Origin of the sequence: Patiriisocius sp. (genome assembly GCF_051252435.1) — a bacterium.
Classification (GTDB): domain Bacteria; phylum Bacteroidota; class Bacteroidia; order Flavobacteriales; family Flavobacteriaceae; genus Patiriisocius.
In genome coordinates, this window is the sequence record NZ_JBPOFW010000002.1 from 115,344 (window position 1) to 346,029 (window position 230,686).

Sequence of the window (230,686 nt, forward strand, 5' to 3'; positions counted from 1 at the left end):
TGACTTAAAAATTATTTTTGCAACATTTAAGAAAGTAATAATAAGAGAGGGTATTTATAAAACAGAGAATTATAATAACCCAACAAACTCTACCCCAAAGTAATGAAAGATATAACACTTTATGTTGCGGGTGGAGATGCAAGAACGAAAACACCATTTACGAAAAAAAATGAGAGATATAACAATAATAGGAGCTGGTGGATTTGGACGAGAAGTAAAATGTCTTATTGATGATATTAATAAGGTTGAAAAGACATTTAATATTCTTGGTTTTATTGATGACGGAATTTCTCCAGGAACCAATATACACGAATATAAAGTATTAGGGGGAGTAGATTATTTAAATAGTCTTGAGAAAAAGCCTTGTGTAGTTATTGCTATAGGTACTCCCAGTATAAAACAAAGAATATTTAATAGACTTAAAAAGTTTGAATTTCCATCAATAGTGCATCCTAGTGTTTCATTAAATGGTACAAATATCACTATTGAGGAAGGGTGCATTTTATCAAAGGGATGTATCCTTACATGTGATATTAAATTAGGTAAATTTACAATTCTTAATTTATCTTGTACCATAGGGCATGACACTTTAATACACCCATTTAGTTCTTTTATGCCTTCTGTAAATATATCTGGTGAGGTTACAATAAATGAAGCAGTTTATGTAGGCACAGGAGCCAAAATTATTAACGATTTAAATATTGGGAAAAATACAATAATAGGTGCCGGTGCTGTGGTTTCAAAATCATTGCCAGAGAATTGCACAGCAGTAGGCATTCCAGCTAAACCTATAAAATTTAATTAATAGATTTAATGAAAGATAAGATATGGCTATCATCTCCTCATATGGGAGGAAATGAGCGCAACTTTGTAAATGAAGCATTTGATACTAATTGGGTTGCTCCATTGGGCCCCAACGTTAATGGTTTTGAAAAAGATTTAGAAAATTATTTGAAAGATGATGTTCACGTAGCGGCATTGAGCAGTGGTACTGCTGCAATTCATCTTGCGCTCATATTGTTGGGTGTTTCCGCTGGAGACGAGGTATTGTGTCAAAGTATGACATTTTCTGCTTCGGCAAATCCCATTATGTATCAAGGCGCCATTCCTATTTTTATAGATAGTGAAAAAGATACTTGGAATCTATGCCCTATTCATTTGGAAGAGGCAATTAAAGACCGTATTGCAAAAGGAAAGAAGCCAAAGGCTATTGTCGCAGTTCATTTGTATGGTATGCCCTATAAAGCTGACGAGGTTAGTGCTATTTCAAAAAAGTATGGCATACCTATCGTGGAAGATAGTGCAGAGGCGCTTGGAAGTTGTTACAAAAATAGAAAATGCGGCACTTTAGGTGACATAAGTATTTTGTCATTTAATGGAAATAAGATTATTACTACCTCAGGCGGTGGAGCCATGGTGGCACATTCAAAAGAATTACGAGATAAGGCAGTCTTCTTAGCTACGCAAGCGAGAGACAATGCACCTCATTACCAGCATAGCCATGTAGGTTACAATTATAGAATGAGTAATATTTCAGCAGGAATAGGAAGGGGACAGATGCAAGTGCTTGATGATCACATTGAGTTACGTCGTGGTATGCACTCGTTTTATAAACAGTTATTTATGGATATGCAAGGTGTAGAAGTGTTTGCTGAAAGTTCAGAGAGTGTTTTTTCAAACCATTGGTTATCTTGTATTTCAATTAACTCAAAAATATCAGGATTTACTACTGATACTTTGCGGATTGCATTAGAAGAAGAAAATATTGAATCTCGCCCTTTATGGAAACCAATGCATTTGCAACCTATTTTTAAAAAATATCCATTTTATGGAAATAGTGTTAGCGAAGATTTATTTAACACCGGGTTGTGCTTGCCCTCTGGCTCAAATTTGACTGAAAAAGATAGAGATAGATTAACATCCGCTGTGAGAAAATTCTCGTAGATATCTGTATCTTTGTTTTTATACTTATACCTAAGAAATTTTGAAGTCAATAGAGAAAAGCTTTTCTGCACTTTACACAGGAGATAATAGATTAAAATTACTGGACCAGAGGTACTTACCTAGGTGGATTGTTGTAGTTTTAGACTTACTTTTGTGTGCATGTTCTTTGGCAATAGTATATTTTATTTTGCTAGGTACACCTATTTTCTTTAGTGATTATGTCTCGTTGCCCACTCAAGGTTTATTTTTGCTAGGAGTTAATTTGTTGTTTTTCTTCATTTTCAAGACTTACTCTGGGATTATTAGACATTCTACATTTACAGATATTATAAAACTTGCCTTCTCGTCAATTGGCACTGCATTCACATTGCTGGTCTTTAATACGATTTATGGAGCATTTACAGATAAATATGTCTATACACTAACACTTATTGTTATGTATATGTTTTTATCCTTTTCTTTATTATTATTATTTAGAGTTGCAGTAAAAGAAACTTATCAAATTTTAAAACGAGGCGCAAAAGGAATTCTTAAAAAACGTGTTGCAATAATTGGTGCAGATGATCAAACAATTTCTTTAGCAAAGGCGCTGACTACCGAGTCTAATTTACCGTTTAAATTAGTAGGTTTTTTGACTGAAAAGTTTGATTCAAAAAGATATAAATTATTAGGTAAGCCAGTGATCCCAATTAAAGGGAATTTTCCTGAAACGGTTCAAAATTACAACATCCAAGGGGTTATAGTTATAAGTGATTCTTTAGCTGTAAAGGAAAAAAATGAAATAGTAGCACTCTGCTTAGAAAATAATGTGGAAGTTCTTAATGTACCCTCAGTTGAAAGATGGAATACAAAAGATGATATTCATAATCAAATCAAGCCTATCCAAATTGAGGATTTGTTGGAGCGAGATCCTATAAACATTGAAAATGAAGCAATTGCTAATGACTTAGTGGGGAAAACTATTTTAGTAACAGGCGGTGCTGGATCTATTGGTAGTGAGATTGTTCGCCAAATAGCGTTGTTCAATCCTAAATTGGTAGTGATACTCGATCAAGCCGAATCTGCCCTTCACGAATTAGAATTATATTTAGTAGAAAAATTTCCTGATTTAAATTTTATTACTGAGCTTGCAAATATCAGTAACATGTATCGTTTAGAACAGTTATTTACAAAGTATGATTTTAATATGGTATATCACGCGGCGGCCTATAAACATGTTCCCCTTATAGAAAGAAATCCGCACGAAGCTGTTTATGTAAACATTTTAGGTACTGTAAACTTAGCAGTTTTATCAGTAAGCAATAAGATTGATAAATTTGTAATGATTTCAACTGACAAAGCTGTAAATCCTACAAATGTCATGGGTGCATCAAAAAGAGTTGCTGAAATGTATGTCCAATCACTTCAGCGCAAAGAGAAAATTCATACTCGTTTTATCACTACACGTTTTGGAAATGTATTAGGTTCAAACGGTTCAGTGATACCTCACTTCCGAAGGCAAATAGCAGCTGGTGGTCCAGTAACAGTAACGCATAAGGATATTATTAGATACTTTATGACTATTCCCGAAGCGTGCCAACTCGTTTTACAAGCAGGAACTATGGGGTCAGGTGGAGAAATATTTGTGTTTGATATGGGCAAGCCTATTAAAATTCTTGACATGGCAGAACGTATGATTAAGTTATCTGGATTAGAGCCTTATATAGACATTAATATCAATATCACTGGTTTAAGGCCAGGTGAAAAATTATATGAAGAGTTGTTAAATGATACATCAACTTCGTTGCCTACGCCTCACCCTAAGATTATGATTTCTGAAGTGCCAACTGTAAGTTTTGATATTATTAATACGAAAGTTAAGAAAATAATTAAGACAGCGACAAGGTTCAAAGATAATGAAGTTGTCATCTTGTTAAAAGAATTAGTTCCAGAATATATAAGCGAAAATTCAAGATTTGAAGTTCTGGATACGGAAAAAAAAGATGGTTGAATCTTAAAAATTCGACAAGCCAAAATTTATAAAATTATACTCAATATGTACCTTAAATAGGTTGAAGGGCTTATATTTGCACGAATTAAAAAAAAGTAATGATAAAATACCTTTTATTGGTCTTGACAATAGTTAGTCTATTTTCTTGTGCTACAAAAAAAGAAATAATATATTTTCAAGATATTCAAGCGTTGAATTCTAAAAATATAGAGCAACCTTTTGAGCCTATAATTGAGACAAACGATATTCTTTATATATCTGTTTCTTCAATGGAACCCAAGGCAATTGCACCATTTATTAAGAAGAGAGAGGATGCATCAGCAACTAATACCAATACAAATCCAGGTTTAGATGGTTATTTAGTTAAAAAAGATGGCTCCATAATTTTTCCTGTAGTTGGTGATATATATGTTGCTGGAGATACCAGAGCCCAAGTTGTTGAAAAAGTAAAAAAGAAATTATCTGAATACATAAAAGATGTAGTTGTTGATGTTAGGATTATGAATTTTGAAATTACAATACTAGGGGAGGTTGAAAACCCTGGAGTGTTTCCAATTAGAGATGAGCGTGTAACCTTGCCAGAGGCTATAGCACTTGCTGGCGATTTAACTGCAGACGGTAAACGTGAAAATATAACTGTTGTGAGAGAGGAAAATGGAAAAAGATTGGTTGAAACAATTGATTTGACACGTGCCGATTTTTTTAATAGTGATTTTTATTATTTAAAACAAAATGACGTTATATATGTGCAGCCTTCGCTAAGAGGTGTCAAGAAATCTGGTTTTATTCCTGATGTACCGGCACTATTATCACTTTTCACAATAGTGTTGAGTTCTATTATTATTATCACTCGATAAAGAGTTTCAAGATGAATATGATTTCACAGCAAAAAGAAGTTAAGGAAACGTCAATTAAAGATTTAATATCCCAATATACTAAGTATTGGTATTTTTTTCTATTCGCAGTTATTATCGCTTTAGTGGGTGCATTTTTATATTTGAGATATGCCGAACGAATTTATCAAACAACAAGTACTATTATTATAAAAGATGAGAAAAAAGGAGGCCCTGCAGAACTTGCTGCTTTTTCTGAACTTTCTTATTTTCAAAATGCATTTTCTAGCAATATAAACAGTGAATTAGTCTTGTTAAAATCAAAGACATTAATTGCAAAAGCTGTAAAAGAACTTAATTTAAATATACGTTATTTTTATACAGGAAATATAAAGACGTCAGAGTTGTATGCTTATAAGCCTATAACTGTAAATTTTTTAACAGTTTCAGATACACTTCATTCAGCACTTCCTTCTTTATTTATAACACCTCAATCAAATACTTCTTATTCAATTGAAGTAGGGGAAAATGGAGTTGTGGAGACTCATGAATATGGAGTCATTGCATCCTTTAATTTTGGTGATATAACAGTGCTTCCTTCAACATCAGACCCAGAAAAATTTGAGGAATACATTGGTAGAAAAATACAAGTTTCTTATGCACCATTATCTCTCGCAGCTGCTGTTTTTCAGGGTGGGTTAGAAGTGGTTCATGATGGCAAAAATGGTGAAGTGGTTAATTTGAACATGAAATCTACAATACCGGCAAAATCTGAAGATTTTTTGAATGAGTTGGTAAGTCAATATAATCAAGACGCAATCAATGATCGTAATCAAGTTGCGCAAAAAACATCGAGATTTATTGACTCTAGATTGCAGATTATTACTAAGGAGCTTGATTCTGTTGAGAATAATAAGGAGGAATTTAAAAGTTCAAATCGCCTGACAGATATTTCAGCAGAAGCGCAGTTAGTTCTTGAAAACGCAAGCCAATTTGATAGACGCCAAGTTGACATAGCTACACAATTAGAGTTGGTAAACTCATTGGTTGATTATATAGATAAAAGTGATCAGATCGAACTATTACCTTCAAATATGGGCATTGGTGGAGAAGGAGTTATCATGTCTGTAGATAGTTACAATAAATTAGTTTTAGAGCGTAATAGGATGCTCCAAAGTTCTACAGAGCAAAATCCAGTTATACGAAATTTGAACTTGCAAATTGAGCAATTGAAATCCTCAATCTATCAATCTCTTAAAAGTCAACAACAAAATTTTAAGACTTCACTTAGAGACTTAAATTTTCAGGAAAGTAAATTAAATGCTAAACTATCAAAAGTTCCTACTCAAGAAAAATTATTTAGGGGGATTGTACGGCAGCAAAATATTAAGGAACAATTATATCTATTTCTTTTACAACAACGAGAGGAGACAAATATTTCTTTAGCTGTTACATCCTCCAAAGCTAAAGTAGTTGACCCAGCTTTTAGTGGAAGATTTCCTATATCTCCAAAAAATTCTATAATATACTTAATGGCTTTTATAGTTGGTTTGTTAATACCGTTTTTATTTATCTACGTGTATTATTTATTAAATACAAAAATTACAAACCGAAGAGATGTTGAACGTGTGCATACAAATACACCTTTAATTGGTGAAGTCCCAAAACTAGGACGTAATGAGGAAGAACTAATCCAAAGTAATGACCATAGTATTTTGGCTGAGTCGTTTAGGATTTTGCGTACAAATCTTCAGTATCTCTTATTAAATAAAGAAAATTCAAATCAAAATAAAAAACGCATTTTTGTTACATCAACCATTAAAGGTGAGGGGAAGACTTTTGTTGCTTTCAATTTAGCCTTAACACTAGCGCTAACTGGAAAAAAAGTAGTTTTAATTGGAGGTGATATAAGAAATCCTCAATTACACAGATATTTGCCGGAAGAATATAAGAAAAAAGCTGGTCTTACTGAATTTATTGTAAATGAAGAACTTGAAATTCATGATTTAATAGTAACGAGTGAACATGAGAAAAATTTAAGTATTGTAATGTCTGGTGTAATACCGCCAAATCCTGCCGAGTTGTTAATGCAACCACGTGTAGAACAGTTCTTTGAGAATATAGATGAACATTTTGATTACGTAATAGTTGATACAGCTCCTTCTATGTTGGTTACCGATACTATTTTGTTAAATAGACTAGCAGATGTCACCTTATATGTGATTAGAGCTAACTATACAGATAAAAAATTATTAGAATTCTCTCAAGATGCTATTGCTGACGGACGATTATCAAATGTTGCTTTTGTTCTAAACAATGTAACCTTGGCAAATTTTGGCTACGGAAATAAATATGGTTATACCTATAGTGCTGAAAAGAAAACGTTTTGGCAACGCCTATTTAATAGATAAAATGACTAAAATATTATTTAATACGATACTTTTTTTTTTCTTTAGTGCTTCTTTATCGCAAGCTCAAAATTCAAGTGATGAAATAATCGATGAGTTTTCTTATTTTAACGAATTTTCAGTAATAGGAATTGGTTCATCAGAAAATTATGCGCCTTATTGGTTTCACACAAATACAAATTCAGCAATAGGTCAGTTTTCTAATATATCCACTACTGCAAGTGTAGGGGGTAGTTATAAATATAAAGAAAATGTATCGTTAGAAATAGGTGCAGCTTTTTTCTATAGAGACAACATAGTGGTTGAAGATTTCCAAAGAAGAGATTTGTATGCTCAAATAAAAATTAATTGGCTTAAAGTAACTTTAGGAGCTAAATCACAAGATGTTGAAGTTGATGGTCTTTCAGCAACAAATAAAAATTTTCTTTGGTCAGGAGATGCGAGACCCCTTCCAGGTTTAATAATCGAAGCTAATAAGCCATTAAAAATCAATAATTGGCTAGGAATTGACTGGGGTATTGCTCATTATAATTTAAATGACGATAGATTTGTAGATAACGCAAGAGTGCATTACAAAAGATTAGGTGCACACATCAAACTCAATAAAAAAAATAGATTTTATGCGCGTATTCAACATTTTGCACAATGGGGAGGAACGTCACAAACAGAGGGACCACAAGAGGATGATTTTGGTGCATTTGTGGATGTTTTTATAGCCAAGCAAACGGGTAGCCGGTTCAATGCATTAGGTAATCATTTAGGTTCTTATTTATTTGATTACTATTGGTCACCAGACATTGGAACTTTTAATTTTTATCACGAACACCCTTTTGAAGATGGCTCTGGAACTCGATTAGCGAACTTTCCAGATGGCGTATGGGGAATTGTCTATAGTCCTAAGAAAAATAAATTCATTAATAATGTTCTTTATGAATTTATAGACACCACAGATCAAAGTGGAGAGGACGGTTCAGGAAAAGATAGTTATTTTAACAATAGAGTTTATAAAAGTGGATGGTATTATGAAGGTCAAAATATCGGACTTCCTTTTTTGATTGTAAGAATTAATTCGAGGGTCACTGCTCATCAACTAGGATTGAGTGGAAAAATTAAAAATATCGATCTAGTATTAAAGTCAACCTATGTAAACAGTATAGGAACATTTTTTGAAGGACTAGATTATGATGATGAAGCTATTTATACTTTTGCGAAAGCTTCATATAATATAGAAAGGTATGGTATGATATCACTTTTAGTCGGTTACGATATTAGTACGCTCAATAATAATGTTCTTGGCGCAGGGCTAGAATATAGAGTTAAGTTTTAAGAATATTCTCTAAAATACATCTTATCATTATAGTTGCTTTCTATGAGCCTACTCATCCAAATCCAAATACTGCCAAGACAACAAGAGGATGAAAACTATATTCTCGATGTAGCGCTCGAGAAAGCGAAACTGAGAAGAGGAGATTTAAGCGACTGGCGCATACGAAAACGCTCCATAGACGCTCGACGAAAACCCATCAAAATCAATCTGCAAATCGAATTTTGGCTCAAGGATGAAGAACGAGAAATCATCCCTCCATTTATCCCAAAGCAAGTTTCAAATGCAAGGAAAATAGCAATTATTGGAGCAGGGCCTGCGGGTTTATATGCCGCGCTCAGGGCTATTGAAGCGGGTTTGAAGCCTATTGTATTTGAAAGGGGCAAAGATGTTCGTTCTAGACGTAGGGACCTTGCAGCAATTAATAAAGACCATATCGTAAATCCAGAATCTAATTATTGCTTTGGTGAAGGCGGGGCCGGGACTTACAGTGATGGAAAATTATATACCCGTTCAAAAAAGAGAGGTAATGTGTTAAAAGCTTTGGAATGGTTTGTCCATTTTGGAGCCGACCCAGATATTCTCGTGGATGCCCATCCGCATATTGGGACCAATAAATTACCTGCCATAATTCAGGCAATGCGCGAAGCTATTATTGAGGCTGGTGGCGAAGTTCATTTTGATAGCAAATTGACAGATATAAAAATTTCAGAAGGAAGCATTTCTGAAATTTCAATAAATCAAACTAGCGTTTATAAATTTAAAGACGTTATTCTGGCAACAGGTCATAGTGCTCGTGATATTTTTTATTTGTTACATAATCGAAATATTAAACTCGAAGCAAAGCCATTTGCCATTGGAGTTCGCATTGAACACCAACAAGAATTGATTGATACTATTCAATATCATGGATACACCGATAATCCTTATTTGCCGCCTGCATCTTATGCTTTGGTCGAGCAAGTAGATGGATTGGGAGTTTATTCATTTTGCATGTGTCCTGGCGGAATTATAGCTCCCTGCGCAACGGAGCAAGAGGAAGTGGTCACAAACGGTTGGAGCCCGAGCAAACGTAACAATCCCTACGCGAATAGTGGAATTGTAGTAAGCGTAGCGCCAAAAGATCTACCCAATTACGAACCCAATGACCCTTTTGTTTGTCTAAATTTTCAAAAAGAAGTCGAAAAAAAATGTTGGGAAGCTGCGGGGAAAACCCAAAGAGTTCCGGCACAACGAATGGTCGATTTTGTAAATGGCGAAATCTCAGATTCATTTCCGAAGACATCTTACCAGCCTGGAATCGTATCGGTAGATTTAAATGTTGTTTTACCAAAACTCATTTCAAAAAGACTTAAAAAAGTGTTTGTTGCTTTTGGAAGAAAAATGAAAGGTTATTACACGAACGACGCTGTATTGCATGCGCCAGAAAGTAGAACCTCATCTCCTGTTTTAATTCCTAGAAACCCCGAAACTCTAGAGCATATTGACATAAAAGGTTTGTATCCTTGCGGAGAAGGAGCTGGGTACGCTGGTGGAATAATATCTGCAGCTATTGACGGCATTAATTGCATGGACGCAATTGCACTCAAATATCAATCAAAATAGTTCCATAAATTAATCATAAAGAATATTCAGTTTTATAGATTGCTCGTACCTTTGCATTTCTTAAAAATTGCTTTGATTAAAGACTCAATAATAGCGGCGCTCTGGAGTTTATCTCCATTTGGTGAGGCAAAAGTGGGTATCCCGTATGGTATTTTTCACGATTTAAATATCTATTGGGTATTGCTTATTTGCTTTCTATCCAATGTTTTGGTATTTCCAATAATGATGTATTTTCTTGATAATGTAAATAGATATTTATTGGGTTGGAAACGGTATAAAAAATCGGCAATTTGGATAGCGCGAAGAGCAAAAACCGGTTCTGGAGAAAAAATCAACAAATACGGTTTTTGGGGTCTTATCTTCTTTGTGATGATTCCTTTACCGGGAACAGGTGTTTATGCTGGAAGTATTGCCACGTACATTCTTAAAATTGAACGAAAAAGCGCGTTTGTAGCAAACGTAATAGGGATTTTCTTCTCTTCTGTAATTGTTTGGGTAACTACTATTTTAGCTTATAAAGGAATAGGGTAGTGGCTATCGATTTCGTTTTTAATCGCTCTAAATTTCTATTTACTTTTCCTCTTTATTTTCTTCGGAAACTTTACTGGCATTAACCCTTTCGTTGATTGCTTTTAATTTCGCTTTGCGCATTTCGGCTTCTTTTTTCAATTTGTTCTTCTTCTGCGCCATGAGCTTTGAGTGCTTCGCTTTGTTGTTTCCGTTCTTTACTTTTCCTTTTTTTGCCATGGATTAATGAGATTTTAATTTATTTGGGTACGTAGTTTTTGAAAGGCATTTGAGTTACAAATATTATCAATTGTGGCTTTATAATTATGATTTTGTTGGGATTTTTGAATCAGCGCTATGCTTAATTTTAAACAAAATTAATTTATGGAATTATCAATACTTTTAGTGTTTATCATTATTGGAATAACGGTAATTCTATTTGTAACCGAATTATTTCCCGTTGATAAAATTTCATTTTTTATCATTGTGGCGCTTCTCCTTTTGGGCATAGTAACTCCCGAAGAAGCCATTAGCGGATTTTCAAACCCAGCAACAATTACAGTACTTAGTTTAATGATACTTGCCGTGGGATTGGAGGATAATGGCGTTATCCAATTACTCACAAACGGTATTAAAAAGATGAAGTTGTTGCCGCTCATCTTGATTACACCAGCTTTTATGATAGTTTCGGCAACGGTGTCTGCATTTATTAGTACGACTGCAGTGGTTATCATTTTTATAAAAATTGTCACTCAACTTTCTGAAAAGTATAATTTTTCAAGTGCTAAATTATTAATGCCCATTTCTTTTGCGGGAATTTTAGGTGGAAGTTGTACCCTAATGGGAACATCTACAAACATCATCGTAAATGCCGTTGCAAAGGAACGCGGAGCAGAAGGTTTTAGTTTTTTCGAATTTTCACTTTACGGACTTGTATTTCTAGCCATTGGAATTGTTGTAATGACCATAGGGAGTAGATTTCTACCAAAGGGTACATCTAATAATGTGCGTGATGATTATGCAATTGACAGCTATATTTTCACGGTTAAAATTTCCGAAGAATCGAAATTGATTGGGGAGCGCCTAGAAAAGTTTAGTGATGCGTCTGCGGTGGTGCTAAAATTAATTCGTGATAAAAATGTTTTGAACGCACCGGGTAAATATATCGATATCAAAAAGGGAGATAATTTTGTTTTGATGAGTGACCTTGACAGCTTACAGAAATTTGTGAAAGAATATGATTTGAGTATTAATGACAAAAGAGAAACTGAGCAGGAGGAAGAGGTTAAAGATGGGGAAAAGGAAGAAGAGAGCCAAATGACCTATGTAGAATTGCTCATTCTCCCAGGTTCAAATCTTATAGGGAGAACTTTAAAGCAGCTTCGTAAAGCAACTATTATGGGGGCTTTCCCAATAGCTATAAAAAAACGTAGAAATATTAGAAATACTCAAGAAAGATTGTTGCGTAAAAGTTTACATCAAATAAATTTAAAGCCTGGAGATAGGTTATTGCTGGAACTGCAAGAGCAAAAAATAAGCAAACTTTATGATCTTGAGAATGTTGCTATTTTAAATCAGCACGAAAATACTCCGGTGGTTCCTAAAAAGAATACCTTTATTGCGATTAGCATATTATTGCTCGTAATAGGATTAGCATCGAGTGGTGTGATTTCAATACTTTCTGCTTCCTTGACGGGAGTTGCAGCGATGTTGCTTTTTAATATCATTACTTTAAATAATATTTATCATCGGGTAAATTGGCAAATAGTTTTTTTACTTGCAGGAATGATTCCACTAGGTGTAGCGATGACAAATAGCGGTGCCGATGTATGGTTATCTGGGCAATTGTTAGAAATAATGAGCGGTAAAACGCCGGCAATTGTACTTGGTTTAATGTTTGGGATGACCATGGTTTTATCTGGTTTTATTTCAAATAATGCTACTGCAATTATTATGACACCTATTGCTATTGCGGTAGCGACAGGTTTGTCTTTAGAGATGAAACCATTTATCTTGGCGGTAATGTTTGGTGCTAATTTTAGTTTTTTCACACCTGTGGGCTATCAGACGAACGCGCTCATTTACGGTACTGGGATATATAAGTTTAAACATTTTTTAATTTTGGGTGGAATATTATCACTTATACTTTTGGCAACAGGTACGTTTATTCTATCCACGCTATTATAAAAATTATGTATTATTTATTTCAAGAAAATTCTAATTTGCTTGTTCAGCTCACATCAAAAATGGAAGCTTGGTGGGATGCATTTGTACTTAAGTTGCCCAATCTTGCGGTAGCAATTTTGGTGCTCATTGTCTCTTATTTTATGGGCAAGTTTTTAAGTAAATTGTTGTTACAAATTCTTCGTAAGAAAATGAAGAATAGGTCTGTAAGGCGGGTCTTGTCAAAAATACTGTATGGTATTATACTTGTTATCGGGTTTTTCTTAGCACTCGGAATTTTAGATTTAGACAAGGCACTCACTTCTGTATTAGCAGGAGCTGGAGTAGCTGCTTTGGCCATTGGCCTAGCGCTTCAAGGCACTTTGTCAAACACATTTTCGGGGATTATGCTATCTTTTTTACCTCGAATTAAGATTGGAGATTTTATTGAAACCGACGCGCATAGTGGTTTTGTGCATGACATAAGTTTAAGAAATCTTGTCCTCCGACGGCCAGATAATCATTATGTTATTATGCCGAATTCAAAATTTATCGAAGAACCATTTATTAATTATTCACTCGTTACTAGGGGAAGGGTTACAGTGCATTCTCGTGTTGCGTATGGTTCAGATTTGCATGCTGTAAAAGCAATGGTACTTGAGAAATTTGAAGAAGCATTTCCGAATTTAATAGACGAAAAAATAGAATTTTATTATATTAAATTTAACGAAAGTTCAATTGATTTTATGGTCCGTTTTTGGATTGACTATGTGAAGAAGAGCCAAATGTATGCCGCTCAGGACGAAGCTATTTTAATCATTAACGACCTTTTTAGCGAGAAAAATATTGAAATTCCCTATCCAATTCATACTATAAATCTTTCAGAAAGTACATCTAATAACCCTAAAAAAGACAATGACTATGAAAAATGAATCTCTTTTAGAAGTATTAAGTAATCTCATTTCACAACACAATGATGCGTTTAAATTTGCAACAACAAGTAGTACGTTTTCTGAAAACACTACCATTTCTCGCACCCTGCTTTCTCTTGCTGAGTCCAGTCATTATTGTATTGTTGACCTGGTTTCATATTTAAAACAACTGGATGCAACTGCAACATTTGATAACCAAGTGAGTATTGCGGAGGCCCTATTTATAGGCTGGACAGACTTAAAAAATAGTATGGGATTTGAGAGTGATGAGGAGTTGCTTATCGCTGCAAAAAACTATTACGATAAAATAATGACAAATTATTCTACTTTAAAGGAGTCACAAGATGCTTTAAATCCTGAAATTAATGAATTGATATCATTGCATCAAACACACTTAAAGCAAAACCTACATAATCTGGAGAATTTGATTGAAGAATAGATTTTCTTCGGAAATATTAATTGGCAGAATATTTTGTGTCTTAAATCATTTTTGCCATTTCATTGTTTTCAGATTACACATAAATAGTTCAATTTTAAAGTACGCGCAACCAAACAAAAAAACCTCAAAATGTTAGATTTCTTATTCTCTACCGAAGCACTTTTAGCGCTCACAACACTTACCTTTCTTGAAATCATTCTAGGGATAGATAATATTGTTTTTATTTCAATAGCAGCAAACAAACTCCCCGAAAATCAACGAGCAAAGGCAACAAATATTGGATTGCTATTAGCACTCGTTCAACGAGTTATTTTACTGTTTTTCGTATCATTTTTAGTAGGACTTAGTGAGCCTTTTTACTCTTTAGAGGCTTCTTGGTTTTCGGCAGCTATAAGTTGGCAAGGAATTATATTGTTGTCGGGTGGTTTGTTTTTGATATATAAAAGTACATCAGAAATTAGAGAAAAAATGGATGTGCCGGCACATAATGAAAATGAGGAGAAGAGTAAAAAAATAAGGTCACTGTCAAATGCCATTGTTCAAATACTCATTATCGATTTTATCTTTTCAATCGATTCCATCCTTACCGCAGTAGGAATGACCAACGGACTTTCTGAAAACGATGACCATAATCTGGTTTTGATGATTATTGCCGTCGTAATTTCAATAGCAATAATGATACTTTTTGCTAACAAAATAAGAACATTTATCGATGCAAATCCCAGTGTTCAGATATTGGGTTTATCATTTCTGATACTCATAGGTTTTATGCTTATTACAGAAGCTGCTCACTTGAGTGAAGTTTCGGTCATTGGACAATCTGTAGGGGCAATTCCCAAAGGATATTTGTATTTTGCCATCGCCTTTTCATTAATGATTGAGTTTATAAACATTAAGATTTCTAAAAATAAAAATAAGCCGAAATAGTCTTATTTTTTCATTTAACCAATACCGAACTTACTAAGGATGAGCAATGTTATACGAATCTCGATGCGCTAAATTAATTACTTGCCGATACAGAAATTTGTTCATCGAAACTATTTTTTTTCATAATGGTGGCTAACGTATTAGAATATGCGATTTATAAATTATACACCGAAAATAAATCCTGTTATCGCTATAAATCAATGCGCAATTACGAAAATGAAAAATGATTATACATTAATGTTTTTCTAAAACGTAAAATGCACTTAAAATTTCCGAAGGACTCTTTTTCAGAAATTTTAAATGCATTTGTATTACAAAACCATCAAGAGTTTATACCCTATTTCTCTACATACGGTGCGCCGGCCGCTTTTAATTGGTTGTACATCCCTTCCAGTTTTTGTTGGATGGCATTCAATCTGTCCGTGGCGCTTGTCAATTGATTATTTATAATTTGCAACTGGTTTTTATGCGTATTGGTGGGACCATACGTAGAACGCTCAATACCTCTGTACACAGCAAAGAGTCTATCGCCCAAAAGAGGTGCCGTTTTTTCACCAATGGATAATTTTGCTGGATTTCCGTAGATATCAGTATTCAGTGTATTCAGGTCACTACGGATGGCGTTGAACTGAGTTTCCAAACTTCCGGGTGCGAGATTGGTTTTATTCGCGGCTTTTTCCATTACAGCCAATCGTTGTGCGGTCTTTTTCATTTCAATATTAAATGCTGAAATTTCTCGGCTTGCAGTTTCGTAGCTTCTCCAAAAATCTGCCGTAACCGAAGGACTCGAACCTTTTAGCGCTCCCTCATATAAAGGTTTTACATTAAATGAAATCGTTTCATCCAGTTTTTTAATAGTCCCGTTTTCTTGGAGATACATCGTCGCTTTATACGTTCCTGGAGGTGCCATCAATCCTTTTGGGGCGTCTTGGTTTTCCTCCATCGGTTCTTTTTCATCGAGCATGATGGGTTCTAGGGTTGGGTAACGCAAATCCCAAGCTACACGATTGATCCCAGCTTTTGGGGTGGTGGTCAATTTTCGTATTATTTCGCCACTGCTGTCTTCAATAGTAAAAATTAATTGGGGTTTTTCCATTAGACTTTCAGAAGATAAGGCATCATACCCAGGAAAGGGAACATCTGAATCTTTATAACTTTTTTCAGATTCTTTTCGTTTTGCTTCGGCAGTCTTTGGAGCTTCTTTTAAATAATAGGTAAATACAGCGCCAAAATCAGGATTGGGAGCAACAAAATGACTGTCGCCTTGACTTCCTTTACCGCTTTCAAAACCTAAATGAGGACGTTCCACATACCACCACGCATCGCGAGTAGAGAATAATTTTGCGTCTTGCTGTAAGGTTGAATTTGTCATTTCACGCAACGGCGTAATATCATCAAGAATATAAAAACCGCGACCAAACGAAGCACCCACAAGGTCATTTTCTCTTCGTTGAATGGTAATATCTCTAAATGAAATGGTAGGTACACCGCCCTCCAGTTTCGTCCATTGACCACCACCGTTGATGGTGAAATAAATTCCGAATTCAGTAGCAGCAAAAAGCAAGTCTTTTTTTACGTGGTCTTGCACCAATCGCCAAACCATAGTCCCTTGTGGAATATTACTGGAGATAGAACTCCACGTTTTTCCTTTGTTGGTACTCTTTAGTAAATAAGGGGCAAAGTCACCATATTTATGATTGTCAAGCGCTACATACACTGTATTGGCATCAAAAAGGTCTGCACGAATATCATTCACAAATGCAGTAGCTGGAACTCCAGGAAGTGAACCCACGGCTGTTTTGTTCCAGTTTTTGCCACCATTTTCTGTTACTTGAATGATGCCATCATCTGTACCTGCATATAATAATCCTTGTTGTTTTGGAGATTCGGCTAAAGAGGTAATCGTATTGTAATTGCTCATGGCGTAGACATCCCAAGCTTCATTATAGGATTGTTTTTTGCCCATTATTGGGAGTTCGATTCTGTTTTGATTCTTTGTCAAATCTCCCGAAATCGCTGTCCAATTATCACCCCGGTTTTCAGATTTCCAAACACGTTGCGAGGCAAAATAAATAGTAGTAGGAGCGTGGGGACTTACTAAAATAGGCGCATCCCAATTAAAACGCTCATAGGTTTCATTGGCACCGGGTTGTGGTTGAATATCAATAACTTCTCCTGTTTTCATATCCACTCTAGAAAGTGTTCCTTCTTGGCGCTCAGCATAAATAATGTCAGGGTTTCCAGGTTCGGTTGCAGTTTGATGACCATCCCAATTTAAGATTACCTTCCAATCGCTATTTTGTATTCCGTGCACATTATCAGTTCTTGAGGGGCCACCTTCAGAGCTATTATCTTGAGTTCCTCCATAAATATTATAGAAAGGTTTCGCGTCATCAACTGCCAATTTGTAGAATTGAGTAATCGGTAAGTTTTCAATGTATTTCCAGGTTTTTGTCAAATCAAAACTTTCATAGAGTCCGCCGTCACTTCCTACTAATAAATAGTCCGGGTCGTTTTGTCTAAAAGCAATCGCGTGATTGTCCCCGTGTTTATTCTTTTCATTCATGCGGTAAAAAGTCTTACCACCATCTTCTGAAATTTGCAAATTACTATCCATCAAATATAATCGCTCTTCGTGATGTGGTGACGAATATAACTCCTGATAATAATGAGGTCCCGTGGCACCTGTTACAGTATTTGATTGTTTCTGCCAAGAATTACCGCCATCATCACTGCGCCAAACTCCACCTGTTCTGCGCTCCAATTCAATAGCTGCATACAAGGTGTTTGGATTGAAGTGCGACATTGCAAGCCCTATTTTACCCATATTTTCTTTAGGGAGTCCATTCGTTAATTCTGTCCACGTTTCGCCACCATCCATACTTTTATGAAGTCCCGAGCCAGGGCCACCACCCATGTATGCTGCAACGGTGCGATGTCTATCCCAAGTAGCCGCGATAAGCATATCTGGATTTTCTGGGTTGAGAACGATTTCGGTTACACCAGTCCATTCATTGTTGCCTAATGTTTTATTCCAAGTTTTCCCACCGTCTGTGGTTTTGTAGAGTCCGCGGTCACCGCCTTTGTTCCATAAAGGTCCTTGCGATGCAACCCAAACCGTATTGCTATCATCCGGGTGAACAATAATTTTTGAAATATGTTGCGAATCTTTCAGCCCCATGTTTTCCCAAGTACTACCGCCATCCATACTTTTATATATGCCATCTCCATACGCAATGTGGCGTCCACCCACGTCTTCGCCCGTACCTACCCAAATTGTATTATGGTTAATAGGGTCAATGGTAACAGCACCAATGGCAAATGTGGGTTGGTCATCAAAAATAGGAGTCCAAGTGGTGCCAGAGTTCACAGTTTTCCAAACGCCTCCAGAAGCAACACCCACATACCAAGTATTTTCATTTTCGGGATGAATAGCAATGGCAGCAATGCGTCCGCTCATAAAAGCAGGGCCGATACTTCTTAATTTTAAACCATTAAATACGGTGTCTTTTGAGACAGCATGAACGTCGCTATTTTTATTTTTTTGTGCCGAAATTTGAAGGGTGCAAAATATGAGTAGTAAAAAAGAAGAGAGGTAGCGGAATTTATTTTTCATCATGCGAAAGTTTTTATTATTAGTATTCAGTCTTCTAAAAATACTGAATATTTACCGCAGATTTTGTTAAAAAGTTACAAGAAGTTGTTCAGATATAAATAATAAAGAATATGAAAACTTCATTCCTCGAAAATTAATACCACAACATTTAACCAAAATTTAAACACCCCTTATTTTAAACATCCTTTAAACTTTGTACCTTGCGATAAAGCTATTGTAGATGGATAAAAACTTGCATGACTATCGTAAATCTTATGAAAAAGGGACACTCAATTTAAACGAAGTGGATAAAAATCCTATGAAGCAATTTCAAGTTTGGTTTTCAAATGCTGAGTCTCAAAAAGCTGTGGAAGAGCTAAATGCAATGACACTTACAACGGCTTCCAAAGATGGAATGCCAAGGGGACGGGTGGTTTTGCTTAAAGAAGTTACAGAAGAAGGTTTTATTTTTTATACCAATTATTCTAGCGAAAAGGGACAAGCCATCGCTGAGAATAATCAAGTATGTATTTCATTTTTTTGGCCTGCATTGGAACAACAGATTATTATCAAAGGAACGGCGCAGAAAATTTCCGAAGAAAAATCAATAGCTTATTTCAATGAAAGGCCTCGTGCTAGCCAATTGGGTGCTTTGGTTTCCAACCAAAGTAGTACTATTGCGGATAGAAACACGCTGGAAGAAAAACTTTCGGCATTAGAAAAAGAATTTGAAAATAAAGAAATTCCCAAACCAAAAGACTGGGGAGGCTATTTAATAGTTCCTGTAGAGTTTGAGTTTTGGCAGGGTAGGGCAAGTAGATTGCACGACCGCATACAATATTCATTGACCAATGAAAAATGGATGACTAAAAGATTACAACCATAACTGGCATCCCGCACTCGCCGAGGGGTAGGTTAATTAACAAAGAAAAATGAAAACACTTTATCTTGCGAGACACGCAAAGTCTTCATGGAAACATGATGTAAATGACCATCAAAGACCGTTGAAAGGACGCGGAAGAAAAGACGGTGCTCTAGTAGCGGCGTATGTTGCCTCAAAAATGGAAGCACCACAAAAACTAATAACAAGCGATGCGGTGCGTGCACATAGTACGGCTTTGTATTTTAAAAATGCTTTTGGATTGGAAGATGCTTTGTTTGAAACCAATCATGATTTATATGATTTTAGTGGGCAACAGGTAATGACAGTAATCAAGGGGCTTGAGAATGATTTGGATTGTGTAATGCTTGTTGGGCATAATCATGCGTTAACTTCGATAGCAAATATGATAGGGAACAAACGGATTGAAAATGTAACGACGAGCGGTTTTGTAGCGATACAGTTTGATATTAATTCATGGAGTGATGTGGTTATAGGAAAGACTATTAAATCTGTATTTCCAAGAGATTTAAAATAAACGAGAGACAATACTAATAAAAAAATACCCGCCCTCGCGGGCAATTTAATGACTGAAAATATAGGGATAGAATCGAGCTTGCAAAATAGCTATTTTAATAGGGAGATGAGTTGGTTACAATTCAACGCGCGTGTATTGCAGGAGGCAGAAGATACAGCTACACCTTTAATTGAACGTTTACGGTTTATTGGAATTTTTTCTAACAATCTCGACGAATTTTTTAAAGTACGTTATGCCACTATTAAACGTATTGCTGAAGCTGGTAAAGGTGGGCGTAGTTATTTGGGTGGAATGTCAGCTTCTGAGTTGATGGAGGAAATCACTCAAACAGTCATCAGTCATCAAAAAGCGAGTTTAAATATTTTGAGCGACATTGAAGCTGAACTCGAAATAGAAAATATCTTTATTATTAATGAGACGGAAGTTTCAGAAACACATAAAGCATTTATTGCTAATTATTTTATCACAAAAGTTAGTCCTGCCCTTGTAACTATTATGATTGGGGAATTAGAGAAGTTTCCTTCTTTAAAAGATAGTGCCGCTTATTTAGCAGTAAAAATGGTCATGTCAAAAGAGGATGAGACCTTTAAGGCAAAAAATACTTACGCGCTTATTGAAATTCCTAAAAATGTAGACCGTTTTGTTGAGTTGCCAGCTGATGGAAATAAACAGTATATTATAATTTTGGATGATTTGATTCGATATTGCTTGAATAATATTTTCAGCATTTTTAAATATGATAGTATTTCGGCGCACATGATAAAAATTACACGGGATGCAGAGCTAGATATTGAAAGTGATTTAAGTAAAAGTTTTATTGATAAAATTTCAAAAAGTGTAAAAAATAGAAGCACGGGTGATCCCGTTCGTTTTGTTTATGACAAAGACATTGACAAAGAAACACTCAAGTTTTTGATGCATAAAATGGGTATAGACTCAACCGACAGCATCATTCCAGGTGGGCGTTACCACAATCGCCGCGATTATATGGGTTTTCCAAGTCTTGGTCGTGAAGATTTGCAATACGAGAAAATCACACCGTTACACATCCCAGGACTAAGCTTGCAAGGTAGTTTGTTGGATAAAATTGCGGTAAAGGATTATCTTTTGTATGCACCTTATCAAACATTTTCTTATGTTGTAAAATTCTTGAGAGAAGCGGCACTTGACCCAGCGGTAAAGACAATAAAGATTACTATTTATCGCCTAGCGGAAATTTCTCACATTGCAAGTTCGTTGATAAATGCAGCAAAAAACGGAAAGGAAGTTACCGTCCAGATTGAGTTGCAAGCGCGTTTTGACGAACAAGCAAATATTTATTATGCCGAACAAATGCAGGGTGAAGGTGTGAAGCTTATCTTTGGTGTTGCTGGACTAAAAGTACACAGCAAAGTCTGCCTTATTGAACGTGAAGAAAAGGGTAAAATAGTACGCTACGCATTTATTAGCACAGGAAATTTTAACGAATCCACAGCAAGGATATACACAGATTACACACTATTTACGGCAAATCAAAAAATAGGAAAAGAGCTCAATAAAGTGTTCGATTTCTTTGAAGTCAATTATAAAATTAAAAAATACCGTCATTTAATCGTTTCGCCGCACTATACTCGAAATGCGCTTTATTCTTTGATTGAGACCGAAATTTTAAACAATATTAAAGGTAAACCAAGTGGAATAAAACTGAAACTCAACAGCTTGTCAGACTACAAAATGATTGACCGTTTGTACGCAGCGAGTAGAGCAGGGGTGAAAATTAAATTGATTGTTCGGGGAATTTGTTGTTTAATTCCTGGTGTTAAAGAAATGAGTGAAAATATTGAAGTGATTAGTATCGTTGATAAATTCTTGGAGCATCCGCGATTGTTTATTTTTGAGAATGGCGGAAACAGGAAACTTTTTATATCCTCTGCAGATTTTATGGGGCGTAACCTCGACAATAGAGTTGAAATTACGTGTCCCATCTACGATGAGAGTATTAAAAATGAAATTAACGAAACATTTGAAATTTGCTGGAGTGATAATGTGAAAGCTCGAGTTATTAATCCAAAACAAGATAACGCCTACAGAAAAAATGATTTGCCAAAGGTGCGTTCGCAGTTTGCGTTGTACGAGTATTATAAAAATAAATTAGAAGCATAGCGTGTTAAGAATAGAAAAATTTGCTGCAGTCGATATTGGTTCAAATGCCATCCGTCTTTTAATTGCTACGGTAATTGAAAAGGAAGGCTTTCCCCCACAATTTAAAAAGACATCCTTAGTCCGAGTTCCTATTAGACTTGGTGCCGATGTTTTTTTGCAGGGCAGTATTTCCGAAGAAAATTATTTGCGAATGCTTGATGCGATGACTGCATTTAGTTTATTAATGAAAAACCACAAAGTAGTTGCCTATAGAGCGTGTGCAACTTCGGCGATGCGGGAGTCGAAAAACGGACCTGAAATTGCCAAAAAAATTTTAAAAGAGACTGGAATTGATATTCATATTATTGACGGAAATGATGAGGCGGCTATTATCGCTTCCACAGATTTAAAGGAACTTATTCAAGATAATAAAGTATTTCTATATGTGGATGTGGGTGGTGGAAGTACTGAGTTTACTGTATTTGCAAAAGGGAAAAGTGTTGTTTCAAAGTCCTTTCAATTGGGAACGGTGCGTATCATTAATGATATGATTAGAGACACTATTTGGGATGAAGTGAAAGAATGGGTTTTAACCAATACCAAAGAATATAATAAAGTAGAGGTAATAGGTAGTGGTGGAAATATTAATAGTATTTATAGATACAGTGAGAAGAAAGTTGGCAAGCCTTTGAGTTATTTCTTTTTGGCTAATTTCTATGAAAAAGTAAAAGACTTAACGTATCACGAACGTATTTTCGATTTACAAATGAACCCAGATAGAGCAGATGTAATTGTTCCAGCAACAAGAATATATCTCTCCGCAATGAAGTGGAGCAAAGCAAAAAATATTTACGTCCCTAAAATTGGACTTGCTGATGGAATTGTGAAGCAGTTATATAATGAGAGAAAAGCAGCTTCTCTGGAAGTGAAGTAGGTAAGTTTATTTTTCGCCTTCAGCTCTATTTATCCATGAATACTCTCACCAGTGCTCAACTCTTTCATAACTTCGGCTTCATAGGCTAGCAGCGATTTCCATTTTTCGTCCACTTCTTTTCGGTCGCCGTATTGTCTTGCAAATCCTAAAAACATAGTATAGTGCCCTGCTTCGCTGACCATTAATTTGTAATAAAACTCAGCCAACTCTTTATCTTCCAATTGTTCGCTCAATAATCTAAAACGCTCGCAACTTCTTGCTTCAATAAGAGCAGCAATTAATAATCTGTGAACCAATTGTGTGGTTCGGCTTCCACCTTTTGGAAAGAACTTCAACAATGCGATGACATATTCATCTTTGCGATCGCGACCCATGACCCAACCTCTCTCAACAATTTTATCGTGAACTAACTTAAAATGGCTTATTTCCTCTTTTACAAGTGCCACCATTTCCTGTACAAGTTCTGTATATTCTGGAAATGAAACAATTAAAGAAATAGCCGTTGAAGTTGCTTTTTGCTCACAGTAAGCATGATCTGTTAAAATTTCCTCTATATTTTTCTCAACGATATTTACCCATCGTGGATCCGTGGGTAATTTTAAACCTAACATTTTTATAGGGTCTGTTTGAGGTATTGCCATTTTTTAAAAATTAAATATCAAGGTCAAAATGCTTTCTAAGTTCATCAATCAAAGGATTTTTCTCTTTTAATTTTTGGTACTTCTCAATAGGCGTGTAGGCATATTTTTTTACTTCGGTTTCATTAACGTCGATGACAAGATCAACATCATAATTCTTCAAGTTTTGACGTAAATAACCTAATAAATCATACTTCTCGCGTTCCACTTCAGTTTTAATGGTGTTGTTGGGGAAGGTAAGATGTATCATGCCATCTTCCAGCCTAGGCACATTCATTGACAAATGAGAAAGAAGATTAAATTTCCCTTGATTCTTTATAATTTCTGTGAACTCGTTCCATGCTTTTATCATCGCTTCCTCTGTAAAATCTTCGGTGGGAAGATTTTCTTGGTCTGGAGCGTTCGCCACAAAAGCCTCTTTGAGTTCATATTTTTTTTGAATACTCTTAATAGATAACGCCGAAACTTTTTTAGCATTTCGCTCTGGAAGCCCACTAGGTCTTTTGATTTCATTTTTTGACGTTGTCAAAGGAGTTTTTGATAACGCATCATTTTCATCATCCCTTGAATCATCATCGTCATCGCCGTTAAGTAAATCTTCCGAAGGCTCAAATAGCACATTTTCATCCATAGTGCCGCTATCTTTGACCGATTCCACAATATGCGGATTGCTTGGCGCTGGCTGGATTTCCATTTCCAACAATGGTTCACTATTGTTATTGAGCGACGCTAATGCTTCGGTTTCTTCATCAATTGCTTCAGTTTCTTCTGAAATTTGAGAAATTTTATCTTCTTCTATTTCTGAAATATGCGATGTTATTTTTTTTTCATCTGTTTCTTCCGAAACTGCCTGTTGCTGATTAGGAATGTTAGTTGCATTAACGGTAATTTTATTCGTTAATGTTTCCGAAGTCACTTTTGGACCTATCATAACATCTTCCTTTTTAGGAGGAATTACGTTTGCAAAATGGGAGGGAGGGAGTACAAATCGATTACCACGCTCCTGTGCTAAACTATTGAAGTTTTTTTTTTCGCCCTTGGCAGTAAGTGATGCCAATTGCAATAAACAAAGCTCAACGAGTAAGCGCTGATTTCGGCTTGTTTTGTATCGCAAATCACAACTATTTGCGATTTCAATGGCATCCATTAAAAAATTATGCTCAGTCTTCTGAGATTGCTCAAAATACATAGTTTTTACTTGTTCACCCACTTCAAGCAATGCAATAGTAGCTTGATTTTGGCACACTAATAAATCTCTAAAATGCGATGCCAGCCCCATGATAAAGTGATGCCCATCAAAACCTTTGGCCAGAATTTCATTATATGCCAGCAAAACATTTGGAATATTATTTTCCAAAAGTAAGTCCGTAATACTGAAATAATAGGTGTAATCTAAAACGTTTAGATTTTCTGTTACGGCTTCTCTCGTTAAATTTTTACCCGCAAAACTAACCACTCTGTCAAAGATAGAAAGTGCGTCACGTAATGCTCCGTCTGCTTTTTGTGCGATGACGTGCAGTGCATCATCGTCTGCAATGATATTTTCTTGTTGAGCGACATCCGCAAGGTGGCCTTTTATGTCTTGGACGGTGATACGTCTAAAGTCAAAAATTTGGCAACGGGATAAAATCGTTGGAATTATTTTATGTTTTTCCGTAGTCGCTAGGATAAATATGGCATGTTTGGGAGGCTCCTCAAGTGTTTTTAGAAACGCATTAAAGGCTGCCGAAGACAACATGTGTACCTCATCAATAATATACACTTTGTATTTTCCCACTTGTGGCGGGATACGCACTTGGTCAATCAAGTTGCGAATATCGTCAACCGAGTTGTTTGAAGCCGCATCCAACTCAAAAATATTAAATGCAAAATCTTCGTCTTTTTGCTCGGTAGCATCTTGATTTATTTTTTTTGCGAGAATACGTGCACAAGTTGTTTTCCCCACACCACGTGGTCCTGTAAATAAAAGTGCCTGTGCGAGGTGGTTGTTTTCTATGGCATTTTCTAACGTATTTGTAATTGCCTGTTGCCCTACAACGTCTTTAAAAACGGCGGGTCTGTACTTTCGAGCTGATACAATAAATGGTTCCATAGTAGGGTAACAAATATAGGATTGTTGTGTTGTTTTCTGAAAATTGTGCGCTAGTAATTTTCTTTATTTATTAACATTGCCAAGCATTACTATTTGTTTTTCTCCACTTCGGAAATTTTATATTGTTTAATATTTCGGAAGCACTTAAAAAGGTTTTTTTGGTGTACTTTCGCAGTAGCAGGCCGCCTTATCGTCACGCTATTTGCGTGAAGGAAAGTCCGGGCACCAAAGGGAAGCATAGCGGCTAATGGCCGTCGTCACGTATAGCGTGATAGGACAAGTGCAGCAGAAAGAATGTACAGGTAATGCTGTAGTGAAACCAGGTAAACTCTATGCGGTGAAATGCCACGTAAACTGGCGCTTAAGGGTTCCCGCCCAATGCCAGAGGGTAGGCAGATAGAGCTTTGCAGTAATGTAACGTGTAGATAAATGATAAGGAATTTCTAGCATAAGCTAGATTGAACAGAACCCGGCTTATAGGCCTGCTTTTTTAAGAAATTATTTTTTCAACCCAATTTTTACTGCTTTCAATATCAAAGAATATTTCCATAGGTCTTTGATAGAATTTTTTTTCAAATTTTGCAATTGCAGCACTTGATTCATTGCGGCAACAAATTGCTATTCCTCTTAAATTGGGAAAATCTGATGGTTGAAGATAGCACGTAGGATTTACAGTATAATCAAATTCTCTGTTAGCGATGTAGCCAAAAGGCCTATTTGGAAAATAGTTGTCAAAAATTTCATAGAAGGTATGTAGATGCTGTTTTTCAAAAACAACACCTTCTTTAATTGTTGAAATTAAAAATTTGTCGTAAAGTTCTATTTGGACAAAATCCAAATTTATTTTCTTGCGGAGTGGGGATTCCATGAGGATAGAGGTTTAATGATGTTAGGTTCTTCTAAAGTACTTAATTTATTTCACTTGTCAAAGAAACTGAACATCGAAGATCCGTATTTTCTTGCTTCATTGAAACCATTGCTCTTTGATAAGTCAGTGTGCTTACTATGTTCAATAATGAGAAACCCATCAGATTTTAACAGCCCTTTTTCAAATACGGTATCAATGATCTTGTTTAGTTTTTCCAAATCAAAATCATAGGGCGGGTCTGCAAAAATGACATCATAAGATTCGCGAGTTGTTTCTAGGTACTTATATACATCAGCTTTAGCAGTTTGAATTTTGAAGTCTAGTTGTTTTGTAGTTTCGGCAATGTATTTTACACAACCGTAATGGGCATCTACGGCGGTAATATGTTCACATCCGCGTGAAGCAAATTCATAACTAATATTTCCGGTTCCCGAAAATAAGTCCAGCATACTCACTTCGCTAAACGAAATACGATGATTGAGAATGTTGAAAAGCGCTTCTTTTGCAAAATCGGTTGTGGGTCTTACAGGTAAATTTTTAGGTGCTGTAAGTCGCTTTCCTTTGTGTGAGCCAGATATAATGCGCATTAATGTAAGCTTTTAAGTAAGAGGTGGCGATGATCCGGTTGGCCATTTATATAGATTTTAGATTTTGATTCGGCAAATTTTATGTTGCGTATGTACGTGTACATTTGTTGAAAATTGGCATCTTCTTCTGAAATATAACCACTTAAAGTAATGTGTGTTTCATTTGGATTGAGTGCCAATTGTTCAAAACAAAAAAGGATGTAATAAATAAAATCTTCTGAAGTTTTAAAACTGAATGTATTGCACAATTCTAATTTTCCATTTTTAGAGATGATACAAGTAAAAGTATCATGTTGCACATCAACGTGTACATTTGTGCTTGCTGAAAATTTTTCAGTATCCAAAACGTGTTTTAAAAACAGTGTAGTCGCGTGGTAATATTCAAAACTACCAAAGGTCTCAAAAAAGTAATTACTAATATTAACATAAGGCACATAAACAACTACTGCATCATGATTCTCGAGCGTGTCGTTAGCAATATAATCGGTCATCAATATTTTTGAATTGAATTTGAGGTACTCAACAGCTTTGGTTTCGTCAAATAAGGGAGCAGGGACAACTGTAGAAATATCGTTATGGTAAATGATATGAACTTCAGAAATATTTGTCGATAGTACTTCGGCAGTATCTATTTCTTTTTGAATTTCTTCCAATGCTTCTCTAGTGGAGAGGAATCTTTTATAATTCATTTCAGAAAAAAAAATAACACTATTTGTAACGATAGATGTCACCAAAAAAGAATGTCCGGTCAATGAAACTTGAACGGACAGTCTATTATTATGTAATATGTTGTTATTCTTTAACTGTGTCATATAATTTAGGCCAGTTACCAGATGTGTCAACGTTATCTAAAGAACCCACTTTAATCGTAGGTCCATTAACGCCTTCAACAGATACAACTTGCTTTTCTTGTTGTAATAAATCTTTATCCATGTCGTGTAAGACAACATCTTTTTCAACTTTAGCTTCGAACGCTGCGTATTTAATATCGTTCTTCATAACGCTACCTGCTTTCATTTCAAAATTTTTATCAACGCCTTTAACAGGAACTTTCATCATCGTTTTGTAACGGTCAGAATTTTTGAAAAGGGAATCTTTAACAGGAGTATATCCAAGTGTGTCAATAATAACGTCTTCAAGAATATAACCACCTGTCAATGGGTCAAGACCAAACGCTTTGTTCTTTTTTTGGTCTGCATAACTTGTATCTCTTCTTTGTATGTTTGCAAATTGCCCAACCTCGATAAAGCTAACTAGAGAGTCAAAACTTCCAGTAAATTTGCCATTTATTTCTTTGTAGGCTAATTGAGAAGCCTGAATATCCTTTAAATTTTTAATGACCTTTGCATAACGTGCATCTCTTTCCTCGTTAAATTTAACGGGACCTATAATAGAGTTGTATAATTGATATCCAAGAAATGCGATTAAAGCCAAAAGAACAACCTGTAAGATTATTTTCATTATATAGTACCTTTTAAATTTTTTATTCAGTTAATGGTCTCTCGCAAATCTACAATTTTTTTTTGTTCGTAAAACTATATTCTTAAAAAATCAACGCATCTTTAACCCCGCTAACGTACTTCAATCTATGGATGTTTCACATTTTTACAGCTTACTCAAAAGCGATTTTCCACATACTACTACTGCAAAACAAGACATTGCGCTCCAACTTTTAGCAAAATTTGTGTTGAGTGAAGCAAAAAATGAGGTCTTCTTACTTAAAGGATATGCAGGTACGGGAAAAACAACCACTACAGGAACATTGGTAAAAAATTTATGGAAAGCAAAAATGAGTGCCGTGCTATTGGCACCAACAGGTAGAGCAGCAAAAGTGATAAGTAATTATGCCAATCAAGAAGCATTTACAATCCATAAAAAAATATATTATCCAAAAGCAAAAAAAGGCGGGGGCGTTAGTTTTACATTACAAAAAAACAAACATCGTAACGCCATCTTTATGGTAGATGAGGCATCAATGATTCCAGATATCAATCAAGATGCAAAGCTTTTTGAAAATGGTTCGTTATTGCAAGATTTAATGGAGTTTGTTCACAGCGGACACAATTGTAAATTACTTTTAATAGGGGATACGGCACAATTACCGCCTGTGAAGTTAGATGTGAGTCCTGCTTTAGATAGGAGAACGCTGGAAGATTCATTTAATAAAAAAGTGATTGAAATTGAGCTTGACGATGTGGTGCGCCAAAAACTAGATAGTGGTATTTTAGTCAATGCTACGCGATTGCGGGAAACTTTAAATGAAGGAATTTTTGATAGCTTTAAATTTAGTGGATTACAATTTCCAGATGTCATTCAGCCGGAAGACGGAATGGCAATAATGGATGCGCTTCAAGAACATTATAATGACGACGGAAATGATGATACTGTATTAATCGTGCGTTCCAACAAACGGGCAAACCTTTACAACCAAAGCATTAGAACCCGAATTTTATTCCAAGAGGATGAACTTTCAACAGGCGACCGATTGATGGTCGTTAAAAATAATTACCACTGGGTTTCCAGTGAAAGCGATGCCGGATTCATTGCCAATGGAGATATCGTTGAAGTACTGGAGATTTTTAGATTTGTGGAATTGTATGGTTTCCGCTTTGCGGAAGTAAAAGTACAAATGGCAGATTACCCAAGAATGAAAGCTTTTGAAACGGTACTTTTATTAGACACACTTACCTCCGAAACTCCTTCTTTGACCTACGATGAGTCAAACAAACTATATCAAGAGGTAATGAAAGATTATGAAGATGAAACTTCAAAATACAAAAAATTCTTAGCGGTAAAGAAAAACCGTTACTTTAATGCTTTGCAAGTCAAGTTTTCATATGCGATTACTTGTCACAAAAGCCAAGGGGGACAATGGGCAAATGTGTTTGTGGAACAACCTTATTTGCCAAACGGAATTGATAAAGATTATTTGAGATGGCTGTACACCGCCATTACAAGAGCGCAGGACAAGTTATATTTAATCGGTTTTAAGGAAGACTTTTTTGAGGAAGTTGGTTAATTTTACCTTGTCGATATATTAAAAAAGAGGCTTTATTGCTTCGGAAATATTAAATAAACAGAAAAATAGATTTGAAAATAATAGCAATGATTCCGGCACGTTATGCCGCTTCTCGATTTCCCGGAAAATTAATGCAAAACCTGGGAGGTCTCCCAGTGATTATTAGGACCTACGATGCAACAGTCGCTACAAAACTTTTTGACGATGTTTTTGTAGTGACCGATAGCGATATCATCTACAAAGAAATCATTAATCACGGTGGAAAAGTCATCATGAGCATCAAAGAACACGAGTGCGGAAGTGACCGTATAGCTGAGGCTGTTGAAAATATGGACATTGATATCGTTGTTAACGTTCAAGGCGATGAGCCATTTACAAATAGGGAGGCGCTTGTGCAGGTACTTGAAGTATTTAAAGGAGCAGATGCAGATAAAATTGATTTGGCATCTTTGATGACCGAAATCCACGACTGGAAAGAAATTAGCGACCCCAATTGTGTAAAAGTGATTGTCGATAAACAAAATTTCGCACAGTATTTTTCCCGTTCGCCCATACCGTATCCTCGTGATAAAAACGCCGCGGTGCAATATTACAAGCACAAAGGGATTTATGCATTTAGAAAACAAGCTATTTTGGATTTCTACAAATTACCCATGGGGAAATTGGAAGCCGCCGAAAAAATTGAATGTATTCGGTATTTGGAATATGGAAAGAATATAAAAATGGCAGTAACAAATGTGCAAGGCGTAGAGATTGATACTCCCGAAGACCTTGTGAAAGCCAACAAATTACTTTTAAAGGAAGCCAAAACAGCACAAACAAAAACAACTGGATTTAAAAATTTCCCGATGGTACCAAAAGTGGTTTTTGGAAAAGGAAGTTTTGAGCAGTTGGCCGAAATTATCAAACCACAACGAAAAACCAAAGCACCTTTTGTCTTTATTGTTGATGATGTATTTAAAGACAACGCTGCGATAATAAATAATATTCCTTTAAATTTTAATGATAAGATTATTTACGTTTCGGCAGACGAAGAACCTAAAACTAAACAAATTGACGAAATAGTTACCGACTTAAAATCAGAATTTAACTACACACCTTCCGGTATTATAGGTATTGGTGGCGGAAGTATTTTGGATGTGGCAAAAGCAGTTTCCATTATGTTGACAAATCCAGGAAATGCGAGAGATTACCAAGGCTGGGATTTGGTAAAGAAAAAGGCGGTTTATCACGTGGGAATACCCACCATTTCAGGAACAGGGTCCGAAGTTTCCAGAACCACGGTGCTCACTGGCCCGACTAAAAAGTTAGGTATCAATAGTGATTTTACCCCTTTTGACCAAGTAATTCTTGACCCAGATCTGACTATTGGTGTACCTAAAGACCAATGGTTTTATACCGGGATGGATTGTTTTATCCATTGTGTGGAATCTTTGAATGGCACATTTTTAAATGCATTTTCACAGAGTTACGGGGAGAAAGCGTATGATTTGTGTAAAGAAATTTTTGTTGAGAATAAAATTTCAGAAGAAGAAAAAAGAGCCAAATTAATGATGGCTTCCTGGCACGGAGGTATGAGTATAGCATATTCTCAAGTGGGCATCGCGCATGCCATGAGTTATGGTTTATCGTATGTGTTGGGTACCAAACACGGAATAGGAAATTGCATTGTATTCAATCATTTAGAGAAATATTACGGTGAAGATGTTGTTTTATTTAAAGAAATGGTAGAACGATTCAATATTACCATTCCTAAAAATGTATGCGGAAATCTCTCCGAAATTCAAATGAATACCATGATTGATGTTGCTTTAGGTTTAGTACCTCTTTGGGAAAACGCACTTGGAGAAAACTGGCAGTCAATTATGACTAGAAATGTTTTGAAGGATTTGTATTTAAAAATGTAAAATGGGAGTTGCAACACTAATTTATAAAAACATACTCGGCTGGAAAATAAATGGTGACTTCGACCGAAGCATTAAAAAGTCGGTTTTAATCGTAGCGCCACATACAAGTTTTTTTGATTTTATTCTTTCGGTATTGGCGCGTCGTATTTTGAATATTGAAATCAACTTTGTTGGAAAGAAAGAGTTATTTAAACCCCCAATGGGGTGGTATTTTAGATGGATGGGCGGCGCTCCTTTAAATAGAGGTAAGAATGAAAATAAAGTACAAGCTATCGCAAATGTTATTAAAAGCAAAAAAGAATTTAGATTAGCCATCGCCCCCGAAGGAACTCGAACAAAAGTGGAAGCTTGGAAAACGGGTTATTATTATATAGCGTTAGCAGCAGATGTTCCTATAATTCCTGTGAGTTTGGATTATCCGATTAAAACTATGACTATAGGAGACGCATTTTATCCCACTGGCGATATCACCAAAGACGAAATTGAACTTCGGAAATTTTTCAAAGGAGTTGTTGGAAAAGTAGCTGAATGGAGCTAATCTTCAACGACAGTCTTAACTTTTTTTTATACTAATTATCTGTTAAGCAAATCTAGATGCTTGAATTTTAATTTACTGATTATCAATATTCATTCGTTAAATTTCGGTTAAAGAGCCATTCTGTTTTTTAATAATTTCATTCTTATAGCTAACTATGTTTAAAAACAAATCTATAATTATGAAAAATCTAAAATTTTTAACAGTATCTCTGTTTGCTTCATTATGTATTGTATCATGTTCAGATGACGATGACAATCAAGGAGGAACAGACCCAGAAATTAATCGAACCGCAACTTTATATGCTTCCAGTAATACATCGGGAGATATAACGGCTTACGACTTTAATGATAATGGAAGTTCAGAAGTAAGAACACTACTCACATTATCATCAGACGGAGAAGGTCTTTATGTTGACACCTCTTCAAATCAAATAACACAGGCTTCAAGATCACTATTAAACTTAAATACCTACGCGAATGCCAATGTATCCCCTAATGATGTATTATTGGATGTTGTTGCTAGCAGTACCGTAGATTTGACAAGTCCAAGAGATATTGCTGTCAATGGTAATTTATACGTGGTTTCAGACAATGATGATTTCTCCGGAAATGGAAATAATAGATTATTTGTATACACAAGAACTGGAGATTCTTACACGTTGAGAAACACGATAACCGTCGAGTTTGCTTTGTGGGGAATCGAATTTGTAGGTAACGACTTATATGCTGTAGTTGATAAAACTTCAGATGTTGCAGTATTTGCTAATTTTGGTTCAAATACATCAACGGCAACTGTAGCTCCAACAAAAAGAGTTACAATTGAAGGAATCGTACGCACGCACGGAATAGGGGCAGACGGTGGAACTTTAATTTTAACGGATATTGGCGTGGCTAGTGCTGATGATTCACCTGACTTTAATACAGATGGTGCATTTCACGTAATTCCTAATTTTGTGTCTGTTTTTAACAATACTGAAAATGGCGGAACAGTGCCAGTTGCAGGAACGCAAACTAGAGTTGCCGGTAATATTACATTTTTAGGAAACCCTGTATCGGCAGATTTTGATGCTGAAACAAATACAGTGTATATTGCTGAAAGAGCAAACGGAAGCGGTAGAATTTTAGCATTTGCAAATGTGGGTGAAGGAGGTAATCTTGCTCCAACTATTAATAATTCGTTAAATGGTGCGTCTTCAGTTTATTTCGTTAAAGAATAAATAATTAGTATAATTTGAAAAGCGGTTGATTCTACAAAGAATCAACCGCTTTTTTTATGCCGAAATATTACATTTATTCGCTTTCTTCCATAGTATGATATACGTTTTGAACGTCATCATCTTCTTCTAGTTTTTCCAATAGTTTTTCAACATCTGCCATTTGTTCCTCAGTCAATTTTTTAGTGACTTGGGGGATTCTTTCAAAGCCCGAAGAAAGGATTTCAATGTTATTAGATTCTAAATACGACTGTATATTTCCGAAGCTTTCAAAAGGAGCGTAAATCAACACACCGTCTTCGTCTTCAAAAATTTCTTCGACACCTTCGTCGATTAATTCTAGTTCTAATTCTTCCAAATCAAGACCTTCGCCATTCACTCTAAAATTGCAGGTATGGTCGAACATAAATACCACAGAACCAGAAGTACCAAAACTACTATCAGTTTTATTAAAACACGCACGCACATTTGCAACGGTACGTGTGTTATTATCTGTTGCAGTCTCTACTAAAACAGCGATACCGTGTTGTGCATAACCTTCAAAAATAACTTCTTTATAATCCCCTTGACTTTTATCACTGGCACGCTTAATAGCACGCTCAACGTTATCTTTGGGCATATTAATTGCCTTTGCGTTCTGTATGACCGCACGCAATCTAGAATTTGAATCTGGGTCTGGGCCACCTTCTTTTACGGCCATGACAATATCTTTCCCAATTCTTGTAAACGCCTTGCTCATCGCAGACCAGCGTTTCATTTTTCTTGCTTTTCTAAATTCAAAAGCTCTTCCCATAATCTTGTTTATTTGAAAATCTCAACAATTTTTACTGCTGAAATGTAGTATGTATTACAAATATCAAATATAAAAAAATCCACATAAGAAATCCCAAACCTAAAGCATAACCTTTTTGATTTGGGAATTAATTTTTAATATATTTTTTAATGGATTTAACCTATCAAATCATCAATCGCTTTTGCTAGTTTAAAATCCTTTTCTGTCACCCCATCTGCGTCGTGGGTGGTTAGGTATATTTCTAATGTATTATAAATGTTTGTCCACTCTGGGTGATGCCCTTGTTTCTCGCATTCAAAGGAAATACGGGTCATAGCAGAGAATGCTTCTTTAAAATTTTCAAACTCAAACACCGTATGCAAAGCACCTTCTTCTAAATCCCAACCTTCAAATTTTGCTAATTTTTCGTCTATTTCTTTATCTGTCATTTTACTCATTTCAGTATATTTTTAAATTATCTTTCTTCTCAAATATTAATTTCCCTCTAATGGGAAGTAACTTTAGTTTCTTAGGGTGGCAATATCGTCTAGAATACAATTTTCTATAACGTCGCTCACTGTTATGCTGTAATGGCTCGGCAGTTTTTTAAACTTTGGCAAAATAGCCAAATAGCTTTCATCATTTCTGTTGAACACATTTTTAAAAATAGGGAATTTACCCGTGATCTTCTCACAAATTTCTGTTATAAAATCGTTATGATGCACCACATCGTCACTTGCCAAATGGAAAATCCCATCGTCGTTGGTAGCGATAATATAATGCAGCTGTTGCGCAATTTTATCAGCAGTTGTAACGCTAATTATTAGGTTTGGAAACACTTCATAATTAGCTTTAAATTTAATGGCGTTACGGAGTTCGTTAATTCTTGGAGAGTTGTTGCCAAAAATCATGGGCAGTCTCAAAATAGCGGTCTGCGCGGGAATGGTCTCTAATAACATTCTCTCTACCGAAATTTTAAACATCCCACTTTTTGAATCAGATTTTGGAACCTCTTTTTCATATGAAGGATAATTGAACCTGCCATCAAAAACGTGTGCCGAAGACAAAAACAACAAGCGTGCATAATGATGCTCAGTTACCCACTGGGCTATTTCTCGATGGGTTTTTAATTGTGCGGCATAGTCACCCTTTAAACTTGAAATGATAACAGAGGGGTTGACTGTGTTTAATATTTCGGCTATGCCACCTTTAGAAACATCAAAATGAAAAAATTGATGGTTGTCACCAAACTCTTTTTTTTGAGAAAAATAGGTGCCGTAGGTGTCAAAATAGTTGCAGAGTTCTCTATAAATGTTGTTGCCAATAAAGCCGCTTGCTCCTAGAATTAGGACTATGTGTTTTTGGGGAATCATCTATTATATAACTAAAAAATGGATGATTTAGTCTCTGTGGTAAATTGTTCCAAAGCCTGCATGCCAAAATAACTATTCCCTTTTTCATTGAGTGGTGGCGACCAAGTAGTTATTACGTAATGGTTGGGTAAAAGTGCTACGATACCACCGCCCACGCCACTCTTTCCGGGCAGTCCCACTTCGAATGCAAATTCGCCAGCTTCATCGTAAAAGCCGCAGGTGAGCATAATTGCGTTGATACGTTTTGCTTGTTTTTGTGTCAAACATTGGTTTCCTCTCATACAAACACCATGATTTGCAAAGGCAAAAAAAGCGTTTGATAATTGCTCGCAAGTCATCTCAATAGAGCACTGATGAAAGTAAAAATCCAAAACTTCCTCGACCGGATTTGCTAGATTTTCAAAGGATTTTAAAAGGTTTGCGATGGCGTAATTTCTGAAACCTGTTATGCGTTCAGACTCGGCTACTTGTTCATTAAAAGAAATAGAATCATCACCTGCCAAACCACGCACGAACTGAATAAAATCTTCTTTGGGATTTTTTAAATTGGAAACCAAACAATCTGCAATGACAATAGCGCCGCTGTTGATGAGCGGATTACGGGGAATTCCTTTTTCGCGTTCCAACAAGGATAGAAAATTAAACGGATTTCCCGAAGGCTCTACGTCAACTCTTTCCCACAGGGCGTTTCCTTGATTTGCAAATGCCATAGCAAGCGAAAATACTTTCGAAATACTTTGAATAGAGAAGGGGACTTGTGTGTCGCCCACCTCAAAGTTATTCCCGTGAACATTATTCAGATAAATACCGAACAGCTCTCCATCTACTTTTCCCAACTCAGGAATATAGTCTGCGACTTCACCCGTATTTTTCGTGGTTTTAAGGTTGGCATGGATGTCGTTTATTATTTGTTGGTAATTGGGCATTTCATGGGGGATTTTTTTTGAAGCGATCAATAACTTATTGATTCACGTAGAAAACTATTTAATATTATTTAATGCGTTTAAGTTTAGGAGGATTTTGTCGTGTGTCAAAAACATCTGCGATTTTTATCAATCCATTTTTACTGTCCACAGAATAAATTATTTTATAGTTTTTGAAAATTAAATAGCGATATTCTATTTCTCTTAGCTTTAAAAGAGCTTCTTTTTGTCCTATTGATGGAGTTTTAATTAATTTGTTTGGTTCATTAATAATACCTTTTAAAAGCATGTTGGCAACTTTAGGACTTGCTTCCTTTTTATAGTAGTTATAAATTTCATCAAGTTGTGTTTCAGCAAATCGCGACCAAATAATTTTAATTGTCATTATTCAAATTTATCCAAAAGTTGAGAACTAGTTTTAAATCGATTATTTTTGAAATCAGCTTCAGATTCATCAATACGATTATTTAATTCGTATTGTGTCATTGGCTCAGCTATTTGTTTGTTATATGCAATGCTCTCTTTTCTCAACATTTTTTCAAGACGAGAAATAGCTTCTTCACTTTGAAGTTTTAAAAATTCTTGTATAAATTCTATTTTTCTAGCCTCTAAATTCATTTTAATTCTCTTTTTGTTAAAGATACAAAATTGGGTCTTAGATTAAATTTCATAATAATATAATTTAAACTAAGGTTATTAGAAAATAAGTTTCTACTGCCAGCCAAAATAATTTTTTATTTTGGAGCGTGCTCAACCTAATATCTTTAAAAAATTTAAAATTCTTCGCTCGTTTTTTATGCCTGAAAGCTTAATTACTTCTTATAAAAAGGTAATTTTACCACAGTAGCAGGCACCGCGTTTTTTCTAATTTGTATATTAATTTTTGAACCAACGTCTTTAAAAACTACAGGAACATAACCAAGTCCAATTCCTTTATTCATTGATGGGGACATGGTGCCGCTGGTTACGTTTCCTATTTTGTTACCGTTGCCGTCCACAATGTCGTAACCTTGTCTTGGAATGCCTCTTTCGTCCAATTCAAAAGCAATCAACGTTTTTTCAACGCCGTGTTCTTTTTGCTTTTTAAGAGCTTCACTGTTTACAAAATCTTTATTGAATTTTGTAATCCATCCTAACCCAGCTTCCAGTGGAGATGTAGTATCGTCAATATCATTTCCGTAAAGGCAATAACCCATTTCTAATCGCAGTGTATCTCTCGCGGCCAAACCGATAGGCTTAATCCCAAAATCTGCTCCGGCTTCCATCACTTTTTCCCATACTTGAGCCACTTCTGTGTTTTTGCAGTAGATTTCAAATCCGCCACTTCCCGTGTATCCGGTAGCACTGATAATCACATTTTCAATTCCAGCAAAGTCTGAAACTTTAAACGTATAAAATTTTATCGCTGATAAATCTTCAGAAGTCAATGATTGCATGGCCTCGACAGCTTTGGGTCCTTGAATGGCCAACAAAGAATAATCCTCACTGATGTTTCTCATTTCGGCACCAAAGGTGTTGTGCTTTGAAATCCAGTTCCAATCCTTTTCAATGTTTGATGCGTTTACAACGAGCAACCACTTTTCGGCTTCCAAACGATAGATAATCAAATCGTCCACAACACCGCCGTCTTCATTGGGAAGACAGCTATATTGCGCTTGTCCGTCCTTTAGTTTTGAAGCATCGTTACTAGAAACATGTTGAATTAAATCTAGCGCATTTGGCCCTAAAATTAAAAACTCACCCATGTGAGACACATCAAAAACTCCCACTGCACTGCGCACAGTTTCATGTTCGGCATTCACGCCCTCGTAAGAAACAGGCATATTATATCCCGCAAAAGGGACCATTTTTGCACCAAGTGCTTCGTGTATTTGAGTTAAGGCTGTATTTTTCATATCATGTCCGCGCAGGCGGGTTTCTGTTAGTTAAACGATTTATTAAATGGATTTAATCACTTCGGAAATTTTAAAAATCAACGCTATGATTAAATTTGATTTTGCCAATATCCTTAAAGGTTCACAAATGTATTAAAGCGAGGTGGAAACTTCGAATATTTCTTTTGAAATTATCCTCTTTAGGACTTTAAGATATTTGTATTTTTATGCTTCTGAAATATGCTGGAAATTTTTTATCCCGAAACGAAGATTGGAAAATATGGAAATCTGTTTCAGTTATTTAAAATTTCCGAAGTACTTATGATTTCAGAAATTTTGTAACCCTAAAATTTAAACTTTTGAAAATATACTCATCTAAGCAATTGTACGAAGCCGACGAAGTAACGTGTAGCAATCAAAATATTACCTCGGTAGATTTAATGGAACGAGCTGGCGGGCAGATTTTTAACTGGCTGCATCAACGCATGCAAGGGGCGCAAGTTCCTGTCCATATTTTTTGCGGAATAGGGAATAATGGGGGAGACGGCCTCGTGTTGGGAAGACTTTTAATTGAAAGTGGGTATAACGTTCATTGTTATATCGCCAACTTTACAGACAAGCGTTCGCCATGCTTTTTGACAAATTATAGCAGATATAAGGATGTCACTAAAAATTGGCCGACATTAATGAAAGGTGCTGAAGATTTCCCAGAAATAGCTCTTGAAGATATCATCATCGATGCATTGTTTGGCATAGGATTAAACAGACCTCCAGAAGGTTGGGTCAAGGATTTGATTTTACATATTAATGCGCAACGCGCTTTTAAGTTGTCTATTGATATTCCTAGTGGACTTTTGGCGGAGCAGCCTGTGGAGGATTTTGATGCGATTGTAAAGGCCAACCATACGTTGACGTTTCAAGCACCTAAGCTATCTTTCTTTTTACCCGAAACAGGTCCTTTTGTAACTTTTTATGAAGCGATTGATATTGGTCTTGACCGTAATTATCTTGAAAGTCAAGACCCATTGGCGCAACTCATTGCAAAACCGCAAGCGCAACGATTTTATAAACAACGAAATAAATATGCACACAAGGGGAATTTTGGACACTCCTTAATCGTAGCAGGAAGCCACGGTATGATGGGAGCTTCTGTACTGGCTACTAAAGCCACTATGCGAACGGGCGCAGGAAAAGTGACTGCGATGGTACCAAAGAGTGGTTATACTATTTTACAGTCAACCGTGCCAGAGGCAATGGTTAAAACAGATAAAAACGACGATTTTATTACAAGTATCAATTTTGACTTTGAACCCGATGCCATTGCCGTGGGAATGGGAATTGGTAAAAGAAAAGAAACTGCCACTGCTTTGCGGGCCTTATTAAAAAAAGTGTTGTGCCCAATCGTCATTGATGCAGATGCTTTGAATTGTATTTCAGAAACAAAAATGCTCATTAAACTACTTCCAGAAAACGCTATTTTAACGCCACATCCGGGCGAGTTGGCTAGATTGATAGGGGAGTGGACTGATGATTATGACAAGATTAAAAAGTGTCAAGAATTTTCGGCAACGTATAAAGTGATTATCATTATCAAGGGAGCGAATACCATTACGGTAATGGGCAATGAACTCTATATAAATACAACCGGAAATCCAGGCATGGCAACTGCGGGAAGTGGCGATGTATTGAGTGGTTGTTTGGCAGGTTTATTGGCGCAAGGTTATGATCCGTTGTTAGCTTCCGTATTTGGGGTGTATTTGCATGGGAGTGCTGGTAATATGGCCTCACAAACCATAGGTTTTGAAGCAATGATGGCAAGCGATATTGTTGATTGCTTGGGTGATGCTTTTCTTGAATTATTTAGACAAGATGAAGAGCCAGCTCCAGCGGGACAGTAATGAAAACAAACTGAAATTTAATTTATTTAATAAATGCCAAACTCTAAAAACATCAAACTAAAAGATGCCATTGCCATAGGAATTGGTGGTATGGTGGGCGGTGGGATATTTGCAGTCTTAGGTCTTGCTGTTTCCTTAGCAAAAGGTGGAACGCCCGTTGCTTTTTTATTCGCAGGAATTATAGCTCTGTTTACTGCGTATGCGTATGCAAAACTATCGTTGAAATATCCCGACCGTGGTGGGACAGTGCGATTTATAAATGAAGGATTTGGGAAAGGTGTCTTTAGTGGCGGTATCAATAATGTGCTTTGGGTAAGTTATATTATTATGTTATCGCTCTATGCGAGTGCCTTTGGTTCTTATGGTCCCGAGCTATTTTCAGCTACTGGAGATAAAACTCTCGATACACATATTTATATCACTTTTGTTGTTTTGCTAGCTACTGTAATCAATTACTACAGTCTTAAAGTAGTGGGTAAAATTGAAAGTGCAGCAGTATTTATCAAGTTGTTTATTCTGTTGGCATTTATAGGATTGGGTATTTATGGTCTCTTCGGAAATGAGAATATATCACAACTCAATCCATCAAATTGGGAAGCGCCATTGCAACTGCTAGCTGGTGGAATGGTGATATTTGTAGCGTATGAAGGATTTGAATTGATTGCAAATGCGGTTCCAGATATGGATAACCCGGAAAAAACGGTAACCAAAGCTTATTTCATTTCAGTAGGATTTGTTGTTTTACTTTATATTTTGATTGCCATGATTACTGTGGGTTCATTAAATTTTGATGCTATAGCAAAAGCAAAAGATTATGTACTCGCCGAAGCTTCAAAACCTTTAATTGGTCAAATAGGCTTTACCGTCATGACGGTTGCAGCTTTGATTTCTACATTTTCTGCTATCAATGCAACACTTTACGGGGGTAGTAGAGTAAGTTATGAACTTGCCGAAGATGACGAGCTGCCTCATGAGTTCACATTTCAGTTATGGAATAAACCCGTTGGGTTGCTCATTACTGTTGTACTTACTCTTTTGATTGCTAATTTTGTCAATTTGGAAAGCATTTCAACATCTGGAAGTGCTGGCTTTCTTTTAATTTTTGCCATTGTGAATTATACCGCTTTCAAAAAAGCTGAAATATTAAATGCCAATAAAATTATTACATTACTTGGAGCAATTTTATGCTCGGTTGCCTTTGTTGTGCTTATTGTTCAGCAGTTTAATGAAAATAGGATGGGCGTGTTAATTTCCTTAGGAATAATTATCCTTTGCTTTATTGGAGAGTATATTTTCAAGAAAACAAAAAATCCCTCTTAGCTAAATGCTAAGAGGGATTTCTATCGTGTAATATTATTGCCTTAAATTAATTTGTCAAGCATTTTTCTCAATTGAGGGTCAGAGGGTCTTGGAGCATCTGCGCTTACTATATTTCCGTCTGGATCCACTAAGATAAATCTGGGAATACCTGTGATTGCATAATCTGTCACAAATGCAGATTTCCAATCGTTATCTGCCATTAATTGGATGCCACCAAGTTCTTTTTCTGTTACCATTTTTCTCCATTTTTCATAGTCAGCTTTACGATCAATTGAGATGCTCACAAATTCAATATTCTTATCGTGATTATCCTTTTCTACTTGTTTTAATGAAGGAATTTCGCCTATACAAGGTCCGCACCATGTTGCCCAAACATCAATGTAAGTATACTTTCCTTTTAAATCTGCCAGTGCAGTTTCGCCTCCTTTGTGATTTTCATATTTAAAAGTTGGAGAAGCATTTCCTTTAGTAAGTACTTTTAGTTCGTTGTATCTTTTCGTTACTTCGGCTAGATTTTTTTCGCTTGGATTTATTTTTTTGTACGCAGCATAAACTTCTTCCAGGCTTTCATTAGGAGAAAGTCCGTATTGTAAATATTGTGTGACCATCTTTTCTTTAGCAAAACCGTTTGGATAGAGAGAGTCAATATGTTCCAAATATATCATTGTCATATCCTTATCCTCGCTTTCATCTTCCATAAAAGCCTCATACGCATCATTTTGAATTTTATTATCAACCATTTGCTGATATGCCATTGAATTCCTGTAAGCAGTGGTGTCACTAACATTCACTCCATTATTAAGTGAAGCGAAAGAAGAGGAAGCCTTAAAGTCATCATTTTTAGTGATATAAGCATGGTACTGAGGATACATATTATGTGTGAAGGCAGTTGTGTAAATTTCTTCATCGTTTAAAACTTTCAGAAATGTTTCATTTTTAATTCCGCTAGCGGTAAGAAGGCTGTCTTCGGTTTTTTTATTTGCCGCCATGCTTTCTAGATAAACGTTTTCTTCATCAGCATAAAGCTCCATTGGGTTTGTTGTACCAGCTCTCAAACTTTTCTCTCTTGCAAAAACATTTTCAGCAGCTACAGGTCCTTCAAATACTGGGGCATCTGGAGATTTTGCATCCATCTTAATTGTTAGAGATTTCCCTTGCTCAAGGTAAATGGGCATTCTGTCGCGGCCTAACACAATATTGTAAAAACCAGTAGATGGGATATCGAGTGTGTCAGTCACAGTACCGTTGCTATCTAAAGTTAAGTCTTCTTTATAGTCCGCACCCACAATTGTAATGGATGGAGCGCCAGTATTTGCGAAGGTTGCGTTGAAAGCAACATCAGTATTTTCTTCTTTGGTTTCGCAACTTATTATAGCAATTGCTGCGAGTATTAATATAATTCTTTTCATGGATATTAACTTTAAAATTTTTAAGTAATTGAGCAAAACTAAACTTTAATATTTGTCTTGCAGATTATTTGATAAAACCTTAACAAGAAATTGTATTTTTGTCTCAAACAACCCTTTAAAAACGCATATCAATTGCATTATATAAGCACCACACTATTAAGTTTATCTGTAATCAAGGATATTCTCGAAACTGACAAAAAAATAGCACTTTCAGAAGAAGCTATTGGCAACATCAATAGATGCCATGATTTTCTTTCTGAAAAAATGAAAAACAATGATACTCCTATCTATGGTATAAATACCGGTTTTGGTTCGTTGTGCAATGTTAAAATTTCAACAGAAAACTTATCAAAACTTCAAGAAAACCTAGTGATGTCGCACGCTTGCGGTACTGGCGAATACGTACCTAAGCAGATTGTAAGGTTGATGTTGCTTTTAAAGATTCAATCTTTGAGTTATGGCTACAGCGGCGTACAACTGCAAACGGTGGAACGCCTAACGGAAATGTATAACAACAATATCCTACCCGTAATTTATACTCAGGGAAGTCTTGGTGCCTCTGGAGATTTGGCTCCGTTGGCACATTTATCACTTCCTTTAATTGGTAAAGGAAATGTGTGGGAGGATGATAACATTGTTCCTTCAGCAGAAATATTAGAAAAACACAATTGGCAACCCATTTCACTTAAAGCTAAAGAAGGTCTTGCTTTATTAAACGGCACCCAGTTTATGAGTGCTTACGGGATGTATTGTTTGCTCAAAAGTCATAAACTTTCATATTTGGCTGATTTGATTGGAGCGATTTCGGTAGATGCTTTTGATTGTAATATGAGTCCGTTTGATGCTTTGGTACATTTGGTTCGTCCGCATCGAGGACAAGTTAAAACTGCTGAACGTATCAATGAATTTCTACAAGATAGTGAGTTGGGAATTTCAGAAAAGAAAAACGTTCAAGATCCATATTCGTTTAGATGCATTCCGCAAGTGCACGGTGCGACTAAGGACACCATCATTTTTGTGGATAAGACTTTCAAAACCGAAATTAATAGCGTTACCGATAATCCAAATATTTTTACTGGGGAGGATAAGATTATTTCCGGCGGAAATTTTCACGGTCAACCACTTGCGTTGGGGTTGGATTACTTAGCAATTGCCATGAGCGAGCTTGGTAGCATAAGTGAAAGAAGAACATACCAATTGGTTTCTGGATTGCGGGATTTACCAGCATTTTTAGTGGATGACCCAGGATTGAATAGTGGGTTTATGATTCCGCAATATACCGCTGCAAGTATTGTGAGTCAAAACAAACAATTGGCAACGCCTGCTTCGGTTGATTCTATTGTGTCCTCAAATGGGCAGGAAGACCATGTAAGTATGGGGGCTAATGCGGCGACAAAATGTCTTCGAGTTATCGATAATATTGAAACTGTTCTTGCAATTGAATTGCTAAATGCTACGCAGGCGTTACATTTCAGAAGACCTAAAAGATCTTCGCCTTTTGTAGAGTCTTTTGTGGAGAGTTTTAGAAATGTTGTCCCATTTGTAAAGGAAGACAGAGTGTTAGCTGATGATATTCATGCTACGATTTCCTTTCTGCAGAGTTTGTCAATCGATGATGATTTAGTTTTTTAAAATTACGAACAGAAGCTTTATAAACTTAAAGTAATGTTCACTTTGATTTATAACATTAACTTTTAAGGACGATTTTATTTGCCCACGTAATGGCTTTGCTTAAATTGGGAAATATTCTGAATGGTTTTTCGAAAAATGTCTTTTCATATTCAGCATTTTTTTTAAATTTTTCATTTTGAGTTACAATAGCAATTGCTAAAAGATTTTTAATTTTTGAAGTGCTGACATAGGTGAGTGGGTCTATTGCGTATGACATAATCCGGTTAGAAATATAAATCATAGGCTTCTCACCAAAATGTTTCTTAATTAATTTATTGAGCACATCTCCATGTTGAGGGGTAATTACTTCTCCTTCTTTCATTTGATTTATTATAAACTGATCAAAAATGAAGGCTTCGGTATAGCCTAAATCGTAATAATGGAATCGACTCATTTTAGTGGTTTTTGTTAGTTTATTAAAGATACGTGCTATATTTGGCTCTCCAAAAACTATTAAGAAAGTTTGTGAAAAAAAAAGCTCCCATCTAACGATGAGAGCTTTACAATTTAAATTTGCTTTTAAGATTCAGTAGGCTTCTTTTGCTTCTTGATTTTGATAGTCAACTCGTTTGTTTTTTCATCTAAATCCATTGCAATACTATCGCCTTCCTTTAAATTACTATTGATAATCTCCTCAGCAAGTGCGTCTTCAATATATTTTTGAATTGCACGTTTCAAAGGTCTTGCACCGTAATCCTTATCAAATCCTTTATCGGCGATATAATCTTTTGCTTTTTCTGAAAGTTTTAAATCATACCCTAAATCTTTAATTCGAGTGAATAATTGATCTAATTCAATATCAATAATTTTATGAATATCTTCTCTCTCAAGTGCATTGAAGACCATTACATCATCAACACGATTTAAAAATTCTGGAGCAAACGCTTTTTTCAAGGCATTTTCAATAATCCCTTTAGCATTAGCATCTGCCTGACTTGTTTGAGATTTTGTTCCGAAACCAACTCCAGTTCCAAAATCTTTCAGTTTACGTGCACCAATGTTTGAAGTCATTATTATGATAGTATTTCTGAAATCGATTTTACGACCCAAACTATCTGTTAAATGGCCATCATCAAGTACCTGTAAAAGCATATTGAAAACATCTGGGTGTGCTTTCTCAATTTCATCTAATAATACAACTGAATATGGTTTTCTTCTAATCTTTTCGGTCAATTGACCGCCTTCTTCATAACCCACATATCCTGGAGGTGCTCCCACCAATCTAGAGATGGCAAATTTCTCCATGTATTCGCTCATATCAATACGAATAAGTGCATTTTCTGAATCAAAAAGTTCGCGAGCCAATACTTTTGCTAACTGTGTTTTACCAACTCCAGTTTGACCTAAAAATATAAATGAACCAATTGGTTTATTTGGATCTTTAAGTCCAGCTCTATTTCTCTGAATTGCCTTGACAACTTTGCTTACAGCTTCATCTTGGCCAATTACTTTTCCTTTGATTAGTTGAGGTAATTCGGCTAATTTGTTACTTTCCGTTTGTGCAATACGGTTAACAGGAACTCCAGTCATCATTGAAACAACTTCAGCAACTTCTTCTTCGCCAACAGTTTCACGGTGTAATTTGGAGTCGTTTTCCCAAATCTCTTGTTCGGTCGCTAAATCTTTTTCAAGATTCTTTTCATCGTCTCTCAATTTTGCCGCTTCTTCATATTTCTGCTTTTTTACAACAGAGTTTTTAAGTTCACGAACCTCTTCCAATTGAGCTTCTAATTTTAAAATTTTATCTGGAACGTTAATGTTCGTAATATGAACACGAGAACCTGCTTCATCTAAAGCATCAATTGCCTTGTCCGGGAGAAAACGCTCTGTCATATATCTATTAGTAAGCTTTACACAAGCTACCAAAGCAGCATCTGTGTAGGTTACATTGTGATGCGCTTCATATTTATCTTTAATGTTCTGTAAAATCTCCACAGTTTCTTCAACGGAGGTAGGCTCCACTAAAACTTTTTGAAAACGACGTTCAAGAGCGCCATCTTTTTCAATATACTGGCGATATTCATCAAGTGTTGTAGCGCCAATACATTGAATTTCACCACGCGCTAGGGCTGGTTTAAACATGTTTGAGGCATCCAGACTTCCAGTTGCTCCGCCCGCACCAACGATGGTGTGGATTTCATCAATGAAAAGAATAATATCATCATTCTTTTCAAGTTCATTCATTACAGCCTTCATTCGCTCCTCAAATTGCCCACGGTATTTTGTGCCCGCAACAAGACTTGCAAGATCTAGTGTAACAACTCTCTTATCATAAAGAATACGTGACACTTTGCGTTGAATAATTCGTAAAGCTAAACCTTCAGCAATAGCAGATTTACCAACACCAGGTTCTCCAATTAAGAGAGGATTATTCTTTTTTCTGCGGCTTAACACCTGAGAAACGCGCTCAATTTCTTTTTCACGTCCCACGACCGGGTCTAGTTTTCCGTCCTCGGCCATTGCTGTTAAATCCCTTCCAAAGTTATCCAAAACAGGAGTTTTCGATTTTTTGTTGGTCTTTGTAGCACCTCCGCCAAAAATATTTTCCTTTTCGCCCTCTTCACTTTGATTATCATCGTCATTAGGAAACGCAGCAGCATCTGGCGTGTCTATATAATCATCATCACTGGTCAGCATCACTTTAAATTGTTCTTTAGCTCCATCATAATCCACATTCATTTTATTTAAAAGCTTTGTGGTGGGGTCATTTTCATTTCTCAAAATACACAATAACAGATGCGCGGTATTTATGGAAGTACTTTGAAAAAGTTTTGCTTCCAAAAAAGTTGTTTTTAATGCGCGCTCAGCTTGTCTCGTAAGATGTAGGTTCTTTTTATCATTGCCGGTAATGGCAGTTCCTGGGTTTGCAGGACTTAAAATTTCTACTTTACGTCTTAAGTGGTTTAAGTCGATTTCTAATGCACTTAAGATGGTTACAGCCTTGCCATTACCATCTCGTAAAAGACCTAGCATTAAATGCTCAGTGCCAATAAAATCATGACCTAAGCGCAAAGCTTCTTCTTTGCTAAATGCAATTACGTCTTTTACTCTTGGGGAAAAATTATCATCCATACTCTAAGTTCCTTTTCGTCTAAAATTACTAAAATTACTGCTGTTAAGGCAAAAACTATACCTATTTAACGGTAGTTTAGTAAAATGACGAAATTTGTATCGTAAAAAAAAGAAAATACTTTGATAGTTATCAACCAAAAGAGTGCCGTCTTTTGTTAATAAAATAGTGAATAACGGGAGTTTAAAAACGCCGTCAAACCCACCAAATAATGTATCTTGCTTGTTTAGAAAGACAATCTATAATAAACATAAAATACTATGGCTGAAGGTGAAAAATTGATCCCTATCAACATTGAAGATGAAATGAAATCGGCTTACATCGATTACTCGATGTCTGTAATTGTGTCACGTGCGCTGCCAGATGTACGTGATGGTATGAAACCCGTGCACAGACGTGTTCTTTTCGGAATGCACGAACTAGGTATTAGAGCAACAGGTGCTCACAAAAAATCGGCAAGAATTGTTGGAGAAGTACTAGGTAAATATCACCCGCACGGTGATACTTCGGTATATGATGCAATGGTACGTATGGCTCAGGAATGGAGTTTACGTTACCTATTGGTAGATGGGCAAGGTAATTTTGGGTCTGTTGATGGTGATAGCCCAGCGGCAATGAGATATACAGAGGCGAGAATGCAGCGAATTTCGGAAGATATGCTAGCTGATATCGATAAAGAAACTGTAGATCATCAATTAAATTTTGATGATACTCTAAAGGAGCCTACCGTACTTCCAACAAGAGTTCCGGGACTTTTGATCAACGGGGCTTCGGGTATTGCGGTTGGTATGGCGACAAATATGCCTCCTCATAATTTGACTGAAGTTATCGACGGGACATTAGCTTACATTGATAACAATGATATTGAGATTGATGAATTGATGCAACATATCAAAGCGCCAGATTTTCCTACAGGAGGTGTGATTTATGGATATGATGGTGTTAGAGATGCTTTTCATACAGGACGCGGACGTGTTGTAATGCGCGCAAAGGCTACGTTTGAAGAAGTTCAAGGAAGAGAGTGTATCATTGTTAACGAAATCCCTTACCAAGTTAACAAGGCAGACATGATAAAGAAGACTGCCGACATGGTGAACGAAAAGAAAATTGAAGGAATTTCAAATATAAGGGACGAAAGTGATCGTAACGGAATGCGTATTGTTTACATTTTGAAACGTGACGCAATTCCTAATATCGTGCTTAACATGCTGTTTAAGTACACGGCATTACAATCTAGTTTTAGTGTAAATAACATTGCTTTAGTGAACGGTCGTCCACAAATGTTGAATCTAAAAGAATTGATTCATTATTTTGTTGAACACCGTCACGAAGTTGTTGTTCGTAGAACCGAATATTTGCTCCGAAAAGCCAAAGAAAGAGCACATATTCTTGAAGGTTTAATTATAGCGAGTGATAATATTGATGAAGTTATTCGCCTCATTAGGGCGAGTGCAAATGCTGACGAAGCTAGAGCTGCCTTAGTAAATGCATTCGAATTAAGCGAAATCCAAGCCAAAGCAATTGTCGAAATGCGCCTACGTCAATTGACGGGATTAGAGCAGGACAAATTAAGAGCTGAATATGAAGAGCTAATGAAAACAATTGCTGGCTATGAAGAAATTCTTGCAAGCAAAGAGCGTAGAATGGAAATCATCAAAGAAGAGCTTGTTGAAATTCAAAATAAGTATGGTGATGCGCGTCGTTCAGTAATTGAATATGCTGGGGGAGATGTAAGTATTACAGATTTAATTGCAGATGAACAGGTAGTTTTAACCATTTCACATGCAGGTTATATTAAAAGGACATCCCTTGCCGAATACAAAACTCAAAATAGAGGAGGAGTAGGTCAAAAAGCATCTGCAACGCGTAATGAAGATTTCTTAGAACATTTATTTGTTGGGACAAACCACCAATATATGTTGTTCTTCACTCAAAAAGGAAAATGTTTTTGGATGCGTGTATTTGAAATTCCTGAAGGAAGTAAAACTTCAAAAGGAAGAGCTATTCAAAACCTCATCAATATTGAACCAGACGATAAAGTAATGGCATTTATATGTACGAATGACCTTAAAGATGAAGATTATGTGAATAGTCGTTATGTAATTATGGCTACTAAAAAGGGACAGGTTAAGAAAACTCCTTTAGAACAATACTCTAGACCTAGAACAAATGGAATTAACGCCATCACAATTAAGGACGATGACGAATTATTAGAAGCAAAATTAACCAGAGGTGATAGTCAAGTAATGCTTGCTGTACGTAGTGGAAAAGCCATCAGGTTTGAAGAGGAGAAAACAAGACCAATGGGAAGAAATGCCTCGGGGGTTCGCGGAATTAGACTCGCTGATGAAAACGATGAAGTTATTGGAATGATTGCTATTAATGACAAAGAGTCAGAAATTTTAGTAGTTAGTGAAAATGGCTACGGAAAACGCTCCAGTATTGAAGATTATAGAATTACAAACCGCGGAGGTAAAGGTGTAAAAACAATTAGCGTTACTGAAAAAACAGGTAAACTTGTATCTATAAAGAATGTAATAGATTCTGATGATTTAATGATTATCAATAAATCTGGTATTGCAATCCGTATGGCGGTAGAATCTCTGCGAGTTATGGGTCGTGCAACACAAGGAGTGCGATTGATAAAAGTAAGAGAGGATGATTCTATCGCGGCAGTTGCAAAAGTGATGAAGGAAGATGAAGATGTGGATGTAGTGATAGATGAAGAAGGTGTGCCAATTGCTAAAATAGATAATGGCACGTCTCTTGATAATAAGGAAGAAGAATAATTTAAAAACAATAAATTTTAACCATCAAGTATCGGTTTTTTTGGATACTTACTAAATCCTCAATAACAATGAAAAAACAATTAATAGTGATGTCTGCCGTGTTAGTTTCGGTGATGGCATTTGGACAAAAAAAAGAAATTAAAAAAGCAGAAAAAGCCTTCGTGAAAAAGGATCTAGTAGAAGCTGTTGCTCAAATTAAAGCGGCAGAAGCTATGTTGGGTAGTGCCGATGATGAAACTAAAGCACAATTTTATGCGGCCAAAGGCGAAATTATGCTTGCTGATGCAAAAGGTGGCAATTACGAAAAAATGAAAGAAGCTGCTGATGCTTTTATGAAAGCTAAAGAGTTTGATAAGAACAATGATTTTGAAAGTGCTATTGCTGAAGGAGTTCAAAATACAAGGGTTGCATTAGTCAATAGCGCAGTAAAGGATCAAAATGCTAAAAATTATCAATTAGCTTCCGAAAAATTATTACTTAGTTATAATGTAAAGAAAGATACATCAGATTTGTATTTCGCGGCTGGAAATGCAGTTAATGCAAAAGATTATGACGCGGCATTAGCTAATTATGAAAAATTATTAGATATGGGTTACACCGGTATTAGAAAAGAATACCGTGCATTACGCATTGAAGATAATGAAGTTGTAACCTTTGCGAGTGAGGAAGACAGAAATGCTGAAATGATTTCAGGAAAATACACACAACCTACAGAAGGAATGTCTGAATCTGCAAGAGGAGATATTTTAAGAAGTATCGTGTTGATTGAATCTTCAAGAGGAAACAATGAAAAGGCCCTCCGAATTATGAAAGATGCGCGTGCTGAAAACCCAAATGATATGTCATTAGTTCGTGCTGAGGCAGATATGGTTTATCGTATGGGAGACATGAAGCGCTATGAAGAATTGATGAATGAAGTATTAGCGGCTGATCCAACAAATCCTGAATTATATTATAACTTAGGAGTGTCTGCATCTTCAAATGGAAACAATGCAAAAGCTATTGAATATTATAAAAAAGCGTTAGAGTTGAAGCCAGATTATCCTTCTGCTCAAATTAATATCGCATCTGTAATATTAGGTCAGGAAAAAGGCATTGTTGATGAGATGAATGGTCTTGGAATGTCTAAAGCTGACACCAAAAAATACGACGAACTTTCTGAAAAACGAAACGGATTATATTCTCAAGCATTACCTTATCTAGAGTCGGCATTGGCTTCAAGAGGAGATAATGTGGAGTTGGTTAGAACGTTGATGAATATCTACAGCCAACTTTCAATGGATGCGAAGTATAATGAAATGAAAGCTAAGTTGGCAAACATGGAGTAATGCTTTAAGCTCAATATTGTATCACAAAAAATCCCTAGAAATTATTTCTAGGGATTTTTTTATGTTTCAATTTTTACAGAAATAATCAATTTATACAATTTTCTTGATTACTCTTAATTTATGGGTGTGTTCATTGAGGTCATAATTAAAAATACCAGAATGGTCAAGTCTATCAATTCTTACTTTGCCGTGTGCATGAATTATATAATGGTCTTCCATAATAATTCCTACATGTATAATATTACCTTCGGCATTGTCAAAAAAAGCTAGGTCGCCAGGTTCGCTCTCTTCAATAAAACTTAAGGGTTCACCTTGTGTAGCTTGTTGGCTAGCGTCTCTCAACAATTTATGCCCATTTAGTTTGTAGACCATTTGTGTAAATCCACTACAGTCTATACCAAAAGGCGTTTTACCTCCCCACAAATATGGAGCGTTCAAATACCCCAATGCGGTTTCAATAAATTTTGACTTCGGAAATTTTTGTTTGATGGTTCTTCCGTCATAATAATGACCTAAAATTTCGGCACCATTCATAGAACTTCCCATGCAGACTGAAAGTATTTGATTTTCGCTTATGGTAACAATATCTAATATTTCCGAAGAAAGAATTGGGGGTTCTTCTTTAAGTTGAATATATTGGGCTTCTTCAATAAATACAAATTGTTTATTGTCAATCCATCCTTCATAATTGTCAAAGCCTAGTCGTATGCGACTCCATTTTTTTCGGGATTCCAATACTTTAAAATGCTCGCCATAGAGAACTTGGGTAACCATCTCGCTGCTATCTGCAGTTTCGGCCCGGAGAGGGACAATGCTAAGGTTACAAATTCCGAATTTCATTTCAGCTAGTTACAAGTCGTATATTTTAATTAAGCGCGTTCAATCACCATTGCACTAGCACCACCACCACCATTACAGATAGCCGCTGCACCTATTTTAGCGTCGTTTTGTTGTAGCACATTAAGTAGCGTTATCAAAATACGAACTCCGCTACATCCCAATGGATGTCCCAAAGAAACTGCACCTCCGTTAACGTTTACATTACTATCGTTTAATCCTAGAATTTTCATATTTGCAAGTCCTACAACGGCAAAAGCTTCGTTGAATTCAAAGAAATCAACATCACCTTGTACCAGACCAGCCTTGGCTAATGCTTTAGGAAGTGCTTTTGATGGAGCGGTGGTGAACCATTTTGGTTCGTGAGCAGCATCTGCGTAACCGGTTATAGTTGCTAGTACTTTGAGGCCAAGCTCTTTTGCTTTATCCTCGCTCATCAATATCATGGCACCAGCACCATCATTTATGGTAGAAGCATTCGCAGCAGTTACGGTTCCATCTTTTGTAAAGGCCGCTCGTAACGCTGGAATTTTGTCCATTTTTACATTTTTAAATTCTTCATCTTCACTAACCATAACAGGTTCACCGCGCCTTTGAGGTACCGCAACCGGAATTACTTCGTTTGTAAATTTTCCTTCACTCCATGCCTTTGCAGAACGCTCATACGATTTAACAGCAAACGCATCTTGGTCTTCTCTTGAAAAATTATGTTCAGTCGCGCACAAATCTGCACAAACTCCCATTGCATTGTGGTCGTATGCATCAACGAGTCCGTCTTTTTGCATGCCGTCGATTAGTGTAGAAGGTCCAAACTTTACTCCATTTCTCATATGGACATAATGCGGAATGTTACTCATACTTTCCATTCCACCGGCAACAACAACATCTGCATCGCCAAGAGCAATAGCTTGAGCGGCATTCATTACGGCTTTCATACCTGAAGCACATACTTTATTTACTGTGGTACAAGGCACAGCATCTGGAATACCAGCGCCTAAAGCAGCCTGTCTTGCCGGGGCTTGACCCACACCAGCTTGCACAACATTACCCATATAAACTTCTTGAACCATGGCTGGGTCAAGATTTATTTTATCCAGAGCTCCTTTAATAGCTGCCGACCCTAAGGCGGTAGCACTCAAAGAGGAGAGACTCCCCATAAAACTTCCTATTGGTGTTCTTACTGCGGCGACAATGACAACTTTTTTGCTCATGATTATAGTTTGAAAATAGGTAAAACTTTGATTATCCGATTGTCGGATTATTGCTCGCGAATTTACAATAATCTATCTTATTTATCAATTTTTAAGTAGGCGGGTTTTGGCAAAAACCGTCGGTAATGTATACCTTTACTTTTTATGAAAGATATTATAAACGTAGTTTCCAGAAATCAATCGATTATCTATAAGATATTTCTGTTTGTTGCGTCTACTTTTTTGATTATTTATTTTTTTCCGAAAGGAGGGCAATTCAAGTATAATTTTCAAAAAGGGAAGCCTTGGCAGTATGAAAATCTTTATGCGCCTTTTAGTTTTACCATTAAAAAAGATGCCGAGGCGTTAACCGAAGAACAGCAAGAAATTCGTAGCAATGCCATTCCTTATTTTGATTACGACGCCTTTGTAGTGGATGAAGTGAAGGAGGATTTCAATAGATTATTGGCTGAAACGTATGTAGATTCTCTATATTCTACTTCTCAAGCAAAGCTGAAACGTGCCGGGATTAAAATAATAGATGAACTTTACAAATACGGAGTGACGGACCAGATTTTTTCGTACGATGAAAATAAACTAGTCTACCTTAAAAATGGAAATCAAATTTCTGAAATTAACTTCAACCAGATTGTAAAAACTGATAATATTAAAAAGTTGGTATCACTGCCGGCCGCTAATATTTCCGAAGAAAATAGAAACGAATTACTATTAAAAGCAGTAATTGACATTGCTGTAAAACCGAACATCGAACTCGACACAAAACTAACAGAAGCCTCCATCAAAGCTGAAATTGATGCAATAAATCCCAATCGCGGAATTATTGAACAAGGTGGACGTATCGTTGCCAAAGGTGAAGTGGTGGAAGGTGATAAATACCAAATCTTAGAATCGCTAAAATCTGAATACGAATCGCAAGTCTGGACAAAATCTAATTACTTATGGCTGTTGGTTGGGTATGGCTTATTAGTAATGCTAGTGCTTTTAATGTTGTTTTTATTCTTAAAAAAATACCGAACCGATATTTATGAGAATAATACAAAAGTGACATTCATCTTTTTCAACATCCTATTAATGGTTTTGATTACGACGATTGTGGTAAAGTTGGATGCTAAATTTGTGTATGTAGTGCCGTTGTGCATTTTGCCACTCATTTTAAAGGCATTCTTTGATCCAAGACTGGGGCTTTTTGTACATGTCCTCACAGTATTGCTATTAGGGTTTATAGTTCCTAATAGTTTTGAATACATGTTCCTTCAAATTATAGCAGGGATTGTAACTATATTAACGGTTTCAGAATTATATAAACGTGCGAATTTATTCGTTTCGGTGGGACAAATTACGTTTATTTATATAGTTGGTTACTTTGCTTTTGTCTTAATTCACGAAGGAAATGTTAGTGAATTGGAGCCGGAGACTTTTGGTTATTTTGTTTTGTCAGGATTGGCAACTTTGTTTGCGCATCCTTTGATTTATTTCTTTGAAAAACTCTTTGGATTAGTGAGTGACGTTTCGCTATTAGAGTTGAGTGATACAAATTCTAAACTCTTAAAAGAGCTCGCCAATAAGGCGCCGGGTACATTTCACCATTCGCTCAACGTAGCAAATCTAGCCGAGACTGCTGCACAAGAAATAGGTGCAAATTCAATGTTAGTTAGGGTAGGGGCTTTATATCACGACATTGGTAAAATGGCCAACCCAACTTATTTTACAGAAAATCAAGTTAATGGAGTCAACACCCACAATGAGCTAGACCCTACGGAAAGTGCGTCCATAATTATTGGCCACGTAATCAACGGTATTGAAATCGCAAGAAAAAATAAATTACCAGATAGAATCATTGATTTTATACGCACGCATCACGGTAAAAGTTTGGTTTATTATTTTTATAAAGCTGCTTTAGACAATGATGGCGAGGTTAATAAGGAAGATTTTCAATATCCTGGCCCGTTACCATTTTCAAAAGAGACGGCCATTTTAATGATGTCTGACAGTGTAGAAGCTGCGAGTAAGAGTTTAAAAGACCCAACGTCAACCAAAATTGATAATTTTGTTGAAAAGATAATTGATGGTCAAATGGATCAAGGACAGTTTTTAAATTCAAATATTACTTTTAAGGAGATTCAACTTATAAAAAAAGTGCTTAAAAAGAAATTAAACAACATCTATCACTTGAGAGTGGAGTATCCAGAGTAAGTAATCTAACTTTTTTATTTATTAAATTATTGATTATTAAATCAATAAAAATGATTTGAAAAAAATTATATTTTCTGTTGCAAGAAAGCTATTTAAAAATTACATTTGCAACCGCAATTTAAGTGACACGTTCATTTTTATATATTGGAGAGGTGCCTGAGTGGCCGAAAGGAGCGGTTTGCTAAATCGTCGTACCCCAACAGGGGTACCCAGGGTTCGAATCCCTGTCTCTCCGCTAGTACTATTGATATTTTATAGTATCAATTTCATTGACAAATTTTCAGTAAAAAGATAAGTCACGGGGTGTAGCGTAGCCCGGTTATCGCGCCACGTTTGGGACGTGGAGGCCGCAGGTTCGAATCCTGCCACCCCGACTTTTTTTATGCTACGGGCTCGTAGCTCAGCTGGATAGAGCACCTCCCTTCTAAGGAGGCGGTCACAGGTTCGAATCCTGTCGGGCTCACAAAAATCTCCTCTTTGGGGATTTTTTTGTTTCAATAGTGTATAGGCCTTCGAGCATTTTAAAGTTAAAATTCTCTGAGTGAATTAAATGATTAAGGTTATTTCGGATTCATATGGATAGAAATATTAATTATCAATTGATTCAATACTTTTTATTACAGCAAAGACATCTAGAAAATTTCCTCTCTTATTAAATCTATCGAATGCAGTTCATTAGTTTGAAAGTGATATATTTCAGTAATTTAATACAGTGCATTTAGAATACAATTTTAGATGTCATTTTCCTAAATTAATAATTTATGTAACAACTGTTACCAACGTCAATCTACTTTAATCTTTAATTTTGAATAAAATTTATAGATGTATATAAGGTCGATTTTATACAGCATACTTTTTCTTAAATGTCCACAATGCCGTCAGGGTAATTTTTTGGAAGCACATCCTTACAAGCTTTCTAATATGAACAAGGTGAAAGAGTACTGTCCAAAGTGTGGGTTAAAATATTCTATAGAGCCTGCATTTTATACTGGAGCAATGTATGTATCTTATGCTGTAGGTATTGCGGTGGCAGTTGCTGCTTATTTTCTAGGTTTGATTTTTGGTTTTGATTTTGGTCCTACGGGAATTCTTTTGAGTATCGTTGGAGCCTTAGTGATAACGATGCCTTATATTGGTGCGGTTTCAAAATCAATATGGGCACATTTCTTTTTTAAATATGATTCCTTAATTGCAAAAAACGTAAAAGATGATTCAAGAGCTTAAAGAAAATTACGGTTTGTTATTTGAGCCTGAACTTATTAATGAAATAATTAGGGTTGCGACATTAATGGAGGTGCCCGAAGGTAAAGATTTGATGAGACCTGGTCAATATATAAAATCAATGCCACTTTTACTTAACGGTAGTATTAAAATCATGCGTCCAGATAAAGATGGAGAAGAGCTTCTATTGTATCATCTTGAAAAAGGGGATACTTGTGCCATGACAATGACATGTTGTATGGGACACACTAGGAGTGAAATCCATGCTGTTACTGAAACCCCAGCAAAGTTATTGATGATACCAGTGGGGAAAATGGAAGAATGGTCTGGGAAATATAAAACATGGCGAAATTTTGTTTTTAATAGTTATCATGACCGTATAATAGAGATGCTAGAAAGTATAGATAATATTGCTTTTAACAATATGGATGAACGTATAGATAATTATATAAATGATAAAATAAATATTATAAATAGTAAACACATTTATACTACCCACAAAGAAATTGCAAATGACTTACATACAAGCCGGGTAGTGGTATCAAGGCTTTTAAAAAAGATGGAAAATAACAAGAAAATTAAATTACATCGCAGCTTTATTGAAGTCCTGTAACATGAGTTACAAACTATTTTAAATAGCATAAATACATTTGGCCTATATTAAATTGTGATATGGAATTGATTGAAATTTTTGGATATGTAGGTGCGCTTTTTATAGGTCTCGTTTTAGGATTGATAGGTGGAGGTGGTTCTATACTTACCGTACCTATCTTAGTGTATGCACTCTCTTTTAATCCAGTAATAGCCACAGCATATTCTTTATTTGTTGTCGGTACCACTTCACTTGTAGGGGCCATTAAAAATATGATGAAAGATAGGGTTGATTTTAAAACAGCTACTATTTTTGCCATTCCTGCCTTTAGCGCTGTTTATATAACAAGAGCCTTTATTATTCCTTCAATCCCAGATAATATTTTTGAAATTAACAATTTTATGGTCACAAAAAATTTGGCTATCATGCTGTTTTTTGCATTTATTATGCTTTTGGCATCTATAAAGATGATTCGGAGTAGTAGAAAACAACTGGAAGAAGAAAAAGAAACTATAAAATCAAACAATATCTTATTAATGATTCAAGGGTTTTTCATAGGGCTCATTACTGGACTCGTTGGCGCTGGAGGAGGATTTTTAATTATTCCTGCTTTGGTGCTATTAGCGAAACTACCCATGAAAAAGGCGGTTGCTACGTCTCTATTTATAATTGCTATAAATTCTTTGATAGGATTTTTAGGAGATGTACAAACTCATGATATTGATTGGTCATTTTTACTACTATTTACATCAATTTCAGTAATTGGTATATTTGTAGGGATTTGGTTAAACAATTTTATCAATGGTAAAAAACTTAAAAAATTATTTGGCTGGTTTGTATTGATAATGGGAATCTACATTATTTACAAAGAGATCAATATGTAATTTTGGTTGAAAGGCAGTATATTAATATTTGATTCTACTGAAGTTCATTCTAGCCAAATTTGGAGTGCGATACATAAAATAAATTCAACTATTTTAAACTATTTAAAATTATGAAAATCGAACAAATCTATACGGGGTGTTTGGCACAAGGTGCCTACTATATTGAAAGTAATGGCGAAGTGGCCATTATAGACCCACTACGGGAAGTACAACCCTATATAGATAAAACTGAAGCTGCGGGCGCAAAAATCAAATACATTTTTGAAACCCATTTTCATGCAGATTTTGTTTCGGGTCACGTAACACTTTCAGAAAAAACAGGAGCCCCCATTGTGTATGGACCAAGTGCCAATCCAAATTTTGAAGCCATTATTGCAACAGATGGACAGGCATTTAAATTGGGCGAACTCACCTTCGTGGTACTTCATACTCCTGGGCACACGATGGAGAGCACTACTTATTTGCTCAGAGATAAGGATGGGAAAGACCACGCATTATTCACAGGAGATACTCTATTCCTAGGAGATGTTGGAAGACCAGACCTTGCCCAAAAAGCAGCAAATATGACTCAGGAAGAATTGGCCGGAACATTATATGATAGTCTTCGCAATAAGATTATACCTTTAGCAGATAATGTTATCGTTTATCCAGCGCATGGAGCGGGCTCTGCTTGTGGGAAAAATATGATGAAAGAAACTGTTGATACTTTGGGTCATCAAAAGGAAATGAACTACGCCTTGCGTGCAGATATGACAAAAGAAGAATTTATTAAGGAAGTGACTGACGGCCTCTTACCCCCACCAGCTTATTTTCCTATGAACGTAAAAATGAATAAAGAGGGCTACAAGAATATAGAAGATGTTATCGCTCAAGGAGAAAATGCGCTATCTGCAAACGCTTTTGAAGCAGCTGCCAATGAAACAGGAGCTGTAATGCTGGATGTAAGACACCAAAACGATTTTGTCAAAGGACATATTCCAGGTTCTATTTTTATTGGTTTAGATGGTAGCTTTGCACCCTGGGTAGGCGATTTAATTAAAGATGCGCAACAACCTATATTATTGGTGGCAGACACTAACAGGATAGAAGAAGCGATTACCCGACTTTCGCGAGTAGGTTTTGACAATACCATTGGCTATCTCGATGGTGGCTTTGAAGCGTGGAAAAAAGCGTCAAAAGAATATGACACCGTAACATCGATTTCAGCAACTGAGTTCAAACAGATTGAGGATGATAGCAATAACGAAGTATCTGTTTTTGATGTAAGAAAGCTAGGCGAATTCCAGAGTGAGCATGTTGCTAATGCACATCACACTTCACTTTCGGAGTTAAATGAGCACCTTGCTGAATTCCCTGATGAGGAAACATTCTACGTTCATTGTGCTGGCGGTTATCGTAGTATGATTGCTGCGTCAATCTTAAAAAGTCGTGGTATTCACAATTTAATAGATGTGCAAGGCGGTTTTAAGGCAATCAAAGAAGCTGGTGTTGAGACCACAGATTATGTATGTCCTTCAATATTGAAGTAGGATTTTTTAAATTAATTGGTTGGTAGAAAAGTGGCTAAAGACGGCCACTTTTTTATTTGCTCAAAACCAAGGTCGTCATCGCCCGCTCATCCTGCACATTGGTAGTTTTTACAGCTTCCAAAAGCGTGAGATTAAACTCTTGCAATAACTGGTTGATACGTTCTCGGGTCAGATAATAAGTCCCTTTTTGCCCATTTTCTTTAAATTTGATTTCTGGGGCGTTCCCATCCAGCCCTATGTTTGATGCCATTCTTATTATAAGTCTGCCTTTGGGTTTCAACACGCGTATTAATTCTGAGAACATCGCTGTAAAATGGGTTTCGTTTTGCGCAAAATGTAAAACTGCACAGCATAAAATGTTGTCAAAGCTATTTGTGGAATAAGGCAAATTATCTAAATCGCCTTCAATAAAATTAGAAGCATATTTTGGGTATTCCGCTTTCGCGAATGCGAGAAAATCTGAATCGATATCAATCCCGTGAATTTCAAAGTCATTTTTATAGAACCATTTTAAGTTGCGGCCTTTTCCACAACCAGCATCCAAAATTTTTTGTTCAGGTTCAAAGCTGCCTTTCAGAATTTGGTCGATGACGTAAATATCTATGTGACCTAATGCCTTGAAAGTTTCATCATAGTTCATATATCAGTATTTAAAGTTATAGCAATATAGCTTTAATTATTCCACACTTCTGTAACAATGGTTACCGTTTTTAAGTGTTATAAATTTTAATTTTACACAATAAAATAAAAAATAGTATGGAAAATACAGTTGAAAATAACATTAGTTCTATGCCACGTTTAGGTGATGATGCTCCAGATTTTAAAGCAAAGACTACGAAAGGTGACATTCAGTTTTCTGAGTTCGCAAAAGATAAATGGATAGTGATGTTCTCGCATCCAGCTGATTTTACACCTGTTTGTACTACAGAAATGTCTGGCTTTGCCACTCGTAAAGATGAATTTACAGCGCTCAATACAGAACTTCTTGGATTGAGCATTGACAGCATACATGCGCACTTGGGATGGGTTAACAATGTGAGAGAAAAAACAGGCGTTTATTTTGATTTTCCCATCATAGCAGATATTGATATGAAAGTATCAAAACTTTATGGAATGCTGCAACCCAATGAAAGTGAAACCGCAGCCGTACGTGCCGTGTTCTTTATCGACCCGAAAAAGAAAATCCGCTTGATTATGTATTACCCACTTAATCTAGGTAGAAATATGGACGAGATTTTAAGAGCGTTGGAAGCATTACAGATTTCTGATGAGCACAAAGTAGCAATGCCATTGGATTGGAAAAAAGGGGACAAGGTAATTGTACCACCACCAAAAACACTTGACGAAATGAATGCAAGAATTAAGGATGATAGCTGCGAAAAAGTGGACTTCTATCTTGCCAAAAAATCATTATAAAAACAGTTGAAAATAATACTACTTGTTAGGACATTTTTAAGCACATTATTTGGAGCAAAAACTCAAGATACAGACACTATGAAAATTTTAAATCCCGAAGATTATAACAAAGCCATTACTGCGAGCAATGTACAACTCGTGGATGTTCGTACAGCAAAAGAATTTGATGCCGGAGCAATAGCAAATGCTATAAATATTGATTTTTTTAAGGTTGATAGCTTTAATAATGAATTCAATAAACTCGATAAAGAACAGCCAGTTTATTTGTATTGCCGTTCAGGAAATCGTAGTCAGCAGTCAGCTAAAAAGTTAGACTCTTTAGGTTTCAAGAAAATCTACGATTTACAAGGTGGCTATATGGGATGGCCCTATAAAAATTAGAATTATGAAAACTACACTTAAATTACAGAATGTAAAATGTAGCGGTTGCACAAACGTTATTGCTGTGCGATTATTAAAACTTTCGGACATTAATGGTGTAAAGATAAGCGATGGCTCTTACGAAATTTCATTTACATACGAGACTGTAAACAACCTTGTACTGGCAGAGCGAACGCTTACTCAAATGGGCTACCCACCCGAAGATGCAGAGAATACAACTTTGAACAAAGCAAAGTCATTTATAAGTTGTGCGACTGGTAGACTCAATATAAACATATGAAACATTTAATCATCACACTTATCTTAATGCTTTTGCTCACAAGTTGCGATCAACAGCAAAAGAAACAGTATCAAGCAGTCGCATCATTTGAAACTAGTGCAAATGAGTCTCAAGATGGTAAGCTACTTATGGAACAAAAATGCTATGCTTGTCATAGTCCAAGTGCATCGATGCAAAGCAGATTAGCACCACCTATGATTGCAGTAAAAAAGCATTACTTAAATAATGATACTTCCAAAGAAAGATTTGTAGAAGCAATTTGGAAATGGGTTGAAAAACCAGCAATAGAAAATTCAAAAATGAAGGGTGCTGTAAGACGGTTTGGTGTAATGCCATATCAGTCTTTTGAAAAAAATGAAATTGAATTGATAGCCAACTATATGTTTGATAATGAGATTGAACAACCTGAATGGTTTGACGAGCATTTCAAGGAGATGAAAGTTAAAAAACATTGAATTTCAAATACTTGATTCGAGCCAGCGATAGTTGGTTTAATGATGAAAGGAGCAGACTGTAGCAGTCTGCTTTTATTTTTATATTATTTGCCAGTTATGTAACAACAGTTACAAACCAAGGCATCCTGTATCATTAAATTTAAAAGATTTTAAAACACACATTATATGGCAACGCATTATCAAGTGCTCATCATAGGCGGTGGAACCGCTGGAATTATGACCGCAGCACAACTCTTAAATCAAAAAAAATCAAATAGCATAGCGATTATAGAACCAGCAAGCACCCATTATTACCAACCTGCTTGGACACTCGTAGGCGCAGGAACATATGACTATGGCAAAACAGGAAGACCTATGGCAGATGTAATGCCAAAGGGTGTTAAGTGGATAATGGACAAGGCCACAGCTTTTGATGCTGAAAATAATACCGTAAAAACGGCGGTGAGCGGCGATATTACCTATGACTATTTGGTCGTTGCGCCAGGACTTGCATATGATTTTAGTTTGGTTCCTGGCCTCGGAGAGGCGATGGATAAAGGTGTAGTTTGCAGTAATTATACAGACCCAATACATACTTGGAATGTAGTCAAGAACTTTAAAGGTGGTACTGCCTTATTTACACAACCAGCAACACCTATAAAATGTGGCGGCGCACCGCAAAAAATTATGTATCTCGCAGAAAGCCATTGGGCAAAGAGTAAAACGCGTTCAAATGCTAAAATTGTTTTTGCAACTGCAGGAACGGTAATCTTTGGTGTGAAGGAAATAGCAAAAACCTTAATGGAAGTGGTTGAGCGCAAGGATATAAATTTACGCTTCAATCATAAATTGGTGGAAGTAGATGCCGAGAATCAAATAGCTTGGTACGAACTTACAAAAGATGTAAGCGCTGGTGGATGCGTTGTGATGTCTGAAAAACAAGAAAACGAAACAATTGATACTTCATTTCAATATAACTACAAGGACGTAAAAGTTACAGTAAAAAATGGTCGTTATGGTATTCATTATGATATGCTCCATACCGCACCACCATCTGTAGCGCCAAAGTTTGTACAGCAGTCAAGTCTTGTTAATGACGCTGGCTGGTTAGATGTAGATAAGCACACGATGCAACATAACAAATATTCAAATGTATTTGGACTTGGCGATGTGGCAGGTGTACCGACTGCAAAAACGGGTGCGGCAATACGTAAGCAAGTTCCTGTTGTTGTGGATAATCTCGATTTACTTATCAAACATGATACTTTAGGCAATAAATCCTATAATGGTTATTCCTCTTGTCCATTAGTTACAGATTATGGTAAAATGGTTTTGGCTGAATTTGATTATGATCAAAACTTCATCCCAGACCCAAAATTGAAACAGTTATTCATTTCAGATAGCTCAAAAGAGCATTGGCGATTATGGATGCTCAAAAAATTTATGTTGCCATATTTGTACTGGAATAAAATGCTAAAGGGTATAGATGTATAATTTTAAATTATAAAGATGAAAAAAAACATGGGAGGTTTTGACCGCATAATCCGAATCATCATTGCATTAGTAATTGGTATATTGTTTTGGCAAGACATATTACAGGTACAGTAGCTTTTGTCTTATTGATATTTGCATCGGTTTTTCTACTTACTAGCTTTATGAGTTATTGCCCTTTGTATAATTTAGTGGGCATTAGTACTTGTTCCAAAAAGTAATTATTAAAATAATGGTGTTTATGTATCAAAGGTTACAATCTAGAATTGCAACCTTTTTTATTTTTATATAAATTTAGAAATTATGAATATCAAACAATTTGAATACAAACCGCTCGCACATTATTCCTATGCCATTGTAAGTGATGGGAAGATGGCGGTCATAGATCCAGAAAGAAATCCACAACAATATTATGATTTTGCAAAAGCAAATAATGCCGAAATTGTTGCTGTAATTGAAACACATCCACATGCAGATTTTGTAAGCTCTCATTTTGAAATCCATAAAAAAACAGGAGCGACTATTTATAATAGTGAAAAATTGGGAGCAGATTATCCGCATAGGTCATTTGACGAAGGAAATAGTATAGAATTAGGAGACATCCTGCTCAGTGCTAGAAATACTCCAGGTCATTCGCCAGATAGCATTACAATTATAGCTACTCAAGAAAATAAAACAGTCCTTTTCACAGGTGACACACTGTTTATAGGCGATGTTGGTCGTCCAGACCTTCGCGAAAAGGCAGGAAACATGAAAGCCAAACGTGAAGAACTTGCCGAAATGATGTATGAAACCATAACGTCAAAATTTACAGACTTACCAGATGATGCCCTTATATATCCTGCACATGGAGCCGGTTCGCTGTGCGGAAAAAATTTGAGCGATGCGGCCAGCAGTACGTTGGGCAATGAGCGAATGGGCAACTGGGCTTTCAAAAAACAAACTAAGCAAGAGTTTATGGATACCATTCTTGATGGACAACCATTTATTCCTCATTACTTTGGGTTTGATGTGGATACCAACAAGGCTGGCGCAGACGATTTAAAACCTTCAATTGATAAAATTCCTTTTTCTGAAAATACAACTGCAGAAGGTTTGATTGTCGATATGCGGGACGAAGCAACATTTAAAAACGGCCATTTAAAAGGAAGCTTTAATATTCAGGCGGTTTCTGAAAATTCAAAATTTGAAACTTGGCTTGGCTCCATTATAAAACCGGAAGATAAATTTACTTTGGTTATTGATGACAAAGAAAACAAGGACAGTTTATTGCACCGAGTTGCAAAAATAGGATATGAAAAATTACTGAAAGAAGTCATTACGACTTCCGAAGAAAATCTTGCAACAACCAAAAAACTCAATATAGCAGATTTCAAAAAAAACCCAGACTCTTACACGATTGTTGATATTCGAAATAATAGCGAAATAGAGGAGGGAAAATTCTTTGAAAAAGCACTTTCACATCCTCTGAATGAACTTCGCGAAACGGCAAAAAATATTCCAACAGATAAACCAATCGTAGTGCATTGTGCCGGCGGTTATAGAAGTGCCGCTGGAAGTAGTATTCTTGAAAAAATATTAAAGGATGTAACGATTTACGATTTAAGTGATGCTGTAAAAGATTTTCAGTAGTTTAGGGCAAAAACATAAATAATGCAGGATAATGAAAAACACTATATAAATAGAAGCGGTTGGTTGCGAGCAGGCGTTTTAGGTGCCAATGATGGTATTTTATCTGTCGCGAGTATAGTTATAGGGGTGGCAGCAGCAAGTACCGCTCGTGAACCAGTTATATTAGCTGGAGTTGCAAGTTTGGTCGCCGGTGCATTATCTATGGCCGCTGGCGAGTACGTTTCTGTAAGTTCACAGACTGATATTGAAAAATCTGACTTGAAAAGAGAACAGCAGGAACTTATTGATACTCCCAAACAAGAACTCATCGAGCTTGCTAAAATTTATGAGTATAGAGGTCTAAACAAAGAAACAGCGCTAGAAGTTGCAAAACAGTTGACCGCACATAATGCCTTAGAAGCGCACGCTAGAGACGAGTTGGGAATTATGGATATCACAGAAGCGAAACCCCTTCAGGCTGCACTTTCGTCAGGAATTTCCTTTACGGTTGGGGGATTATTTCCAGTATTGGTAGCGTATATTGCGCCACTAGAAAGTATGGAATACGTGCAATATGTTTTTGCAATTATATTTCTTGCCATATTGGGGGCTATATCTGCCAGAACAGGAGGTTCAAATATATACAAGCCAATTATGCGCATTACTTTTTGGGGTACTCTGGCGATGGGCATGACTGCTTTCATCGGCTATTTATTTGGTGTAAACTTAGCCTAACAACAATTAAAATGATAAAAAATGCACTTGTAACTAGTATTACATTTATAGCAATTTTAATTTTTTCTGCTTGTAATCATTCAGAAAAGAAAAAAGAACTGGCACAAACATATCCAGAAATTAAAGTTGTAGGAGCAATGAAAGATGCAATGTGGAAAGGCGAAATATTTAGTAAAATAAACCTAGATACCATAAGCGATAAAAATGGCCTATTTGGTCTTGGACCACAAACGCAACTAACTGGCGAATTGCTTGTAATCGATGGTAAAAGTTATGTTTCAAAAGTTAAAACAGGTACTACCATGACCGTAAACGAAACTTTTAAAACAGGCGCACCTTTTTTTGTCTACGGAAATGTAAAAAAATGGAAACCTATAGAACTACCTGAAAATATTTCAGATTTAAAAACACTGGAAACTTTTATCGATGAGAAGTCTAAATCGATGAAACGTCCTTTTGCATTTAAAGTTTCGGGAAAAGTAAAAGATGCCACAATCCATGTTCAAAATCTACCGCCAAATTCTACGGTAACTTCACCACAGGAAGCACACGTTGGGCAAATAGATTATAAGTTACAAGATGAAATGGTGGATATCGTAGGTTTTTTTTCAACAGAGCATAAAACGATATTTACCCACCACGATACTTTTATGCACCTACACCTCATAACTAAAGACAAACTAATGATGGGACATCTAGACAACGCTGTATTTAAAGATATTACATTGTATCTTCCTGTTAAGTAATTTGGGCACATTAGTAATACGATTTTAACAAGAAATGTGACATTGGTCACGTAAAAATTTTGTTATGTATTTAACTTTGTGTCTCTAAAATAAAGTAAAGATGGATACAGAAATTCTCGCTAGAATACAATTTGCTTTTACCATTTCATTTCATTATATCTACCCACCACTAAGTATAGGTCTGGGGCTTATTATGGTTATCATGGAAAGCCTTTGGATTAAAACCAAGGATGAAAAATACCATATTCTTGCTAAATTTTGGACAAAGATTTTTGCACTTACTTTTGGTATTGGTGTTGTAACCGGTATCGTAATGGAATTTGAGTTCGGCACAAATTGGGCGACATACTCGCGTTACGTGGGTGACATCTTTGGCAGCGCACTTGCTGCCGAAGGAATTTTTGCCTTTGCATTAGAGAGTGGTTTTTTAGGAATTTTACTGTTCGGTTGGAACCGCGTTAAACCTTGGGTGCATTTGGTTTCAACCATCGGTGTGTTTTTAGGTTCTATGTTTTCTGCCGTTTGGATTGTGGTTGCAAACAGTTGGCAACAAACACCTGCTGGTTACAACATTGTAGGAGAAGGATTGGAAGCTCGTGCCGAAATAACAGATTTTTGGGCAATGGTTTTCAATCCTTCAAGCATTGATAGATTAACACACACTTGGTTTGCGGCATTTCTTGCTGGTGCATTTTTAGTATTGAGTGTGCACGGTTATTATCTATTGAAAGGGCGTTACGTAGTCATTTCAAAAATGGCGTTTAAGATTGCATTAACTGTTGCAACTATTTTTTCATTGATGCAATTGGTTACTGGCCACAGCTCTGCAGACGGTGTTGCTGAAAATCAACCTGCAAAACTAGCTGCGATGGAAGGCCATTATGAAGCAAGTGCTCCAGCTGATTTGTATTTATTTGGTTGGGTAGATGATGAAACACAAGAAGTTTCAGGCGTAAAAATTCCGGGCGGTTTGTCTTTTATGATTGACCAAGATTTTGAATCACCCGTTACGGGATTAAATGCTTTTCCCAAAGAAGATAGACCAGGACAAGTAAATGCAGTTTTCCAATTCTACCATATTATGATTACTATTGGTATGTTTTTTATAGCCCTAACGCTATATGCTTGCTTTTTATGGTGGCGCAAAAAATTGTTCGATAAAAAATGGTTGTTAAGAATATTTATTTTTTCAGTTTTTCTTGCTCAGCTAGGAAATCAAGTAGGTTGGTTTGCTGCTGAAATGGGACGTCAACCCTGGGTTGTTTACGGTCATTTAAGAACTTCAGAAGCATTTTCTCAAGCTGTTACCGCAAATCAAATTGTATTTTCTCTCATCTTGTTTTTTGTAGTGTATGCATTGTTGCTTTTCCTTTTCTTGTATCTGTTGAATAAAAAAATTAAACATGGACCTTACGATGAAAATGATAATGATATGGAAGAAAGAACGTTCACAAAAGATATTTCAGAAGAAGTTGTCAAAACATTAAACGCATAACTATGGAAACATTTTTAGGAATAGATTATCCAACTCTTTGGTTTTTAGTAGTGGGCGGATTATTTTCTGGTTATGCCATCTTAGATGGTTTTGATTTTGGCGCAGGTGCTTGGCATTTGTTCTTTAAAAAAGAATTGAGCCGGAGAACAGCGCTCAATGCCGTTGGTCCTGTTTGGGATGGTAACGAAGTGTGGCTCGTCATTGGTGGGGGAGCATTATTTGCAGGTTTTCCAGTTATGTACGCTACGTTTTTTTCTGGAATGTATATTCCTTTTATGTTGTTTCTACTATTTATCATTTTTAGAGCAATCGCTATCGAATTCCGTAGCAAGGAAGAAATGCTTTGGTGGCGGAAGATGTGGGATATTGCATATAGTATAAGTAGCATTATGTTGGCTTTTCTTCTCGGTGTTGTTTTAGGAAATGTTTTACAGGGAATCCCTATAGGTCCAGACCTGGAATATGATGGTAGTCCGTTTTTAGGATTTTTGAATCCGTATGCAATCATTACTGGCTTTACAACTTTATTTTTGTTTATGTCTCACGGTGCCATCTATTTATTACTGAAAACGGAAGGAAAACTCTTTGACAAATTGGAAGGGTTGCTTAAAAAAGGCATTATTCTTTTCATCATATTTTTCATTATCACAACATTATATACATTGATTTATATTCCACATTTGAGTGATGATTTTAAGGCGAATCCTGTACTCTTTATCTTTCCGGTGTTAACGTTTTTGAGCATCGCTAATATTCCAAGATTGGCAAGTAAAAGACGATTTAAACTGGCTTTCTTTTTTTCGGCATTGACAATTGCTTTAATGATGGCTTTGGTAGCCATTGAACTTTATCCCACATTGCTATATTCAACCATAGACCCCGCTTATAGCATTACAGTTTATAATGCAGCTTCTTCAGACAAATCTTTAGGAATTAGCTTGACAATGGTAGCCATAGGCGCGCCTTTAGTTTTGGGATACACCTATTTTGTTTACAAAACTTTTTCTGGAAAGGTAAGGATGGATGAGCATAGTTATTAATAGGGCTATGTTATTTTCCTTCAAAACTTGAAATGCCTAAAAGATTAATAGAAACTTTATACCTATGATAGCAGGTGCTGGTATTTTCGTGAAAATCCCTACTAAAATCATTATGATAGCAGTGAGCGCAAGTAATATTGAAATCAATTTTAATTTTTTGTTGCGTGTCATAATTTTTTGATTTAGATAAAATAATAAGCGATACTGTAACAAGGGTTACAGTACTGTACTTGTCAAACAATCACCTTTGCATAAAAAAATATTTTATGGATTGGATATATGAACCATGGCCTTGGTATGTAGCGGGACCACTTATCGCGTTAATCATGTTTCTCTTGTTGATTGTTGGAAAACAATTTGGAATGTCATCAAACCTGCGTACTGCATGTGCGGTAGTGGGCGCAGGTAAGGCAGTAGATTTTTTTAAGTTTGATTGGAAAGCTGAAAGGTGGAACTTCATGGTTGTGTTTGGGTCTATTATTGGTGGATTCATTGCTTCAAATTATATGAGCCATAATAGTGTTGAAATTAATCCTAAAGTTGTTAAACAATTATCTCAAGACTATAACATTAATAGTGCGGGAGAAACGTATTTACCTTCTGAAATTTTTAGTATTGAAGCAATAACACAGCCAAATAACATTCTCATTTTATTAATCGGTGGAGTTTTAGTTGGATTTGGGGCACGATATGCTGGTGGATGCACATCTGGTCACGCTATTTCTGGTTTGAGCAATTTGCAATTACCATCTCTTATCGCGGTGATTGGGTTTTTCATTGGCGGTTTAATAATGATTAACTTCATTTACCCTTTAATTTTTTAATTTATGAGATATATAGCATATTTAGCAATAGGTGTTTTTTTTGGGATTGTCATGTACAAGTCTGAAGCCGCTTCATGGTTTCGTATTTATGAAATGTTTCGGTTTGCAAGTTTCCACATGTATGGTATCATCGGATCTGCACTTTTACTCGGAATAGGAGTGGTTCAAATCATTAAGAGAAAAAATATTAAACCTCTTGATGGGAGTGAAATGAGCTTGCACGATAAAGACAAGAGCGTTTCAAGGTATCTCCTTGGTGGAATTATTTTTGGATTGGGATGGGCACTTGCCGGAGCTTGTCCAGGACCAATGTACGTTTTGATAGGAGCGGGTTATCCTTCCATTTTGATTACTGTTTTTGGAGCTTTAATAGGGACGTTTTTATATGGAATTCTTAGAAATAAGTTGCCACATTAAATATTTCATTTGTAACAATGGCTATTGGTTTCATTGATTAATAGTTATTTCAAAACTCAAAAAAAATTTCCTCAAAGAGGAGATTTTTGTTTCTACATAGAATTTATTTACAAAGAAAATTAGTGTTCGTGTCCACTTGATTCTCCCACCATGTTGAAAGTTCCTCTTGTTAAAAATATAGCATTAGGTTTGAAAATTTCAGTATTTAATATTTCGATATAATTATTCATTTCAGTATTAGTTTTGACTTCTATTTGTTCAAAGTAGTAACCGGTTTCAGTTTTTTCATTGAGCAATAAAACGTAATTTTCGTTGTCAATGCTCGCTATGGCTGTTTCGGGTAACGTTTTCGCGGAAGCGGAATCGGTAATAATAGCAGCTTCTACAAACATTCCTGTAATAAAATTTGCTTGCTTTTCATCATCTATGTGACCGTGAACCTTTATTGTTCTATTATTTTCAATGGCAGTTCCTATTAAGTGAACTTCGGCGGTGTAGGTTTTTGAAGAGGCCTCTGGGATTTTAAAATTAATTTTTTGACCCTTTTTTAGATTCATAATATCCTTTTCAAAAACCGATAATTCTAGATGTAAGTGATGATTATCTATAATCTCTAAGATGGCAGTTGCGGGCGAAACATAGGTTCCTCTTGATACATTTACCTTGGTAATACTCCCATCAATGGGCGCATAGATTGTAACTACCGAACTGATGTTACCCGCTTCAACTCTTGAAGGCGAAATGTTAAGCATTTGTAGTTGTTTTTTTAATCCGCTATGGCGTGCTCTGGCAGATTTATAAGCACTCTCAGCTTGTAGAAAACTTTTTTGTGAAGTTATATTTTCTGAAACCATTATTTGTTGTCTGTCAAATTCCGATTTTAAATATGTGAGTTGCTCGTTTACTTCCATGTAGTCCTGCTGAAGTGTTACAAAATCTGGATTTTCAATAGTTAAAAGAGATTGCCCTTTTTTAACGCGGTCGCCTACAAGCAAAGGTGTTGTTTTAATATATCCACCCATAGTAGCATTTACCACGGCTCTATTTTCTGGTGGGACATCTATCATTCCGTTTGTTTTTATGGTAATGGGGAATGGTATTTCCTCAATACTACCTAGGGTCATTTCGCCTTGTTCAAATTGTGCTTTTGAAACAAAAATTCTGTCATCGTTTATTACTTCATTTTCGGTGTGCTCATGGTTTTCGTGATTTTCTGTTTTTTCTCCACAATTATAAAATGTTAAAATCACACTTAAAATTACTATGTTATATATAATGCGTTGCATAATGCTTAGTTTAAAGGGTTAAGTAATTGATTTCAATTACAATCGTATTGTATTCATTTATTTTGTTAAGGTACTCTAGTTTAACCTCGTAGGCACTCTCAATGCTCTGTATGTATTGATAAAAATCTATTTCTCCGTTTTTAAAACTTCCATTGGCTGTTTTTAAAATTTCATCTGATAATGAAGTCCCTTCCTCTTCGTAATAGGAAAGCGCTTTATTGACTTGATTTAATTGAACGTTTAATGCATTGTATTTCGCATTTAATTGGATTTCGTATTCTTTTGATTCTTCGGTTGCTATTTCTTGAGCAATACCAGCGGCTTTAATTTTTGAGGTTTGCCCTCCAAACAATAAAGGAATTTTCAATCCCACTTGATATCCATATAAATTTGCATTGAGCCCCTCGTTTGTACCTTGAAAATAATTGAGGCTTATATCTGGCAACAATTGTTGCTTTTCATAACTGCGCCGCGCTTGTAGTAGTGCTATCCTGTTTTGATAATAGCTTATTTCAGCACTATTTGAGACATTTAAATTGTCGAGTGTGACTTTTAAAATAGGTTCTTTTGCAATGCGAAGGCTATCATTCGGTTGGATTACCTTTTCAATCCCAGCATAAGCGAGCTTAAGGTTTTGTTGCGCTTCTTGATATTTAATGTGAACTTGTTTCTGTTTTGAAGCGGCTGTTATTTTTTCTAAATAATTGGTTGCACCTAACTCAAATCGTCTTGCTGCGATGCTTGCAAAATTTGAATATAAACTATCCAATTTTTTTAAAACACGTTGCTTTTCTTCTGAAATTTGATAAGCATAATACGCAGCTGTTACTTTTCGGGCGATTGCTTTTTTCTGAATTTCAAAAGAACTTGAACTCAATGCTAGGTTAGCTTGATTCATTCTCTTTTCAGAAAAATAGACCGTCGGAAATTTAAAATCTTGTTGAATTCCAAAAACCTTAAGCGGTTGGTTGTTTGTAGCTAAATTATTTTCATCAAACTCGTAATAAATTTGAGTTTTATCAAAACTAAAAGCACTATTTACAAGTGCATTTGACTGTTCCACCTCCAATCGATGCCCTTTAAGTCCTGCATTGTTTTCAATGGCCAAAGGAATCAAAGCATCAAGGTTTAAAGGGTTTTCTTGAGATGTTGCACTCATTGAAACTAAAAAGAGAAGTACGCTCAATCCCGCAATGTTCTTTTTTGTAGGATTTGTTTTTTCCTTTTTAGAACTATTAAAATATGAATATAAAACCGGAAGAACAATTAGGGTCAATAGGGTAGCGGTAATCAAACCACCAATAACAACGGTGGCAAGTGGACGCTGGACTTCTGCACCAGCATTTGTGGAAATTGCCATAGGTAAAAAGCCAAGAGCCGCCGCCGTTGCAGTGAGTAGTACAGCACGCAGTCTATCTCTTGTTCCTTGTTTAATTAGCTCGTTTATGTCATTAAATTGACCATCACTTTTAAGTTCTTTAAAATGTTCGATTAATACAATCCCGTTTAAAACGGCTATTCCAAACAATGCAATAAATCCCACACCGGCCGAAATACTAAAAGGCAAATCACGTATCCATAATAACAAAACTCCACCAACTGCGGCAAGGGGTATCGCTGAATATATTATTATAGCTTCTTTTACAGATTTGAACGCGAAATAAAGCAAAATAAAAATGAGAATCAAAGCGATGGGAACTGCAATAAGTAATCTCGATTTAGCGCTTTGGAGGTTTTCAAACTGCCCGCCATACGTAATGGTATATCCCACTGGTAACTTTATATTTTCATTGATAAGTTGTTGGACATCATCTACAACCGATTGTAAATCCCTGTTCCGTACATTGATACCCACGACAATCCTGCGTCGAGTATCATCTCTCGATATCTTTGCAGCACCTTTTTTATAGCTTATTTCAGCCAATTCGCTCAACGGAACTTTACCACCATTTGGTAAATCGATATAGAGGTTTTTTAGGTCATCAATATTTTGCCTTTTTTGCTTATCTAGCCTCACGACCAAGTCAAACCGTTTTTCTCCTTCAAAAACGCTTCCGGTATTTCTTCCTGAAAATCCCATTTCCACCATATCGTTTACGTCTTGAATATTCAAACCGTAGCGGGCAATTTTCGCTCTATTAAATTTTACATTCATTTCAGGTAATCCTGAAATTTTTTCTACGGAAATATCAGCTGCTCCATCAACGTTTTCAATCAATTCACCAATTTCATTTCCTTTTTTTGCTAAAACGTCCAAGTCATCACCAAAGATTTTTATAGCGATATCTGCCCGAACTCCAGTAATTAATTCATTGAAACGCATTTCAATAGGTTGTGTGAATTCCACTTCCATTCCTGGAATTATGGAAAGCGCCTCTTTAAATTTATCGGCAAGCTCATCTTTTGAACTTGCTGACGTCCATTCACTTTTAGGTTTTAATACAATGATTACATCACTTTCTTCCATTGACATAGGATCAGTAGGTACTTCAGCAGCACCAATACGTGTGACTACCTGTTTAACTTCGGGGAAATTTTTCAATAATATTTTTTCTATTTCCGTAGTAATTACTACTGTATTGCTCAACGATGTTCCCGTTTTGAGAACGGGTTGAATAACGAAATCTCCTTCGTCCAGCGTGGGTACAAATTCTCCACCCATATTTGCATATAAATAGACTGAAATCGCCAATAATACTCCAGCGATAATCAATACAAGGCGTTTGCTGAGTAATGCCCAGTGAATTATTGGTGCGTATATTCTATTAACAAATTTCATAATTCGCACCGAAATATTCTTATCTGAAGGTTTTGTTGGTTTCAAGAATAAAGAAGCCGCAACGGGCACATACGTAAAACACAAAATCATCGCTCCAATTAGCGCAAAGCTGAATGTCAAAGCCATGGGTTTAAACATTTTTCCTTCCACACCCGACAGAGAAAGGATAGGGATAAAAACGATTAATATAATAAGTTGCCCAAAAATAGCAGAGTTCATCATTTTTGACGCTCCTGCGGAGGTAATTTGGTCTTTTATAGATTGTCTTTCTTTTTTTGCAACTGCATTAATTTGAGTTGCTTTTTGTGTAATCTGAAATGCAATAAACTCAACAATTATGACTGCTCCGTCAATAATAATCCCAAAATCAATAGCACCTAGACTCATCAAGTTTGCATCCACGCCAAAAATGTACATGAGTGACAATGCAAACAATAAACATAGAGGAATAACCGAAGCTACAACCAGTCCTGATCTAAAATTCCCTAAAAGCAGCACCACTACAAAAATAACAATCAAGCATCCAAGAATTAGATTTTCTGAAACTGTGAAGGTTGTTTTTGCTATCAAATCACTTCGGTCAAGGAAGGCGTTGATATAAACACCTTTGGGTAATGATTTTGAAATGAGTTCAACACGTTCTTTTACTGCTTCAATGACCTTTTTGGAGTTGGCATCTTTTAGCATCATTACTTGTCCTAATACTTTTTCACCTTCTCCATTTCCGGTAATAGCTCCAAAACGAATTGCATTTCCGAAGCCTACCGTAGCTATATCTTTAATATAAATAGGAAAATTATTGTCGTTTTTTATGACAATGTTGTTAATATCATCAAACGAAGAAATTAATCCCTCACCACGAATGAAAAATGCTTGGTTGACTTTTTCAATATAACCTCCGCCCGAAATGCTATTATTCATTTCTAAAGCGGTAAATATATCATTAGCCGTGATGTTCATCGCATTTAACTTTTCGGTATTTATTGCGACTTCATACTGCTTTAAAAATCCTCCCCATGTATTAACTTCGACCACGCCGGGAATTCCCGAGAGTTGTCTTTTTACCACCCAATCTTGGATGGTGCGCAAATCTTGAGCGGTGTATTTGTCTTTATACTCTGGAGTTACGTCAAGAATATATTGATAAATTTCTCCAAGTCCTGTAGTGATGGGTCCCATTTCTGGGGTACCAAACCCTTCTGGAATTTTGTCTGATGCCGACTTTATTTTCTCAGCAATAAGTTGGCGGGGTAAGAAAGTCCCCATGTCATCATCAAATACAATGGTGACCACGGAGAGACCAAATTTTGAAATAGAACGAATTTCTTTAACACCCGGTAAATTTGCCATTTCCAATTCTACGGGATAAGTAATAAATTGCTCTATATCTTGGGTGGAAAGGTTGTTGGAAGTTGTAATAACTTGAACCTGATTGTTGGTAACATCTGGCACCGCACCTATGGGGATTTGCGTTAAGGAATAGAGCCCAAATCCTATAATGGCGGCAGTGAATAAAAAAACAATGATTTTGTTTTTTAAACTAAAATTGATAATATGTGATAGCATTTTTCATAAAATAATAAACGTTAATAGTTCCCGTTTAGAAAAAAATGAGAACAAGAAATGATTAGAATATTTTATGAAAGTCTTGGTGGCTGCAGTAGCCCTTCTTCGTGAAGAGATGAAGAAGGTTCTTGATAAAAGAAATTATGTAATCTAAATTCTGAAAATTCAGGGATTTTCAATTCGTGTTTATTTGTAGTTAATACAAATGCTGGAATGGAGGAAACATGTGAACAATTACTATGACTAAAAGGAAGATGCTCGTGATCTTCATGCTCTTCTTGATGTTCTTTTTGATGATCAGCTTTTAGTTCTCCATAATGTTTAGATATAAAAACAATAATTGAATCCCCGTATTTTTCGTTGTGAATTGTTGCGTGTTCAAAAAAATTATCAATCTGAGCTATATCATTAAAACTTATCCCAAAGCTTTGCATTAGGATAATTAGAGAAAATGATATGGAAAAGAGTTTAATCAAGAATCCAAAGATAAATGTTTTTTGATATAATTAGGTTAGTCTATTTCGTAAATGAAAATTGATCTTATTTTCCCAAGAAACTTAGACAGATTAATAATTACTCAATACAACCCAAGTTCTCTATAAAAAATTCACGTGGATAAATTGGTTCAACAATTTCTCTATTGCTAATAACTTCCTTGAATTGAACATCAAAATTGGTATTCATCGTTGTGAGTCGCATTGATTTTAATGGAGATTTTGATAAGCGTTCAATGCTCATTTCATCAATATAGAAAGCGCCTTCGCTTGTCATATTATTTAATGATTCTTCACCCTTTGTTTGTCTTCCGCAGGTTTCTTCGCCTAGAAAAGGAGCAGGTACAAAATCACCATTTTCTAATTGAAATGTTATTCTACTTTTATCATTATAACAAATCATTGGTGGCATTTCAAGAGCATTTAATGAAGTGTGTAAAACAACAGATTTAATATTTCCTTGCTTCATTAACGAGAAATACATAAACACTGTTTGTCCTTTTCCCACCATAAATTCGGCAAGGGATTGTTGCGTGAGTTTGAAAATTTCCTCTTCAGTGTCAACATTTATCTTATAATTGCAATCTGTTGTTGGGGACTGTGCCGTAACAATGGAGAAGAAAGAGAAAAAGAGGACTTGTACTAAAATTTTCATGCGTTTATTTTTGTGCAAATTAACATTATTTTTTGACCTTCGGCAACCGTAGTAAAGAATAGATAGTGATTGCCACCATCTTTCAATTTCCACTTTTTCCTAAGCGTAGCAACACTTTCTGGAAAGTTGCGCGTGGTTATGTTTGCTTTATCAAAAGTGATACCATTACGCATGTCTTTTTTATTGTAGTTGACAATACGTTCAATTTTAAAGCTACGCCCAGGAAATTTTTGCAAGGTTTCACTTGTGTAAAGATGGGTGTGCTTTTCCAATTTTTCAACATTGAAAAATTCGGGTAATAAATCAAAAGCACCACTTTTCATGATAGCGGCATTGGGTTCGTAGAGGTATTTCTTCGGAAATGAGTAATCATTTTCCCTTTTGCTGTCCCATAAAAATGAGAAGACTTCATCACCTTTAGTCGAAATATTTATGGTTTGAATTTTAAGAGTTTCAGAATTATTTTTTTGAAGCAACCACAACAATTCCTTTACCTCGTTTTCAACCGAAACTATATGTATTTCCTTTACAAAATGAAGCTCAGATAGCCCTACCGAAATATCCAGCATTGGTGATGTTTTTATCAAAATCGTTTCAGTGTGGTTGAATAACACATTTAAATTTTCAGGAACGTTGGGCAAACAATCTTTTAAGAAAAAAACTTTTCCTTTAGTTTCATTTCGTCGAGAGGGGTCAATATAGATAAAATCAAAATTTCGGTTTTCAATGTTATCGAAGGCATCTCCAGTAATGCATTCAATATTTGTTATACGGAGCTTTTTAAAATTGTGTGCTACAATCTGAGAAAGAGGTTCATTTATTTCGAAATGGGTAACGGTTTTAAAAATTTCAGAAAAGAAAAAACAATCGATTCCGAAGCCGCCGGTAAAATCGGCTATTGAGGTCCCACTTATTAAAGAAGCTTTGTACTTCGCAGTTGATTGTGAAGAAGTTTGTTCAAGGTTAATTTTGGGAGGGTAGAGGATACCTTCGGTTGAATGCCAAATAGGGAGTTTTTTTTCGGCTTTCTTTCTACTTTCAATCTGAGTAATTAATTGTTGTGTTGAAATTTCAGAAAAAGGACTACCGCTAAAAGCTAATTTTGTTGTGTCACCTTCAAAATTGAAAATGAATTTTTGTACCTCTTTATTAAGTAAAGGGTTGTTCAATTTTTACAGATTTTGTGTAAGTCTTTTTACGATTTTATATTCTGAAAAGAACTCTTTTGAAACCACTTTAATCACTGTGTATGTGGGAACGGCGAGTATCATACCTACGACTCCAAATATAAATCCACCAATTAAAATGGATAAAAAGATTTCTAGCGGATGTGAACGTACGCTCTTTCCAAATATTACGGGCTGTGTAATTAAATTATCGAATAATTGCACAATGGCATACCCAATGCTCAAGTATACCAATTGAGGAAGCAGTTGTGATGAAAAATCTGCTCCTAGATTATTTGAAGTAATTACGAGAATCATTACAACGTACCCTATAATTGGACCTAAATAAGGTACGACATTTAAAAACGCACAAATCATTGCAATTGCTAAAACATTCTTTATGTCAAAAAACAATAATAGCACAGAATAAAAAACAGTCAAAACGAGCATTTGAAACGTGAGACCAAGAAAATAGCGTGATAATAACTCTTTGGTTTTGTTAAAAACTTTGACAAATCTTAGTTCGTTTTCTTCTCTTGCAAAAGCAGTAACCGTTTGAACAACCATAGTTTCATCTTTTAAAAGAAAAAACGAGATAAACATAACCGAGAAAAAACCTACGACTGCGCCACCCAAATTACCAAAAAAAATATCGATAAAACTTGGCACTAACTCTGTATCAAAATTTCGTACATATTCGGTTCTTTTTATGGCTTCGATGATGTCTATTTGTTCAACCCCCAGATAATCACTGGCTTGAATATTTAACTCATTTAAATCTGTTTTTACTCCTTCAAAATCAATTTCAGAAATATTTTGACTTTCCTCAACAATGATAGGTACGAATATCCACAAGAGCCCAGCAAATACAGCAATGACCTTTAATAGGGTTATGAATGCTGCGAGGGTTTTATTAAATTTTAATTTATTTTTTAAAAATAAAATGACAGGTCTTCCTATCAGTGAAATTACAGCGGCAATACCAATGTAAAGAAATATAGCTTTTATTTTGTAAAGAATCCAAAACAGTAAAACCACACCTGCTACGATAGCCAATGCTTTAATTATTCCGAGTGCTATTATTTTTGGTTTCACGATGTAAATATAGCAAATTGTAAAAACGAAATTAACAAAGTTTTGTTAATGAAAAGAGTGCAATTGAAGTTGCTTGAACGACGTTCATACTACTGTTTTTTCCTTGCATCTCAATATGTAAATTTGTATTGGCAAACTTTAATACCTCCTCAGACACGCCTTTTTTTTCATTACCAATAATAAGAACGGTGGTTTTTGATTTGTCCACTTTAAAGATTTCTAAAGGAATGCTTTGTGTGGTGAGCTCCAACGCTATAATTGAAAAAGAGTTCTTGCTGAAAGTTTTTAAAATATCAACGATATCTAAATCGTCTTCAAATGGGATTATTTTCTCTGTGCTTCTTGCTGTTCTTTTTAATCTTGAAGAGCTTAAATCAATTTTATTTCCGCAAAAAAGTATTTTAATAATACCTAAAGCTTCACAAATCCTGAATAGAGCACCAATGTTGGCAGGACTTTCTAAATTATCACAAACCAGAATAATTTTGGGGACGTCGCCGGAGAAGTTTGTTTCGTCGTGAGATAATTGCGTTGCCACTAACTAAGAAGTCTAATTTTCAAAAGCGTATTTAACTATATTTGCACCCATTCTCAAAGCTTTTAGCCTTACAGCCTCAGGGTCATTATGTACTTCTGGATTTTCCCATCCATCACCAAGGTCACTTTCAAAAGTATAAAGTAAAACGAGTCTTCCATCTATTTCAATCCCGAATGCCTGTGGACGAGAATTTTCGTGTTCATGAATTTTAGGGAGTCCGTCCGGAAATTTAAAATGATACGAAAAAATTGGGTGGTTGCCAGGAAGTTCTTTTAAATCCTGATTGGGGAATAGCTTAACAATTTCTTTTCGTAAATATTGGTCCATTCCATAGTTGTCATCAATATGCAAAAAACCGCCACTCATTAAATAGTCTCTAAGATTTTCGGCCTCCTCTTGCGAAAAGAAAACATTACCGTGACCTGTCATATGTAGTAAGGGATAGTCAAAAATATCAATACTTCCAGGAGTAACTGTTTTAGTTTTATCATCTAAAGTTGTGTCAATTTGTGAATTACAAAAGGCGACCAAGTTAGGCAACGCAGTAGGATTGCTATACCAGTCACCACCACCGCCATATTGCAATACGGCAATATCCTGACTAAATAAAATAGCTGGAAATAGGAATATAAATAATAATGATTTTCTAAGTATCGTCATAATACTCAAAAATAACAAATGAATAGGATAAGCAATCTTAATTATAGAAAAGATTTTCTATTCATTAACGTCGCCGACATGTGCGTAAATTTCATCCAATCTTCTTTAAGTGATTGCTCAAAACTAACAACTTCAATATCAGTTTGAATGTCATTAATCAATTTATTGATATGGCTAATGCCAAAAGGAGTTAATTGTGGAGTGGAGATTCTCGTATTTAACTTCTTTGATTGTGAGGAGATTTTCTTTTTTTCTAAAAGTAAATCCAAAATATGTGTTTTTAATTATTATATCGTGAAAGGTAGGTAATTTGCAAGGAAAATTCTTACGCCGATTAATCTTTTAGATAAACTTTAACTAAAATCCCTCAAAAGGTCTGAAAATTAACTTTTTAAGTATTTTGGTTAATGGTTTTCAAAGTGAAAAGCAACACTATGACTTGCTACAATTGCTGCCGTCTCTGTTCTTAATCGATTTTCTCCTAGACTAACGGGAGTAAAATTATTGGCAAGAGCATTGTCAATTTCTTGCGTTGAAAAATCACCTTCGGGACCTATTAGGATTATAATGTCCTTCTGAAATTTTAATTGAGATTTCAATGATTGTTTTTTTGAATCTTCACAATGGGCAATAAAACAACTCGTTTCGGTTTCCGAAGAAATCGTTATAAATTCTTTGAAAGAAATTGCTTCGTTTAAAATTGGAAAATACGCTTTCAACGATTGCTTTGCCGCACTTTGAATTATTTTTTGATATCGTTCGGGTTTAATGATTTTTCTCTCGCTGTGGTCGCAGATGATAGGTGTGATTTGAGTAATTCCTATTTCGGTGGCTTTTTCTAAAAACCATTCATAGCGGTCATTTAATTTAGTTGGGGCAACGGCTAAATGTAAATTGTAGGCTGGTTTTGGTTGTTTTTCAACAGAGTCAATATGAGCAATGCACTGTTTGGGGTTTGAACTCTCAAGGGTTGCTTTGTAGAAATTTCCACAGCCATCTGTCAAGTCAAGAACGTCACCCACTTTTTTGCGCAATACTTTAATTATGTGCCGGCTTTCTTCTTTTTCAAAAAGGACTTGCGTGCTAGCTGGCGTCAATGAAGGATTGTAAAAAAGTTGCATTTTAAATACTTTAAAGTTTTAATCGAGCTGCTGCAACCACATTAGTGTCTGCAATGAGTCCTGCTTTTAATTTTAATTCGCCCACGATTGCAATCATAGCGGCATTATCTGTACAAAATTCAAATCTTGGAATGTGCGTTTTCCAGCCATATTTTTTTTCTCCTTCTTTTAGTGCTTTACGAATCCCACTATTCGCCGAAACACCACCGCCAATGGCAATCTCTTTAATACCCGTATGTTTTACAGCATTTTTTAATTTATCAATCACATAGTCCACAATAGTAAATTGTAAGCTGGCACAAATATCTGCCATATTTTCGGCTATAAAATTTGGATTTTCAGCGGTCTGCTTTTCTACAAAGTACAACACCGAAGTTTTCAAACCACTAAAACTAAAATCCATAGGCCCAACTTTTGGCTTCGGAAATTTGAAGCGTTTTGGGTCTCCTTGCTGCGCATATGTATCAACCAAAGGACCGCCAGGGTAGGTAAGCCCTAAAATTTTAGCGCTCTTATCAAATGCTTCGCCAATGGCATCATCGATAGTTTCGCCAATGACTTCCATTTCAAAATGGCTGGTCACTTTTACAATTTGAGTATGGCCGCCACTAATGGTCAATGCTAAAAATGGAAAGTTGGGAATCTCTTGTCCTTCAGCCTTTATAAAATGTGCTAAAATATGTGCTTGCATGTGATTAACATCAATCAAAGGAATGTCCAATCCATAGGCCAAAGACTTTGCAAATGAGGTGCCAACGAGCAACGAACCCATCAATCCGGGACCCCTTGTAAATGCTATTGCGCTTAGTTGTTTTTTGTCGATATTTGCCTTTTTTAAAGCTAAATCAACAACAGGCACAATGTTTTGTTGGTGCGCTCTAGAAGCGAGTTCGGGGACAACACCGCCGTACTCCTCATGTATTTTTTGAGTAGCAACAACATTGCTCAATATTAAGCCGTTGTGAATAACAGCCGCCGCAGTATCATCGCAAGAAGATTCAATACCTAATATGTATTTGTTTTCGCTATTCATTTTGTTTAAGGCATATTTATTGGTTGTAAAATTATAACTTTAAAAGCGTATCAAAAAATTAAGAAAAATAATAGTCCGAACCTTTGTAATCATCGCATTACTGCTTTTGCTTGTGGTTATTATTTTATCTATTCCCGCTGTTCAAACGCGAATTGCAACAAAGGTAACAGATGGTCTGAACGAAACATACGGCACTGATATTCATGTAGATAGACTAGGTTTAAATTGGCGCGGCGAGGTGGATGCACGAGATATTTATATTGCAGACCATCATCAAGATACCCTAATTTTCACGGAGCAATTACAAACAAATATTATAAGCTTCCGTAATTTGATTTCTGGTGATTTGGGCTTCGGAAATATTAATCTCACTAAAGCTAAATTCTACGTTAAAAACTATAAAGGTGAAGAAAGTGACAACCTAAGCATTTTCGCTCAAAAATTTAATGACGGTTCTATTGAAAACACCTCTGTTTTTGAGCTTTTCAGTAATGATGTTACGATTACAGACAGTCAGGTAAAAATTATTAATGAAAATCTATCCAATCCTGATGTTTTTAGTTTATCAAATTTAAACTTGGAGGCTTCTGATTTTAAGGTGGTAGGCCCCGAAGTTTTTGCAAACATTGAATCGCTTTCTCTTACTGCTGCGCGAGGCTTCAAAATTAAAAATTTGAAAACAGATTTTACTTATGGACTGACAAAAATGACGCTCAGAGATTTAGTTCTGGAAACTGGTGATACAAAGTTGGTTGGAACAGTTTCCATGGGTTATGAGAATGGTTTTGATGATTTTGAAAACAACGTAATCTTAAATGGAGATTTTGAACCTTCGGTGATTGCGACGAATGATTTAATGTCTTTTTATGACGAATTCGGTAAAAATCAGATAATAGATTTCCAAGGAAAAATAAATGGTACGCTCAATGATTTTTCATACACAGATGCTGAGTTAAGCACAGGAAGTACGAGACTTTCTGGTGCTTTTTATTTTAAGGATTTATTAAAAGGAAGTGATGCTTTTAACATTGAAATGCAAAATCATAAAGTAAACACGAGTTATTACGATTTAAGAAGATTTTTACCTAATATTCTTGGCCCAGTACTTCCAGAACAGTTAAAGGACTTGGGAGTATTTAATTACAATGGAAATACTAAAATTAACAGCATCAAACTTGATACAGATGGAGTATTTACTAGCGATATTGGTTATGCTAAAGCCAAATTGCTTATCAATAATTATAGCGAAACCAACAGAGCAGATTACAAAGGTAAATTGGTGCTTGACAAGTTTAACATGGGTAAACTTGCGGGAACAATCTCATTGGGAAAAATTACTGCAAACGTAAATTTTGACGGTCGCGGTTTTACACAAGAATCGGTTGATACTTCTATTGATGGAACGATAAGTTCGTTTGAATTTGAAGGGTATCAATATCAAAATATTTCGGTTTCCGGGAAATTGAAGAATCCATTATTTAATGGAGATTTAGTTATTAATGACCCTAATTTAAAGGTGGAGTTTAAAGGGCTGGTAGATGTTTCAAAAGAGTTTAATCAATATGATTTTGAGGCAGATGTTACCTATGCGGAGCTTAATAAATTAAATCTTTTTAAAAGAGATAGCATTTCGGTCTTTGCGGGAAAAGTGATAATGAATATGGACGGAACCACCATTGATAATGTGGTGGGAACGGTTAATTTTAAAGAGACTTTTTATCAAAGTGAGGCTGATGATTTTTATTTTGACGACTTTAAAATAACTTCTTCCTTTAATAATGAGGAACGTATCATCGAAGTTAATTCGCCAGATATTGTAAATGGTAAGATTTCGGGGCAGTTTTTACTTGAGGATATTCCTAATCTTTTTGTCAATGGAATTGGTAGTATTTACGCCAATTATATTCCGCAGGAGGTAACGACTGATCAATATATAAATTATGAATTTACCGTATATAATAAAATAGTGGAAGTCTTTGTCCCGCAATTGCAGCTGGGCGAAAATTCAAGGATAAAAGGTTCTGTCTCTTCAGATCAATCTAAATTTAAATTAGACTTTAAATCGCCTGAAATTATCATTTTTGATTACTATTTTCAAAAAATGAATGTTCAGGTTGATAACGACAATCCTCTTTTTAATACTTATGTTTCTATAGATTCAATCTATACTGGTTTTTATAATGCAATAGATTTCAGCTTAATAAATAAAACGCTAAACGACACACTTTATATCCGTTCAGAATTTAAAGGAGGCAAAGCAAAAGAGGACATTTTTGATCTCTCTTTATATCACACCATTAATCCGGCCGGTAAGTCTGTTGTTGGGGTAAAAAAGAGCAGTATTGACTATAAAGGCAATCGATGGTTTGTTAATGAGGATAACGACAATTTAAATAAAGTTACGTTTGACGACAATTTTAAGCAGGTTCAAATTGATAGTCTCATGCTCAATCATGACGAAGAACGTATTTCTTTGGGAGGTCGTTTGCGCGATTCTACGTATAAAAACCTCAAAGCACGATTTACAAATGTAAATATTGGCAATCTAGTACCGCCCGTGGACAGTTTGCGACTCAAAGGTACGATGAATGGCTCACTCGATTTCTTGCAGGAAAATGGGGCATATTATCCTAATGCAGATATTACCATTGATAAAATTGACATCAATGATATTGAATTTGGTGACCTCACGCTGGAAGTTGCAGGAAATGAAAATCTCACCCGTTACAATATCAATACTTCGCTGGTCAATAATGACGTAAAATCCATTAATGCTGTGGGTAGTATTGATGTGGCTAAGAAAAATCCGCAGATAGATTTGGACATTCGTTTAAACGACTTTAACATGCAGGCATTCAGTCCTTTTGGAGCAGATGTGGTGAGTAATATTCGAGGGCTTGCCTCAGGATCTGCAAAAGTGGACGGTAATTATAAAGAACCCAATATTTCTGGACGTTTGAATCTTCGAGATGCAGGATTGCTTGTGCCTTATTTAAATACAGATTTTGATTTGGACAATAGCACACAAGTGGTTTTGACTAAAAATAAACTCGAAATTGCCCGCACAAATATTACTGACACGAAATATAAAACAGAGGGGGTATTCTTCGGAAATGCAACACACGATAATTTTAGTAACTGGGCATTAGAACTCAATATCGAGGCACCCGAACGTTTACTTGTGTTGGACACACCGCCAGACGAAGATGAATTATATTACGGTACCGCATTTATTAGCGGAAGTGCAGTTATTGCAGGCCCAATTGATGAGCTTGCTATCGATGTTTTTGCTACTACCGAAAGAGGAACCACGTTTAAAATACCATTAAGCGACACCCAATCCATTGGAGATGATAGTTTTATAAAATTTTTATCTCCCGAAGAAAAACAAGCGCGCATTAGCGGAGAAAAAATTATTACCGAAGAAGTAAAAGGACTTTCCATTAATTTTGACCTCGACATCAACGACAAAGCCGAAGTAGAAGTTGTGGTGGATAAAGTTAATAATTCCACCTTAAAAGGTAGGGGAGCGGGTACGCTTTTAATTCGTTTGGACACTAAAGGGAAATTTAACATGTGGGGAGAATTTACCGTGATTGAAGGATTATATGACTTTCGATATAGTGGCATTATTCAAAAGAAAATAGCCGTTGTTCCCGGCGGAAATATTAATTGGGACGGCCTTCCAGAACGTGCGAGACTTGATATTAGTGCAAAGTATAGTACAGATGCAAATCCATCAGTATTATTAGACAATCCAACATTCAACCGAAACATTCCCGTTGATGTGATTATTGACCTCACTGGCGAAATTATCCAACCCAATTTAAATTTCAGAATTGAATTCCCAAGAACGGGTGCAACCGTATTGAGTGAATTGGAATTTAAATTACAGAATGAAGAAGATAGACAAAAGCAAGCGCTGTTTGTCATTGCAACGGGCTCATTCGTAAATGACGAATTTCAAGGAACAAACGCATTCACGGGAACGCTCGCAGACAGAGTGAGCGGGCTTGTAAATCAACTTTTTGCTGACGAGGACGGAAAGTTTAGCGTAGGTTTAGATTACTCACAAGGAAGTAGACTGCCCAATGCCGAAACTTCCGATAGAGTGGGTATCACGTTACAAACGCAAATTAACGAGCGCATACTCATTAATGGTAAAGTGGGAGTACCCGTTGGTGGTGTAAGCGAAACGGCTATCGCGGGTGATATTGAAGTTCAATGGCTTATCAATGAAGACGGGACTTTACGTATGAATTTCTTTAACCGCCAAGCCGATATTCAATTTATTGGGGAAGACCAAATTTTTGAGCAAGGATTAGGAATGTCTTATTCTGTTGACTTTGATACGTTGAGTGAATTGATTGACAAGCTTTTCAATAAAAAAATCACAAGAGAAAAGAACTACGAGCAAACGCCAATTATCCCAGATGACAATTTACCTCCAGTGGATCTTAATCAAGATGGGATTAGAGATGAAGATTGAGCTGTGTTGAGTTGAGAAAATGATGTTCACTTTGATTATCAAGTATAATGATTTTGAAATTTCATAAAATACTATAATACACAATAACTTAAACCATCTCATTCGCTCCATCATTCTTTTGCCCCATCATCATTAAATAGGCCTTTAAAAACTCATCAATGTAGCCATCAAGTATGGCATCTGGATTGGTGCTTTCGTGATTGGTACGAACGTCTTTGACCAATTTGTAAGGTTGGAGTATGTAATTACGAATTTGCGAGCCCCATTCAATCGCCATTTTGTTTCCTTCAATTTCGGCACGTTGCGCTTGTTGTTTACGGAGTTCGATTTCGTAGAGTTGCGACTTGAGCATTTGCATAGCCTTTTGTCTATTTTCTAATTGAGAACGAGTTTCGCTGTTATGAATGATAATTCCGCTGGGCTTGTGAGTCAAGATAGCTTTTGTTTCCACCTTGTTTACATTTTGCCCACCGGCACCAGAGCTACGTGCAAAATCCCAAGAAATATCGGCAGGGTTGATGTCGATTTCTATAGTATCATCAGCCAACGGATACACATAAACACTAGCAAAACTAGTATGTCTCTTAGCATTACTATCAAAAGGCGAAATACGTACAAGACGGTGCACACCATTTTCTCCTTTTAACCATCCAAAGCTAAACTCCCCATCAATCTCCAAAGTCACGGTTTTAATCCCAGCAACATCCCCAGATTGATAATTGAGTTCCTTTACTTTATACCCATTTTTCTCTGCCCACATCAAGTACATGCGCATGAGCATGGCTGCCCAATCACAACTTTCAGTACCTCCGGCGCCGGCTGTTATTTGTAGTACGGCACTCATAGAGTCGCCTTCTTCGCTCAGCATATTTTTAAACTCAATAGCTTCAATGGCATCTGAAGCTTCGTGGTAGCGTTTCTCTACATTTTCGGCAGTCCCTTCGCCTTCTTTGAAAAATTCGTAAATTACTTCGGCATCTTCATAAAGAGTGACAGCATCTTCATAATCTGAAACCCATTTTTTCTTGTTTCGAAGCACTTTCATAAAAGCCTCGGCTTCTTGTGCATTGTTCCAAAAATTGGGGTCAAAAGTTTTCTCCTCGTCGTTCTGTATTTCTATTTCTTTGCCATCAATGTCAAAGATATTGCCTTAACGCGTCCAGGCGGTTGCGAAGGTCTTGGAGTTGGTCGTTTGTAATCAAAGCTTTAAATTTTCAGTAAAAGTAGGGCTAATATTAAATTGTGCCAACTTAAAATATGTCGAAAAGTAACTACCTCATTCAAACCAATCCTAAGTGTCTCGACTACAAAAAATTCAGTAGTTTTATAAATTATACAATTCCATACGTACAATGAAACAAATTTTAATTATTCTCTGCTCATTTTTTCTCTTCGGAAATGTAGCCACACAAGCCCAATTTCTTGAATCAAAAAAAGAATTGCAAACTTTTAACGGCTATTTTAATTTTCATTATTCTGAAAAAGAAGGAGAAATCTATCTCGAGATTCCGAAATCTTTTATCGACAAAGAATTCCTCTACGTACATTCATTACGAACAGGATTGGGTAGCAACGACATTGGTCTCGACAGAGGACAGTTGGGCGACCAAGCTTTGGTTAAATTCGTAAAAAGCGGAAACAAGTTACTCTTAATACAACCTAACTTAAAATTTCGGGCAGAGACTGAAAATGAACTCGAAAGAAAATCCATAAACGAAGCGTTTGCAAAATCGGTGTTGTTTGGTTTCAGTATAAAAGAAACAAAAGGAGAGAATTACATTATTGATCTCACGCCATTTTTAATGGAAGACGCCCACGATATTGCAAGCAAATTAAAAAAGCAAAAGGAAGGAACGTATAAAATTGATGCCACGCGAAGTAGTGTGTGGATGGAACGCACAAAAGCATTCCCAAAAAATGTAGAATTTGAATCGCTCCTCACATTTAAGGGAGAACCCACAGGTAAAAACGTGGCTAGTGTTGCGCCAGATGGCAAAGCAATTTCAGTGATTCAGCATCATAGTTTTGTTGAGTTGCCAGATTCAAATTACAAACCTCGCGAGTTTGACCCTCGTAGCGGTAGTTTTGCAATTGATTATTTGGATTACAGCACGCCCATTTGGGAACCCATTAAAAAACAATTTATTACAAGACATCGGTTGACTAAAAAGAATCCCACCCTTGAAATTTCAGAAGCCGTTGAACCCATTATCTATTATTTAGACCCAGGAACACCAGAGCCAGTAAGGTCTGCGCTAATAGACGGTGCACGTTGGTGGAACGAAGCTTTTGAGACGATTGGCTACAAAGATGCATTCCAAGTAAAGCTGTTACCGGACGATGCCGACCCTATGGATGTGCGTTACAATGTAATTCAATGGGTGCATCGAAGTACCCGCGGATGGAGTTATGGCGGTAGCGTTATCGACCCACGCACGGGCGAAATCATCAAAGGCCACGTAAGTTTGGGGAGTCTGCGTATTCGACAGGATTTTATGATTGCGCAGGCATTGATGAACAAACCTTTTGCAGAGCGCGATGATAATTATCAGCCTATGCTGGATATGGCTTTGGCGCGTATTAGACAGTTATCTGCGCACGAAGTGGGCCACACCTTAGGATTTGCGCACAATTTTGCAGCGAGTGCCACAAAAAGGTCGAGTGTGATGGATTATCCACATCCCACATTGAGTCTTGCAAATGGTGAAGTTGATTTCAGAAATGCTTACGCCATCGGCATTGGCGATTGGGATAAAGTGACGGTTGCATATAGTTATAGCGATGCAGATGGTAATAATGACTTCGGAAATGAAAAACAACGATTAAATGCGATATTGAAGAAAGCAAGCGACAACGGAATGAGATACATCACCGACAGTGATGCCCGAGCCCAAAATGGAGCACATGCAACCGCACACCTTTGGGACAATGGAAAAAACGCTGCCCTTGAGCTTGAAGATATGTTGCGACTGCGCGCGGTTGCAATGGAGAATTTTTCTATAGATAATATTAGGGATGGTGAACCGTATTCGGTTTTGGAAGATGTATTTGTTCCGTTATATTTTTACCACCGCTTTCAAACCGAAGCAGCTGTAAAGTTAATAGGAGGAATGGATTACAATTATGCAGTAAAGGGTGATGGGCAACTCGTTCAAAAAGTACTCTCAAAAGCAGAACAATTGAAAGCATTGCAAGCTGTTTTAAAAACGATTTCACCTTCAACGCTATCAATACCTGAGAATACTTTAGCTTTATTTCCACCGCGCGCTTATGGCTACTCTAGAAATAGAGAATCTTTTAAAAGCAACAACGGCGTTGCTTTTGATGCTATTGGCGCAGCATCCACAGCTAGCGAAATGACCTTGAAGTTATTGTTGAACCCGCAACGCGCAAATCGCCTCATACAGCAGAAAGCGATGGATATAGATGCGCTAGGTTTTGCTGAAGTAGTTGAGAAATTAGTTGATGCATCTTTCGGAAATGTGAAGGGTAGCAATTATGAACAAGAAATTTATAGAACGGTACAATTTAATGTATTACAGCATTTGATGAATGTTTCGGTGAGTAAACAAAGTATTCCCCAAACAAAGGCAATTGCGATGGAAGGAATACAGAAAATTTCAAACCGAATGAGCAAAGGCAATAACGCTTTTGAGGTATTTTTACTTTCAGAAGTTGATAATTTCAAAAAGTTTCCAGAGAAGTTTAAAGTAATGGCTGCGCCAAAGATTCCAGATGGGAGCCCCATTGGGAGTTTTGATTGTGGTGTTACGGATTATTAATTTTGAGCTTAGAAATTTTCGGTTGTTTAAAATTTCAAAATAATAAAATAGAATATTAATATAATGAGATTCCCATTTTTATGGGAAATAAATATGATAATAGATTTAAGAAGTGATACAGTTACAAGACCAACACCTGGAATGATGGAGGCAATAATGAATGCAAAAGTGGGTGATGATGTTTATAAAGAAGATCCATCGGTCAACGAGTTGGAGCAACGTGTAGCTGAGTTTTTTGGGACGGATGAGTCGTTATTTTTTCCTACTGGAAGTATGGCAAATCAAGCTGCTATTAAGCTCCACACCCAACCGGGCGAGCAATTAATTTGTGATAAATGGGCGCATGTGTATAACTATGAAGGTGGAGGCGTTTCGTTTAACAGTGGCGTTTCTTGTAAACTCATTGATGGTACAAGAGGTATGATTACCGCGGCTCAAGTAGCAGAACATATAAATCCGCCAGATTTTTACCACAGTCCGCTAACGTCGCTTGTTTGCTTGGAGAATACTACCAATAAAGGAGGAGGAGCATGTTATGATTTTGCTGAAATTATAAAAATCAAAGATGTTTGTGATGCAAATAATTTAGGGTTACATCTTGATGGTGCTCGTTTGATGAATGCACTCGTTGCTACAGGACAGAATCCAAAGGATTTTGGAAATGTTTTTGACACCATTTCACTTTGCTTTAGTAAAGGATTGGGCACTCCCATGGGGACTGTACTCACTGGGAAATCTAGTTTAATGAAAAATGCAATACGTATTAGAAAGATATTGGGAGGAGGTATGCGACAAGTTGGTTATATGGCTGCCGCTGGTATCTATGCTTTGGATCATCAAGTTGAAAGAATCAACGATGATCATAAAAAAGCACGGGAGATTTCAGAGGCATTATCGTCACTTTCGTATATTAAAAATGTTGAACCAACTGAAACGAATATTGTTATATTTTATTTGGGTGATGAAATTTCCGAAGCCAGTTTTATTTCATATTTAGAAAAGAATAATTGCAGAATAAGCAACATGGGTCATGGAAAATTACGCATTGTTACTCATCATGATTATACGAGTGAAATGCATACACATCTTCTTGATTTATTGGGGAATTATAAATAAATTATAGAGTTGCTTAAGCATTTAAACGCCTTTTAGTGTTAGTTGTCGAAAACGCTATAGCCAAATTCTAATTTTGGCTATCTTTAGAATGCTGTGTTTCATATAAATGTAATTTTACTACATAATTTATAAATCCTTAAACCATCTAACATGAAAAAAATTATTTTATTAGGTTTTGCTTTTTTAGTTGCTCAAGCAACTTTCGCGCAAGATCTTCCAACAAATCCGGAACCAGGAAAGTGTTACGTACGTTGCGTAACTCCTGACGTTTGGGTAAACCAAACGGTGACCGTTCAAACATCACCAGAGTATAAAAAATTAAGCGTTGTACCTGCTCAGTATACTACGGAAACTGTGACAGTTGAGTCTAAAGTAGCAGCTCAAAACTTAGAAGTAATTCCTGCGGAATATACAACCGAGTCTTTTAGCATAGTTACTAAAGAGGCTGCCCAACGTTTAATCACTATTCCTTCTGAAAGAAATACTACGACTGAAACTGTTGTAACCGAAGAACCAAGTTACAGCTTGAGAGTTGTACCTGCTGTTTACGAAAATCAAACTTTTGAAGTGGTTACGCAACCAGCCTACCAAAAGATTGAAACTGTACCTGCTGTGTACGAAACTAGAGATGTAACGATTACAGTGAAAGAACCTTCTCAGAGAATGGAAGTGGTTCCAGCTGAATTTGGTACTGAAACTGCTACTTACAACAAAAGAGAATATGGTTCTTCAATTAGTACGACACCTGCATCTTTTACTACAGACTACGAAACAGTAGAGATTAAACCTGCTACTGCTCGTTGGGAAATGAGCGATACTCCTGCTGCTGATTGTGCTTCAAGTGATCCTAACGATTGTCGCTACTGGTGTTACAAAGGTATTCCTGCGGAATATACAACTGTACCGGTACAACGTTTGTCAAACGACGCGTCTTTTGTTAAGACTCCAGATTGTATAGACGCTAACAATGGTGGTGAACCATGTGGACAAGGTACTTATACAAGAACAGTACTTGTTAGACCAGCTTCAACAAGAGTTATCGACATTCCTGGTGAAACTACAACAGTGCAAACTACAGTGATGGTAACACCTCCTACTACTAGAATAATTGATGTTCCTGAAGTAAGAAAAACAATGACAAAAAGAGTTATGGTAACTCCTCCTACTACCGAGCGTGTTGAAATCGCTGGTTCTTCTTCAACATACAAGAAAACTGTCTATACAAACGAAACAACTCGTGCTGAAGAAATTCCTGCAGTATCCAAAACGTTTACTAAAAGAGTTATGTCAACACCCCCTACTACTAGAGCGATTGATATTCCTAACCAAATGAAAACTTTAAAAGTAACTAAGTTGGTTTCTGATGCAAGAGTAGAAGAAGTAACTGTACCTGCTGAAACTAGAACAGTAACTAAAGAAGTGCTACAAACAAAAGGAGGTCTTACTACATGGAAAGAAGTTGAATGTGCTCTGGTTGAGTACCAAGCACTTCCTATTAATTGGAACTTAGGTTCTGCTACATTAACACCTCAAGCTAAAAACCTAATCGACACTCGTTTGATGCCAGTATTGGCTCAAAATCCAGGTGTGAAGTTAGAGATTGCTTCTCATACAGATTCAAGAGGTGGATCAACATCTAACCAAGATCTTTCTGAAAGAAGAGCTCAGGCAGTTGCTGCTTATCTTCAGACAAAAGGAGTTAATGGAAGCTTATTGGTAGCAAATGGTTTTGGTGAGCGTAGACTTACTAACAGATGTAAAGACGGGGTTTCTTGTACTGAGCGTGAGCACGCTGCAAACCGTCGTACTGAGTTTAGATTGATCAATAACTAAGGTTTTTGAAATTCATATAAGCGAATTTAAGTCAATGATTCGTTTGAAGAGAATTCCCATTAATTTGGGAATTCTTTTTTTTTGCGCATCTTTGGCATACATTGTGTAAAAAGACACTAAAATTTATACTATGAAAACGTTACTATCTATTCTTTTAATTGGTTTTACAGCATTGGGGTTTTCTCAAGAAGTCTATTTTGAAGATGACGTTGAAGATACTGAGGTTGTTGAAGAGCAAACATCCAATCTTAGCTGGATGACCAATATTGATGAAGCCATTGAACTTTCAAAAGAAAATAACAAACCTATATTGATATATTTTAATGGGAGTGATTGGTGCTCACCTTGTATTGCTTTAAAAGAAGACTTTTTTGAAACCACTGAGTTTGAAGAAAAAGCCGACAAATTAATTTTAGTAATGATAGATTACCCAAGAAGAAAGGACCTGCTTTCTGCAGAACAAATGGCCTATAATAGAGAGATGATTACCAAATATAACAAAAGCAAGACGTTCCCTAAATTAGTCATGCTTAATAAATATGGTAGTGAAGTAGGGGATTTATCTGGATACAGTTCTTTTAATACCTATCACGATACCTCGCATCATTTCAACTTTATAGATAAATATATCAATCATTAATTTAAGTATAGCACGAAACACAAAACCCTGAAATTTAAAATTTCGGGGTTTTGTGTTTTAAAATTTCAGAAGTAAATTACGCTACTATTTAAAGAGACCATCCATTCCAGGAATATTAGGCATCCCATCTTTTGCTACTGCTGCTAATTCAGTTTCGTTAACATTTGTGGCTTTTTCAATTGCCTTATTCAAAGTAAGAATCAGATAATCCTCTAATTGTTCTTTGTCTTCCAATAGCTTTGAATCAACCTCAATATTTTTGATTTCTCTATTAGCAGTTAGCGTTATTTTTAATAAGCCATCGTTACTCTGCTCGTCAATGAGCACAGAGTTTAATCGCTCTTTTGTCGCTGCTACTTTTTCTTGGGTTTCTTTTAGTTTTCCCATCATTCCCATTAAGTCTCCAAACATAGATTTAATTTTTAGTTATGTGCAAATTTAGTACTTTACCGCCCTAAACTTCAACTAAATCTTTATGAAATATTCGGCTATTGTAGTGATTGCTTCTGCTATTTTTGCAATCTCTTGTAACAACAAAGAAAACCCAAAAAAATCTATGGATATTACTCCTCCTAAAGTTGATAAAATTGCAAAGAATTTAGAAATGCACGGCGATGTGCGTGAAGATGGATACTATTGGCTCAATGAAAGAGAAAATGCTGAGGTGATTGATTATTTAGAGCGTGAGAATGATTATTATGCAAAAATGACAGCCCATACAAAGGATTTTCAAAAAGATTTATTTGAAGAAATGAAAGGCCGAATCAAAGAGGATGATGAGTCAGTCCCTTATAAATTGAATGGTTATTTTTATATCACTCGCTATGAGACCGGAAAGGATTATCCTATTTACACTCGTAAAAAAGAAACCTTGGATGCCGAAGAAGAAATACTGTTTGATGTAAATACTATGGCAGAGGGTCATTCATATTACAACTTAAACGGGATTAATGTAAGCCCGGATAACAAACTTGTTTCCTTTGGGGTTGACACGGTGAGTCGTCGTAAGTACACCATTTATATTAAAAATTTAGAGTCGGGGGAAATCTTAAAGGAAAATATACCACTAACTACCGGCGGTGCCACGTGGGCAAATGATAATAAAACATTGTTTTACACTAAAAAGGATGAGGTAACACTAAGGTCAAACGAAATATACAGGCATACTTTAGGTACTTCGTCGGACCAAGATGTGAAAGTCTATACAGAGGAAGATGATACTTTTGGCACCTATGTTTATAACACGAAATCAAAAAAATATATTGTCATAGGTAGTTATAGTACGCTTTCTTCAGAATTTAGGGTTTTGAATGCAGACACTCCAAATGGCGATTTTAAAATATTTCAGAAAAGAGAAAGAGGGTTGGAATATGATATTTCTCACTTCGGAAATGATTGGTACATTGTCACAAATAAAGATGGAGCTACAAATTTCAAACTCATGAAAACTTCTGAAGATAAAACTTCAAAAGAAAACTGGGTGGACGAAATCCCGCATAGAAAGGAAACACTTTTAGAGGATATCGAAATTTTCAAAGACTATTTAGTAGTTAGCGAAAGAACCAATGGACTCAACCAAATCAATATTAAAAGATGGGATGGAAAATCAGATTACTACTTGCCATTTGATAATGAAACTTATACAACTGGTACCGGTGCAAATCCAGAATTTGATTCAAAAATACTGCGTTATGGATATACTTCTTTGACTACACCTTCTTCGACCATTGATTTTAACATGGAGACAAAGGAGAAAACGGTCCTTAAAGAAACTGAGGTTCTTGGTGGAAAATTTGACAAAGACAATTATGAGTCTAAGAGAGTTTGGGCAACTGCGGCAGATGGGACTAAAATTCCAGTATCGATAGTTTACAAAAAAGGAATGAAAATGGATGGCACAAATCCATTATATCAATATGCCTACGGTTCTTACGGAGCAACTATTGATCCTTATTTTTCAACAACACGATTGAGTTTGTTGGATAGAGGATTTATTTACGCAATCGCTCATATTAGAGGAGGGCAGTATTTAGGAAGACAATGGTATGAAGATGGAAAGTTACTGAAAAAGAAAAATACATTCACAGACTTTATAGACGTTTCAAAATTTCTTATCCAAGAAAAATACACTTCCAAAAATCATTTATATGCGGCTGGAGGATCAGCTGGTGGTTTGTTGATGGGAGCTGTGGTAAATATGGCACCTGAACTTTACAACGGTGTTGTTGCATCTGTCCCTTTTGTGGATGTAGTTACTACAATGCTGGATGATTCAATTCCATTGACAACGGGAGAATATGATGAGTGGGGAAATCCCAATGAAAAGGAATATTATGAATATATGAAATCGTATTCACCTTACGATAACGTAAAAGCTCACGAATATCCAAATATGTTAGTGACTACAGGACTTCATGATAGTCAAGTACAATATTTTGAACCGGCTAAATGGGTAGCGCGATTGAGAGAATTGAAAACAGATGATAATGTACTTTATTTAGACACAAACATGGAAGCTGGGCATGGTGGCGCTTCTGGAAGGTTTGAAGCGCTCAAAGAGGTTGCAAAACAGTTTGCATTCGTCTTTGATCTAGAGGGTATTACAAAATAGAAAGATTATTTTGTATCTTTGCACAGTATTAAAATGGGAATGCAGTTCGCATTATTTTTAATCAAATTTCCTCTATGAAAGAAATAATTAAAGCGAATAGCAATATTCTGGAGTTAATTGGGAATACCCCGTTAATTAAACTAAACAGGATTACTGAATCGTTAAAGGGTAATTTCTATGCAAAAGTAGAAGCATTTAACCCAGGGCATTCTTCAAAAGATAGAATAGCACTTTACATACTAGAACAAGCTGAGAAAAAAGGCATATTAAGCCCGGGCGACACCATCGTTGAAACAACAAGTGGTAACACGGGTTTTAGTATTGCAATGGTAAGTATCGTTAAAGGATATAAATGCATTCTTGCAGTAAGTTCAAAATCTTCAAAAGATAAAATTGATATGCTTCGCACCATGGGTGCTGAAGTTCATGTCTGTCCTGCACACGTGCCAGCTGATGATAAGCGCTCGTATTATGAGGTTGCAAAGCGAATTCATGAAGAGACCGCAGGATCAGTGTATATCAATCAATATTTTAATGAGCTCAACATTGACGCGCATTATCATACTACGGGTCCCGAAATTTGGAATCAAACTGGCGGACAAATAACACATTTAGTTGCGTGTAGCGGAACTGGAGGAACTATTTCAGGTATAGGTCGTTTTTTAAAAGAACAGAATCCGAATATTCAAATTTTAGGAATTGATGCCTACGGAAGTGTTTTACAGAAATACCACGAAACAAGAGAGTTTGATAAAAATGAAATTTATCCTTACCGAATTGAAGGTTTAGGTAAAAATCTAATCCCATCAGCTACAGATTTTGATGTTATCGATTCATTCACTAAAGTGACGGATGAAAGTAGCGCATTAACTGCAAGAGAAATTGCCAAGACCGAAGGTTTATTTGTTGGATATACAAGCGGTGCTGCCATGCAAGGAGTTAAGCAACTTGCCGAAGATGGTACTTTTGATGAAAACAGCAATGTAGTAATATTATTTCCAGACCACGGTTCACGCTATATGAGTAAAATTTATAGTGATGAGTGGATGGAACAGCAAGGTTTTATTGATGAAAATTCAGAAACAAGTGTTGCTGTAAACTATATAAAATAAACGGATGTGTTCCGTATTTAAAATTTCCGAAGTATGATTGCTTCGGAAATTTTTGTTTATAATAATTTTGAGTGTCAAATTTTAGCCAAATACTTCAAATCTTATGTTTTGAAACTTTATTTGATTAATTTTGCGACTCACTAAAACGTGTGACTATTGATGAAAGATTTATTTGATAAGATTTACAAAGATAAAGGTCCCTTAGGTAAGTGGGCTGAGGTAGCAGAAGGATATTTTGTGTTCCCTAAGTTGGAAGGTCCCATTTCTAATAGAATGAAATTTCAAGGAAAAGAAGTTATTACTTGGAGTATCAATGATTACTTGGGATTGGCAAATCACCCAGAAGTGCGTAAAGTAGATGCAGAAGCAGGTGCCCAGTACGGTTCGGCATACCCAATGGGTGCTAGAATGATGAGCGGTCACACAGATTTGCACGAACAATTACAAGATGAGTTAGCAGCATTTGTGAAGAAAGAAGCAGCTTACTTGTTAAATTTTGGGTATCAAGGAATGGTGTCTACTGTGGATGCTCTTGTTTCTAAAGACGACGTTATTGTTTATGATGTTGATGCACACGCGTGTATTATTGACGGTGTTCGTTTACACATGGGACAGCGTTTTACATACAAGCACAACGATATGGAGAGTATCGAAAAGAACTTAAAGCGTGCTACAAAAATGGCAGAGAAAACTGGCGGAGGAATTCTTTTGATTTCTGAAGGTGTTTTTGGAATGCGCGGTGAGCAAGGAAAGTTGAAGGAGATCGTTGCTTTAAAGAAAAAATATAATTTCAGATTATTTGTAGATGATGCACATGGTTTTGGAACACTTGGTAAAACAGGTGCTGGGGCAGGTGAGGAGCAAGGAGTGCAGGATGAAATTGATGTTTATTTTGCAACGTTTGCAAAATCATTGGCAAGTACAGGAGCATTTATTGCAGCCGATCAAGAGATAATGGACTACTTGAAGTATAACTTGCGCTCACAAATGTTTGCGAAGTCATTGCAAATGCAATTAGTCGTAGGTGCTTTAAAGCGTCTAGATATGTTGCGTACTATGCCAGAGCTTAAAGAAAAGCTTTGGGAAAACGTAAACGCATTGCAGGGTGGTTTAAAAGCAAGAGGTTTTGATATAGGAACAACACAGAGTTGTGTAACACCTGTTTATTTGAAAGGTACCGTACCAGAAGCAATGGCGTTAGTCAAAGACTTAAGAGAAAACCACGGCGTATTTTGTTCTATCGTTGTGTATCCAGTAATCCCAAAAGGATTAATTTTATTGAGATTGATACCAACTGCAACACATACATTAACAGACGTAGAAGAAACACTAGAGGCATTTTCAGCAATTAGAGAGAGACTAGAAAATGGTACCTATAAAAGGTTGTCGGCTTCAGTTGCAGCTGCTTTTGGAGAGTAATCTAATAATAATAGTTATTACTAAAAACGACCCTCTGAAAAGACGGTCGTTTTTTTAGTTTGTTATTTTTTTGTTTTACAATTCTTTCCTAAATGTACTGCGCTCTTTATGTTGCACGGGTTCATAATCTTTCCACAACAATTGTACGGCTGTGTTCTCAATAAGCTCTGGGTTAGTTTCCACTTTATCAATCCCTTTTGAATTGAATAAATATTGCATCTCTTCAAAAATTATTGCAGTAACGCCCTTTCCTTGATATTCTGGGTCAATCCCTATTAAATAGAATGCAGCTCTATCATTCTTTCGTTGCGCTTGCCATAAATGATACCATCCAAAAGGAAACAAAGAACCATTCGCTTTCTTTAATGCTTTACTGAAAGAAGGCATCACAATCGAAAATGCGATAAGCGTACCTTTTTTATCTTTGATACAAGTAATATAATCCGGTTGAATAAATCCGAAATATTTCTCTTTATAATAATCAATCTGGTATTGCTGAATAGGAACAAATGTTTGTAAAGAATTGTATGTTTTATTTAACAATTCAAACATTGTATTGACATACGGTAAAATTTCTTTTTTATTTTTAAATTCAATGACTTCAAGTTCATAGCGCTGTTTTACGATACTAGAAAATTTGGCTACTTTTTCCTTGATAGTAGGTGGAATAGAAAGTCTATATTCCACCCAAGTGGCTTGCTTTTCAAAGCCCAATTTTGCTAGATGCTCTGCATAATAAGGAAAGTGATACCAAGTAATCATGGTGTTTAATTCCTCAAAACCTTTGGTCAAAATACCGGCTTTTTCCATATTACTGAAACCCACAGGACCTTCAGCATATTCTAGGTTATGCTTTCTTCCTGCTTCGTATACCTTTTCGAGTAGTGCATTTGTCACCTCAATATCATCAATCATATCAAGCCAACCAAAACGCACTTTCTTTTTTCCTATTTCCTCAATCTCAAGCCTATTGATTATAACGGCAATACGTCCTGCAATCTTACCGTCTTTATAGGCTAAGTAGTAATTTGCCGTGGCATTTTTGAATACGGGATTTTTTGTTTTATCTAGGGTTTCCATCTCATCATTGGTCAAAGATGCAACCCAATAAGGACTATCATTATATAGCTTAAATGGAAATTTAACAAACTTCTTAAGCTCTTGCTTTGTATTTACCTCTTGTACTGTAATCATATTTCAATCGTCCAGTTTCCTAACCTTGTTTATTAATTTTGACCACCATCTCCGTCGCCATCTTCTTCCTCAAAACCATCTTTTCTGTTCTTTGATTTGTTCTTTTCTTTCTTTTCGTCCTTTTCTTTTTTGTTCTTATTTTTTTCTGCTCTTCTTTTTTCTCTTCCCGCTTTACCTTTTTCCTCGATAAATTCATCCTCATCGTGCATGTCAAAACGATATGAAACACCAATGCGTCCGTAAAGTCGGGTAGGAGTGTCTTTTAAACTATATAACAAGGAGGCATCTACTTGCCAATCTTTAGTAATCAAAGCAGCGGCACCACCTCTCAATAATTGGTCAGCATACGCATCACTTTTAAATCCTTGATTTTCTACAAAGATTGAAAACCAATCAGTAATCGTGTTGGTCAACGTAACAATATATCCATATTCGGGATTTTCTGTGGTTACTCTATTGGCAATTATGTTTGTCACTAAAACAAACCCGCTTTTAAAATTGTTTTGGGTAATTACCGCAACCTTTGGGCTAATACTCAAACCTTCTTGAACAACTGTATAATTATTCGTGAACTTTCCCTCCGGGTTATCAATAAAATCAAAATTAGCTCCCACATATCCAGATATCGCTGGAACCAAATCCCTCCATTGAAATTTATTATTCGCTTTCCAACTGTATAAATTGGGTCCTTCTAAATCACGCTTTCGGTAAGGATCGTACACTAGATATTTAGCTCCTAAAGTATTGGAGCGGAAATTGCTATAAACCACATCGCCAGCAGTACTCGTTCTAGTGTCTGTAATATTATTTGATTGAAATTCTCCGTTAAAAATAACTTCTAATTCCTCTTTGAACAATCCATATCGCACTGCATAATCAATCGCAAAAGCACTTGTTTCAGTTTGTAATAATCTGTGTTCCTCTTTCCCTAAACCAAAACCTCCTTCAAGTTGCAGCACTTTTGTCCCCACTGCAAAAGCTCCTTGAGAACCGCCAGGTCTATTGTTATTAATGGTTTCGGTGTATTGTGCGACTGCTGCTTGCCCTAAAAAAAAGACAAGTAGTATTAGCAATTTACAAGAGTATTTCATAGGTCTGGGTTTAAGTCAAAGATATAAGATTTTATCATTTATTTAAGATGTCAATACGGTCTTTTTGTGCCACTATTTGTATTTTTGAGGTCGATTTCAATACTATGGAGACTTTATTAAGAACGTTACTAATTATCCTTATCGCATATTATGCGTTGAAATTGATTATCAAATTTGCCACCCCATACTTTCTAAAATATGTTCAAAAGAAAATGGGACAAAAGTTTGAAGATGCCTTCGGAAATATGCAACAACCAAAACAGCAACAAGAAGAAGGAAAAATAACTATCGATAGAGTACCTTCAAACGCACAGAAAAAATCGAAAGTTGTTGGTGAATATGTCGATTTTGAAGAGATAGATTAAAGCCACCTCATTTCCGAAGATATACAACTCATTTCTCTTTTATTTTTTATAATTTTCGGCTTTTCAATTCCAAACGCTGTTTATGAATTTTTCCTTTAAAAAAATACTTCCACATCTCATTGTTTTAATCGTTTTTGTCATTGTTTCTTTGGCATATTTCAGTCCCGTTTTGCAAGGTAAAACGATAGCGCAAGGTGATATCATGCAACATAACGGAATGGCGAAAGAGCTTCGCGATTTTAGAAAGACAAACGATTCAGAAACGTATTGGACAAATAGCGCTTTTGGAGGAATGGCAACCTATCAATTAGGTGCACAATATCCCCACAATTACATAAAATCGCTGGATAATTTAATACGATTTTTGCCACGCCCAGCCGATTATCTTTTCCTTTATTTTATAGGAATGTACATCCTCTTTTTAGTGCTGAAACTTGACTACAAACTCGCACTTTTAGGAGCATTGGCATTTGGATTTTCAACCTATCTTATTATAATTCTCGGTGTGGGGCACAATGCTAAAGCACACGCAATCGCTTATATGCCGCTAGTTCTCAGCGGAATCATCCTCACATTTAGAGGAAAGTACTTATACGGATTTTTATTGACGACAATCGCCATGGCGCTAGAATTATCAGCAAACCACTTACAGATGACCTATTATTTATTGTTACTCGTTTTATGTGTTGGTATTGCTTATTTGATAGATGCGTTTAGAAAAAAAATGGTGCCATATTATTTTAAAGCCGTTGGTATTATGGCCGTTGGAGTTTTCATCGCTGTGGGTTTAAATGCCACCAATTTAATGGCTACAAAAGAATATGCAGATACTTCCACAAGAGGCACTAGCGAACTTACCATCAACCCGGACGGTAGTCCAAAGGTTGAAACTGATGGTCTTGACTATGATTATATCACTGAATATAGCTACGGAAAATTAGAATCCTTTAATCTTTTTATTCCACGATTTATGGGTGGTGGGAGCAACGACAATTTTCCAGAAGATTCAGCTACTGAAAATGCTTTATTGCAAATGGGAGCAACGCCACAACAGGCAGTCGATAATATGCGATATTTACCCATTTATTGGGGAGACCAGCCCATTGTTGCTGCTCCGGCATATATTGGTGCCGTTGTTATATTTCTTGCAATTTTAGCATTATTTCTAGTGCGTGGACGATTGAAGTGGTGGGTGTTGAGTGCTTTCTTTTTGAGTTTGTTGTTATCATGGGGAAAGAATTTCAGTTTTCTAACTGATATTTTTATAGATTATGTGCCACTGTATAATAAATTTAGAGCGGTTTCATCCATACAAGTAATCATTGAGCTAGTGATGCCAGTACTTGCTGTTGTTGGTTTACACCAATTTTTGAAAAATTTTATTTCCGAAGAAAAAAGGAAGAAAGCGCTATTATATGCTACTGGAATAACTGGAGGAATCACGCTTGTTTTTATCCTTTTTAAATCCACTTTATTCAATTTTGTAAGTCCTTACGATGGCGGAATTATCGATGCGATGGGAGCACCTTTTATGGATGCAGTTATAGAAGATAGAATGGCGGTTTTCACAAGTGATGCCCTTCGAACATTAATATTGGTATTATTATCAGCAGGTGTTTTATTCTTATTTCTGAAATCTAAATTAAGAGAAATTGGCGTCATAGTTGGACTATCTGTTCTATTGTTATTTGACTTAGTGGGCGTGGACAGACGTTATGTAAACAATGACGATTTTGTGCAGGCAAGAGTGATGGAGCAGCCGTTTCAAAAAACAGCGGCGACATTGCAAATAGAAAAAGATGATGAATATTTTAGAGTGTATGATTCGCAAAATGGATTTAACGGTGCGCAAGCAAGTTATTATCACAATTCGTTAGGGGGCTATCACGCTGCCAAGCCGAGAAGAATGCAGGAAATAGCAGATTTTTATATCAATCAAGGAGATATAGGAATTTTAAATATGATGAATGTTCGCTACATTATTACACGCAGTAAAAATGGGGCAGAAGTGGCACAACGTAATCCGTATGCAAATGGTGCCGCTTGGTTTGTTGAAAATGTACAACCCGCAAATGATGCGAACGAAGAAATTTTATTGCTTGATAGTTTGAACACAAAGAAAACGGCTGTCATCAATAAAGAGTTTTTATCAAAAATTCCTACAAATAAAATAGTTCGAGATAGCACTGCAACTATTGAATTAGTAAGTTACGAACCCAATCATTTAGTGTACGAGGCTGCAACAAAAAGTGAGCAACTTGCTGTATTTTCAGAAGTGTATTATCGAGATGGTTGGAATGCTTATATCGACGGAACACCCGCTGATTATTTTAGAGCAAATTACGTATTGCGCGCAATGGTCCTTCCAGAGGGAATTTCAAAAATTGAATTCAAATTTGAGCCACAAGTCGTTAAGACCGGTAGCACAATATCGCTAGCAAGTGGCATTGTTTTCTTGCTATTGTTATTGGGAGGTTTCTTTTTAGCGTATAAAAAATCTTCTAAAGAACCTTCCAATTCTTAACATGAAAAAAGCGCTCATCATTTGCTACTATTGGCCGCCTGCTGGAGGTCCGGGAGTGCAGCGATGGTTGAAATTTGCAACTTATTTAAAGGATTTTGATGTAGAACCGATTATGTACGTTCCTTCAAATCCAGAATACCCCATCGTTGATGAAGCAATATTGAATGAAGTTCCTAAAGGAATTACTGTTTTAAAAAGGCCCATTAGTGAGCCTTATAAATTTGCAAAAGTCTTTTCAAAAAAGAAAACCAAAACTATAAGCAGTGGGATTATATCAGAAAAAGAACCTAGTTTGATTGAAAAGTTGATGCTTTACATACGAGGTAATTTTTTTATTCCAGATGCTCGAGTGGGATGGGTCAATCCTTCGGTTGCATATTTAAAGAAATATATTTCAGAAAATAAAATTGATGTTGTCATTACTTCTGGGCCTCCGCATAGCTTGCATTTAATTGGTTTAAAATTAAAAGAAGCCATTGGCATAAAATGGATTTCAGATTTTAGGGATCCTTGGACGACCATTCATTATCATAAATCATTACGACTTAGTGAAAGCTCGGCTAAAAAGCATAAAGATTTAGAATCCAAAGTACTAAATAGTGCAGATCAGATTATCGTAACGAGCCCTTCTACAAAGGAAGAGTTTATACAAATTACCCAAAAACCCATTACAGTTATTACAAATGGTTTTGAGCCACACAATTTACAACCTGTAATGGACACCTCTTTTACTTTGGCGCATATTGGCTCGCTATTAAGTGAACGTAATCCCATTATATTGTGGAAAGTTCTTGCTGAAATAGCTTCAGAACACGAGCAATTTAGAGAAGATTTAAAAATAGTGTTGTCTGGAGTAGTGAGTGAAGATGTGCGAGAAAGTATATCGCAATTTGGACTTTCAAAAAGCTGTATTCTTACGGGTTACGTCTCTCATAAAAAGGCGTTGCAGTTGCAATGCAATGCGCAAGTATTGGTATTACTTGAAATAGATAGCCACGCTACAAAAGCAATAATCCCAGGAAAATTATTTGAATATATGCAAGCAAAGCGACCTATCATCGCGATTGGACCAGAGGGTAGCGATATGTTCGGGATATTAAAAGAAACAAAAGCTGGAAATTCTTTTACTTCGGAAGATAGCCGAGCTTTAAAAAGTCAGTTAATTACGTATTACAAACAATACCAGAAGGGGGAATTGAATGTCATTTCAGAAGGGATTGAAAAATACAGCAGAAAATCCTTAACAGAAAAGCTTGCAACCTTAATCAAAACGACCGTAAGTTTTTAAAAAGCGAAACCCCCGCAAACATAAAGTCCTGCAAGGGGTTTCTTACTAACCAACCAAAAATTCTTATTGTCCGCGTCCTCTTGTTGCAGTTGAACGTGACGTATTTCTTGAACTACTTCTGTTAGCACTAGAACTTCTAGACTTTGATGTTCTAGCCGCAGTCGCTTTTCGAGGCGATGAAGTTCTTGAAGTTCTTGCTGTACTGCGCTGAGATGTTGGAGCGCTTTTACGAGCAGTAGTATTTCTCGATGCAGAACTCGACTTTCTCGAAGTTGTATTTCTAGTAGTAGTTTTATTACTTCTAGGAGTAGAATGTGTTGATGTCTGTGCAATACGTCCCGTATTCTCTCTTTTTGCAGTTGTGCTTTTTCTAGCACTTGTTGCTCTGGAGGAATTGGATGCAGTTGCTACTTTTCTAGTTGTTCTTGCATTGTTGTTATTAACGTTACTAGAAGATGCAGCTCTATCATTTCTACTATTGCTTGTTGAACGTGCTACTGCCTTAGTATCTCTTGCAGTTGCTGTTCTTCTGGCATCCGTAGTTCTTGTATTTGCTCTTGCATAACCATTATTTCGACCGTGTTCAGTTACCATTGAGTTACGACGGTTTGATCTATAATCTCTATTTACCGTACTTCTTCCATCTCTATAGTGCACGCGGCTACCTGGTGCGTAAAAATCTCTTCGACAATTAGTATAGGCAACTCTATGTCTATTGTTATAATAATTTACGTGTGTATAGTAATTATATCTAATTGGCGAATAATATCTTCTGTAAGGGACGTCCCAAACAATACAACTAGCAAAAATAGGTCTTACATAAAATGTGTGCCATGGACGAAAAATATACGCACGGTTGTAAACATTAATATATCCTGTGCTGTAGTCATAATAGCCGTAGTTATTGTAATGGATGTTCAAACCACCTACGCGAACTAAACGCCTATCGTTATACTGAATATCTACATTTCCTGCCTGAACAATACGCCCAAACTCGTCATAATATATTTCAACTTCTTCCACTTGGATAACCGCACCGTAATCATCGTACTGTACATAGGCTTCAAGGTCACGTCCTGTATTAAAACTCACTTGCCCATTAGGAGATGAAATTGTTACTTGTGTTCCCGTTTGAGGACCTACATAAACAAAATCAAATTGACCATCAGGGAATACTGAAAATTCAACAGTCCCTTCTGTAAAAATATAGGCTTTACCGTCATAACGGCTATTGATCTCCATGTCGCTTGTGGACACATTTTTGGTCGGTGTCGCGCTTGCTGTCATTCCTACTAAAAGGAAACTGAATAAGAGTGTTGCTAAATTTTTCATATCTAAAAGGTATTAAAGTACTAGCTAAATTTCTAAAGTGAGCTTTGTACATTTATAAATAACCAACGACCGTGCCAAAAAATAGAATACCCTATTTATAAGGGTTTAAGCGTGGTATTTTTCGGAAATCTGTTGGGTGGAAGCGCTAGTCTTTGTTTAATATTTAAACTAGATAAAAAAAATTAAATCTAATTTCTGAAATTTCTTCATTGAAATTTTGTGATGCCTTTACAATTCGGAAAGCTATTTTTATTTAATTTTTCATTTTAAAAAAACTCCATAAAAATAGAATCCGCCAGCTTCGAGAAGAAGTGACGGATTCTAAAACTAACCAACCAAAAAATTATAAACTTTTCTTTTTCATAGCAAATCCATTATTCCTAATTGGGTTTAATAGAATTTGATTCTATAATTCTATTTACAAGCATCGTGCCAAAAAATGGATTGCATTATTAAAGTTTCTCCTTAAGATAAGCAGCCGTGTATGATGTTTTGTTTTTTGCGACTTCCTCAGGTGTTCCTTCAGCAATTACTTGACCTCCTTTAATTCCGCCATCAAGCCCCAAGTCTATAATATGGTCTGCACATTTAATTAAATCAAGATTGTGCTCAACAACTACGAGCGTGTGGCCTTTGTCCAAAAGTGCATAAAAAGAGGCAAGCAACTTTTGAATATCGTGAAAGTGAAGTCCGGTAGTAGGTTCGTCAAAAATGAAAAATGTTTTGTCTTTTGTTGTTCCTTTTACTAGAAAAGATGCCAACTTTATCCGTTGTGCTTCACCTCCGGAGAGGGTAGAGGAACTTTGACCCAATTGTACATAACCCAATCCTACGTCTTGCAATGGCTGGAGTTTGGTTATAATTTTCTTTTCATTGTTTTCTGTAAAAAAGGTAATCGCATCGTCTACAGTAAGGCACAAAATATCGTCTATGTTTTTACCATCAACTTTAACTTCAAGGACTTCCTTTTTAAAACGTTTTCCATTGCAAGTATCACATTCTAAATGAACATCTGCCATGAATTGCATTTCGATGGTTACTTCGCCTTCTCCTTTGCAAGTTTCACAACGTCCGCCATCTACGTTAAAACTAAAATGTTTTGCTTTGTACCCTCGAATATCGCTTAACTTTTGATTTGCGTATAAATTTCTGATGTCATCATACGCTTTAATATAGGTAACCGGATTTGATCGGCTAGAACGACCAATGGGGTTTTGGTCAATAAACTCAACGTTTTTAATATTGCTGAAATCTCCTTTCAATTCTGAAAACTGCCCGGGCTTTTCACCATAGCCGCCCACTTCTCTTAAAAGCGCCGGATATAAAATTTTCTTTACCAGAGTACTTTTACCACTTCCCGAAACGCCTGTTACCGCTGTAAATGCTCCTAAAGGAAATGTAGCGTCAATATTTTTTAAGTTGTTATGCCTTGCACCAATTACTTTGATGGCACTTTTTGGCTTTCTTCTTTTCTTCGGAACTTCAATTTGGAGCGTTCCGTTCAAATAGCCAGCGGTGAGGGAATCGGCTTTTAAAATTTCAGCAAAAGTACCTACGGCGACTACATTTCCGCCGAAAGTTCCTGCTTCGGGACCAATATCGATAATCTCATCTGCGGCTTTCATGATGTCTTCATCGTGCTCCACAACAATAACTGTGTTTCCTAAATCACGTAACGACTTTAAAACCTCGATGAGGCGTTCCGTATCTTTTGGGTGCAAGCCAATGCTGGGCTCATCGAGAATATACATAGAGCCAACGAGACTACTACCAAGGGAAGTGGCGAGATTAATACGTTGCGATTCTCCACCCGAAAGTGTGTTGCTTTTTCTATTGAGTGTTAAATAACTTAACCCCACATCCATTAAAAAAGAGAGCCTGTTATTGATTTCCAAAAGCAATCGTTTTGCAACGGTTGTGTCGTATTCGTTTAGTTTCAAGTCCTTGAAAAAAGTGGCAACTTCATCGAGTGGTAATTCCACTAAATCCTGCAATGGCACTTTATTGATTTTCACATAACCAGCTTCTGGACGTAGGCGTTTTCCATTACATGTGCTACATTTTGTCTTTCCGCGATAGCGCGATAACATGACTCTATTCTGAATTTTGTAGCTTTTAGACTCTAAGAATTTGAAGAATGTATGCAATCCTTCAAAATGTTTGTTTCCGTCCCAAACCAATTGTTTTTGCGCTGCCGAAAGTTCAAACCACGGTTTATGAATGGGAAAATCAAATTTATAGGCGGCATTTACAAGTTGATCGCGATACCAACTCATACTTTCGCCACGCCATGGGAAAATGGCGTTTTCAAAAATGGAAAGTGCTGTGTTTGGAATTACTAAATCTTCATCAATGCCAATAACATCGCCATAACCTTCGCATGTTGGGCAGGCTCCGTAGGGATTATTGAAACTAAATAAATGAACATTAGGTTCAAGAAATGTAATTCCGTCGGCTTCAAATCGATTATTGAATTCTGTTTGAATAGGTTTTTCTTCGGAAATATCTTCAATAATAAGACTTCCTTTTCCTTCATAAAATGCCATTTGAATAGCATCCGCAAGACGATTGTAGAAATCTTCGTCATCTTTTGTAATTACACGGTCGATAACAAGTTGTACGTTTTTTGGAAATGTTTTTCCTTTTATCTCATCAATACGTAAAACTTCCGAAGCTATTTTAACACGTGAAAATCCTTGTTGTGCCAGCGCTTGTATTTTGTTCTCCATTGTTCGTCCTTCTTCTAATATAATAGGAGTGAGGAGGAGGAGTTTTTGACCTTCGGGATACATTTTAATGTGTTTTATCACATCACTTACAGTATCTTTTTTAACTTCTTTACCACTTATAGGCGAATATGTTTTACCTATTCTTGTGTAAAGTAATTTGAGGTAATCGTAAATTTCGGTAGAAGTCCCAACGGTTGACCTTGGATTTGTAGCATTAACTTTTTGTTCAATGGCGATTGCTGGAGCAATACCTTTAATGCTGTCAACTTTAGGTTTATTTAATCTTCCAAGAAATTGTCTAGCATACGATGAAAGGCTTTCAACATAACGTCTTTGTCCTTCTGCATATAAAGTGTCAAACGCTAAACTGGATTTACCACTGCCTGAAAGTCCAGTGATAACAACAAGTTTGTTGCGGGGAATAACAACGTCAATATTTTTTAGATTGTGCAATTTTGCACCTTTGATAATTATATTTTTTTTAGCGTCGAGAGTGTCTGTATCCAATGTAGTGCCCTTGTTTTAAGTAGAATTTTGCAAAGATAACACATCCATCAAAGCTACGCACATAGCAGGATTTTATATTTTTTTTAAGAATAGTTCCTTGTTTTTTTGGTATTGTTTAAAGAATAATATTATATTTACCCCTTACAACGACATAAACTAAATTTATTGCCTATAGCATACAACTACTTTTTTACAATTTGAAAAACAGCTAAACAACCAAAAGTCATAGTTGTTTATTTTAAAAAGTATTGATATGAAGCAAAGCAAATCTACTGATGCAGTTTTAGTGTCGTCTTACCTAAAAGGTGAGGAGTCTGCACTTTCCATTCTAATTACAAGGCACAAGCAAAGAATTTACAGTTTTATCTATTCAAAAGTTTTTGATAGAGATGTAGCTGAAGATGTCTTTCAGGATACCTTTATTAAAGTGATTAATTCGCTTAAGAGAGGAAAATATAATGAAGAGGGTAAATTTTTACCATGGGTAATGCGAATTGCTCATAACTTGGTTATAGATCATTTCAGAAAGAATAATCGTATGCCCAAGTTTGAAAACAATAGCGATTTTAATATTTTTTCAGTGCTTTCTGACAATACATTGAATGCTGAAAAAGGCATGATAAAAGAGCAGGTTGAAAGTGATGTTCGTCGCTTAATTGAAGAGCTCCCAGATGACCAAAAGGAAGTCCTCATGATGCGTATTTACAGAGATATGAGCTTTAAGGAAATTAGTGAGCAAACGGGAGTGAGTATAAATACTGCACTTGGAAGAATGCGTTATGCACTCATTAATTTACGCAAAGTAATTGATAAACATAACATTGTGTTGACAAACTAATATTTAAGGCATACAATAAAGTAAATTTTGTGTCGTTATCTTGATAACAATAACCTCAAAATTAAGCTCTATGCCAAAAATGTACTCTAAACCCTCACGTCCGGAATGCGTGAATGAAAACTTGGTTCCAAAAGAAGAAACTATAAAATTTCTTCTGGATTACTCTAAGGCTTTAAGTGTTATAGATTACCAAAACCTGAAGTTTGAAGCACTTCTAAACTAAACTTTGGAAAACCCGAAATGAAAATTTCGGGTTTTTTATTTTTTATATTTATAGTAATCTGCCAGTACTGTTTTTCTTCCTATAGTTTTGGTGATAATATCTTTTTCGAGATTCCATCCGCGCGCTGGCGAATATTCTCTACCGTACCATATTATCTGTAAATGTAAATCGTTCCAAATTTCAGAAGGAAATAGGCGTTTTGCATCTTTCTCAGTTTGTGTTACATTTTTACCATTGGTAAATCCCCAACGATACATTAATCTATGAATATGTGTATCGACTGGAAATGCTGGCACACCAAATGCCTGCGAAACAACAACACTTGCTGTTTTATGGCCTACTGCAGGAAGTTCTTCCAATGCCGCTAAGTCGTTGGGGACTTTTCCGTTATGTTTATCTATAAGTATGTGAGAGAGTCCATGAATTCCTTTGCTCTTCATTGGAGAAAGTCCAACCGGTCTTATGATATCTCGAATTTCTTCAACGGTCATTTTTATCATATCGTAAGGATTATCTGCACGATCAAATAATAATGGAGTTATTTTATTTACCCGAACATCTGTACTTTGAGCAGACAGTAAAACGGCAATCAACAATGTGTACGGATCTTTATGGTCTAAAGGTATTGGAATTGTAGGATAAAGTTCATTTAACGTATTAATAACAAAATCTACCTTTTCCTGCTTGTTCATATTGCTTATTTTTAAAGAATAGTATAAAACAAAAATAAAACAATGAATACATTAAAAGCAGGAGATGCGGTGCCTAATTTTACCGTGAATGATCAAGATGGAAATCCCATTTCTTTAAGTGATTATAAAGGAAAAAAATTGGTTGTTTTTTTCTATCCAAAAGCAAGTACACCAGGCTGTACGGCAGAAGCTTGCAATTTGAGAGATAATTATACCGAATTACAAAAACAAGGATATTCCATATTAGGCGTAAGTGCCGATTCTGAAAAAAGGCAATATAATTTTAGAAATAAATATGAGTTTCCATTTCCATTATTGGCTGATGAAGAAAAGGAAGTGATTAATGCATTTGGTGTCTGGGGAAATAAAAAATTTATGGGAAAGGAATATGATGGCATTCATCGTAAAACTTTTTTAGTGGACGGAAATGGAGTTGTAGAGCGTGTAATTGATAAAGTAAAAACAAAAGACCACGCGGCACAGATATTAGAGGCTTAGACTTAAGTTGAAGACATTAAAAATCCCAAAACGAAAATTCTGTTTTGGGATTTTATTTTTAGGTATTTTCTTTTAATTACTAAATAATTAAAGCTCTGCGTCAATTTCTTCCGCATCAACTTCACAGCTAAAAAGATGCTTTTCTTTGATTAGCTCTGATACTCCTTTAGGTAACATTTCTTCCCAACCTTCTTCGTTAGTTTCAATTTTGTGGAGCACTTCTCTAGAAAAGATGTTCATAATATCTGGATTGTAATTTTCAATATCAACTACTTTTCCGTTGTATTTAAAGAATTTATACAATTCTTTCATTCGCGGATGTACTTTGAGATTTTCACTTGTTGTATATTTTCCAGTTTCCTCATCTTTCATGGGATATAGATATACTTTTAGGTCCTTAAAGAATAATTTTCCAAAAGCTTCCAAGATTCCGCCACTTAAATGGCGGTAGTATTTTTCATCAAAAATGTCAACGAGATTGTTTACTCCCATCGCGAGGCCTAAACGCATTTTTGTATATCTGGAAAAGTATTCAACAAGTTTATAATATTCTTGGAAATTTGAAATCATCACCGTGTGACCCAAAGAGCATAATAATTTTGCTCTATCCATAAAATCCTCTTCATCAATCTCGCCTTCTGCACGAAGGTTTGACAGCGTAATTTCAAATATTGTCTCAGTTAATTCTGGGTCAACTTTTGACTCTGCTACAAACATTTTATGCGATTTTTCATACATATCAATGTTTACCTTTGTAACAGGTCTAAAACTTCCGCGTAGCGCTAGCACATTTTTCTTATACAGAATTCTTGCTGGTAAAATATTATTCCCGTCAGGACCAAACATAACCGCCTCGGTCATTCCATTTTTAATAAGCTGTAAGCTCATCAATCTATTATCAACTTTTTCGAATAATGGTCCAGAAAAGTTAATAGTATCAATCTCTATTTTGTCCTTGTCGATATGGTCATATAAATATCTAAGTAACTTTTTAGGCTCATCGTGTTTATAGAAAGCGCCATAAATTAAATTTACACCTAGTGTTCCCAGTGTATGTTGTTGTAACAATGCTTCATTTTCATGGAAGCGAACGTGTAAAATTATTTCGCTATATGCTTCTTCTGGGTCTGTTTGATATCTAATACCTACCCATCCATGACCTTTATACTTTTTAGCAAAATCAATAGTTGCTACTGTATTTGCGTAAGAAAAATATAATTTATGTGGGTGCTTCTCACGACTAATGCGGTCCTCTAGTAATTTCATTTCGTGATTAAGCATCTTTTTTAAACGAGCTTCTGTCACATATCTTCCATCTTCTTCAATACCATAAATTGCATCACTAAAATCTTTGTCGTAGGCCGACATTGTTTTGGCAATAGTACCAGATGCACCACCCGCTCTAAAAAAATTACGCACCGTTTCTTGACCAGCGCCAATTTCAGCAAAAGTTCCGTAGATATTCTCGTTGAGATTGATACGTAGCGATTTATTCCTTATGGATGGAATTGCTTCAAATTCCTTATCTCCTTTAATAGTTTCTGGCATAGCATTTTTTAATTTACGACCATAACAAAGGTAGTGAATACAATAGGTAAACAAAAAAAATACGACTATTTTTGTGCAAATGAAATCGCTTCTCAAAGTCACTTTTTTAGGCACAGGAACTTCACAGGGAATCCCAATTATTGGGAGTAAACATCCCGTATGTTTGAGTACAAATTTAAAAGACAAAAGACTACGCGTTTCAGTCTTAATAGAATGGGAGAATACGGCAATTGTGATTGATTGTGGACCTGATTTTAGACAACAAATGTTGACAGAAAATGTGTCAAAAGTAGATGCTATTTTACTCACCCACGAGCATAGCGATCATACTGCCGGGATTGACGATATACGCCCATTTTGTTTCTTGCAAGGTGATATTCCATTTTATGCTACGCAACACGTATTCAATGCTTTACATCAGCGTTTTGGCTATATTTTTAAAACTGAAAACAAATATCCCGGAGCCCCATCAATTGTTGAAAATTTGATACACAATGAGCAAACTTTTAATCTCTTCGGAAAAGAAGTGACTCCCGTAGAGGTATTGCACAACAAACTGCCGGTTTTAGGGTTTAGGGTAGATGATTTTGCATATTTAACGGATGTCAAAACTGTGGCTGAAGCCGAAATATTAAAACTAAAAAACCTTGAAGTTTTGGTTGTAAATGCGTTACGGATTGAACCACACCAGTCACATTTCAACTTAGAAGAGGCGCTTGAATTCATAAAAAAGATAAATCCGAAAAAAGCCTACTTAACACACATTAGCCATTTACTAGGATTTCATGAAGAAGTGGAAGCGCAACTGCCAGATAATGTTCATCTGGCCTACGATGGTCTTAAAATCAAAATATAATTGAGAATGAACAGCAAGTTTCCGAAGCTATCAAAGGATTTAAGTTTATTTAAAATCAATAAATTAATTCTTTAAAAAATGAGAAAAAGCATTTTTATGTACCTGTTTTTCTTTGCAGTATTGTTCATCCTATTTCAATATGCAAACGAAAAGTCAATTTTTGAAAATCAAGAGAAAAAGATTAACATTCTTACAGAGAAATTAGAGAAATCAAAGTCAGAAATAGATTCTTTAAGTAACATCCAAATCGGAGGCGACTATTTTAAACTTCAAGGAAACGATAATGCTATGGAATATATCGAGCGTTTGGGGTTAGATGCAACAAAAGTGGAGCAGATGGTTTCAGATAAAATATATGATCAAAATGGTGCACCCAATGGAAATCCGTTAATTGAATATAAAGGAGCGAAAGGAAATATGCGTTTTAATAAGTTGAAATTTTTAAACCACCGCTGGATTATAGCCGATTTCTCTGACGGTCAAAATTGGGGTGAAATGATTATAGAATATTTCTTCGATGAGAATAATGAATTGACATTAACTCCTGTAAGTTCTTTATTATATAGTAGCAATTAATGCTTTTCCAGCCAAGTTTTCAATTCGTAAAAATTTTGAGGAGCAACTCCGTGTCCTACAGGAAACTCTGAGTATTCGCAGGGAATGTTTAACTTTTTCAAAAACGGCTGTGTCTTTCTTGCCCAATCAATGGGTAATACTTGGTCAACCGTGCCATGGCTTGTGTAAACACTTAGGTTTTTATAGTCGTTTTCTGAATAGCCCTCTTTTAAGAGTTCTTCATTTATGTAACCGCTTAGCCCAATTACATTTTTCACCTTTTCTGGATAGCTCAAAGCCACAGCAAAACTTAAAATAGTACCTTGACTAAAACCTAACAAGGTAACATTTGAAGCATCTGCTTTATATTTTTCTACGATTTCATCTATACAATTAGAAATTAAATCTCTTGAAGCAATTGCTTGTGGGATGTCACTAAACTTACCATCGGCTGCATCAAAATAGATATTATACCATGCATTTCCGTAGGGCTGCATTGGAATTGGTGCTTTTAAAGCGATAATATGATACGTGTCTGGCAACTCTGCCGCAAACGAAAAAAGGTCGTTTTCATCACTCCCAAAACCGTGTAATAAAATAATTACTGGAGCATTATCGCTCGTTACTTTTGGTGCTTGATAATTATGTTCTAATTGTAAGTTTTGTTTCTGCATGTTACAAAAATAAAAGATGCCACAACGAGTATGGCATCTTGATATATAAAGTTTTTATAATTTTTTAATTATAGACCCGCAAACCACTTTTGGAAGTGTTCACCAACGATTGGAACAGGTTTTTCCTCTTCATTAATTGCGCCAATAATTCCTAAAATCCAAAGAACAAGCGTTCCTATTTGTAGAATTCCTAGCAAACCAACTCCCGTAATCGATATTAAAATTGAAATAGAAAGTCCAACGAGCATAATACCGAGCATTTGCCTAATGTGAAATGTAGCCAAACTCGTTTTGTTTCCGTTATTCATTATTAGGGCTATTATCCATCCAATTAAAGTGATGTACGCAATAATAGCAACAGTTTTTCCTTGGTTAGGTACTTGTTCCATGTTGTTTTTGGTTTAATTGTTAATAGACTAAAGATAGCTAATTATGGTAATTATTTAGATGTTGCCTATTATTAATTTAAGAATACAAACCACTGTTGAAATTTCTCACTCAAATAAGGAATTGCGGGTTTTCTGTTTTGCAATACCGTTATAATTGAATAAATCCATAATCCAAATGCGAGCCACCAAAGAATATCTCCAAACAGCGGATTTACCGAAGCTGCAATCACTTGCGAACAAATAAGTAAAATAAATAACCCAAACATATTTTTAATGTGAATGGTTGCAAATTCATCTTTTTCCTCGCGATTCATATAAAATGCGATTAGCATCCCAATGAATGTCATATAGGCAATAATCGCTTTCTTTTTTCCATCAGGTTTTTCCATTATGCGTTAAGGACTAATTTGTTGTTCGAAATAATTCCGTAAGCCTTTCCTTTCATTCGTTGTCCTATCATTGCTGCATTTGTAGAAGTGGATAGAATATCATTTAAGTTAAATTTCCACGAAACATTCGGATTAAAAAGCGTTAGGGTAGCGGTATTTCCTTCGGAAATTTTAATAGATGGAAGATTGAAGACTTCATTTCTAGTGAGCGCATGTATCGTTGTCTCTAAATCTGTTACACTATTTAAAGTTCCAAAACAACTCTCTAAACCTATGCTCCCAAACATAGCATGGTCAAATTCTATTTTTTTATGCTCAATGTCAATTGGGTTATGGTCGCTTGTCACCATGTCAATTGTACCTTCTTTTAAGCCTTTTAATAATGCTTTTACGTCTTCATTAGTACGCAAAGGTGGTGTTACTTTGTAGTTTGTGTCAAAAGTTTCTAAAGTATCGTCTGTGAGTGCCAGGTTATTTATGGAAACGCTACACGTGATATTCAATCCTTTTTTCTTTGCTTCTTTGATGAGTGCCACAGATTCTTTGGTCGAAATAGTTGGTATGTGCAAAGTACCTCCCGTGTATTCAAGAATATATAAATCTCTTGCCACTTGCAAAGACTCGGCTAATGAGGGAATCCCTTTTAAGCCTAGTTTTGTACTGTTAATAGCCTCATGCACAATTCCCTTTGGGGAAATAGCATTTTCCTGCGGAAATGACTGCACCACACCGCCAAAATTCTGCACATATTGTAATGCAATCTTCAGTAAATTGGGGTTGATAACGGGCTGTTTGTAATCATAAAACGATGTTACTCCAGCACTGTTCATATCGAACAACTCTGCTAAATCTTCACCATTGCTTTGTCTCGTCAAGCAACCTAACGGATGCACATTTACGGCATTCCCTTTCGCACTCGCCTTTAAAAAATTGATAGCGCCTTTATTATCAGGAACTGGTGAAGTATTCGTGTGGATTGCAACGTCTGTAAATCCACTGGCTGCAGCTACTTTAAGTCCGTTTTCAATGGTTTCTCTTTCTTCAAATCCAGGTTCTCCAAAACTCACGCCACTATCAAACCAACCTCTAGAAATATGAAGGTTGTCTAACGACAGTTCTTTGATTTTCTTTTCAGAAGTAATACTCGAGGCGATTTTTTTAATCACGCCATTTTCAATCAACACATCTCTTTTTTTGAGATGGTGCTTACTCTCTTTGTCAACAATGGTAGCAGCTTTTAATAGCACATTCATAGGCAGCGTATTATCGTTTTACAAATTTTAAAATGAACATTTCGGCCAGCAAAAACAGAAAGGCACCAATGACAAACCATTTCCAAAATTGGTTGATATTATTCTCTTCAGCTATAGAATCAAATAGATTTGAAATGTTAGAATAGGTCGCTACGCCATCCCAAGTATCAACATCAGCATATTGTAAATTGCTCTCGTTTCTAGAATAATTATAGCTCACATTTTCAACAAATTCCTGTTTCTTTTCTATACTGAAAGTCCCCGAAACCCTAGGATTATCATCTGTTGAGATAAGTACTTTATTCGCCTTTTTTTGTTGCAATGGAATAAAACTATTTACGCTATCGCGAATGGTTAAAATTTCATCTTGTATCAAAGAAACGGGAACGGCAAATCGGGTAGGAGTGCCCACCTCATAATACAATCGAGGCAATTGCAAACTCGTGCGCGCAATATTGTAAAGTGTGGGCACGATGAGTGGCGAACTGATAAAATTTGAGTTCGCATCATTAAATGCCGCTGTTGCCAAGAATGCGTTTCCACTATTCAAAATGAACGGTTTTCCGTCTTCATATTTTAAAATGGGTGTTGCCAGCGAAGTGGTTTCGTAAAACGAATTTACTTTGGGATATTGAAAATTAACTACTCTTTTTTCAAATACGTCAGCATATATTGGATGGTCAAAAACAATCTGGGTAATATTCTTCTCTTGAGTAATTTCTTCGGAAATAGAACCTATACTTAATTCTTTAAGTAGCGTGTTGTAACTTTCAATATTGCAGTCTATTGACGGAATTATTAAAACACTACCCCCATTATCTGAAAAGGCTTGCAATGCTGCCGTAAGTGAAGCAGGGATTTCTTTTAATTCATTTAAAATAATGCAATTCTGCTCTGGTATGATACTGTAATTTAAACTTCTAAAATCTTGTCTAGTGTATTCAAATTCCTCCTCATTGTACATGCGTTGCAGGAAATCTGAGTTAGCTTCATTGATAGAAAGAATTTTTAATTTGGTAGGCTTATTAATGCTGAAATATAAATCATTGTCATAGGTAAGTCCAGCATCGGTAATGCTTAAATGTCCTTTAAAACCTTCGGTGTTTTCAAAACTGAAATTTACTTTTTGTTGTTTTACTTCTGTAAAATCAACAGCAGATTTTGCAACCAATATATTTCCGTTAAAGAGTGAAACTGAAACAGTATTTTCACTATCGCTCTTCGCAGAAAGCAACACTTCTAAGTCTATTTTATTGCTGTTTTTTGACACCACGTAAGCGCTGTCGATGGAGATATTTGTGATTGCTTGTGGCTTTAATTGCACAGCATCTACTTTGTAATCGCCCATTATGGACGGAAAAGCCTCTTTTAGTTGAAAGTCTGAAATATAAATTATTCTTTTGTCAGCACTTTGGTCTTTGCTAAAGAGCTGTTCTGCTTTTAGTAAAACTTCGGTGGGTGTTAATTGCTTGTAGGAATATTCGGTTTTTAAAATTTCAGACTTAAAACTAGCCGAAGTAGCATTTTTTTTTGAAGTTGTATTTGTAAACCAACTTATCTTTGATCCCTCTTTTATTTCTGAAAATATATCTTGAATAGCACGCTGCATGAGCGGGCCGTTGGCTCCCTTAGCTTCCATGCTAAAGGAATTGTCTAAATATAGAACAGTTTCTTTATTAGCATTCAACGCTGTTTTTGAAGCACTAAAAGGTTGGGCAAATGCAAATATAATGCAGGCTAGTGCCAGTAGTCGCATTAACAATGTCAACCACTTTTTTAATTGCGAACTTTTTCTTGTTTGGATATCAACCTTTTTAAGAAAGGAGACATTTGTAAAATCAACTTTTTGAAAGCGTCTAAGTTGAAATAAATGAATTAAAATAGGTATGAGCAGTAAAAAAAGTGCGTAGAGTAGTTCTGGGTGTTTAAACTGCATTGTGTTTTAATATTGCACAAATATAAAGAACGGATTTCAAACTTTATAGTTTCTTTACGGTAAAGGTGAACGTGGATCCCACACCTTTTTCTGACGTCACATGAATAGTACCCCCTAGTTTTGTTACTAGGTTTTTAACAGTGGCAAGGCCAATACCGGAGCCTTTTTTACCATGTCTGTCTTTTTCGTCAATGGTTTTGAATATCTCAAAAATGAGTTCTTGATCGCGCTCGTCAATGCCATTTCCATTATCAATTACTGAAAAAGTATAAAAAGCATCATTTTGTGAAAATCTAACCTCTACCTCTGGGGTTTCTTTTTGATTATATTTTAGGGCGTTACCTACTAAATTTAGTAGTATTTGAGTAAGGGCAGGTTTATTTACAAATATGTTTGAATCAGTTTTATCGTACTTAAAAACGGAATGATCAACAAATAGCATCTCTTCGATATCATCAAATATTGAATTTAAAGAAACTTCTGTTTGCTGTTCGTCAACCAACTCATCAGATTTATAAAACAAAAGCATTCCATCAATATAATCTCTTAAATGATCCGAAGACTCTTCAATATAATTGAGATATTCAAGACCTTGCGGATCAAATTTTTCAATGTATTCATCTTTAAGTAATCGTGATAGGGAAGTAATATTTGCCAGTGGGGATTTTAAATCATGACTTACGAGTCCTGCAAATTGTTTTAAAGTATCATTACGTTCCTCAAGTAAAAGTTTTGTTTGGTTTAATTGTAGGTTACTTTTATTCAATTCAAAAAGTTTCATTATTTGTTTTGACAAAAGAAGGAGTGTGCTTTTTTGGTCTTCTATGAGTTTTCTTGGTTTTCTATCAAATACACAAAGTGTGCCTAAAGCATAGCCATTAGAATCGACTAAAGGTACCCCAGCATAAAACTGCATTCCCATTTTAGTAACCGTTGGATTATCCACAAATCTAACATCTGTTTTGGCGTATTATACAATAAATATAGGATTGTCTTCTAATATTGCATGACCACAAAAAGAAGTGCTTCTAGGAGCTTTGTTAAATTCAATACCGTAATGAGATTTTAAAAAATTATTTTGGGTATCAAGGAGCGAAACCAATGCGACAGGAATATCACAAAAATTTGCCGCTAAGCGAGTAATATTATCGTAATCTTCTTCAGATAATGTATCTAAAAGGCCGTAAGATTTGAGAGCTGCTAAACGCTTTTCTTCATTTTCGGGGAATTTGGGAGCAATCATAAGTGATATTAAGGGGCCGACAAATATAATTTAAAAACTTTAAATCAATAGAGCTAAAAATTTCTTGCTATTGTAAAATTAAAAGTAGTTCCTTTTTCCTCGATTGACTCTACATTTATATTTCCGCCCAGGCTCATTACTATTTTTTGAACGGTTGATAGTCCTATACCGTTACCTTTATTTCCGTTTCGGTCTGTATTCCCTATTGTCGTAAATAACGTAAACACATCATTTAGTTTCTCTTTAGGAATTCCAACACCATTGTCTGTTATTGAAAACTCATATTCTTTTTCTTTTACAAGGGCATTAATGTTTATAATGATTTTTTCTTTGTCATTATATTTCAAACTATTGGCAATAAGATTGAGAAAAATTTGCTCTAAAGCAGACCTATTGCAATCAAGCTCAATGTTATCTTCTGGAAAGTGTATCTCACAATCAAGCTTAATATTTAAAAGGTCAATAATTTCTTCTAATAATTGATTTAAATCAAAAGATGAATCGTCCTGCGAAAGATTATCACTTTCATAATGGTCCAAAAGTCCCGTGATATAGTCGCTCAATGTAAATGATGATGATTTTAAATAATCTAAATAAGTATTGGCTTGCTTGTCCAATAAATTTCCATATTTCGCTCTCAAAATATCTGCCGTGACAATGATATTTGCTAAAGGCATTTTCATATCATGTGAAACCACCCCAGCAAAATTCTTTAAAGATTCGTTTTTCTTTTCAAGTTCTTCCTTTGCACTTAAGAGAGAAATATTCGCCTTATGAAATTCAATCAATTTAATAACTTGTTTTGAAAGTATCTGCAAACCTTCAATTTGTTTTTCTGAAATATGGTTGGGTTTAAAATCAAGCACACATAATGTACCTAATCTAAAACCTTGTGAATCCACCAGACAAATTCCAGCATAAAATTGAATTGAATTCTCTTCAATATTTGCAAATGGATGTTTACTCAATTTTTTGTCATTACGTATATCTTCTAAAACAAACGTATTGTCTTCATGACCCACTGCATAACTACAAAATGACTCATTGCGATCTGAAGTACAAATATCCATTCCCTTTGTTGCTTTAAACCACACCTCTTCTTTATCAACTAGAGAAATTAGTGCGACAGGCATATCGGTTATTTGACATGCCAATTCTGTAATTTGTTCAAAAGCAGTATCATTTGTCTTTGAATGTAATATTCTATAACTATGGAGTGCCTCGAGCCTTGCAGTTTCGTTATCTGGGATTACTGGTAATGGAATCATAATGATACTTATTATAATAAATTGGCTTTTGAGACTAGAAGTAAATGTACTTAATAAAAAATATATTATTATGAAATGTTAAATTATTTATCTTTTTATAGTTTAAATGTTAAACTAAATATTAAAAACGTTCAAAAGCGCCCAAGCCAAAGAGTGCAAAATCATATTTTACTGGATCTAGTGGGTCAAATCTCCGTAATGCTGCGTCTAGCTCATTCAAAGCTTTACCATCATTTTGCTTTCGTTTTAAAATTTTTAATTTTCTTGCAATCCCGCCACTATGAACATCTAGGGGGCAGGAGAGTAGTGATGGTGATATTGAATCCCAAAGTCCAAAATCAACCCCAGTAGTATCATTTCTTACCATCCACCTTAAAAACATATTTATACGTTTTGCAGCGCTATTTTTTAACGGGTCGCTTACATGTTTTTGACTTCGAAGTAAATGTGGAAGTCCAAAAAAGGTTTTTTTAAATGCTGAAATTCCAGGTTGTAATGAACTTTCTGTTCTATTTTGAGCAAATACGTTTTCTAATCCATTGTGATTTGCATAAATATTTTGCAATGCCTTAAAAAAGTAATGCAAATCATCTTCATTAAAAGTGCGATGCACAAAACCGTTTAGGAATTTTTTATGTGCTTCCGTATAATTTTGAACAAAATCAAATGGCGAATTTCCCATTATTTGCAACAGTTTATTGCCATTATTAATAATGCTCGTTCTGTTTCCCCAAGCAATGGTGGCAATCAAAAAACCTGAAATCTCAATATCTTCCTTGACAGAAAATTTATGCGGAATTTGAATAGGATCTGTCTCTATAAAGTCCAGCGTATTATATTGTGCTGCCTTTTCATCAAGAAATTCTTTGAGTTCTTTTTTGTTCATTTATTTTTAATGAAAAAATTTAAATTCAGTAAATAATCCTTCCATCCTGCATGGTCAACTTTCTATCTGCCATGGAAGCCAACTCTTCGTTGTGGGTAACAATGACAAAAGTTTGTCCAAACTCATCCCTGAGTTTAAAAAAGAGATTGTGCAAATTCTCAGCACTTTCGGTATCTAGATTTCCGCTCGGCTCATCGGCGAGGATAATGCTAGGGTTATTGATTAAAGATCGAGCCACGGCAACACGCTGTTGCTCACCGCCAGAAAGCTCGTTAGGTTTGTGAGACTCTCTGTGCGATAATCCTAAAAATTCTAAAAGTTCTTTGGCACGTTTTTCAACGTGCGCTTTGGGAGTTTTTTTTATAAAACCTGGAATGCAAACATTTTCAAGCGCAGTAAACTCTGGAAGTAATTGGTGAAATTGAAAAATAAAGCCGAGTGATGTATTTCTAAAATGTGCCAACTCCTTTTTATTGAGTGTTTCCAAAACATGCGTGTCAATTTCTAAAGAGCCTTTGTCAAAACCATCCAAAGTTCCTAAAATTTGTAGTAACGTAGTTTTCCCGGCACCCGAAGCTCCAACGATTGAAACGATTTCACTTTTTTTGATGTGTAAATCTACGCCCTTCAAAACATGCAGGTCATCGTAGTATTTATGAATGTTTTTTGCTGTAATCATAAAAATCGAATATTTCGAGAGTTACTTTTTTTCTTGGTAAATGTGCTACATTTTTATAGAACAAAGATTAAAAACAAATCGCAATAAATTGGCAAGAGCAAGACGCAATAAAATCAGTTTTTGAAATTTAATATTAAAATGCTCTTGATAATAATGGATATAATATTTCGGCTATGCTTAACTATCTTTCTTGAAAATATATTTGATGTTATTATAATCAATAAAATATGAAACTCTCAATGAAACCGTATGCTGGATGGCCTCGTCGAATAGATTACCCAAACTTTGAGTGTAATTCACGGTCGATTGTTCATCGCTTTTAAAAATTTGATTCCTGTAAAGTAGGGTGGCTTCACTTCCAGGCGCAAATCGCCATCGGTAACTTAAATCTAAATTCCAAATATTGAAGTTTGTGTTGGGATTGTTTTCTGAAATGTCATATTCAACAATCGTTCGTGTCCCGTCATCATTGAGTTTGAAAAAAATATCGTCGCTGTAATCCACGGTGGTCCAAAAATTTCGGAAACGTAAATCAATCGCTTTGTACGGGTCAAAATTGTAACTGCCGCGAATGGAATTTTCTAGCGCTTTGATGTCACGTTGCCCAAAAAATACATCAACGTCATTGTTATCAATATATCCAAATTGATCATTTCGGTTGGACAATTCTGAATTTACAATTACTAAAAACCTATCTGAAAAACGATAACGCGGTGAAAAATCTATAAACAATTGTCGTTGTGGCCCTTCAAATTCATTTCGGAAACGAATACCCAAATCAAGAGCAAATTTTTTACGATAATCTGAAGATATAAAACCCCTACCGCCCATGTTACTCGCAAAGGTTACAAATTTACCATCCACTCGGGGCTCAAAATAGTCTTGACGCTCCGAGCGATAATCTACATAGCCACCAAAAGCAAATCGAGATGGCATTATAAAAAATGCATCAAACCGATAAGAATTTTCGGTCTGTACACTCGGGTCGGATAACCGTTGATGGTTAAATGTAAAATCGAATTTATATCTATTAAATATCTTATTAGCCTCAAAAATTTGATAGGATGCTGCGGCAACAAAATTGTTGAAGTTGTTTCTAAAATTGAGCCCCAAATCATTAATGTCATAGGTGGTATTTGAAAAATAATGTCCCACACGATATCTAAAATTACCTTTTATACTTGCGAGATCCAATTCACTCCTAAAGCCAGATATATTTCCAGCAGCATCATTTACATTACTCACAATACCGCGCCCCGAGGCGTTATAGCGATTCCCTTTGTCTGAAACATCAAAGGCTAGGGCAGTTACATTTCCGTCGCGAAAATGACCATCTCTAGTCACATTTGTATTTGTCAATGAAATGGAAGAATTACCGTTAAATAGTTGGTCCATTACAAATACATTGTAATTGGTCAAAGGCTCAACGACCACTGTGCGGGCAAGTCCGGTAATAGAATCGGTCACTACGACTTCTGTGTTTTCTGTGATTGCATTTAAAACTCCGATTCCCAAATTTTCTTTCGTCCTTCCTGAAATTTTAATGGCATTTAACAAATTTACACGTTCGGGGAATTCGTTTGCTTTTTCATTTTCTTCAAATTCATCTTCACCAATCGTTGGTCGACCACCTATCCTGCGCGAAAAGAAAATCCCACCCTTGTTAAAAAGCTCTGTCCCTTCTGTGAAAAATTGTCGCCTTTCGCCAAAGGTTTGTTCAAACGGTCCTAAATTGAGTGTTACTTCATCAAAAGCCGTTTGTCCAAAATCTGGAATCAACGTAGCGTCTAGTGTAAAACTGTCGCTCAGCCCATACTTTATATCCATTCCAGCGCTTACGCTTGTTAACGTTTCGCCATCAAAAGAACCCACGACGCCTTGTGCGAAGGGATAAAATGTAAGCCTTGTTGGCGGATTGATATCGCGAACGCCTAAAACCGGTCCATTATATTGTGTTTCGCGACCCACTTCTTTGTCAATGCGGTTCCAGGTGTAAGTTTCGTTGATATTGACAACGCGCCGATAAAAATTGATGCTCCAATCCTGTACTTCGATTTCTGGGAAACGCAAAGCATTATAAGGTATTTTAAATTCGGCATACCAGCCATTTGCATCTCGTGAAACACGTGCTTGGAATACCACATTAAAATTAAAATCTTGCCTATTTTGACTCACTCTAGAGTCAGCAATCGTTCCTGCGCTTGTTACAAAAAATCGAGTTTCATTAATACCATCATTGTAGGTATTTAAGGCAACGGTAAAAATATCTGCTTGTGCATTTGTATCATCTCTTTGCGAAAATTGGCTTGCAATCTCATCTGGATTTGGGTTATACAAATAGGCTGCGATATACACTGCCTTATCATCATAAGCTAGTTTTACTTCGGTTTGATGCGATTCTCTGGCGAAGCCTTCGTTTGAAGGTTCTAGATTGTAGAAATTGCCAGAGGGGTCAATGTTTTGCCAAACAATATCATTTAAAAAACCGTCAATAGTAGGCGCTTCGGAAATTTTAATGGCTTGAAGTGATTTAGATAATTGACCATAAGTACACACCCAAACTAAACCGAAGAGCAAAATTAATAACTGGCGCATAGGGGTGTAATGACTATCTTTGATGGGGATTTTTACAAATATTGTAAATATTAATAAGCCTAGAGCTGACAAAACTAACGGTATCAAATCTTAATAAAAAGTTAAAAACTAATTTTTAATTGATAAATAGAAAGCTAGAGGTAACTTTGTTTAAAATATTTCAGAAAAGGTTAAACAGTTTTTTTCTGAAATTTAAAAAGCTAAAATCAAAACATATAATTTCAACGCGATGAGCTACCGATTTTTTGAAGAATATAATGAAAAAACCACAGAGGAGTTAAAATCAAATTTTTCTCAAATACTCACTGGTTTGGGAGAGGACGTTACTCGTGAGGGTATCCTTAAAACTCCCGAGCGTGCATCTAAAGCAATGCAGTTTTTGACCTCTGGGTACGATATGAATCCGGCGGCTATTTTAAAAGGTGCCATGTTTGCCGAGAATTATGGTGATATGGTTATCATTAAAGATATAGAATTATATTCATTGTGTGAACACCATATGTTACCGTTTTTTGGAAAAGCACATATTGCCTACATACCCAATGGCCATATTGTGGGATTGAGTAAAATACCAAGAATAGTAGATGTATTTGCACGCAGATTGCAAGTACAAGAACGATTGACACACGATATTTTAGAGTGTATTAATGATACCCTAAAACCCCAAGGAGTAGCCGTGGTCATTGAAGCGAGCCACATGTGTATGATGATGCGCGGGGTACAAAAACAAAATAGCGTAACAACCACCTCAGGCTTTAGAGGACAGTTTGAAAAAATAGAAACGCGAAATGAATTTTTAAAGTTGATCAGTAATGATTTGTCGTAGGTAATTTAATTTCTACAACGACGCAATCACACTAATCTCAACATTTACAAACTTGGGTAAGTTGGCAACTTCAACTGTTTCTCTTGCAGGCGCTGTGGCTTCGTTAAAATAGGAACCGTACACATCATTTATTTTACTGAAATTATGCATATCGCTCACAAAAATGCTGCTTTTTATAACGTTTTCAAATGTCATTCCTGCTGCTTCCAAAACGGCTTTTAAGTTTTCCATGACCAGTTTAGTTTCGGCTTTGATTTCTGCTATTTCTAGTTCGCCGGTAATTGGATTGATTGCAATTTGCCCTGAAGTATAGAGCATATTGCCAAATTGTACCGCTTGGTTGTAAGGCCCAATAGGAGCAGGGGCTTTGTCTGTGTGAATTATTTTTTTCATATTTATAGTGTCTATGGTTTTGTTAGAAATCAGTGGTTTTAATAGAATATGTGCATGAGAAAAAAGCTTCTCGTTTTTTAAACTTTTAAAGACTATTCAAAAGTGAGTTTCTTTTCAGAAGACCTATAAACCTTGGTCTGGCTCTCTACGTTTGTCATACTTAATATCACTCAACACTGACGATTTTATCCCTACGTAAAAATACCAAGACGTATTTACAGCTCCAATAGGTGTCCAATTAAAACTCATTTTCCAACTTTCTAAATCCCGCTGAAATCTGAGTTGGGTGGTGGTGACTCCTTTGTTTTTTAAGTCGTACCCTGAAGAAACTCCCACTTTCCATCGCGGACTGAGTTCTAGGTTGCTACTGAACATTAACGACTGCGAGGAAATTTCATTTTGGCGTGCCGTATTGCTGTAGGTAATGGTGTAGGCAAGTCGCAAATCCCAAGGGATACTGTAATTAAACCAATCTTCATTAGTGACAGTCTCTACATCGTCATCATCGTCATCATCACCAAAAAGGTTTCCGTTAAAGTCATTGTTGCCTTGGCCAAAAAGGTCATCCTGCCGACCACCATTTCTAAAAGTGGCATCGTCAAGGCGTTCATCATCATCGTCTTTCTTTCCTTCAAAATCAGCACTTGAAAAAGAATAATTGAAACTTACATTTCCGTTGGTAAGTCTAAAGAGGCTCCCACCATTTGCGGCATTGTACATATCAATACGCTGGTTGTTGTTATCCAAAGCATACGGGTCCAACGTACCACTAAAGTTGAAATCTAGTTTAGGGATAATAGGAATCGCCCCTCTTACTGAAACAGGATTCCATTTTAACGAATCACCCGAAAGATTATACCCCGTTGAAAAAGTAAGGTTGTTTAATAACACAACCTTCTTTGGCTCTGTAGCTGTTGTATCCCTATCCTTTATTTTAGCTTCAAAATTATTGCTCAGAGACATCCCAATGTTACTTGAGTAAGTCATACCGGGAGCGCCATAAATAGTATTTTCGAAACGAGAATACTGAACTATTTCGGCATTTATTTCGGGGTCTGCCGTCAATGGCGGAATTTCGTACTGGTCATAATATTGCTCAAAACCTGGATTTATGTTATAGGAAATGGATGGACGCATTACATGCCGGATTTTTTGGATTTTGCCCGTTTCGCTTACATTAAATGTTCCGTAAATGGTAGTACCTAAACTTGTGCTGAAATTGTACGTACGATAACTATCAAAACCAGAAACCGTATCTCTTATAACAGCTCCATTACCGTCGTTTGCATCAACATCGTAACGTTGATTGTACGTTGTCAAGGACCAAGTTTCGGTATATGTTGTACTGGCACTTGCGCTCAAATATTCGAGGACTTTAAAATTGGTACTCAAAGGAATTCTATGTTGCACGCCAATTAAAGCATCGTCAAACATTCTTGAAGTAAAGAATAATGAGTCGGTTGTGCGTACTCTGTTTTGTGCGGTCACATCATATTGCAAGTTGATGTTGTCAATAATCCCTTTTTTAGTTCCCGTTTTTGGTGCAAATGGAAAAACTCTACCCACATTTGCTGTAACATTTGGCAACGTAAGATTGATGGCCTGAGTTTGTGTATTTTGATTAAGGTTTAGTGCGACAGTTGTGTTTACTTGCGGATCACCTTCAAAAGTTTTTGAATAACTTACTGAAGAATTAAGTGTGTTTACGAGCGCGCTACCATTGTTGATTTGGTTAATCGATTGCTGAAAATACTCACTACTACCAAAATTCACCGAAGCCGAGAAACGAGACAACGGACTCGATTTTTGATCTTGTGAATGATTCCATTGAATATTGTACAAAGTACTTTGCGAAAAATCTGGGAATCCACGTTCACTATTTATCAAACTTTCGTAGCGAATATTTACGCCACCGGTAAATTTGTATTTCAAAGAATAGGCAGATTGCGCTCGCAACGCATAACTACCGTTGGTGTAATAATCCCCTTGCAGGGTTAAATCGTAGTATTCTGAGAGTGCCAAATAATATCCTCCATTTTGAAAGAAAAAACCACGATTATTATTTTCACCAATGGTAGGGAGTATAAATCCAGACGTTCTGTCTTCGGTTAATGGAAAATAGGCAAAGGGAAGCCCTATGGGCGTGGGTACATCTGCAATGTACATGTTTGTCAATCCTGTTACAATTTTTTTCTTCGGAACAAATTTCGCTCTGCGTGTGTAAAAATAATATTCTGGGTCTTCAATATTTTTTGAAGTTGTAAATTTTACATTCCGAAGAAATATAACAGAGTCATTTACTTTTTTTGTGGTTTCGGCGATGTATCTAAACCCAGATTCTTCACCCCGGGAATTATAGACCAAAGCTTTTTCACTATCATAATTATACCTAATGGAATCTGGCTCAACTCTATTGGCACCTTGCGTAAATACTGGGCGTTGCGAATATTCTCCCACGCTGTCAATACCTTTCGCGTAGATTTCGTTTCTATTATAATCAAGGATTATCAATCCTGCGTCAATGCGCACATCTTGATAAATAACATATGCTTGATTGTACATGTAAACCCTATTGGTTTTTTTATCGATGTACACATAATCTTCGCCATAATATTCCACGATGTCTTGTAAAACTTCGTCTTTGGGTGGTTTAATAGTATCAGTTTTGGTAGTGTCCTGTGCTCTCTCGTCAATCTCTTCGAGAATGCTAGGTACTGGTAAGACTATGGTGTCGCCCTCTATGTTTTCTTCTTGTTCCGTTTCCGCAGGAATTGTTGGGGTTTCTTTTGGAGGGATTTCTTGCGCATTTACAGAACTGTAAAAGCCAAAGAGCAGTAGTGTAAAAAACGTTAATAAGTGTTGTTTGTACCCCAATGTGATAGCGCTGTTATTTTGTAGTTTTGGCTTACTATTTGCACGGTCAAAATTAAGCATATTTTTTTGGCTGACTTTTAAAATGTCAAAATTTAAAATACCTCAATAAAACCTACGTTTATATCATTATGAAAACGAACTTATTAACTTTTTTAGTGCTCATTTTTTGTTTCCTCTCTATTAAGACGACAGTTACTGCCGGAGTATTACAGAAAAAACCGTTTATAGTTGTCCTGGACGCAGGTCACGGAGGACATGACACAGGTAACCGCGGAAACGGATTTGTAGAAAAAGATATCGCTCTTGATGTAACATTGCAAGTGGGTAAAATCTTAGAAAGTGAACCGGGTTTCAAAGTTATTTACACTAGAAAGACTGATGTTTTTGTCATCCTTGAAGAACGTGGACCTATTGCAAATAAGGTTGATGCAGATATTTTTGTTTCCTTGCACTGCGATTCTTTTACAAACCAAGCGCACGGCTTTGGTACTTTCGTAATGGGTATCGATAAATCTGGAAAAAACCTAAATACTGCAAAAAAAGAAAACGAAGTTATTTTTCTGGAAGAAAACTACGAAGAACGTTATGCAGGTTTTGATCCAAATTCTCCAGAGTCTCTTATTGGTCTCACATTGATGCAAGAAGAGTATCTTGATCAGAGCATTACGCTTGCCGGATTAATACAATCAAAAGTGGTGAGCAGTTTGAAAAGAAATGATAGAAGTGTGCGTTCGGCCCCTTTTTGGGTGTTGCATAGTTCTTATATGCCAAGTGTTTTAATAGAAATGGGTTTCTTAACACATAATACCGAAGGCAAATATTTAAATTCAAAAAGCGGAAGAAAAGAAATGGCGCAGGAAATTGCCAAAGGAATTATTGCGTATAAAAATAATATTTCATTAGCCACGAGTGACGCTCAAAACCCAACCATCACCGAAGAAGAAATCAAAGAAGCGATTGAAACTTCCGAAGAAAAAATCTACAAAGGCATCGAGTTTAGAGTGCAACTTGCAGCGAGTTCAAAAAAACTGGATGAAAAATCTTATAATTTTAAAGGTTTAAAAGGGGTTGACAGAGAAAAAGAAGGCGCTCTTTATAAGTATTATTATGGAAAAACGTCCGACTACAATGAGATTCAGCTTATGAAAACCTATGCTCAGGAAAAAGGATATACTTCGGCTTACGTAGTTGCATTTAAAAGTGAAAAAAAGGTTAAACTTTCAGATGTGTTAAAGAACGAAGACAATTAATAATAAATATTGCTAAATTTGTTCACAACACTTAAATAATCATTCATTGAGACTATCAAGAGAAGTTAAAACAGGTATTCTTGCAATTGGGGCAATTTTGCTTTTCATATTTGGATACAGTTACCTAAAAGGGACCAATCTTTTAGAAAAAACGCGTACATTTTACGTTAAGTATGACAATGTAGAAGGTCTCGCATTGGGTGCCCCTGTTACCGTTAATGGTCTTGTCATCGGAAAAGTGACTGACATTGATTTTATTAGTGATACAGGAAAACTTGTTGTAGAATTTTCAGTAGAAGATGAAAGCTTTCAATTTTCAAAGAAAAGTACTATTAGAATTTATAGTGCAGGTTTGATAGGAGGTAAATCTTTGGGTATTATGCCAGAATATGCCTCAAGGAATATGGCAGAAAGAGGTGATACTCTCGTAGGTAGTGCCGAGGATGGTATGTTGACTGCCGTAACCAAAGCCTTAGGGCCGTTAGAGAAAAAAGTAAATGTTACCCTTGAAACTGTAGATTCTTTATTAATATCATTTACAAGATTGGTCGATGATGATACCCGCGAGGATTTACAGGGAGCAATTAAGAAGCTTAATTCCACTATGGGCTCTTTAAATGGAGCATCAAGTAGTTTGGACGGTTTGTTGCGTAATAATTCAGACAAGCTTGACCGTACGTTTACAAACTTGGATGAAATGGCGGTAAATTTCAATCAACTATCAGACTCACTTGCTCAACTTGAAACAGGAAAATTAGTGACTGAATTCCAAACCGTAATTTCTCGCTTTGAGTCAATCGCTTCGGGACTGGAAAATGGAGAGGGAAGTGTAGGTAAATTGTTGAAAGATGATAAACTCTACGAAAATCTGGAAGGAGCATCAAGACAACTAGAACAGCTATTACAAGACGTAAAACTAAACCCAAAACGGTACGTACATATTTCAGTCTTCGGTAAAAAAGGCACAGAATATGAATCACCTGATGATCCAGACCAATAAAAATGCAATATATTCCTAACATTATTTTCCTATTCCTGCTTGTGGCGGGAATTGGCTATTTTACAAAGAACATACTAAAGGTAATCCGAAATATTAAAATCGGAAAGTCTGTAGGCAAGATTGACAATAAAGGAGAGCGTTACGGCAATGTTGCCAGAATCGCGCTCGGCCAATCAAAAATGGTAAAGAGACCTTTCGCTGGTTTCCTACATATTATTGTTTATGTTGGATTTATCGTCATCAACATAGAGGTTTTAGAAATAATTATTGATGGAATATTTGGAACACACCGAATTTTTGCTCCACTTGGAGGAGTTTATGATTTTCTAATTGCCACTTTTGAAATTTTAGCTTTTTTAGTATTAGTATCTGTTATTATTTTTTGGACACGTAGAAACATTTCAAAAATCAAACGTTTCTGGTCAAACGAAATGACAGGCTGGCCTAAAAACGACGCTAATTACATTCTATATTTCGAAGTTGTTTTAATGATATTGTTCCTAACCATGAATGGAGCCGATTTAGCACTTCAAAATATGGGAGCAGACCATTATGTAAAAGCAGGTTCGTTTCCCATTAGCGGATTCTTACAACCAATATTTGAGGGGATGAGCGAAGCAACGCTTATTTTAATCGAGCGCACCGCTTGGTGGCTTCACATAGCTGGTATTTTGGTTTTCTTGAACTATTTATATTTCTCAAAGCATTTGCATATTATGCTTGCTTTCCCCAATGTTTTCTACGGAAGAACAACACCAAAAGGACAATTTAAAAACAACGAAACCGTAACTGCCGAAGTTAAAATGATGATGGACCCAACTGCGGATCCATTCGCAGCACCTCCTGAAGATGCACCCGCTCCAGAAAAATTTGGTGCGAGCGATGTGATGGATTTAACGCAAATCCAATTACTTAACGCATACACCTGTACTGAGTGCGGTCGCTGCACAGATGAGTGTCCGGCAAATAAAACGGGGAAAAAATTGTCTCCTCGTAAAATTATGATGGACACAAGAGACCGTTTGCAGGAAGTAGGGAAGAACCTCGATGCCAATAAAGGTGTTTTTATTCCCGACGGAAAAGAACTATTAAAAGACTACATCACTACTGAAGAATTGTGGGCATGTACCACTTGCAACGCTTGTGTTGAAGCCTGTCCTGTGAGTATTGACCCACTGTCAATTATCATGGATATGCGTCAATATTTAGTGATGGAACAGAGTGCCGCACCAAACGAGTTGAACGTGACAATGACAAATATTGAAAATAACGGTGCACCTTGGCCATTTAACCAAATGGACAGATTGAACTGGAAAAACGAATAGTTTCCCTTCGGAAATATTAAATAAATACAATTTGAGTACTAAAAAATTACACTTAGTAAAAGACGCACAAGGAGAAAATGCAAGCCCAATGCTACCTGATGGCGTAAAGAATTACCTTATAGATATCGACGGAACAATTACCGAAGATGTTCCCAACGAAGAGCCAGAACGCATGGCAACTTGCGAACCATTTCCAGATGCATTAAAAACATTAAATGGCTGGTACGATGAAGGACATCTTATATGCTTTTTTACATCAAGAACAGAAGACCATCGTGAAGTAACTACTAACTGGTTAAACAAACACGGTTTTAAATTTCATTCTTTATTAATGGGAAAACCAAGAGGAGGAAATTACCACTGGGTGGATAATCACCTAGTAAAAGCAACTCGATACAAAGGAAAATTTACAGAGCTAGTGGAAAAAGAAGTAACCATCCAAGTGTTTGAAGAGTAACCTCTGAAATATTAGATCTTGAAGTATAATTAAAAGATAATCCCTTCAATATGGGACCAGTGAATATGAGCGAACAATTGAAAGTACCCACAATGGCCGAATTTATGGCACAAGGAAAACAACCCGAAGTTCTTTTTTGGGTAGGTTGTGCTGGAAGTTTTGACGATAGAGCAAAGAAAATTACAAAAGCATTTGTAAAATTATTGAACAATGCAGGAGTAGAGTTTGCCGTATTGGGAACCGAAGAAAGTTGCACGGGAGACCCAGCAAAGAGAGCTGGAAACGAGTTTTTATTTCAAATGCAAGCGGTTACAAATATTGAGGTAATGAATGCGTATGAGGTAAAGAAAATTGTAACTGCATGTCCTCATTGTTTTAATACAATTAATAATGAGTATCCTCAATTGGGCGGAAATTACGAAGTCATGCACCACACTCAATTTTTAAAGTCTTTACTTGCTGATGGTCGTTTAAAAGTAGAAGGCGGAAAATTCAAAGGAAAAAAAATCACTTTTCACGACCCATGTTACTTGGGAAGAGCCAATGGAGAATACGAAGCACCACGTGACTTGCTCAGAAAATTAGAAGTTGAGCTTGTCGAAATGAAGCGTTGCAAAACTAATGGATTATGTTGCGGTGCAGGTGGAGCGCAAATGTTCAAAGAACCAGAGCCAGGCAATAAAGACATCAACATAGAACGTACAGAAGAAGCCATTGAAACCGGTGCCGAAATCGTTGCTGCAGGTTGCCCTTTTTGCAACACGATGATGACAGACGGTGTAAAAGGAACAGGAAAAGAAGGGGCCGTCGAAGTTATGGACGTCGCCGAGATGATTGCGAATGCAAAAGATATTTAATAATTATTTCCGTTTTAGCAACCGCCAAAATGAGAGTTTCTTTTGGACTCTCAGTCGAAACCTATTTTACAAAGACGAATTTACTCTAAGAAACTTCAAAGTTTTAATTTAAAAAAATACATGCTCACAGATTTCAAAAATCTCCCGGACGATTCAAGAATTTGGATATACCAATCCAACCGTAAATTTTCAGAAGAAGAAGTTACCTTAATTGAAGAAAAAGCTAAAACTTTTTTAACAAAATGGACCGCACACGGTGCTAATTTAGAAGCAGGTTTTGAAGTGAAATACAATCGTTTTATTGTTATTGGTTTAAACCAAGAAAATGCTTCGGCAAGTGGTTGTAGCATTGATGCTTCGGTGCATTTTATTCAGGAAATCGAGAAGGAAATTGATGTTGACTTACTGGATAAGATGAACGTTACCTATTACAACGGAGAGCACATTGCGCACAAAAGTCTGCTTGATTTCAGAAAAATGGCAAAGAACAAATCGGTCTCTCCGAACACCATTGTTTTCAATAATCTGGTCAACACAAAAGCAGAGTACGAAGAAAATTGGGAAGTTCCTGCAAAAGAAAGTTGGCACAGTAGATTTCTAGCATAGTTTTTGTAATTTTATAGTAGAAAAATTGCACTCAAATTTCGGGTATTGAATACTTCGGAAATTTGTATCTCATTACTGAATTATTAATTCCTTTAACTTAATTACTTAGGATAAATTTTTTCCTTTTTCGATTAAGTTTTTGTTATATAAAATTAATGCCCATTTTCTTTTGGGTAAATTACATGATAAAATATATCGCCCCCTTTTTTCTTCTTTTTTTGTTTAACATTTCGGCGAATGCCCAACAACAAAATCCTTTAATCGTATTTGATGACGCAGTAAACCAGCAGAAATGGGTGGATAGCATTTATAATAATATGTCGCTAGAGGAGAAGGTGGGACAATTATTTATGGTGGATGTTTTTTCGAGCGATGCCAAATCCAAAACAGACAAAATAAAAGACCTTATAAAGAATCAGCATATTGGCGGTGTTATTTTTTCAAAAGGTGGACCCGTGCGTCAATCTAGATTGAACAATGAATTTCAATCGTTGAGCAAAGTAAAATTAATGGTAGGGATGGATGCAGAATGGGGATTGTCAATGCGATTGGATTCTACGTATGCCTATCCTTGGAATATGACATTGGGCGCTGTGACGGATAATGATATTGTGGAAAGCGTGGGTCGTAGAATTGGCGCACATAGCCGTAGGATGGGTGTTCATATCAATTTTGCTCCCGTAGTTGACATCAATACAAACCCTAAAAATCCAATAATTGGTAATCGTTCTTTTGGCGAAGACAGAGATAATGTCACAGAAAAATCGCTAGCATTTATGCAAGGAATGCAAAGTGCTGGCGTACTTGCGAGTGCAAAACATTTTCCAGGACATGGGGATACAGATTCAGATTCTCATAAAACATTGCCTACTATTAATTTCAGTAAAGAGCGGATTGACAGTATTGAAATATATCCGTACAAACGTTTAATTAGCGAGGGATTAGCAAGTGTGATGGTGGCGCATTTAAACGTTCCTTCGCTTGAAGAGCAAGAAGGGTTACCTTCGTCAATTTCAAAAACAATCGTGACCGATATGCTAAAAGGGCAATTGGGCTTTAACGGATTGATTTTTACAGACGCACTAAATATGAAGGGCGCAGCAAATTTCAAAAAACCTGGCGAAATAGACTTAGCGGCATTCATGGCAGGGAATGATGTATTGCTCATTAGCGAGGATATCCCAAAAGCGCACGCGTTGCTGGTAAACGCTTATAGAGAACAAGTGATTTCGGAAAAACGATTGGCGCTTTCGGTCAAAAAGATTTTGATGGCGAAATATATGGTGGGGTTGAACAATTATGAACCTGTGCAGGAATTTTTTATCGTTGAAGAATTAAATTCGGTAGTGGATGATGTGTTATACGAGCGCGCCATGGCAAACGCATTGACCGTTATAAAGAATGACAATGCTGTGTTACCCATTAAAGATGTTGCAAACAAAAAAATAGCGTACATCAATTTTGGGGATGCAGACGGAAAACCATTTTTGAAATATCTTCGGAAATATGCCAAGATTGACTATGTTAAAGCTGATAACTTAACCGGTTATTTAAAAAAGCTTTCAAACTATGATTACGTTATTGCCGGGTTTCATAAATCGAATGACAACCCTTGGAAAGACTACAAATTTAATGATAGAGAATTATTGTGGTTATCCGAAATAGCAAAAACCAACACATTGATTCTCGATGTTTTTGCAAGACCTTATGCTATGTTGGATGTAACATCTACAGCTAATTTTGATGGTGTTGTTATGTCGTATCAAAATAGTGAAGTTTCGCAATCGCTTTCGGCACAGCTTATTTTTGGTGCTATTGTGGCAAAAGGAAAACTACCCGTTTCTTTGGGAAATGATTTCCCGTTGAATACTCAAATTAAAACTTCCGAAGTAAAGAGATTAAAGTACGGTACGCCCGAGTCTGTTGGTTTGAGCAGTTATAAATTAAAGAAAATTGACTCATTAGCAAATGGTGGTCTGTGGGCTGGAATGATGCCAGGAGCTCAAATTTTAGTTGCCCGAAAAGGCAAAGTAGTGTATAGCAAAAATTTCGGCTATCACACGCAAAGCAAAAAAAATAGTGTAAAAGACGATGATTTGTATGATGTGGCATCATTGACTAAAATACTGGCAACCCTTCCCGTTGTGATGGAATTGTTTGACAGAGGAGCACTTTCTATGGACACAAAACTATCTGAAATGCTCCCAGAATATAAAGGAACGGATAAAGCAAATATTACGTTGAGACGCATGTTGACACACACAGCACGACTCCAAGCATGGATTCCGTTTTACGTAAAAACATTGGATAGTGCTACAAAAAGGCCTATGACAAAGTGGTATCAAAAAGATTACAGTGAAGAGTTTCCATATCATGTAGCAAATGAAATGTACATGAAAAAAGAATACAAGGACAGCGTTTATTTGCAAATAAGGGAAAGCGAATTACGGCCACGGGCGGGTTACAAGTATAGTGATTTGCCTTATTATTTGGTGATGAAATATATTGAGGAATTCTTTGGCAGTAAACTAGAAGACGTCGTGCAACGTGATTTTTATGAACCATTGGGAGCAAGTTATACAACGTATAATCCTCTAGAGAAATTTAGCAAAGCAGATATCGTCCCTACCGAAGAAGACAAGACTTTTAGAATGCAGAAAGTTCACGGCTATGTTCACGACCAAGGAGCCGCAATGCTTGGTGGCGTTAGTGGACACGCAGGATTGTTTAGCACCGCAAATGATGTGGCTAAGATAATGCAACTCTATTTATGGGGTGGCAAGTACGGTGGAAGACAATATTTTACAGAGGATACCATGAACGATTTTAATACTTGTTATTATTGTGATGATAGGGTACGTCGTGGCGTAGGTTTTGACAAACCGCAATTGGGAGATTCTGGGCCAACTTGTGGTTGTGTTTCGATGACAAGTTTTGGTCATAGCGGATTCACTGGTACGTTCACTTGGGCAGACCCTGAAGAAGAATTGGTATACGTATTTATGTCAAACAGAACGTACCCAGATGCAGAAAACAGGAAGTTGATTAGATCAAACTTGCGAAGCGATATTCAAGCGGCAATTTATGATGCGATAATTAGATAATTTAGGATTTAAATAGTTTCGGTTATTTAAAATTTCAACCAAAAAAATATGAAAATAGCGATAGTATGTTATCCCACATTTGGTGGAAGTGGAGTAGTGGCAACAGAGTTGGGTGTGGCATTGGCTGAGCGCGGGCACGAAATACATTTCGTCACCTATAAACAACCGGTTCGGCTTGATTTGCTCTCTCGTAATATCCATTTTCATGAAGTTTCGGTACCACAATATCCGCTGTTCAAATATCAACCCTACGAGCTGGCATTATCTAGCAAATTGGTGGATACGGTTAAGCGATTTGGCATCGAGGTATTACATGTGCATTATGCTATTCCGCATGCGTATGCAGGATATATGGCAAAGCAAATGCTTGCTGAAGAAGGCATACAAATCCCCATGGTTACTACTTTGCACGGTACAGATATTACCTTAGTGGGTAACCACCCATTTTATAAACCCGCAGTTACTTTTAGCATCAATAATAGTGATTGTGTGACATCTGTTTCACAGAGTTTAAAGGATGACACATTGCGATTATTTGATATTAGAAATGAAATAGAAGTAGTCCCCAACTTTATAAATGTGGACGATTATACAAACCATTTTACAGATTGTCAGAGAGACTTGATGGCATTGCCAGAAGAAAAAATAATCACGCACGTGAGTAATCTTCGGCCCGTAAAAAGGGTGTTGGATATTGTTGAGATTTTCAATATTGTACAGCAGGAAATTCCTTCAAAACTTTTAATCGTTGGTGAAGGTCCAGAACGCGAACCAGCCGAAGCACTTGTAGAAAAATTGGGCTTGAAAGAACGAGTTATTTTCTTCGGAAATAGTCATGAAATAAACAAAATATTATGCTTCACAGACCTTTTTCTATTACCGTCTGAAAAAGAAAGTTTTGGTCTAGCGGCGTTAGAAGCAATGGCAAGTGGTGTTCCAGTAATTTCTACAAATACAGGAGGTCTTCCAGAAGTGAACATTCAAGGAGAAAGTGGTTTTTTGAGCGATGTGGGAAATATCACAGAAATGGCAGCAAATGCATTAAAAATTCTTGGCGATGATGATACTCTGGCTCGTTTCAAAATAAAAGCCAAAGAGACCGCTAGAAAATTTGATACCAAAACAGTGGTGGGGCAATACGAAACACTGTACGAAAAAGCAATGGCAAGCCTAACCGTGTAACCATTAAATAAACATGTTCATTATATAATTTTTATCTTTAAAATGAATATGGACAACACAAACACAAACACAAAATATAAAATTCTTTCCCTAGACGGTGGCGGGACTTGGGCGTTGTTGCAAGTATTGACCTTACAGTACGTTTTTAAAAATAAATATCCGCAAAAAGATATCAAAGGGCACGAGGTGTTGCGTCACTTTGATTTGGTCATCGCAAACTCAGGTGGGAGTATGGTCCTCGCGGCACTTTGTTGTAATTGGACTTTTACTGAAATCATTAACCTTTTTGACAATCCAGAGACCCGAAACAGCATCTTTACAAAACTTAAATTTAAAGATCGTTTCTTCCCCCTCAACCTTTTAAAAGTTCTTGGTGTCAACTCAATAGGTTCTCGGTATTCCACTACCGCAAAGCGAAAAGCGTTGGAAGATATTCTTTTGATTGACGGAAAAAGCAAATTAAAGAAAATACCCTTGCCAGATTTACCTGCTTTAATAGGTAAACCATCATTAGAAATTATCGTTGCGACTTTCGATATTTCGAATAAAAGAGCAAAACTCTTTAGGTCAAATAGTCAAAGTAGAGCGAGGGCAGAGGTGATAGCGGGAATTCCTAATTTTGTGGTGACAGACTTAGTTTCCGCAATTCATGGGTCGAGCAATGCGCCGGTAAATTATTTTGACTTTCCTGCAATTTTGCAACCCAAAAAATCTAAAAAACGATTCTATTTATGGGATGGCGCTCTTGGTGGATTTAACAACCCAATCATGGCAGGAGTTACCGAAGCAATAGCCAACGGAATTAAAAGAAAAGATATTTACGTTTTAAGTATAGGCACCGCAAGTAAGTTAGTTTCCGAAGACGACGCTATAGCCTTTACGAATGGATATTATGAAACCCTTTTGGGCAAAAAGGCCGTGTTGCAAAAAGATGGTAAAAGGATTCATATTTCAGAAACTAAAAAGAAGAAAAGACTTTTTGGAAGTAATCGATGGTTTAAAGGAAAGGGGTTTTTCTTTAATAGTATTTCAAACCTTTCGCAAAGTATTTTGTTTGAACCCCAATATTGGGCAACCTATAGTGCGTTTGTTCATTTATTTGCAGATGAACTTGATAATCCTAAGAATAATCATCGTTTTGTTCGGCTTTCGCCTCAAATAATTACAACAAGCGCATCAAATGAGTTGATTAAAAAACTCTATAATATGGATATGGATGTCACCGAACAGAAAGAAATTGAGACATTAAAAAAATGTTTTGAGGCGTGGCAGAATGGAGAAATAGTCAATGAACCTGTGCAATGGACTAAAACGCTTGATGGAAAATATGTTTTTGCTAGAGGTCACGCTACGTTTTATGATGGGATGAAAGATGTGTCATGGGTCTAATATTTCCGAAGAGAAATTGTGTTAAATGATATAAATATGAGATACAATCTTTCTCATAACCTATAATTATCGCGATATTGTGGTTTATAAAAATTACAAACTAAATAAGTCCCCCGTCTTCACGGGAATTTTATATGAAAAAAATTATTTTCACTTTAGCAACATTTGTTTCGATGGTTGCAACAGCCCAAACACCTTGTTCAAACGGAATGGCAGGAAACTATCCTTGTAGTGGCTATGATTTATTGTCAGAAATTCCTGCAAGTGCTTTTGGTGCGAGCAATGCAAACGATTCTTGGGGTTGGACAGATCCAACTACAGATAGCGAGTATGTATTACTAGGACTGGACAATGGAACGGCATTTTTAAATATAGACGACCCAGTAAATCCAGTTTATTTAGGAAAACTGCCAACACATACAACTTCAAGTATTTGGAGAGACATCAAAACGTATGGAAATTATGCATTTGTTATAAGTGAGGCAGGCAATCACGGAATGCAAGTTTTTGACTTGACAAGATTGCGCAACGTTACAAATCCGCCTCAAACATTTACCGAAGATGCACACTACAACGGTTTTGGTAATGCTCATAACTTAGTTATAAACGAAGAGGTAGAATATGCGTATGGCGTAGGTACTAGTACATTTAATGGAGGACCTCATTTTGTTGATATTAGTGACCCATTAAATCCAACAGCTGCGGGCGGATTTCAAGTGGATGGCTATAGCCATGACGGGCAAGTAGTTGTATATAATGGACCCGATGCCGATTATGCAGGGAGAGAAATTTATGTGGGAAGTAACGAAACGGAAATATCAATTGTGGATATCACTAACAAATCAAATCCAGTGGCTATTTCTACCATTACCTACACAAATACTGCATACACACACCAAGGTTGGTTTACAGAGGATCAAAAATATTTTTTACTTGGAGATGAGATTGATGAGATAAATTTTGGTTTCAATACACGTACGTTAGTTTTTGACTTCAGCGATCTTGACAATCCTCAATTGTCGTTTGAATATAGCGGAGCTACCGAAGCTACTGATCATAACGGCTACGTTAAAGGAGATAATTTCTATTTGGCAAATTATGCAGCAGGCGTTAGGGTAATTGACATAAGTGATATCGATAATGGAAACATGACCGAAACAGGTTTTTTTGATATGTACACAGCCAGTGATGTTTCTGGTTATAATGGAGCTTGGAATTTTTATCCATATTTTGAAAGTGGCACACTGTTAGTTTCAACTCTAAGTTTTAGCGACCCTAATTTTACACCAGGAATGTTATTAATTCGTAAATCTAACTTAGATATTGAGGATAATCTTACTTCGGAAATTTCAATATTTCCAAACCCGGTGAGCAATGTATTAACCATCGCTTCACCAACTGCTAAAATTGAAACAATTGCATTGTATGATATTTTAGGAAATCAGCTTTTTAATGCTTCTGAAATTTCAGAAAACAAAACTACGCTAGACATATCAAGCTTTTCGAGTGGTGTGTATCTTTTGAATATAAATGGAAATACAACGAAGAAAGTGATAAAGGAATAGGGCTATTTTCAGAATATTTTATAATCAAAAAACCGAAGTTTTCTTTAATGGAAACTTCGGTTTTTTTTATGGTTTTTATAAGCTGCAGAATGTTTTATTCTTTTACATAACTCCAGTTTTCTCCGGTTTTTATTCTATGTATCTGCATATCAGAAACTCCAAAACGTTTTGCAATCATTTTAATTCTGGTTCTATTGTTTTTTAATTGGCGTTTGATGATTTTAACTTTCCCTTCATTTAGTTTGCCAATATTTTTACTTCTTTTTTTAACTACTTCTTGCCAATTTGGATTATTAAATTGATGTAGCTCTTTCTCTCTTTTTGTAGCCCATTTTAGATTATCAACCCGATTGTCAGTTTTGTCATAATTTAAATGAATAACACATATTCCGTTATTTTGTTTCAGAAAATGCTCTGCAACAAGTTTATGAACATATCTGCTCGTTTGTTTGCCATTTTTTTTCTGTTTAACAGGTAAATTCTGATATCCGTTTATGTAATATTTTTTAACTAGGCATTCCTCTTCTGCTTTGCAGTTTAGAATTCTGCCTTTACTTGAAATTTTAAATTTTTCATTTTCAGAAATCTTGTCGTCAAACTTAATCTCTTTCCATTCTTCATTCCAGTGACTACGTATCATTTCCTGTTGTTGTTTTTAAATGTTGGGTAGGGTATTCTTTGTGCTCAAACAAAAATCAACAATGATTTTTGTTTGAGCACAAATTAGATTTTTGCTATAAATCCTTTCTCAAATATAATAAATTTAAAAAAATAGTGCTTTTGATTATTTAATTAAACAATCCTCTGTCCCTTATTGTGAACTTATATATATTGAAAATTTTTCTTTGTTTTTAATTCCATTTCTAAAGCAATGCTTAAACTTTAAAAACAATTTACTTATTAAATTGTTAATTAGTTTCTGCTGTCATCATAAACAAATACAATTTTACAGGATATTTTTTCTAATTAATTTTAAAATTAAATTAAAACAACCTATCAAAAACTATCCTCAAATTTTCATAACTTTATAAAAAAGCTAATTTCACTTCAATTCTATGAAAATCTCACTAAACGCTATTATTACATTGTTGTTTATAGCAACTACTTCATTCATTTTTGCCCAAGATTTTTCTTCATTACAATACCGCACCGTAGGCCCAGAAAGGGGTGGACGTGTGACTACGGTAACTGGAGTTCCTTCGTTGCCAAATACATTTTATTTGGGAGCAACCGGAGGTGGTGTTTGGAAAACAGAAGATTATGGGACAACTTGGAATAATATTTCAGATGGTTTTTTTGAAACTCCATCCATTGGTGCTATTGAAGTTTCAGTAGAAAATCCAAATGTTATTTATGTGGGTACAGGCTCAGATGGCCTTCGTAGCAATGTGATTGCTGGAAACGGAGTGTATAAATCTGTGGATGGAGGCAAGAGTTGGAAACATATTGGTTTGGACAACGTAGGTCAAATTGGGGCGGTAGAAATTGACCCAAAAGATGATAACATAGTTTGGGTCGCTGCTATTGGTAATGCGTTTAGAGCTAATGAAGAGCGTGGTATTTATAAAACAATTAACGGCGGTGATACTTGGGAAAAGGTGCTGTATATTTCAGATACGGTGGGATTTTCAGATTTAGAATTTATTCCGAAGAAACCAAACATAGTGTATGCAGCAGCTTGGAAAGCGCAGCGTACTCCTTGGGATATCATTTCGGGAGGAGAAAGTGACGAAGGCGGAATCTACAAATCTAAAAATGGTGGGAAAGATTGGGAAAAATTAAATAACGGTTTACCTCAAGGATTGATAGGTAAAATTGACCTTGCCGTTTCCGCAGTTGATAAAGATATTTTATATGCAGTTATTGAAGCTCCCGGCGATGAAGGTGGACTTTATAAAAGTGAAGACCAAGGTAAATCATTTATTCAGTTATCAAATGATAAAGGTCTTATAAACAGACCTTTCTATTATACAAATATTGAACTCGACCCTACAAATCCAGATATTATTTACTCGAATGCTAACCCATTATTAAAATCGATTGATGGTGGTAAAACATGGAATAGAATGAGCGTTCCACATGGCGATAATCATGATATTTGGTTGAATCCAAACAATCCACAATTACTCATTCAATGCAATGACGGTGGTGCAAATGTAAGTCACAATGGGGGCGAAACCTGGTCAACACAATTTAATCAACCAACCGCCGAATTATACCAAGTAGAAGTTGATGACCAATATCCGTATTGGTTATATGCTGGGCAACAGGACAACTCAACAACCATTGCGGTGCCTAGTTTTCCGCCCACCGGTGTGCAGGATGCAAGTACGGGATGGCTTATCAATACGGGAGGTTGCGAGACAGGTCCGGCTGTTCCCAAACCTGGAAATCACAATGTGGTTTATGCTAATTGCAAAGGGCGTTTTGGTGTTTTTGACAAGCGATCAGGAACTGAAAAAAGCTATTATGTAGGGGCATCCAACATTTATGGACACAACCCGAAAGATTTAAAATACCGTTTTCAGCGTGTGGCGCCCATCCATGTATCTCCGCATAACCCAAATGTCGTATATCACGGCTCGCAATTTTTGCATAAGACGGTAAACGACGGTCTTACATGGGAGACGATTTCGCCAGATTTAACGGCATTTGAGGCTGACAAACAGGTAATTTCGGGAAGTCCTATAACGCGCGATATTACGGGCGAGGAGTATTACAGCACCTTATATTCTATACGTGAATCGCCTGTGATGCAGGGCACGATTTGGACAGGCTCAAATGATGGCGTTGTTTCTATCACGCGCGATGGCGGCGCAACTTGGAAAAATGTAACCCCTGCAAATTTACCCAAAGGTGGGCGTGTGGAGTCTATTGAACCCTCACAATTTGATGCCGCGAAAGCTTATATCGCTGTCGATAGACATTTATTGGGCGACACAAAACCTTATTTGTATGTCACGGATGACTTCGGAAATTCCTGGCAATTATTAACGGATGGTACCAATGGAATTCCACCAACATTTGTTACTCGTGTGTTGCGCGAAGACCCTGTGAGAGAAGGTTTATTGTACGCAGGAACCGAATCTGGAGTGTTCATTTCGTTTAACGACGGGGTAAATTGGCAAAAATTTCAGCAAAACTTACCCGTATCGCCAATCACAGATATAAAGATTTTTAGAGGTGATTTAATTTTGAGCACCATGGGAAGAGGTTTTTGGATTTTAGATAATATTACTTCTTTGCGTCAAACCGAAATTTCAATACTTGGTAATGACGTTGTTTTGTTCAAACCAGACAATACCATACGCTATCGTTATCCTAGTGCAAGGGGAGTGGACTATTCAAAATACCCGCCCACCAGCGTTATCATTGATTACTATATTCCCGAATCGTATAACGGAAGTATTCAATTAGAAATCCTTGATGAAAACAGAAAGGTCGTAATAACAATTTTAAGCGATAGCACAGCTCTTAAAAAAGCTGCTATTGTTAGTGAAAGCATGAATGATGATACTGAAGATAGAGAAATTGAAGAACAAGAAGGTGTTGCAGAAACCAAGGAAGTGGAGGATATGAATTTGAGTGATATTTTTAGATATATCGATAAAAAATTGGTGTCGAAGCCAGGAATGCATAGGTTTAATTGGAATTTGAGAGAAAAGGGAGCGTGGGCACCTGAGTTGAAAAATCGTTACAAAAATGGTCCAATTGTAGCACCGGGCAATTATATTGTGCGATTGAAAGCAGGAGGAAAAGTTGTTGAGCAGCTTTTTGAAATTATCATGGATCCAAGGAATGCTATTTTAGGTGTTACCGAAGCCGACCTAAAAGAACAGCAAACGATGCAACGCAAAGTAATCGATTTATTATCTGAAGCCAGAAAATTACAATCCAACTTAGAACAACAAGAAACAGTACTTGAGGATGGAAGCAATGCTTCTAAATTAGCTGAAATACAAAGTAAATTAAGCCAACTTAAAAACGCGGAGGGTGCTTATCCACAGGAAATGTACATTTCTCAAGTGGGTTATTTATTGTACATGATTAGTGGCGCAGACCAATTGCCTGGCGACGAAGCAAAGAAGCGTTATACAGAGTTAGTGCAGCAGTTTGAGGAACTTAAATATTGATTTTTTTTTAATGTTCACAGCCATTGTTTTTATAAGTTACATTATTTAGAGTTCGCCAAATTTCAACAGTAAAATTGGTTGGTGAAAAACGAAAAATAATACTCGATTTTTGTTCTTGTTCACAAAATTGTTGTGTTGCCAAAACATTTAAATTCGTCATTTTCTTTGTGTAGCGCCCTTCGTACATTCTTATTTTTCCTCTGAAATTTGTGATGTTTTTGATTTTAGAGGTTTCAATAAATAATGCGTTTGTGGGAAGAATATCTGCGCCATTTTTCAAGTCTCGGATATTCATCAAACCATCAAAGTAAATCTGAAGATATTCCTCAAACTGAAAGGACGTGAGTGGTGTATTCGCATCTACCTCCCAAACAAAAGCGTACGACCAAAATTCTGGACTGTCAACGTTTCCCCAACCTTTTGGGAAGACAGCTTCTTCAATTCCTTCCAATGGGATTTCTCGTGCAAAACCAATAGGAAACGTAAAATGCTCATGACCCCAATCTTGCGGTGTAAGGAGAATATTTTCAACTTTAGATTCTTGTGCATTTACAATGAGTGATGCTATTGTTAGCATTATTAATATTATAAATCGTATCATTGATTTCGTTTTTTAGAATTGTAAATGTACATCAAACTCAATGGCATCAGAGATTGAGTCATCCTTTAAGTTATTGTTATAGTTGATTCCCCAAACTGTCCGGTCGATTTTAAATTTTGTTTTTATCTGTTTTGTTACATCATCAACAAACGCAATAAAATAGATAGGTTTCGTAATTCCTTTGATGGTCAAATCAGCATAAAATTTATGTGAGTTGTCATCTCTGAAATATTCTACTTTAGTTATTTTTAGTGCTGCTTCTGGATATTTAGGCACATTAAAAAAGTCTGTATCCTTTAAATGTCTGACCGGGCCATGGCCTCTTTCGCGATTATCTTCATTGTCTATGGTGTTCATATCAATAACAAAGCTTCCACCTGTTATATTTCCGCTTTGCGAAATGAGTTGCCCTGATTTAAATTTTACTTCGCCAATGTGCTCAGCAATTTTAAACATGTAATAGCCTTTCCAATTGATGATGCTTTTTCCAGTGTTGAGGGTGTATGTTTCGGTTTGTGCAAAAGAGATTGCAGTGATACTTAATGTGAGTGCTAAAAGTAGATTTTTCATAAAGTTTGCTTTAATGATTTTTGTTTGATGTAAAACTAGACGGACACTATTTTAAAAGTGTGAAAAGAATGTAAAAGAAGTGTCAACGAGTGTAAAATGTCAATCATAACTCCGAAATTTGCAACACTATGTTTAGAAATCTCCATTTAAGTAGGCTCACTTTTAGCTTTCTCATTGCGTTGCTTATAGTTGCGTGTTCAACAAATGAACAACCACAAATTAATGCGGCTACGACCAAAGTGATACTGAGGCAAGTGGGCAATCAATTGTTATTATTTCAAAAAGATTCAACATCGGTGGTGATGCCGGTTATTGCTTTGAACAAATCAAAATTTGAACTTTCTTTTGAAAATGAGTTGACTTTTGATCCAGCCGATTTAAACAAAATTGTTTCCTCGACTTTTGAAAATGCACAGATACGAGCGAATTACTTAGTTGAAGTAATTAGGTGTGACAATAAAGAAGTTGCCTACAGTTATCAAATTAATAAAGAGGTTGAGAAAAATTTGATTTCGTGCGGTGGCCGTTTGGTGCCAACGGATTGTTATATGATAGAGTTTACTTTTTTCAATCAAAATTTAATTAGTAAATCCACTGGAAATGAATACTTATTTTACTTTTTAGTACTATTGGTGCTTTTGTTTTTGGGGTTTGTTTTTTATAGTAGGTATACTTCATTTCAGAAAATAGAAATGGACGCCACTTCAACATCCTTGGGAATATTCAATTTTTATCCGCAGCAACTCAAACTCGTCAAGGCTTCTCAGGAAATCCCGTTAACGCAAAAGGAATGCGAATTACTTGAAATACTCGTAGCAAAACCCAACCAGATTGTAACAAGAGAGGAATTGACAAAACGTATTTGGGAAGATAATGGCGTCATTGTGGGGCGCAGTCTTGATACGTATATTTCTAAACTTAGAAAAAAACTGCAAGAGGATGAGGCCATTAAAATCGTAAACGTCCATGGAGTGGGCTATAAATTAGAACTTACTTAAATTATTTTACAGCGTTCATTAAACCTTTTAAATCATTTGAAGTCTGAATAAGTGAATGCAGTAGTTTTTGGCATGTGCCCTGAATTATCTGCAAAAAATGTATCACTTAAAATTAAAAGTTATGAATATTCAAAAAATTAAAATTGCGACGATTGCTTTGTGTTTAACGATTTCGGCTTCTGTATTTGCTCAAGATGGAGAGCAGAAACAAAAAATAAAAATGAAAGATAGAATTGCTAAACTTGACACCAATAACGATAGTATGTTGAGTAAAGAGGAGCTAAAAGGCTCAAAAATGGAAAAGCGATTTATAAATAAATGGGATACAATTGACACCAGTAAAGATGGTCTTTTGAGCTTTGAGGAACTTAAAGCATACCGCAAAGAACACAAAGGAAAAAGGGGAAAAAGAGGTTCTCGAGAGAGCAAAGACGACAGAGGATAACATTGAATGTCTTAATCAAAAGAGCGTAATATGAAATGTGTTACGCTCTTTGTTATTTATGGTTTCTTCGGAAATCTAAAACATCTAAATCATAGTATTCTCATTTAAAATCATTTTAAAATCTGAAAGACCCTTCAGCTAAAAATGAAACTAAATTTATTATTCTTAAAGGCTCAAGGAAAGTGCAAAAGAATTTATTGGAATAATTTATTTCCTTGTTTGTACTTTCCTTCTGTACACTCACATTCACTCAGTTCTTGCAAGAAATCAAATCCAATAGTCACTGCATGCGTTCCTGTGTTAAAAGTAGATAGTTCGTTCAATGTTATTTGATAGGCATACGCAAAATAGAAAACTCCTTTTTTAAGCCCAACCATAGGTCCAATATTTAAAGGTTGCATGATTTGGTCATTCAAAAAGCGGTAAGAACCACCAATCCAATAAAAGTCATTTCTATTATTAAATTTTCTATACTTCAAATTAATATCCGTACTTGATCTTTGGTCACTCGTGTACAATTGATAATACACAGAAGGTTCAAATTGAGAATATCCTTTACTTTTAAAAACGTAACCGGCATATCCTTGAATATTTAGCAAGGAATTAGGCTCGATGCCTTCAAAATTATCAATGTCCTTTCCTAATATATTGTTTGCATTAATACTTAACCAAGCATCTTTAAACCGGTACAGAGCACCTACGTCAAAATTATTGTTCAATACAGATCTATCGTCAGTAATCGTTGGGTCTACTATTGGATTTTCAAATGTGCCGTTAAAGTTTTCAATTTCAATCCTGAAACTGTTAAGATTATAAGATAAACCAAGAGATAAATATTGTCTTGATTTATAATCAAGCGTTAAGTGATGAGCATAGGACAATTTCAAACCTTGTTGGCGTGTATTTCCGTTACGATCATTATATGCAGAAACACCCACACCAGAACGATATGCAGCTCGAATATCTGCATAAATGGCTTGGTTTTGAGGCGCATTAGTAATGCCCACCCATTGCATAAGTCCATTAGCTCTTATTCTAAAATTATCGCCAATTCCAGCAAAAGTAGGGGACACAACATAATCATTATCAGCTAAATATTGTGTAAAAACCGGTAAGTTAAGTTCTTGTGCTTGTGTTTGAAATGCAAATATCAGTATTAGTAATTTTATAGAATTTTTCATAGGATTTGCTTTAATTAACATTGATAGATTTTGGGGAAACTTAATTATCGATAGAGCGTAAAATGTCCTACGTATTCTTTTTCATTTGATCTTCCAGTTCTTATAACAAACCAATAATCGCCAGTAGGAAGCTCGGTACCTTTATAGCGACCATCCCATTTTTCTCCGGTTCTTAGCATTGCTACTTTTCTTCCATAGCGGTCAAAGATGGAAAACATGAGATTTGGATATTTTTCTACACATTCAGGAGCCCAATAATCCATAATGCCATCTCCATTAGGAGAGAAATAATTAGGAATACAAATTTCAATTAAATCTAAAGTGATTCTCGCTGTAGCAGTACATCCACTGCTATCCGTAACAACTATCACATAGGTACCTGTTTGTTGAATTTCATAGGTATTGATAGAACCAGTATTAATTTCATTGAAAGTAAACTCATAAATACCCGTACCTCCTGTAACGATAGCTTCTATAATATTTACCTCATCATTGTTTAAAACCAGTGTAAGTCCTTCAACTTCATTGATATCAAAGAAGTCTGTCATTACCACACATCCATTTGCGTGTTCAACAGTGATAAAATAATTTTCGCCAGGGGGTAGGTTTGTAAATATATTGCTTGCTTGAGGTGGCCCGTCGTTTAGAGTATACGTCAATAATGACGGATCAACACTATCATCAATGTTTACAGTTACTATTGCAACTGTTTGATTGTCCTCACATTGATAATCCACTTCAACTATGGGATTAATGAAGACCGCATCTGGAAAACTAATAAGCCATTCGCTTTCACAGCCATTTGCATCTTTAACGAATACTGTGTGGTTTCCACCTCCTAAGTTTGTAAAATCAAAATCTGTTTGGTCTATATCACCTGTAGTATATGGGCCATTATAATCATTTATGCTTACGCTATATGGAGGCGTACCTCCTTGAATTTCAATACTAAATGCTCCATTTGCATCACCTTCACAAATTACTGGGATAGTCGTATTATCTATAAGGCCTGCAATAACCTGCGGTGGCTGTGTAATTTCGAAATTAAATGTCACAAAGCATCCTAGTTCGTCTTGAACGATTACGTCATACATTCCAGGAGCTAGGTTTTCAAAAATAGGTGTGTCAAAAAATTGATTTAGTTGGGGTGAGATCGCATATTTAATAATGCCGGTTCCTCCACTAGCTAAAATTATTAAACGACCATCGTTTTCTCCATAGCAAGAAATGTTTTCAATTTCAAAAGTAGTTTCTAAAGCAGTGTCAGGTTCTGTGATTTCAATGTCTTCTGAAATTTCTTCACAATCACCACTCGTTACAAAAACTCTATACATTCCAGCGACGAGTTCAGTAAATATTCCAGGACTATTTTGAGTAGCAGGAATTGTAGTGCCATTTGTATCTTGAAGGATGTACACATAATCTCCCAGACCACCTTGGGCGGTTGCCTCTATAGTTCCGGTGTTATCTCCAGCACAATTTATTTCTGGATTTTCTGAAACTAAGTTTATCTCTAATTCAGGTAGCGGATCAAAAGTTATTTCGTTTGAAACATTTGAAATACATCCATTAATATCTCGTACATAATAACTATAAACTCCTTCTGTGACGCTAATAGTTATATTATCTGTGAATGTTCCTAATACAGGATTAAAATTTTCATTTGCGCTATATTCATAGATACCAGTCCCACCCATCGCGCTTAGTGTTAACGAAGGGCTCGTTAAACATGTAGCAGTTGAGGCGGCAACTAAATCTGCAACCACAGGAGTAGGTTGATCTATAACAATAGGCAGCGGAGATACGTATAAACAATCGTAACTATCTGTAATAGTTACGGTGTAAGTACCAGCCCCTAATCCTTCAAATATATTTGAAGTTTGAGGTCCAGAATCCCCTGCTAAAGGAACAATCGAATTCAACGTGTACGTAAAGTTACTTCCCTGTCCACCGGTAACATTCTCAACTGTAATAGTCGCAGTTTGGTCTCCAAAACAAAGTAAGTTTGTAGCATCTGCAACAAAATCAGCTGTGATAGGGTTGGGTTCTTCCAGAGTTATGGTTTCTGAATCTATACATCCATTTATATCTCTTACATTTACCGTATAGGTTCCTGCTGAAAGATTAGAAAACACATTATTGCTTGAATATGCCACCGTAGCATCTCCAGTTAATTCAAATTCATACGGATTAGTTCCACCCGAAGCAATGGCAGTAATGGTTCCTTCTGAATTAGTACACGTAACATTTGATGTTTCTGAAATAATGAGTTCTAAAACTGCAGAAGGTGTTCCAATCGTTGCCGAATTAGAGGTCGTTGTACAGAATGGTGTTTCAGTTTCTTGAATATCAACGTAATAATTTCCAGAAGGCAATCCCGTAATTATTTCCGGATTTATAGCGGTATTTGCTGTGACTACCATACCTATGGGTGTTCCGGCACTATCAAAAACCTGATATGTATACGCACCAAAGTAATTATTAATAGTAAGTGACAATTCACCATTATTGTCTCCAAAACAATCGTTATCATTTGTCGCTTCTAGAAGTGCGTCAATTTCGTCATAAGGAGTAACGATAAAAGGGTCTGTAAGGACATAACAATTAGTGTCAAGATCATTTACTTGGAAATAATACGTGCCTGGCCCAGGAATGTCAAATACATTTGAAACCTGCGGAGTTCCATTTGGTAACATCTGATAATTGAAGTTTCCCGAACCACCAGTTACCTCTATGGTAACACTTCCTGTACCATTACAATCAATAGGATTTCCGATAAGTACATCTGTAGCAATAATTGATATCAATGGCTCAATAGTAATTATGCTCGTTGCAATACAACCATTGGTATCTCGAACATACACAGTGATAGTTTGCGCTAAGCCAGTATCTATGATTTCAAAAATATTTGTGTTGAAATAATTAATTCCATTTATACTGTAAGTGTAGTTTGGTGTTCCGCCCGTCTCATTAATAATTATAGTGGCAGTTGAAACTGTATTGTCGCTATTGCAACTAAATTGGGTTGCAGTTGCGTTTACTTCCAGTAAGGTAGGTTCATCAATGGTTACGTCCATTTCCAACTCGCAGTTTCTTCCCGATGTAACTAGCACAGTATAAGTATCTGCCGGTAATCCATTAAAAATATTACTTGTTTGCGCTGGAATTATAATTGGAGCAATAATTTCATAGGTGTAAATTGGATTATCATTTCCCGGTTCTAAAACTACGGTTATAGTTCCATCGCTAGCTCCGTTGCAACTCACAGGATTTACCTGAGTGCTGAAAGTAACTGGTGTGGCATTTTCAAGTGTTATTATTGCATCTTGTGTACACATGGTGTCAATATCTGTGATTGTCACAGTATATGTTCCTGAAGGTACCCCTGAGAAAATAGCTCCTGTAAGCGTTATAGATGGTGGATTTGGTGCGATTGAATATGCGTAGTTTCCAGAGCCTCCTGTTGCATTTACTTCAATTTGTCCATCATCATCATTACAGCTTGGTAACGCTGTAACCGTAGGTGTGATTCCTATTGGTGGTAGAATGTTTATTGTTGTTACGTTTCCGCAGCCATAAAAATCGGTTACCTCTACTGTGTGAGTTCCTGAAGAAAGGTTAGATACTGTAAATGGAGGGGTTTGTGTCTGAAATGCTCCTCCATCAATACTAAAACTATACGGTGGTATTCCTGTAGTAATTAATGCTACTTCAATTTCAAATTGACCTTCAATAGCTGTACATTCATTTGTAGTAGTGGCTACAATTACTGGAGTAGGATCCATTGGTACAACTTGAACTGGGCTTGAAACAATACAACCGTAAGCATCAAGTGCATGCACAAAATAATTTCCTGCATTGACATTAAAAACACTTGCTGTGTTCCATAATGGGTCTGTTGCGATTGGGGGTGCAGCAGTGGTTGTTAATTGATATGCATACGGAGGTGTTCCGTTTTGAGCCACGGCAATAATAACACCTGAGTCAGGATTACAGTTTGCGTTTTGGTCTACGGAAGCGGATAGACTTAAGAGAATCGCAGATTCGGTAATGTTGAATGGTGCAGTTACTACACCACAACCCGCGTTAGGTCCTACGGTTTCTTCAATCAAGACAAAATAATTTCCGAAGGGAATAGGTCCCAAATCATTTACAGCTAAAGAGCCTCCTGCAGGAACGATTCCCGTCCCAGAGATTCCGATAGGGCTCGTTGATAATGAATCAAAAATTTCATAATCAATTGTTACCGGTGTTGTATAAATGTTATTGACAGTAAATGAAACGTTACCATCATCGTTGCCCGTACATGAAATATTATTAGCGCTTACTGCAGTTGCTGTTAATGTTGAATTAGTTGGAATGGGTATTCCTGCAGATTCGTAATAACTACAGTTTGTAGACGTGTCATAGACTATAAAAGTATATGTGACACCTGGAATCAATGTTGAGTTTGTATCGTTAAAAATTGTTGATTGGCTTCCCGGTGGATTTTCTGGAATCCAAGAACCAGGTGGATTGGGATATACTGTACCAGGACCTTCGTAAATACTAAACCAAAATGGTCCCATACTACCAAGAGCAGAGCTAACGCTAACTACAACTTGACCTCCCAATGCACAGTCAACCGTTGGGTCTACCGTAATATCTAGGTCTGTGGGCTGTGAAGCTACTAACACATCCTGAAATAATACGGAACAACCATTTGAGTCCACCACATTTATTTCATACAATCCAAAATCAACAACATCAAAACTTACAGATGTTGATCCTGTAGCATTTAGTTCTGAATTTGCATATCCATTTGTGCCCGTTACAAAATAATTATACGGTGGAATTCCTCCTACAACACTGTTAATCACAATCGATCCCTGAGATATGCCGCCAGAAGGATCACATTCAATTGGAAACGCTTCGTAGTCTACAATTATGGGATCTGGCTCATCAATGGTTACAATTTCGGTTGCAACGCACTCATTTGCATCAGTAACGGTTATTGTATAAGCACCAGCGGGTAGTCCGGCGGTTTGATTTCCGTAGTTTGTGTTTGTCGTGTCATTATTAACATTAATTACAAATGGGGGAGTACCTACGGTTGGGTCAATTGTAATATTAATTGCTCCATTTTCATCGCCGTTGCATAATATTTGTTGTGTTTGAGCAACAAAATCTATTGCAGGTAATGTAATTGGATGTATAATTATAATTGGTGAAGTAGCGGTACATCCTAAAGCATCGGTAATTTCAAATTGATAACTTCCTGAAGTTGCAGTTGAATATGTAAACGGTGTTCCTGTTGCTCCCAATGAATTGAATGCTCCTCCATTAATGGATACAGCGTAGCCGAAAGGTGACAATCCACCAGTAATCGTACCAGTTATTATAGCATCTGGCGAAGTTGTACAGTCTAAAGTTTTAGTTAAGATAGCGTCAACAAGTATTTGTGATTCCACTGTTTGGGAAGGAAGTGTTAATTCGCAACCAAAAGAATCTCGAACAGTGATTGTATAGGTTCCAGGAATTAACCCAGAAAATATATTACTATTCTGAAATGGACCTCCATTGATACTAAATTCAAAGGGGGCTTCTCCCGCAGTTACTTCAACTTCAATTGTTGCACCGTTAGATGAATCATAACATAAATCTGAATCAATAGTTATGGTTGCTTCAGGAGCATTTGGAATAACGAGATCAAAATTTTCGGTAACAATACATCCATTGCTGTCTTGAACGGTTACTGTGTAGTTTCCGCTTTGCGTTAAACCTGTAAAAATATTTGAAGATTGTGCAGGTAAAATTGTAGTGTCCGGAAGCGTTAACGTATAAATATTACCTCCCCAACCACCTGTGGCGTTAATGACAACGCTACCTGTTTCAATACATGAAATTGGACTCACATCAACGGTAACGGTCAATGGGTTTGAGGGTGCTTCAATTGTAGCAGTTGTAGTTGCTTGACATGTGGTATTTAAATCTGTAACTACGATTGTGTAATTACCAGCACTCAAATTAGTTAGTATAATTGGTGATGTTCCAATTATTGGTAAGCCACCATTTAAAGTGTAATTAAAAGATGTGGTTCCCGAAACCGTAAACTGAACCGAACCAGTAGCATCTCCAAAACATGTGACATTGTTGAGCGTTTCAGCAATTATTGAAATTGGAGCTATTGGTGCTACAGCATAATCTTCGGTATACGTACAATCGTTTACATCCTTTACTTGAAATGTATAAATATCCGGTGCTAAATCTGAAAAATCTGTTGATGTTTGATATGGTGTTGCTGCAGATGCTGGGGCAATTATTTGATATTCTAAAGGAGTAACTCCGCCGGTAGTTCCAACAATACTTATTGTAACTGTATTTGTAGGACATGTTACTGGGGTATTGGTAAACATTAAATCTATTGGTGGATCTAATGGTAGAATTTCAACTTCATTGGTAATGAATGTACAATCGTTCGCATCTTTAATGGTAATGCTATAGTTACCTGGTGTTAAGCCAGTGAAGGTTGGTGATGATTGGTAGTTTATACCATCTATACTATATTGATAAGGTGGGGTTCCACCAGAAACATTTATAGCCTCTATTGTTCCTGTGGAAATACAAGTATAAGGCGCTACTAAAACTGCAGTTCCATCAATGGGTGTTACAGTTTCAATTGTAATATTTTGAATATCTGATGTACAAACAGCAGGGCCTATTGTATATCGTACCGTAACAAAGTAGTTTCCAGCGGAAAGCCCTGTAAATAATGGTGAATTACTAAAATTAAATCCGCCATCAATACTGTATTCGAGACTGTTTCCATTTGGATTCGAAACTTGAATCGTTATAGTACCATTGTCGTCGTTACTCGCACAAACGATATCCGTTTTTTCTATAGTAAACTCCGGAGCTAGAATCGCCTCTATTGTTATACTCGTTTCAGCTGAACAGTTATTGGCGTCTACTACTGTAATGTTATAAACACCTGGAGTTGTGACAACAACCTCAGGGTTTGTTTGAAATACAGTACTATTATTAACAAAGTAAAAATACGGAGCGGTTCCTCCTTGAGGATACACTGTGATTTCCCCATCAGTACAGGTAAGCGGTCTTGTAATTGCCGCTGTTAAGGTCAAGAGCGGTGGTTCAATGATTTCGATTTCTTCTGTCGCGGTACATCCGTCCTCAGTTTCTATATTTACTGTATAAGTGCCTGGGTTGAGGTTTTCAAATGCATAATTGTTTTCAACAATAGGACCTACGCTGTTTACTAATGTAGCTCCTAAATAAATAGAAAAATAATATTGTGGTTCTGCATCATTCGCTGCGAGATAAATATTTCCTTTATCGCCATAACAGAGAGGCTGTTCTACAATACTAGATATTGTGAAATCTCTCTCCCTCACCAAAACATCGGGCACTGTAAATACGCACGCATTTGTTGGAACACCAACTTGTCTAATATAAACAGTATAGATTCCTGCTACCGTTATCGTAAAAACATTACTAGATTGGTAGTTAGTTCCGTCAAGGCTGTATTCATAACCACTTGGCACGTTATGAACAGTAATTCTTCCCGGAGTGTCACATATAATATCTTCAACGCTTACTGATGGATTTAGTAAATTTTGATAAACATTGAAATAAAATTGATTGAAACACCCTCCTTCATAATTAATAGTAAGTCTGAATTGACCGCCCTCATTAGCAGTATAATTTGGACCGGTTGCCACTTCGTCCCAAGTACATCCTGGATTTTCATTAGCACAATCAATATCTGGAATAGCTGTACAACTTGTTTCATCTAGCTTCTCCCAAATTACCGAAGTAGCACCATCAATGTCTGTCAAAATATCTCTAAAATCGTCAAGCCCGCATAAGAAAATATTAGGTAATAATTTTCCATCATTAGGGCAAGTCACTACCTCATCTGCAAAAGGTATTACTGGATTAGGAATTGTACCGCCGTATAATGACACAACATATTCCTGAACGATAGATTGGCAAGGAGCTAAAGCCGTATTAAAAGAATAATATGTTCCTGTCGCCGTAACTACAATGGATTGTGTCGTTCCAATTACTGGCGTACCTGTAGGGCTCGTAGACCAAGAATATGTATCATATCCATCTGCCGCAGTCAAAGTAATCTCATCACCGCAAAGAATTTCATTTTGAGTAAACTCACAGTCGAGATTTGCTAAGAAATTAGTTGCTTGCGGGGTAATTAAACATCCAGTATTTTGACTGTAGCTAGGGTCGTCAGTTATTAAAAAGGTTGTATTAAGTGTTCCTTGATATGTTGCAAAAGCTTGATTTGTAATAATATTTGAACAAGCGTCATCTAAATCTTGACATGCTTCCACTACTTGTGCTTCTATTCTAATTTCATAAACAGGATCATTTTCTTCAACTAAATAATTTTCAATGGAAAAAACAATCTCACGAGAAGCAACATCATAACTAGCAACAGATACACCAGTGGGTAATGTTAACCCAGTTGGATAATCAAAAATTACATTTATGGGTAAAATATCTCTAATAGTAAAATTAGTGGCATTATCATTACCCACATTTTGAAAACCTATTATGTAATTTAATTCCTGTCCTAAATCTACAATTTGATTACCAATGTTATTTCCGAGTTCATCTTCAACAATTTTAGTTAGAGCGATATCAGGTTCAATAATTTCAACAGCCATTGCAAAAAAGTAGGGGAAATAAGTATCCCCGCTAGTGGTCAATTCAATATTTGCAGTGGTCGCATCATTCGCTATTATAGTATTACCGGGATTGGGAATCGCTAAAATACCCGTATCAAAACCTAATGTATTTGTACTGTTTGGAACTCTATTGTCAACTGGTTGTGCGTTTAATTGTGTAACAGAACTATTAAAAAAATTACTAACTGGACGATCTGTTGTAGACATAGGAGTTCCGTTAAGTCTTAGTTGATCGTTGAGTATAGGAGAATCGCCCTCTAAAACTGCAAATGCAAAATTTGCTCTTACAGGAGTAGGGGAAGGCACAGTTCTAAATCCTGAAATATCAAAATCTACACCCACCGGATCTGGATTTCCTTTTATTATACTGAAACCATTATAACTTGTAATTGACTTTCCTGGTAATGTAGGGTCTTCAAAAACTACGAAAAGTGACCATCCAGCAGATTGACCGGTTCCTCCATTAAAACCTTCTTGAGAATTTACATTTGCTACCGTATACGTGCCCAAATCTGTGGCTAAACTCGTAACAATGTTTGTCACGTCTGCAAAGCACGCATATGGAAAACTACCTTGGATAGAACCTCCACCATCTGTGTATCTATCATAAATTACAGTCCCTGTAATGTCTTGATACCCTCCAGACGGCCCTTTAAACTTTACAGTATTAAATGTAGTTTGATTTTCCTCGCGCTCAACAGCGCCCCAATAAAGTGCAGCATATTTTATTTCATAACAATTTGGATTCGGGATTGTCAAATCGGCACTGGAAGAACTAAACGTAGAGGGGTCACCATCAATATCGATATACCGCATATCGACGTTGGAATTATACACCGAATTATCATTAAAAGGATTATTGTCCGGTCCTAAAATGTTATTTCCTATAAGAAGGATATCACCTTTTAAATCATTATCATACGCATTTGCGCTGTCAAATGGCACAAAATTTTGGGCAATACTAGATAAACTTAAAAGCAATACTATAAAGAGGACGGCTTTTTCTTTAAGAGTAGGTTTTGTCATGATGGTTTGTTTTTTGTTAGTGACACTTCCTCTTATAATCGTGGGGGAGAGGATTAATTTTTTACATTAGTTTTCAATTTTTACGATGGAAGCTTTATCAGCATAAGGACTTCCGTTTAAGTAAGTCTGTGTGCTTTTAGCTTCTTCGATGGTTTCAAATTTTTTATAATAGATATAATATCTTGTTGTTGTTACATCATAGAAAAAATCAATTTCATTGTATCCAGAGGCTATTACTTTTTCTAAAAAGGAATCTCTTGCTTCTTTAGTATCGTGCGTTGCTAATACTAAATAATACGCACTTTCAGTATTCTGAACATTTTTAAGTATTTGAATGCTATTAGTTCGCTCAACACCAAAATCAAAATCTTCGGTTGTTAATGGTTTATTATTAGGACTTACACTATTTCGAAGTATATTCAACGCTATTCTATCTTGTTGATATCGGTCTTTATCATTATCGTAACCGGCTTTTTTAATGCGTCTCTTTCTTTCAAATGCAGTTGCAGCCGAAATACTTTCAAGCGATGAAACCATAGATTCACGGAATCTTTTAGACCTCTGCTGCACTTCTTTTAGCTCAGCAATTGTTGTTCTATAATATTCGTTTGTCGGGTCATTTTTATCCTTGACCTTTTTAGTTCTAATTTTTAAAAGTGACTCAATTCTATCTATTTTCTTGCTTTGCTCTAGAATTATTGTATCAAGTGCGATTCGTATATTTTCAATATTCTGATTCTCAGCAGATATACTTTTAAAAGGTTTTGGTGTAACAAAAATTCCTTGTTCACTTAAATCATTTTCTTCTTTAAGGTCTCTTAAATCATTTTGTTTAATCGTAACGGCTTCTTGTAACTCATTCAATAAATCTGTTTGTTTAATTGTTGCAGCTGCAGCCTGTTCTCTTAATAAATTCATTGATTCTCCAACTGGATCTGTTGGTTTTTCAACTGATGCTGGTGCTGCTAATTGGGCCAATTCCTCTGCTTCAACTCTAGCTTGTTCTTCTTTCGCTATCCTTATTGCTTCTTCGGCAGCTTCTTTTTTTCTTCCTTCTTCAGCTATTATCGCGGCTTGTTCTGCTTTAATGATAGCTTGTCTTTCTTCAGCAATTCGCTTTGCTTTTTCCGCTTCAGTTTTTATTCTTTCTTCTTCAGCTATCTTCTTAGCTTCTTCGGCTTCTGTTAAAGCTTGTTTTTCTTGAGCTATCTTTTTTGCTTCTTCAGTTTCGGTATTTATCTTTTCTTCTTCAGCTATTCTTGTTTCTTGCTCTATTTCAATTTTGTTCTCTTCTTCTACTTCTGTTTTTTGTTCTTCTTCGGAAATTTTAATTGCTTGTTCTTCTTTTACTACGATTTTTTCTTCGGAGGCGATTCTTTCAGTTTCATCTTTCAAAATTTTTAAATCTGAATTTTGATTTTCAATGACCGGTTCCGTTTCGGCTTTAGCCACCGTTGTTTTCTTCTTCTTTTTCTTCGTACTTTTTTCTAAAGAAAAGAGACCTGCAACTTCATCATCTCTACTATAATCGTAGTAGTTGTAGTTTTTAAATTTATACGCCAATGTAATTTCGTGGGCAGCACCTAGATTTGACAAGCCGGAAAATGCGCGTTCATAATTATATTCAATAGCAATTTGAGAGGTAATGTTGATACCAAGTCCAGCCGAAGCGCCATAAGTAGTGTTATAGCCAGCTTGTGCCCAAACTCCTTTTGGAACTGTAAGCATCATTGAAGCTGAATATATATTAGCATTTTTAAAGAACTCCGCTCTACCTAAAGCAGTGAACTTACTTTCGCCAAAGAAACCATAACCTCCCGTGTATCCCGTGTACATGAGATGTCCTTGAATACCTTGTTCTGGATTGTCTTCTATTAAGGCTGAAGTTGTAAAATTATAGGTGACAATATTATTAAGTGATACTCCAAAATCAATGTATCCCGTACCATAATTTAATGCTGGATTTACTGTTATCAAAAAGTTTGATGGTATGGTATTCAATAGAGGTTCATTAAAATTTGTAACCACTTTGTCTCCATTTATTCCACTTTTATAAGCTCCTATGTTTATTCCAAAGGTTAAATTGCTTTCTTCTTCAAATCTTACATTGTACGCTAGATTTAAAATACCGCCAAATGTTGTTAAGACTCCATTAGTTTCTTGAAATACACTAATACCAGCACCAACATTTTCTGCAAACCTTCCTGAATACCCAAATACGTATGTTTGAGGAGCATCGTCTATTTGTAACAGTTCTCTTTTATTTGTTATGTTGATGAACTTATTTTGTTCACGAACAAAACTGAAGGTTGGGTTCACTAAAAACCTATTAAAAGTCAATGAATTCCTTACAGGTAAGTCAAGCGCTAACACACCATTCTCTTCTTGAGAATAGGTGAATTGCGAGAAACAAATCAATAACGATATGAAAATTAAAAATTTCTTCACCTTATTTTAATATGGTTATTGAGCCTTTTTTGGGTTCATTGCCTTGCGGAACTATCACGTAATAGAATATTTGATTTGTTCCTACGGAACCCAATTGGTCAATTGGCCAATTGTTTTCATAATCATTGGTTTCAAAAACAATTTCACCACGATTTGAGAAAATTGTAACACGAGTATTGGTTCCACTTACATATTGAGTAGGGATAATCCAAGTATCGTTTATGCTGTCACCATTGGGGCTCACTATATTCGGAATGTTTTCAACTTCAGGGAAAAGATTTACGAATTCTTCTATTTTAAAATTTAACTCTTGGATTAAAGAGCAGCCTTCTGATTGAATTATAAGAACCCGATAATTACCAAATTGAGTTGCGTCAAAGCTAGACCCAATGGCACCATCAATAGTTTCATCATTTAAAATCCATTGAAAAACAGGATTTATCGCCGATGTTGTTACTGAAACCTGTAACGTCTCGCCTAATTCCATTGTATTATTTACCGGAATATCTAGTTCACTGAAAAAATCTCCAGTTTCTAAATTAATGCTTCCAAACGCTTCACAATTTCCAAAATCTACTCGCACAGAATATTCGCCTGATACATCTGTCAAATAGGTTGAAGCATTCGCTCCAGGTATTATAGTTCCATCTCTATACCAAATATGACTATTACCTTCTATAGTACTTAATTGTGTCATGCCGTTTTCAGCACAAAAGGGATTCCCTAAACTCGAAGTGATTGTAGCAATTACAGGTTCTCCATTTGATGCGGGCACAACAGTTACTCTATTTGAAAAAGAGTTTGAGGTACAACTTCCATAATTTGTTTCTACAAAATAGGTTCCTTCCTGTTCAACAAGTAGCGAAGGAGATTGCCCTACGAGAGTTGAGGTAGTAGGAGTGATTACTTTGTACCATTTATACGTTAGCCAAGGATAGTTAAGTGGGGACACATTACCATTCTCTCCAGGATTATCTATGGTTAAAAGATAACCACCGCCTTGGCAATAAAATGCAGTATCATTAAGTCCATTAATGGTAAAAGGACTATCCTGAATTTTATAATAGGCAGGAAAACTTTGTGAATTGGCACTTTGTCCTTGAGGCTCTGTAGATTTAATTCTAATTTTATAATTCTCACCACTCGTATTTGTAGGTATTGAAAAATCAATTATCACGGGCGACGCATTAATGGCGCCAGGTTGTGATGTGTAAACCACTGTTGGAGTTTCAAAATCTCCGTTTTCATTGGACATTTCTACAATAAATGTGTTGTCGCTTCCTAAACCATTTTCAGGACTGTAAACAAAATTTATAGTATATGAATTGAAAGATTCATTGGCACATGCCTGCGTGAATTGAAGTGAAGGTGCTCCAATTACAACTTGAGCATTTGTAGTACTTTGTAATAAAAGTAGGAAAATGCTAAGTAATGATATGTAGAATTTTAAGTGAGTAATTTTTTCCATGCAAAGGGGATTTCATGTAAATATTCATGCGTATGCGAAATTTTAAAGATGTAAGTAGTATTGCTTTAGATTAATTTTCTTTAATCTTCGTCAGGTAGATTGATAGCAATTATTTTATTTATTCGTAATCTGAAGTCTGGATTACTTAGCTCATTGGATTCTATGAATGTTTCCTTGTCTGAACTTTTTGAATATACATTTTGAAATATTGCATTACCATACCAATATTCAAGATCATCGTTGTTGGTATTGTTCTCCAGGAAAATATTCCCTCTACAGTTATTGAAATACATGTTACTGAATTTCATTTGCTTTAAGTTATCGTCGTTGATAAATATTTTTGAATCTATCACAACTGCAGGATTGAAACCAGAAAACACACTCTTTTCAATAGAAAATGTTGCACCTTCTTTTACATAGAGTGCTTCATTTACTAAACCTATATCAATAGCATTATTTAAATCATCGGTTAATACCATCAAGGTTAGATTTGTTGCATTAAGGTGGGTAGATTTTTTAGTTATATCAGTCTCTTCAACATCATCATAGTTCGCTAAATAAATACTACTATCACCTGTAGAAGCGGAATAAAAGGGAGATTTTACAACAAGTGAGTTTGCTATTTTAACTTGTGCACCGTAATTAAATATTAAGTCATTCTTCCTTGACCTAAACGATATAAAATTATCTAGTTTTAATTCACCTCCAATAACATTTAGAGAATTACCTTGACTATAACTAATCATCACATTTTCAATAAATGTATTATCTCCAACTCCTGCCAATGTTAAACCACTATAGTATCCATTATCCTTAGTTCTTTTTCCGGCATATTCAATACGCACATATTTTAGAATTCCGGAACCACTTTCATTATTGGCACCACCATAGAGCATAATAGATGGATCTGAAGGTTTTAGTCCCACATCCAAAATCCATGAATCTCCTATTTTATTTACAGGCGCATCGCCAAGAATGAAGATTCCTCCCCAGTCTCCAGGCTTTTTCAAATCTCTATTTGAAGTAAAAATTATAGGATCTGTTTGTGTACCTTCAGCAATTATAGTGGACCCATTATTTATAACAAGAGAACCTTTTGATTTGTAATCTCCAAGAATTACCGTTCCAGCTTCAATGGTCAACGTGGTGCTGTCAGTAACAAATACATTTCCAGATAGAAGGTATGTTTCTCTTTTAGAAAGCTTGGTGTCCTTTGTGATTCTTCCAGAAAGAATACGCGTTGGAGAATTAAACTTAGAATCTTCTGGTTTAAAATCTGTCCAGATTTCAAGCCAATTTTCAGTACCGTAAATTCCTTTTTCTTGTTGCGAAGTGGCAAAAAACGAAATGAAAAAGAGGAGAACAATGAGAAAGGGTAGTTTTGTTTTCATATGAGTTGTTTTTAACTGAATTCCTTTTAAGTGGTTGAATTTTTCTTGATATATTTTATTGGTAATCAAAATATCAAGCAAGCGAATTTTCTAGTCAAATTGATCGTACGTATGCAATGCCTTTAAAGTATCTTCATAAAATAAGATGGCTCTTATAAGGCTTGATCTATCTGAATAGGGTAGTATTATTTTTTGAAATTCTACTGTATTATCAAAATAAGTGGTTGTAGCCTCAATATTATCTTGCAATGCTTTTCTATTACCTTTGGTATCAGGTATCCCTAGCGTAGTCATAGTCACGCCGGGTTTTGTAGCAAAAGCAATATTTGGTAAAATTTTAATTATAATTTCTATACGTCTATTGTATAATTCAAGGAGTTTACCTTTTGGCATTTCCTCGAGTTGCTCTAAATCATGATATTTTGTTATACTAATATCTTCACTAATAATGTACTGCTCATTCTTCTTTTGGGCAATAAGGGTTGTAGTAATAATCAATAATAGGGTGGTCAGTTTGAGTTTTAAGTTAGTAGTCATAAAAACTAAGTTTAAATTGGGGGCAATATCGCACGGTATTTTAATGTATGTTTATGTTCTATTAAGTGCAATTTACATCGATAAAGTGTAAATAAAAAAAGTTTTTGTGTTAAAATTTAAGAAATTTCTTACAAATTATATTTTACGATTTCAAACGATGACGGAAAATATAGTGGTGAAAAATGAACTTTAGCAATTCAATTAAGATGTATATTCTTCAATAGAATATCTCAAAAACTCATTCAATTTAGAACTATAACTATCTTTTAAATTAAGTAAATAAGGAGCCTTATAAAGGTTAATAAATCAATATCTCCCTATATTGCGAGAAACAAAAACCATGAAATTAAACTTACTATCCTGCGATGCCCAAAGACCCGATAAAAGAACCATATCCAATTGCATTGCCGAAATTTCAACCAGTATCAATGAATCCTTAGCTAATGAACTAACAGAAATCTTATTGGAGGGAGACGCGGTTGATATTGAAGTTGAGGATAAAAATTCCGGATCAGCTTTGAGGGCACTACGAAAGCTTAGTGTTACTTATGAAATTTTGGATTGAGTGTAATACCAGCATTATTTTTACTTCGGAAATTTAACTTCCAAAGTTTATCGATACCTTTATGGTACAATGAAACTGAATAACTCCAACCTTTAATATTTCCGAAGAATGAAACATTTAACGTACCTCGCCATCTTTGTACTAGTATTTGTTGCTTGCAAAGAAGAGCAAAAACAAGAAGAACAACCCAAAGTTCCAGAGTTTGATGGAATTTCTCAAAACATTAAACCGGGCGATAATTTTTTTGCGCATGTAAATAAACAATGGTATGATAATGCCGTGATTGCTGATGATCAAGTGGGAGTAGGGTCTTATATGTTTTTGAATATTCCGCAGCGAGAATTGCTGGAAGATATTTTGGAAAATGCAGCAGCGGGTGAACACACCAAAGGCAGCATCGAGCAAAAACTGGGAGACTTTTATGCTTCGGGGATGGATACCGTTCAAATCAACAAGCGTGGTTTTGAACCTATCAAACCCATGCTCGACAAAATTGAAAAAATCAACGATGCGCCTAGTTTGATGCGCCTCGTTTCCGAAGAACAGAAAAATGGACACGCGTCAATTATTGGACTTTATATTTCAGCAGATCAAGAAAATAGTCAACTTAACATTATGCATGCTGTGCAAGCGGGACTTGGTCTGCCAGATAGAGATTATTATTTTGGTACAGATGACGAAACGGTGGCGATTCAAAAAGCCTATAAAGAGTATCTTTCTACGTTATTGGAATTAACCAATGAAGCTGACCCATCTCAAAAGGCCAATATAGTTTACACTATTGAAAAAAAACTTGCAGAAGCTCATAAAACCCGCGTAGAACGCCGCAAAATAGAAGAGAATTACAATAAATATAGCCTAGGGCAAATCAAGGAAATGCATCCCAATCTACAATGGGATTTACAATTTGAAACGTTGGGCTTGGCAGTAGATTCGGTTGATATGAAGCAACCTGCGTATTATGATGCGCTAGATAAAATGGTAGGAGAAATTCCATTGCAGGACTGGAAAACCTATTTAAAAGCAAGCACGCTTTCTTATTATGCGGATTACTTGAGCAAACCCTTTGAGGAAGCTTCGTTTGAATATTCAAAAGCACTTACGGGCCAATCAAAACAGCAAACGCGCGAGCAGGCAATGGTGAAGCAAGTTGATGGTTTGTTAGGTTTTGCATTAGGGCAATTATACACCAAGCAGCATTTTAATGAAGAGGCAAAAAAGCGAGCATTGGAGTTAGTGAATAATTTTCAAAAGGCGTTTGAAGCTAGAATGGATAATCTGGATTGGATGAGCGACAGTACAAAAGTAAAAGCGAAGGAAAAATTATACGCAATTACAAAAAAAATAGGCTACCCAGATGTTTGGCGAGAATACGATGTAGAAATCAATCGCGACCAGTATTTTGAAAATGTACTCAAATTAGAACGCAATGATTTTGATTATATGGCGGCTCAACTTAATAAAGCGCCAGATAAAGATAGATGGGGAACAACGCCATCAACGGTGACGGCTTATTACAACGCTTCGCTCAACGAAATTGTATTCCCAGCGGGTATTTTACAATTCCCATATTTTGATGTCAATGCAGACGATGCTGTAAATTATGGCGGAATTGGGATGGTAATTGGCCACGAATTTACACACGCCTTTGATGATAGAGGTGCTCAATTTGATAAAGACGGAAATGTTAAAAACTGGTGGACTGACGATGATTTAAAAAACTTTAAAGCAAAGACTCAATTAATAATTGACAGGTATGGTGAGTTTACCGTTTTAGATAGTTTACACATAAATGGAGCTACTACAGTAGGGGAGAACGTTGCCGATAATGGAGGAATATCAATTGCTTACGATGCCTTTAAATTGACAAAGCAAGGTCAGGATACAACTAAAATAGGTGGCTATTCACCGGACCAACGTTTTTTTATGTCCATTGCTAGAATTTGGAGGGTAAAAACCCGTGACGAATTTTTACGTACGTATATCAATACCAATTCGCATTCGCCAGCAATTTGGAGAGTTAATGGACCATTGATGAACAGCACTCCATTTTATGATGCGTTTAATGTGCAGCCGGGAGACTCGAATTACAAATCTGTTGAAGAGCGGATTAAGATATGGTAATTTAATTATTCTTTGTCGAGTTTCTTTTTACAAGAGATGTTTCTAAGGTAATTGTCTTGGTACTTAGAGGTTTTTTTTTCTTAATAGCGTTTAGCTCTTTGTAGAGCCTCTTAAAGGATTCCTTTCCCATTTCATATCCAGGTTGATTGATTGTGGTAAGTGAAGGAGTAATTGCAGAAGACATAAACCAATTGCTAAATCCAACGACTGAGATTTGGTTGGGAACATCTATACCAAGGCTTCTCAATTGGGTAATAGCACCAATGGCTACCATGTCAGTATTTATAAAAATGCCATCAACATTAGGATGGTTTTTTACTATTTCCGCAGCAAATTTAGACCCATCTTCAAAACTGGTATTTTCGCATATAAATACTAAAGAAGGGTCATATTTTAAATTATAGTCCTCTAGTGCTTTTTTATATCCCAAAAATCTATCAATGGAATTCTGAGGCAATAAGGGACCTCTAAAGTGGGCTATATTCTTGCAACCTGTTTCTATTAAATGCTTCGTTGCCGTATAAGCAGCTTTTCTATCATCGATAATAACTTTAGAACAATTAACAAGTTTGGCAATCTTGTCAAACATGACAAGAGGTTTATCATTTGATAAAAATTTATTTATATGTTTAAAATCTGCTGTTTCATTTGCTAAGGATATTAAAACACCATCTACATTTTTATTTAGTAATAGTTCAATTTGTTTTTTTTCTAGTTCGTAAGATTCGTTTGATTGAAGAATAATGACGAGATATCCTTTTTTTTCGGCTTGATTTAAAATTCCTTTAATAACACTAGAAAAAAAGTGGTGTACTACTTCGGGAATTATAAGTCCTATGGTTTTAGATTCTTTAGTTCGAAGGTTTACAGCAAAGGCATTGGGCCGATAGTTAAGAGTTGTAGCAAGTTCTTTTACTAGAGCCTTTGTTTTTGGACTCACATCTTTATAATCTTTTAAAGCTTTGGATACTGTAGTTATTGAAATATCTAATTTTTCAGCTATCTCTTTGAGTGTTACAGGTTTCATAGTTACTGAAATTGATGAAAATAAAGTTTGTTATTATACTAACGAAAACGTTTTCGGCGATTTCGAAAACGTTTTCGTTGCAATATCGTCATTTTTTTATATTCTTAATTTCGAAATTGTCATTCATAAAGCAATTAATTTAATTTTTAATATTTCAACCATGAAAAAATTATTACCTATTTTGAAACTTTCATTGTTTCTTTTGTCTTTTGCATCCTCAGTTGTGGTTGCACAATCTAGCATCTCTGGATCAGTATTAGACAGTGATGGAATGCCTGTTCCGGGCGCAAATGTTGTTTTAGATCAAACGACAAAAGGTGCCATATCTGACTTTGATGGAAATTATACCATTACAAATGTTGAAGACGGTATATATACTTTAAAAGCTAGTTTTCTAGGTTTTACTTCTGTAAAGAAAACTGTAACGATTTCAGGGAGTGATGTAGTTGAAAATTTTGCATTAGAAAGTGATGCAGAGTCTTTGGATGCCATCATTATAACAGGTAATGCCAATCCAAGATCTAAAATTAAGTCAAGTGTATCTATTACTTCATTAAAGCCTAGCACAATAGAACAAACGGCACCGAGAACAACGGCAGAAATTTTCAGAACGATTCCTGGTATACGTTCTGAATCTTCTGGTGGAGAAGGTAATTCAAACATTGCGGTACGTGGTGTACCCGTTTCGTCAGGTGGATCTAAGTATGTTCAATTACAGGAAGATGGTTTGCCCGTGTTGCTTTTTGGAGATATTTCTTTTGGAACGGCGGATATATTTACCAGATACGATTCGAACATAGGTAGAATTGAAGCGATACGTGGTGGTTCAGCATCAACGCTGTCTTCTAATTCGCCAGGAGCAATTATCAACTTAATCAGTAAAACAGGCAAAACTGAGGGAGGTTCATTAGGAACATCATTTGGACTTGATTATGGAAATTTCAGAACAGATTTTGAATATGGTGCTCCAATAGGTGAAAATTTATATTTTCATATGGGAGGATTCTATAGAGCAGGGGAAGGAATTAGAGATGCAGGATATACAGCTAATAATGGTGGACAGTTTAAATTTAATATGACCAAAGAATTTGAAAGTGGCTATGTAAGAGTATATGCGAAATACTTAAATGATAGAGCGATTGCTTATTTGCCAAATCCAATACAAGTTACGGGAACAAACGATAATCCAACGTTTGAAAACATTCCAGGCTTTGATGCAAATAATCAAACCTTACATACATCTTTCTTAACTCAAAATACAGGATTGGGAGCAGATAACTCTTTGAGAAGATCTAATGTTACTGATGGAATGAACCCTATTTCTACTTCAATAGGTATGGAGGCTGCTTTTGAAATAGGCGACGGTTTCAATATTAAAAATAACGGTAGATTTTCTTTTAATAAAGGTGGTTTCAATTCTCCTTTTCCAGCTTCGGTTGTTTCTGCTTCAGATTTGGCCGCAGCAAATGAATACGGTTCTTTAACATTTGCAAATGGTGATGGCGTTGTTCCTGGTAATTCTCTAATTACACCGGTTGTTTTGTTTGACACAGAACTCAATAACTTTAATAATTTTATGAATGACATACGTTTGACAAAGAAATTTGATAATGTGGATGTTACTTTGGGGTATTTCAAATCGATACAAAATGTTTCTATGTCTTGGTTGTGGAATTCTTATTTACTGGAAGCTTCGGGAGATAACGCAAGGCTTATCAATGCTACAGATTTAGATGGAAACTCTGTTTCAGAAAATGGACTTATTGGATATGGGGCAACGTTATTTGGCAACTGCTGTCAACGTAACTACGACACACAATACAATACATCTGCTCCATTTCTTGCAATTTCAGTAGATGCAATTGAAGGTTTAAATATTGATGCTAGTTTTAGATATGACATTGGTAAAGTTGACGGAACGTTTGCAGGGTCTCCAACAGATGACGAAGGAAATGTTCAAACAAGTGCCGTTGATGTTAATGGTGACGGAATCATCTCTGTTCCAGAACAAAGCGTTGCATCTATAGATAACGCAAACCCAACGACAGTGAATTATGATTATAATTATTTCTCAACGTCAATTGGTATAAATTATTTATTAGATGAAAATCAGGCTGTATTTGGTCGTTACAGTAGAGGAGCTTCTGCAAAAGCAGATAGAATTTTATTCTCTGGATTAAATTATACAGACGGTGATCAAATCAATGCTTTAGATTTTATTAATCAAGCAGAAGTTGGATATAAAAGAGGTCTTACTAACGGTTCAATCTATGCAACTGTATTTTATGCACAGACAACCGAAGAAGGTGGTTTTGAAGCTACATCGCAACAAATTATTGAAAATGACTACAAGTCTATCGGTGTTGAACTAGAAGGAAACTATAGATTTGATAATTTGCTTGTTCGTGGTGGAATTACGTATACAAATGCTGAAATTGATTCTGGTGACAACGCAGGAAACACTCCAAGAAGACAACCAGATTTTATCTATAACTTTATCCCTTCTTATAACTTCGGAAATGATAAACAACATAGTTTTGGTGTAAGTGTAATTGGTCAAACAAAAGCATACGCTCAAGATAGCAATGAACTTGTATTACCTGGGTTTGCAATTGTAAATAGTTTTATTAACTATGAAGTTACTAGTGGATTGACTGCAAATTTATCTGCAAATAACGTTTTTGATAGTTTAGGAATTACAGAATCTGAAGAAGGAAGTATTACTGAAGGACAAACTAATTACCTAAGAGTACGTCCTGTTCCTGGAAGATCAATTTCATTAGGAATTAACTATGCATTTTAATTTTTTTTTAGCCAATATTTAAGTTAGTGTTAGTTGAAAAGGGTCAATGTGTAAGATGTTTCATTGATCCTTTTCTTTTACTAAAAGTAATTTCTATTTTAAACGAAATTTCAATTAAAAGATTAACCCAAAACATGCCTGATGTCACGTAAAATTAAATTGAGCTTTTGGCAAATATTAAATATGAATGTTGGATTCTTTGGAATTCAATATAGTTTTGGTTTGCAGCAGAGTGCAGTAACTCCTATTTACGATTTTTTAGGTGCCAGTGCAGATCAAATCCCCATATTACACCTTGCAGGTCCTGTGACTGGATTACTCGTACAACCCATAATTGGCGCTATGAGTGATAAAACTTGGAGTCCAAAATTGGGTAGAAGAAAGCCTTATTTCTTAATTGGAGCCATACTCTGTAGTCTGGCATTACTTGTATTTCCATTCAGTAGTTCATTATGGATGGCAGCAGGTTTGTTATGGATTTTAGATGTAGGTAACAATACAGCAATGGAACCTTATAGAGCTTTGATAGCTGATAAGTTAGACGACGAGCAACAACCATTAGGATTTCAAATGCAAAGCTTTTTTACGGGCTTAGGACAGGTTTTGGCTAATTTATCTATTTTCATTTTTCCATTAATAATTATTGGTAGCACAGGTGCATTGCCCACATGGGTGTATGCCTCGTTTTTTTTAGGGGCTTTTTGTTCGATAGCATCCATTTTGTGGAGTATCAGTAGAACCAAAGAAATACCACCAACCGCGGAGGAATTAGCTAAGCTGAAAAGTGAAAAAAGAAGTGTGATTGGGCCGCTTGTTGAAATTTTTTCAGCCATTAAAGATATGCCTAGAGTAATGTGGCAATTAGCCTTAGTCTATCTTTTTCAATGGTACGCTCTTTTTTGTTATTGGCAGAACGCCTCGAAAAGTGTCGCGCTATCTGTTTGGAATGTTACTCCAGTAAACAAAGAAGTTTATAGTGAAGCCGTAAGTTGGACAGCATTAGTAAACGGTTGGTATAACATAGTAACGTTTTTAGTAGCTTTTGCCCTCGTTGGTTTTGCCAAAAGATTTAGTGCAAAAAAAGTGCATGCTGTTTGTTTACTATTGACAGCAATAGGATTTCTAGCATTCCCTCATATTGCAAATAAAAATCTATTATTCTTTGCCATCACTGGTTTTGGTATTGGTTGGGCGAGTATGATGGGCATCCCATATTTAATTGTAGTATCAAATATTCCTAAAGAACGTTATGGTGTATATATGGGTATCATTAATATGATGATTGTAATACCTATGATTATCCAAACATTATCATTTGGATATATATTAAAGAACTTTTTGAATAACGACCCTAGAAATGCCATCACTTTTGCAGGGGTATTATTAATCATTGGGGCCTTTTGTACAATGCTGATTAAATCAAATAATAATAATAATAATAATGCATCAGCATAAATGAAAGGAGCATCATACGATAACGCAAAAAATATTCTACGAAAAGCAAGTTCAGACATTGGTTTTCTTGCAAGCGCAAATAACATATCCAACTACAAAAGAGTGTGGTCAAGGGATGGAGTAATATGTGGTCTTGCAGCGCTAATTGATGGTGACGAAACACTTATTGCAACATTTAAAAAAACGTTGCTTACTTTAATGAAGCATCAAAATGAGATGGGGCATATCCCTTCAAATGTATATTATGACGAAGTTGGAAATCCTCAGGTAAGCTATGGTGGTCTCGCTGGAAGAGTAGATACCATTTCATGGTATATCATTGGGGTTTGTAATTATGCTTCTATAACCAAAGACAAAACATTTTTCAAAGAAGCAATCCCTAGTATTAACAAAGGTTTGCAGTTATTACAGGGTTGGGAGTTTAATGACAAAGATTTAATCTACGTACCGCGCTCAGGAAATTGGGCAGATGAGTATATTACAGAAGGTCATATTTTATATGATCAACTCCTGCGTTTGTGGGCATTACGCTGTTATGTAGCTTTGGAAATTTCAGAAAAGACTTCAGAAAAAATTAAAAAGGTTACTCAAAAAATTGAAGATAATTACAAAAGAGGAACTACAGAAAAACCATATCATCCACGCGCGTATAAGGAATTAAAAAATCATGATTATTGGATGGCATCAATTACACCTTCTGGGTACCAAACGATGTATGATGGCTTCGGAAATTCGCTCGCATTATTACTTGGTGTGGGTGAAAATAATTTTCAAGAACGTGTCATTTCATATTCTGAAACGCTTCGGAAATCATTGCCTTTACAACTAATTCCTGCCTTTTGGGAACCCATCGTTCCGGGACAAACGCAATGGGAATTACTAAAAGATAATTGTGCCTATGAGTTTAGAAATCATCCGTATGAATTCCATAATGGAGGCACGTGGCAAATGGTAAACGCATTTTACGGAATGGCAGTGATGGGAAATTCAATTAATATTTCAGAAGAAATTTTAAAAGAAATTGAAATTTTAAACGCTGTTGAAGATAATGGCTTTTACGAAAATTTTAATTCGAAAACCGGCAAAGCAATAGGCGTAAAAGAATGTACTTGGAGTGCCGCAGGACAATTATTATTAAAAGGATACATAACCGGAAAAAGATTGTTAGTTTGAAAAAAGATAAAAAAATAGATATCATTTGTGTGGGTGAAGCTTTAGTCGATTTTATAGGTCATGAATATGGCGTGGGCATTAATGAAACCAGAGATTATCATAGGTATTTGGGAGGTTCTCCCACAAATGTTGCAATGAATTTAGCTCGTTTGGGATTGCATCCCGCATTAGTGGCAACGGTAGGTGATGATGGTTTTGGTGAGTATGTATTTGAACGTATTCAGGAAATTGATATTGACACGAGCTTTATTAAAAAATCTAAGGATATACCTACCAGCACCATTATTATTTCACGTAGTGTAGAAACTCCAGAGTTTATTCCTTACAGAGAAGCGGATTGCTTTATTGAGGAAGTACAAATACCAACAAAATTATTACAAGAGGCATCTATATTCCATACGACGTGCTTTGCTCTTAGCAGAAATCCTGCTCGCAACACCATCTTAAAAAAAGCCAAAGAAGCTTTTAAACTTGGTAAAAAGTTAAGTATTGATGTAAACTTTTCTGAAAAAATTTGGCCTAATAGAGTAGAGGCCAGTAGTGTAATTCAAGAGTTTTGCGCCTTTGACCCATTGGTAAAGATTAGCGAGGACGACATGGATAGACTATTTGCCCGAAAAGTTTCACATGATGAAATTTTTGATTTTTTCCATAAAAGCGGTGTTTCAGTTGTTTGCTTGACGTTAGGTAAAAATGGCGTTATACTTTCAGAAAAAAATAAAGATAGAATTACATTACCAGCTATAAAAATCAATGAGGTTATGGACGCAACCGGAGCTGGAGATGCTTTCTGGAGCGGCTTTCTTTTTGCTTATCTTAGAGAATATCCTTTGACAAAATGTTTAAATATTGCCTTAAAATTAGCTGCTCTAAAACTCCAAAACGTAGGTAGATTACCTAACAATATTAACGTAATGACAGATTTGTTGGGTACTGTTTAAATTAGTGGCACACTAGTTGCAAACCACTTTGTAATTAATATTTAAATTAAAATTACAATGAGTAAAGGAACAGTAAAATTTTTCAACGAAACCAAAGGTTTTGGATTCATCACCGAAGAAGGCGTTGAGAAAGATCATTTTGTACACGTAACCGGATTGATCGACGAGATTAGAGAAGGCGACGAAGTATCATTTGAACTGAAAGAAGGAAACAAAGGATTAAATGCAGTGAACGTAACCGTTATCTAAACGTATCCATATAATTTTCAAAAAGAGCCCGTCAATTTTGACGGGCTCTTTTAATTTTTGAAAGAAATTATGTATCTTAAATTAAAATAAAAATTCTTAATATGTTTATACAAATTCCTTCGGGAACACCAAATCCAGGTGACAGCAATCAACTCGACTTTTCAAATCCATTTGATTTGATTGTATTTATAATTCTACCCATCTGCATCGCGATATTCTATTTTATTTGGCGCCGAAACAACAAGAAAGGTTGAGGTTAGAAATTTTAAACTAAAATTGTTTTTGGTAAGTTAAGGATTAATGTTGTTGTATTTTCTTTTCCAGTAAGAAATGTCAAGTTTCCTTGATGGATTTCGGCAATCATCTTTGCTATATAGGTACCCAAGCCGGTTCCTCTATCTTTTCCTTCGCTAGTATATTTATCAAAAAAGTTGCTTCGCATTTTTTGAGGAATTACTCCTGTGTTTTTAATATGTATAACAAATACATTATTTGTTTCGATTGAAATTGTAACAGTATGTCCTTTGGGAGAAGCTTCAAGAGCATTTCGAAGTAAATTTTGAAATAGATGTTGAATATAAAATTTGTCTCCTTGCATAGCCAAAGTATCCTCCTCAGGCTCCACTTGATTTCCGTTATGGAGCAATTCAAAAGAAGCTTCTTTTTCTTCAATTAGATCTTTTAATTCGCTAGTAGTGGTCGCGATTACTTCAAGAACATCAAATTTTGATATGTTCGGCTTATAATTTCCACGCTCCATTTGGGCGTAGTCTTTAGCAGATGTAAGCAAATTCAAAGTATCGTTACCAATATCCTTGAGCATGCGCACCCATTTTAATTGTGTTTCATCCAAATCAGATTTTGATAAAATATCCGCGATAGAAACCATAGAACCTATTCGGTTTCGCATATCGTGCTCAGCCAGTCGGTTAGCAATATCTTGTGTTTCTATTTTATTTTCAAGAATATCAATAGTCGTTTTTAGTCGCTGGATAGTAAGTTCTAATTCTTTGGCTTTTACGACCAAAGTCATTTTACGTTTTTGCTCCGTTTTTTCGTCATAGAGGAAGGCAGCATTTGTAATGATTTCAAAAACTTCTTGCTGCTTATTTTTTACAGACCATTTTCCTTGAAGCTCATATTCTCGCTGCATAAAATCATCGTGCATTTTTTTTAATACTCCGTGACTTTCTTCTGGAACAACAGTTAGAAAAGGTTTTCCTAAAAGTTCATCTTTTGTATATCCATATATGTCGCAATATGTGGTATTAACATCGGTAAAATAACCTTTAGGGTCTGTTATACAAATTCCAATTGGCATTTGCTGAAATATATCATACGAAAGTTCATTGTTGTTTTCAAAAGTACTCTTGATAACTTGGAGCTCTCTTTCGGTATTATCTTGATGAGATGATGGCATGAAAATTCTTTTTTGTAAAGATATCTAATCTTGTTTTTAAATCAAATAGGTCTCATAGAGTTATCGGAGCTCGAAATAGAAATCACATTAAACATATATTTTATAAAAATATTCTAGATAATTTAATGTATATGTTAATTCATTGGTAAAATTTCACTCATATTCAATTGAAACCCTTTAGAAGTCTATACTTTTTAATATTCCTTACTATTGAATAGTTATCCATTAAAAAGAAGTAATTTCGCGCCCTATTAAAATCACTGAAAATGAAGCGCATACACGAATACAAGAAATTATTTGGAGTTGAAAAAGAAATCGAACTTCAACCTCTTAAAAAGGCATATAGAAATTTAGTAAAAGAATGGCACCCGGATAAATTTCAAGCGGGTGACGAACGTCAAGAAGAAGCTGAAATACAGAGCCGTAGAATTATAGACGGTTACCACTTTTTAGTTAGCATGGCACCAGAAACTAAGGAAAAGAACTTGCCCGAATACAAAAATACCATCACAAATTCGGCCATTGCAGATTATCGCCATAAAGGAATGCTTTTAGAAATCACGTTTACTGATGGAGCTACGTATGAATATTTTGGAGTGACTAAACCTGTATATCAAAAAATGATAAATGCAGGAAATTTAAACCGATTTGCAAAACGAAGTATTTATCCAAAATACACTTACCGTAAGTCAAAAAGAATACTACAAGAAGCATAATATTTAATATTTCAGAAGCATACCAAACACTATTTATGGCAACTACTTTTAAAAATTTAGGCATTGACTCAGCACTTATAAAGGCTTTAAATACGATGGATATTTCTGTGCCAACAGATATTCAATCCAAGGTTATTGCTATCATATTAAATCAAAAAGAAGATGTTGTTGGTATCGCTAAAACCGGAACCGGAAAAACAGCTGCTTTTGGATTGCCATTGTTGCAATTAGTAGATGTTACTAATAATGATATACAAGTTGTTGTTCTTGCCCCAACAAGGGAATTGGGACAACAAATTCATAAAAATTTATCAGATTTCGCCGCGAATATTCCAGCGATTTCAATTGCATCCATTTGCGGAGGCATCCCAATTAAGCCTCAGATAGAACGTCTTAAAGAACCTACGCATATTATTGTTGCAACTCCGGGTCGTTTGATAGATTTGATGGAGCGAAAAGCCGTGGGGATTAGCAATGCCGCATATCTTGTGGTTGACGAAGCAGACGAAATGGTATCTATTTTAAAAGATAGTCTTGATACTATTGTGAAGGTGATGCCCAAAAAACGTCGTACCTTTTTATTTACCGCAACATTAAATGGCGAAATAAAACAACTAGTGCAAAATTATCTTGCAAAAAAGGTTGTGAATATTGAAGTTGACATGGCGACCTTAGGTCATCAAGGCATCGACCACCAATTTATAGTAGTCGCTCCAGAAGAAAAGCTCGAAGTATTAATGCTTTTTTTAGGTACCAAAGAAGGGCAACGTGGTATTATTTTTTGTAAGACGAAGGCGGCGGTTAATAAATTGGCTAAAAATTTGGCTATCCATAAATTTTCATCTGGAGCATTGCACGGGAGTTTGTCTCAAGGAATTCGCGATAGAATTATGGGGCAGTTTAGAGAAGGGCACATTAATATTCTTGTGGCGACTGACCTTGCTGCACGTGGTATTGATGTAAAAGAAATTGAATATGTAATCCAGTATCATTTACCGGATACCTATGACGCTTATGTACACAGAAGTGGGCGTACGGCTAGGGCAGGAGCGAAAGGTTTGTCTTTAAGTGTCATTCAGCAAGAAGAAGTAGCAGATATTCCAGATTTAGAAAAAGAACTGGGGATTTCCTTTACTGAAATACTAAAAGGGGACGCCCGTGCCATTGAAGAAAACAATACCAAGTTGTGGGCAAAACAAATTTTTAAGACAAAACCAAACCAAAATATAAGCGAAGCTTTTAAAACTGATATTAAGACAATATTTCACCATCTTACCAAAGATGAGTTGATCGAAAAATTGTTGGCACACCATTTGAACCAAACTAAAATGGTTGCACCTAAGGATGACCAATCTAAGGCAATGAAAAATAAGAAATAAAATTCTTGAAAATTTCGTATCTTTAGAGCATATAATAACTAAAACATAGATTAAAAAAATTAATGGCAAGATCCCAACAAACATTTGGTAAAAGTGAAAAAGAAAAGAAACGTTTAAAAAAACGTGAAGACAAGCGGAAAAAGATGGAAGCCCGCAAGCTTGATAAGGAAGAGAACGGAAGCACAGGCATTGAGTTTGCATATGTAGACTTTAATGGAAATTTAGTAGATACTCCACCAGACCCATCTCAAAAAGTAGAAATTGAAGCCGAGGATATAGTCCTTGGAATTCCGCCGAAAGAAGACTCAGACGAAGACAAATTCAATCCAGTACGTATTGGTACGGTTAGTTTTTTTGATACTTCAAAAGGATTTGGCTTTATCGTTGACAATGCAAATCAAGAAAAGTATTTTTGTCACGTTAGCGGATTGATTGATGAAATTACTGAAGGCAACAAAGTATCTTTTGAACTTGAAAAAGGACAGAGAGGTATGAACGCAGTTAAAGTAAAGCTAGAAAAATAGCTTATTCTTTATAAATTATAGAAACACTGTTACAAAGGATTTTTAAAAATCTTCTGTAACAGTTTTTTTAGGTTTAAATAGTAATCTAATCATTCTAAATACGACTTAGCGAATAGATTAATTTCATTAGAAAAAAGGATTACTTTCTGAAAGGTTTAATAAAGTGAAAAAATCATTGATTGAAAAAATGAATACTATTCCAGAAGGCTTCTCAGAAGGAATGTTTAGGGATAGGAAATATGGCATAACCAAAAACATTTTTAATCAAGGAAAGTCTCTTAAAATTTATGGTAAAGAACTTGGCGGTAAAGATTTTATAAGCTTGAATTATTATAGTACCAAAACCAAAAACCTTTTAAAACCATGTGAGATGCCAGAAGAAAGAGTAATCGATTTTCTAAAAAATGTAGTGATAATGAACAATAAAATTAAAATAGATGAGCACAAATAAAAAAGCATATATAGCAGGAGGTTGTTTTTGGGGGATGGAAGACCTTTTTAGAACCCAACAAGGAATCGTTGATACTGAAGTAGGATATATTGGTGGAGAAAATGAAAATCCCACCTATAGAAATCATCCCGGTCACGCCGAAGGAATTGAACTAACATACAATCCAGAACAGACTTCTTTTAAAAAGATTTTAGATTATTTTTTTAGAATTCATAATCCGACAACAATTGACCAACAAGGTAACGACAAAGGATCCAGTTATCGTTCGGCTATATTTTTTCAGAATGAGGAAGAAAAAAAAATTTCAGAAGAGGTGATAAAGATTGTGGATGCTTCAAATAAATGGGAAGGAAACGTTGTAACAACTTTAGAGCCGTACTCAACATTTTGGGCTGCAGAGCCCGAGCATCAAGATTATTTAGTAAGAATCCCAAATGGCTACACATGCCATTTTGAACGATTTAAAGAACCTTTTATTTAAAAGTCACATTTCCGAAGAGAAGTTATTTCCTCTTTATAAATTAACAGAAAGGATAGATTGTATGAATCTATCCTTTTTTTATGGTCATAAGTGTAGTTAAACAATTAGATAAAAAATTTTATGTATTGATTATTAGTTGTTTACATAAAGACTAATATCTTTAAACTATAATTTTCTAAGCTAATAAAATTATGGCAAAAGTTTACAGAACACCGGGTGTGTATGTTGAGGAAGTTTCTGCATTTCCAACAAGTATTGCACAAGTTGAAACGGCAATACCTGCATTTATTGGATACACAAAAAAGGCTGTTAATGGCGAAAACTCTATTAAAAATATACCTACTAAAATCAGTTCTTTTTTAGAATATCAAGCTGTATTTGGTGGTAATTTTAAAGCTAAGTGCACAATCAGCACTATTTCTGTCGACACTCAAAAACCTGATAGACATACTATTAATTTCAATGGTGAAACTAAAGCTTTAAACTATAAAACGGGTCATTGCTTTATGATGTATAAGAGTGTAAAACTCTTTTATGAAAACGGCGGTGGCACGTGTTTTATCATTTCCGTAGGAAATTATAAAGGAAAATCTAATGGCGTTGAGATTAAAAGGTCGGCTATAGAAAACGGAATACAAAGTTTACTCAACGTTAATGAACCCACATTAGTAGTATGCCCAGATGCTGTGACACTTCTTTCTATGGATTGCTATTCCGTATACAAAAAAATGCTTGCTCATTGTGCGCAGTTGAGAAACAGATTTGCAATCATCGACATCCATAACGGATTTCAAAATCCAGGTTCTGGAGATGGCGATGTCATTCAACGTTTTAGAGAAAGTACCGGCACAGAAAATCTTGAATATGGAGCAGTATATTAACCATGGCTGCACACAAACATTATAGATAATGAAAAAATAACCTTTGAAAACATAGACCTTTCTTTAAGTGATTTATCAAAAATTTTAAAATCAAAAGAAGCTACTTCTCTTATTAATGATGCTTTGAAAGTAGATAAATTAACTAAAAGAATGACGCAAAAAATTCATGAGGGTTTAGTAGCGGTTAGTCCCATGTATGTTGATTTAATCAAAGCAGTTTGTCTGGTGTTTAATTTACTACCGCCATCAGCGGCTATGGTAGGAGTCTATACGATGGTAGATGCCACAGACGGAGTTTGGAAAGCACCTGCAAATACTTCGCTTAATTCGGTTGTAAAGCTTTCCGTTCAAATTTCAAATGAAGATCAAGCAAATTTAAATGTAGATGCAGCCAATGGAAAATCTATAAATGCGATACGGAATTTTCCCGGAAGAGGAATACTCGTTTGGGGAGCTAGAACACTTGATGGCAACAGTAATGATTGGCGTTATATCAACGTACGCAGAACGATTATGATGATTGAATAATCTATCAAAGAGACCTTAAACGTTTTTGTTTTTGAACCAAATGACGCAAATACTTGGCTAAAAGTGAAATCAATGACTTCAAATTTTCTTACATCATTATGGCGAGAAGGAGCCTTGGCCGGAGCAAAGCCCGAGCACGCTTATTTTGTGCAAGTTGGTCTTGGCGCCACGATGACAAACATTGATATTCAAGAAGGAAAAATGATAGTATCAGTCGGTGTAGCCATCACACACCCTGCAGAGTTTATTGTTTTTAATTTGCAACAAAAAATGACGGTTGCATAATTAGTTAACTGTTCTCTTAAAATAAATCTTCGCTTTTCTTCGGAAATATAAAACACATCAAACAGCTTGGTGCTGATGCATCATTTTCTGTAACTTTAAAATTCCAAAACAAAACACCTTTTATATGAAGCATTTCCAAAGTATTTCATTGTTACTCTTTCTTTTTATTTGTCACACATTTCAAGCCCAAGAGCAAGAAAAAGACAAAGAAGACATCTTTAAAAAGCTAGCCGAAATCGCCGTTGTTGACCAAAAGGTGATGATGCCCATGCGTGACGGAATACGTTTAGCAACAGATATTTACAGACCCAAAGGAACTGAAAAAGTCCCTATCATCTTTTCACGTACCCCCTATAATTTTAACTCTTGGGGTGACGGCGAACAAAAAACTCGCACCGCAGAGCAAGCGTATGAGGTGGTAAAAAGAGGATATGCTTTTGTAGTACAAAATGAAAGGGGACGTTACTTTTCCGAAGGAAATTGGGACATTCTTGGAGTTCCATTAACCGATGGCTATGATGCATTTTCATGGATGAAAGACCAATCGTGGTCCAACGGAAAAATAGGAACTATAGGTTGTTCTTCAACAGCCGAGTGGCAAATGGCTGTAGCCGCGTTAGACCATCCATCACACGCTGCAATGGTTCCTCAGGGATTTGGAGCAGGAGTAGGCCGTGTGGGAGATATCATGGAACAGGGAAACTGGTATCGTGGTGGTGTAGAGCAACTATTGTTCTTTTCTTGGTTGTATGGAGTTGAGCAGGACAAATTTAAACCTAGAATTCCTGCAGGTGCTACGCAGGAGGATTTGATAAGAATTTCACGTTTTTATGACTTGGCACCAGAAAATCCTCCCATAGATATGAAGGAAGCGTTGAGTCATTTACCCATTCAAGATATTTTAAAAAACATCAATGGGAAGCATGAGATTTTTGACAAAATGGTGCGCCGCAAACCCAATGACCCAGCATGGTTTGAGGGCGGCTTGTATCATGATGATATGGATTTTGGTGTTCCTAGCTTTTGGTTTGCTTCTTGGTATGACGTTTCAATTACACCCAATCTTGCATTGTTCAATCACGTAAGGAAAAATGCAAAAGATGCCGAAATTAGAGAAAATCAATACCTCGTTATTGCACCCACATTACATTGTCGCTACACGCGAGCTACCGAAAACACTATGGTTGGCGAACGAAGTGTTGGAGATGCACGTCTCAACTACGAAGAACAAATTTATAACTGGTTTGACTTTTGGTTAAAAGGTGAAAAAACAGATTTTAAGGAAAAAACCCCACGTGTGCAATACTACACTATGGGTAGCAATAAATGGCAAGCTGCAGAGCAATGGCCCCCGGCAGATTCAAAAATGACTACGTATTATTTAAATAGTACCGGAAATGCAAATTCATTAATCGGCTCTGGAACATTGAGCACCAAAGAAGCGGAAAAAGACAATCCAGACACCTTTGTTTATGACCCAATGAATCCTGTGATGTCTTTAGGCGGAAATGTGTGCTGTACAGGAAATGCAGTTGAGGGAGGCGCTTTTGACCAACAAGAAATGGAAGAGCGTGCAGATATTTTAGTCTACACAACCGAAGCATTAACCGAGGGAGTTGAAATCAGTGGTTTTATCGAAACAGAATTATACGTTTCATCCAACGCAAAAGATACCGATTTTACCATAAAATTAATTGACGTATATCCTGACGGGACTGCTTATAATCTTGATGAAACCATCCAACGTGTGCGTTACAGAGATGGATATGATAAAGAAGTTTTTATGGAAAAAGGGGAGGTGTATAAATTAAAACTAACACCTATGTCCACAAGCAACTATTTTGAGAGAGGACATAAAATTAGAATCGAAATCTCGAGTAGTAATTTTCCACGTTTTGCTAGAAACCTAAATACAGGTGGAGATAATTATGATGAGTCTGAAGCTGTTGTGGCTCAAAACAAGGTACACCATTCTAAAAAATATCCCTCAAATATAAAATTACCCATTCGATAGAAAGTTATTTTATGAAATTTATATATTAAAATAACAGCCCAAAAGGGCTTTTATTTTTTTGTTGTAGCTAATACCAAAAAAATCTTTTCGTTTAAATCGAAATTTGTAGATTTGACTGAATGGCGGAAAAAGATAAAATATCAGTAAATAATGAAGTTTTGATTTGGGCAAGAGAATCTATTGCTCAAACAAAAAACTACGTTGTAGAAAAAACTGGAATTAATATACGACGCCTAAATCAACTTGAAAGTGGAGAAAAGCATCCCGATTTAGACGAATTGAAGCTTTTAGCAAAGACTTACAAAAGAACTTTAGCCATTTTGCTATTGCTGGAACCACCCAAAGAAAAACTACTTCCTAAAGACAGAAGAACAATTGATTCTAAAGAAATAGGAAATTTTCATGAAAAGACGATTTTAGCTGTCCGAAAAGCAAGAGCATTTACTCAATCTTTAATTGAACTAAAAAATGAAGCAGGAATATCGATAACTAAATTTCCATATTCTGCTACAACTGAAACCTCAATTGCAGGTATAGCTCAAAAAATACGATTTGATTTAAACCTTAATGAGGTTAGAGAATTGGATAACATGAATGATATTCTTGATGCTTATATTGAGAAAGTAGAATCGCTTGGTGTAGCAGTATTTCAAATGAGTTTAACCCAAGATAAATTAAGAGGGTTTTCAATTGTAGATGAAGAAATACCAATCATAGGAATTAAAAGAGGAGGAGAAAAACCAACTTCAAAAATCTTTACTCTTTTTCATGAGTTAGGACATGTTATTTTAAATACTGGAGGACTTTGTGACTTATCAATAAAAACTGTAAGTGAAATTGAAAAATGGTGTAATGCTTTTGCGGCAGAAATATTAGTTCCAACCGCAGAATTACTTTCTAATCAAATCGTTGAAAGTTACAGGTCAGCAAAGAATAAAATTTGGTCTAAAAAGGATTTGATAAAGTTGTCTAATATTTTTCATGTAGGACCTTTAGCTATTTTACGCTCATTATTAACTCACAAGTTAACTACTTCAAAATATTATAAGGAAAAACATGAAGTTTGGAATAAACCATCTTTTGGTCTTTCAAAAAATCCAGAGGGAAGAAATATTGCAAAAGAAACAATAAAAGAAAAAGGTAGAAGTTACATTTCTCTTGCATTTTCGGCATACGATAAAAACCGAATTGACATTAAAGATTTATCTGATTTTTTAGGTATTAAACTTTCTTATATTCCAAAAACTCGTGAACTATTAAATTCTCGATAAATGGAAATAAATTTTTACGAGAATGAAACTATTTATGTTGTAGATACGAGTGCTTTAATTATGCTTGAATACACATATAAATATGATAATCAAGTTTTTAAAGCTATTTGGGAAGAAATTGAAGATTTAATTCCAACAGGATGTTTTAGAACTATTGATTTTGTTGAAGATGAAATTAATAGTTATGAAGGCAAAGAAGACTTTTTAAAAAAATGGATAAAGAAATGGAAAAAACATTTCGTTCACAAAACCGATACTGCTTCTATTACTGCTTCAATCCCAATAATTAACGAAGAATTCAATACTGGATTTTTAGACGCAAAAAAACAATCTCAAGGTAAAGAGGAGGCTGACCCATATTTACTTGGCTACTGTAAAACTCATGATTACGTCTTGATTACTAATGAAAGTAAAACTAAACCGAATAAAATTCCAGCGATAGCGGAAAAAAACGGAATCAAGTGTATAGACATAAATGACTTCTTAAAAGAAAGAGGTTTAAGAATGGAACGAAGGAAAGGGAATAAGCACTAACAACACAACCATGTATAATTCATTGCTAGTTCTAGCCTACTTGGAAATTCCTTCGGAATTTCCTCTGGTTCGTTTTAGTTTACTAATCTAGCTGATGAAACACACAACGAAATCATACACAAGACCATTATTCCTAAGGTGTTTTAACAATTTGTAAGCTTTTTCTTCAAGCTTGAAGTAAATATTATACGGTTAATAGTAAATCATTTTTTTTAATTACATTTGGCTTAACTACTTGAAATATAGTAGTTCATCTTCCCCAATTTACTTATTGCTCAAGTCTTTTTTAGACTCTTGGTTTTATTTTACTCACTAAGATTTAATCATTTTTTCTATTGAAGTAAAAAGTTTGATTCTAATCTATTTAAGGTTCAAGCGAAACATTTTAATAAGAAATAACTCCGTTAAACTAACATAAAAACTGCTTACTTTATGATTGATAATTTTAATTTTTCAGAGGAAGATAAAAACACGGCAAAGACCTATTTTGATGCCGCAGATGCGGTTTTAATTAAGGCTATCCTCAATCCTGAGCTTACTCTAAAAGACAAAATAAATGAAGACGGCGAGATTGACATCAAATGGATTTCCGATGCTACGATTATTGAAAAAACCTACAATAAAGATGGTGCTGCCATAGAAAAACCACGACCCATTATTGATTTGGTGCAGCAAGGCGGTGGCATGTGGGGAATAGCATTATTAGGCTATTGCTACATAATGGAAAAAATAGGAATTCGGTTTTATAGTCATGGTGGAACGAGTGCTGGAGCCATAAATGCTTTGTTTCTTTCTTCCATTTCTGCTGATATTTACAAAGAAGCCCCAATTATCAAAACAACCGATAATCGCGGCGCTTTAAAGTCTGAAATTTTAACGCTCATTGTTTCAAACATGGATTTTTCTTCCTTTATGAATAGAAAAGGGATTGTTGGAAAAATGCAAGAACGACTTTTCAAAAATTTCAACTCAAAATTTTTACCAATTATCATCGGCTTACTTTCTATCATTACCATTTACGGAATGTATAAAATTTCGTCAATAGTGGTAAAAGGTGCTTCGGAAATGAACGCCGGAGATTCAGCTTATTTTTCAGTCATCATCGCTATTTATAGCATATTGGCATTTATATTCTTGTTATATATTTTATTTACTAAAGTGCTTGGAGAAAATTTCGGGCTCAATACAGGTGAACCTTTTTTGGTTTGGGTAAAAGATAATTTAAAGAAACTAAATATCTATACCACAGCAGATTTAAACAAAAGTCTTTCAGAAACACAACTCGTTAGAAATTCTGAACCTACCTCACTCAAAGAAAAAGCAGTGACAATGGTTTTCTCTCAAGAACAACCAAAAGCAGATACTAGCATAAGTGAAGCAAACACCGACCAAAAAACTGTAATTGCACCTGAAGCTTTAGAAAAATTCAAATCACTTTCGGGCGAAAAACCAATGCTGGTTGAAAACCCAAAATTAGTTATCATCACGGCAAATTTATCACATAATCGCATTGTTAGATTTCCGAAGAGAGCCGCCGAGTATTGGGAAAACCCTAAGCTCGTGCATCCAGCGGCATTTGTAAGGGCATCTATGTCTTTGCCCTTTATTTTTCACACATTTATTCCCAATGATGCCAACCACTACGGAAAAATAAGCAATGAAAACAAAGTGAAATTAAAAGCAAGATTTGTGGATGGCGGGATGCTCTCAAACTTCCCAATTCGGGAATTTCATCGAACCAGTAATAAGCCACCAAGTTTTCCAACCTTTGGAGTACTACTCTCGCAACGTCCTAAAATAGAGTCTGAAACAAATCTGTACGGCCAAAAAAACTCTTTGATGAAATACATTATGAGCTACGTAAAAACATTTCGAAATTTTTACGATAATGACTTTATAATTGATAATGAAGAAATTAAAAATAGGGTAGTGACCGTGAATACGACAGACATCAATTGGTTGGATTTCTGGATGAATTCAGGAACTAAAAAAGACCTTTTTATAAGAGGAGCCGAGGCTGCGATTGAGCAAATCAATCAATTTAACTGGAAAGAATACAAGGATATACGTATAAAAATGATAGAAGATGGACAGTAGTAACACACAATTAACTATCAATACGCGCCTTTGGGGGGTCGCGCTTTTACTCACGATAGCCATTGGGAGTTTATTTTATTGGTACAAAGACGCAATTATCCCAAATATTATGGCGATTCAATTTTCATCCACGTTGGAACAATTTAACACAAATATTTCAAGCGCATTGCCCAATGCAAGACTACATACGTATATTAATTTTGTATTTATCATCAGCTATTCGCTCTTGTTTTATGCGGCCTATCGCGTATTTCAAACTTCTATGCGAATCCCTTTTTCCAAACTCGTTATTGTAATTTGTTTTCTCCCAGGAATTTTTGACCTTATTGAAAACTTCCTTTTTTTACATCTTATCGACAATTTGGATAGCTCAAAAACCTTTTCTTGGTATTGGTGGATGGTTCGTGCAAAATGGACATTAGTCATTCCATTTTTTATGATGAACATCACGATATTGATTTATTATTTAGTAAAATCCATCAATTCGTTGGTAACGTTTATCGACGAAAAAAAGAAGTGATTTCAAACTTTTTTAATGACTTCGGAAATTTTAAGTAGTTGAAAATGATTGCCTTTGTTTAAGTAATGTGCTCTAAAGGTTTTCAATACATACCTCTTTTTCTTTTTCAAAATTCTTCAAGGAATTAAACAATTTGCAATAGGAGAGAGGATGTAAAATTTCAGAACAGTAAAAACGTAATTTACCTTATTTAATTTAATCACTTGTTGCAATTTGCAAGCGTGGTATCCTTATTTTTACAATCTTATTTTAGATAAAAAATAAACGAAATCACGTTTTAAAAGTATGCTTGAAAATCAACAGAAAAAGGACAATGCGCATAAAATTTCCGAAAAAGAAATTAATAATTGTATTTCCATTTTAAAACGTTTAGTTACTGATACCAATCAAATCTACGACCTTCCCGAAGAAAAAAGAACGGCGCTTTTAAAGGTTTCAGGCATGCTTTCTCGCCCTAGCCGTGACGAATTTAAACGTAGAAAAAAGGATGCGAAGAAAGCTGAAAAGCGTAAAATGATTGCTAAGGACAAGCACGCAAGAAAGACTACGGGAATTAGATCGGCACGAGAAGCAACGCTTTTTGTAGCTCCCAAGTTACTTGCGGCGGCATCCATTGAAGATACATTAGAATTGGAATCTCCACGAAATTGTTACGTATGCAAAACGATGTACACAAAACTGCATCACTTTTACGATTCCATGTGTACCGAATGTGGCGATTTAAACTATGCAAAACGTTTTCAAACAACCGATTTAAAAGGGCAAGTCGCTGTAATTACTGGTTCAAGATTAAAAATTGGCTACCATATCACATTAATGTTATTACGCTCTGGAGCTACCGTGGTTGCTACAACACGTTTTCCGGCAGACTCTGCCATTCGCTTTTCTAAAGAAGTTGATTACAATCAATGGAGTCATCGTTTGCACATTCATGGGCTTGATTTACGGCATATTCCAAGTGTTGAAATTTTCTGTAATTATATTGAGCAGAAATATGACCGTCTAGATATTTTAATCAACAATGCGGCTCAAACCGTGCGAAGACCTTCCGGGTTTTATTTCCATTTAATGGAAAATGAAAAATTACCCGTGGATCAACTGCCAAAATTGGCGCAGCCTTTATTGGAAGACCACATCAATTGTTTACAGGAATTAACAAATTTGAGTGTTTCTACGTCAAAAACCAATAAAAACAATGTGCTCCCGGTTACTTGGCACGGGCCAGAACCAGGGATTGGATTGCGAAATTCAGCCGAGTTGTCTCAAATTCCGTATAGTTTTGATAACTCGTTGCAAACTTCGGAAGTATTCCCAGAGGGGAAATTAGACGCAGATTTACAACAAGTGGACTTGCGAAAAACAAACAGTTGGCGTTTAAAATTGGGCGAAATTGAGACCACCGAAATGGTTGAAGTCCAACTGGTAAATGCCGTTGCGCCTTTTGTACTCTGCAATCGGTTATCCAATTTGATGATGAAAGAGAACACAGGTAAAAAACACATAATCAATGTTTCGGCGATGGAAGGGAAGTTCCACCGCTTTAAAAAAGAAGACAGACATCCGCATACAAATATGGCGAAAGCTGCTTTAAATATGTTGACACATACCAGTGCGGCAACGTTTGCCAAATCTGGAATTTATATGAACGCAGTAGATACAGGTTGGGTTACAGATGAAGATCCTGCAGAACTATCAAAAAAGAAAGCCGAAGTTCATGATTTTCAACCACCGCTGGATATTGTGGATGGCGCAGCGAGAGTGATGGATCCGTTAATCGATGGCATCAACACCGGTAAACATTGGTGCGGTAAATTTTTAAAGGATTATTTTCCTATTGATTGGTAGCAGAAATTTTAATGCAAAACCAAAATATATATTTTAGAAACCTCGACACTACAAATAGTAAACAACACCTATTAATTGCCCAATTCATATTTCCGAAGCACAGAAATTACTACTCAAACGTATAGCGCTGCTCCGCCGTTGAAGAAGCATTCAATAATTGGTTGAACGTCTTGATATTGTTGAAATCGCGGGTAATGGCTTCGGAAACTGCGATGCCAGAAATGCCCGTTTTTAAAATATCCACAACGTCATTGGTGGTGATGCCGCCCACGCCAATGAGGGGTGTGCCGGTTTTCAAGATATCAGTAATCGCGGTGTAGCCGTTAATCCCCAAAACCGGTGGCGTATTTTCCTTTGTGTTGGTATTTCTAAACGGTCCCAAACTAATGTAATTTACTTGATGGTCCAACAACAATTCGCACTCCTGTAAGGTATTTGCGGTGCCGCCAATGATTTGCCAATCATACAGATATTTCCTTGCCACAGCAGGACTGGCGTCGGTTTGCCCCAAATGTACGCCATCTGCTTTTATTGCTTTGGCAATTTTATAATGGTCGTTGATGATTAATCTGGTTTGAAAATGTGCTGTGATTTCTCGAGCTTCCGTAGCAAATTTTAAAAGCTTTTTTTCTGAAGATATCTTTAAACGTAATTGGACCAATTCAGCTCCGCTCGTACATGCTTTTTGAATGTTTTCAAGATGGTCTTTTGGAGAATTTCCTTGAGAAATGTAATGGAGTTTAGGTATCATCACGTTGTAAAGTTTCAGATAAAAAATTGGCTAGACTAAAATGAAATTTTCTTTGAATATTCCATAAAATAGGATTCGAAGCGTTGTAGTTTGGGATCCATTTTTTCTGCGTAGAGTACATATTGGCATTTAATAATACTCTGCGTTATCGACATGATTGCATTATATGAAGATTGCTGCACCAAAAAAGCCGCATCATCAATACTAAAAATCTTTAGTTGGGAGGTGGCAACGCCATTCATCAAAAACAATTTGTTCATCGATTTTGGAGTGGAAATAAGGATGTCGATACCTTCAAATATTTCAGACTTTTGGACGTCCACATGCAATTGCTCGTAACCCACATACACGCGCACCGAGGTGTGTCTCGTATAACTTAAAAACGCATCGTAAAGTTCTAGCGCTCTTTCTTTGTTCTCTACTAAAACCAAGGCTCTTGGTGAATTTCCTTGGGCTTCACATTTTAAATTTTGTAAGGTTGTGAGGACAAGTGTGGTGGTTTTTCCGCTTCCTTTTGGAGCTGTGCAATACACATTCGCACCACTTTTGATCACAGGAATACTTTTTTTCTGAAATGGAGTAGGGGCAGTAATCTCTAGCGTTTTAAGCTTTTCTTGTAAGTGAGGATGTAATTTTTTAAAAGGCATAAAAAGGATTGAGATTGCGTTGAAATGTGAAATATTATTTAGGACAAAGATACAATCAAAGGGCGGTTTAATAGAATAACTTTCGGTATAGTAGTTACTCATTAAAAAACCAGTTTACAATTTCTTGTAAACTGGTTTTATATAGTATTGAAAACTTAATTTCAACTGAACGTATCAATTTCTAATTACTTCTTTACCATTTTCTTTAATAGAACGGTGTCATCTTTTTCTAATTTCAGAATATAAATTCCGTCGGTTAGATTGTCAATATTCATGCTGTTGCTCGATTGTATTTCAGAAAGTACTTTTCCCGAGTACGAAAGAATTGTTGCTCTATCTACTTGCGTTGAAAAAGTAATTTTGCTTTCCGCAGGGTTTGGATACATTGAGAATGTACTATTCGTAAAACTATCTATACCGAGAGATTCATCAACTACCAATTGAAAATTACAACCTGTTGTACTTGTACCAGCTTCGTTGGTTGCCGTCAAATCAATTGAATAAGTACCAACGCTTACAATTTCTCCAGCTGCGGGTTCTTGAATGTAAGTAAAATTGCCACAATTTCCTGTAACAATCAATGCGCCATTTGTCGCATAATTGGGAACTTCATAATTTCCGGAAGCATCTGCCGTCCCTATTTGGTCCTCTGGACAGTCAAAATCACAATCACCAGTTTGCATCTCGATAACGGCAACATCAAAGTCGCAATCGTCTGTTTCCCCTTGAGAAGAAACAGTCATCACAACCTCAAATTCTCCTAAATCCATAACAGTACCTGGAGGAGGGGATTGGGTTACAACGGCTCCGCTGGCGCATTCCTCGAGAGTAACATACCCTAAGGCATAGTAGTCTTCCACAACATATTCAAGATTTGAATCTGCAATCACCGCAAAATCATCTGGACAGTAAATATCACAATTGCTTTGGGCACTTGCGATCGTAATAGATAGAACGAATGTAAATAAAAATGTAAGTGTTAATTTTTTTGTAGTAGTAAATTTCATATCATATATAGTTTTAAGTTTTTTAATTATTTGCAAGTTAATATCAGCATAAAACCTATTGCGTTAATAAATACTCAATATTTTAAGAGTTTTGGTTAATTATTTCTAAAATTTTAGCAATATCAAAGCTACCTCATTAAAGAGATTGTAGGACTTACTCTGAAATTTCAATTATTCTATTACGGAATAAAATGTAAAAAACATCTTAAACGCTAATTGTAGCTTTTAAAAGCAACCGAACAAATAGTATATTAAATTTTTATTCTGAAATGTAGAGGGTAGAGGTAGATTGAACTTAATAATATGAAATGTTCTTAAATAGTTAAATCCGTGTGAACCTAAACCATTGTTTTTTAAAAAATTAGTATTTTAATTATTAACTATAAAAAAAACAATATGAGTGATAAAAGAGAAAAGTTTGCAAGATTTGGAATCGCCACCAAAGGCGTGGTCTATATATTAATTGGAGGTCTTACGGCCATGACAGCGTTAGGAATGGGAGGGAAACAGACGGGGAGTTCTGGGGCACTTGAATATTTGGCAAAGCAATCTTACGGACAGGTATTATTGAGCCTTGTCGCTTTTGGGCTGGTGGGTTATGTGTTTTGGAGATTTTACCAAGTCTTTGCAGATTCTGAAAATAACGGAACAGATGCCAAAGGAATTATAAAACGAATTGCCTATTTTTTTAGCGGAGTCTTTTATGCTTTTCTAGCCTATTCTGCCATTAAGATCATTACAGATGCCGGTTCGAGTAGCAGTGGAAACAGTTGGAGCGCTATCTTTCAAAGCACTGCCGGAAAAATTCTTTTGGTCCTTGTAGCCCTAGGATTGTTGGGGAAAGCAATCTATCAACTCTATCAAGCCTATTCTGGAGGTTTCCGTGACAAGATTAAAGAAGCGGGGCTGGACCGCAAGGCTCAAAAACTATTGGTTCGTTCTGGAGAAATAGGATTTACCGCACGAGCTATTGTTATTGGGATTACAGTATATCTCATATTTAGAGGTATTATTTCTGAAGGCAGCACAGATATGGCAGGAAAAAAGCAGGCATTTGAATTCCTAAAAGGAACTTTTGGCAATACTGTACTCATTGTAATTGCATTGGGACTGGTCGCTTATGGTGTTTTTATGTGTATCAAAGCAAGGTATGCTAGTAAGCTTATCAATGCCTAGTAAGTTTAGAAATCTATGTGTCATTTTGTAAATCTTATCCACGTCTTGGATGTGTAAACTACTAAAGAAATGCCATTGAAACCAAAAAGCCCTGATTCATAATACGAAATCAAGGCTTGCGGCAACCAAATAATAATATGTTAGACTTTAACACCCACTGCAATCAACTATGATGTCTAATATGGATGAAGTCATTGAATTAGAATTCTCGGCAGCCGAAAACGTAGCCGAAATTACAGCGTAATTTTGGTCGGGAAACTCTTGATAATTTATGATGTCTAGCGTTCCTGCGGTAGCATCGAGAACAAACGTATTGCTTTCAAACACTACAGTGGCGTAGAATGGGAGGGACGTATTCCCAACGGGTATGGAGCCTTCACTAACAATTGCCTGCATAGCGGCATCATTGTCAACAATGGTGATTACTACGTTACCACTTCCGCCTGCTGTTCCAGACAATGTAATCGTTGTGGTCATGGCGTTGGAATACAACGTGCTGATACTAGCTTGTAAATTTTCTACCACAAAGCCGCCACCGTTAGAAAGTGCAAGCGAAATTGTGCCTTGTGCGGGGCGTTCTGCTTCCTGATTGTCATCGTCTGATGAGCAAGCAACTAATGTGATGACCGTTAATACCATTAGGATTTTAAATACTCTCATAATACTTTTTGTTTAAGGGTTATATTAGAGCATCGAGATACTTGTGGGATGTCATCATCGTACCACAAGAAAATTACTGACTAAAAACCACAAAATTTGTTTTTTGATAGCTGAAGTTAAGCAACAACTTTTGAGGCAATAAATTACAATCTGTTTAAGAAGCAATTTTACATAATGACTGATTATAATTAAAAGAATTATAATGTTCTGCGTTATGTAACTTTGCTTTGAGAGAAAGCGTTTTGCATTTACGGGTTTCCATAATATTTTTTTCTTATCAATAGTTTATCTTTAAAATGTTAATGAAACACTCTTTACAGCGTTGCCAGGAATAGGGGAAGGAAAGTGTGTGTAATGGATTTAATTGGCTTTATTATAAAGAAATTACTTGTTAAATTATCACATACTTACCTCCATTATTCATTTAATCCAATTAACTTTATCTACTATGACATTTAAGGAATATCAAGAAGCAGCAAAAAAAACTATTCAGGAATATAATAGCAATGATCATTTAACAGATGTTGTTCCATTTTTAGGAATAATTGGAGAAATAGGGTCAGTACTAACCCAACTGAAAATAAAGTTAAGAGATGGCGATTCATATATTGCTTATAAAACAAAATTGAGTGAAGAATTAGGAGATGTATTGTGGTACTTATCTACAATAGCTACTCAGAATGAAATTAGTTTAGAAGAAATTGTAGATTTAAACCTTGTCAAAATTAAAGATAGGTTTCTAGCCGATGACACTACAAAATATATAGACTTTGATAAAGATTACCCAAAGACCGAAAGGTTTCCAGATGAATTTGAAATTGAATTTATTAGTTTCATTGAAGATGGTAAAAACAAACTAAAAATTATAGATAAGAGAAAAAACGTTCTAATTGGTGAACCACTTACTGATAATGCTCACGAAGAAGATGGCTATAGATTTCACGATATTTTTCATTTTGGTTATTTAGCTATTTTAGGTTGGTCACCAGTGTTGAGAAAATTACTGAAATTAAAAAGGAAAAGTAAGCCTATAATTGATGAAAATGAGGATGGTGCAAGAGCTCAAATAACTGAAGAATTAATTTCATTATTCATCTATCATCACGCGTTAGAACACGATTTACTAAAATACAGTTCAAGTGTAGATTCTGGTATAATTAAGAAAGTTCAAAATTTAGTCCAAAATACTGAAGTCAGGAATTGTAGTGGAAGACAATGGGAGAAAGCAATACTAACATCGTTCAAGATGTTTAATAAACTAAGAGAAAATGATGGAGGAAGAGTATTAGTAAGCAAAAAAAATAGTACATTAATTTACTTAGGGAAAAACTAAATAAAACGGCAATAAATTTTAATGATAACAGTCCACAAAAAGCTAAAAAGTCCAAAAAAATCAGAGGTTTACGATACTTATTGGAGGTTTGCTGCGGAAAGACAAAATATTTTTTTCAATAGAATCAATAATAATCTCATTTGGACTCATGATCCTATTTTATTAAAACATAAATTCACGAATGCTTTTAGAGCTTCTGATCGAGTTAGCCAGTATTTGATTAAAGAAGTAATATATAATCACTCTCAAGAACCAAAAGAAGTATTATTTAGAATTTTATTATTTAAGACTTTTAATAAAATAGAAACTTGGGAGGTTCTTTTAAAAGAATTGGCATCAATATCATACAGTGAGTTTAAATTCGAAAACTATGATTGGATTTTAACAAATCAGATGAACTCAGGAAATGCAATTTATTCAGGTGCTTATATAATGACTTCGGGTCGTAGTAGATTTGGTTTTAGTAAAAAACATAGAAATCATCTTAAACTCATTGAATTGATGATGGAGGATAATTTGCTTGAAAAAATACAAAATTGTAATTCTTTAGAAGATGTATTCTATCTACTAAAATTATACCCAACTATAGGTAATTTTTTGGCTTATCAATATACAATAGATATTAACTACAGTGAAATTTGTGATTTTGATGAAATGGATTTTGTTTATCCTGGTCCTGGTGCTTTAGATGGAATTAAAAAATGTTTCATACATAGTGGAGATTATACGGAAAGTGATTTAATTAAATATGTTACCGAAAGGCAAAAAGAGGAGTTTACAAGGTTGAATATCAATTTTAAAAACTTATGGGGAAGAAATCTACAACTAATAGATTGTCAAAATTTATTTTGTGAAGTAGATAAATACTCACGTGTAGCACATCCTAATGTTAGTGGTATTTCTGGTAGAATCAGAATAAAGCAAATATTTAAACCAAAAAGTAGCCCAATCAGTTACTGGTATCCACCAAAATGGGGGATAAATCAAAATCTCAATAATGGAGAATAAGAAACGTCATAACGTATTTATAAGTCATCACGGCTTAGATGATGATAAAGTACAATCCTTAAAAGGGAGACTTAAAAACAAGGGATATAACGTTTGTAATTATTCTGTTGATAGTACGAAGCATACAGAAAGAAAACGACCTGACGATAAAGTTATTCACCGATATTTAAGGAGGCAAATAACTTGGGCTGGTACATTTATATGTTTGATTGGAGAACAAACACATTCACGAAAATGGGTAAATGACGAAATCAGAATGGCACATTCGCAAGGAAAAAAGATTGTTGGAATCTTCGCGCACGGCAGTAATAATAGTGTGGAACTACCCGAAGCATACAAAAAATATGGAGGTGTAACTATGGGTTGGAATTCTTTAGATAGATTGGGTGAAATTATGAATGATAATGAGTTTCCAGTTGAAAATCCTGATGGTTCAAATAGAAATGCCTTATATAAAATTGCTAGGGTAAAATGCACATAAATAAAATAAAAATGAAATTATACTCATATAAGTTAGATCACGATTATGGTCTCGCACCTAATCCATTCGGACAGTTTTGTACGTTAGCAGTATGTAAACCTACAATTAGAAGTAATAAGAAACTAAATATTGGTGATTGGGTCATTGGTACTGGAAGCAAGAAGCTTAAAAAGAACCACCATCTAATATTTGCAATGGAAGTATCCGAACGGATTACCTTTCAAGAATATTGGGATGACGAAAGATTTCAATATAAAAAACCTCTACTAAATGGAAGTTTAGTTCAAATGTATGGAGATAATTTTTATCATAAGACATTAAAAGGCGACTGGATACAAGAGGCCTCGGCTCATAGTATTGTAGATAATGAACAACATTTAAAGAATGACACAAGTGGAAAATTTGTTTTGATTTCAGAGAATTTTTTTTACTTTGGAAATAATTCTCCAAAAATCCCAAATGAACTTTTGGAAGTTTGCAATGAAGGGCGAAATATGAAGTCAGAAAGTATTAGTGATGAGATCACTAAGGAATTTTTAAAATGGCTTAAAAAAAATAAAAAACCAGGACTGAATGGAGATCCTATTAATTGGAAAGAACATTTAAAAGAACATAATCAGACTATTTTAAAAATTTAATTCAATGGATGAAAAGTTAAAACATCTAGAGTTCATTCAAAACATAATTACTCGAATGAATACTAATTCATTTCAAATAAAGGGTATGAGTGTTACTTTGTCGGCAGCATTATTAGCTTTAGTTGCAAATACAACTAATATGATATTTATAGCAATTATTTATTTCACACTTTTTATATTTTGGGGTTTAGACGCATATTATTTAAGTCAAGAAAAAGGTTATAGAAATCTGTATAATCGTGCAAGAAAATTAAGTAATGAGCAAATTGATTTTGATTTAAAATTAAAAAGTACTGATGTGGAGGGAAACAATTCTTGGCAATTCTCATTAACTAATAAGACAATCATTCTCTTGTATTTAGCTCAAGCCATATTGAGTTTAATTTTAATAGTATTATTTAAAAATTTACAATAATTTTTCTTCGGCCTCAGAAAACTTTGGTTAAAACAATAGGGGGAGTTGAGCGTTCCTGCATCTGACGACTTACTAAATACTTTTCAATTCAATTAGCAGAAAGTTATTTTGGCAAGAGAAATATATTAAGTACTTAGAAGATATAAAAATCGGTTATCCGTATAACAAACTAAAAATTTAGTTATAATCCATTTCTAGAAAAATATATTGAAAAAAATCCTTTTTATATGTTCAGCAAATAAAGATCGTTCTAAAACGGCAGAGGATTATTTTGCTGCCAAATATACAGAGATTGTTTTTGAGTCCGCAGGTACAAACCAAAAGACCTGTAATATGCTTGGTACAAATTATATCAAAACAGCGCTATTAGAACAAGCAGATTTTATTTACGTGATGGAGCAAAAACATGCAGATGCTATTCAAGCTGTATTTGGTAATTCATATTTCAGAAAAATAACGGTGCTACATATTAAAGATACTTTTAAATATGGCTCAAAAGAGCTCATTGAAATCCTTGAGTCAAAAATTTCCTTTTAAGCCAATCGCTGAGAATCGCGTATTTAAAATTTAATGATGGATTACGCGAGATATAAGATTTTTGGTTTGGATATAATTGAAGATAAAGGCGCTATATCTGCATTTACGTAAAATAGCACAGAAAAAATGCTATTCGTCGTTTTACTCAAATATTATAATTGTACTATAATGTCTTGCGTTATGAAACTTTGCTTTGGTAAAAGCGAAGTTATTTTCTCCAATCTTCTTTTATTTTTTTCTTTCTAAGAGCTTTCTTCTCAAAAGGTAATGGAACACTTATTATGCGAGCCGACGATAGGAGGGGAGTGTAATGTGTGTGGAATGGTATTTTACTACATATTTTAATTAAACTACGGAATTCCGTAAATTATTTCTTGTTAAATTTTCTATCTTTGACATATCTCCAAAATTTACCAGATTCCCCCAAAAATCTACTTACTCAAAACTTCAATCTTGATAGCTTGAAGAGTTTAATGGTATTAAAATTCTATTATGAGATTATTGACGAAATCTAAATTTAAACTCGGGTTAGAATGCCCAAACAAGCTTTATTACACAGGCAAAAAAGAATATGCAAACACAAAAAATGAAGACACATTCTTAGAGGCCTTAGCTCAAGGTGGTTTTCAAGTTGAAGAACTTGCAAGAATGCATTTCCCTGGAGGAACACTAATAGACGAAGATACTTGGGAGTATGAAAAAGCCTGGAACCTGACCCAAACGCTTTTAAAACAAGAGAATGTAATAATTTATGAAGCTGCTTTTCTATTTGAAGGATTATATATAAAGACAGATATTTTAGTAAAAAAAGGTAATATAATTGATTTAATTGAAGTGAAGTCTAAATCATTTTTGCCAGATGATGAATTTTTATTTATTGGTAAAAGAGGTGGAATGGTTGCAGGTTGGAAACCATACTTGTTTGATGTTGCATTTCAAAAGCATGTTATGCAATCTTGCTATCCATATTGGAAAATAAATTCTTTTATAATGATGGCTGATAAATCCAAAACAGCAAGTATTGATGGATTAAACCAGCTCTTTAGGATTACTAAAAAAGGAAAAAATCGTACTGGAATAAATAGTAAAGTAAATACGTTAGAGGAAATTGGCAATTCAGTTTTAGGGAGAAAAAATGTTACAGAAATTATAGGTGAAATTGAGTCGAATAGATATAAGTATAATGAAAATTTGACCTTTCAAGAGTCTATTTTATTATTCAAAGATTTATATAAAAATGACACCTATGCTAGTTGGCCTACTTCATTTAGTTCCTGCAAGAACTGCGAGTTTAAATTAACAGAAAGCGGTGACTCAAATTTGAAATCTGGTTTCAAGGAGTGCTTCAATAAACAGCATGAATGGGGAGAAGAAGAGTTTAAACAATCAAACATATTTGACATATACGATTTCAGAAAAGGAAATAAATTATTTCAAGATGGTATTGTTTTTAAAAGGGATTTGACTGAAGATAATATTGGTTTAAAAGTAGAAGCTGAAAAACTTACAACATCAAATAGGCAATGGTTACAAATTGAGAAAGAAATAAACAATGATTCTTCTTATTATGTTGACAAAGATGGTTTAAAGAGTGAATTAGAAAAGTGGATATTCCCTTTGCATTTTATTGATTTTGAAACTAGTATGTCTGCTTTACCATTTAATAAAGGACTCAAACCATTTGAACAAGTTGCCTTTCAATTTTCTCATCATATCTATCATGAAAACGGTATTGTAGAACATGCTAATCAGTATATAAATAATACAATAGGGGCGTTTCCAAATTTTAAATTTGTTAGAGCCTTAAGAGATGCTTTAATTAATTATGATGGAACTATTTTTAGATACTCTCATCATGAAAATACAATTTTAAACGCTATTTATATTCAATTAAAAGATTCTGATGAACCTGATAAAGAAGACTTAATGAGTTTTATCCAGACCATATCACATTCCAAACGTGAAAGTGCAATTAAATGGTCAGGAGAAAGAGATATGGTCGATTTATGGGACTTAGAGAAGCGTTTCTATTATAACCCTCTTACTAAAGGTTCAAATTCACTAAAAGAGGTTTTACCAGCTTCAATTAATTCGAGTCCTTATCTATTAAAAAAGTATTCTCAATCAATTGGTGAAATAAATCTAACTAGCAAGAATTTTTCTGATAATCATGTATGGCTAAAACAAGAGAACGGAAATGTATTAAATCCTTATAAATTATTGCCTCCAGTTTTTGAGGATTGGACAGAAGATGCATTAGTAAACACACTTTCTGAAATTGAAGGAATAGCAGATGGAGGAGCAGCATTGACAACCTACAGTAAAATGCAATATACTGATATGACTCAAGCAGAGATTGATGAATTAAGTATAGCTTTATTCAGGTATTGCGAGTTAGATACTCTCGCTATGGTTATGGTTTATGAACACTTTAAGGAGTTAGCATATGCCTAGTAACAAAAATGCATATATAAGACATCGATTTATTGATAGTCTTTTGAGAGACAATGATTATGTTAAGACTAATGTAATAATTGATAAACTGAATGAAAGACATGATATTTCAGTTGTAACTACCACAATTAATAAGGATATAAGAGATATGCAAATGGAATTGCATGCTCCAATAGAATACTCTAATCAAAAAAAGGCATATTACTATCCAGATGATGTTGATGACATATTTCCTTCAATAGAATTAAAAGATGATGAACTTAACGCTTTATTATTTTACACCAAAAATATAGCTCATTATAAAGATATAGGGATTTTTAAGGATTTCACTAACGCAATTGATAAAGTAATTGATGCAGTTAAGATTGAAGCTAGTCATCAAAAGGTCTCTAAAAGAATAACTATACAACCTGAAAACTTCCCTAAATTTCAAGGTAGTGATTTACTACCAGAAATAATATCAGGTTTTGACACTAATTTTAAATTCAAGTTTGATTATAAAAAGCATAACTCTGAAGAAGTAAAGAATCATACCGTAACTCCAATTTTACTAAAGGAATATGACCATCTGTGGTACTTGATTGGTAAGATAGAAGGAAAAAATTTCGTTACAATTTTTGCTCTAGACAGAATACGAGGTTTTGGCTTAACAGAAATAAAATGTGAAGAAATAACTGAATTTGATTCTAATAAATATTTTAATCATGCTTTTGGAATTTCTGTTCCTGATGGAGAAGTAGAAGATGTTGTCTTGGAGTTTGATTCTTGGAGAGGCAAATATTTAATTTCTTCCCCAATTCATAAATCACAACAATTAGTGAAAGAGGAAAAAGATAAATTAATATTTTCTTTCAAAGTAATTCCCTTTCATGAACTTCACTCAAAAATATTAAGTTATGGTAGCTCTGTAAAGGTTTTAGAGCCTGAAAGTCTTCGTTTGAAAATCAAAGAAATTCTTAATAGCACACTTGAAAATTACTAAAATTTAGATTTTTTTTATGGCGCAAATAGAGTGCGCCATCAAGTTGTTTATTTGTAACATGAAATTGAATTAACAATAAAATTCATGTTATGATAATGAATAAGACAACCATTAAAGAAAAGAGAAATGGCAAAGAATTATAAAATACTAGCACAAAACGTTAGGTCAAGATTAAACCCAGAAGGCTTATTATTTAAAAAAGCCTTTACCGATGAATTATCAACTGTTGCATATAGCGATATATTAGTTTATATAAGGACCGCAATGAAAGGAGTTCCTGCTGTATACACGCAACGAAGTATGGATGCAGGAGAAAAAGTAAAGGGTCATTTGAAAAGGGAATTAACAGATGTAACTTATAAATATCAAGGTTCCGTGATGACTAATACTCATATTAAAGGCGCTAGTGATATTGATTTACTTGCTATTTGTGATAAATTTTATCATTGGGATTGGGCTGAAGTTGGTCAGATATTAAATAATCCATCAAGAAAGCAAAATTACTATTCAAGTCAAGTGGAAAAGCTTGAAAGAGAAACTAAAATGAGTAAATATCAAGGAAATTCTATCCAAGATTTACACAACAATAGACTTATTTCTGAAAAGGTTTTGTCAGATACTTATCAGATTTGTGATATTTTAAAACCTAAAGCTATTAAAATTAAAAACTTGAATTTGAATAGAGAAGTAGATACCGTTATTGCTAACTGGTATGATAGTGTTTCTTCTATTATTTCGGACAAAGGTAATAATAGGGGAATTCAAGTTTATAATAAGGATACTAACTCCAGAGGAGAGGTCGGTTTTCCATTTTTGAGTATTTCGAGAATAAATTCCAGAAGTTCCTCTACAAACGGTAGACTTAAAAGAATGATTAGATTCTTAAAGAATATAAAAGAAGATTCAGACAACAATATCAAATTGAATAGTTTCGAAATAAATGCTATTTGTTATGATATTGAACCAAATACTTATGTCAATTTAAATTTTTATGACTTAGTGTCAATTATCTATAAGCAATTAAAAAGCATAGTAACTAATGAAATACATGCAAATAGAATTGTTTCTGTTGATGGAACGGAAACAATATTCAGAGGTGAACCTGAAAAAGTGAATAATTTGAGATTAATATTAGCTGAAGTTGAAAGTATTTATTTTGATTTGATTTTACAGAAGAAAGCTATATGAAAAAAATAATAATAAGCTTTTTGGTTAAAAATTCTAATGCTATAAAATTTTTAAGTGTAATCTTAAATGTCGTTGCATCAGTAGCACTAATTATGTGGCTTTTTAATAAAGATATTACGATACATAAATGGTCTTTAGACAAAGAAGCTTTGTTTGTTATTTTAACATCTGTAGCTGTTTTATTGAATCAATTCCATAAATGGTTGTTAACAGAAGCAGAATATTCCCCAGCATATGCTTTAGCTTTAGGGTATGTAAATAATTTCATAGAGCCTGTTATTGTCCAATTAATTGAAGATGGTATAAAAACACCTCTTGTTTATATATACAGGCCTAAAGCAATTTCTGAATTGTATAAAACCAATATAGATAAAACTAAAGCTACAATAAAAAATATGCAATTTGATTTGACTGAGTTACAATTAAATTTAAAACACGGTAGAGCTAGAGATATTTTGACAATACAAAAATCAAAAACTAAAAAAGTCTTCTTTGATTTTCCAAATACTTTGCTCTCACTTTCTGCATATATAGATTACAAAACTAGTTCAGGAGCAAACCAATTTAATGATAAAGAAAAAGTAAAATTAACAGAAGAACTATTTGAAAAATTTTATTCGAAGATTAACGATTTGACAAAAGAGAAAAATTTGGATGAATACATAAAGTATTGTGATAAAAAACTTGACTTTACTTTTTAACAACAAAATACTAGTTAATACACTTACAATAAATAAGTTATAATAACAAATATAATATATGGCGACTAAAAACGAAAAATTATTTGGAACATTAATAGGAACTACTATAGGTATGTTTGTTGCTAATCGTTATGCAAATAAAAACGGATTAACGGGAACAGAAAAGATAAAGTGCCAGCTGATAGGATTAACAAGTGGTGGTATCGCAGGTTATGGAATGGCAAGTTTAATTGGTAGTCCAAATGATACTGTAAACTACATTCTTCTAAATAGAAAGCGAAATAAAACTGAGCATGTTTATGACGGTATTACTTACGAACATAGAATTCCAAAACGAAATAAAGAACATTCAAAAAGTGATAAAATTTATACTCATATGATTTATGATAAAGCAAAACCTAGAGTTGAAGCTCTAAAATTGGAAAAAAAGCTAATTACTGAAAATAAAAGAATATATAATAAGCAACACAATGCAAAAGTTGCATAAAGCACTTTGATAAAAAACACTAATTAAAAACAAAAATTATGGCACTTAAACCAGGACCAAAAAGAATTGCTAAATCAACTGGGAAACCAGATAGACGCGCACGAGATAATAAAGATACACCAGGAAACACACCTTCTTTGAAGCCACCTAAACGTAAAAAAAAGTAAAATAATATGGATTAAAAATGGAAAGATATAGAAATAGAGATTCTGGTGTAAAAGCTTATCAAATAGGTACTGATTATATTTTAGTGAAATTTGATTCTTTTAAAACATATAAGTATAGTTACAATAAGGCTGGTAGATTTAAAGTAGAAAAAATGAAAACATTAGCTGTAAGAGGAAAAGGGCTAAATAGCTACATAAATAGATTTGCAAAATATTCTTATGATTAAATTTAAAAGATATAAAAATGATTGTTTTAGATTTTCTAAAATCTGAATTAAAAAAAATTGACTTACAATTAATGCCAAAACCTGATGGGAGGGAAGGAGTCGATTTTATGGTTGGAGATAAACAATTGTATCTACAGCCTCTTAATTTAGATGCTTCTCAGAGGAGTATCAAAATATCTAAACTAGGTTTAGGAGCATTAAGAAATGATTTGTTTGTTGTTTTAGTATTAGTATTAGAAAACCAACCTAGGGCTTTTTATCTTATTCCATCAACAGAATTGGCAAAGTCAAGTAATGATATTTTTACGGAAAATAGTGTAGACCTAATGCCAAGTTTATCTAATTGGGAAATCAAAGTTACCGTTAACACAATACCCAAATTAGTTGAGTATTCATTGACAAATATGGTTGGTAAATTAAAAGAATAGTGTGTTATATTATGTAAAATAGATTTTGCGTTTCAACCCAGATGGAGAGGTGGCAAAACGGCCTCAGAGAACTTTGGTAAAACAATAGGCGAAATGAGCGGCCATATTCTAGACTTCTAGTTATATGTTGGTTGAACACTATAATCTTTCAAGAAACTCAAAGCTGTCTTAAGAGTTAGAATGCTTTCTAGAATATAGCGATTGAGCCGTGATTGTTTCCAAAGTTATCTGAAGCCTTGATTTTTTTGTTTCTTTTTTTATCAACAAAAAAAGATAAGAATCATTTAAACAGACTGAATGATTGCTAAAAGGTTAGCAAGTGCACAGAAATTTATTTTTCTTAAATTTTGTGCTGTTGCGGCAAGCTGCTGAGAATGCTCTAGAAAAAAATATGACGTACATTTTATCGAATACACGAATTTTAAAGAATCTAAAAGGTTAGCTTTTTTTTGGTGCTGGCCAAGCGTTGGCAAATTGTGTTTTAAAATGAACGCCATTTAGCGTTTATTTTAAAAAAGCAATCCGGCGGTTGGCTGTGCGGCAATTTTACATAACGACAAATTATGGAACAAATGAAAATATGCGTCGCAGACACCGCTTAAAAAAGTTTCCTGACCCTGTTGTAGGTTTTAACCAATTCTCAACGCTTGAGGGATATTTTACATAATATCATTATAGCTAACAAACGGGGTTTCCCCTATAAGCTACAATGTGTTAATTTTGTTCTATAATTTATATTATGTAAAATAGAACTTTTTAAAAGATATACTAAAACACAACAACATTCCTACTCCTCATTTAGAAGCTGTTCTAATTTTTCAATATGCTTACTAATTTTTTCGTTTGTTTCGTACAGATGGTTGTAATAACTCTGGTATGCAATCTGATTTAAATAGGCAACTCTGTTTCTATAATCTGGACTATTGGAAAAATAATCCTGACAGTCATTATTACATCTTCCACTTCCTATAAATTGTGCAAACCAGGCATGATTGTCTTTTAAATATTTTAAGTTATCTACGAGCGCTTCCGCAATACGGTCTACATAAATCTTGTTGGTGTATAGAATTTCTTTGTAGAGTTCGTCTATTTGGTAAAGTTCAGTTTCTATAGCGCCAGAAATCAATTTGTCCCGCGCAATAAGATCATTGACTTTAGTACTGATATCTGGTAATTCGGTAATGAACAAGACATTTTCACATTCCACACATTCCTGCGAAACGGGTTCATTTTGTTCAGTTTTGTAGAGTACTAATTCTATTGAGCTTTCGTACTGTTTCCATATTTTAAAAACCGTAGCTATTTCTGTAGTGTCACGCTTCATCTTTTGTAGCACTTGTTCTGCAGTTTTTAAAGTGGACTCTTTTAATTTATTTTGCTCATTGAAGTTGTTTACTGCCAACGCGATAAGTATTCCTATAGCTACAAGGATAATCTCTCCAATGGCATACAGTATGTATTTTCTAATTCCATTTCCGGGATTTAACTTTTGTCTAAAGTTTCTAAAAAATTTCATAGACTAAAAATAATTGTTTTTAACGAATACTTGGCAAAGCACCCAGCAAGAACTTTTAATTTAAAGCGTAGCTTTGCTATATGAGTTTACTTTTCTCTTTGCTTGCTATACCTCAAGTAATTTCAATACCTATTATGGTTTTGATACTGCTTATTGCTATGGCATTCTTGTTTTACGGCTATAATTGTTTGTTTTCAGAAAAAATGACTGAAGAATTCAATAGATTCGGACTCAATACCGCGCAACGTAAAACCACAGGTGTGGCACAAATCATTGGAGCGTTGGGCCTAATTGGGGGTTGTTTTTATTGGCCTTTAAGCCTTGCTGCAAGTGCAGGACTTACCCTTTTAATGTTTTTAGGTTTTGGCGTACGCCTAAAAATTAAAGATAGTTTTGCCGAAAGCGCACCATCTTTTATCTTAATGTTGATCAATGGGTATTTCGCTTATTACTTCGGGATGTTATTGGAGCTTTGGTAAGTTAAAACCAGTAGATTGCTGCTCAAAGAACTAAAAATAAAAACGCCGGAAATGACTTAAAAAGTGGGTCGCTTATTTTTACATGCATCAATATGGATCCAGCCAATAATACCATTAGTCCTAAAGCCGCGTAATCTTCAATCCCAGCAATCCAAATGGATGCGATTAATAATAAAGCCAAAATTACTTTTAAAAAACCTACTAAATAGCACATCCATACTGGTAATCCATAGACTTGGAATTCTTCTACTATAGATTGTGCATTGCCACCCCTCCACTTTGTTGGTTTATCTTTTTGAATGAGCCACACATTGAATAAACTTAAAGCAACCACTAATTTTAAAATGATAATAACGTAATACATAGTTTGTTTTTTAAATCGTTAAAAATTCTTTTCAAAAATTACCGCTTACTTATTTTATTTCCAGTAATCTGTCGTTGGCGCGTGCATTTAAATCTGTTAATGCCGTCACGTCTTTTTGCTTCGTGCTTGATGCTCACGCCACTATTAACACGCTTTCTCCATCGATTAAAGCTTCCACGTTTTAAGGTTTTTCGCATCACTTTGATTACTTCGCCCTCAGGTAAACCAAACTGAAACTCAATGGCCGAAAAAGGTGTTCTATCCTCCCACGCCATTTCAATGATTCGGTCCAACTCTCTTTCGTTAAATTCGTATGTTGCGTCTCTGCGCTCTGCTAATGGTTCCATGTTACAAATATAAATTGTTTAACTATTAATCGCTAAGTCTAAACAGGTTAATCTTTTATTAATTCTTTTTTCGGATGTTTTCTATTTCCGCGGAAACGTGACCAATTAAATCTATGTTAAGATTTTAATTTAGAGCCAAATCACTTTCATTCAAGTGTACCTTTGCGCCCATGCAAAAACAAATCAACAACAAATCTCAAACCGAATTCATCGCATTAATGGCAGCCCTCATGGCAACCGTTGCACTGGCGATTGATGCCGTATTGCCTGCCCTAGACTTAATGGGCGTTGCCATACACACGACCGATGTTGCGGATAACCAATTTATCATTTTGTCTATTTTTATGGGATTGGGTATTGGCCCTTTGATTTTTGGTGCGCTTTCAGATTCCCTTGGACGGAGACCGCTCGTTTTTGTTGGTTTTATCATTTTTATTGCCGCTAGTTTTATTTGTGTATTTGCACAAAGTCTGGAAATAATGATTTTAGGGAGAGTGCTGCAAGGCATAGGATTATCAGCACCTCGAACGATGGCAATCGCGATTATTAGAGATAAATATAGTGGTGATTATATGGCGCGGATTATGAGCTTTGTGACCGTGGTGTTTTTACTGGTTCCAGTAATTGCTCCAGCGCTAGGTAAATTTATTCTAGATTCTTATAATTGGGAAATGATTTTCTATGCGCAACTCTTTGTTTCGTTGATAGTTGGGGTCTGGTTTTACTTTAGACAACCCGAAACACTTTCTGAAGTAAATCGTAAAAAATTCTCTTTTAAAGAAATTGCAAAAGGCTTTCCTCAAGTTTTGAAAACCACAAGTAGTATGGCGTACACCTTGATTTGGGGCTTCGTTACAGGCTCGTTTATGGTGTATTTAAGCGCTTCGCAACAAATATTCAAGGACCATTATAATATGGAAGACGAATTCCCTTATATTTTTGCGGGACTTGCTGTGACCATTGGTGCTGCAACGTTTTTAAATGGAACGTTGGTAATGAAATTTGGGATGCGGCGACTTGTCACTTTGGCATTGTTTTCTTTCTTTGGGGTTTCTACGTTGTACATTATTTTATTTTCAAGTGGCGAAAATCCACCTATTGAAGTCTTGGTTGGGTTTTTTGCCATTCAATTTTTCTCCATTGGTTTTCTCTTCGGAAATTTAAGATCATTGGCCATGGAACCATTGGGACATATTGCAGGTGTGGGTGCTGCAATCACGGGGTTTATTGCCACGTTCATGGCTATCCCAATGAGCGCATTTATAGGTAGATTTTTAGCGACTTCTTCCCTCCCACTGTTTATAGGTTTTGCAGTCTGTTCGGGAATATCTTTGGTGATTCTTTTCTCCTATCGGAAATTTGTAAAAGAATAGAACTATCATTTCCTGAAAATTTCAACATAAAAAAACTCCAATATTCAAATCGAACATTGGAGTTTTTCTTTTTTAAAATTGGAACTCTAATTTGAGTTACATTTCCGCGAATGCGTGCTTATTGTTCTAAACGCATCATCGATTTTATGTTCACAAATTCCTTAATCCCGAAACCACCGTGCTCTCTTCCGTAACCGGAATCTTTAACACCGCCAAATGGCATATTGGGTTGGGCAAGTCCAAAGCTATTGATAAAAATCATTCCCGTATCAAAATGATTTTGAGCGAGTTTGAATGCTTTATCTTCATCTTTACTAAAGATACCGCCACCGAGTCCAAATCTACTATCATTGGCAATTCGCAGGGCATCTTCATTATCTTTTGCTTTGATAATTGATGCTACGGGTCCAAAAAGTTCATCGTCATAAGCAGGCTGTCCAGGCTTCACATTTTCCAGTACTGTAGCTGGATAATACAATCCTTTTCCATCTGGCATTTTACCGCCCAGCGTTATCTTTGCTCCGTTTTCTACACTTTTGTTGACTTGGTCGTGTAACGTTTTTCTCAAATCTTTACGCGCCATGGGCCCCATGCCCATATCTTTATCCATTGGGTCACCAACTTTAATATCTTTCATTCCTTTAACGAATGCTTTTGTAAATTCGTCATAAACGCTCTCCACGACAACAAACCGTTTTGCAGCGATACAAGTCTCACCGTTGTTGTAGGTACGTCCTTTCACGCAAGCCTGAGCAGATTTTTCAATGTCTGCATCGTCAAGTATTATATAGGCATCGTTACTACCAAGCTCAAGAACCGTTTTCTTTAACGCTTCTCCAGCTCTTTGTCCAATAATTTTTCCTCCGGCAGAACTTCCTGTAAAAGTGACGCCGCGAACTTTGTCATTGGCAATTACTTCGTCAGACTGGCTATGATCAATAAGCAGAACAGTAAATAAATCTTTAGGCAATCCTGCTTCTTCAAAGATTTCTTTTAGCATGAGGGCGCATCCTGTTACATTTTCAGCATGTTTTAAAATTACGCCGTTTCCAGCCATTAAGTTTACGATTGCATAACGTATGGCTTGGTATAATGGGTAGTTCCATGGTTGGATTCCGTAAACGATTCCAATGGGTGAAAAAGAAATTACTCCTTTCCCTCCATTTTGTAATTCACGTTCCTCGTTTGCCAACATTGAAGGTCCGTTTTCGGCAGTATGTTTACAAATACCTGCGCAAAGTTTTACTTCTTGAAAAGATTGTTTGATAACCTTTCCCATTTCCGAAGTCATCAAATTTGAATATTCTTCCCGACGCTCCATCAATTTTTCTCCAATGGCACCAATTACTTTGGCTCTTTCCTTTGCTGAAACGTGCCTCCAATCTTTAAATGCCATGTCACAACGGTCAATGGCGCTGTTCATTTCGGCATCCGTCATGTATGTGTATTCTTTTATTACTTCTTCGGTTGCGGGGTTTATAGTTCTAAATCCGCCTTTTATTTCTCTCTCTTTCATATAGTTATTACCACAAAAGTGGTTTTGCTTTTAAGTTAATTATTATTGTTTCAGTGCTAGAAATTAGCTTATTTAGAAGGAATCAAATCTCTAGTTTTTGCTTCGTAATCTGTATATCCTTCTTTTCCTTGACTGTAAAAAGTATCTTTGTCCCACTCAGAGGTGTCCACATTTTCTCTAAAACGTCCCACTAAATCTGGATTTGAAATATATAATTTTGCAAACGAAACCAAATCTGCATTTCCAGCTTCGATTACTTTATTTGCTTTTTCTTGGTCAAAACCAGTATTAATCATCAAAGTGCCTTTGTACATAGGACGGTATCTTTTTGCGATTTCGGTTTCCGCATATTTTACATCGCTCACATCTGTGAATGGCTCAGATAAATGGATGTATGCCAAGTCGTATTCATCGCTTAATTTTTTGATGATATAGTCAAAGGTTGGGATTGTGTCCTCAACAATTTCCATCCCAAATGTTCCATGTAGTGATGGATTGAACCTCGCTCCTATTTTATTTTCAGGAATGACTTTCTTCATTTCGTCAAGTACTTCAAAGAAAAAACGAGCTCTGTTTTCAATGCTTCCACCGTAGTTGTCTTCTCTTTTATTACTAAAACTACTAAAAAATTGATGGAATAAATATCCGTTTGAAGAATGAATCTCTACACCGTCAAATCCAGCTTCAACTGCATTTCTTGTAGCTTGTATAAATTCTGCTTTTGTTTCTTTTATTTCTTCGATGCTCATTGCCTTAGGCTCCACAGTATCTTTTTGACCGTTTGGCGTGTATACTTGTTCTTCTGGATTTATAGCGGAAGGTGCTAAAGGAAGTTTACCATCATGAAAATCTGGATGCGAAATGCGTCCCACATGCCATAGTTGTATAAAAATACGTCCGCCTGCATCGTGCACCTCTTTTGTCACTTTTTTCCAACCTTCAATCTGTTCTTTGTTGTGGATACCGGCTGTGTAGATATATCCCACGGCTCTTTCTGAAACTTGAGAACCCTCAGTTATAATTAAACCTGCGGTTGCTCGTTGCGTATAATATACGGCGTGCTTATCTGCTGTTGGAGCAGTGTATTTATTATCGGCTCGGCTTCGTGTCATTGGTGCCATTATTACTCGGTTAGGCAGTGTCAATCCTCCCATTTTGTAGGATTGTAATACTGGTTGTGTGTCTTTCATTGGTGTTAATTTTTTAATTCTGAAATTTTTATATGATTGAATTGTTAGGTCGTTTTAAAATTTATTCTTCCTCTCTTCTAGATTCTCGCTCCCCTGTATTTTCAATTTTATTTCTCATGGAATCCATGGCATCCGCAATTTTCTTTTTATCAGTTTCAGAAATTGGGTCTTTTGATATTTTTACGTTTCCGTCTTTAGAAACTTTTAAATTTTCATCTCTTGCTTCTGAATTAAAATTTGAAGATTGTCTATAATTTGATTGAAAATCTGCGTGGTCTTTATTTTTTGAAGTGCTCATCCTATTAATTTAAATTATTTCTCATAAATGTAGCCATTGCTTCGCTAAACTAATGTTGTAGAAGTCCTAATTGAGAAAAGTTTAACGTGAAATTTCCATTGTTAACCGAATTAAATTTATATCGAATAAAAAATGCCTTTTCCAGGGAAGAAAAAGGCATTATTAATTTTAAGTGACTAAAATTATTCTAAAGGTTGCTTTTCGTCGCTCAAATCATTTGTTTCACTGAAATTTCCGTTGAAAGTAAACTCACGTTGTAATTTTCTTTCACTCTTAGGAGTTTCTTGTTTTGCCAAATCTTCCGGCAAATCACTTTTATCTCCACCGTAGTAGCCAATGGCCAAGGCGGTTGCTACATGGTAATCATCTGTAAAATCAAATTCTTTTAGTGCTGCTTTAAAATCTAATCCCGCCATTTGGTGCACGGCAATTCCTAAATGTTGTGCCTGAAAGGTTAAATGTGCAGAGAATGCCCCGAGGTCATGAAGCGCATGAAAATTTTCTTTTCCTTCTGGATTTGTTTTTTTGAAAGCGCCTAACATTAATACAGGTGCATTTTTTGCCCAAGATTGATTAAACTCAGCCAATACCTTCATAATTCGGTCGTAGGTTTTGCTCCCTTTTATTCCCCAAATAATTCTCCAAGGTTGAAAATTATTGCTACTTGGTGCCCATCTTCCGGCTTCTAACAAACTGCGTATTTCGGTCTCTGAAACGGTCATATCGCTAAAGGTTCTAGGGCTCCAGCGCTCAGCTAAAAGTGGGTGAATTTCAAATTTGGTGTCTTTTTGTAGTTTGGTTTTATCTTGCATAGTTTTATTTTTTCATTAAAGATACAATGCTACTGTACTAACATCTTCCATTTTAAAGTTAGTTTAACGCATGTTAAGAGAGATTAACATTTTAAAATGATGTGGTAATGATTTCATATCTACATTTGCATAAATTTTCTACAGAATATGATAGTTTGGGGTGCATTCTTGTTAGTCATCATTTTATTTCTTGCATTAGATTTAGGTGTCTTTAATAAAGAAGCTCATATAATCAAAACAAAAGAAGCTTCCATTTGGACAGCCATATGGGTTAGTGTAGCGTTAGCGTTTTCGGGAGTTATCTATTGGTTGTTCTCTAGCGGGTTGGTCGAAAATCCAACCGGGCTTTCTCCAAATAATGCAGTTCTCAAATATATTACCGGTTACCTCATAGAGCTCTCTTTAAGTATTGACAATGTATTTGTGATTGCAGTCATCTTTTCCTCTTTTTCTATTCCTGACAAATTTCAGCATAGAGTATTATTTTGGGGAATCTTGGGAGCTATTGTATTTAGAGCATTGATGATATTTTTTGGTGTGGCTTTAATCAATAAATTTGAATGGATTATTTATGTGTTCGGAATTTTCCTGCTCTACACAGCTTTTAGAATGCTCACTGAAACCGATAAAGAATTTAAACCTAAAAATTCTAAAATTTTCAAATTCATTAAAAAGATATATCCAGTAACCTATCAAATACAAGGAGATCACTTTTTCGTAAAACGAATGGGTATCAAAGCAGCAACTCCCCTATTTATAGCGTTAATTGTAATTGAGTTGACCGATATTTTATTCGCGCTGGATAGCATTCCTGCCATCCTTGCTATCACTGCAGATCCATTTATCGTCTTTACTTCAAACATATTGGCGATTCTAGGTCTAAGGTCTATGTATTTTTTGATTTCACGAATGTTAAAGAAATTTAGATTTATAAATTATAGCCTTGTTGTAATTCTCTCATTTGTAGGTGTAAAGATGCTCATTTCTCATAACGTAGAGATACCAGAATGGCTATCGCTAGCAGTCATTTTTGTAGCGTTGGCGGGAGGTATCATCGCATCAATAGCTATTCCAGCTTCCGACGAAATGACCAATACCTAAAACTTTCATAAATTTTTATAAAAGTTTGTTCTACAAATTGATCTCACGTATCTTTAAAGAACAAATTTTTAAACTGACGACTATGAATATCAACTTTGAATACAAAGACGTATCAGCAAGTAAGAGACTTGAAGCACTTGCAGAAGAAAAATTAAATAAACTGGAAGATAAATATGATTTTATCGTAAATGCAGATGTTTATTTTAAGAAAGAAAACACAAGCACTCCAGATACTGGAATGATTTGTGAAATTAGAATCAACGTTCCTAAAACCACAATATTTTCCTCATCAAATAACGGCTCTTTTGAAGTTTCTATTTCTAAGGCTGCCAATGAAGTGAAAACTCAATTACAACGCAGAAAGGATAAAATGCAAACACATCAATAATCCTAATCAAATATAAAAAAAGCTCCAAATTTGGAGCTTTTTTTTATATGTTTGATTTATATCTATAATTTTATTTTTCTTCTTCAACTGTTGCGAGCGGCTGGATATCCTGTCTCACTTGCTTATATTTGTCAAGTTGAATTCTTGTTAGGATGTCACCCATTTCAGCAATTTCATTTTGGCGCAACTCGTATAATTTATTTAGCATATCGCGTCCCTTGTAGGTGTCTTTCACTTTATTGCTACTAATTAGGAATTCTTCTACTTTTTTCTGAAATAATAACCTTTGGTTGGTTTCCATTACCAATTGGTCATTATATTGTTTGGTTAACTCTTTTGCTTGTTCTTCTGCTGTAGCACTGCCATTTTGCAGATAAGTGTCTTGCGAAAATGCAGTTATTGAAATTAAAAAAACTACGATGGTGATTATTCTTTTCATAATATTTAATATTGATTTTATATAAATATATATAGGAATACCGCTTTTCAGAAAGACTTTAAAACTCTTTAACGTAGAATGTTAATATTATAAAAATTAAATTTTTGTAGTTTCTCGATGGATGAGTACAGCTGGAACTGTTTTCACCACAACTTCTCTGCTGTTTTCATTTTTAAGCATTTCAATCATTAACGTAACTGCCTCTTTCCCCATCAAACCGGCCCTTTGGTCAACCGAGGAAATGGATGGACTAAATTGCGCTGAAATTTCGCCATTCGAAAATCCAATAACTTTTAAAGTCTTTGGAATATTAATTTTTAACTTAGTGGCTATTTTGACGGCTTTCACTGATAACAATTCATCTATGGTCAAAATCCCATCCACTTTAGTTGAAGCTAGAAATTCTTTTATGAAAACTTCGTAGTCTTTTTCTTCAGAAATTTCTACAACACTAGAATCTTTTAAAATATGGTGTTCTCGCATTGCTTGTTTAAAACCTTTTATACGCTCTTTCATCACACTAAGGCCTACGTGAGACGCAAACAAATACGTTTTTTCTCCACCATTTTTTATCAAGTAATTTGTAGCATCATACGCCGAAAAGAAGTCGTTGGACAAAACTCCGCTTGCTTTAATATCATGTAGTGACCTATCAAAAGTTACAAATGGAACGTTATTGTTTGAAAGTTCTTCAATATGCGTAAGGTCAATAGTATTCTGGGTTTCTTCACTTGGGCAAAATAAAATTCCATCCACTTGTCCATTGGTCAATGCAATAATATTTGCTTTTTCATTTGATATTTTTTCGTGTGAAATACACGTCATTACATTATATCCTTGTTTTCTCGCCTCATTTTCTATCCCATGTAATAATTGCACAAAGAAATAGTTGAGAACATCAGGAATAATAACTCCTAGCGTATTTGTCGATTGGCTTTTTAGGCTTTTGGCAATAAAATTTGCGCGATAGCCATACAGTTTTGCTGTTTCTTTTACTCGCTTTATGGTTTCGGGACTTATCTCATCGCTATCATTTAATGCCTTAGAAACCGTTGAGATAGAGACATTCAAAATCTTTGCGAGTTCCTTAATTGTCATTCTTTTTGCCATAATCAAGATTTAAGTTTATAATAGCCACATTTTAAATAAGAACCCTCAGCAAATGTAACCGGGTGGTCCACATCGTGTGTGGTTTTTAAAAATGTAGTAATACTTCGGTTGCTTTCATCGAGTACTTTTTCATTGCTTCGGAAAAACGCTGTACTCGATATTCTAGAACTACACGAAGCCAATACCAGCAAACCACCACGCGCTGTTAATTTTACTCCTAATTGCGCCAATAAACGGTATTTTTTTAAAGCTACAGTAATCTCCTTTTGGCTTTTTGCAAAACTGGGAGGGTCAATAACTACAACGTCAAAACGTTCTTTATTTTTAATGAGCCGTTCCATTTCAGAAAAAGCATCGCCTGAAATTGTTTTATGCGTTCCCGTATGCTTGTTCAATCTCACATTATCTTTTGCCAATTCTAAAGCTTGCACGCTAATATCAAGACTCACAACCTCTTTGGCACCTTTTGCCAAAGCGTGTACCGAAAATCCTCCAGCATAACTAAATACATCTAGCACACGTTTTCCTTTGCTCAATTCGCCTACTCGTTTTCGGTTATCTCTGTGGTCTAAAAAATATCCTGTTTTATGTCCTTTGATAACATTTGCTGAAAAGTTAACCCCATATTCCCTGAAAACAATGGTTTCGTTTGTCAAATTTCCGAAGAGAACAGTACCGTCTTTCAGTTCACTTTTAGTGTTTTGCTGTAAAATTCTGCTCAACCGCAATACAACTGTTTTGACTTTTGAAATTTTAATGAGTGATTTTAAAATCATTTCCAAGTAAGGAAACCAAATTGCACTATACAATTTGATAACTAAAACATCTGCATATACATCAGCGATAAATCCCGGAAAACCATCGCTTTCTCCAAATAGTAATCTGTAGCTATTGGTATTGGTTTCAAGCAACGATTTCCGAAGGGAATGTGCATATTTTATCTTTTTATTGAAGAAGTTTTCATCAAGTTTGACACCTCCATCATGATGTATCATTTTGATGGAAATTGGAGAATCTGGGTCGTATAGACCCACGCCCATAACATTGTTCTTTGTATGACTAAAAATTATAGCAACGTCACCCGGTAGCCCGTTTTTGTTGATTTTTTCAACACTGTCACTAAATATCCATGGATGTCCGTCTCGCACGCTACGCTCACCGGTCGCCGAAAGTTTTACGGCAAGTACGCTCGGTTTTATGTTGGGCAATTGGATGTTGAACATTATAGGTTTTTAGTTAGGTTTTTCTGGTATTTGCTCTGAACGATATCAATAATTATCAGGATAGCAATTACAAAATAGAACGTGGTTTTACTCATTGGGGTAATGTGGTTTCCAAAGATCTCTAAATTAGCAATATGTCCTCCTTCGCTTAATAACATGATACCTACAATGAACAAAATAAAGAGGCCGAGCACTTCATACATGCGATTTTTTTTAAGAAACTCAGTGACTTTACCACTTAACCAAATCATCAATAATCCTCCAATAATTATGGCAACCGCCATTACCCAAAAAATATCTGTCAAGGCAATAGCGCCAAGGATAGAATCGAATGAAAAGACAATATTCATAATGATGATGGAGGTAATAATCATTCCAACAGATTTTGGCTTCTCATCAATTTTTGCGTGCGCATCAAGAGCCATCATGTGCATAATTTCCTTCACAGCAGTATACATAATGAAAACACCACCAAACAGAACAATTAAACTATGAATATTAAATTGTCCCTCAATGATTCCCGTCCATCCGATTGAAAATATGGGGTTTTGAAATGACGCTATCAACTCTAGCAATACAAACAATAAAACTATGCGTAAAACAATTGCGACTCCAATACCAATATTTCTAACGCGTGCTTGCTTTTCAACGGGTGCTCGTTTTGATTCTAACGAAATGTATAATAAGTTGTCAAGTCCAAGAACGGCTTGAAGCATTGTTAATAATCCTAGTGTGATAAAATTTTCAATTGTAAATAATCCTTCCATATTTTCTCCTTCGGAAAGGGGATTTTTTTTCAGCTTAATTCCTGTAAAAGCTTATAGGAACATCACTTAAGTTAGTAATTCATTAAAATTTCCGCGAAAGCGAAACTAGTTTTCTTTTAATCATTCAATTTAGCTTGAATAATGGCTATTGCGTCATTGATAGTGCGCAATTTTTCCATGTCCTCGTTGGCAAACGCCACATCAAAAGTATCCTCAACATCAAGCACAACATCAACCAAATGGGCCGAATTAATATTCAACTCCTTAGTCAAATCGCTATCTGGATTAATATCATTTTCATCAACATCCTCTGGTAAATAGGTTTTTACAATTGGCAAAAGTTTTGCGTAGATAGCTTCTGAAGTCATAAAAGGTATAGTAATTTAATTTTTTCTAAAGATAACACACGCATTTACATCTCCAAAACCAAAACTTGCCTTTATAGCAGTTTTAATGTCTGTGGAAATGCTTTGCATTGGGATTTTTTGAGCGTCAATCAAGGCCGTAATTTCGGGGTTTAAATCCTCGCAATTTATATTCGGAAATATAAAGCCTTCATTCATTTGAATAATGGTTGAAACGGCTTCAATACTACCGCTAGCGGCCAAACAATGCCCCGTCATCCCCTTTAGAGAATTGATATAAGGGAAATCTGAACCTTTTCTATTTAGCGCTTTGGACCAATTTTCAATTTCTAGTGCATCCTTGGTGGTAGCCGTTAAATGCCCGTTGATATAATCAATTTCCGAAGCACTAATTTCAGCTTGCTCCATCGCTTTTTCGATACAAAGTTGGACGGCTTCGCTATTGGGTGCTGTCATACTTCCGGTTCCTCTATGACCACCACTATTTACGTGGCCGCCGAGAACTTCAGCATAAATTGTAGCACCCCTTTTTTGTGCGTTTTCAAGCGATTCTAATAACAAAGCTCCTGCCCCACTTCCTGGCACAAACCCTGAAGCTGTTGCGCTCATAGGTCTTGAGCCTTCCTCGGGGTTATCGTTGTGCTTGTAGGTAATCACTTTCATTGCATCAAATCCGCCCCAAATATAAGGGCCATCTTCTCCGCTACTCCCGCAGAGCATTTGCGTTGCTTGTCCACTGGCAATGCGCTCATACCCCATTATGATAGCTTCAGTTCCCGTGGCACATGCAGCCGAATTTGTTGTTACCATGTTTCCTGCGCCAATCATACCACTTAGGTACGCACTCACACCGCTCATCATGGTTTGGGCAACTGCCGTACTACCTAATCTGCGTACATTATTATCATCCAATTTATAGATGGATTCTCTAAATTTGTCAACACCACTCGTAGAAACCCCGAATACAATTCCTAAACCCCAGTTAGGCGCATCTTCTTGATTTACAGTTTTTATACCTGCGTCTTTTAAAGCATCCATTCCAGCCATGACACCATAGAGAATCCCATTGGCATTAAAGTTTCTTAGTTGTAACTCAGTAAAATACTCACGTTTTTTTTCTTCGGAAATTTGTGGAATTCCACCTATTTGACAAGAAAAATTCATCGCTTCCATTTGAGGCTGAAAACGAATTCCCGAAGTTCCATTTTTAATAGATTTTGTAAATGCAGGAAGTCCAACGCCGTTTGGCGCGCATACTCCCAATCCTGTTATGACAACTCTTCTTTTGATGGTTTTCGTTTTTTTATTTACACTCTCTCTGTAAAAGTAGTTTTCAACTCCGATTAACCGGGAATCGTCTAAGATTACAAATGGGTTTTATTCATAATTATCCAATCATTCCACTAATCTCTCCCAAAGCAACTACTTCATTTTTTTCATTGAGCATGCGTACTTTGCATTTCAATTTATTAAATCTAAAATACATCTTTTCTGATATCACTTTTACCTTTTCTCCTGGAAATACCGGTTTGTAAAAATCTATACTTGTGTTTGACATCGCAACAGTTGGATGTTTTAAAATTTCGGTTTCCATTAAAAAAATTCCTAAACAAACTACACCTATTTGCGCCATGCACTCAGTGATTATAACGCCCGGTGTTATTGGGTTGTCTTTAAAATGACCTTCATAAAAATAGCTATCCTCATGGAATGTGTAGCTGCCAATCGCCCCTTTTTCATTGACTCCTTCTAGTTCGTCCACAAAAAGAAATGGTTTTGAGTACGGAAGTTTTGATACGATTGATTCTAGATTCATTTATAGATTTATTTTTAGTGCTCTGAAAAGACAATACATACTTTAGAACTAGTTTACCTCAAACTCTCCCCTCCATCAACTTTTAAAACATTCCCGTTAATCCAAGATGCTTCAGGCTGGCATAATAAAAATGCAGCGTTTGCTACGTCTTGCGGAGTTGTCATTCGGTTAAAAGGATTCCGTTTTTTTGCTCCTTTTGCGAGCTGTTCGCTTCCGGGAATCATATTAAACGATGGGGTTTTCGTCGCTCCTGCTTGAATACAGTTGGTTGTAATCCCTAATGGAGCGAGCTCCACTGCCATTTGTCTCATGAGGGCTTCGAGTGTCGCTTTGGCTGCTGAGACTGCTCCGTAGCCATGCCACACTTTTGTATTTCCTTCGCTGGTAAATGCAATGTTTCTCATTTCAGCAGAAATTTTATCTGCTTTAATAAGTGCTTGTGTCCATTGCCACCAGCTTGTTGCCATGGCATGTAATGTAATGTTTAAATCTTCTTTTGTGAGATTTCTTTCCTCAGATAGTAATGGTTGCAAACTTCCCTTTGCGATGCTATGAACTAATATTTTGATACTTTTTTTTGGTATTTGTGATAGTACTTCTTCAATTGTTTCGGATTTTAATGCGTCTTTATTGAAGGTGATTACTTCGGCTCCATACGATTTCATTGCATTCACTTGCATTTCAAACGCTTCTAAATTGCTTTTTCTATCGCGATGCACAATACAAATATTATATCCTGAGGCAGCTAATTTTTGAGCGGTGGCGAGGCCTAACCCACTGCTGCCACCAAGTATTAATGCATATTTATTTTTAGTTAGATTCATTTTTATTTCCTTAAAATTCTAGCAACACTCGTTGCGCTGAAAAGCCCGGTCCAAAGCTCAACATTAATCCTAGTTGGCCTTTTTCCAGATCCCTATCCATAAATTCTTCTAAAACGTATAGCACGGTTGCGCTGCTCATGTTTCCATATTTCCGCAGCACTTCTTTTGTGTCGTCAATATTTTTTCCTAAACTCCCGAAAAGTTCCTCCACGGTTTGTACAATTTTTTTTCCGCCCGGATGAAATATTAAATGATCAACATCTTCAATTTTCTTTCCAACTTTTTCTAGAAAAGGATGAACGATTGCAGGAAAATGGTCACTAATTGTTTGTGGAACTTGTTTGTCCAGAATCATCTGTAAACCAGTATTTACAAGCTTAAATCCCATCATTGAAGTGGCATCATAAAAATGGTACATTTCTTCGGCCAATATTTTTGGCCCTTTATCTTCGTCATTTGAGGATAACAGCACACAGGCCGCTCCATCACCAAAAATTGCCGCACTTACAATATTTGCCATGGAATAATCTTCCAATTGAAATGTTGCAGTTGGAGCTTCGATGGCAATTACAGCGGCTCTTTTGCCCGGATTTGCCTTTAAAAAATTATTAGCGTAAATGATACCCGAAACTCCCGCGGCGCAACCCATTTCTGTAACTGGCAAGCGTACAATATCTTGGCGCATTTGAAATTCGTTTATCAGATATGCATCCACCGAAGGTATCATAATCCCCGTGCAACTTACGGTAATGATAAAATCAATATCTGAGACTTCCCAATTAGTTTTATTTAAGGCATTTTTTAATGCTTGGCTTCCCAACTTTTTAACTTCCCGAACATAAATATCATTTCGAGCTTCAAAACTTGGGTTTGTGAATACCTCAATTGGATTCATGATACTGTATCGCCTATCTACTCCAGCACCTTCAAAAAGTTTTATCACTTTGCGCTTAAAGCGGCTTTCTTGATGCACCATCCACTGCTCCACAAAGGGAATAATTTCGTTTGTTTCTCTTGTATATTGTGGCAATTGTTTAGCAACCGCTGTTATTTTTACTGGCATATTTTTTATTATAATCTGCTGAAATTTTAAATCATTTTCTTTTTTAGAATCCATTGATACCTAAAAGCCCATTTCCATAAAATGGTAGATTTTTGATTGGATATTTTTTTTGATAAAATTTTTAATTCCTTTTCCTTAAAACCCCTTGCCACCGAAACAAGACCATCATGTTTGGCAATCTTGGTTTTTATAAAAATAGCACTAAAAACCTTAAAAAGATTGAAAGCAGTCTTGCTTCTTTGTAAATCATTAACGACCACTCCAACGTTAGATTGTTGTATCAATCTTTGCAAAATATCTACAATCTTCTCATCACTAAAGTGATGTAAAAAAAGGGTGCACAGCGAAATGTCAGTTTCCAGTGTTTTTATTTCTTCGGAAAAAATATTGATTGCTTTGAATGAAATCTCGGGGAAGTTGAGGGATCTCTTTTCGGCTTCTTTTAAAATAAAAGGATTTGCATCAACACCAATCAATAAAAAGGTAAACCCCTTTTTCCGAAGGTATCTTGCACAATTCCGCAACAATTCTCCATCGCCACATCCTATGTCTGCAATGACAATAGGCTTTGACTTATCCACGTTTTTGAGTAAAATTTTGATGCCATCAATGGTAATATTTGTTCCACCTAGCAAAGAATTAACGCGTTTCAAATCGGTTAACAGCGTTTCCATTTCTGGGCCTTGCAACTCAAAATCATCCATGATTTCTGGTTGTGTGGAGCGATATGTATTTGAAAAGGTAATCATATTGTTACGTTTCCGTGCGTGCGTTTTATAATGTGAGGAAGTATTGATGGTACTGATTTTGCCGCCTTGAATGCTACGTTTGCCAGTGTGGGTTTTAATAATAATCGCTGAATCAAACTTCCCGTTTTCATTCTACTTGAGAATGTTTTTTGCCATAATGCAGCATAAGTTTCCTCTATAAATTTTCGGTTTTTTGAATCTTTATGTTGGATAAAAATTTCAGAAAATAATTTAGCGCTATGGATTGCCATTGCCATCCCGTTTCCGCAGAGTGGATGAATCAATCCGGCACTATCGCCAATCATTATGATATGGTTTTCCACTGGTTTTTTATTCTGAAATGAAACTTGACTTATTGTTAACGGTTTTTCAAAAAGCATTTTTGAAGTATTGAAAAAATGTTCTAAATGCGGATTTTTTGACATTTCTTGCTTTTGAAATTCATCAATATCATTGTGTTTTTTAAAAGAATTAAAAGTAGTTAAATAACAAGCATTTACAGCGCCTGTTTCAATTTTTGACAGGCCACAATAACCACCTTCAAAATTATGTAATGCCACTTTATTTTCGGGCATATCGTATTCGTAATGAGCCTTTACGGCAAGCCAAGGCGATTTTTGTTTGATGAAATTTCGGTTTAATTTGATATCTAAATTGGAACGCTTTCCGAAGGCTCCCAATACATATTCCGTAGTATAATTTTTTCCAGTACTCGTTTCCACCCTAAAAATTTCCGAAGAAAAATGTATTTCCGTTACCGTATCTATTATAATGCTGCTAGTTTCAATAGCTTTTTTATAAAGCAGTAAATCCAATGCGTATCGACTCATCCCAAATCCACCTAAAGGAAGTTTTGTGTGTATGGATTTTCCAGCATTTGTTGTAATTTCAAATTGTGTTATGTTCTTGGCACCCTCTGCCAATGGGAAAATGTCTAATTCATTAAGGTAGGGTATAATTTCGTTTGAAATATATTCCCCACAAACCTTATGATGTGGAAATTGATATTTCTCAACCAAAAGAATTTTGAGATTATTTTTTGAAAGGTGTATAGCGCTTGTTAATCCAGCAAGGCCACCGCCAATAATTATGACATCAAAATCTGTTTTTTCAGACATACCCTAAAGGTCGCCAACTTCGAGCAACAAAAAAACCCATTCACAAAACTTTATGAATGGGTTTTTAAGAAGGATTAAAATATTATCCCTTATTTGCTTGATTTTCTGCGTCCTGAATCATTTTTTCGTTAGGAACAATAACTACATTTACACGACGATTCATAGCACGACCTTCAGCCGTTGCATTATCCCCTACCGGAGATTGCTCACCATACCAGTTTGTCGTAAATCTACCTGAACTTAAACCTTTTGTTGCAGTGAAATAATTAGTAACTGACATTGCTCTATTTTTAGAAAGCGTCATGTTATTTACGTCACTACCCACGCTATCAGTATGTCCAATAACCAATACATTTGTATCAGGGTATTCCATTAAAACACCAGCAAGTTTATCTAGTGTAGACTGTGATGCAGCGTTAATATTGTATTTAGCTGTATCAAAATAAACACCACTATTTTCATCAAATGTTACTACGATACCATCATCAACACGCTCTACTTTTGCTCCAGGAATTTCTGTTTCAATTTTTTGAGCTTGTTTGTCCATTCTACTACCAATAAGTACTCCAGCTCCTCCACCAACAACTCCACCTATAACAGCTCCGAGTTCTCCGTTTCCACCTTTTCCAATATTGTTACCTAGTACCGCTCCAAGAACTGCGCCACCTGCAGCACCAATAACAGCACCTTTTTGCTTATTGTTTGCATTTTTAGTTGCTTCACAACTTGTCATTCCGACAACTACAACTAGGCTCATTGCCAAAATCGATACTTTTCTAATAAGTGTTTTCATAATTTATATTATTCTGTTTTTGAAAAATTCATTTTAAATGCGAAAGGCTTTCCATCTACCATTACGTTTTGCTCCCATTGCATGTTGCTCTCACTCAATTGCGTTAGCCTTACTCTAAATCCAACATTTGTTTCAGATTTTCCTTTTTCATTTGTTGGTTTCAACAGGAAATCATAATAACCACTATCTGCATCTACTTCTTGAATTGTGAATATAAAATTACGATCACCATTTGGACATGTATCTCCACCTATAGAATAAGTACCAGTGTTATTATTAGGAATAAAACGCCATAAACTACCTTCAAAACATTCTTTTGAAGTGTCATTGAAAACAGTCATGTTATAAGTTCCAGACTGGTCATACGTTATTGAATTTAGTAACCATTGTCCTTTGATTACTTTTTTTGATTGAATCACCGTTTTAGGCACACCACAAGAAATTGCGGCGAAGCCTAAAGCGATAAGCATAACTAATTTTTTCATAGGTTGTAAATTAAATTGAGTTGTTAATTAAAGTGAAATTTATTTTCTTAAAATTCTCATTAAAAGTGAAACTACCAATACAACTAAAAAGATGTAAAAAATAATTTTTGCAATCCCAGCAGATGCTCCAGCAATTCCTCCGAATCCTAAAACTCCAGCAATAAGTGCAATAACTAAAAAGATAATAATCCAACGTATCATAATATATGTGTTTTTGAGTTAGTAATACGTCAAATTTACATTCAGTTCACGTTGTATGTATGTACTTTGTATGAAGTTTAACTTAAAATGTTAAATGATATTAATGTGTTGTTTTTAATTTACCACATTGAAATCATTAACATTAGTGTAATAAAACCATCTATTTTAACAAATTTTATGTTAAAATAAATGGTTTTATTAAAAGCTATTTTCTTTTGGATTAACGTTTAGTACGACAACAAATCTAAAAGCGAGGATTCAAATTTCCCCTTCGATAAATATTGTTCCTCCAGATTAGCAGCAAAAGGAATTGGAGTATCTAAACTAGCAACTCTCTTAACAGGTGCGTCTAATTGCTCAAAACAATTTTCCATTATCATTGAACAAATATCACTCGCAATCCCACCAAACATAGCATCTTCTTGCATAATTATGGCTTTGCCAGTCTTTTTAACCGAAGCATAAATAGCCTCAGTATCTAAAGGTGCGAGTGAACGTAAATCAATAAGGTCTGCGGAAATGTGACTATTGTTTTCTAATGTATCTAACGCCCAATGAACTCCCGCTCCGTATGTAATTATAGTGACATCATTACCTTCTTTTAAAATAGCAGCTTTGCCAATTTCAATGGTGTAATAGTCTGTTGGTACTTCTTGGCGAATACTTCTGTACAATGCCTTGTGCTCAAAATACATAACTGGATTTGGGTCTTCAATTGCCGAAGCAATCAAACCC

The 230,686-nt window shown here is 35.6% G+C and carries 202 protein-coding genes, 3 tRNA genes, 1 other RNA gene and 3 pseudogenes (2 of these 209 only partly in view); 119 read left to right on the forward strand and 90 right to left on the reverse strand.

From position 1 onward, the window contains the following. The 9 genes from ACSHW7_RS05610 to ACSHW7_RS05650 form a co-directional block, all read left to right on the forward strand. On the forward strand, window positions 1-103 hold the 3' portion of the coding sequence (locus tag ACSHW7_RS05610; protein ID WP_435678356.1) for a sugar transferase. Its footprint begins 503 nt before the window's first position; 103 of the gene's 606 nt are visible here — the last part of the coding sequence; its start codon lies beyond the left edge, outside the window; its stop codon occupies window positions 101-103. 66 nt (window positions 104-169) lie between these two features. Continuing rightward, the gene (locus tag ACSHW7_RS05615) at window positions 170-805 is read left to right on the forward strand and encodes an acetyltransferase (protein WP_435678357.1); all 636 of its coding nucleotides are present in this window, start codon (window positions 170-172) and stop codon (window positions 803-805) included. Between the two features lie 8 nt (window positions 806-813). Continuing rightward, window positions 814-1,944, forward strand: coding sequence for a DegT/DnrJ/EryC1/StrS family aminotransferase (locus tag ACSHW7_RS05620; RefSeq protein WP_435678358.1), 1,131 nt, complete (start codon window positions 814-816; stop codon window positions 1,942-1,944). Window positions 1,945-1,984: 40 nt separating this feature from the next. After that, window positions 1,985-3,934: a polysaccharide biosynthesis protein gene (locus ACSHW7_RS05625; protein ID WP_435678359.1), complete on the forward strand. Its 1,950-nt coding sequence runs from the start codon at window positions 1,985-1,987 to the stop codon at window positions 3,932-3,934. A 98-nt stretch (window positions 3,935-4,032) separates the two neighbouring features. Beyond that, a complete protein-coding gene (locus tag ACSHW7_RS05630; protein ID WP_435678360.1) occupies window positions 4,033-4,791 on the forward strand; it encodes a polysaccharide biosynthesis/export family protein in 759 nt (252 codons plus the stop codon). Between the two features lie 11 nt (window positions 4,792-4,802). After that, window positions 4,803-7,178: a GumC family protein gene (locus ACSHW7_RS05635; RefSeq protein WP_435678361.1), complete on the forward strand. Its 2,376-nt coding sequence runs from the start codon at window positions 4,803-4,805 to the stop codon at window positions 7,176-7,178. Then, the gene (locus ACSHW7_RS05640; RefSeq protein ID WP_435678362.1) at window positions 7,120-8,502 is read left to right on the forward strand and encodes a capsule assembly Wzi family protein; all 1,383 of its coding nucleotides are present in this window, start codon (window positions 7,120-7,122) and stop codon (window positions 8,500-8,502) included. Before ACSHW7_RS05635 ends, ACSHW7_RS05640 begins: the two co-directional genes overlap by 59 nt. A gap of 42 nt (window positions 8,503-8,544) precedes the next feature. Further along, a complete protein-coding gene (locus ACSHW7_RS05645; protein ID WP_435678363.1) occupies window positions 8,545-10,104 on the forward strand; it encodes an NAD(P)/FAD-dependent oxidoreductase in 1,560 nt (519 codons plus the stop codon). Between the two features lie 72 nt (window positions 10,105-10,176). Then, window positions 10,177-10,635: a COG2426 family protein gene (locus ACSHW7_RS05650; RefSeq protein ID WP_435678364.1), complete on the forward strand. Its 459-nt coding sequence runs from the start codon at window positions 10,177-10,179 to the stop codon at window positions 10,633-10,635. A gap of 39 nt (window positions 10,636-10,674) precedes the next feature. Here the strand turns inward: ACSHW7_RS05650 and ACSHW7_RS05655 are convergent, their stop codons facing one another. Further along, complete coding sequence (locus ACSHW7_RS05655) at window positions 10,675-10,851, reverse strand: hypothetical protein (protein WP_435678365.1); 177 nt, start codon at window positions 10,849-10,851, stop codon at window positions 10,675-10,677. Between the two features lie 144 nt (window positions 10,852-10,995). On the opposite strand from ACSHW7_RS05655, the gene ACSHW7_RS05660 reads away from it, so the two are divergent. The 4 genes from ACSHW7_RS05660 to ACSHW7_RS05675 all read left to right on the forward strand — a co-directional run bounded on the left by ACSHW7_RS05660 (window position 10,996) and on the right by ACSHW7_RS05675 (window position 15,072). After that, window positions 10,996-12,798: an SLC13 family permease gene (locus ACSHW7_RS05660; protein ID WP_435678366.1), complete on the forward strand. Its 1,803-nt coding sequence runs from the start codon at window positions 10,996-10,998 to the stop codon at window positions 12,796-12,798. A gap of 5 nt (window positions 12,799-12,803) precedes the next feature. After that, on the forward strand, window positions 12,804-13,706 hold the full coding sequence (locus ACSHW7_RS05665) for a mechanosensitive ion channel family protein (RefSeq protein WP_435678367.1): 903 nt from the start codon (window positions 12,804-12,806) through the stop codon (window positions 13,704-13,706). Then, complete coding sequence (locus ACSHW7_RS05670) at window positions 13,696-14,145, forward strand: hypothetical protein (RefSeq protein ID WP_435678368.1); 450 nt, start codon at window positions 13,696-13,698, stop codon at window positions 14,143-14,145. Before ACSHW7_RS05665 ends, ACSHW7_RS05670 begins: the two co-directional genes overlap by 11 nt. A 129-nt stretch (window positions 14,146-14,274) precedes the next feature. Next, window positions 14,275-15,072, forward strand: coding sequence for a TerC family protein (locus ACSHW7_RS05675; protein ID WP_435678369.1), 798 nt, complete (start codon window positions 14,275-14,277; stop codon window positions 15,070-15,072). Between the two features lie 337 nt (window positions 15,073-15,409). On the opposite strand, the gene ACSHW7_RS05680 is transcribed toward ACSHW7_RS05675, so the two are convergent. Next, the gene (locus ACSHW7_RS05680) at window positions 15,410-18,691 is read right to left on the reverse strand and encodes a WD40/YVTN/BNR-like repeat-containing protein (RefSeq protein ID WP_435678370.1); all 3,282 of its coding nucleotides are present in this window, start codon (window positions 18,689-18,691) and stop codon (window positions 15,410-15,412) included. Between the two features lie 217 nt (window positions 18,692-18,908). Between ACSHW7_RS05680 and pdxH the strand changes: the two genes are divergently transcribed. From pdxH to ACSHW7_RS05700, 4 genes are read left to right on the forward strand one after another with little or no spacing between them, the layout of a single operon-like run. Then, entirely contained in the window at window positions 18,909-19,553 is a 645-nt protein-coding gene (pdxH, locus tag ACSHW7_RS05685) for a pyridoxamine 5'-phosphate oxidase (RefSeq protein ID WP_435678371.1), read from the forward strand. A gap of 46 nt (window positions 19,554-19,599) precedes the next feature. Next, window positions 19,600-20,085, forward strand: coding sequence for a SixA phosphatase family protein (locus tag ACSHW7_RS05690; RefSeq protein WP_435678372.1), 486 nt, complete (start codon window positions 19,600-19,602; stop codon window positions 20,083-20,085). A gap of 48 nt (window positions 20,086-20,133) precedes the next feature. Next, the gene (gene ppk1 / locus ACSHW7_RS05695) at window positions 20,134-22,227 is read left to right on the forward strand and encodes a polyphosphate kinase 1 (protein WP_435678373.1); all 2,094 of its coding nucleotides are present in this window, start codon (window positions 20,134-20,136) and stop codon (window positions 22,225-22,227) included. A gap of 1 nt (window position 22,228) precedes the next feature. Continuing rightward, on the forward strand, window positions 22,229-23,140 hold the full coding sequence (locus ACSHW7_RS05700) for a Ppx/GppA phosphatase family protein (protein ID WP_435678374.1): 912 nt from the start codon (window positions 22,229-22,231) through the stop codon (window positions 23,138-23,140). Window positions 23,141-23,169: 29 nt separating this feature from the next. On the opposite strand, the gene ACSHW7_RS05705 is transcribed toward ACSHW7_RS05700, so the two are convergent. Both ACSHW7_RS05705 and dnaX read right to left on the reverse strand, forming a co-directional pair. Next, window positions 23,170-23,751 carry a tRNA-(ms[2]io[6]A)-hydroxylase gene (locus ACSHW7_RS05705; RefSeq protein ID WP_435678705.1) on the reverse strand — a complete coding sequence of 194 codons (582 nt, stop codon included), beginning with the start codon at window positions 23,749-23,751 and terminating at the stop codon, window positions 23,170-23,172. A 40-nt stretch (window positions 23,752-23,791) separates the two neighbouring features. After that, window positions 23,792-25,870 carry a DNA polymerase III subunit gamma/tau gene (gene dnaX / locus ACSHW7_RS05710; RefSeq protein ID WP_435678375.1) on the reverse strand — a complete coding sequence of 693 codons (2,079 nt, stop codon included), beginning with the start codon at window positions 25,868-25,870 and terminating at the stop codon, window positions 23,792-23,794. 174 nt (window positions 25,871-26,044) lie between these two features. On the opposite strand from dnaX, the gene rnpB reads away from it, so the two are divergent. Continuing rightward, an RNA gene (rnpB, locus tag ACSHW7_RS05715) (RNase P RNA component class A) lies at window positions 26,045-26,363 on the forward strand. On the opposite strand, the gene ACSHW7_RS05720 is transcribed toward rnpB, so the two are convergent. From ACSHW7_RS05720 to ACSHW7_RS05735, 4 genes are read right to left on the reverse strand one after another with little or no spacing between them, the layout of a single operon-like run. Continuing rightward, a complete protein-coding gene (locus tag ACSHW7_RS05720) occupies window positions 26,361-26,738 on the reverse strand; it encodes a hypothetical protein (RefSeq protein WP_435678376.1) in 378 nt (125 codons plus the stop codon). The genes rnpB and ACSHW7_RS05720 overlap by 3 nt on opposite strands. A 50-nt stretch (window positions 26,739-26,788) precedes the next feature. After that, window positions 26,789-27,325, reverse strand: coding sequence for an RsmD family RNA methyltransferase (locus ACSHW7_RS05725; RefSeq protein ID WP_435678377.1), 537 nt, complete (start codon window positions 27,323-27,325; stop codon window positions 26,789-26,791). Continuing rightward, window positions 27,325-28,137: a DUF3822 family protein gene (locus ACSHW7_RS05730; RefSeq protein ID WP_435678378.1), complete on the reverse strand. Its 813-nt coding sequence runs from the start codon at window positions 28,135-28,137 to the stop codon at window positions 27,325-27,327. The genes ACSHW7_RS05725 and ACSHW7_RS05730 overlap by 1 nt, the downstream gene beginning before the upstream one ends. Beyond that, window positions 28,118-28,786, reverse strand: coding sequence for a hypothetical protein (locus ACSHW7_RS05735; RefSeq protein ID WP_435678379.1), 669 nt, complete (start codon window positions 28,784-28,786; stop codon window positions 28,118-28,120). The genes ACSHW7_RS05730 and ACSHW7_RS05735 overlap by 20 nt, the downstream gene beginning before the upstream one ends. Window positions 28,787-28,913: 127 nt before the next feature. On the opposite strand from ACSHW7_RS05735, the gene ACSHW7_RS05740 reads away from it, so the two are divergent. From ACSHW7_RS05740 to ACSHW7_RS05760, 5 genes and pseudogenes are all read left to right on the forward strand, one after another. Then, window positions 28,914-30,344, forward strand: coding sequence for an ATP-dependent DNA helicase (locus ACSHW7_RS05740; RefSeq protein WP_435678380.1), 1,431 nt, complete (start codon window positions 28,914-28,916; stop codon window positions 30,342-30,344). Between the two features lie 86 nt (window positions 30,345-30,430). Next, window positions 30,431-31,135 (forward strand): annotated as a pseudogene (gene kdsB / locus ACSHW7_RS05745) (3-deoxy-manno-octulosonate cytidylyltransferase); the annotation flags it as partial. 57 nt (window positions 31,136-31,192) lie between these two features. Then, complete coding sequence (locus ACSHW7_RS05750) at window positions 31,193-32,251, forward strand: iron-containing alcohol dehydrogenase family protein (protein WP_435678706.1); 1,059 nt, start codon at window positions 31,193-31,195, stop codon at window positions 32,249-32,251. Between the two features lies 1 nt (window position 32,252). Continuing rightward, on the forward strand, window positions 32,253-32,789 hold the full coding sequence (locus ACSHW7_RS05755) for a 1-acyl-sn-glycerol-3-phosphate acyltransferase (protein WP_435678381.1): 537 nt from the start codon (window positions 32,253-32,255) through the stop codon (window positions 32,787-32,789). Between the two features lie 178 nt (window positions 32,790-32,967). Then, on the forward strand, window positions 32,968-34,005 hold the full coding sequence (locus ACSHW7_RS05760) for a hypothetical protein (protein ID WP_435678382.1): 1,038 nt from the start codon (window positions 32,968-32,970) through the stop codon (window positions 34,003-34,005). Between the two features lie 73 nt (window positions 34,006-34,078). Here ACSHW7_RS05760 and ACSHW7_RS05765 read toward each other — a convergent pair whose 3' ends face one another. The 7 genes from ACSHW7_RS05765 to gcvT form a co-directional block, all read right to left on the reverse strand. Then, window positions 34,079-34,795 carry a YebC/PmpR family DNA-binding transcriptional regulator gene (locus ACSHW7_RS05765; RefSeq protein ID WP_435678383.1) on the reverse strand — a complete coding sequence of 239 codons (717 nt, stop codon included), beginning with the start codon at window positions 34,793-34,795 and terminating at the stop codon, window positions 34,079-34,081. 155 nt (window positions 34,796-34,950) lie between these two features. Then, window positions 34,951-35,232, reverse strand: coding sequence for a 4a-hydroxytetrahydrobiopterin dehydratase (locus ACSHW7_RS05770; RefSeq protein ID WP_435678384.1), 282 nt, complete (start codon window positions 35,230-35,232; stop codon window positions 34,951-34,953). A 63-nt stretch (window positions 35,233-35,295) separates the two neighbouring features. Then, window positions 35,296-36,147, reverse strand: a complete 852-nt coding sequence (locus tag ACSHW7_RS05775) for a sugar nucleotide-binding protein (protein ID WP_435678385.1) — start codon at window positions 36,145-36,147, stop codon at window positions 35,296-35,298. A gap of 11 nt (window positions 36,148-36,158) precedes the next feature. Further along, a complete protein-coding gene (locus ACSHW7_RS05780) occupies window positions 36,159-37,073 on the reverse strand; it encodes a glutaminase (protein ID WP_435678386.1) in 915 nt (304 codons plus the stop codon). A 64-nt stretch (window positions 37,074-37,137) separates the two neighbouring features. Then, window positions 37,138-37,455, reverse strand: coding sequence for a type II toxin-antitoxin system RelE/ParE family toxin (locus ACSHW7_RS05785; RefSeq protein ID WP_435678387.1), 318 nt, complete (start codon window positions 37,453-37,455; stop codon window positions 37,138-37,140). Further along, window positions 37,455-37,688, reverse strand: coding sequence for a hypothetical protein (locus ACSHW7_RS05790; RefSeq protein WP_435678388.1), 234 nt, complete (start codon window positions 37,686-37,688; stop codon window positions 37,455-37,457). Before ACSHW7_RS05790 ends, ACSHW7_RS05785 begins: the two co-directional genes overlap by 1 nt. 194 nt (window positions 37,689-37,882) lie before the next feature. Further along, window positions 37,883-38,965: a glycine cleavage system aminomethyltransferase GcvT gene (gcvT, locus tag ACSHW7_RS05795; protein ID WP_435678389.1), complete on the reverse strand. Its 1,083-nt coding sequence runs from the start codon at window positions 38,963-38,965 to the stop codon at window positions 37,883-37,885. Window positions 38,966-39,303: 338 nt separating this feature from the next. Here gcvT and ACSHW7_RS05800 point away from each other — a divergent pair, with 338 nt between their 5' ends. Further along, complete coding sequence (locus ACSHW7_RS05800; RefSeq protein ID WP_435678390.1) at window positions 39,304-40,842, forward strand: NAD(P)H-hydrate dehydratase; 1,539 nt, start codon at window positions 39,304-39,306, stop codon at window positions 40,840-40,842. Window positions 40,843-40,875: 33 nt separating this feature from the next. Beyond that, window positions 40,876-42,162 (forward strand): APC family permease, encoded by a 1,287-nt coding sequence (locus tag ACSHW7_RS05805; protein WP_435678391.1) that lies wholly within the window; start codon window positions 40,876-40,878, stop codon window positions 42,160-42,162. Between the two features lie 41 nt (window positions 42,163-42,203). Here the strand turns inward: ACSHW7_RS05805 and ACSHW7_RS05810 are convergent, their stop codons facing one another. Continuing rightward, entirely contained in the window at window positions 42,204-43,571 is a 1,368-nt protein-coding gene (locus ACSHW7_RS05810) for a TlpA family protein disulfide reductase (RefSeq protein WP_435678392.1), read from the reverse strand. Window positions 43,572-43,703: 132 nt separating this feature from the next. On the opposite strand from ACSHW7_RS05810, the gene hutH reads away from it, so the two are divergent. Further along, window positions 43,704-45,203 carry a histidine ammonia-lyase gene (gene hutH / locus ACSHW7_RS05815; RefSeq protein ID WP_435678393.1) on the forward strand — a complete coding sequence of 500 codons (1,500 nt, stop codon included), beginning with the start codon at window positions 43,704-43,706 and terminating at the stop codon, window positions 45,201-45,203. 55 nt (window positions 45,204-45,258) lie between these two features. On the opposite strand, the gene ACSHW7_RS05820 is transcribed toward hutH, so the two are convergent. Then, window positions 45,259-45,636, reverse strand: coding sequence for a hypothetical protein (locus tag ACSHW7_RS05820; RefSeq protein ID WP_435678394.1), 378 nt, complete (start codon window positions 45,634-45,636; stop codon window positions 45,259-45,261). 125 nt (window positions 45,637-45,761) lie between these two features. Then, window positions 45,762-48,314 (reverse strand): ATP-dependent Clp protease ATP-binding subunit, encoded by a 2,553-nt coding sequence (locus tag ACSHW7_RS05825; RefSeq protein WP_435678395.1) that lies wholly within the window; start codon window positions 48,312-48,314, stop codon window positions 45,762-45,764. 258 nt (window positions 48,315-48,572) lie between these two features. Here ACSHW7_RS05825 and gyrA point away from each other — a divergent pair, with 258 nt between their 5' ends. Then, the gene (gene gyrA / locus ACSHW7_RS05830) at window positions 48,573-51,101 is read left to right on the forward strand and encodes a DNA gyrase subunit A (RefSeq protein ID WP_435678396.1); all 2,529 of its coding nucleotides are present in this window, start codon (window positions 48,573-48,575) and stop codon (window positions 51,099-51,101) included. A gap of 68 nt (window positions 51,102-51,169) precedes the next feature. After that, entirely contained in the window at window positions 51,170-52,429 is a 1,260-nt protein-coding gene (locus ACSHW7_RS05835) for a tetratricopeptide repeat protein (protein WP_435678397.1), read from the forward strand. 90 nt (window positions 52,430-52,519) lie between these two features. Here the strand turns inward: ACSHW7_RS05835 and ACSHW7_RS05840 are convergent, their stop codons facing one another. Together ACSHW7_RS05840 and ACSHW7_RS05845 are read right to left on the reverse strand one after the other, a co-directional pair. Further along, window positions 52,520-53,269, reverse strand: a complete 750-nt coding sequence (locus ACSHW7_RS05840; protein WP_435678398.1) for an NlpC/P60 family protein — start codon at window positions 53,267-53,269, stop codon at window positions 52,520-52,522. Window positions 53,270-53,298: 29 nt separating this feature from the next. Continuing rightward, window positions 53,299-54,477 carry an acetyl-CoA C-acyltransferase gene (locus tag ACSHW7_RS05845; RefSeq protein WP_435678399.1) on the reverse strand — a complete coding sequence of 393 codons (1,179 nt, stop codon included), beginning with the start codon at window positions 54,475-54,477 and terminating at the stop codon, window positions 53,299-53,301. Window positions 54,478-54,621: 144 nt separating this feature from the next. Here ACSHW7_RS05845 and ACSHW7_RS05850 point away from each other — a divergent pair, with 144 nt between their 5' ends. From ACSHW7_RS05850 to ACSHW7_RS05885, 8 genes are all read left to right on the forward strand, one after another. Beyond that, window positions 54,622-56,670: an HD family phosphohydrolase gene (locus ACSHW7_RS05850; protein WP_435678400.1), complete on the forward strand. Its 2,049-nt coding sequence runs from the start codon at window positions 54,622-54,624 to the stop codon at window positions 56,668-56,670. A 146-nt stretch (window positions 56,671-56,816) separates the two neighbouring features. After that, window positions 56,817-56,905: transfer RNA gene (locus ACSHW7_RS05855), tRNA-Ser, on the forward strand. Between the two features lie 64 nt (window positions 56,906-56,969). Beyond that, window positions 56,970-57,044, forward strand: a tRNA-Pro gene (locus tag ACSHW7_RS05860). A 15-nt stretch (window positions 57,045-57,059) separates the two neighbouring features. Beyond that, window positions 57,060-57,133, forward strand: a tRNA-Arg gene (locus ACSHW7_RS05865). Between the two features lie 458 nt (window positions 57,134-57,591). After that, window positions 57,592-57,894 carry a DUF983 domain-containing protein gene (locus ACSHW7_RS05870; protein ID WP_435678401.1) on the forward strand — a complete coding sequence of 101 codons (303 nt, stop codon included), beginning with the start codon at window positions 57,592-57,594 and terminating at the stop codon, window positions 57,892-57,894. Beyond that, a complete protein-coding gene (locus ACSHW7_RS05875) occupies window positions 57,878-58,504 on the forward strand; it encodes a Crp/Fnr family transcriptional regulator (protein ID WP_435678402.1) in 627 nt (208 codons plus the stop codon). The genes ACSHW7_RS05870 and ACSHW7_RS05875 overlap by 17 nt, the downstream gene beginning before the upstream one ends. Window positions 58,505-58,563: 59 nt before the next feature. Next, window positions 58,564-59,367: a sulfite exporter TauE/SafE family protein gene (locus ACSHW7_RS05880; RefSeq protein WP_435678403.1), complete on the forward strand. Its 804-nt coding sequence runs from the start codon at window positions 58,564-58,566 to the stop codon at window positions 59,365-59,367. 110 nt (window positions 59,368-59,477) lie between these two features. After that, window positions 59,478-60,896: an MBL fold metallo-hydrolase gene (locus ACSHW7_RS05885; RefSeq protein ID WP_435678404.1), complete on the forward strand. Its 1,419-nt coding sequence runs from the start codon at window positions 59,478-59,480 to the stop codon at window positions 60,894-60,896. A gap of 52 nt (window positions 60,897-60,948) precedes the next feature. On the opposite strand, the gene ACSHW7_RS05890 is transcribed toward ACSHW7_RS05885, so the two are convergent. After that, the gene (locus tag ACSHW7_RS05890; protein ID WP_435678405.1) at window positions 60,949-61,536 is read right to left on the reverse strand and encodes a class I SAM-dependent methyltransferase; all 588 of its coding nucleotides are present in this window, start codon (window positions 61,534-61,536) and stop codon (window positions 60,949-60,951) included. A 116-nt stretch (window positions 61,537-61,652) separates the two neighbouring features. Between ACSHW7_RS05890 and ACSHW7_RS05895 the strand changes: the two genes are divergently transcribed. From ACSHW7_RS05895 to ACSHW7_RS05955, 13 genes and pseudogenes are all read left to right on the forward strand, one after another. Next, window positions 61,653-62,312, forward strand: a complete 660-nt coding sequence (locus ACSHW7_RS05895) for a peroxiredoxin (protein WP_435678406.1) — start codon at window positions 61,653-61,655, stop codon at window positions 62,310-62,312. A gap of 6 nt (window positions 62,313-62,318) precedes the next feature. Next, window positions 62,319-62,693 carry a rhodanese-like domain-containing protein gene (locus ACSHW7_RS05900; RefSeq protein ID WP_435678407.1) on the forward strand — a complete coding sequence of 125 codons (375 nt, stop codon included), beginning with the start codon at window positions 62,319-62,321 and terminating at the stop codon, window positions 62,691-62,693. Window positions 62,694-62,697: 4 nt separating this feature from the next. After that, on the forward strand, window positions 62,698-62,973 hold the full coding sequence (locus ACSHW7_RS05905) for a heavy metal transporter (RefSeq protein WP_435678408.1): 276 nt from the start codon (window positions 62,698-62,700) through the stop codon (window positions 62,971-62,973). After that, window positions 62,970-63,428, forward strand: coding sequence for a c-type cytochrome (locus tag ACSHW7_RS05910; RefSeq protein ID WP_435678409.1), 459 nt, complete (start codon window positions 62,970-62,972; stop codon window positions 63,426-63,428). Before ACSHW7_RS05905 ends, ACSHW7_RS05910 begins: the two co-directional genes overlap by 4 nt. Before the next feature lie 165 nt (window positions 63,429-63,593). Then, a complete protein-coding gene (locus tag ACSHW7_RS05915) occupies window positions 63,594-64,901 on the forward strand; it encodes an NAD(P)/FAD-dependent oxidoreductase (protein ID WP_435678410.1) in 1,308 nt (435 codons plus the stop codon). Between the two features lie 27 nt (window positions 64,902-64,928). Beyond that, window positions 64,929-65,119 (forward strand): annotated as a pseudogene (locus ACSHW7_RS05920) (YgaP family membrane protein). 82 nt (window positions 65,120-65,201) lie between these two features. Then, entirely contained in the window at window positions 65,202-66,530 is a 1,329-nt protein-coding gene (locus ACSHW7_RS05925) for a rhodanese-like domain-containing protein (RefSeq protein WP_435678411.1), read from the forward strand. A 21-nt stretch (window positions 66,531-66,551) separates the two neighbouring features. Further along, window positions 66,552-67,244 carry a VIT1/CCC1 transporter family protein gene (locus ACSHW7_RS05930; RefSeq protein ID WP_435678412.1) on the forward strand — a complete coding sequence of 231 codons (693 nt, stop codon included), beginning with the start codon at window positions 66,552-66,554 and terminating at the stop codon, window positions 67,242-67,244. 11 nt (window positions 67,245-67,255) lie between these two features. After that, a complete protein-coding gene (locus ACSHW7_RS05935) occupies window positions 67,256-67,990 on the forward strand; it encodes an acetolactate decarboxylase (RefSeq protein ID WP_435678413.1) in 735 nt (244 codons plus the stop codon). 100 nt (window positions 67,991-68,090) lie between these two features. Continuing rightward, entirely contained in the window at window positions 68,091-69,485 is a 1,395-nt protein-coding gene (locus tag ACSHW7_RS05940; protein WP_435678414.1) for a cytochrome ubiquinol oxidase subunit I, read from the forward strand. A gap of 2 nt (window positions 69,486-69,487) precedes the next feature. Next, window positions 69,488-70,525, forward strand: coding sequence for a cytochrome d ubiquinol oxidase subunit II (gene cydB, locus ACSHW7_RS05945; RefSeq protein WP_435678415.1), 1,038 nt, complete (start codon window positions 69,488-69,490; stop codon window positions 70,523-70,525). A gap of 266 nt (window positions 70,526-70,791) precedes the next feature. Next, entirely contained in the window at window positions 70,792-71,349 is a 558-nt protein-coding gene (locus tag ACSHW7_RS05950; RefSeq protein ID WP_435678416.1) for a YeeE/YedE family protein, read from the forward strand. Between the two features lie 3 nt (window positions 71,350-71,352). Continuing rightward, the gene (locus tag ACSHW7_RS05955) at window positions 71,353-71,766 is read left to right on the forward strand and encodes a DUF6691 family protein (protein WP_435678417.1); all 414 of its coding nucleotides are present in this window, start codon (window positions 71,353-71,355) and stop codon (window positions 71,764-71,766) included. A 119-nt stretch (window positions 71,767-71,885) separates the two neighbouring features. On the opposite strand, the gene ACSHW7_RS05960 is transcribed toward ACSHW7_RS05955, so the two are convergent. The 11 genes from ACSHW7_RS05960 to tsaD form a co-directional block, all read right to left on the reverse strand. Then, on the reverse strand, window positions 71,886-73,052 hold the full coding sequence (locus ACSHW7_RS05960; protein WP_435678418.1) for an efflux RND transporter periplasmic adaptor subunit: 1,167 nt from the start codon (window positions 73,050-73,052) through the stop codon (window positions 71,886-71,888). Window positions 73,053-73,062: 10 nt separating this feature from the next. Further along, window positions 73,063-77,397, reverse strand: coding sequence for a CusA/CzcA family heavy metal efflux RND transporter (locus tag ACSHW7_RS05965; RefSeq protein ID WP_435678419.1), 4,335 nt, complete (start codon window positions 77,395-77,397; stop codon window positions 73,063-73,065). A 71-nt stretch (window positions 77,398-77,468) separates the two neighbouring features. Beyond that, a complete protein-coding gene (locus ACSHW7_RS05970; protein ID WP_435678420.1) occupies window positions 77,469-77,831 on the reverse strand; it encodes a hypothetical protein in 363 nt (120 codons plus the stop codon). Window positions 77,832-77,970: 139 nt separating this feature from the next. Beyond that, window positions 77,971-78,546 (reverse strand): hypothetical protein, encoded by a 576-nt coding sequence (locus tag ACSHW7_RS05975; protein WP_435678421.1) that lies wholly within the window; start codon window positions 78,544-78,546, stop codon window positions 77,971-77,973. Continuing rightward, window positions 78,543-79,715 carry a THUMP-like domain-containing protein gene (locus ACSHW7_RS05980; protein ID WP_435678422.1) on the reverse strand — a complete coding sequence of 391 codons (1,173 nt, stop codon included), beginning with the start codon at window positions 79,713-79,715 and terminating at the stop codon, window positions 78,543-78,545. The genes ACSHW7_RS05975 and ACSHW7_RS05980 overlap by 4 nt, the downstream gene beginning before the upstream one ends. A gap of 3 nt (window positions 79,716-79,718) precedes the next feature. Then, window positions 79,719-80,807 (reverse strand): AI-2E family transporter, encoded by a 1,089-nt coding sequence (locus ACSHW7_RS05985; RefSeq protein WP_435678423.1) that lies wholly within the window; start codon window positions 80,805-80,807, stop codon window positions 79,719-79,721. 31 nt (window positions 80,808-80,838) lie between these two features. Further along, a complete protein-coding gene (locus tag ACSHW7_RS05990) occupies window positions 80,839-81,345 on the reverse strand; it encodes a TrmH family RNA methyltransferase (RefSeq protein WP_435678424.1) in 507 nt (168 codons plus the stop codon). A 12-nt stretch (window positions 81,346-81,357) separates the two neighbouring features. Then, window positions 81,358-82,005 (reverse strand): DUF4159 domain-containing protein, encoded by a 648-nt coding sequence (locus ACSHW7_RS05995; protein ID WP_435678425.1) that lies wholly within the window; start codon window positions 82,003-82,005, stop codon window positions 81,358-81,360. Window positions 82,006-82,046: 41 nt separating this feature from the next. Beyond that, entirely contained in the window at window positions 82,047-82,274 is a 228-nt protein-coding gene (locus ACSHW7_RS06000) for a hypothetical protein (protein ID WP_435678426.1), read from the reverse strand. A gap of 135 nt (window positions 82,275-82,409) precedes the next feature. Further along, window positions 82,410-83,126: a 16S rRNA (uracil(1498)-N(3))-methyltransferase gene (locus ACSHW7_RS06005; RefSeq protein ID WP_435678427.1), complete on the reverse strand. Its 717-nt coding sequence runs from the start codon at window positions 83,124-83,126 to the stop codon at window positions 82,410-82,412. Between the two features lie 10 nt (window positions 83,127-83,136). Next, window positions 83,137-84,159: a tRNA (adenosine(37)-N6)-threonylcarbamoyltransferase complex transferase subunit TsaD gene (gene tsaD / locus ACSHW7_RS06010; protein WP_435678428.1), complete on the reverse strand. Its 1,023-nt coding sequence runs from the start codon at window positions 84,157-84,159 to the stop codon at window positions 83,137-83,139. A 112-nt stretch (window positions 84,160-84,271) separates the two neighbouring features. Between tsaD and ACSHW7_RS06015 the strand changes: the two genes are divergently transcribed. Further along, the gene (locus ACSHW7_RS06015; protein ID WP_435678429.1) at window positions 84,272-88,648 is read left to right on the forward strand and encodes a translocation/assembly module TamB domain-containing protein; all 4,377 of its coding nucleotides are present in this window, start codon (window positions 84,272-84,274) and stop codon (window positions 88,646-88,648) included. Between the two features lie 88 nt (window positions 88,649-88,736). On the opposite strand, the gene prfB is transcribed toward ACSHW7_RS06015, so the two are convergent. Then, window positions 88,737-89,850 (reverse strand): peptide chain release factor 2 gene (gene prfB, locus ACSHW7_RS06020; protein WP_435678430.1). Its coding sequence is split into 2 segments (ribosomal slippage): window positions 88,737-89,786 and window positions 89,788-89,850, totalling 1,113 coding nucleotides; the frame shifts between segments, so codons are not numbered across the junction. Between the two features lie 150 nt (window positions 89,851-90,000). Here prfB and ACSHW7_RS06025 point away from each other — a divergent pair. From ACSHW7_RS06025 to ACSHW7_RS06040, 4 genes and pseudogenes are all read left to right on the forward strand, one after another. Next, window positions 90,001-92,430 carry a zinc-dependent metalloprotease gene (locus ACSHW7_RS06025; RefSeq protein ID WP_435678431.1) on the forward strand — a complete coding sequence of 810 codons (2,430 nt, stop codon included), beginning with the start codon at window positions 90,001-90,003 and terminating at the stop codon, window positions 92,428-92,430. A gap of 93 nt (window positions 92,431-92,523) precedes the next feature. Next, a complete protein-coding gene (locus ACSHW7_RS06030; protein ID WP_435678432.1) occupies window positions 92,524-93,546 on the forward strand; it encodes a threonine aldolase family protein in 1,023 nt (340 codons plus the stop codon). Window positions 93,547-94,794: 1,248 nt separating this feature from the next. Further along, window positions 94,795-95,379 (forward strand): annotated as a pseudogene (locus ACSHW7_RS06035) (OmpA family protein); the annotation flags it as partial. Between the two features lie 130 nt (window positions 95,380-95,509). Then, entirely contained in the window at window positions 95,510-96,019 is a 510-nt protein-coding gene (locus ACSHW7_RS06040) for a thioredoxin family protein (RefSeq protein WP_435678433.1), read from the forward strand. An 84-nt stretch (window positions 96,020-96,103) separates the two neighbouring features. Here the strand turns inward: ACSHW7_RS06040 and ACSHW7_RS06045 are convergent, their stop codons facing one another. Continuing rightward, a complete protein-coding gene (locus ACSHW7_RS06045) occupies window positions 96,104-96,430 on the reverse strand; it encodes a YbaB/EbfC family nucleoid-associated protein (protein ID WP_435678434.1) in 327 nt (108 codons plus the stop codon). Window positions 96,431-96,494: 64 nt separating this feature from the next. On the opposite strand from ACSHW7_RS06045, the gene ACSHW7_RS06050 reads away from it, so the two are divergent. The 3 genes from ACSHW7_RS06050 to ACSHW7_RS06060 all read left to right on the forward strand — a co-directional run bounded on the left by ACSHW7_RS06050 (window position 96,495) and on the right by ACSHW7_RS06060 (window position 101,161). Beyond that, window positions 96,495-98,630, forward strand: a complete 2,136-nt coding sequence (locus ACSHW7_RS06050; RefSeq protein WP_435678435.1) for a S9 family peptidase — start codon at window positions 96,495-96,497, stop codon at window positions 98,628-98,630. Between the two features lie 74 nt (window positions 98,631-98,704). Further along, on the forward strand, window positions 98,705-99,742 hold the full coding sequence (locus ACSHW7_RS06055; RefSeq protein ID WP_435678436.1) for a PLP-dependent cysteine synthase family protein: 1,038 nt from the start codon (window positions 98,705-98,707) through the stop codon (window positions 99,740-99,742). Between the two features lie 159 nt (window positions 99,743-99,901). Continuing rightward, window positions 99,902-101,161 (forward strand): aminotransferase class I/II-fold pyridoxal phosphate-dependent enzyme, encoded by a 1,260-nt coding sequence (locus tag ACSHW7_RS06060; RefSeq protein WP_435678437.1) that lies wholly within the window; start codon window positions 99,902-99,904, stop codon window positions 101,159-101,161. A gap of 75 nt (window positions 101,162-101,236) precedes the next feature. Here the strand turns inward: ACSHW7_RS06060 and ACSHW7_RS06065 are convergent, their stop codons facing one another. Then, window positions 101,237-102,355, reverse strand: coding sequence for a GTP cyclohydrolase (locus tag ACSHW7_RS06065; RefSeq protein WP_435678438.1), 1,119 nt, complete (start codon window positions 102,353-102,355; stop codon window positions 101,237-101,239). Between the two features lie 32 nt (window positions 102,356-102,387). After that, window positions 102,388-103,446 (reverse strand): transporter, encoded by a 1,059-nt coding sequence (locus ACSHW7_RS06070; protein WP_435678439.1) that lies wholly within the window; start codon window positions 103,444-103,446, stop codon window positions 102,388-102,390. Window positions 103,447-103,550: 104 nt separating this feature from the next. Between ACSHW7_RS06070 and ACSHW7_RS06075 the strand changes: the two genes are divergently transcribed. The 3 genes from ACSHW7_RS06075 (at window position 103,551) to ACSHW7_RS06085 (ending at window position 107,623) form a co-directional block, all read left to right on the forward strand. Beyond that, the gene (locus ACSHW7_RS06075; protein ID WP_435678440.1) at window positions 103,551-103,811 is read left to right on the forward strand and encodes a DUF4834 family protein; all 261 of its coding nucleotides are present in this window, start codon (window positions 103,551-103,553) and stop codon (window positions 103,809-103,811) included. Between the two features lie 82 nt (window positions 103,812-103,893). Further along, a complete protein-coding gene (locus ACSHW7_RS06080; RefSeq protein ID WP_435678441.1) occupies window positions 103,894-106,335 on the forward strand; it encodes a YfhO family protein in 2,442 nt (813 codons plus the stop codon). Between the two features lies 1 nt (window position 106,336). Further along, window positions 106,337-107,623 (forward strand): glycosyltransferase family 4 protein, encoded by a 1,287-nt coding sequence (locus ACSHW7_RS06085; protein WP_435678442.1) that lies wholly within the window; start codon window positions 106,337-106,339, stop codon window positions 107,621-107,623. A gap of 63 nt (window positions 107,624-107,686) precedes the next feature. Here the strand turns inward: ACSHW7_RS06085 and ACSHW7_RS06090 are convergent, their stop codons facing one another. Beyond that, window positions 107,687-108,955, reverse strand: coding sequence for a hypothetical protein (locus ACSHW7_RS06090; RefSeq protein WP_435678443.1), 1,269 nt, complete (start codon window positions 108,953-108,955; stop codon window positions 107,687-107,689). Between the two features lie 452 nt (window positions 108,956-109,407). Continuing rightward, window positions 109,408-112,191 carry an excinuclease ABC subunit UvrA gene (gene uvrA, locus ACSHW7_RS06095; RefSeq protein WP_435678444.1) on the reverse strand — a complete coding sequence of 928 codons (2,784 nt, stop codon included), beginning with the start codon at window positions 112,189-112,191 and terminating at the stop codon, window positions 109,408-109,410. A gap of 253 nt (window positions 112,192-112,444) precedes the next feature. Between uvrA and ACSHW7_RS06100 the strand changes: the two genes are divergently transcribed. Next, window positions 112,445-113,029 carry an RNA polymerase sigma factor gene (locus ACSHW7_RS06100; RefSeq protein WP_435678445.1) on the forward strand — a complete coding sequence of 195 codons (585 nt, stop codon included), beginning with the start codon at window positions 112,445-112,447 and terminating at the stop codon, window positions 113,027-113,029. A 258-nt stretch (window positions 113,030-113,287) separates the two neighbouring features. On the opposite strand, the gene ACSHW7_RS06105 is transcribed toward ACSHW7_RS06100, so the two are convergent. Continuing rightward, window positions 113,288-113,944 (reverse strand): endonuclease III domain-containing protein, encoded by a 657-nt coding sequence (locus ACSHW7_RS06105; RefSeq protein ID WP_435678446.1) that lies wholly within the window; start codon window positions 113,942-113,944, stop codon window positions 113,288-113,290. Between the two features lie 42 nt (window positions 113,945-113,986). Between ACSHW7_RS06105 and bcp the strand changes: the two genes are divergently transcribed. After that, window positions 113,987-114,442 (forward strand): thioredoxin-dependent thiol peroxidase, encoded by a 456-nt coding sequence (bcp, locus tag ACSHW7_RS06110; protein ID WP_435678447.1) that lies wholly within the window; start codon window positions 113,987-113,989, stop codon window positions 114,440-114,442. 87 nt (window positions 114,443-114,529) lie between these two features. Here bcp and ACSHW7_RS06115 read toward each other — a convergent pair whose 3' ends face one another. Beyond that, on the reverse strand, window positions 114,530-115,990 hold the full coding sequence (locus ACSHW7_RS06115) for a TonB-dependent receptor (RefSeq protein WP_435678448.1): 1,461 nt from the start codon (window positions 115,988-115,990) through the stop codon (window positions 114,530-114,532). 79 nt (window positions 115,991-116,069) lie between these two features. On the opposite strand from ACSHW7_RS06115, the gene ACSHW7_RS06120 reads away from it, so the two are divergent. Beyond that, window positions 116,070-116,846, forward strand: a complete 777-nt coding sequence (locus ACSHW7_RS06120; protein ID WP_435678449.1) for an MBL fold metallo-hydrolase — start codon at window positions 116,070-116,072, stop codon at window positions 116,844-116,846. Window positions 116,847-116,924: 78 nt separating this feature from the next. Next, a complete protein-coding gene (locus ACSHW7_RS06125; protein WP_435678450.1) occupies window positions 116,925-117,422 on the forward strand; it encodes a hydrolase in 498 nt (165 codons plus the stop codon). Here the strand turns inward: ACSHW7_RS06125 and ACSHW7_RS06130 are convergent. The 11 genes from ACSHW7_RS06130 to ACSHW7_RS06180 all read right to left on the reverse strand — a co-directional run bounded on the left by ACSHW7_RS06130 (window position 117,419) and on the right by ACSHW7_RS06180 (window position 128,713). Further along, entirely contained in the window at window positions 117,419-118,075 is a 657-nt protein-coding gene (locus ACSHW7_RS06130) for an alpha/beta hydrolase (RefSeq protein WP_435678451.1), read from the reverse strand. The two genes, ACSHW7_RS06125 and ACSHW7_RS06130, sit on opposite strands and share 4 nt — an antisense overlap. Window positions 118,076-118,143: 68 nt before the next feature. Continuing rightward, window positions 118,144-118,464 carry a DUF4870 domain-containing protein gene (locus ACSHW7_RS06135; protein WP_435678452.1) on the reverse strand — a complete coding sequence of 107 codons (321 nt, stop codon included), beginning with the start codon at window positions 118,462-118,464 and terminating at the stop codon, window positions 118,144-118,146. Between the two features lie 71 nt (window positions 118,465-118,535). Further along, window positions 118,536-118,853: a hypothetical protein gene (locus tag ACSHW7_RS06140; RefSeq protein ID WP_435678453.1), complete on the reverse strand. Its 318-nt coding sequence runs from the start codon at window positions 118,851-118,853 to the stop codon at window positions 118,536-118,538. Beyond that, the gene (locus ACSHW7_RS06145; protein WP_435678454.1) at window positions 118,853-120,106 is read right to left on the reverse strand and encodes a dihydroorotase; all 1,254 of its coding nucleotides are present in this window, start codon (window positions 120,104-120,106) and stop codon (window positions 118,853-118,855) included. Before ACSHW7_RS06145 ends, ACSHW7_RS06140 begins: the two co-directional genes overlap by 1 nt. Window positions 120,107-120,116: 10 nt before the next feature. Continuing rightward, window positions 120,117-122,042: a BatA domain-containing protein gene (locus ACSHW7_RS06150; RefSeq protein WP_435678455.1), complete on the reverse strand. Its 1,926-nt coding sequence runs from the start codon at window positions 122,040-122,042 to the stop codon at window positions 120,117-120,119. A 43-nt stretch (window positions 122,043-122,085) separates the two neighbouring features. After that, on the reverse strand, window positions 122,086-122,988 hold the full coding sequence (locus ACSHW7_RS06155) for a sensor histidine kinase (RefSeq protein ID WP_435678456.1): 903 nt from the start codon (window positions 122,986-122,988) through the stop codon (window positions 122,086-122,088). A gap of 24 nt (window positions 122,989-123,012) precedes the next feature. Continuing rightward, window positions 123,013-123,285 (reverse strand): hypothetical protein, encoded by a 273-nt coding sequence (locus tag ACSHW7_RS06160; RefSeq protein ID WP_435678457.1) that lies wholly within the window; start codon window positions 123,283-123,285, stop codon window positions 123,013-123,015. Window positions 123,286-123,338: 53 nt separating this feature from the next. Then, window positions 123,339-124,553, reverse strand: coding sequence for a sensor histidine kinase (locus tag ACSHW7_RS06165; protein WP_435678458.1), 1,215 nt, complete (start codon window positions 124,551-124,553; stop codon window positions 123,339-123,341). A 121-nt stretch (window positions 124,554-124,674) separates the two neighbouring features. Further along, complete coding sequence (locus tag ACSHW7_RS06170; RefSeq protein ID WP_435678459.1) at window positions 124,675-125,439, reverse strand: TIGR02757 family protein; 765 nt, start codon at window positions 125,437-125,439, stop codon at window positions 124,675-124,677. 25 nt (window positions 125,440-125,464) lie between these two features. Further along, window positions 125,465-126,118 (reverse strand): ABC transporter ATP-binding protein, encoded by a 654-nt coding sequence (locus ACSHW7_RS06175; RefSeq protein WP_435678460.1) that lies wholly within the window; start codon window positions 126,116-126,118, stop codon window positions 125,465-125,467. Window positions 126,119-126,295: 177 nt separating this feature from the next. Further along, a complete protein-coding gene (locus tag ACSHW7_RS06180; protein WP_435678461.1) occupies window positions 126,296-128,713 on the reverse strand; it encodes a DUF5916 domain-containing protein in 2,418 nt (805 codons plus the stop codon). 229 nt (window positions 128,714-128,942) lie between these two features. On the opposite strand from ACSHW7_RS06180, the gene folE reads away from it, so the two are divergent. Continuing rightward, the gene (gene folE / locus ACSHW7_RS06185; protein ID WP_435678462.1) at window positions 128,943-129,539 is read left to right on the forward strand and encodes a GTP cyclohydrolase I FolE; all 597 of its coding nucleotides are present in this window, start codon (window positions 128,943-128,945) and stop codon (window positions 129,537-129,539) included. A gap of 12 nt (window positions 129,540-129,551) precedes the next feature. Here folE and ACSHW7_RS06190 read toward each other — a convergent pair whose 3' ends face one another. After that, entirely contained in the window at window positions 129,552-129,932 is a 381-nt protein-coding gene (locus ACSHW7_RS06190) for a Rid family detoxifying hydrolase (protein WP_435678463.1), read from the reverse strand. Between the two features lie 123 nt (window positions 129,933-130,055). Further along, window positions 130,056-132,866 carry a putative LPS assembly protein LptD gene (locus tag ACSHW7_RS06195; protein ID WP_435678464.1) on the reverse strand — a complete coding sequence of 937 codons (2,811 nt, stop codon included), beginning with the start codon at window positions 132,864-132,866 and terminating at the stop codon, window positions 130,056-130,058. A gap of 68 nt (window positions 132,867-132,934) precedes the next feature. Here ACSHW7_RS06195 and ACSHW7_RS06200 point away from each other — a divergent pair, with 68 nt between their 5' ends. The 10 genes from ACSHW7_RS06200 to ACSHW7_RS06245 all read left to right on the forward strand — a co-directional run bounded on the left by ACSHW7_RS06200 (window position 132,935) and on the right by ACSHW7_RS06245 (window position 145,541). Beyond that, window positions 132,935-134,056 carry an N-acetylmuramoyl-L-alanine amidase family protein gene (locus ACSHW7_RS06200; RefSeq protein WP_435678465.1) on the forward strand — a complete coding sequence of 374 codons (1,122 nt, stop codon included), beginning with the start codon at window positions 132,935-132,937 and terminating at the stop codon, window positions 134,054-134,056. A 46-nt stretch (window positions 134,057-134,102) separates the two neighbouring features. Continuing rightward, complete coding sequence (locus ACSHW7_RS06205) at window positions 134,103-135,056, forward strand: MlaD family protein (RefSeq protein WP_435678466.1); 954 nt, start codon at window positions 134,103-134,105, stop codon at window positions 135,054-135,056. Between the two features lie 2 nt (window positions 135,057-135,058). Further along, the gene (locus ACSHW7_RS06210) at window positions 135,059-136,381 is read left to right on the forward strand and encodes a 4Fe-4S dicluster domain-containing protein (protein ID WP_435678467.1); all 1,323 of its coding nucleotides are present in this window, start codon (window positions 135,059-135,061) and stop codon (window positions 136,379-136,381) included. A gap of 88 nt (window positions 136,382-136,469) precedes the next feature. After that, a complete protein-coding gene (locus ACSHW7_RS06215; RefSeq protein WP_435678707.1) occupies window positions 136,470-136,838 on the forward strand; it encodes an LNS2 domain-containing protein in 369 nt (122 codons plus the stop codon). Window positions 136,839-136,903: 65 nt separating this feature from the next. Continuing rightward, the gene (locus ACSHW7_RS06220; RefSeq protein ID WP_435678708.1) at window positions 136,904-137,695 is read left to right on the forward strand and encodes a (Fe-S)-binding protein; all 792 of its coding nucleotides are present in this window, start codon (window positions 136,904-136,906) and stop codon (window positions 137,693-137,695) included. 120 nt (window positions 137,696-137,815) lie between these two features. Continuing rightward, window positions 137,816-138,301, forward strand: coding sequence for an ABC transporter ATPase (locus tag ACSHW7_RS06225; RefSeq protein ID WP_435678468.1), 486 nt, complete (start codon window positions 137,816-137,818; stop codon window positions 138,299-138,301). Between the two features lie 182 nt (window positions 138,302-138,483). After that, window positions 138,484-141,405 carry a glycoside hydrolase family 3 N-terminal domain-containing protein gene (locus ACSHW7_RS06230; protein ID WP_435678469.1) on the forward strand — a complete coding sequence of 974 codons (2,922 nt, stop codon included), beginning with the start codon at window positions 138,484-138,486 and terminating at the stop codon, window positions 141,403-141,405. A 48-nt stretch (window positions 141,406-141,453) separates the two neighbouring features. Next, complete coding sequence (gene bshA / locus ACSHW7_RS06235; protein ID WP_435678470.1) at window positions 141,454-142,587, forward strand: N-acetyl-alpha-D-glucosaminyl L-malate synthase BshA; 1,134 nt, start codon at window positions 141,454-141,456, stop codon at window positions 142,585-142,587. A gap of 48 nt (window positions 142,588-142,635) precedes the next feature. Next, a complete protein-coding gene (locus ACSHW7_RS06240) occupies window positions 142,636-143,976 on the forward strand; it encodes a patatin-like phospholipase family protein (protein ID WP_435678471.1) in 1,341 nt (446 codons plus the stop codon). A gap of 134 nt (window positions 143,977-144,110) precedes the next feature. Then, a complete protein-coding gene (locus tag ACSHW7_RS06245) occupies window positions 144,111-145,541 on the forward strand; it encodes a choice-of-anchor B family protein (RefSeq protein WP_435678472.1) in 1,431 nt (476 codons plus the stop codon). 94 nt (window positions 145,542-145,635) lie between these two features. Here ACSHW7_RS06245 and ACSHW7_RS06250 read toward each other — a convergent pair whose 3' ends face one another. Then, the gene (locus ACSHW7_RS06250) at window positions 145,636-146,181 is read right to left on the reverse strand and encodes an HNH endonuclease (protein WP_435678473.1); all 546 of its coding nucleotides are present in this window, start codon (window positions 146,179-146,181) and stop codon (window positions 145,636-145,638) included. Window positions 146,182-146,596: 415 nt separating this feature from the next. On the opposite strand from ACSHW7_RS06250, the gene ACSHW7_RS06255 reads away from it, so the two are divergent. Further along, entirely contained in the window at window positions 146,597-149,674 is a 3,078-nt protein-coding gene (locus tag ACSHW7_RS06255) for a WD40/YVTN/BNR-like repeat-containing protein (RefSeq protein WP_435678474.1), read from the forward strand. Window positions 149,675-149,681: 7 nt separating this feature from the next. Here ACSHW7_RS06255 and ACSHW7_RS06260 read toward each other — a convergent pair whose 3' ends face one another. Next, window positions 149,682-150,275 carry a hypothetical protein gene (locus ACSHW7_RS06260; RefSeq protein ID WP_435678475.1) on the reverse strand — a complete coding sequence of 198 codons (594 nt, stop codon included), beginning with the start codon at window positions 150,273-150,275 and terminating at the stop codon, window positions 149,682-149,684. 12 nt (window positions 150,276-150,287) lie between these two features. Continuing rightward, window positions 150,288-150,845: a YceI family protein gene (locus ACSHW7_RS06265; RefSeq protein WP_435678476.1), complete on the reverse strand. Its 558-nt coding sequence runs from the start codon at window positions 150,843-150,845 to the stop codon at window positions 150,288-150,290. Between the two features lie 128 nt (window positions 150,846-150,973). On the opposite strand from ACSHW7_RS06265, the gene ACSHW7_RS06270 reads away from it, so the two are divergent. Further along, complete coding sequence (locus ACSHW7_RS06270) at window positions 150,974-151,843, forward strand: winged helix-turn-helix domain-containing protein (RefSeq protein WP_435678477.1); 870 nt, start codon at window positions 150,974-150,976, stop codon at window positions 151,841-151,843. 121 nt (window positions 151,844-151,964) lie between these two features. Next, entirely contained in the window at window positions 151,965-152,288 is a 324-nt protein-coding gene (locus ACSHW7_RS06275; RefSeq protein ID WP_435678478.1) for a hypothetical protein, read from the forward strand. A gap of 194 nt (window positions 152,289-152,482) precedes the next feature. Here ACSHW7_RS06275 and ACSHW7_RS06280 read toward each other — a convergent pair whose 3' ends face one another. From ACSHW7_RS06280 to ACSHW7_RS06305, 6 genes are all read right to left on the reverse strand, one after another. Next, a complete protein-coding gene (locus ACSHW7_RS06280; protein ID WP_435678479.1) occupies window positions 152,483-153,469 on the reverse strand; it encodes a PorP/SprF family type IX secretion system membrane protein in 987 nt (328 codons plus the stop codon). 44 nt (window positions 153,470-153,513) lie between these two features. Continuing rightward, window positions 153,514-163,200: a T9SS type B sorting domain-containing protein gene (locus tag ACSHW7_RS06285; protein WP_435678480.1), complete on the reverse strand. Its 9,687-nt coding sequence runs from the start codon at window positions 163,198-163,200 to the stop codon at window positions 153,514-153,516. Between the two features lie 66 nt (window positions 163,201-163,266). Continuing rightward, complete coding sequence (locus ACSHW7_RS06290; protein ID WP_435678481.1) at window positions 163,267-165,648, reverse strand: PorP/SprF family type IX secretion system membrane protein; 2,382 nt, start codon at window positions 165,646-165,648, stop codon at window positions 163,267-163,269. 1 nt (window position 165,649) lies between these two features. Further along, window positions 165,650-167,116, reverse strand: a complete 1,467-nt coding sequence (locus tag ACSHW7_RS06295) for a gliding motility-associated C-terminal domain-containing protein (protein WP_435678482.1) — start codon at window positions 167,114-167,116, stop codon at window positions 165,650-165,652. Window positions 167,117-167,196: 80 nt separating this feature from the next. Beyond that, a complete protein-coding gene (locus ACSHW7_RS06300; protein ID WP_435678483.1) occupies window positions 167,197-168,507 on the reverse strand; it encodes a hypothetical protein in 1,311 nt (436 codons plus the stop codon). Window positions 168,508-168,597: 90 nt separating this feature from the next. Then, the gene (locus ACSHW7_RS06305; protein WP_435678484.1) at window positions 168,598-169,044 is read right to left on the reverse strand and encodes a hypothetical protein; all 447 of its coding nucleotides are present in this window, start codon (window positions 169,042-169,044) and stop codon (window positions 168,598-168,600) included. A gap of 340 nt (window positions 169,045-169,384) precedes the next feature. On the opposite strand from ACSHW7_RS06305, the gene ACSHW7_RS06310 reads away from it, so the two are divergent. Together ACSHW7_RS06310 and ACSHW7_RS06315 are read left to right on the forward strand one after the other, a co-directional pair. Further along, entirely contained in the window at window positions 169,385-169,609 is a 225-nt protein-coding gene (locus ACSHW7_RS06310) for a hypothetical protein (RefSeq protein ID WP_435678485.1), read from the forward strand. A 108-nt stretch (window positions 169,610-169,717) separates the two neighbouring features. Then, complete coding sequence (locus ACSHW7_RS06315; RefSeq protein ID WP_435678486.1) at window positions 169,718-171,733, forward strand: M13 family metallopeptidase; 2,016 nt, start codon at window positions 169,718-169,720, stop codon at window positions 171,731-171,733. A 1-nt stretch (window position 171,734) separates the two neighbouring features. Here the strand turns inward: ACSHW7_RS06315 and ACSHW7_RS06320 are convergent, their stop codons facing one another. Further along, window positions 171,735-172,760 carry a LacI family DNA-binding transcriptional regulator gene (locus ACSHW7_RS06320; RefSeq protein ID WP_435678487.1) on the reverse strand — a complete coding sequence of 342 codons (1,026 nt, stop codon included), beginning with the start codon at window positions 172,758-172,760 and terminating at the stop codon, window positions 171,735-171,737. A 160-nt stretch (window positions 172,761-172,920) separates the two neighbouring features. Between ACSHW7_RS06320 and ACSHW7_RS06325 the strand changes: the two genes are divergently transcribed. The 6 genes from ACSHW7_RS06325 to ACSHW7_RS06350 all read left to right on the forward strand — a co-directional run bounded on the left by ACSHW7_RS06325 (window position 172,921) and on the right by ACSHW7_RS06350 (window position 179,635). After that, on the forward strand, window positions 172,921-175,563 hold the full coding sequence (locus ACSHW7_RS06325) for a TonB-dependent receptor domain-containing protein (protein ID WP_435678488.1): 2,643 nt from the start codon (window positions 172,921-172,923) through the stop codon (window positions 175,561-175,563). 141 nt (window positions 175,564-175,704) lie between these two features. Beyond that, the gene (locus ACSHW7_RS06330) at window positions 175,705-177,018 is read left to right on the forward strand and encodes an MFS transporter (RefSeq protein WP_435678489.1); all 1,314 of its coding nucleotides are present in this window, start codon (window positions 175,705-175,707) and stop codon (window positions 177,016-177,018) included. Next, window positions 177,019-178,191 (forward strand): glycoside hydrolase 100 family protein, encoded by a 1,173-nt coding sequence (locus ACSHW7_RS06335; protein ID WP_435678490.1) that lies wholly within the window; start codon window positions 177,019-177,021, stop codon window positions 178,189-178,191. Then, window positions 178,188-179,132 (forward strand): carbohydrate kinase family protein, encoded by a 945-nt coding sequence (locus ACSHW7_RS06340; protein WP_435678491.1) that lies wholly within the window; start codon window positions 178,188-178,190, stop codon window positions 179,130-179,132. The genes ACSHW7_RS06335 and ACSHW7_RS06340 overlap by 4 nt, the downstream gene beginning before the upstream one ends. A gap of 57 nt (window positions 179,133-179,189) precedes the next feature. Further along, window positions 179,190-179,381 (forward strand): cold-shock protein, encoded by a 192-nt coding sequence (locus tag ACSHW7_RS06345; protein ID WP_435678492.1) that lies wholly within the window; start codon window positions 179,190-179,192, stop codon window positions 179,379-179,381. Between the two features lie 101 nt (window positions 179,382-179,482). After that, complete coding sequence (locus ACSHW7_RS06350) at window positions 179,483-179,635, forward strand: adenylosuccinate synthetase (RefSeq protein WP_435678493.1); 153 nt, start codon at window positions 179,483-179,485, stop codon at window positions 179,633-179,635. A gap of 11 nt (window positions 179,636-179,646) precedes the next feature. Here the strand turns inward: ACSHW7_RS06350 and ACSHW7_RS06355 are convergent, their stop codons facing one another. Continuing rightward, entirely contained in the window at window positions 179,647-180,801 is a 1,155-nt protein-coding gene (locus ACSHW7_RS06355; RefSeq protein ID WP_435678494.1) for a sensor histidine kinase, read from the reverse strand. Window positions 180,802-181,067: 266 nt separating this feature from the next. Between ACSHW7_RS06355 and ACSHW7_RS06360 the strand changes: the two genes are divergently transcribed. From ACSHW7_RS06360 to ACSHW7_RS06425, 14 genes are all read left to right on the forward strand, one after another. Beyond that, window positions 181,068-181,517, forward strand: a complete 450-nt coding sequence (locus ACSHW7_RS06360) for a KTSC domain-containing protein (RefSeq protein WP_435678495.1) — start codon at window positions 181,068-181,070, stop codon at window positions 181,515-181,517. Window positions 181,518-181,552: 35 nt separating this feature from the next. Continuing rightward, window positions 181,553-182,896, forward strand: coding sequence for a DEAD/DEAH box helicase (locus ACSHW7_RS06365; protein WP_435678496.1), 1,344 nt, complete (start codon window positions 181,553-181,555; stop codon window positions 182,894-182,896). 62 nt (window positions 182,897-182,958) lie between these two features. Further along, window positions 182,959-183,420, forward strand: coding sequence for a cold-shock protein (locus tag ACSHW7_RS06370; protein ID WP_435678497.1), 462 nt, complete (start codon window positions 182,959-182,961; stop codon window positions 183,418-183,420). Window positions 183,421-183,607: 187 nt separating this feature from the next. Continuing rightward, on the forward strand, window positions 183,608-183,871 hold the full coding sequence (locus ACSHW7_RS06375) for a peptide methionine sulfoxide reductase (protein WP_435678498.1): 264 nt from the start codon (window positions 183,608-183,610) through the stop codon (window positions 183,869-183,871). After that, on the forward strand, window positions 183,858-184,352 hold the full coding sequence (msrA, locus tag ACSHW7_RS06380; RefSeq protein ID WP_435678499.1) for a peptide-methionine (S)-S-oxide reductase MsrA: 495 nt from the start codon (window positions 183,858-183,860) through the stop codon (window positions 184,350-184,352). The genes ACSHW7_RS06375 and msrA overlap by 14 nt, the downstream gene beginning before the upstream one ends. A 191-nt stretch (window positions 184,353-184,543) precedes the next feature. Then, window positions 184,544-185,233 carry a hypothetical protein gene (locus tag ACSHW7_RS06385; RefSeq protein WP_435678500.1) on the forward strand — a complete coding sequence of 230 codons (690 nt, stop codon included), beginning with the start codon at window positions 184,544-184,546 and terminating at the stop codon, window positions 185,231-185,233. A gap of 150 nt (window positions 185,234-185,383) precedes the next feature. Beyond that, on the forward strand, window positions 185,384-185,761 hold the full coding sequence (locus tag ACSHW7_RS06390; RefSeq protein ID WP_435678501.1) for a phage tail sheath subtilisin-like domain-containing protein: 378 nt from the start codon (window positions 185,384-185,386) through the stop codon (window positions 185,759-185,761). Between the two features lie 3 nt (window positions 185,762-185,764). Continuing rightward, on the forward strand, window positions 185,765-186,046 hold the full coding sequence (locus tag ACSHW7_RS06395) for a phage tail sheath C-terminal domain-containing protein (RefSeq protein ID WP_435678709.1): 282 nt from the start codon (window positions 185,765-185,767) through the stop codon (window positions 186,044-186,046). Between the two features lie 124 nt (window positions 186,047-186,170). Beyond that, window positions 186,171-188,060 carry a CocE/NonD family hydrolase gene (locus tag ACSHW7_RS06400; protein WP_435678502.1) on the forward strand — a complete coding sequence of 630 codons (1,890 nt, stop codon included), beginning with the start codon at window positions 186,171-186,173 and terminating at the stop codon, window positions 188,058-188,060. A gap of 119 nt (window positions 188,061-188,179) precedes the next feature. After that, window positions 188,180-189,331, forward strand: coding sequence for an ImmA/IrrE family metallo-endopeptidase (locus ACSHW7_RS06405; RefSeq protein ID WP_435678503.1), 1,152 nt, complete (start codon window positions 188,180-188,182; stop codon window positions 189,329-189,331). After that, a complete protein-coding gene (locus ACSHW7_RS06410) occupies window positions 189,332-189,865 on the forward strand; it encodes a DUF4411 family protein (protein WP_435678504.1) in 534 nt (177 codons plus the stop codon). It begins immediately after the preceding gene. A gap of 432 nt (window positions 189,866-190,297) precedes the next feature. Beyond that, complete coding sequence (locus tag ACSHW7_RS06415; RefSeq protein WP_435678505.1) at window positions 190,298-191,962, forward strand: patatin-like phospholipase family protein; 1,665 nt, start codon at window positions 190,298-190,300, stop codon at window positions 191,960-191,962. Then, window positions 191,952-192,482, forward strand: coding sequence for a hypothetical protein (locus tag ACSHW7_RS06420; protein WP_435678506.1), 531 nt, complete (start codon window positions 191,952-191,954; stop codon window positions 192,480-192,482). The genes ACSHW7_RS06415 and ACSHW7_RS06420 overlap by 11 nt, the downstream gene beginning before the upstream one ends. Before the next feature lie 285 nt (window positions 192,483-192,767). After that, window positions 192,768-194,327 (forward strand): SDR family NAD(P)-dependent oxidoreductase, encoded by a 1,560-nt coding sequence (locus ACSHW7_RS06425; protein WP_435678507.1) that lies wholly within the window; start codon window positions 192,768-192,770, stop codon window positions 194,325-194,327. Window positions 194,328-194,436: 109 nt separating this feature from the next. On the opposite strand, the gene thiE is transcribed toward ACSHW7_RS06425, so the two are convergent. The 3 genes from thiE to ACSHW7_RS06440 all read right to left on the reverse strand — a co-directional run bounded on the left by thiE (window position 194,437) and on the right by ACSHW7_RS06440 (window position 196,732). Next, window positions 194,437-195,078: a thiamine phosphate synthase gene (thiE, locus tag ACSHW7_RS06430; RefSeq protein ID WP_435678508.1), complete on the reverse strand. Its 642-nt coding sequence runs from the start codon at window positions 195,076-195,078 to the stop codon at window positions 194,437-194,439. Between the two features lie 35 nt (window positions 195,079-195,113). Next, window positions 195,114-195,827 carry a DEAD/DEAH box helicase gene (locus ACSHW7_RS06435; protein ID WP_435678509.1) on the reverse strand — a complete coding sequence of 238 codons (714 nt, stop codon included), beginning with the start codon at window positions 195,825-195,827 and terminating at the stop codon, window positions 195,114-195,116. Window positions 195,828-195,910: 83 nt separating this feature from the next. Continuing rightward, window positions 195,911-196,732: a T9SS type A sorting domain-containing protein gene (locus tag ACSHW7_RS06440; protein ID WP_435678510.1), complete on the reverse strand. Its 822-nt coding sequence runs from the start codon at window positions 196,730-196,732 to the stop codon at window positions 195,911-195,913. Window positions 196,733-197,128: 396 nt separating this feature from the next. On the opposite strand from ACSHW7_RS06440, the gene ACSHW7_RS06445 reads away from it, so the two are divergent. After that, window positions 197,129-197,908 (forward strand): DUF1206 domain-containing protein, encoded by a 780-nt coding sequence (locus ACSHW7_RS06445; protein WP_435678511.1) that lies wholly within the window; start codon window positions 197,129-197,131, stop codon window positions 197,906-197,908. Between the two features lie 147 nt (window positions 197,909-198,055). On the opposite strand, the gene ACSHW7_RS06450 is transcribed toward ACSHW7_RS06445, so the two are convergent. Further along, window positions 198,056-198,568: a hypothetical protein gene (locus ACSHW7_RS06450; RefSeq protein WP_435678512.1), complete on the reverse strand. Its 513-nt coding sequence runs from the start codon at window positions 198,566-198,568 to the stop codon at window positions 198,056-198,058. A 448-nt stretch (window positions 198,569-199,016) separates the two neighbouring features. Here ACSHW7_RS06450 and ACSHW7_RS06455 point away from each other — a divergent pair, with 448 nt between their 5' ends. The 14 genes from ACSHW7_RS06455 (at window position 199,017) to ACSHW7_RS06520 (ending at window position 209,614) form a co-directional block, all read left to right on the forward strand. Then, complete coding sequence (locus ACSHW7_RS06455) at window positions 199,017-199,901, forward strand: MazG nucleotide pyrophosphohydrolase domain-containing protein (RefSeq protein WP_435678513.1); 885 nt, start codon at window positions 199,017-199,019, stop codon at window positions 199,899-199,901. A gap of 21 nt (window positions 199,902-199,922) precedes the next feature. After that, complete coding sequence (locus ACSHW7_RS06460) at window positions 199,923-200,909, forward strand: nucleotide kinase domain-containing protein (protein WP_435678514.1); 987 nt, start codon at window positions 199,923-199,925, stop codon at window positions 200,907-200,909. Further along, window positions 200,899-201,390, forward strand: coding sequence for a TIR domain-containing protein (locus ACSHW7_RS06465; protein WP_435678515.1), 492 nt, complete (start codon window positions 200,899-200,901; stop codon window positions 201,388-201,390). Before ACSHW7_RS06460 ends, ACSHW7_RS06465 begins: the two co-directional genes overlap by 11 nt. An 11-nt stretch (window positions 201,391-201,401) precedes the next feature. Then, window positions 201,402-202,028, forward strand: coding sequence for a hypothetical protein (locus ACSHW7_RS06470; RefSeq protein WP_435678516.1), 627 nt, complete (start codon window positions 201,402-201,404; stop codon window positions 202,026-202,028). A 4-nt stretch (window positions 202,029-202,032) separates the two neighbouring features. Further along, complete coding sequence (locus ACSHW7_RS06475) at window positions 202,033-202,443, forward strand: hypothetical protein (protein ID WP_435678517.1); 411 nt, start codon at window positions 202,033-202,035, stop codon at window positions 202,441-202,443. Between the two features lie 207 nt (window positions 202,444-202,650). After that, window positions 202,651-202,980 (forward strand): phosphotyrosine protein phosphatase, encoded by a 330-nt coding sequence (locus ACSHW7_RS06480; RefSeq protein WP_435678518.1) that lies wholly within the window; start codon window positions 202,651-202,653, stop codon window positions 202,978-202,980. A gap of 492 nt (window positions 202,981-203,472) precedes the next feature. Next, the gene (locus ACSHW7_RS06485; protein ID WP_435678519.1) at window positions 203,473-205,434 is read left to right on the forward strand and encodes a DUF2779 domain-containing protein; all 1,962 of its coding nucleotides are present in this window, start codon (window positions 203,473-203,475) and stop codon (window positions 205,432-205,434) included. After that, window positions 205,427-206,416 carry a helix-turn-helix transcriptional regulator gene (locus tag ACSHW7_RS06490; protein ID WP_435678520.1) on the forward strand — a complete coding sequence of 330 codons (990 nt, stop codon included), beginning with the start codon at window positions 205,427-205,429 and terminating at the stop codon, window positions 206,414-206,416. The genes ACSHW7_RS06485 and ACSHW7_RS06490 overlap by 8 nt, the downstream gene beginning before the upstream one ends. Before the next feature lie 126 nt (window positions 206,417-206,542). Beyond that, on the forward strand, window positions 206,543-207,604 hold the full coding sequence (locus ACSHW7_RS06495; RefSeq protein ID WP_435678521.1) for a nucleotidyltransferase domain-containing protein: 1,062 nt from the start codon (window positions 206,543-206,545) through the stop codon (window positions 207,602-207,604). Further along, window positions 207,601-208,305: an STING domain-containing protein gene (locus ACSHW7_RS06500; protein WP_435678522.1), complete on the forward strand. Its 705-nt coding sequence runs from the start codon at window positions 207,601-207,603 to the stop codon at window positions 208,303-208,305. Before ACSHW7_RS06495 ends, ACSHW7_RS06500 begins: the two co-directional genes overlap by 4 nt. 58 nt (window positions 208,306-208,363) lie before the next feature. Beyond that, a complete protein-coding gene (locus ACSHW7_RS06505; protein WP_435678523.1) occupies window positions 208,364-208,792 on the forward strand; it encodes a hypothetical protein in 429 nt (142 codons plus the stop codon). Between the two features lie 38 nt (window positions 208,793-208,830). Further along, window positions 208,831-208,959 carry a hypothetical protein gene (locus tag ACSHW7_RS06510; RefSeq protein WP_262890626.1) on the forward strand — a complete coding sequence of 43 codons (129 nt, stop codon included), beginning with the start codon at window positions 208,831-208,833 and terminating at the stop codon, window positions 208,957-208,959. 17 nt (window positions 208,960-208,976) lie between these two features. Further along, a complete protein-coding gene (locus tag ACSHW7_RS06515) occupies window positions 208,977-209,186 on the forward strand; it encodes a hypothetical protein (RefSeq protein ID WP_435678524.1) in 210 nt (69 codons plus the stop codon). A gap of 17 nt (window positions 209,187-209,203) precedes the next feature. Continuing rightward, window positions 209,204-209,614 (forward strand): hypothetical protein, encoded by a 411-nt coding sequence (locus tag ACSHW7_RS06520; protein WP_435678525.1) that lies wholly within the window; start codon window positions 209,204-209,206, stop codon window positions 209,612-209,614. Window positions 209,615-210,401: 787 nt separating this feature from the next. Here the strand turns inward: ACSHW7_RS06520 and ACSHW7_RS06525 are convergent. Beyond that, window positions 210,402-211,130, reverse strand: a complete 729-nt coding sequence (locus ACSHW7_RS06525; RefSeq protein ID WP_435678526.1) for a DUF6090 family protein — start codon at window positions 211,128-211,130, stop codon at window positions 210,402-210,404. A gap of 80 nt (window positions 211,131-211,210) precedes the next feature. Between ACSHW7_RS06525 and ACSHW7_RS06530 the strand changes: the two genes are divergently transcribed. Next, the gene (locus ACSHW7_RS06530; protein ID WP_435678527.1) at window positions 211,211-211,609 is read left to right on the forward strand and encodes a DoxX family protein; all 399 of its coding nucleotides are present in this window, start codon (window positions 211,211-211,213) and stop codon (window positions 211,607-211,609) included. A 22-nt stretch (window positions 211,610-211,631) separates the two neighbouring features. Here the strand turns inward: ACSHW7_RS06530 and ACSHW7_RS06535 are convergent, their stop codons facing one another. Together ACSHW7_RS06535 and ACSHW7_RS06540 are read right to left on the reverse strand one after the other, a co-directional pair. Further along, on the reverse strand, window positions 211,632-211,973 hold the full coding sequence (locus ACSHW7_RS06535; protein ID WP_435678528.1) for a DoxX family protein: 342 nt from the start codon (window positions 211,971-211,973) through the stop codon (window positions 211,632-211,634). A gap of 38 nt (window positions 211,974-212,011) precedes the next feature. Next, complete coding sequence (locus ACSHW7_RS06540) at window positions 212,012-212,320, reverse strand: TIGR03643 family protein (protein WP_435678529.1); 309 nt, start codon at window positions 212,318-212,320, stop codon at window positions 212,012-212,014. 170 nt (window positions 212,321-212,490) lie between these two features. Between ACSHW7_RS06540 and ACSHW7_RS06545 the strand changes: the two genes are divergently transcribed. Beyond that, complete coding sequence (locus tag ACSHW7_RS06545; protein ID WP_435678530.1) at window positions 212,491-213,693, forward strand: multidrug effflux MFS transporter; 1,203 nt, start codon at window positions 212,491-212,493, stop codon at window positions 213,691-213,693. A gap of 118 nt (window positions 213,694-213,811) precedes the next feature. On the opposite strand, the gene ACSHW7_RS06550 is transcribed toward ACSHW7_RS06545, so the two are convergent. The 4 genes from ACSHW7_RS06550 to ACSHW7_RS06565 all read right to left on the reverse strand — a co-directional run bounded on the left by ACSHW7_RS06550 (window position 213,812) and on the right by ACSHW7_RS06565 (window position 217,509). After that, window positions 213,812-215,209, reverse strand: coding sequence for an NAD-dependent succinate-semialdehyde dehydrogenase (locus ACSHW7_RS06550; protein ID WP_435678531.1), 1,398 nt, complete (start codon window positions 215,207-215,209; stop codon window positions 213,812-213,814). Between the two features lie 68 nt (window positions 215,210-215,277). Next, entirely contained in the window at window positions 215,278-216,399 is a 1,122-nt protein-coding gene (locus tag ACSHW7_RS06555) for an alkene reductase (RefSeq protein WP_435678532.1), read from the reverse strand. A 61-nt stretch (window positions 216,400-216,460) separates the two neighbouring features. Further along, window positions 216,461-216,697: a hypothetical protein gene (locus ACSHW7_RS06560; RefSeq protein WP_435678533.1), complete on the reverse strand. Its 237-nt coding sequence runs from the start codon at window positions 216,695-216,697 to the stop codon at window positions 216,461-216,463. 182 nt (window positions 216,698-216,879) lie between these two features. Then, window positions 216,880-217,509 (reverse strand): nitroreductase family protein, encoded by a 630-nt coding sequence (locus ACSHW7_RS06565; RefSeq protein WP_435678534.1) that lies wholly within the window; start codon window positions 217,507-217,509, stop codon window positions 216,880-216,882. 147 nt (window positions 217,510-217,656) lie between these two features. On the opposite strand from ACSHW7_RS06565, the gene ACSHW7_RS06570 reads away from it, so the two are divergent. Then, window positions 217,657-218,610 (forward strand): TerC family protein, encoded by a 954-nt coding sequence (locus ACSHW7_RS06570; RefSeq protein WP_435678535.1) that lies wholly within the window; start codon window positions 217,657-217,659, stop codon window positions 218,608-218,610. An 82-nt stretch (window positions 218,611-218,692) separates the two neighbouring features. Next, window positions 218,693-218,998: a ribosome hibernation-promoting factor, HPF/YfiA family gene (gene hpf / locus ACSHW7_RS06575; RefSeq protein WP_435678536.1), complete on the forward strand. Its 306-nt coding sequence runs from the start codon at window positions 218,693-218,695 to the stop codon at window positions 218,996-218,998. Window positions 218,999-219,068: 70 nt separating this feature from the next. Here hpf and ACSHW7_RS06580 read toward each other — a convergent pair whose 3' ends face one another. The 15 genes from ACSHW7_RS06580 to ACSHW7_RS06650 all read right to left on the reverse strand — a co-directional run. Further along, window positions 219,069-219,437, reverse strand: a complete 369-nt coding sequence (locus tag ACSHW7_RS06580) for a hypothetical protein (RefSeq protein WP_435678537.1) — start codon at window positions 219,435-219,437, stop codon at window positions 219,069-219,071. A 96-nt stretch (window positions 219,438-219,533) separates the two neighbouring features. After that, window positions 219,534-220,547 carry a LacI family DNA-binding transcriptional regulator gene (locus ACSHW7_RS06585; RefSeq protein ID WP_435678538.1) on the reverse strand — a complete coding sequence of 338 codons (1,014 nt, stop codon included), beginning with the start codon at window positions 220,545-220,547 and terminating at the stop codon, window positions 219,534-219,536. Between the two features lie 2 nt (window positions 220,548-220,549). Continuing rightward, window positions 220,550-221,770 carry a class I SAM-dependent rRNA methyltransferase gene (locus tag ACSHW7_RS06590; protein WP_435678539.1) on the reverse strand — a complete coding sequence of 407 codons (1,221 nt, stop codon included), beginning with the start codon at window positions 221,768-221,770 and terminating at the stop codon, window positions 220,550-220,552. Beyond that, window positions 221,770-222,537 carry a TerC family protein gene (locus ACSHW7_RS06595; protein ID WP_435678540.1) on the reverse strand — a complete coding sequence of 256 codons (768 nt, stop codon included), beginning with the start codon at window positions 222,535-222,537 and terminating at the stop codon, window positions 221,770-221,772. Before ACSHW7_RS06595 ends, ACSHW7_RS06590 begins: the two co-directional genes overlap by 1 nt. Window positions 222,538-222,653: 116 nt before the next feature. After that, on the reverse strand, window positions 222,654-222,905 hold the full coding sequence (locus ACSHW7_RS06600; protein ID WP_435678541.1) for an acyl carrier protein: 252 nt from the start codon (window positions 222,903-222,905) through the stop codon (window positions 222,654-222,656). A gap of 15 nt (window positions 222,906-222,920) precedes the next feature. Then, window positions 222,921-224,192 (reverse strand): beta-ketoacyl-[acyl-carrier-protein] synthase family protein, encoded by a 1,272-nt coding sequence (locus ACSHW7_RS06605; protein WP_435678710.1) that lies wholly within the window; start codon window positions 224,190-224,192, stop codon window positions 222,921-222,923. Between the two features lie 97 nt (window positions 224,193-224,289). Beyond that, the gene (locus ACSHW7_RS06610; protein ID WP_435678542.1) at window positions 224,290-224,718 is read right to left on the reverse strand and encodes a 3-hydroxyacyl-ACP dehydratase FabZ family protein; all 429 of its coding nucleotides are present in this window, start codon (window positions 224,716-224,718) and stop codon (window positions 224,290-224,292) included. A 53-nt stretch (window positions 224,719-224,771) separates the two neighbouring features. Then, the gene (locus ACSHW7_RS06615; protein ID WP_435678543.1) at window positions 224,772-225,542 is read right to left on the reverse strand and encodes an SDR family oxidoreductase; all 771 of its coding nucleotides are present in this window, start codon (window positions 225,540-225,542) and stop codon (window positions 224,772-224,774) included. A gap of 10 nt (window positions 225,543-225,552) precedes the next feature. Continuing rightward, window positions 225,553-226,605, reverse strand: a complete 1,053-nt coding sequence (locus ACSHW7_RS06620; protein WP_435678544.1) for a type III polyketide synthase — start codon at window positions 226,603-226,605, stop codon at window positions 225,553-225,555. Window positions 226,606-226,631: 26 nt separating this feature from the next. Further along, complete coding sequence (locus tag ACSHW7_RS06625) at window positions 226,632-227,354, reverse strand: methyltransferase domain-containing protein (RefSeq protein WP_435678545.1); 723 nt, start codon at window positions 227,352-227,354, stop codon at window positions 226,632-226,634. After that, complete coding sequence (locus tag ACSHW7_RS06630; RefSeq protein ID WP_435678546.1) at window positions 227,351-228,472, reverse strand: NAD(P)/FAD-dependent oxidoreductase; 1,122 nt, start codon at window positions 228,470-228,472, stop codon at window positions 227,351-227,353. The genes ACSHW7_RS06625 and ACSHW7_RS06630 overlap by 4 nt, the downstream gene beginning before the upstream one ends. 82 nt (window positions 228,473-228,554) lie before the next feature. Further along, window positions 228,555-229,265, reverse strand: coding sequence for an OmpA family protein (locus tag ACSHW7_RS06635; RefSeq protein WP_435678547.1), 711 nt, complete (start codon window positions 229,263-229,265; stop codon window positions 228,555-228,557). An 8-nt stretch (window positions 229,266-229,273) separates the two neighbouring features. After that, window positions 229,274-229,750: a lipocalin family protein gene (locus ACSHW7_RS06640; RefSeq protein ID WP_435678548.1), complete on the reverse strand. Its 477-nt coding sequence runs from the start codon at window positions 229,748-229,750 to the stop codon at window positions 229,274-229,276. Between the two features lie 39 nt (window positions 229,751-229,789). Beyond that, window positions 229,790-229,951, reverse strand: coding sequence for a DUF1328 domain-containing protein (locus ACSHW7_RS06645; protein WP_435678549.1), 162 nt, complete (start codon window positions 229,949-229,951; stop codon window positions 229,790-229,792). Window positions 229,952-230,178: 227 nt separating this feature from the next. Next, window positions 230,179-230,686: the end of an alpha-ketoacid dehydrogenase subunit alpha/beta gene (locus tag ACSHW7_RS06650; protein ID WP_435678550.1), read on the reverse strand. It continues 1,499 nt past the right edge of the window; the window shows 508 of its 2,007 coding nt (coding positions 1,500-2,007); its start codon lies off the right edge, out of view — the gene reads right to left on this strand; its stop codon occupies window positions 230,179-230,181.

Coding starts and splice junctions, on each gene's coding strand:
- ACSHW7_RS05615 (WP_435678357.1), top strand. CDS start 170: ATGAGAGATATAACAATAATAGGAGCTGGTGGATTTGGACGAGAAGTA.
- ACSHW7_RS05620 (WP_435678358.1), top strand. CDS start 814: ATGAAAGATAAGATATGGCTATCATCTCCTCATATGGGAGGAAATGAG.
- ACSHW7_RS05630 (WP_435678360.1), top strand. CDS start 4,033: ATGATAAAATACCTTTTATTGGTCTTGACAATAGTTAGTCTATTTTCT.
- ACSHW7_RS05635 (WP_435678361.1), top strand. CDS start 4,803: ATGAATATGATTTCACAGCAAAAAGAAGTTAAGGAAACGTCAATTAAA.
- ACSHW7_RS05640 (WP_435678362.1), top strand. CDS start 7,120: ATGGTTATACCTATAGTGCTGAAAAGAAAACGTTTTGGCAACGCCTAT.
- ACSHW7_RS05645 (WP_435678363.1), top strand. CDS start 8,545: ATGAGCCTACTCATCCAAATCCAAATACTGCCAAGACAACAAGAGGAT.
- ACSHW7_RS05655 (WP_435678365.1), bottom strand. CDS start 10,851: ATGGCAAAAAAAGGAAAAGTAAAGAACGGAAACAACAAAGCGAAGCAC.
- ACSHW7_RS05660 (WP_435678366.1), top strand. CDS start 10,996: ATGGAATTATCAATACTTTTAGTGTTTATCATTATTGGAATAACGGTA.
- ACSHW7_RS05665 (WP_435678367.1), top strand. CDS start 12,804: ATGTATTATTTATTTCAAGAAAATTCTAATTTGCTTGTTCAGCTCACA.
- ACSHW7_RS05670 (WP_435678368.1), top strand. CDS start 13,696: ATGAAAAATGAATCTCTTTTAGAAGTATTAAGTAATCTCATTTCACAA.
- ACSHW7_RS05675 (WP_435678369.1), top strand. CDS start 14,275: ATGTTAGATTTCTTATTCTCTACCGAAGCACTTTTAGCGCTCACAACA.
- ACSHW7_RS05680 (WP_435678370.1), bottom strand. CDS start 18,691: ATGATGAAAAATAAATTCCGCTACCTCTCTTCTTTTTTACTACTCATA.
- pdxH (WP_435678371.1), top strand. CDS start 18,909: ATGGATAAAAACTTGCATGACTATCGTAAATCTTATGAAAAAGGGACA.
- ACSHW7_RS05690 (WP_435678372.1), top strand. CDS start 19,600: ATGAAAACACTTTATCTTGCGAGACACGCAAAGTCTTCATGGAAACAT.
- ppk1 (WP_435678373.1), top strand. CDS start 20,134: ATGACTGAAAATATAGGGATAGAATCGAGCTTGCAAAATAGCTATTTT.
- ACSHW7_RS05705 (WP_435678705.1), bottom strand. CDS start 23,751: ATGTTAGGTTTAAAATTACCCACGGATCCACGATGGGTAAATATCGTT.
- dnaX (WP_435678375.1), bottom strand. CDS start 25,870: ATGGAACCATTTATTGTATCAGCTCGAAAGTACAGACCCGCCGTTTTT.
- ACSHW7_RS05720 (WP_435678376.1), bottom strand. CDS start 26,738: ATGGAATCCCCACTCCGCAAGAAAATAAATTTGGATTTTGTCCAAATA.
- ACSHW7_RS05725 (WP_435678377.1), bottom strand. CDS start 27,325: ATGCGCATTATATCTGGCTCACACAAAGGAAAGCGACTTACAGCACCT.
- ACSHW7_RS05730 (WP_435678378.1), bottom strand. CDS start 28,137: ATGACACAGTTAAAGAATAACAACATATTACATAATAATAGACTGTCC.
- ACSHW7_RS05735 (WP_435678379.1), bottom strand. CDS start 28,786: ATGAAAATAATCTTACAGGTTGTTCTTTTGGCTTTAATCGCATTTCTT.
- ACSHW7_RS05740 (WP_435678380.1), top strand. CDS start 28,914: ATGGATGTTTCACATTTTTACAGCTTACTCAAAAGCGATTTTCCACAT.
- ACSHW7_RS05750 (WP_435678706.1), top strand. CDS start 31,193: ATGGTACCAAAAGTGGTTTTTGGAAAAGGAAGTTTTGAGCAGTTGGCC.
- ACSHW7_RS05755 (WP_435678381.1), top strand. CDS start 32,253: ATGGGAGTTGCAACACTAATTTATAAAAACATACTCGGCTGGAAAATA.
- ACSHW7_RS05760 (WP_435678382.1), top strand. CDS start 32,968: ATGAAAAATCTAAAATTTTTAACAGTATCTCTGTTTGCTTCATTATGT.
- ACSHW7_RS05765 (WP_435678383.1), bottom strand. CDS start 34,795: ATGGGAAGAGCTTTTGAATTTAGAAAAGCAAGAAAAATGAAACGCTGG.
- ACSHW7_RS05770 (WP_435678384.1), bottom strand. CDS start 35,232: ATGAGTAAAATGACAGATAAAGAAATAGACGAAAAATTAGCAAAATTT.
- ACSHW7_RS05775 (WP_435678385.1), bottom strand. CDS start 36,147: ATGATTCCCCAAAAACACATAGTCCTAATTCTAGGAGCAAGCGGCTTT.
- ACSHW7_RS05780 (WP_435678386.1), bottom strand. CDS start 37,073: ATGCCCAATTACCAACAAATAATAAACGACATCCATGCCAACCTTAAA.
- ACSHW7_RS05785 (WP_435678387.1), bottom strand. CDS start 37,455: ATGACAATTAAAATTATTTGGTCGCGATTTGCTGAAACACAACTTGAT.
- ACSHW7_RS05790 (WP_435678388.1), bottom strand. CDS start 37,688: ATGAATTTAGAGGCTAGAAAAATAGAATTTATACAAGAATTTTTAAAA.
- gcvT (WP_435678389.1), bottom strand. CDS start 38,965: ATGAAAAATACAGCCTTAACTCAAATACACGAAGCACTTGGTGCAAAA.
- ACSHW7_RS05805 (WP_435678391.1), top strand. CDS start 40,876: ATGCCAAACTCTAAAAACATCAAACTAAAAGATGCCATTGCCATAGGA.
- ACSHW7_RS05810 (WP_435678392.1), bottom strand. CDS start 43,571: ATGAAAAGAATTATATTAATACTCGCAGCAATTGCTATAATAAGTTGC.
- ACSHW7_RS05820 (WP_435678394.1), bottom strand. CDS start 45,636: ATGAGTCGATTCCATTATTACGATTTAGGCTATACCGAAGCCTTCATT.
- ACSHW7_RS05825 (WP_435678395.1), bottom strand. CDS start 48,314: ATGGATGATAATTTTTCCCCAAGAGTAAAAGACGTAATTGCATTTAGC.
- gyrA (WP_435678396.1), top strand. CDS start 48,573: ATGGCTGAAGGTGAAAAATTGATCCCTATCAACATTGAAGATGAAATG.
- ACSHW7_RS05835 (WP_435678397.1), top strand. CDS start 51,170: ATGAAAAAACAATTAATAGTGATGTCTGCCGTGTTAGTTTCGGTGATG.
- ACSHW7_RS05840 (WP_435678398.1), bottom strand. CDS start 53,269: ATGAAATTCGGAATTTGTAACCTTAGCATTGTCCCTCTCCGGGCCGAA.
- ACSHW7_RS05845 (WP_435678399.1), bottom strand. CDS start 54,477: ATGAGCAAAAAAGTTGTCATTGTCGCCGCAGTAAGAACACCAATAGGA.
- ACSHW7_RS05850 (WP_435678400.1), top strand. CDS start 54,622: ATGAAAGATATTATAAACGTAGTTTCCAGAAATCAATCGATTATCTAT.
- ACSHW7_RS05870 (WP_435678401.1), top strand. CDS start 57,592: ATGAACAAGGTGAAAGAGTACTGTCCAAAGTGTGGGTTAAAATATTCT.
- ACSHW7_RS05875 (WP_435678402.1), top strand. CDS start 57,878: ATGATTCAAGAGCTTAAAGAAAATTACGGTTTGTTATTTGAGCCTGAA.
- ACSHW7_RS05880 (WP_435678403.1), top strand. CDS start 58,564: ATGGAATTGATTGAAATTTTTGGATATGTAGGTGCGCTTTTTATAGGT.
- ACSHW7_RS05885 (WP_435678404.1), top strand. CDS start 59,478: ATGAAAATCGAACAAATCTATACGGGGTGTTTGGCACAAGGTGCCTAC.
- ACSHW7_RS05890 (WP_435678405.1), bottom strand. CDS start 61,536: ATGAACTATGATGAAACTTTCAAGGCATTAGGTCACATAGATATTTAC.
- ACSHW7_RS05895 (WP_435678406.1), top strand. CDS start 61,653: ATGGAAAATACAGTTGAAAATAACATTAGTTCTATGCCACGTTTAGGT.
- ACSHW7_RS05905 (WP_435678408.1), top strand. CDS start 62,698: ATGAAAACTACACTTAAATTACAGAATGTAAAATGTAGCGGTTGCACA.
- ACSHW7_RS05910 (WP_435678409.1), top strand. CDS start 62,970: ATGAAACATTTAATCATCACACTTATCTTAATGCTTTTGCTCACAAGT.
- ACSHW7_RS05915 (WP_435678410.1), top strand. CDS start 63,594: ATGGCAACGCATTATCAAGTGCTCATCATAGGCGGTGGAACCGCTGGA.
- ACSHW7_RS05925 (WP_435678411.1), top strand. CDS start 65,202: ATGAATATCAAACAATTTGAATACAAACCGCTCGCACATTATTCCTAT.
- ACSHW7_RS05930 (WP_435678412.1), top strand. CDS start 66,552: ATGCAGGATAATGAAAAACACTATATAAATAGAAGCGGTTGGTTGCGA.
- ACSHW7_RS05935 (WP_435678413.1), top strand. CDS start 67,256: ATGATAAAAAATGCACTTGTAACTAGTATTACATTTATAGCAATTTTA.
- ACSHW7_RS05940 (WP_435678414.1), top strand. CDS start 68,091: ATGGATACAGAAATTCTCGCTAGAATACAATTTGCTTTTACCATTTCA.
- cydB (WP_435678415.1), top strand. CDS start 69,488: ATGGAAACATTTTTAGGAATAGATTATCCAACTCTTTGGTTTTTAGTA.
- ACSHW7_RS05950 (WP_435678416.1), top strand. CDS start 70,792: ATGGATTGGATATATGAACCATGGCCTTGGTATGTAGCGGGACCACTT.
- ACSHW7_RS05955 (WP_435678417.1), top strand. CDS start 71,353: ATGAGATATATAGCATATTTAGCAATAGGTGTTTTTTTTGGGATTGTC.
- ACSHW7_RS05960 (WP_435678418.1), bottom strand. CDS start 73,052: ATGCAACGCATTATATATAACATAGTAATTTTAAGTGTGATTTTAACA.
- ACSHW7_RS05965 (WP_435678419.1), bottom strand. CDS start 77,397: ATGCTATCACATATTATCAATTTTAGTTTAAAAAACAAAATCATTGTT.
- ACSHW7_RS05970 (WP_435678420.1), bottom strand. CDS start 77,831: ATGCAAAGCTTTGGGATAAGTTTTAATGATATAGCTCAGATTGATAAT.
- ACSHW7_RS05975 (WP_435678421.1), bottom strand. CDS start 78,546: ATGAAAATTTTAGTACAAGTCCTCTTTTTCTCTTTCTTCTCCATTGTT.
- ACSHW7_RS05995 (WP_435678425.1), bottom strand. CDS start 82,005: ATGACGATACTTAGAAAATCATTATTATTTATATTCCTATTTCCAGCT.
- ACSHW7_RS06005 (WP_435678427.1), bottom strand. CDS start 83,126: ATGCAACTTTTTTACAATCCTTCATTGACGCCAGCTAGCACGCAAGTC.
- tsaD (WP_435678428.1), bottom strand. CDS start 84,159: ATGAATAGCGAAAACAAATACATATTAGGTATTGAATCTTCTTGCGAT.
- ACSHW7_RS06025 (WP_435678431.1), top strand. CDS start 90,001: ATGAAACAAATTTTAATTATTCTCTGCTCATTTTTTCTCTTCGGAAAT.
- ACSHW7_RS06030 (WP_435678432.1), top strand. CDS start 92,524: ATGATAATAGATTTAAGAAGTGATACAGTTACAAGACCAACACCTGGA.
- ACSHW7_RS06040 (WP_435678433.1), top strand. CDS start 95,510: ATGAAAACGTTACTATCTATTCTTTTAATTGGTTTTACAGCATTGGGG.
- ACSHW7_RS06045 (WP_435678434.1), bottom strand. CDS start 96,430: ATGTTTGGAGACTTAATGGGAATGATGGGAAAACTAAAAGAAACCCAA.
- ACSHW7_RS06050 (WP_435678435.1), top strand. CDS start 96,495: ATGAAATATTCGGCTATTGTAGTGATTGCTTCTGCTATTTTTGCAATC.
- ACSHW7_RS06055 (WP_435678436.1), top strand. CDS start 98,705: ATGAAAGAAATAATTAAAGCGAATAGCAATATTCTGGAGTTAATTGGG.
- ACSHW7_RS06060 (WP_435678437.1), top strand. CDS start 99,902: ATGAAAGATTTATTTGATAAGATTTACAAAGATAAAGGTCCCTTAGGT.
- ACSHW7_RS06065 (WP_435678438.1), bottom strand. CDS start 102,355: ATGATTACAGTACAAGAGGTAAATACAAAGCAAGAGCTTAAGAAGTTT.
- ACSHW7_RS06070 (WP_435678439.1), bottom strand. CDS start 103,446: ATGAAATACTCTTGTAAATTGCTAATACTACTTGTCTTTTTTTTAGGG.
- ACSHW7_RS06075 (WP_435678440.1), top strand. CDS start 103,551: ATGGAGACTTTATTAAGAACGTTACTAATTATCCTTATCGCATATTAT.
- ACSHW7_RS06080 (WP_435678441.1), top strand. CDS start 103,894: ATGAATTTTTCCTTTAAAAAAATACTTCCACATCTCATTGTTTTAATC.
- ACSHW7_RS06085 (WP_435678442.1), top strand. CDS start 106,337: ATGAAAAAAGCGCTCATCATTTGCTACTATTGGCCGCCTGCTGGAGGT.
- ACSHW7_RS06090 (WP_435678443.1), bottom strand. CDS start 108,955: ATGAAAAATTTAGCAACACTCTTATTCAGTTTCCTTTTAGTAGGAATG.
- ACSHW7_RS06100 (WP_435678445.1), top strand. CDS start 112,445: ATGAAGCAAAGCAAATCTACTGATGCAGTTTTAGTGTCGTCTTACCTA.
- ACSHW7_RS06105 (WP_435678446.1), bottom strand. CDS start 113,944: ATGAACAAGCAGGAAAAGGTAGATTTTGTTATTAATACGTTAAATGAA.
- bcp (WP_435678447.1), top strand. CDS start 113,987: ATGAATACATTAAAAGCAGGAGATGCGGTGCCTAATTTTACCGTGAAT.
- ACSHW7_RS06115 (WP_435678448.1), bottom strand. CDS start 115,990: ATGCCAGAAACTATTAAAGGAGATAAGGAATTTGAAGCAATTCCATCC.
- ACSHW7_RS06120 (WP_435678449.1), top strand. CDS start 116,070: ATGAAATCGCTTCTCAAAGTCACTTTTTTAGGCACAGGAACTTCACAG.
- ACSHW7_RS06125 (WP_435678450.1), top strand. CDS start 116,925: ATGAGAAAAAGCATTTTTATGTACCTGTTTTTCTTTGCAGTATTGTTC.
- ACSHW7_RS06130 (WP_435678451.1), bottom strand. CDS start 118,075: ATGCAGAAACAAAACTTACAATTAGAACATAATTATCAAGCACCAAAA.
- ACSHW7_RS06135 (WP_435678452.1), bottom strand. CDS start 118,464: ATGGAACAAGTACCTAACCAAGGAAAAACTGTTGCTATTATTGCGTAC.
- ACSHW7_RS06140 (WP_435678453.1), bottom strand. CDS start 118,853: ATGGAAAAACCTGATGGAAAAAAGAAAGCGATTATTGCCTATATGACA.
- ACSHW7_RS06145 (WP_435678454.1), bottom strand. CDS start 120,106: ATGAATGTGCTATTAAAAGCTGCTACCATTGTTGACAAAGAGAGTAAG.
- ACSHW7_RS06150 (WP_435678455.1), bottom strand. CDS start 122,042: ATGCAGTTTAAACACCCAGAACTACTCTACGCACTTTTTTTACTGCTC.
- ACSHW7_RS06160 (WP_435678457.1), bottom strand. CDS start 123,285: ATGATTGCTCCCAAATTCCCCGAAAATGAAGAAAAGCGTTTAGCAGCT.
- ACSHW7_RS06165 (WP_435678458.1), bottom strand. CDS start 124,553: ATGATTCCATTACCAGTAATCCCAGATAACGAAACTGCAAGGCTCGAG.
- ACSHW7_RS06170 (WP_435678459.1), bottom strand. CDS start 125,439: ATGAACAAAAAAGAACTCAAAGAATTTCTTGATGAAAAGGCAGCACAA.
- ACSHW7_RS06175 (WP_435678460.1), bottom strand. CDS start 126,118: ATGATTACAGCAAAAAACATTCATAAATACTACGATGACCTGCATGTT.
- ACSHW7_RS06180 (WP_435678461.1), bottom strand. CDS start 128,713: ATGCGCCAGTTATTAATTTTGCTCTTCGGTTTAGTTTGGGTGTGTACT.
- folE (WP_435678462.1), top strand. CDS start 128,943: ATGAGCTACCGATTTTTTGAAGAATATAATGAAAAAACCACAGAGGAG.
- ACSHW7_RS06190 (WP_435678463.1), bottom strand. CDS start 129,932: ATGAAAAAAATAATTCACACAGACAAAGCCCCTGCTCCTATTGGGCCT.
- ACSHW7_RS06195 (WP_435678464.1), bottom strand. CDS start 132,866: ATGCTTAATTTTGACCGTGCAAATAGTAAGCCAAAACTACAAAATAAC.
- ACSHW7_RS06200 (WP_435678465.1), top strand. CDS start 132,935: ATGAAAACGAACTTATTAACTTTTTTAGTGCTCATTTTTTGTTTCCTC.
- ACSHW7_RS06210 (WP_435678467.1), top strand. CDS start 135,059: ATGCAATATATTCCTAACATTATTTTCCTATTCCTGCTTGTGGCGGGA.
- ACSHW7_RS06215 (WP_435678707.1), top strand. CDS start 136,470: ATGCTACCTGATGGCGTAAAGAATTACCTTATAGATATCGACGGAACA.
- ACSHW7_RS06220 (WP_435678708.1), top strand. CDS start 136,904: ATGAGCGAACAATTGAAAGTACCCACAATGGCCGAATTTATGGCACAA.
- ACSHW7_RS06225 (WP_435678468.1), top strand. CDS start 137,816: ATGCTCACAGATTTCAAAAATCTCCCGGACGATTCAAGAATTTGGATA.
- ACSHW7_RS06230 (WP_435678469.1), top strand. CDS start 138,484: ATGATAAAATATATCGCCCCCTTTTTTCTTCTTTTTTTGTTTAACATT.
- bshA (WP_435678470.1), top strand. CDS start 141,454: ATGAAAATAGCGATAGTATGTTATCCCACATTTGGTGGAAGTGGAGTA.
- ACSHW7_RS06240 (WP_435678471.1), top strand. CDS start 142,636: ATGGACAACACAAACACAAACACAAAATATAAAATTCTTTCCCTAGAC.
- ACSHW7_RS06245 (WP_435678472.1), top strand. CDS start 144,111: ATGAAAAAAATTATTTTCACTTTAGCAACATTTGTTTCGATGGTTGCA.
- ACSHW7_RS06250 (WP_435678473.1), bottom strand. CDS start 146,181: ATGATACGTAGTCACTGGAATGAAGAATGGAAAGAGATTAAGTTTGAC.
- ACSHW7_RS06255 (WP_435678474.1), top strand. CDS start 146,597: ATGAAAATCTCACTAAACGCTATTATTACATTGTTGTTTATAGCAACT.
- ACSHW7_RS06260 (WP_435678475.1), bottom strand. CDS start 150,275: ATGATACGATTTATAATATTAATAATGCTAACAATAGCATCACTCATT.
- ACSHW7_RS06265 (WP_435678476.1), bottom strand. CDS start 150,845: ATGAAAAATCTACTTTTAGCACTCACATTAAGTATCACTGCAATCTCT.
- ACSHW7_RS06270 (WP_435678477.1), top strand. CDS start 150,974: ATGTTTAGAAATCTCCATTTAAGTAGGCTCACTTTTAGCTTTCTCATT.
- ACSHW7_RS06275 (WP_435678478.1), top strand. CDS start 151,965: ATGAATATTCAAAAAATTAAAATTGCGACGATTGCTTTGTGTTTAACG.
- ACSHW7_RS06280 (WP_435678479.1), bottom strand. CDS start 153,469: ATGAAAAATTCTATAAAATTACTAATACTGATATTTGCATTTCAAACA.
- ACSHW7_RS06285 (WP_435678480.1), bottom strand. CDS start 163,200: ATGACAAAACCTACTCTTAAAGAAAAAGCCGTCCTCTTTATAGTATTG.
- ACSHW7_RS06295 (WP_435678482.1), bottom strand. CDS start 167,116: ATGGAAAAAATTACTCACTTAAAATTCTACATATCATTACTTAGCATT.
- ACSHW7_RS06300 (WP_435678483.1), bottom strand. CDS start 168,507: ATGAAAACAAAACTACCCTTTCTCATTGTTCTCCTCTTTTTCATTTCG.
- ACSHW7_RS06305 (WP_435678484.1), bottom strand. CDS start 169,044: ATGACTACTAACTTAAAACTCAAACTGACCACCCTATTATTGATTATT.
- ACSHW7_RS06310 (WP_435678485.1), top strand. CDS start 169,385: ATGAAATTAAACTTACTATCCTGCGATGCCCAAAGACCCGATAAAAGA.
- ACSHW7_RS06315 (WP_435678486.1), top strand. CDS start 169,718: ATGAAACATTTAACGTACCTCGCCATCTTTGTACTAGTATTTGTTGCT.
- ACSHW7_RS06320 (WP_435678487.1), bottom strand. CDS start 172,760: ATGAAACCTGTAACACTCAAAGAGATAGCTGAAAAATTAGATATTTCA.
- ACSHW7_RS06325 (WP_435678488.1), top strand. CDS start 172,921: ATGAAAAAATTATTACCTATTTTGAAACTTTCATTGTTTCTTTTGTCT.
- ACSHW7_RS06330 (WP_435678489.1), top strand. CDS start 175,705: ATGTCACGTAAAATTAAATTGAGCTTTTGGCAAATATTAAATATGAAT.
- ACSHW7_RS06335 (WP_435678490.1), top strand. CDS start 177,019: ATGAAAGGAGCATCATACGATAACGCAAAAAATATTCTACGAAAAGCA.
- ACSHW7_RS06345 (WP_435678492.1), top strand. CDS start 179,190: ATGAGTAAAGGAACAGTAAAATTTTTCAACGAAACCAAAGGTTTTGGA.
- ACSHW7_RS06350 (WP_435678493.1), top strand. CDS start 179,483: ATGTTTATACAAATTCCTTCGGGAACACCAAATCCAGGTGACAGCAAT.
- ACSHW7_RS06355 (WP_435678494.1), bottom strand. CDS start 180,801: ATGCCATCATCTCATCAAGATAATACCGAAAGAGAGCTCCAAGTTATC.
- ACSHW7_RS06360 (WP_435678495.1), top strand. CDS start 181,068: ATGAAGCGCATACACGAATACAAGAAATTATTTGGAGTTGAAAAAGAA.
- ACSHW7_RS06365 (WP_435678496.1), top strand. CDS start 181,553: ATGGCAACTACTTTTAAAAATTTAGGCATTGACTCAGCACTTATAAAG.
- ACSHW7_RS06370 (WP_435678497.1), top strand. CDS start 182,959: ATGGCAAGATCCCAACAAACATTTGGTAAAAGTGAAAAAGAAAAGAAA.
- ACSHW7_RS06375 (WP_435678498.1), top strand. CDS start 183,608: ATGAATACTATTCCAGAAGGCTTCTCAGAAGGAATGTTTAGGGATAGG.
- msrA (WP_435678499.1), top strand. CDS start 183,858: ATGAGCACAAATAAAAAAGCATATATAGCAGGAGGTTGTTTTTGGGGG.
- ACSHW7_RS06385 (WP_435678500.1), top strand. CDS start 184,544: ATGGCAAAAGTTTACAGAACACCGGGTGTGTATGTTGAGGAAGTTTCT.
- ACSHW7_RS06390 (WP_435678501.1), top strand. CDS start 185,384: ATGACGCAAAAAATTCATGAGGGTTTAGTAGCGGTTAGTCCCATGTAT.
- ACSHW7_RS06400 (WP_435678502.1), top strand. CDS start 186,171: ATGAAGCATTTCCAAAGTATTTCATTGTTACTCTTTCTTTTTATTTGT.
- ACSHW7_RS06405 (WP_435678503.1), top strand. CDS start 188,180: ATGGCGGAAAAAGATAAAATATCAGTAAATAATGAAGTTTTGATTTGG.
- ACSHW7_RS06410 (WP_435678504.1), top strand. CDS start 189,332: ATGGAAATAAATTTTTACGAGAATGAAACTATTTATGTTGTAGATACG.
- ACSHW7_RS06415 (WP_435678505.1), top strand. CDS start 190,298: ATGATTGATAATTTTAATTTTTCAGAGGAAGATAAAAACACGGCAAAG.
- ACSHW7_RS06420 (WP_435678506.1), top strand. CDS start 191,952: ATGGACAGTAGTAACACACAATTAACTATCAATACGCGCCTTTGGGGG.
- ACSHW7_RS06425 (WP_435678507.1), top strand. CDS start 192,768: ATGCTTGAAAATCAACAGAAAAAGGACAATGCGCATAAAATTTCCGAA.
- thiE (WP_435678508.1), bottom strand. CDS start 195,078: ATGATACCTAAACTCCATTACATTTCTCAAGGAAATTCTCCAAAAGAC.
- ACSHW7_RS06435 (WP_435678509.1), bottom strand. CDS start 195,827: ATGAGTAACTACTATACCGAAAGTTATTCTATTAAACCGCCCTTTGAT.
- ACSHW7_RS06440 (WP_435678510.1), bottom strand. CDS start 196,732: ATGAAATTTACTACTACAAAAAAATTAACACTTACATTTTTATTTACA.
- ACSHW7_RS06445 (WP_435678511.1), top strand. CDS start 197,129: ATGAGTGATAAAAGAGAAAAGTTTGCAAGATTTGGAATCGCCACCAAA.
- ACSHW7_RS06450 (WP_435678512.1), bottom strand. CDS start 198,568: ATGAGAGTATTTAAAATCCTAATGGTATTAACGGTCATCACATTAGTT.
- ACSHW7_RS06455 (WP_435678513.1), top strand. CDS start 199,017: ATGACATTTAAGGAATATCAAGAAGCAGCAAAAAAAACTATTCAGGAA.
- ACSHW7_RS06460 (WP_435678514.1), top strand. CDS start 199,923: ATGATAACAGTCCACAAAAAGCTAAAAAGTCCAAAAAAATCAGAGGTT.
- ACSHW7_RS06465 (WP_435678515.1), top strand. CDS start 200,899: ATGGAGAATAAGAAACGTCATAACGTATTTATAAGTCATCACGGCTTA.
- ACSHW7_RS06470 (WP_435678516.1), top strand. CDS start 201,402: ATGAAATTATACTCATATAAGTTAGATCACGATTATGGTCTCGCACCT.
- ACSHW7_RS06475 (WP_435678517.1), top strand. CDS start 202,033: ATGGATGAAAAGTTAAAACATCTAGAGTTCATTCAAAACATAATTACT.
- ACSHW7_RS06485 (WP_435678519.1), top strand. CDS start 203,473: ATGAGATTATTGACGAAATCTAAATTTAAACTCGGGTTAGAATGCCCA.
- ACSHW7_RS06490 (WP_435678520.1), top strand. CDS start 205,427: ATGCCTAGTAACAAAAATGCATATATAAGACATCGATTTATTGATAGT.
- ACSHW7_RS06495 (WP_435678521.1), top strand. CDS start 206,543: ATGGCAAAGAATTATAAAATACTAGCACAAAACGTTAGGTCAAGATTA.
- ACSHW7_RS06500 (WP_435678522.1), top strand. CDS start 207,601: ATGAAAAAAATAATAATAAGCTTTTTGGTTAAAAATTCTAATGCTATA.
- ACSHW7_RS06505 (WP_435678523.1), top strand. CDS start 208,364: ATGGCGACTAAAAACGAAAAATTATTTGGAACATTAATAGGAACTACT.
- ACSHW7_RS06510 (WP_262890626.1), top strand. CDS start 208,831: ATGGCACTTAAACCAGGACCAAAAAGAATTGCTAAATCAACTGGGAAA.
- ACSHW7_RS06515 (WP_435678524.1), top strand. CDS start 208,977: ATGGAAAGATATAGAAATAGAGATTCTGGTGTAAAAGCTTATCAAATA.
- ACSHW7_RS06520 (WP_435678525.1), top strand. CDS start 209,204: ATGATTGTTTTAGATTTTCTAAAATCTGAATTAAAAAAAATTGACTTA.
- ACSHW7_RS06525 (WP_435678526.1), bottom strand. CDS start 211,130: ATGAAATTTTTTAGAAACTTTAGACAAAAGTTAAATCCCGGAAATGGA.
- ACSHW7_RS06530 (WP_435678527.1), top strand. CDS start 211,211: ATGAGTTTACTTTTCTCTTTGCTTGCTATACCTCAAGTAATTTCAATA.
- ACSHW7_RS06535 (WP_435678528.1), bottom strand. CDS start 211,973: ATGTATTACGTTATTATCATTTTAAAATTAGTGGTTGCTTTAAGTTTA.
- ACSHW7_RS06540 (WP_435678529.1), bottom strand. CDS start 212,320: ATGGAACCATTAGCAGAGCGCAGAGACGCAACATACGAATTTAACGAA.
- ACSHW7_RS06545 (WP_435678530.1), top strand. CDS start 212,491: ATGCAAAAACAAATCAACAACAAATCTCAAACCGAATTCATCGCATTA.
- ACSHW7_RS06550 (WP_435678531.1), bottom strand. CDS start 215,209: ATGAAAGAGAGAGAAATAAAAGGCGGATTTAGAACTATAAACCCCGCA.
- ACSHW7_RS06555 (WP_435678532.1), bottom strand. CDS start 216,399: ATGAAAGACACACAACCAGTATTACAATCCTACAAAATGGGAGGATTG.
- ACSHW7_RS06560 (WP_435678533.1), bottom strand. CDS start 216,697: ATGAGCACTTCAAAAAATAAAGACCACGCAGATTTTCAATCAAATTAT.
- ACSHW7_RS06565 (WP_435678534.1), bottom strand. CDS start 217,509: ATGCAAGATAAAACCAAACTACAAAAAGACACCAAATTTGAAATTCAC.
- ACSHW7_RS06570 (WP_435678535.1), top strand. CDS start 217,657: ATGATAGTTTGGGGTGCATTCTTGTTAGTCATCATTTTATTTCTTGCA.
- hpf (WP_435678536.1), top strand. CDS start 218,693: ATGAATATCAACTTTGAATACAAAGACGTATCAGCAAGTAAGAGACTT.
- ACSHW7_RS06580 (WP_435678537.1), bottom strand. CDS start 219,437: ATGAAAAGAATAATCACCATCGTAGTTTTTTTAATTTCAATAACTGCA.
- ACSHW7_RS06585 (WP_435678538.1), bottom strand. CDS start 220,547: ATGGCAAAAAGAATGACAATTAAGGAACTCGCAAAGATTTTGAATGTC.
- ACSHW7_RS06590 (WP_435678539.1), bottom strand. CDS start 221,770: ATGTTCAACATCCAATTGCCCAACATAAAACCGAGCGTACTTGCCGTA.
- ACSHW7_RS06595 (WP_435678540.1), bottom strand. CDS start 222,537: ATGGAAGGATTATTTACAATTGAAAATTTTATCACACTAGGATTATTA.
- ACSHW7_RS06600 (WP_435678541.1), bottom strand. CDS start 222,905: ATGACTTCAGAAGCTATCTACGCAAAACTTTTGCCAATTGTAAAAACC.
- ACSHW7_RS06610 (WP_435678542.1), bottom strand. CDS start 224,718: ATGAATCTAGAATCAATCGTATCAAAACTTCCGTACTCAAAACCATTT.
- ACSHW7_RS06615 (WP_435678543.1), bottom strand. CDS start 225,542: ATGAATCTAACTAAAAATAAATATGCATTAATACTTGGTGGCAGCAGT.
- ACSHW7_RS06620 (WP_435678544.1), bottom strand. CDS start 226,605: ATGCCAGTAAAAATAACAGCGGTTGCTAAACAATTGCCACAATATACA.
- ACSHW7_RS06625 (WP_435678545.1), bottom strand. CDS start 227,354: ATGATTACCTTTTCAAATACATATCGCTCCACACAACCAGAAATCATG.
- ACSHW7_RS06630 (WP_435678546.1), bottom strand. CDS start 228,472: ATGTCTGAAAAAACAGATTTTGATGTCATAATTATTGGCGGTGGCCTT.
- ACSHW7_RS06635 (WP_435678547.1), bottom strand. CDS start 229,265: ATGAAAACACTTATTAGAAAAGTATCGATTTTGGCAATGAGCCTAGTT.
- ACSHW7_RS06640 (WP_435678548.1), bottom strand. CDS start 229,750: ATGAAAAAATTAGTTATGCTTATCGCTTTAGGCTTCGCCGCAATTTCT.
- ACSHW7_RS06645 (WP_435678549.1), bottom strand. CDS start 229,951: ATGATACGTTGGATTATTATCTTTTTAGTTATTGCACTTATTGCTGGA.